The following is a 161,778-nucleotide window of genomic DNA, read 5'->3' on the forward strand; positions in this document are numbered from 1 at the left end:
TTCCCCACGACCCGGCCACGAGTTGCTCGCGCCACAGCTGCGGCGCCATCGTCGTCTTGCCGTGCGGGGCGAGCGCAACACCCGCCGCGGCGGTCCAGTCGGCCATGAGGTCGCGGTTCGCGTCGAGCCTGCCGCGGTCGAGGGTGAGCAACGGCGTCTGCCACTGACCGAGTCGCGGTGCGCCGGCGAGATATTCGCGCACGGTGCTCCCCCACGCCGCGGGCGGCGCGCTCTTGTCGTGGGGTCCGAGCAACTCGTCGGCGAGGGCGTCCACGACGTCGTTGTCGATGATCACAGCATCCCTTTCTCCTCGACCGCCCCGGAATGGCGGGCGATCAGTCATATCGACCGAACATTGCACATTATGCAACGGTGGTTGCACTGAATGTTTCTGCTCGTTATTGTGCATCCAGAAGGCAGTGACCGCAAGCACGAAAGGGCGAACAGGGTGACCCAGGCAACAACCAGTCGACCCAGCGCGGTCACCATCGGCGAGGGACTGGCCGTGCTGATCGCGGGGGCAGGCCCCCTGGAACAGTCCGCGCGGTTCGATCGCGGGGCGGGCGGCGCGGAGGCCAATGTGGCCGTGGTGCTGGCCCAGCTCGACGTGTCGGCGGCCTGGCTGTCGCGAGTCGGCGACGACGGATTCGGGCGCTACCTGCTCGCCGAGCTCAGCTCGCAGGGGGTCGACGTCGCGGCGGTCGCAGTGGATCCGACGCGGCCCACCGGCCTCTACGTCAAGGAACGTGGCGCGGGCTCCGGCGCGGCCAACGACCTGGGTGCCGACGCCAGCCGCATGCACTACTACCGCACGGGCTCGGCGGCCAGCGCACTGTCGCCCGCCGACCTCACCACCCGAGCCGCCGTGCTCGACAGCGCCGATCTCGTGCACTTCACCGGTATCACCCCGGCGCTCTCGGAGTCGGCGACCGAACTCACCCGCACGCTGCTCACCCGACCCCGGCGCGGACTGGTCAGCTTCGACCTGAATTATCGTCCGGCAGTGTGGGGTTCGCGGATCGACGAGGCCGCCGACCAACTCGACGCGCATGTTCGCGGCGCCGACGTGGCGTTCCTCGGCGCCGACGAGGCCGAGGAGATCTTCGGCACCGGAGACCCGGCCGCCCTGCGCGCACTGTTCCCCGAGCCCGCCCAACTGATCGTCAAGAACGACAAACACACCGTCACCGGTTTCGACGGCGCGTCCTGGATCGAGGTGCCCGCGCTGACCCTGGCGATCACCGAACGCATCGGCGCCGGTGACGCCTTCGCCGGCGGCTACCTCGCCGCCCTGCTGCACGGCGCCGACCTGCGCACCAGGCTGCGGTACGGCCACCTGTGCGCGGCGGCTGCCCTCACCGCCACCGGTGATTCAGCGAAACTGCCGCCGTCGCAGGATCTTCGACGCCTCGCGATGCTCCCGGACGAGACCTGGGCCACGCTGCGCTATCCCGCGGCGTTGGATGAAACGATCAGCGCATGAGTCAAAGTGTGTCGCGGGCCCTGTCCATTCTCATCGCCCTCGGCGAGAACTCGCAGTCCCTCGACGAGCTGGCCGCCCGGCTCGGTGTCCACAAGTCGACGGTGCTGCGTCTGCTGCAGACCATGCAGGCCGATCGGTTCGTCGTGCACGACACCGCGCACCGCTATTCGCTGGGCACCCGGATGTTCGAATTGGCAAGTCGTGCATTGGAAAACCGTGATGTGCGCACCGTCGCCCGCCCGCACCTGAGCGCGCTGGGCGCGGCCACCGGACAGACCGTGCACCTGGCCGCCTACGAATCCGGCGACGCCGTCTACATCGACAAGGTCGACGCCGAGCAGGCGGTGCGGATGTACTCGCGGATCGGCAGGCCCGCACCGCTGCACTGCACCGCGGTCGGCAAGGTGCTCGTCGCCGCGCTGCCACGCGGCGAATGGGCCGCGGTGGCAGCACGATTGGACTACCACCCCTTCACCACCCGCACCCTGCGCAACCCCGAGCAGTATCTGGCCGAACTGAAACTCGTTGCCGCGCAGGGGTTCGCCGAAGACCACGAGGAACACGAGAGCTTCGTCAACTGCATCGGCGTCGGCGTGCGCGACGGAATCGGTTCCGTGGTCGCCGCCGTGTCGGTCTCGGTTCCCGACGTGCTGCTCGACCATGATCAGGTGCTGGCATTGTTGCCGCAGCTCAGGGCGACGGCCGACGCGATCTCCACCGATCTCGGCTGGGACCCCCGCCGAGATGTCACCGCGAGGAAAGGCTGAACCACATGTCCGACAAGACCGCCGTGCGCACCTCCGACGCCCCGGCGCCCGCCCACACCTTCTCCCAGGGTGTGCGCAAGGGCCCGTTCGTCCAGGTATCCGGTCAGGGGCCGGTGGATCCCGAGACCAACGAGTACCTGCATTCCGGCGATGTCGCCGCCCAGACCACCCGCACCCTGATGAACGTCAAAGCGATCATCGACGCCTCCGGTGCCACCTTCGACGATGTGATGATGCTGCGCGTCTACCTCACCAAGCGCGAGGACTTCGCGATCATGAACGAGGCGTACGGCGAGTTCGTCACCGCGCACGTCACCGACGGCGTGCTGCCCTCGCGCACCACCGTCTTCACCGGCCTGCCGCGCGCGGAGATGCTGGTCGAGATCGACGCGATCGCCGTCGTCACCGACTGAACCACCACACGATTCCCACCATGTCGTGGACGCCGTCGGTGCTTCGTGTTGAGATGGGGGCGCCCCCGCACGGGGGTGTTCGCCCCGTTCTACCCCGAGGATCAGCCTATGTTCGCCACGTTCGCCCGCCCGCTCGCCGTCGCCGCCCTCGCCCTGTCCGTGACCGCCATCGGTGCCGGAACCGCCTCAGCAGCCGCCGCGCAGCCGGTCGTCGGCTCGGTGTCGATCTGCACCGGCATCCCCGTCGGCCCGTTCACCGTCACCGTCTGCCTGTAGCCGCTAGCCCGAGTTGCGCAGGGCGGTGGCCAGGCCGTTCATGGTGAGCAGGATTCCTCGCTTCACCAGTTCGGAATCGTCACCGCCGCGCAGCCGGGCCAGCAGGTCGACCTGGAGCTGGTTCAGCGGCTCCAGGTAGGGGAAGCGGTTGTGGATCGACTCCGCCAGTGACGGGTTGTCGCTGAGGAGTTCGGTGTGCCCGGTGACCGCGAGGTACATGCGGATGGTGCGGGCGTGTTCGTCGGCGATCATGGCGAAGATGTTCGCGCGCAGGGTTTCGTCGGTGACGAGCTCGGCGTAGCGGGCCGCGATGTCGAGGTCGCTCTTGGCCATCACCTGGGCCAGGTTCGACAGCACGGTGTTGAAGAACGGCCAGCGCTCGTAGAGGTCGGTCAGGCGCGCGAGGCGGGCCGGATCGTCGCCGACCCAGTCTTCGAGCGCGGTGCCGGTGCCGTACCACCCGGGCAGCATGACTCTGGCCTGGCTCCAGGCCATCACCCACGGAATCGCGCGCAGGTCCGAGACCGAGTTGGTGGGTTTGCGGGAGGCGGGGCGGCTGCCGATATTGAGGTCGCCGACCTCGGCGACCGGGGTCGATTCGCGGAAGTACTCGACGAAGCCTGGGGTGTCGTGCACCAGGTTCGCGTAGGCGGCGCGGGCACGGGCGGCGAGGTCGTCGAGGAGTTCGTAGGCCGGTTCGGCATCGTCGCCGAGGCCCTCCACATCCAGTAGCGTCGATTCGAGCGTGCCCGCGATCAACGATTCCAGATTGCGTTGTGCCGCAACGGATTCAGAGTACTTCGCGGCGATCACCTCGCCCTGCTCGGTCAGCCGCAGCGAACCACGCACCGCGCCCGCGGGCTGGGCCAGGATGGCGTCGTAGCTGCGGCCACCGCCGCGACCGACCGTCCCGCCGCGACCGTGGAACAGCCGCAACCGGATTCCCGATTTCCTGGCCACTTCCACCAGGTCGAGTTCCGCGCGATAGAGCGCCCAGTTCGCGGCGAGGTAGCCGCCGTCCTTGTTGGAATCGGAGTAGCCGAGCATCACTTCTTGGCGCATGCCCGCCGCCTCGACCAACTCCCGATAGACCGGTACCTCCAGCACCGCGGCCAGCGTCGACGCACCGGCGCTCAGGTCCTCGATGGTCTCGAACAGCGGGACGATGCCGACGGGACAGCTCGGCGCGGTGTCGGCGGTGCCGGGATCGAGGATTCCTGCTTCCTTCAGCAGCAACGCCGCTTCGAGCATGTCGCTGACCGAGGTGCACATGCTGATGATGTAGTTCGGTACGGCGGCGGCGCCGAAGGTGTCGATGACCTCCTTGGCGGCACCGAGCACACCGAGCTCCTTGGTGGCGAGCTCGCCCAACTGGGCGTTGGGGCCGAGAAGTGGTCGGCGCGTGCGCAATTCGGCGGCGAGCAGCTCGACACGTTCGGCTTCGGACAGGCTCGGATAGTCGGGATGCACGCCCGCCCAGGTCAGCAGTTCGGTGACGACCTGTTCGTGCACCTCGGAGTTCTGGCGCATGTCCAGGCCCTGGAGGTGGAAACCGAAGGTTTCGATGGCGTGGCGCAGGGCGGCGAGGCGGTCGTCGGCGAGCAGACCGTCGCCGCTGGCGCGCAGGGATTCATCGATCGCGTCGAGGTCGTCGAGAACGGACTGTGGCGTCGGATACGGTGCGGCGTCGGATGCGAGGCCGCGCTCGGGAAGCTCACCGAGTGCGGCCTCGGCGGTGGCGCTGAGGCGGACCCGAATCGCGTGCAGCGCACGACGGTACGGTTCATCGGCGAACAGACCGGGGTCGGGATAACCCGCTGCCGCGAGCTCCGCGACCCGGGGCGTCACCGGTACCAGGCGGGCCGACTGCGACAGGGTCTTCTCGAGTTCGACCAGTTCGTCCAGGTACCGGCCGAAGGCGTAGGCGGCGGCCTGTTCGGCGGCGGTGTGCACCACTTCGGCTGTGACGAACGGGTTTCCGTCGCGGTCACCGCCGATCCACGAACCGGGGCGCAGGATCGGGCGCGGCAGGAGATCTTCGGCGGGCCAGCGGGTCCGCAGCGCCGCACGCACCTGCGCGTTGATCGCGGGGATCACGTCGTACAGGGTCAGGTCGTAGTAGCGCAGGCCGACGGAGATCTCGTCCTGGATCCGCAAGCGCGCCAACCGGATCAGCGCGGTACGCCACAGGGTGAGCACCGCGCGGCGGATCTGCAGTTCGGATTCGTCGAGGCCGGGCTCGCCGGGTTCGAGGCGGCGGCGCAGGCGCATCAACTCGGTGATCTTGGACTGCACGTCGAAGACGGTGCGCCTGCGGGTCTCGGTGGGGTGTGCCGTGATCACCGGGGAGACGAGCGCGTCGGTGAGCAGTTCGGCCACGGTCGCGCCGTCGAGACCGGCCGCGTCGAGTTTGTCGTAGGTGGCGGCCAGCGAGGAATCCTGGGGTGGTTCGCCTGCCGCGACGTGCACGGCGCGGCGTCGATCACGCTGGATGTCCTCGGCCAGATTGGCCAGCAGCACGAAGTAGCTGAACGCCCGGATCAGCGGGATCGCGACCTCGGTGGGGGTGCCGTCGAGCATGTCGGCGACAGCGCTGCGCTCGACCTCCTCGCGGCGTACCCGGAAAGCCTCGATCCGGACGCGCTCGATCAGGTCGAACACCTCGGGACCTTCGTGGTCGCGGATGGTGTCGCCCAGGATGCCGCCGAGGAAGCGGATGTCCTCGCGCAGCGGCCGGGTTGCTTCGGGTGCCATCTCGATTCGCGATTCGCCCATGGTCAGACAGTATTGCCGCGGGCTCGTGGGCGCGACCCGACGCCGCGACCCGCATGTCGCGTGCGAACCTAGAGCTGCCTGATCACCCGCGCCGGATTGCCCGCCGCGAAGACCCGATCGGGCAGGTCACGGGTCACCACGCTGCCCGCGCCGACCACCACGTCGTCCCCGATGGTCACACCGGGGCACACGATCACCCCACCACCGAACCAGGCATTGTTCCCGATCCGGATCGGTGCCGCGGATTCCCAACGCTGCCTGCGCTTTTCGTGATCCTCCATCGGATGCAACGCGGTCAGCAGCTGAGCGCGGGGCCCGATCGAACAGTCGTCGCCGATGGTGATCGGCGCGCAGTCGAGCAGAATCGCGTCGTAGTTGAGAAAGCTGTTCGCCCCGATCTCGATCAGGTAGCCGTAATCACACTGGAACCGCGGCATAACCCACGACCCCTCCCCCAGGTTGCCGAGAAGATCGCCCAGCAACTCCGTCCGCCGCCCGGCCTCGTCGGACCCGGTGCGATTGAACTCGTCACACAACCGCTGCGCCCGTTGCCGGTCGGCCACCAGTTCGGGATCGTTGTCCTTGTACAACTCCCCCGCCAGCATCCGCTGCTTCTGTTCACCCACCCGCCGAGTGTAGGGGCGGGCGAACAGCGCGAGCGGGACGTGCTTACTTGGCCGGGTCGACGCCGAAGGTCTTGGCGATGTCGTCGAGGACCGAGTGGGCACCGGTGAGGCCGACCGAGGTCAGCCAGACCAGGTCGTCGACCGGAGTGACCTTGCCGCGCAGTTGATTCCACAGCGGGTTGGCCTCGGCGGCCGCCTTGCGCTGGGTGGCGGCGTCCTCGCCGTTGCTGGTGAGGAAGACGTAGTCGGCGTCGGCGTCGAGGAGACGCTCGGGGCTCAGCGTGATCGAGAAGTCGTTCTTCGGGTCGTCGGACTTGTCGGGTTGGTTCAGACCGGTGTCGGCGAAGATGTCGCCGACGAAGCTGACCCGCTGCATCAGCCGGTCCTCTTTTGGCAGGAAGCGCAGCAGCGAGACGGTGGGCGCTTTACCACCGTTCTTCTCCTTGATCGCCGCGCCGATCTTGGCGGCGCGGTCCCGATAGGCGGCGAGCTTGGCCTCGGCGAGGTTCTCCTTGTCGACCGCCTTGGCGAGCAGCAGCAGGTTCTCCTTCCAGGTGGCGCCGGTGGTCTGACTGAACACCACCGGAACCGTGCCCGACCCGAGCTTGATGCCCTTGAACTGCTCGTACTGCTTCTCGTGGCGCACCTTCGCCGACACGATCAGGTCCGGTCGAGCGCCTGCCAACTTCTCGATATCGGGGGTCTGCAGGTTGCCGATGTTCACCGCGCGACCACCGCAGGTCTGCGCGCCCGCACCGAGGAACGCGGGCAACGTCTCACCCATCGCCTGGTACGTCGTGTACGCGACCAGTTCGGTGTTCAGCACCAGCGCGGCGTCGACGAACGTCTGATCGAGGGCCGCGACCCGGACCGGCCGGGTGCTGATGGTGGCCGGGTCGACCACGGTGCCGACATCCGCGCCTGCCGCGTCCTTGACCGCCCCCTTCTCGATGGTGCGCGGGTAGGCACCGCCGTCCAGGTCGGCAGCGGTATCGCAATCGCTGCCCGCGGCGCCGGTGGTCGCCCGATCCTGGCCGCACGCGGACAGACTCAGTACGGCGGCGGCAACTACCGCGGCGGCGGCGAGCCTGCGGCTCAGTGGGGTGTTCATCGACGTCTCCCGAGTGTTTCAGATGTTCTTAGGGTTGCTAACCTAGCGAAGCCTTACCTAATTACCAACTATGAAGAGGGATAGTGACCGCATCGCCGCCCGGAGTCGTGTTCGCCAACACGCGGTCTCGCCGGTTGCTACTCATCGCCGGACTTTTGGTCGCGGTCCTCGCGGCCGTGCTGCTCAGCTTGGCCGTCGGCTCCAAATTCATTGCTCCCCTTGATGTTCTGCAAGCACTGGGCGGCACGACCGACACCGAGACCGGCGCCATCGTCAACGGCCTCCGGCTGCCGCGCACGCTGCTGGGGATCCTCGCCGGCCTCGCGCTCGGCGTCGCGGGCGCGGTGATCCAGGGCCACACCAGAAACCCCCTCGCGGACCCGGCACTGCTCGGCATCACCCAGGGCGCCGCGCTCGGCATCGTCCTCGCGGTGATGGTCGGCGGCATCTCCAGCCTGTTCGGTTATGTGTGGTTCGGCTTCGCCGGTGCGCTGATCGCCACCATCACCGTGTTCGCCATCGGCGCGACGGGCCGCGGCGGGCCGACGCCGGTAACCCTCGCACTGGCCGGCGCCGCCGTCAGTTACCTGCTGCAGGGCCTGATCTCGGCGGTGGTGCTGTTCGACACCGACGTCACCGACATCTACCGCTTCTGGAAGGCCGGTTCGCTGGTCGGGTCTAATCTCGACCTACTCGGCAAGGTGACACCGTTCGTCGTGGTCGGCATCGTGCTCGCGCTGGCCAATACCTCCGCACTCAACGCGCTCGGCCTCGGCGAGGACACCGCCCGCGCACTCGGCCATCGGGTGTTGCTGGCCCGCACCGTCGGCATCGGCTCGATCGTGCTGCTCACCGGCGCGGTCGTGGCGATCGCCGGACCGCTCGGCTTCGTCGGGCTCGTCGTTCCGCACCTGGCGCGCGGTATCACCGGCCCCGACTACCGCTGGCTCGTCCCCGTCGCCGGGCTGCTCGGCACAGTCATGGTGCTGGTCGCCGACATCGCGGGACGGTTGGTCCTGGACAAGGGCGAACTGCCCGCGGGCATCATGCTCGCGTTCGTCGGCGTCCCGTTCTTCATCGTGTTGGTCCGCCGCCGGAAGCTGGTGAGCATATGAGTACCGTCCGGGCGGTCCGGCTGGGACCGGTCTCCTGGCAGCTGCGACTGCGCACGACCGCGGTCATGCTGCTCGGACTCGCGATCCTCGGCGTCGCGAGCTGCGTCGCGCTCGCGCTTGGCACCTACACGATGCCCGACGGCGGTCCGGTCACGCCGCTGGACGTGCTCGCGGTGCTCGGCGGTGGTGGCGACGACGGCCTCGCCTATGTGGTGTGGGATCTGCGGCTGCCCCGGATTCTCACCGGCGCGCTGGTCGGGGCGGCGCTCGCGTTGTCCGGCGCGATCACCCAGGGCATCGCGCGAAACCCGTTGTCCAGTCCCGATATTCTCGGCGTCACCGCGGGCTCGAGTGTCGCCGCGGTCGCGGTGATCGCCCTGTCCGGCAGCCATGGCCAGATCAGCGGTACCGTCGCCGAGATCGGGGTGCCCGTCGCGTCCATGATCGGCGGGTTGGTCGCCGCGCTCGGCGTTTTCCTGCTGGCCTGGCGCGGCGGGATCGAAGGATATCGGCTGGTGCTCGTCGGCCTCGGCGCCGGTTCACTGCTCTCCAGCGTGACCTTCTGGCTCCTCAGCGTCGGCGAAGTCGATGTCGCGACCCGGGCGGTGACCTGGCTGACCGGCAGCCTCAACGGCAGCAGCTGGATCCAGGTGACACCGGTGGCGATCGCGCTGACGCTGCTGGTGCCGGTGGTCCTGGCTGGCACCCACCTGCTCGGCGCCCTGCACTTCGGCGACGACACCGCGCGCTCGCTCGGCGTTCGACTCAACGCCGCTCGGCTGACCCTGCTGGTGCTGGCCGTGCTCCTGGCCGGCGTCGCCACCGCGTCGGCGGGTGCCATCATCTTCATCGCGCTCGCGGTGCCGCAGGTGGCGCTGCGGCTCACCGGGTCGGCGCAACCGCCGCTGCTCACCTCGGCGCTGCTCGGTGCGGCCTTCACCGTCGTCGCCGACCTCGTCGCCCGCACCCTGCTGCCCGCCGGTGAACTGCCCGTCGGGGTGATCACCGCCGTCCTCGGCGCGCCCTATCTGATCTATCTGTTGATGCGGCGCAATCGTGCCGGGAAAGCGGGCGTGTGATGACCGTTCGGCTACAGGCCAGCGACCTGACCCTCGGCTACGGGTCGACCACCGTCGTCGACGGCCTGGATCTGGATGTCACCGGCGGCACCATCACCGCGGTGATCGGGCCCAACGGATGCGGCAAATCCACGCTCCTGCGCGCGATGGCCCGGCTGATGCGTCCCGCCGGTGGGCATGTCCACCTCGACGGCAAGCGCATCGACCGGATGTCGACCAAGGAAGTCGCGCGGGTGCTCGGCATCCTGCCCCAATCACCGCTCGCCCCGGAAGGTCTCACCGTCGCCGATTTGGTCGCTCGCGGCAGGCACCCGCACCAGCGCTGGTATCGCCAGTGGTCACAGGACGACGAGTCCGCCATCACCGAGGCGCTGACCTGGACCGACATGGTCGAGTTCGCCGACCGCTCGCTCGACGAGTTGTCCGGCGGGCAACGCCAGCGCGCGTGGATCTCGATGGCGCTCGCCCAGAACACCGACCTGCTCCTGCTCGACGAACCCACCACCTTCCTCGACCTCGCGCATCAGATCGAAGTCCTCGACCTGGTCCGGCGCCTGCACGCCGAAGCGGGCCGGACGGTGGTGATGGTGCTGCACGACTTGAATCTCGCCGCGCGCTACGCCCATCGACTGGTCGCGATGCGGGCGGGGCGCGTGGTCGCCGCGGGCACGCCCGCCGAGGTCCTCACGGAGGACGTGGTGGCGGAGGTGTTCGGACTGCGCGCGAAGGTCATCGATGACCCGGTCACCGGAACCCCGCTGGTGGTCCCGATCGGACCCGTCGGCGCCGCGACCTCGTAGGGTCATGGGGTGACATCTGGGCGGACCCGACACAACTACACCGGCACCTCGGTCGCCGAACGACAGGTCGAGCGCCGGGCACTGTTCATCGACGCGGGGCTGACCGTTTTCGCGGCGAAGTCGTACGCCAACAGTTCGCTCACCGATGTGTGCGCGGCGGCGGGACTGTCGCGTCGGCAGTTCTACGAGCAGTTCGCCGGGCGCGAGGAACTGCTCGTCGCGGTGTACGACTCCGTCCAGGACAAGGCCGGGGCGGCGGTGGCCGCAGCGCTGGCGGCGGCGGAATCCGGCGATCTGCGCGCGCTCATCGAGGCGGCGGTGCGGGCGTATACCAAGGCGATCACCGACGACATCCGTTGTGCCAAAGTCGCTTTCGTCGACATCGTCGGGGTGAGCCCCGATATCGAGGAGTATCGGGCGCAGGTCAGGGACCGCTGGGGTGCGGTGGTCACCGCGATCGCGGCCGGGCGCGACGGGGTGCGGATGCCGCCCGGCGGCTGGCGGGTGCCGATGGCGGCGTTCATCGGGGCGGTGAACGGTGCCGTGCACCAGTGGAGCCTGGACGACCCGCGCCCGCCCGTCGACGAGCTGGTCGACGTCTTCTCCACCATCCTGAACAGCCTGATCTCGGCGACATCCGCCGGCGACTGATTGCGATCTACGCCACACACGTGTCATAGTCTCCGTCATTGAGACGATGGTGTCTCAAAAAATGTGAGGACTGCGCACGATGAGATCTCCTACCGCTTCCCGGTGGTTCACCATGGCGGCTGCGGTTGTCGCGGCGACATCGGTCATGGCGGCCTGCCCCGCGGCCGCCGAACCTGCACCCGCCGCTCCCGCCCCGGTCATTCCGCTACCGCCGGAACTGGATCCCGGCTTCTACCTCCCGGCTGCCGAGACAGTCGCGGCGACCGCGCCCGGCGAGATCATCGCCGTCCGGCAGGTCAACGTCGCCGATTTCGGCCTCCTGCCGATCGATGTCGATGCCTGGCAGGTGTCGTACCGCTCGAACAACAGTCGCGATGAGGCGATCCCGGCGGTAGCGACGCTCATCAAGCCGCGCGGGCAGGCCGTGGAACCACGCAAACTGCTCTCGGTCCAGATGGCCGAGGATTCGACTGCGGGCTATTGCGCGCCTTCCTATGCGCTACAACATCTTTCAGTGGCTCCGCTGGCCGGTCAGATCGTGGTGCCCGCCGAGTTCCTCTTCGCGCAGGCGGCCCTGGCACAGGGTTGGGCGGTGGTGGTGCCGGATCATCAGGGCCCGAACTCCGCGTACGCGGCCGGACCGCTGGCGGGCCGGATCACCCTCGACGGCATTCGCGCGGCCACCAGCTTCGCACCGCTCGAGGCGGGATCGACCGCGCCGGTAGGGCTCTACGGCTACTCCGGCGGTTCGATCGCGACCGGCCACGCCGCCGAATTGCACGCCACCTACGCACCGGAGCTCAACATCGTCGGCGTGGCCGAAGGTGGCGTCGGCGCGGATCTCTATGCGGCACTGCGGATGTCGAACAACCAGCTGACCTCGGGTCTGGTCTACGCCGCCGTCATCGGGCTCACCCGTGAGTACCCGGACTTCGCCGCCTACCTCGACCAGCGACTCGACCCGCTCGGCAAGGGCCTGACCGCCGTCAAATCGTCGCTGTGCGTGCAGTACCAGTCGATGCTGCTGCCGTTCCTGAACCTGGATGCCATGATCGCGTCCGGCGACGGCCCACTCGACCCACCGGTCGCGGCCATGCTCGCCGATACCAAGATGGGCAAGTCCGTGCCCGACATGCCGCTGTTCATCTGGCATTCCGCGTGGGACGAGATCCTGCCCCTCGCCGCCACCGACACCCTGGTCGACACCTACTGCCGCGATCCGAACACGTCGCTGACCTATACCCGCGACCATGCCAGCGAACACATCGTCGCGGAAGTGGTCGGCGGCCCGGCCGCACTGATCTGGCTCCGCGACCGTCTCGACGGCGTCCCCGCCCCCGCCGGCTGCACCACCTCCGACGCGGGCACCATGGCCGCCACCCCCGGCGCCCTCGACTTCCTCGGCGACACACTCGCCGCGAAGTTCGCGTCTCTGTTCGGCATGCCGCTCGGCAGTCGCTGACATCGAGGTGCTACCTCAGCTGACCTCCTGATGGCGGGGTTGGACGCGGTGGAGCAGGACCTGCTCGAGGAGGGCGACCAGGACGTCGCGGACGGAGTCGCGGTCGCGGGCGTCGCAGTCGAGGACCGGAATCCAGTCGTCGAGGCCGAGGGCTTCGCGCACTTCACCGAGGTCGAACTGGGTGGCGTCGGCGAAGCGGTTGACCACCACGACGAAGGGTGTGTGGTGTTCTTCGAAGTAGTCCAGGACGGGGTAGCAGTCTTCGACGCGGCCGGTGTCGACGATGATGACCGCGCCGAGGGCGCCGTCGACCAGGTCGTCCCAGAGGAACACGAAACGGTCCTGGCCGGGGGTGCCGAAGAGATAGAGGATCAGTGATTTGTCGAGGGTGATCCGGCCGAAGTCCAAAGCCACGGTGGTGGCGGTCTTCTCGGCGCGGCGGCCGGGATCGTCGATGCCGATGGAGACTTCGGTCATCGACGCCTCGGTGACCAGTGGCTCGATTTCGGAGATGGCACCGATGAAGGTGGTCTTGCCGACGCCGAAGCCGCCACTGACCACGATCTTCACCGAGGACGGCATAGCTGGTGGGTCACAGTGCGCGGACAAGGTCACGGATCCTCTCGATGGCGGCGGTCGACAGTTCCGGCGCGTCACGGACGGTCACATGGCCCGCCGCCGCCAGATCGCTGACGATCACCTTGGCGATACCGATCGGAACCCGCAGGGCGGCACCGACTTCGGCGATGGAATGTGGTGTCAGGCACAGCTGGACAACGGTGCGCTCCTCGAACCGCAGCGGTGCCGACAGCGCGGACGGTGGCGCCTGGACGAGGGTTTCGATGCGCAGGCCGTCCAGCACCGGGACGGTACGGCCCGCGGTGAGCACGAACGGACGAACGAAGCGGTCATCGACATCGTCGTGATCGGTGGGGGTGACCGGCACCGCCGGAACCGGGCCACGCCAGCCCGTTGGCCGACTCATCGGGATCATGCGCGGGTCGGGCAACCGCGGGAGATCGGGATCTCTCATCTGCGCAACGACTCTCGCAGTTCGCTGATCAGCAGCGGGTCGAGCAGCGCGCCGGCGCGTTCGGCCAGGATCGCCATCTCGTAGCCGACCAGGCCGACATCGCAACCGCCGTCGGCGATCACGCCGAGGCAGCTGCCGTCGCCCAGTGCCGACACGAGCAGGAATCCGCGCTGCATCTCGATCATGATCAGCTTGAGTCCGTCGAAATCGTAACTGCGCGAAGCACTCCGGGCGAGGCTGGACAGGCCCGACACCATCGCGGCGAGCCGGTCGGCGCCCGCGCGGTCGAGGCCGTCCGACATCGCGATCAGTAGCCCGTCGGAGGAGACGGCGACAGTGTCGCGCACGCCGTCGGTGTTGCGGACGAAGTTGCCGAGCAGCCAGTTGAAGGTGTGTGGATCGGCGGTCGGTAGGTGGGTGGTCACCGGGTCTCCTTGGGTCTGGTCCGATCGGTCAGCGGGCGGGATCGATGGGGATGGAAGTGGTTTCGGTCGCGCCGCCGCGTTCGTGGCCGGTGCGGAACGAGGACAGCATGCTGCGGGTCTGATCGGGGGTTCGTTCGACGACCGGGGTGCGGTCCTGGCGGACGTCCGGGTCGCGACGGGGTCGATCCGGCGCACCGGTGATCTTGGCGCGTTTGCTGCGTTTGACCAGGCCGTTGCGGGTGCGTTCGACCGCGGGGGTGCCGATGGATTCCCTAGCGGGTAGCTCACGCGGTTGCGGGTGGGCCGAGCCGTTGTCGCCGGCCGAGCCGTTGTCGCCGGCCGAGCCGTCGCCGCGCGCGGATCCGTTTCGCCGCGCGGAATCGGGTGTGCTGCTGAGGAACTGGGCGTAGACCGATCCCACCGATGGCTGGTTCGCCGACATACGGGCGGTGCCGTTGGTCGGCCTGCTCGGAGCCGTGCCGTTGCTCGCGGGCGCTACCACCGACCCCGCACCGCCCCTGTGTCCGTGGGTGGCCGCGCCGACGGCGGTGCCGTTGCGCGCGGGCGAGGCGAGCTCAGCGGAATTCCCACCTGTGCCGGCCCCGGACCGGACGGCTGCGCCGTTCCTGGAATCAGCTGTCTGCGAGAGCTTTTCGTCGGCAAGCAGGGACGGGGGGAGCAGTAGTCGGGCGACGATGCCGCTGACCGGTGAGGTGTTCAGTTCCACATCGATGCCGAGGCGACCGGCCAGCCGACCGACCACGTAGTGGCCCAGGTAGCGGGTGGAGGCGACGATGAAGTCCTGCTCGCCGCGCAGCCGGGCATTGGCTTCGGCGAGCTGCTCGGCGGGCATGCCGACGCCGTGGTCGACGACGGCGAGCAGGTAGCCGCCCGCGACCTTGCGGCCGTAGACCTCGACCTCGAGATCGGGCGGGGAGAAGGCCAGCCCGTTCTCGATGAGTTCGGCCAGCATGTGCGCCAGTTCGCTGACGACGGCGCCGGTCACCGCGATGTCGTCGACCCGGCGCAGCACCACCCGCCGATAGTCGTCGACCTCGGAGAGCCCGGCCCGGATCACGTCGGTGAGCGCGATCGGTTCGGCCCACCGGCGCGGACTGGCCTCGCCGACCAGCACCAGCAGGCTTTCGGCGTTGCGCCGCATACGGGTGGCCAAATGGTCGAGTTCGAACAGGTTCGACAGCGCCTTCGGGTCGAGTTCCTCGCGTTCGAACTCACTGATCAAGCCCAACTGACGGCGCACCAGGTTCTGATTGCGGCGGGCCAGATTCGCCATCGATTCGGTGGTGTTGCGCCGCACCAGCGCCTGCTCGGAGGCGAGGTCGAACGCGGTGGTCTGCACCCGATCCAAAGCGCCTGCGACAGCGGCGATCTCGATGCTCGCACCGGGCGGCGTGCGCACCGGGGCGGGCGGATCGGGGTGGGCGTCGGCGGCGCTGTGCCAGGCCGCGATCACCTCGGGCAGTCGCGTGGAGGCGACGTCGTCGGCCTCGGTGGCCAGCTGGGCCAGCGGGCGGACGATGGCTCGGACGCTGGCCGAGACCAGCGCGAATTCGACGGCTGTCGCGAGCAGCGCCGCCAGGGCGAATCCGGCCAGGATCAGCGCGGCGTCGCGGCGAAGTTTCTCGGCACGCGCGCCGACGTCATCGCCGATCACCTGCGCCACGATGCGCTGCTCGTCGATGACCGCGGTCATCTGCGCCCACCACACGGCCGGGTCGACCGGGGCAACCAGCGGTCCCAGCGTCGAGGCGATCGCGATGTTCTCCGATTCGGTGGCCCGCGTGGCATTCTCACTCGCCAGCGCCGCGTCCAGACGAGCCTGCTGGGCGGGCGTCGCGTCGTGACCGAACGCGGTGAGCGCGGCATTGCGGGCAGCGCGGATGTCGAGGAACTGCACGTACTCCCCCGGCGCGAATTCCCCGGCGGCGAAGACGCCGTTGAGGAAGCCACGCTCGCGAGCCGCGAACTCCTTCGCATCACCCAGGGCGTAGAGCGCCTGTAGGCCGTGCCGGACGGCCGGGTCGCGTGCCTGGTCGAGACCGAGCGAGAGGCGATTCAGCGCGTCGATGCCGTCGGTGTAGAACTGGAATGCCGCCTGCCGGGTGACATTGCGATTGTCGACCTGAGAGCGGATCGCGGGCATCCCCGCCAGGTGCCCCAGCGCCGAGCGCACCTCCCCCGCGCCGGGTGGGCCGCCCGCGACAGCGTCGACCAGGGCACGCAGGGCGCTGTCGGTGCCCGCGCGCTGGTCGGTGACGGGCTCGCGCAGGCGTTGATCACCACCGAGCAGACCGTTGCTCAGACCGCGCTCGCGCTGCACCTGCTGCACGAGATCCTGGGCGGCCAGCGCGAGGGCCACGGCGTCCACGGTCTCACCACTGCGACGGTAGGCGCTGACCTGTGTCGACATGGTCAGCCCGAGCAGCGCCAGCACCAGTACCAGCGACACCACCAAGATCCTGGCGAGCTGACCGGAAATGGTGCGCGGCCGGATCAGCCCGGCGCCGACCACCCCGTGATCCGATCGGGTTCCGGTCGGGTTCGGCCGGGAACGTGCGCGCACACCTGCTCCTTTGCAATGCCACCGCAACGTGATTCGCGGTGGCCCACGGAAAGTCAGGTGCAAACTTGCACTCCGCGCGCAGCGGGGTCAATTCGGAACGGTGTAAAGCAGCAATTCGTGCGCTGATCTCAACATGCCGGAAATGCAGCGGGGTTTGTGTAGCCGAATGCTCACTCCCCGCACCGGCTGCGAGTTGGTCAGCCGGTGCACTGCCGGATATATACAGGCCGCCAGAAGGCGTGATGCACAACACATTTGACGCGAACGATCAGGAGTCGCCGCTCGAACAGCCGATCACGATTATGTCGCGCGCATTCCACCGAATGTTATTCGCCTATTTCCTCGCCGCCGAGAATTTCCAAGACCTGATCTGAGTAGAAGAACGGCTCGAGACGCTCCCGGATCAGCCCGGCCAGCACGCCGTTGCGCTTGGCCGACTCGATGACGGCCGGGCCGTAGCGCAGGATCTCGGTGCTGATGTCGTCGGCGTCGAGGCCGAGTTCGGGCAGCATCGCCGAGAGGGTGTGGTCGCTGTATCGGGCGTAGAACACCTCGACGCACTCACGCACGAGCAGGCCGAAGTACTCCTTCTCCCTGGTCGTCACCGCGATCTCGTAGCAGATCTGGACCAGTTCGTTGAGGTCCTTCTGGGTGAGGTATTCGCGCAGGCCTGCGACGGGTTCGTCGGCGTGCAGGTCCCAGAATTCCATCGCCGCCGAGTGCACGGGCGCGTCGCGCAGCATGTCGCGGATCGCGTTGTTGGTGCGCTTGAGCGCGAACAGCGCGCCCTTGCCCGCGAGATCACCGACGAAGGTGCTGTCGGCCGCGACCTTCTTGGCCCGGTTGGCCGCGGACTGACCCAGCGACATCAGCGAGGAGACACCCGGAATCTTCTCGGCACGTTCGCGATTGGCCTGCACGAAATCGCCGATCAGCTTGTCGACGAATCGCGAGGCGACAGTCGCGACGAGCGGGCTCTCGGTGAGTCGGTCCAGGATCCGTTCCTGCGCCTGGTGCATGCCGAAGATCTTCTCCAGCAACGCTTCCACCGGTTCCCGGTCGACGACGTCGCCGAGGGTGTATTCGGTGTTGGACGCGATGTGGTCGTAGATGGCGTCGGAGAAGATGCCGACGGTATCGGCGATCACCGGGCTGCCGCCGATGCGGTCGAAGACGGTGGCCACCGTCTGTTCGCCCTGTTCCAGGGAGACCACGTCGCCGAAGCGGATCGTCTCGCCGACGGCCAGCACGGCGGCCACGTCGCGGGCGATCACCTCGGCGAAGCGTTCACCGGTCACCTCGGCCAGCAGGAAGTCCACCTGCGCGTCGAGCAGTCGGTCGGCGATCTGGCGCGCCTGAGTCATGTGCGTGTCCACCCATCACGGTCGTTGCTGGAGGGAGGACGCGTGGCTACTTGTCGCCGGAATCGTTGCCCTGCACCGATTTCCGGATCTGATCCAGCCGCTCACGCGCGGCTTTCTCCCGCGCCTCCCATTGTTCGTCGACGCTGCGACCCGCGGGAGTCTGCCGGTCGAGCTCGTCCATTCCCTGCGCGGTGCCGAAACGCTGCTCGACCTTATCCCGAACCGAGTCGAATGTCGGCACTCCGGAAGTGGAATACCCGCCGGTGGCGGTGGGTGCGCCGGTCCCCGGCAGCCCGGACGGTACCGGCGGTACCGGGATCGAGCCTCCGACCTGCCCGGATGCGACGGGCACCACATCCGCGTCGATCACGTTCGTGTCCAGAGTCACAGGCTCACCCGTCTCGGCATCACCGAAGTCGGCCTCGGCCAGTGCGGCGGCGACCGCGCCGAGCCCGGGGCGGCCGGCGACCGCGGCGCGCAGCACCGCAACCAGCTCGTCGTCGGGCAGCGCAGCCATGCGGCCGAGGAGTTCGCTCGTTTCGCTCATACCGCCAGGCTACGCAGAATCAGCGAGGGCGACCGGTGTCCGTTACCCGGCTGCCCAGTCGGCGATGATCTTCGCCCATTCGGCGCCGAGCGTGTCGATCACGTCGTTGTGGCCCGCACCGGGGACCACGATCAGCTGTTTCGGCTCCCACGCCGCCGCGTACAGGCGTTCGGCGTGGCGCAGCGGAAGGAGTTCGTCGCGGTCGCCGTGCATCATCAGGATCGGGACACGCAGGTTCTTGATGTGGCGCAGGCTCGGGTAGGCGTTCGGGATCAGCGGGGCGGGCAGGAACGGGTAGACCGAGCGGGCGGCGGCGCGCATGCCGCTGAACGTCGACATCAGGATCATGCCTTTCGGCGGATACTGCGCGGCCAGTTCGAGCAGTACCCCGCCGCCGAGGGATTTGCCCAGGTAGTAGACCTGATCGGGGTCGACTTCGGGTTGCTCGAGCAGGGCTCGGCGGGCGGCTCTGGCGTCGAGGTAGGTGCCCTGTTCGTTCGGGGTGCCCGCGCTGTGGCCGAAGCCGCGGTAGTCGAAGGCGAGCACATCGAAACCCGCTTCGACCAGCAGGGCGATGATCGAGACGCGGTCGCCGATGGTGCCCGCGTTGCCGTGCGCGTAGAGGATGTGGCCGCGCGAGCGCTCGGCGCGCACGAACCAGCCGTGCACGTCGATGCCGTCGGCGGTGCGCATGGTCAGATCGCGATAGTCAAGGCCCAGCGCCGCCGGGGTTTGGGCGAGATGCTTTTCGGGGTGATAGACCAGCGCGTTGAGCACGCGCGTCGCGGGGTGGCGGATCACTTGCCGCGACCTGCCTGGAAGCCGAAGTCCCAGTTGTAGAGGCGGGCGATCTCCACCACGCCACCACCCGGTTGACCGGCGGGCGGGCGGACGAAGGCGCCCTCGCGGCGCACCACGAACGCACCGTTGACGTTCTCCAGGGTGAACAGCACCGCGTCGCGGGAGTTGTCGGTGCAGCCGTCGAGAGTCATCTCGATAGGCGCGGAATCGGCCGTTTGCAGGGTCACGGTGGCGTGGACGTTGCGGAAATCGCTGGCACCGTCGTAGATCGAGGCGAAGACCAGGATGCGGCGGATGAACTGGGTGCAGTCGAGGTTGACCGACAGGTTCTCGCCGGTGATGCTCGCGCCGGTGCGGTCGTCCTGGTCGAGATGGATGAACGGCGGTTCGTAGAGGGCGCCGAAGCGGCGGTCCAGGGCGCGCACGGAACCGATTGCGCCGTTGGCCAATTCAAAGAAGCAGCACAGATCGAGGTCGATGTTCTTGCCGCGGAGTTTACCGAAGAGGCGGCCGGTGGCGGCCATCGACGTCCAGTTCAGATTCACGCGCATGACGCCGCCGGTGGCACCGTGTTTCGTCAGGGAGACCGACGGGGCTTCCTTGGTGAGCGACACCTTGGCGAGGTTGACCGGAGGTGTTGCGGGCGGGGCGAATTGCGGGTTCTGCTGGGGTGGGACACCGGCTGCGTGCTGGTTGACCGTATCGAAGGGTTGGCCCGGCTGGGACGAGCCCGGCTGTCCCGCGGGGTTGAACGGTCTCGGCGGCTGCGGCACGGGTGACTGCGGCCGATTCGGCTGGGGCGCGGGAATGAACGGCTGCGTCGGCGGGATATGGGACTGTTGCTGACCCGGCTGCCCCGGTGAGAAGGGTTGGCCCGGCGGCGGGGGCGGCGGTGGGGCCACGGGAGCAGCGGGGGCGTCGTCGACGGAGATGCCGAAATCGGTAGCGAGCCCGGCCAGTCCGCTGTCGTACCCCTGGCCCACCGCACGGAACTTCCACGCACCCTGCCTGCGGTACAGCTCACCGAGCACGAACGCGGTTTCGGTAGTGGCCCCGCTGCTGTCGAAACGCGCGACCTCGGCACCGTTGGCCGCATCGATCACCCGAATGTAGAGCCCGCGGAACTGCCCGAACGTCCCCCCGTCGGCGGACGCGGCGAGCACGATCGTCTCGATCTGCGGTTCGACCTGACCGAGATTCACCGACAGCGCGTCGACAACAGTCTGCCCCTGCTGCTTGCCCTCGTACCGAACCGCCCCCGAAGGATGCACAGCCTGGTTGTAGAACACGAAATCGTCATCGGAGCGCACCTTCGCCCCGGCGAGCAACAACGCGGACGCATCAGCATCAGGCACCCCCGCCCCCGCCTGCCAACCCAATTCCACCCGGACAGCGGCAGCAGGCACCGCAACGTTGGCGCCTTTCATCATCGACACATCGACCAACCTATCCCGCCCCCGAATCCAGCCCAACCCGCCGAGGCACTTCGAGGGTGAAAGCACCCGGCTGGACGACGAAGGCCGCCCGGCAGAACCGGGCGGCCTTCGAGGTCGAGGGCGGAACTACCCGCGCAGTTCGGCGCCGACCGCGGTGGTGGCCGAGGCGACAGCGGCGTCGCGGGCGGCGCTGGCTTCGTCTTCGGTGAGGGTGCGGTCGGGGGCGCGGAAGCGCAGGGCGTAGGTGAGGGATTTGCGGCCCTCGCCCGCTTGGGCGCCTTCGTAGACGTCGAACAGGGTGATGCTCTCGAGGAGGTCGCCGCCGCCGGTGCGCAGGGCGGTTTCCACCTGGGCGGCGGGGACGGTCTTCTCGACGCTGATCGACACGTCCTGCAGCACTGCCGGGAACGCCGAAATCGTCGGCGCGGGCAGGGATTCTTTCAGCGGCAGGGCGTCGAGGTCGACCTCCAGGGCGCAGGTACGCGGGGGCAGGCCCGCACGCTCGAGGACGGCGGGGTGCAGTTCGCCCGCGTGGCCGACGACCACGCCGTCGACGAGCAGTTCCGCGCAGCGACCGGGATGCCACGGGAGGTAGGCGGCGGACCGGCGTTCGATGCTGACACCGGCCGCGTCGGCGATGTCGTCGACCAGTGCGAAGGCGTCGGCGGCCTCGGCCGGTCGGCCCGGACCCCACGGCCCGCGCGGGTCGCGCTTACCGCTGAGTACCGCGGTCACGTGCACCGGCTGGGCGGGCAGCGACGCGTTCAATTCGGCGATCTGCTCGTCGGTGGGACGACGATCCACCGGCAGCGCCTCGACCGCGTGGGTCTCGGAACCGGGCTGGACCACCTGGGCGATGCCGTAGATGGTCAGATCGCGCGCACCGCGAGAGATGTTGCGGGCGGCCACTTCCAGCAGACCCGGCAGCAACGTGGTCGGCAGTTCCGGACGATCGCTGTCGAGCGGGTTCAGCACGCGGGTGGTGTTGCGGCGCGGGTCGTCGGCGTCCAGACCCCACACCTCGAACACCCCGCCGGGCAGGAACGCAGGCGGCGGCACCTCGACGGCACCGGCGAAGGCCAGCGCCCGGCTCACCGCGCGGCGACGCAGCTGCAGCGCGGTCAGGCCGCGGCCACCGGGCGCGGTCGGCAGGATGGACGGGATCTGCTCGAGACCTTCCAGCCGCAGGACCTCTTCGACCAGGTCAGCGGGCTGAGAAAGGTCAGGACGCCAGCTCGGCGGGGTCACCAGCAGCTCGGTCTTGCCCGCGTCGTTGACCTCGATCTCGACGCCTGCGCCGATCTGGGCGAGCCTGCGCACCGAGGTACCGGCGGGGTAGGTGACCCCGGCGACGCGATCGGGCAGATCGATGTCCATCGCGATCGGCGCGACCGGTTCCAGCGGCACCCGGATATCGGTGAGCGCGGATTCGATGGTGCCACCGGTGATGTCGGCCAGCAGGGTCGCGGCGCGGTCGAGCGCGGCGATGTTGATCTCCGGATCGACGACGCGTTCGTAGCGCTTGCCCGCCTCCGAGGAGAGCTTGTGGCGGCGCGAGGTCCGGTACACCCTTAGCGGGTTCCAGGTGGCGGCTTCCAGAACCACATCGGTGGTCTCGGCGCCGACCTCGGTGCTTGCACCACCCATGACACCGGCGAGGGAGATGACGCCGGAATCGTCGGCGATCACCACGTCCTCGGCGTCGAGGGTGCGCTCGGTGTCGTCGAGAGTGCGCAGGGTCTCGCCCTTGTGCGCCGAGCGAACCACCAAGGCGCCGTGCAGCTTCGAGGCGTCGAAGGCGTGCAGCGGCTGACCGAGTTCGAGCATCACGTAGTTCGTGACGTCGACGGCCGGGGAGATCGGGCGCATGCCCGACAGCATCAGCCTGCGCTGCAACCACAGCGGGCTCACCGCGTTCGGGTTCATCCCGGTGATGCGGCGCGCGCCGAAGCGGGTGCAGTCGGAGTCGTCTTCCAGGCGAACCGACCAGGCCTCGGCTTCGGCCCCGGGCAGCGTACGCACGGCGGGATCGGCGTATTCGAGGTCGAAACCGCAGGCCAGTTCGCGGGCCAGGCCGCGCACCGAGAAGCAGTAGCCACGATCGGGGGTGATGTTGAGCTCGATGATCGTGTCATCGGTGCCGAGCAGCACATTCGCGTCGTCGCCGGGCTGCGCGGAACCGGGCTCGAGCACCAGGATGCCGTCATGATCCTTGCCGATGCCGAGTTCGGCGACCGAGCAGATCATGCCGTTGGAGGTGTGGCCGTAGGTCTTGCGCGAGGAGATCTTGAAACCGCCGGGCAGCTCACCACCGGGCAGCACGACCACGACGAGGTCGCCAACGGCGAAATTGCGTGCGCCACAGACGATTTCCTGCAACTCGGGGTTGCCGACGTCGACCTTGCAGAAGCGGATCGGCTTCTTGAACTCGGTCAGTTCGGTGATCTCGGCGACGCGACCGACAACCAGTGGCTTGTCGATCTCACCGCCGATCGGCTCGAGCTTGTCGATCTCTTCGACTTCCAGACCCACCCGGACGAAGCCCGCGTCGAGCTCTTCCGCCGACACCGACCACTCGGGGGTGGTGCGCTGCAGGATCTCGGTCAGCCAGGACTGTGCTACTCGCACTTGACGTTTCGCTCTCTCTCTAAGACCGGATACCGAAGGGCAGGGTGAACCGCACGTCACCCTCGACGATGTCGCGCATGTCGGGGATGGTGGTCTGGAACTGCAGGGTGCGCTCCATACCCATGCCGAACGCGAACCCGGAGTACACGTCGGGGTCGATGCCGCTGGCGATGAGGACCTTCGGGTTGACCATGCCGCAGCCGCCCCACTCGATCCAGCCCGCGCCGCCCTTCTTGTTCGGGAACCACACGTCGACCTCGGCCGACGGTTCGGTGAAGGGGAAGTAGTTGGGGCGCATGCGCGTGCGGGTCTCGGGGCCGAACATGGCGCGGGCGAAGGCGTCCAGGGTGCCGCGCAGGTGCGCCATGGTGAGACCCTTGTCGACCGCCAGCCCCTCCACCTGGGAGAACACCGGGGTGTGGGTGGCGTCGAGCTCGTCGGTGCGGAAGGTGCGACCCGGGCACGCGATGTAGATCGGCACGTCACGCGTGAGCATGGTCCGCACCTGGACCGGGGAGGTGTGCGTGCGCAGCACCTGGCGCGAACCCTCCGGAGCGATGTGGAAGGTGTCCTGCATGGTGCGCGCCGGGTGATCGGGCAGGAAGTTCAGCGCGTCGAAGTTGAAGTGCTCGGTCTCCACCTCGGGACCCTCGGCGACCTCCCAGCCCATACCGACGAAGAAGTCGGCGATCTGCTCGGAGATGACGGTGATCGGGTGCCGGGCGCCGACCGGCTGACGACGAGCGGGCAACGTGACGTCGATCTTCTCGGAGATGAGCACCGCCTGGTCACGCTCGGCCAGGAGCGCGGCACGGCGTGCCTCGAACGCGTCGGAGACCCGTTTGCGCGCGATGTTGACCCGCTTACCGGCCTCGGCCTTCTCCTCCTTGGGCACACTGCCAAGCCCACGCTGCGCGAGCGCGATCGGCGACTTGCCGCCGATGTAGTCGGTCTTGGCGACCGCAAGCGCATCCAGATCAGCAGCCGCGGAGAAGGCCTTCTCGGCTTCCGCCGCCGCTGCCGCGAGTGCCTCTTCGGTCAACGAGGCGCTTCGCTCGACTCCACTGTTGTCGTCGGCCACGATCTTCTCGACTCTCCCCTGCGGATCGGTTCGCGGGCGCGTCATTGCCATCCCGCATCGGTGCTGCGTAAATCCTATGGGATGGGGTTGGCGCGATTCATTCGGATTACTCGCGCGGGATCAACGCTGGTGGGCGGGGTCTTTATGGGGACCGACCAGTCCAGGTCAGCGAGGTGATCGAACGTCTTCGTCCCGGTCTGCCGACGCCCGGCAGTCCGGCCGCACGGCAGTGTCGCGCAACGGCGACTACTGGTCGTATCGAGGCAGACAGGCGGTGTCGAGCGACATCGTCAAAGGCACGAGAAGACCGATCGGGTCGCCATACTCGCCTTCGACCAGTTCGGCGTAGCCACCTGCGGCAGGCCCGGCGAACAATGCCCAGCGACCGACGCGAGGGTCGATGACGAGAAGGGCGCGCACACCGGCGGCGGCGTACCAGCCGTTCTTGCCATTGATCTGGGCCGCCCGCTCCGACTTCGAGATCACTTCGACGGCGAGTTCGACATCGAGCGGGTCAGCGAGCCAGTCATCGTCGGTATCCCAGGTATCCGGCAGGATCACCAGGTCTGGGGTGCAGTAATCGTCGATATCATCGGGCATCGCGATCGAGGTGACCTCATACGCGGCCAGCCCATCCGGCATCGATGCTTCCAACTGCTGACGCAGTCGGCGGATGGAACCCGCGTATTTCCCACGCGGGGTCGGTGACATCACAAGCGCCCCTCCCAGAATCTCGACCCGCAGACCGGTCGCGCGTTCGATCTCCTCGGCGACCTCACGGAGATTGCCAGGTCGAGGATGCATCGCGGGAAGGGTCATGCGGTCGCTCCATTCGCGCGGACTGCCGTATTCAACGATACCGCGCGCCGGTAGGCCTGCTGATCGACCGACCGAGCTCGAACCTGCCGCCCGCCCTTCGCATCGCAGGCACAGCGACATCGAACGAGGCGCGGTGTCGGTGGGAGTGTCCGAAATCGCCTGTTTCTCAGGGGAATAGGAAAACTTCTGGAATCGAGGGAACCGAATGGGTTCGGGGCGCGTCCAAATGAGCAAATACACCGGCGTGTTCGACTCGAGAACAGGATGACTCGATGGCTGAACAGACTTGCGATCCGGCATCGCCGCGGGGGCGGCGGGTTCGGACCACCGCTGCGGGAAGCGGGCTTGCGTTGTGTGGGTTCGGGATTCGGCCAGTGGGGCGACGGCCGTTCCCGCGTGCGGCGGGGTTGTGCGCGAACCGGCCCGAACAGCAGGCGGCCCCGGAGCAGGGGCAGCAACCGGACAGTGTCGGATGACCGGCCGTCGGGTCGGGTCGGCTGGTGACCGGTCGTTTGTTCGATTCCAGGCTGCGCAGACCGATCGGCACGGTCGATATCCGGGTGTTTTCGGCCTGGTGAACGGGTTGTGGGCCGCCGGGCAGTTGAGTGCTCAGGAGGTGCGGTTCCGCCGGGTCGGCAACGATTGGTTCAGCGAGAATCTGACGAATCCGAGCCATGTGGATCCGCGGGTGTACGACCGCGACCTGCATCCGGGCGCGGCCTCGTGGTTCAAGGCGGATGCGGTGTCGATGATCGAGCGGGTCGAGGGATATCTCGCGATTCTCGACACGCATGGGGTCGCGTGGGAGCGGTTGGACTCGACGACTCCGGGAGCCATTGTCTACGACGACGCCGAGCAGGTGGTTGTCGTGCCTTTCGGCGACAACCACCTGCTCCGAGAACCGGTCAGCGGCTATTCCGCGGGCCGGTTGTGCCGGGGAAGAAACGCCGCCACCACTGCGGCACAGGCGACGAGCGCGGCGCCCACCCACACCGCGGGAACCAGGCCGTCTACGTAAGCCTGGGGGTCGGTGTAGGCGCCGTAGGAGGCGAAGACCGAGGCCAGGACGGCGATGCCCATGGCGACGCCCACCTCGCGGACCGTGCTGCTGATTCCCGAGGCCATGCCCTGGTCGGCGGCGGAAGCGCTGGCCATGACGATGGTCGAGGAGGGGGCGAAGGTGAGGCCCATGCCGATGCCACCCAGGACGAAGGGGGCGACGAAGGCGAGGTAGGGGACATCAACGGTGGTGATCATCGCCATCCAGGCCAGGGAGATCGCCAGGCAGAGTTGACCGAGGGCGATCAGGGTTCGGGCGCCGACGCGATCGACGATCAACCCGGCCAAGGGGGCGATGACCATCGGGACCAGCGTCCACGGCAACGTGCGGATGCCGGATTCCAGCGGCGTATAGCCCTGCACCACCTGGAAGAACTGGGCGAGCAGGAAGATCGAGCCGAAGACGCCGGACGAGAAGCCGAAGGACACGATGAAGCTCAGGCTCAGCCCGCGAGATCGGAACAGGCGCAGCGGGAGCATCGGGTCGGTGACGTAGGTTTCCCAGACGACGAACGCGACGAGCAGCGCGGCGCCGCCGATCAGCGCGGTGAGCACCTGCGGTGCGGTCCAGCCGTCCTCGGCGCCGTGGATGACGCCCCAGACCAGCGCGAGCACACCACCGGCCGAGAGCCCCACCCCGAGGTAGTCGAGTTTCCTTGCGATGCCGCGCGATTCGGTCAACATGCGGGCGGCGAACGGCAGCGCCAGCAGGCCGATCGGGACATTGAGCCAGAAGATCCACTGCCAGTTCAGGCCGTCGACGACCGCGCCGCCCACCACCGGACCGAGCGCGACACCGAGACCGGCGATGCCACCCCAGATGCCGATCGCGGCGCTGCGCATCTTCGCGGGGACCGCGGCGGCGAGCAGGGTGAGCGACAGCGGCATCACCGCCGCACCACCGACGCCCTGCACCGCGCGCGCCGCGATGAGCATCCACGGTTCGGTGGCCAGCGCGCACGCCGCGGAGGCGACGACGAACAGGCCGATACCGACCAGAAACACCCGGCGACGGCCGATCCGGTCACCCAGCGCCGATGCCGACAGCAGCAGCGCGGCGAAGGACAGCGTGTAGGCGTTGATGAACCACTGCAGGTCCGAAAGCGACGCTCCCAGTTCGGCTTTGATCACCGGCAGCGCATTCGTGACAACAAGATTGTCCAGCGTCACCATGAACATCGGGATGCCGACGGCGGCGATGACAGCGCCGAGCGGCTTGCCCTTCGCGCCGACGGTCGGCGGCGTTTCGGCGGCCTGCGCGTCGCCCGATTCGAGTGTTTGCGTCATGTCCAGCCCTAAGTTGTTATTGACTGATAACTACACCGCCTATGGTTATGCATCGACTGATAACATGTCAAGAGGCACACGGAGCGAAAGGCAGCGACGCCCATGACGAGAACCCGGATGACCGCGTCCGAGCGCAGCGCACAGGTGCTCGAGGCCGCGATCCACGCGTTTGCCGAATCCGGTTATGCCGCAACGAAAACCGATGAGATCGCCAGGCTGGCCGGAGTTTCGCAGCCCTACGTGATCCGCCTGTTCGGCACCAAGCAGCAACTGTTCCTCGCCTGCCTGCTCGAGGTGTGCACCCGCATCGAGCAGGTGTTCCGAGACGCTGAGATCGCCCCTGACGCCGACACCGCGCAGGCACTACGCGCCCTCGGCCACAGCTTCGACGTCTTCCTGGCCGAACGCGAACTCCCCCTTGTCCTGCTGCACGGCGCCGCCGCCAGCGCGGATCCGGCGATCGGCGACCACATGCGGGAGCGATTCGGTCGCATCTACCGCCTGATCGGCGAACTCACCGGCGCCGACACCTTCGAATCACGCCGCTTCGTCGCGACCGGGATGCTGCTGACGATCATGACCGCGATGCAGGTCGCGGGCAGCGACGCGATCCCCCTCCCCTGGGCCACCGAAATCCTCTCCGACCTGCGCAGCGCCACCACATCCGCGTGCTGAGAGCGGTCAGCGCGCGTGCTGGACGCGGGCGCTGGCGTAGAGGCAGATAGCCGCCGCGGCAGCGAGATTCAGGCTTTCGGCGCGGCCGTGGATGGGGATGCGGATGCGGTGGTCGGCGCGGGCGGCGACGGCGGGGTCCAGGCCGTGTGCCTCGTTGCCGAAGAGCCAGGCGACGGGACCGCTGAGGATGTCGTCGGCGGAATCGAGGTCGACTTCGCCGGTGGCGGCGGTGGCGAGGATCGTTACACCCGCGGCGGAGATCGCGTCGAGGGTCGCGGTGATATCGCGGCTACGGGCTACCGGGACGTGGAACAGGCTGCCCGCGCTGGCGCGCACGCATTTGCCGTTGTGCGGGTCGACGGTGTCGCCCGCGAGCACCACCCCGTCGGCGCCGACCGCGTCGGCCACCCGGATCAGAGTGCCCGCATTGCCCGGTTCGGCGATCTCGACGGGAACCGCGAGCATGCGCGGACCGCGGTCGAGGATTTCACCGAGCGGGACGTCGAGCGTTTCGCACACGGCGACCAGACCCGGTGCCGTCACGGTCTCGCCGAGATGTTCGGCGGCGCGATCGGTGACCAGGGTGGTGCGGATGCCGTCGGCGGTGGCGCCGGCGATCAGCGCGTTGTCCCGGCCCGCGGCGGCGAGCGAGTAGAAGATCTCGCGGACCCGGCCGGTCTCCAGCGCGGCGGACACGGCATTGGCGCCCTCGGCCAGGAACAGGCCGGACTTGCGGCGCTGGGCCGCGCGCTGGAGCTTGACAGCGGAAACGACCCGCGGATTGCGCTCGGAGAGCGCGTCCACGGGTCGTTCCGACAGGTCGCTGTGTGTCGTCAAGCTCAGGCGGCGGTGGCCGGGGCGTTGACGTCGGCGGGCAGCGCGGCCTTGGCGACAGCCACCAGGCCGGCGAAGGCCTCGGCGTCGGAAACCGCGAGCTCGGCGAGGATCTTGCGGTCCACCTCGACACCAGCGGCCTTGAGGCCTTGGATGAAGCGGTTGTAGGTGATGTCGTTCAGACGCGCGGCGGCGTTGATACGAGCAATCCACAGCTTGCGGAAGTCACCCTTGCGCGCCTTGCGGTCGCGGTAGGCGTAGGTCAGCGAGTGGAGCTGCTGTTCCTTGGCCTTGCGGTACAGGCGCGAACGCTGGCCCCGGTAGCCCTTGGAGGCCTCGAGGATGGAACGGCGCTTCTTCTGAGCGTTGACGGCTCTTTTGACGCGTGCCACTTTGGTAGTCCTTGATCATCTGGGGGCGCGGCGGCGCCCGAATTCGGTAGGTGTCGGCGTCCGGTTATCCCGGCCGCGGAATCGTCGGGTTGCGACGGTCCTGCGTGACCCGAAGGTCAGGCGAGACCGAGCAGCCGCTTCACGCGGGGGACGTCGACGGAAGCGACGGACTCCGTGCCTTCCAGACGACGAGTCCGGCGAGAGGACTTGTGCTCCAGGAGGTGGCGACGGTTCGCCTGCTCGCGAAGCAGCTTGCCCCGGCCGGTCACCTTGAATCGCTTCTTGGCGCCGCTGTGGGTCTTGTTCTTCGGCATGGATTCCTCTATCTAGTCGGTGAAATCGTTTACTGCGGGTCGGCCGGCGCAGCCTGCTCGGCAGGCACGGCCTGCTCGACCGGTGCTGCCGACTCGACCGGCGCGGCCGGTTCGGCACTCGCGGGACCGGTCGGCTGGCGGACTGCCGCCGGGGCCGAAGAGTCCTGCTGGGCCTTCACCCGCGTCTTCGCGCCCTTGTGGGGAGCGAGGACCATGGTCATATTGCGGCCGTCCTGCTTGGCCGAGGTCTCGACGAAGCCGAGTTCGGCCACGTCCGAGCCCAGACGCTGGAGCAACCGGAAGCCGAGTTCGGGACGCGACTGCTCACGACCGCGGAACATGATCGTGACCTTGACCTTGGACCCGGCTTCGAGGAAGCGAACGACGTTGCGCTTCTTGGTCTCGTAGTCGTGGTCGTCGATTTTCGGGCGGAGCTTCTGCTCCTTGATCACGGTCTGGACCTGGTTCTTACGGGACTCGCGCGCCTTCTGCGCCGTCTCGTACTTGAACTTGCCGTAGTCCATGATCTTGCAGACCGGCGGACGGGCATCGGGTGCTACCTCGACGAGATCGAGGTCGGCTTCGAGCGCGACGCGTAGTGCATCTTCAACACGCACGATCCCAACCTGTTCGCCGCCGGGTCCGATGAGACGAACCTCGGGAACACGGATGCGATCGTTGATGCGGGTCTCAGTGCTGATGGGGCCTCCTAGGTCAAGCGGTGTCGTCTTAACGACCGCACGCAATAACTGCAACCCCTGTTTCAACACGAAAGCCCCGCTGCGGTATTTCTCCGCGACGGGGCCCGATGTCGACCGATCGCCCACAGCCGATGCCCTCGCGGGCTCGGTTGTCGACCCCCGCATGCCAGGCACGCGGGAAACCCATCACAATGAACGGGTGACCGGGACCGCATATCCGAACGATTGCTCGCCGGTAACGGTGGGAGTCGGGCTCCACTTATCTGCCCCACGGATGCATGACACATCCAGGGGCGGTCGTCAGCGAAGAGCCTAGCATGGCGTTGGGCTATCACCGAATCGGCCGGGCGCGAGGATCCGGAATCGGCCTCGCTATAGCCTGATCAGCATGACTGACGAGCTCGATCCTCCCGTGCGCGACCTGGCCGACATCCCCGCCGTCGAGGTGATCAGCCGGGCCGCCGTGATGCTGATGAGTTCGGCCGCGGAGAAGCTGGGCCTGGCCGGGGAGAACCCGGACTCGGGCGCGGGCGTCGATCTCGACGAGGCGCGCCGGGTGATCACCGCACTGGCCGGACTGGTCACGGCGTCGGTGGAGTACCTCGGCCCGCACGCGGGTCCGATCCGCGAGGGCTTGCAGGCGCTGCAGCGCGCGTTCCGCGAGGCATCCTCGGTGCCGGACGCGCCGGGGACGGGTCCGGGCGAGAAGTACACCGGCCCGGTGCACTGACAGTTCCGCCAACGAAACGATCCGCCGACGCAGTGCGTCGGCGGATCGTTTCTTACGTGCTGCGAACGGCGTCGCGGCTCAGACCGCGGGGACCGGGGGCTGGCCGGGGGTGACCGACAGGGCCGAGCCGGACGAGAGCATGTTGGCGATAGCGGCGAACAACACCGAGCTTCCGGTATCCATTTTCAGGCTTTCCTTTCGATTCCGCGGATCAGACAGTCGGCTTGGTGGGCTCGTAAGCCACTGAGGAGCCGCCACTGAGGAAAGCGAGAATCTGGGCGATGAGCGCCGTGGTGGCTTCATCCATGAAGACGTTCCTTTCGAACTACACGACGATCGAGCCGTCGACAAACCGCTACTACCCGGTGGTCCGGGGACGGTGAGCCGAATGTTACCTATGACTGTTTCACTTCGTGCAGGTTTCGGGAAGTCCCGTCCGCGATCTCGAAAGGAAGATATCCGGACTCAGCGCAGCGCGGCCGCCTTTCGCGCCAACCGCTTGGCGGCCGGTGTCTCTGCCGGTGCCTTCTTCGCCGCGGGGGCGGCTTTCTTGGCTGCCTTCTTCGCGGCGGGCTTCTTCGGTGCGGGCGCTGCGAGGACTTCCTTGAGGAACTGGCCGGTGTAGCTGTCCGACACCGCGGCGATGTCCTCCGGCGTGCCGGTCGCGACCACGGTACCGCCGCCGGAACCACCTTCGGGGCCCATGTCGATGACCCAGTCGGCGGTCTTGATGACATCGAGATTGTGCTCGATGACGATCACCGTGTTGCCCTTGTCGACCAGGCCGTTGATCACCTTGAGCAGCTTGCGGATGTCCTCGAAGTGCAGGCCCGTAGTCGGCTCGTCGAGGATGTAGACCGTCCGGCCCATGGAGCGTTTCTGCAGCTCGGCGGCCAGTTTCACGCGCTGGGCCTCGCCACCGGACAGCGTCGGGGCGCTCTGACCGAGGCGTACATACCCGAGGCCGACCTCGACGAGCGTCTTGAGGTAGCGATGGATCGAGGTGATCGCCTCGAAGAAATCGGCGGCCTCGTCGATCGGCATATCGAGGACCTCGGCGATGGTCTTGCCCTTGTAGTGCACCTCGAGGGTTTCCCGGTTGTAGCGGGCGCCGTGGCAGACCTCGCAGGGGACGTAGACGTCCGGGAGGAAGTTCATCTCGATCTTGAGCGTGCCGTCGCCCGAGCAGGCCTCGCAGCGGCCGCCCTTGACATTGAACGAGAACCTGCCCGGCTGGTAGCCGCGCACCTTCGCCTCGGTGGTGGAGGCGAACAGCGTGCGGATCTTGTCGAAGACGCCGGTGTAGGTGGCCGGATTCGAGCGCGGCGTGCGGCCGATCGGCGACTGGTCGACCTGCACCAGCTTGTCGAGATTGTCGAGTCCGTTGATCCTGGTGTGCCTGCCCGGCACCTGACGGGCACCGTTGAGCTTGTTCGCGAGGACCGTCGCCAGAATGTCGTTGACCAGGGTCGACTTACCCGATCCCGAGACACCGGTGATCGCGGTGAGCACACCCAGCGGGAACGCCACGTCGACATTTTGCAGATTGTGTTCGGTGGCACCGACAACGGTGAGCCTGCGCTTCTTGTCGATCGCCCGCCGCACGAGCGGGAGCTCGATCTGCTCGCGACCGGAAAGATAAGCGCCGGTGAGGGATTCGGGTTCGTTGAGCAGCTCCTCGTAGGGGCCGCTGTGCACCACTCGACCACCGTGCTCACCGGCCAGTGGACCGATGTCGACCACCCAGTCCGAGGCGCGGATGGTGTCCTCGTCGTGTTCGACGACGATCAGCGTGTTGCCCAGCTTCTTCAGCCGCAGCAGCGTCTCGATGAGCCTGCGGTTGTCGCGCTGGTGCAGGCCGATCGACGGCTCGTCGAGAACATAGAGGACACCGACCAGACCCGAACCGATCTGCGTGGCCAAGCGGATGCGCTGTGCCTCGCCACCGGACAGGGTCGCGGCGGCCCGCGACAGCGTCAGGTATTCCAGACCGACGTCGAGCAGGAAGCCGAGCCTGGCCTGGATCTCCTTGAGCACCTGACCGGCGATCGCGGTCTCGCGCTCCCCCAGGGTGAGCGAGTTCAGGAAGTGCGCGCAGTCGCCGATGGACAGCTCGCTGACCTCGGCGATCGACTTGTCGGTGCCGTCAGAGGCCAGGGTGACGGCCAGAATCTCGGGGCGCAGCCGGGAGCCGTTGCAGACCGGGCAGGCCACATCGCGCATGTAGCCGTCGTAGTGCTCCTTCATCTGCTCGGACTCGGTGTTGTCCATGCGCCGCTGCAGGAACGGCATCACGCCTTCGAAATCGGCGTAGTAGGAGCGCTTGCGGCCGTAGCGGTTGGTGTAGGCCACGTGCACCTGGTCGGAGCTGCCTTCCAGCACCGCCTTGCGTGCCTTCGCCGGCAGGTCGCGCCACGCGGTGTCCATGGAGAAGCCGACCGCCTCGGCCAGGCCGGAGAGCAGCCGGTTGAAGTACTCGGCGGTCTGTCCGCGCGACCACGGGGCGATCGCGCCCTCGGCCAGGCTCAGGTCCGGATCCGGCACCACGAGTTCCGGGTCGACCTCCTTGCGGATGCCCAAGCCGGTGCAGTCGGGGCAGGCGCCGTAGGGCGAGTTGAAGGAGAACGAGCGGGGTTCGAGATCTTCGATATCGAGGGGGTGGCCGTTGGGGCAGGCCAGGCGCTCGGAGAAGCGGCGCTCGCGGTCGTGGGCGTGCTCGTCGCGGTCGACGAAATCGAGCACGACGATGCCGTCGGCCAGGCGCAGCGCGGTCTCGATCGAGTCGGTGAGGCGCTGTTTGGAGGCGGCCTTGACCGAGAGGCGGTCGACGACCACCTCGACGTCGTGCTTCTCCTGCTTCTTCAGCTTCGGCGGATCGGTGAGCGGATACACCACGCCGTCGACCCGCACGCGCGAATAGCCCTGGGTCTTGAGCTGGTCGAACAGGTCGACGAACTCGCCCTTGCGAGTGCGCACCACCGGCGCGAGCACCTGGAACTTGAGGCCGTCGTCCATGGCGAGCACCTGGTCGACGATCTGCTGCGGGCTCTGCTTTTCGATCAGCTCGTGACACACCGGGCAGTGCGGCGTACCCGCGCGGGCGTACAGCAGGCGCAGGTAGTCGTAGACCTCGGTGATGGTGCCGACCGTGGACCGCGGGTTGCGGTTGGTCGACTTCTGGTCGATCGACACCGCGGGCGAGAGGCCCTCGATGAAGTCGACATCCGGCTTGTCCATCTGTCCGAGGAACTGTCGCGCGTAGGCCGACAGCGATTCGACGTAGCGGCGCTGCCCCTCGGCGAAGATCGTGTCGAACGCCAGGCTCGACTTCCCGGAACCGGACAGACCGGTGAACACGATCAGGCTGTCGCGCGGCAAATCCAGGTCTACCCCTTTCAGGTTGTGTTCCCGAGCTCCGCGCACAGTGAGGCGTTCCGCCACCTGGTGAATCCCTTCTCCATCGTCATCCGCCGACCGGACATGATCCCCCGCCGACAATGCTAGGCGGGGGGTCCGACAAGTTTCGGTGCGCGGGCAAGCGGGCGCCCGAACGGGGCGCTCTGCGCAGGGGACGTGACGAACCTCGTTCGCCGACCCGCCCCACAACCGAGACGCGCGGATTATGTTGGACCACAAGGGTGGATCGTTCGACATGATGAAGGAGCCGACGTGCTCGAGGTGTTCCTGGTCGATGACCACGAGATCGTCCGGCGCGGGTTGATCGACCTCCTGGAAGGTGATCCAGAACTCACTGTGATCGGTCAGGCAGGCGGCGTCGACGAGGCGATGGTGCGCATTCGCGAGGCCCGCCCCGATGTCGCGGTCCTTGACGTGCGATTACCCGACGGCAACGGCATCGAACTGTGTCGCAACCTGCTCGCGGAGTTCGACGACCTGCACTGCCTGATCCTGACCTCGTTCTCCGACGAGCACGCCATGCTCGACGCCATCCTGGCCGGTGCCAGCGGCTATGTGGTGAAGAACATCGACGGGATGAAGCTGGCCGACGCGATCAAACAGGTCGGCGCCGGGCACTCGCTGCTCGATACCCGCGCCGCGGACGCCCTGCGCGCCCGGCTGCGCCGCAGCGCCGAACCATCAGGGCCACTGGCCGGACTCACCGACCAGGAACGCCGGCTGCTCGAACTGCTCGGCGAGGGCCTGACCAACCGGCAGATCGCCGCGCGCATGTTCCTCGCGGAGAAAACGGTCAAGAACTATGTCTCGCGACTGCTGGCGAAACTGGGGGTCGAACGCCGCACGCAGGCCGCCGTACTGGCGACGAAACTCCGCGAGCCCTAAAGCCTCAGGACGGGACGACGATGGTCAGATCCCCGTCGTAGCGGCGGTAGAGCAGATTCCCGCGGCCGGTGTGAGTGTCGGTGAAGAACAGGTAGGGCAGCCCGGCCGTGCACAACGCGTCGGAGGCTTCGTCCGCGGCGAAGACGGGAGCCGCGTCCTGCACCACCCGCACCGGCATCGCGCTCGCGGTCAGCGGCAGCTCAGCCGACGCACCCGCCGCGGCGGTGTGCCGCTGCCTGGCCAGGGTGACGCCGTGCGGGTCGGCCCAGGTGACGATCGCGTCCTCGCCGGTGTCGGCATCGGTGAACAGGTAGGCGTCGTAGTCCATCGCGTCGAGGACGGTGCTGGCTTCCAGCGGGGTGCCGGTCATCAATGCGCAGTCCTTGCGTCGGATGATCGGCCGCGTCTCGGTGATCTGGGCCAGCGGACGACGAGCCGGATCGGGCCACGCGCCACGCGCTTCCTTGCCCGCGCGGCGGGCGAGCTGGCGGTCGAGCCGCTCGGCGGCGAAGGTGACCGCGAAACCGCCGGGGCCGGTGACCTGGACACGGGTGAAGGTGTCGTTGGTGCGGATGTTGGCCTGCACCAGGGTCGGCTCGTCGAAACCCTGCGGCGCGGTGACGCGCACCCTGGCCGGACTGTCGAGATGATGCCTGCGCATGACGCGAGTGATGGCGCGGACAGCGCGGGTGACGTCCTGGGCCGGCACTTCGCCGCGCGTTGTCACGGCAAGCTCCGGGTCAGCGGCGGTCGTCCAGTGCTGGGTGCTCGACAACGAATTCATCATGTGCCCCACTTCTCGATCCCATTTCCCCGGTGCCCTATGCCACCACTACCGCCGGTGCCAGTGAAGGGCCGAAAGTCCCCTCATTGCGGACTAGACTTCTCTGAGACTCACCCGAGGAGCTGCGACGACGGGATACTGCGATGGCGAACGACGGTCGGGGCGGCCGCTATTCGGCTGACCAGGCGGTGTCGCGGCAGACGTTGCGCAGCCTGCTCGGCGAGGTCGCCGATCGGGTCGATGTGATGATCGGCTCGCGTGATCGGATGGACGGTCTCGTCGAGGCGATGCTCACGGTCACCGCGGGTCTCGACCTGGACGAAACCCTGCGCACCATCGTGCGCACCGCGATGAACCTCGTCGACGCCCGCTACGGCGCGCTGGCGGTGCGCGGCCACGATCAGCAGGTCGCGCAGTTCATCGATGAGGGCATGCCGGATCAGATCCGCGACCGGATCGCGCGATTACCCGCCGGCCACGGCGTACTCGGCGCGGTGTTCGCACACAAGGCGCCACTGCGGCTGGCCGATCTCACCCAGCACGAATCCTCGATCGGTTTTCCGGCGGGACACCCGCCGATGCACACGTTTCTCGGTGTGCCCGTGCGCATTCGGGACGAGGTGTTCGGCAGTCTCTATCTGACCGAGAAGTCCGACGGCCAGCCGTTCACCGAGGAAGACGAAGTCCTGGTGCTGGCGCTGGCGGCCGCCGCGGGCATCGCGGTCGACAATGCGCGGCTCTACGAGCAGGCACGCACCAGGCAGGCGTGGATCGAGGCCACCCGCGATATCGCCACGGAATTCCTGGCCGGTACCGAATCCGATCGAGTGCTCGGCCATGTGGTCGATCACGCGCGCGGGCTCACCGGATCGCATCAGGCGTTCCTCGCCTCGGTGCCGGTGCCCGACGAATTACCCGGCGAGATCACCGAATTGGTGGTCACGCAGTGGACCGGCCCGGACGCGGGGCAGGACTGGCAGACCATTCCGATCGCGGGCACGGTGGTCGGTGACGCGTTCAGCAGAAGGACACCACTGCGCTTCGACGACGTGGCGCAGGTGTCGCTGGGAGTCGAGTTCCCGGTGGCCGAATTGCCCGGCGCCGGACCAGCTCTCGTGCTCCCGCTGTGCACGCCCGATGCCACCCTCGGCGTCTTGGTGACGTTCCGGCCACCGGGTTTCGCACCGTATTCCGACGAGATGCTCGAGCTCACGGCCGCGTTCTGCGATCAGGCCGCGCTGGCGGTGCGGCTGGCCGACGCGCAACAGCGGATGCGCGAACTCGACCTCGTCGCAGACCGCGATCGGATCGCGCGCGACCTGCACGATCATGTGATCCAGCGACTGTTCGCGATCGGCCTCACCGTCCAGGCGACGATGCCCAAAGCAGTGGTTCCCGAAGTGCGGCAACGCCTTTCGACGGTGATCATGGATCTGCAAGAAGTGGTGCAGGAGATCCGCACCTCCATCTTCGATCTGCACGCCAGCGGCTCGGGCCACAGCGAGGGGCTGCAGCAGCGCCTCGAGGTGGCGATCCGGCGCCAGACCGCCGATATCGCCCTGCGCGCGACGATCCAGGTGTCGGGCCCGCTGTCGGTGCTCGACCCGCAGCTGGCCGACCACGCCGAGGCGGTGGTGCGCGAGGCGGTGAGCAACGCCGTGCGCCACTCCGGTGCCGACACGGTCGCCATCGTGATCGAGGTGGCCGACGATCTGGTGATCACGGTGTCCGACAACGGCTGGGGCATTCCGAACCACGTGATCCGCAGCGGGCTGCGCAATCTCGAACAACGCGCGCAGGAAGCGGGCGGGCACTTCGAGATCGGTCCGGCCGAACGCCCCGACGCCGACGGCAAGCACCCCGAGATGCCGGGCACGCAGCTGCGCTGGGCGGTGCCACTCCCCCAGGACGCGCCGACTACCGGCGGCTTCGCCCTGGCAGGCGGCCCCGAGACCGGCGAGGACTGACCTCAGACCCCGGCCAGGATCACCGCTGCGTTGTTGCCGCCCATACAGAGAACCAGGTCAGACCTGGGCCATGATCACCGCTGCGTTGTTGCCGCCCATACCCATTGACAATTTCAGGGTCGGGCCGTCGATCATCGCGGTCGGGCCGTTGAGCAGTCGCGGATGCGCGGGCGCCACGATCGGCGCCGATGCGGCGATGCCGTGCTCATAGGACAGTGCGATCGCGGCGACTTCGATCGCGGCGGAGGCGCCCTGGCAGTGGCCGATGAGCGGTTTGAGGACGGTGACGGCCGGGCGGTCGTCGAAGACGGTGGTCAGCACGTCACGTTCGGCCGCGTCGCATTGGCGGGTGCCGGTGCCGTGCGCGTTGAAGTACGTCACGTCGGCGGCGTCGATTCCGGCATTCGTCAGTGCTCGCTCGGCGCAGGCGATGATCTGGGCGTGGGTCGGATCCACCGAGACGACGTGGAACGCGTCGTTGGTGATCGCGCCGCCGAGAACACGCACGTAGGGCACGTCGACCGCGTCGGTCAGCAGCATCGCCACCGATGCCTCGGCCATGGTGAAGCCGAGCGTGTCCGCCTGGAAGGGCCTGCAGGCGGTGAACGGGTCGGCGTCGGCGACCGCGGCACCCATGGCCACGAACTGTTCGAGCATGTCGGGGGTCGCCGAGACATCTGTCGTGATGCACAACACATCGTCGACCAAGCCCGCATCACGCCACATCTTCGCCGTCAGCAGGCCGACATTGCCCGAGCTGCACGCCGCCGACACGTTCATCGCGGGCCCGTGGAAACCGAACTCCTGCATCACCACCGAGATCGGCGTCGACGGCAGCATCCGCAGATAGTCGCGCGTGCGCCGGTGGCCGTCGTCGATGAGATAGAAATCTCGCCAGTCGGCGACATCGCCCAAGGTGAAAGCATGGACGAGACCGACGGTGCGACCGTGGCGGCGCCACCCGCGTGCCTGCGCATCGGCGATCGCCTCGACGGCCGCCGCCTGTACGGCACGCCCGAACACACCGCTACCGTAGGCCGGGTCACCGCCGTCGGGAATACGCCCGACCCAGGCCTGCTGATCGCGTCCCGGCCCGTAGCCGGGGTACAAACAGGCAGCCGGTTTTGCCCCCATCAATCCCTGCCACAGGAATTCGCGCCCCCATCCGTAACCGGAGACGACACCGATGCCCGCTATCGACATAGAATCGAATCGGTGGGTCGGGCCGCCCGTGAGCACGTCCTGTGTCACATCGCTCCTCGCGGAATTTCATGAAGGATCACCAGACTAGTCCGGTATGCCATCCGCAGACCAGGCCCAGATCGGGGGTTTCGCAATGGGAGAAGGAAGGATCGACGCGGCGAGCGCCGAACAGCTCGCGCAGCGCTACCGATCGCTGATCGAACACACCCCCGACGCCATCTGCGTGCACGAATCGGGCACCATCGTCTACGTCAATCCGGCGATGGTGCGCCTGCTCGGCGCCCGCTCGGCCGATGACCTGCTCGGCTTGTCGATCACCCTGTTCGTCCATCCCGATTCCGTGGCGGCCATGCTCGACCGGATCGACAAGCTCACCGCCGAGGGGTCGGCTTCGCCACCCGCCGACATGGACCTCGTCCGGGTGGACGGTCGCACGGTGCCGGTGCAGACGGTGTCGGTGCTCACCGTGTGGCAGGGCGAGCCCGCCTATCAGGTGGTGGTGCACGATCTCACCGCGCAGCGCGCCGCGGAGGCGTCGGCGCGGCAGGCGGAAGCGTACTTCACGACGGTGGTGTCCCAACTGGAGGAAGGTGTGATCGTCGTCGATCGGCGGGGTCGGCTGGAGTCGATCAACCCGGCGGGCAAACGGATACTCGGCATCGACGACGCCGGGCCGGTTCTCGGGCGTCTCATCGACGATCTGCCGATGACGATGGTCGACCACGACGGGCAGCCGTTGCCGCTCGGCAAGCATCCGATGGCACACACCCTCGCGACCGGCGAGGCGGTCACCCAGTTCGTCTTCGGTGTCGACCGCGCCGACGGACAACAGGTATGGCTGTCGTGCAATTGCCGGTTGCTCAACCCCGACAGCCCGGATTCGGCGGGTGTGTCCTCGTTCGCCGACATCACCGCGTTCCGGGCCAGCAGGCGCCAGCTGGAATACCAGGCCACCCATGACGCGCTGACCGGGCTGGCGAATCGTTCGCTGATCCTGTCGCAACTGTCCGCGGCGCTGGCCGACGAGGGCGGCACCCTGGTCACCACGGTGCTGTTCATCGACCTCGACGGTTTCAAGGCGATCAACGACACCCTCGGGCACGCCATCGGCGACACGGTCTTGCAGATCGTCGCCCAGCGGCTGCAGCAGGCACTGCGTAGCGAAGATCTGGTCGGGCGACTCGGTGGCGACGAATTCCTGGTGCTGCTGGCCGGTCATCCGCAGCGCGACGACCTGCCCGCGCTGGTGGAGCGGCTGCGCAGCACCATGTCGGAACCGATCATCGCCAGCGGTCACCGCCTCGAGGTGAGCGCCTCGGTCGGCATCACCGAACTCGGCCCGCACGAACACCGCACCCCCGAGGCCGTGCTGCACGACGCCGACCTGGCGATGTATCGCGACAAGCCGTCGGCCCATCGTGAGCTCGGTCTCGGTCAGAATCGACGCTCGAACAACACCCACGCCTCCTGACAGACTGGTCGGCGTGATAGTCGAGCACGCGCTGTTACCTGTTCGCCCCGGTGCCGCCGCCGCTTTCGAGGCGGCCTTCGCGCAGGCGTATCCGATCATCGCGGGCATGCCCGGCTTCGGTGGGTTGTCGCTGTCGCGCTGTGTCGAGCGGCCCGATTGCTTCCTGTTGCTGGTGCGGTGGGAGCGATTGGCCGACCACACGATGGGATTCCGGGAGTCGCCGGAATACCAGCGCTGGCGTGCGCTGTTGCATCACTTCTATGAGCCTTTTCCGGTGGTCGAACATTTCACCCCGGTCCTCGGCGACGAAGTCTTCCCGGTCGCGGCGGCCCTGCCCGCGGACACGTAGACTCGACAACCTTGTTCTCAACGCGGTGACAAAGGAGTCCTGTTTTGCCCGACCGCCTCACCGACGCCACTCCGGCCGCGTACGACCGCGAGATCGAGCAGGAGCAGAAGTACCTTTCGGTGCTCTACGACCGGCTCGACGGCATGCGCGACTACGCGCAGAAGCGGCTCAAGACTGTGCTGCTCGAGGCGGGCGGCACTCCGCAGGCGCGCAGTGAGCGCGAGTCGTTCACCCAGCTCTACAACGAAGACCTGTCCAAGTACGACGCCGCCGAGCACGGTCTGTGCTTCGGTCGGATCGACCTCGACGGCACCGAGGAGCAGCCGCGCTACATCGGCAGGCTCGGCATCCTCGACGAGGACAACGACTACGAACCGCTGCTGCTCGACTGGCGCGCTCCGCTGGCCAGGCCGTTCTACCTGGCCACCACCGCCAATCCCGAGGACGTCACCCGACGCAGGCACATCCGCTCGCGCAACCGCGCGGTGACCGCGATCAACGACGAGTACCTCGACCTCGACGCCGCCCGACGCGACGGTGTGGTCGGCACCGACGACGGTGTCGGTGGCGAGAGCGCGCTGCTGGCCGCGCTCAATGCCGCCCGCACCGGGCACATGAACGACATCGTCGAGACGATCCAGAGCGAGCAGGACGCGATCATCCGCTCCGAGCACAAGAGCGTGCTCGTGGTGCAGGGTGGGCCCGGCACCGGTAAGACCGCGGTCGCACTGCATCGCGCGGCGTTCCTGCTCTACACCTACCGTCAGCAGCTGGCCAAGAGCGGTGTGCTGATCATCGGCCCGAACGCCACCTTCCTCGACTACATCGGGCAGGTCCTGCCCTCGCTCGGTGAGACCGGCGTGCTGTTGTCGACCATCGGCGACCTGTATCCCGGTGTGAAGGCGGTGCGCGAGGACTCGCTGCGCACCGGCGAGATCAAGGGTTCGCTGGAGATGCTCGAGGTGCTCAAGCAGGCGGTGCGCGATCGTCAGGAAGTGCCGTCCGTGCCGGTCCGCCTGGCTTTCGACGGCTATCCGGTGATCCTGGATCGCAAGATCGCGACCAGGGCGCGCGGCCGGGCCCGCTCCTCGCGTCGCCCGCACAACCTGGCCAGGCCGATCTTCGCGTCGTCGGTGATCGACGCGCTCACCGATCAGCTCGCCGCGACGATGGGCGCCGATCTGTCCGGTGGCAAGAGCCTGCTCAGCTCCGCCGATCTCAGCGAGATCGGCGACGAGATGCGCGCCGACCCGCACGTGCAGGCCGCGATCACCGCACTGTGGCCGGTCCTTTCGCCCCAGGAAGTGCTCGCCGACCTGCTCGCCGACCCCGCGCGCCTCGACCGCGCCGCCAAGACGCTGAGCCCCGAGGACCGCGCCGAGCTGGTGCGCTCCGACGACGGCACCTTCGGCGCGGCCGACGCCCCGCTGCTCGACGAGCTGGCCGAACTGCTCGGCGTCGACGACACCGAGGAACGCGAACGCTCGCGTCGCCGATGGCGGGCCCAGATCGAGGAGGCCCAGGACGCCCTCGACATCCTGACCGGTTCCGCGCCACAGGACATCGAGGACGAACTCGATCCCGAGATCCTGATGGCCTACGACCTGATCGACGCCTCCCAGCTGGCCCAGCGCCAGGAATTCGGCAACCGCCAGACCACCGCCGAACGCGCTGCGGGCGACCGCACCTGGACCTACGGTCACGTGATCGTCGATGAGGCACAGGAACTCTCGCAGATGGCGTGGCGAATGGTGATGCGGCGCATCCCGAATCGCTGGATCACCGTCGTCGGCGATGTCGCCCAGACCGGTGATCCGGCGGGCGCGTCGTCCTGGCAGCACGTGCTGGAACCCTATGTGGCACAACGCTGGAAGCTCACCGAGCTCACGGTGAACTACCGCACCCCCGCCGAGATCATGGCGGTCGCGGCCGATGTACTCGCCGCGATCGATCCGGGTACCAAGGTGCCGCGTTCGGTGCGCGAGACCGGCAATCCCCCACGCGCCTACCGCGTGCCGCCCGCCGACGTCGCGGGCGAACTGGCACGGTTGCTCGAAGCCGAGAGCGGTCCGGGTACCTCCGCAGTCCTCGCTCCCACACCCCTGGTGCCCGAATTGTCTTCGCTGGCAGGCGAATCCGTTCAGGTGCTCACCGTGCACGACGCGAAGGGCCTCGAGTTCGACCGCGTGTATCTGGTGGAGCCGCAGGCGATCCTGGACGAGTCCCCGCGCGGCCTCAACGACCTGTATGTCGCACTGACCCGCGCGACCCAGCGACTCGCTGTGGTACACACCGAACAGTTGCCCGAGGTCCTGTCCGCGCTCGAACCGGCATGAGACGCGACGAAGGCCCCTGACCGTGGCTCGGTCAGGGGCCTTCGTCGTCTCGAACTAGCGGACGGTGTGCACGATCAACACGTCCGAACGGGACTTGCGGGCAACGTCTGAGGGGACGGAGCCGAGCAGGCGGCCGGTGAGGGTGTTGAGGCCTCGGTTGCCGACGACGAGCAGGTCGGCGTCCACCTCGTTGACGAGGTCGAGCAGCGAATCGACCGGTTCGCCGACGATCGCGCGGTCGACGATGTTCTTCGCACCGGCGGCAATCGCCTTCTCCCGGGCGACGAGCAGGATCTCGTTGGTCGGGGCCGAGCCACGGACCTGGTAGGCCTCGTGCTTGAGCACATCGGCGGCGGCGGCGACGTCACGGTCATCGGTCGGGAAGTAGGCGCAGGCCAGCACGAGAGTTGCCTCCGCGTCCCCGGCGAGCGCCGCGGCCTTCTCCACCGCCACGAACGACGAATCCGAGCCATCAGTACCGACGACAATGGTCCGGTAGGCGGTCATCTCTCCTCCAACTTGGTCGGTGCCAGCACCGAACCACTCGGGAATCGAGCGTCAGCGCGGCAATTGGCTCGACCCTAACGCCAAATCAGGCCGATTTATCAGAAATCGCAACAGATCACACCGGGAGTGTTGGCGTTCCTACCCGTTGTCAGGGTGGCCCTCGCGACAACGGCGAAGATCGACCTGCGGCAATAAGACGGCGGGTCCAGGAAGTTGTGGCCTATCACAACACAATCAACACCGCAGCGCGACTGGGACTTTGATCACATCAGCCGGAGAAACTGGGCAGCCCACAGGCGGCGCTTCCGGTGCCGGTATTCGGCTCGACGGTCACCGTGGCGGGGATGATCCACCAACTACGCAGATAACTGTCGACCCTCGCCGTCAGCTCGTGCTGACCGGCGGTGGTGGGGCGCCACGTGGTCTTGGTCTCGCCGATCGACGGGACCTCGACGGTGTCGATCACCACGCCGTTGTCGTAGAAGGTCACCGGCGCGCCGGTGTTACCCGAGCTGTACCCGACGACATTGATCGCGCCCACCGTGTAGGAGCAGCCGACCAGCCGATCGGTGCCCGAGACACCGACCCTCTGGTCGTCCGAGATATCCCCGTGCGCGGTCGGCGCGAACAGGGCTGCGACGGCCAGCACGGTCGCGAAAGTGGCGCCGACAGCGCCGAGGCGCGAGGTCCGGTCGAAAGATGTTGTCACTGTTGTCTTCCTGACTTCTCCACGCAGCAACGGCCGCTGCGAATGCGATGACGCTATCGACGGACACCGCGACCCCGAGCTGAAATGTTGATTTTTCAGACCCCCCACTTCTTGGGTCTGTACGCATGATCACCCTGCTGCGGGGACCGCGGTCACCGCCTGTGTACTGCGGGCGTATTCCATCGGTGACATCCCGATCGCGGCGGTGAATTCGCGACTGAAATGCGCCTGGTCGAAATAGCCGAGGTCGACGGCGAGTACCGCGAGATCAGGGCGGCCGTGCGCGAGCAGGTCTGCGGCGTCTTGCAACCGGAACCGGCACAGTACCCATTTCGGGCCCGCGCCGACGTAACGGCGGAAAAGGCGTTGCAGGGTGCGGATCGGAATCGCGAAACGATCGGTGACCTGGTCGACCCTGGTCAGCTCAGGATCGTCGGCCATGGCCGTGACGATGCGCGTCACCAGCGCGTAGTGCGGATCGTCGGTGCGACCGCGGCCTGCGAAGAATTCCTCGACGATGACCCGCCTACGCTCGTCGGACGGTTCGGCCAGCACCTGGTCGGCCAAGCCGACCGCCTCCGGCAGTACCGTGGTCAACGGGGCCGAATCATCGCGGAGCGCTCCGACATCCATCCCGGTGAAGGCGCCGAAACCACCGGGGGCGAACCGGATGCCGAAGGTCTCGCCCTCCTCGGCGAGTTCGCGCACGTACTTCGTCGTGCACACACCGTTGACGAAGCCACCGGTGCGGGTGGTGCTGCGTTCGAAGGTGACATTCACACACGGAAACGACAGCACCTCAGCCGAATAACTCGGTAGCCCGCGCAGATCCCATCGCACCACCCAGTACCGGTCCGCGAACTCGGCCAGCGCGGGCCCGACCCCCAGCCGGTTCAGCGACCGGTGTCTCGACTGCTCCTCCGGGTGCAGAATTCCCCTCATATCGCCGGGATCCGGCGCCGCTGTCATCGTCGGCCGATCTGTCGCGTTCTTACAAGACGGGCCGTCGGCGACGGCGCAGGATCGTGGTCATGACCAATCCCGTTGCGCCCATTCCGGAGAACTACCACTCCATCACCTGTTTTCTGGCCGTGCCGGACGGTAACGCGGCCATCGACTTCTACACCGCGGTCTTCGACGCGAAGGTGCTCAGTCGAGCCGATCTGCCCGACGGCCAGCCCGCACACGCCGAACTGCTCATCGGCGATTCCACCCTGCAGCTCGGAATGCCCATCCCCGACAACAATGTTCGCGCGCCGCAGGACTGGGTGCACACCTCGGTGGTGCACTACTGCCCCGACGTGGACGCGGTGATCGCCCGCGCGCTCGAACACGGTGCCCGCAGCGCCGAGGAACCGCAAACCTTCGTCACCGGCGACCGCTTCGGTGTGGTGATCGACCCGTTCGGCCACCGCTGGGCAGTGCTCACCCGCGTCGAGGACGTCTCGCAGGAAGAGGCCGACCGCCGTGTCGCCGCCTGGATGGCCGAGCAGGCTTAGCACCGCACGAGTCCTCGCCCACCGGGGCCTGGCACCCGAGCCGCGCGATCCGTCGCACGGCCCGGGTGCCAGGCCACCCGAAGCCCGTCGCCTCGGCATCGTCAGGAAATCCCCGCGGCATCCATGCCGCGCAGCTCCTTCTTCAGGTCGGCGATCTCGTCACGCAACCGGCCCGCCAGCTCGAACTGCAATTCGCGGGCGGCGTTCATCATCTGCGCGGTGAGTTCGGTGACCAGCGCGGCCAATTCCGCACGTGGCATCGACTTCACGTCGCGTTCGGCGTAGATACCCGCGCTGACCCGGCCCGGCTCGCCTTGCGCGCGTCTGCCGCGGCTGGCATTGCGGCCCGAGCCGCCGACGGCCACCTCGTCCTCGGCCTCGGTGTACACCTGATCCAGGATGTCGGCGATCTTCTTGCGCAGCGGCTGCGGGTCGAGGCCGTTCTCGGTGTTGTAGGCGACCTGCTTGGCCCGGCGACGGTCGGTCTCATCGATAGCGTGGCGCATCGAGTCGGTGATCTTGTCCGCGTACATGTGCACTTCGCCGGACACATTGCGCGCCGCGCGGCCGATGGTCTGGATGAGGCTGGTGCTCGACCGCAAAAAGCCCTCCTTGTCGGCGTCGAGGATCGCCACCAGGGACACCTCGGGCAGGTCGAGGCCCTCGCGCAGCAGGTTGATGCCGACCAGCACGTCGTATTCGCCCAGGCGCAGCTGCCGGAGCAGTTCGACGCGGCGCAGGGTGTCGATCTCGGAGTGCAGGTAGCGGACCTTCACGCCGAGGCCGAGCAGGTAGTCGGTGAGGTCTTCGGACATCTTCTTGGTGAGGGTGGTGACCAGGACCCGCTCGTTGCGCTCGGCGCGCTCCCGGATCTCGTGCACCAGGTCGTCGATCTGGCCCTTGGTCGGCTTGACCACGACCTTCGGGTCGACCAGGCCGGTCGGGCGGATGACCTGTTCGACCACCTCACCCCCGACCTGACCCAGCTCGTAGTTGCCGGGAGTCGCCGACAGATACACCGCCTGACCGATCCGCCCGGCGAACTCCTCCCAGGTCAGTGGGCGGTTGTCGACGGCAGAGGGCAACCGGAAACCGAAATCGACCAGGTTGCGCTTGCGCGACATGTCACCTTCGAACATGCCGCCGATCTGCGGCACCGTAACGTGCGATTCGTCGATCACCAACAGGAAATCGTCGGGGAAGTAGTCGATCAGCGTGGCCGGTGCCGAACCTGCCGGACGCCCGTCGATGTGGCGCGAATAGTTCTCGATACCCGAGCAGAAGCCGACCTGACGGATCATCTCGAGGTCGTATTCGGTACGCATGCGCAACCGCTGCGCCTCCAGCAACTTGCCCTGACGCTCGAACTCCGCCAGCCGTTCGGCCAGTTCGGCCTCGATATCGGCGACCGCCCGCTCCATCCGCTCCGGCCCGGCCACATAGTGGGTAGCCGGAAAGATGCGCGCCGAATCGACTTGGCGCACAACATCACCGGTGAGCGGATGCAGGTAGTAGAGCGCCTCGATCTCGTCACCGAAGAACTCGATGCGGATCGCCAGCTCCTCATAGGACGGGATGATCTCGACGGTGTCGCCGCGCACCCGGAACGAGCCGCGGGTGAACGACATGTCGTTGCGGGTGTACTGCACATCGACGAGCAGCCGCAGCAACGCGTCGCGGTCGATCTCGCCACCGACTTCGAGCTGCACCGACCGATCCAGATACGACTGCGGGGTGCCGAGGCCGTAGATGCACGACACCGACGCGACCACGACGACATCGCGACGGGAGAGCAGGTTCGAGGTCGCCGAGTGCCGCAGCCGCTCGACGTCGTCGTTGATCGAGCTGTCCTTCTCGATGTAGGTATCGGTCTGGGCGATGTACGCCTCGGGTTGGTAGTAGTCGTAGTACGAGACGAAGTACTCGACCGCGTTGTTGGGCAGCATCTCGCGCAGCTCGTTGGCGAGCTGGGCGGCGAGTGTCTTGTTCGGCGCCATCACCAAGGTGGGGCGTTGCAGTTTCTCGATCAGCCACGCGGTGGTCGCCGATTTACCGGTACCGGTGGCACCGAGCAGGACGACGTCTTTCTCTCCCGCGTTCACCCGGCGCTCGAGTTCCGCGATGGCCGCGGGCTGGTCGCCGGCGGGTGAGTACTCGCTGACCACTTCGAACCGAGCGCCCGAGCGCTCGATCGTGCCGACGGGGCGGTGTTCGGAATGGGCGATCGGGTGACCCCGCTCTTCGTACCCTTCCGTCGGGATCTCGGTTGCGAATGCCATGGATCAAGCTTAGGCGCGACCACTGACACATTCGGCTCGGCGAACCTCGGCCAACCGGTCACCGGGCGCGACCTTCGCGGTCAACCGGTAGATTCTGCGCTCATGACGCAGGCATCCACCGTGCACGTGCATCCGCCCAAGGTCGAGTACTTCGACGTCGCGGCCAGAACGAACACCGATCCCAAAGGGTTCGTCCGGGCGGTCGAGGTCTATCGGGTGGAGCCGTGGGGCCTGTACATGGGCCGTCATTCCGATCACGCGCACTTCCACTACCTGGAATCGTGGGTGCTGCCCGAGTTGTCGCTGCGGGCGTCGAAGCTCCATTACAACCCCGGTGTCGAGCAGTGGCAGGACATCTATGTCGATGTCGGCGCGTTCACCTGGGAGTCGTCGACCCTGATCCGCGGGGTGGACCACTACCTGGATCTGCTCGTCCGCACCGGCCGCGACGTCCGGCTCGTCGATGTCGACGAACTGATGGCCGCCCACACTGTCGGCCTGCTCGACTCCGCGCAATGCCAGGCCGCGATCGAGCACGCGACCGCCGCGGTCGACGGAATCGCCGCGCACGGATATGCGCTAGAGGAGTGGCTGAGCACCCACGGCATGACGCTGACCTGGCGGCGAAACGACGCACCGCCCGAACCTCGGTAGTGGTTCGGGCGGTGCGAGGGGTCGGTATCAGCCTGCCGACAGGCTCGGGAACAGATCCGCGAGGCCGCCGCCGCACGACGCGCTGCCGGTGTTGCCCGCCGCGCCGACGGTGACGGTGATCGAGTCGCTGATCAGCAGCTGACGCGCTTCGAGCTTGTGTTGGCCCGCCGTGGTCGGCTTCCAGGTGATGCTCACCGTGCCCGAGACCAGCGACGGCGACACCGGGCTGCCCGGGATGTCCACGCCGTTGTCGGTGAACTTCACCGAGGTCAGCCGATCGACCTCGACGCTGGCGGTGAGCTTGTAGCTACAACCGACCTTGTGGTCGGTTCCGGCTACGCCGAGGTTGCCGACCCAGGCCGCAGCCTGCGGAGCGGCCAGCACGATGCTGGCGGCGACGGCGCCGAGTGCGGTGATGCCGAAGCCCGCACGGCCGAACTGACGGTGATGTGTTGTCATACGCGCTACAACTCCCCTGTGAATCCAGTCACCCGGTAGTGACTTCGCACAATGTACCCAGCGCGCGACCGTCGTCGGCCGATTTCCGAAACATTGACGTTTAACAGTTTGCTGCGCGGTTCACGCGCGGGTGCGAGCCCACTCGGTGACCACCGGATAGACCGCGTCGAACCACGGTTCCTTCACCCCGTAGTAGGCGTCACCGGCCGCCTCATCGGCCAGATCCGCGGCCGCGAGTTCGGCCCCACGCTTGACCGCCAGATACTCCGCCCGCGCGCTCTCGCTCACCCGCAACCAGTCGCGCAGCTCGAGCGCGAACCGCTGGCCGAGCGAATCCTGCACGCGCAGATGAATATTGGCAGGTCGACTGGGATCGGCATTGCCGTGCAGGCGTTTTCCCCACAGCGCGAGGTCGGTGCCTGCCGGATCGCTCGGGCTGGGCTTCGGATTGTCGTGCGTCACGTGCGCGGCCAGGGGGAACCCGCCTGCCGCCAACGCATCCGCCAGCGACTCTGCCGTGGCCATGTCGGCCACCGTCACCTGGATGTCGATGATGTCCTTGGCCGGCAGTCCGTTGACCGCGGTCGAGCCGACGTGATCGATGCGTACCGCCGACGCACCGCAGGCCAGGTGCAGCCGAGCAATGATCCTGCGCGCCTGTACATCCCATTCCGGATCGGTGACGAGACGGTACTCGGCGCGCGCCCGCACGCCCTCGCGCTGGTTACGTTCGAACGGCACCAATCGCCGCGCCCACAGCTCACGAACCTGCGCCTGCACCACCTCCGGCGCGCCGTTGTTGTCGAGCCACACATCGGCGACCGCGCGGCGCTGATCGTCGGTGGCCTGCGCGGCGATCCTGGCTCGCGCATCCGCCTCGGCCACACCGCGGTGTTCGACCAGCCTGCGCAGCCTCGTGGCCTCTTCGGCCCCGACCACGACGACGAGCTGCATCAGCGGTGCGAGCCCGTTCTCGACGAGCAACGGAATATCCTGCACCACAACGGCATCCGCGGGTGCATCGCCGATCAGTTCCGCGGTGCGGGCACCGACCAGCGGGTGGGTGATGGCGTTGAGCTTGCCCCGCGACACATCGTCGGCGAAGGCAACCGCGGCCAGCGCCGGCCGGTCAAGGCTGCCGTCGGGGCTCAGGATCCGCTCACCGAACTCCTCGACCAGCGCCGCCAGACCCGGCGTGCCGGGGGCGACGACTTCGCGGGCGATCGCGTCGGAGTCGATGAGTACCGCCCCCAGCTCGACCAGCGTCCGCGCCACTGTGGATTTACCCGCTCCCATGCCTCCGGTGAGGCCGATCCGCAACATGGGCCCAGTCTCGCATCCCGGCCGCCGTGTCGGGACAGGACCTGCGACACGCCCACGGCGGAGCGGCGGAAGGTCCCGGGCCGGGCGCGTCACGTGGATTAATCTTCCGCGCAGGCGAGAAGGCCGCACGACCTACCGGAGGGTGATCATGAGTACCAGGAATGGCCGGGCGGCTCGCCACCGCCTCGGTATGCCGGGCGGCGTGCACTGCATCGAATTCCCCGCCGTCGCAGCGACTCTCGCCGAATACCGGCGCTCCTGGTTCAGCACCCTGCTCTCCCCGGCCAGACACAGCTTCGCCGCGATGCGCAAACGCACCGGCATGGCCGCTACGTACTGGTCCCCCGCCGCCGCGAGCTGATCCCCGCCACACTCCCGCTCACCGACGCGCACTCCACCGCAGGGTGCGCGTCACTCACGCGTGCCTCGAACAATCGCGCCATCGCAACCCAGCCAGGAACGGCCGAAGGCCCCGGTCCGTGTGGACCAGGGCCTTCGGTTGCGTAGCTGTCGATTCAGGCGTTACCGCTGAATCAGGCGTTGCCGCTGAGCTTCTCCCGCAGAGCCGCGAGCTGGGCATCGCTGGCCAGCGAGCCGCCCGTGGTCTCGGCCGGACCGGAGGTGGACGCAGGCGCGCTGCCACCGGTCTCGGAGGAGTAGTTGCCCGCGACGGGACCACCAGCGGCGGCCTCGGCGGCAGCGTCGGCTGCCATCTTCTCCATCTGGGCAGTGTGCATCTTGTGGCGACGCTCGGCCTCGGCGTAGCGGCCTTCCCACTCTTCACGCTGCTTGTCGAACCCGTCGAGCCACTCGTTGGTGTCGGGATCGAAGCCTTCGGGGAAGATGTAGTTGCCCGCATCGTCGTAGCTGTCGGCCATGCCGTACTTCGACGGGTCGAACTCGGCGTTGTAGTCCTCGTTCGCCTGCTTCAGCGACAGCGAGATACGACGACGCTCGAGGTCGATGTCGATGACCTTGACCATGGCGTCGTCGCCGACGGCCACAACCTGGTCCGGGACCTCGACGTGGCGCTCGGCCAGCTCGGAGATGTGGACCAGGCCCTCGATGCCCTCTTCGACGCGCACGAAGGCACCGAAGGGAACCAGCTTGGTGACCTTTCCGGGCACGATCTGGCCGATCGCGTGGGTCCGGGCGAACTGACGCCACGGGTCTTCCTGGGTCGCCTTGAGCGACAGGGAGACGCGCTCGCGGTCCAGATCGACGTCGAGAACCTCGACGGTGACCTCGTTGCCGACCTCGACAACCTCGGACGGGTGGTCGATGTGCTTCCAAGAGAGCTCGGAGACGTGCACCAGGCCGTCGACGCCACCCAGGTCCACGAAGGCACCGAAGTTGACGATGGAGGACACGACGCCCTTGCGGACCTGGCCCTTCTGGAGCTGGTGCAGGAATTCGCTGCGGACCTCGGACTGGGTCTGCTCGAGCCAGGCGCGACGCGACAGAACCACGTTGTTGCGGTTCTTGTCGAGCTCGATGATCTTGGCCTCGATCTCCTTGCCGACGTACGGCTGGAGGTCGCGGACACGACGCATCTCGACCAGCGAGGCGGGCAGGAAGCCACGGAGACCGATGTCGAGGATCAGGCCGCCCTTGACGACCTCGATGACGGTGCCCTTGACGGCCTCGTCCTTCTCCTTGAGCTCCTCGATCGTGCCCCACGCGCGCTCGTACTGCGCCCGCTTCTTCGACAGGATCAGGCGGCCTTCCTTGTCCTCCTTCGTGAGAACAAGGGCCTCGACCGCGTCGCCCACGGAAACGACCTCGTTGGGGTCGACGTCGTGCTTGATGGAGAGCTCGCGGGAGGGGATGACGCCTTCGGTCTTGTAACCGATGTCCAGCAGGACCTCGTCACGATCGACCTTGACGATAGTGCCTTCGACGATGTCACCATCGTTGAAGTACTTGATCGTTGCGTCGATGGCGGCCAGGAAATCCTCGGCGGAGCCAATATCATTAATGGCTACCTGCGGCGAGGTGACGGTGGTGGGCATATGTGGGTTTGCTCCGGACGGATTGTGGTCGGTTGCGGACATTGGATCTTTCGGTACGCTGCGAATCACCGCGACGACGCGACGATAGGGATACCGGTAAAGTATCGCACGGACCGTCGCACTTGCCGCTGATCAAATTCAGCGTCCCTCTACAGCGTGCATCAGCGTACGCGACCGGCGCGGAGCCGGGCAAACCACCCCCCGCACCACGCCGATACCCTGTTGGCCGTGTCCGACGACGAACGCCATGCGCAGGCCAACGCGCTACTGGGGACCTCAGCGACCACCCGAACCAAGATCGACTCGCGCGACAGTGAGCGCGCGAATCGCCGCTGGTGGGACGCCGACGCCGAGCAGTACCACCAGACCCACGCCGACTTCCTCGGGGTGGACTCCCCCGGCGGCGAGTTCGTGTGGTGCCCGGAGGGCCTGCACGAGGGCGACATGGGCTTGCTCGGTGACGTGACCGGCAAGACGATCTTGGAGATCGGCTGCGGTTCGGCGCCGTGCTCGCGGTGGCTGGCGGGTCACGGCGCGTTCCCGGTCGGGCTCGATGTGTCGATGGGGATGCTGGAGCGCGGCGTGGCCGCGATGGATCAGGGCGGACCGCGGGTGCCTCTCGTCCAAGCGGGAGCCGAGGCATTGCCCTTCACCGACGCGTCGTTCGACCTTGCCTGCTCCGCGTTCGGCGGAGTGCCGTTCGTCGCCGATTCAGCGCTGGTGATGCGCGAGGTGGCGCGGGTGTTGCGGCCGGGCGGGCGCTGGGTGTTCTCGGTGAACCATCCGATGCGCTGGATCTTTCCCGACGATCCGGGCCAGGCGGGTCTGACCGCCACGATCCCCTACTTCGACCGCACTCCTTATGTAGAGGTCGACGGTGACGGTGTGCCGACCTACGTGGAGCACCATCGCACGATCGGTGATCGGGTCCGCGAGATCGTCGGCGCCGGCTTGCACCTGGTCGACATCGTCGAACCGGACTGGCCCGAGTGGCTCGATCGCGAATGGGGTCAGTGGTCGCCGCTGCGCGGGCAGATCTTCCCCGGTACCGCCATCTTCATCGCCGAGAAGCCCTAGAACTTCGGCAGCATCGCGAAGGACGGGTCGACGCGCACGCTCGGCACCGTGTCGGCGACCCAGCGGCGTGCCCTGGTCAGCGCGTGGTCGGGGAACTCGACATCGAAACGAACGTCGTCGGACAGCAGGTAGGGCAACCGTCCGCGCAGACCGGGCGCGTACGGGTGGGGCGGACACATCTCGTTACGCCGGACCTGCCTGCCGATCGCCGTCTCGCGTGCGCCGGGCACACCGGTCTCGGGGCAGATGATCTGGAACACCGCCGAGCATCGGTCCTTGGGCACCACGATCGACGCCGCGAAAACGAGTTCACCGCGCGGACCCGGTAGCTGCGTCTTTTCCACCCGCAGCAAGGCGGGCAACTGGTCGACCCACACCACGAACGCCTCGATCAGGCAACCGGTCCTGGCGTGGTGCTCGGCCAACCGCCTGCGCAACCGTGTCAAGTCGTCCAGTCGTGCGGGCAGGTCGGGCGTGCCGTTGACATAGTTCAGCGCGACGACGTCACGAGTGGCCGGATTCCCCCAGGTCGTGTCGTCCAACTGTTGCATTCCAGGAATGTCGAACGAGATGGGCACCGGATCAAACTACCGGCGCCGTCGACTTCGGTTGTCCCCCTGGGGCGCCCAGCGCGTCGATCAAGGACGAAACGCGCTCTTCGACCAAGTCGACGAGCCGGGCTCCGTGACCGATCACAACCGCACGCCCCCGGTCTACCGGTCTCGCTTGGGTTTTCGGCCCGCTTGGTCGAGGGCCAGGCGCAGGGCGTACTCGATTTGGGAGTTGATGCTGCGCAGGTCGTCGGCCGCCCACTTGGCTATTGCCTCGTGGACGGCCGGGTCGAGCCGCAGCAGGATCTTTTTGGGGTCCCTCTTCGGCTGGGTCATCGGGCGGCTCAGGAGTAGAGCGATCCGGCGTTGACTACCGGCTGGATGGCGCGGTCGCCACAGAGGACGACCAGCAGGTTGGAGACCATGTTGGCCTTGCGCTCCTCGTCGAGTTCGACGGTGCCCTGTTCGGCGAGGCGGTCGAGGGCCAGGGCGACCATGCCGACGGCGCCTTCGACGATCTGGACCCGAGCGGCCACGACCTGGGCGGCCTGCTGGCGCACGAGCATGGCCTGGGCGATCTCGGGGGCGTAGGCGAGGTGGGTGATACGGGCCTCGATGACCTCGATGCCCGCGGTAAGGGTGCGTTCGCGCAGCTCGACGGTGAGTTCCTCGGCGACCTCGGCGCCGTCGCGCAGGCTGGTGCGGGCGTCGTCGTGGGCGTCGTAGGGATGGGTGGTGGCGAGGTGGCGCACGGCCGCCTCGGACTGGGTTTCGACGTACTCCTCGTAGTCGTCGACAGCGAAGGCGGCCTTGAAGCTGTCCACCACCTTGTAGACGACGACCGCCGCGATCTCGACGGGGTTGCCGTCCGCGTCGTTGACCTTGAGCTTCTGGGTTTCGAAGTTGCGCACCCGCAGCGAAATGGATTTGCGATCGGTGAGCGGGACCACCGAGAAGAACCCGGGGTCACTGACCGAGCCGATGTAGCGGCCGAAGAAGGTGATGACCTTGGCCTCGTTGGGGTTGACGATGATCAGCCCGGTGGCGAGCAACGAGACGACCAGCATCGCGACGATCGCTCCGCCCGCGCCGGTCCAAGCCAGTGGGCCACCCTCGTGCTGGGTGGCGGAGATGAACGCGAGGACGGCGGCGGCCCCGAACAACAGGGTGAACACCGACCACCCCAACAAGACGACGAATCCGTTGACGCGGAATGCAGACCGCAGCTTCATGACATCCTCCCGATATCTGACTGATATCACTAAGATAGTAGATATCGGGAGGCCGAGCAAGTGGCGTCAGTCAGCCGGGGCGATATTGCGGTTGGCCCGAAACATGTTCCGCGGGTCGTACTTCGCCTTCGCGGCCGCCAGCCAGCGGTAGGTGTCCGGTGCGTACCCGGCCGCGGTCTGGGCCGCGTCCGCCGCACCGCCCGCACCGTAGAGGAACGCGAGGCTGTGTCCGATCGTCCACGGCGCCAATGCTTCTCGAACCGCCGCCAGGCTGTCGGGTGCGGCGTCACCGTCGCCGGGGTCGGTGATCACCCGCACGATGTACTCGGCATCGCGATGATCGATCGACGCCGGACCACCGTGGCGGAGCGCGGCGCCGAGATGGCGGATGTCGATCACCGCGTCCACCCGGCCGCCCGGTGCGGTCAAGGCGCGCAGCGCCGACAGACCCTGCGGTGTCAGCTCCGCGAGCAGTGCGTTGGTCGCGGCGTAGGCGTGCGGGAACGGCGGATCACTGTGGATGGTGTGCGATTCGGCGTAGGGCATCGTGCGCAGGTCATCGCGCAGCCGAGGGCCGATCTGCCGCAACGGCGCGGCCCACCGCTCGCCTTCCTCCTGCGGCCCGTCGAAGGCGATCCGAATCGAGGCGACGTGGCGACCCCGCAGGGATTCCGGCACGGCCGGGATATCGGGATAGGTCACCACCGCGATCGTGGAGGTCAGTTCGCTCGGCACGGTCGCGGTCCACGTACGCCAGGTCTCCAGCGCCGCGTCGACCAGGGGCGCATCGAAAACCAGCTGCCCGCCGTAGATTTCGGCGACGGGCACGAGATCGAGCTCGAGTTCGGTCACCACACCGAAGTTCCCGCCGGAACCCAGCACCGCGCCGAACAGTTCGTCACCCGGGGTGAGTGTGCGCCTTCGACCATCGGCCGTCACCAGTTCCAGCGAGCGCACATGATCTGCCGCGTAGCCGAATTCACGCGCCAACAGTCCCAGCCCACCCCCGAGCACATACCCGACCACCCCCACCGACGGCGACGACCCGTTCAGCGGCGCCAGCCCGTACCGAGCGGCAGCCTCGACCAACGCCCCCGCCCGCACCCCGGCTCCGATGCGTGCTGTGCGTGCCTGCGGATCGACCGTGATGGCGTCCATCCGGCCGGTCGTGACGAGCACCCCACCGTCGACAGCTACGGACAGACCGTGTCCGGTCGCCTGCACGGCCACCGGAAGGCCCTGCCGCGCGGCGAATTCCACCGCGGCCCGCACATCCTCGGCATGCCGGGCGCCGACCACGAGCGCGGGACGGTGGGTATAGGCGGTTTGGAAGCCGGCGACCTCGTCGGCGTAACCGGTGTCGTCAGGGGTGAGCACGGGGCCTGCGAACTGCGTTGCGATGTCGGTCATGTCTTCGACAGTGCCCCTGACCAGAGAATAAGTAAAAGACATACTCATTCTGATACGTATAATCAATAGTTATGGAACTGCGGCAGCTGCGCTACTTCGTGACAGTCGTCGACGAAGGCGGGTTCACCCGGGCCGCCGAACGCCTGCACCTGACACAACCCGGCCTCAGCACCCAGATCCGGCAACTCGAACGCGAGCTCGGCCAACCGCTGCTCGATCGAGGCGCCCGCACCGTGACCCCGACGGAGATCGGCGCCGCCGTCCTCGAACACGCGCGGGCCGCCTTGGCGGCGACCGACCGAATCGGCGAGACGGTGCAGGAGTTCACGGGGCTGCTGCGCGGGCAGGTCCGGTTGGGAATGATCTCCGGTGCGGCATCGGAGATGTTCGATGTCGCGGGGGTGCTCGCCGACTTCCATCACGATCATCCGCAGGTCGGGATCAGCCTCACCGAGGACACCGCCGAAAGAATGCTCGCCGCTATCGAAAACGACGAGCTCGACATCGCTCTCACCGGATTGACCGGGGCCCCAACGGGTTCCGGTGTCGGCCTGCACATCATCCTGCAGACCTCGCTCGCCGCCGCCGTTGCCCGCGACGCTCCGATCGATCCTGCCGAATCGGCGGGCGCCATCGCCTTGACCGCCCTCGCCGACCGCCGCCTCATCTGCCTCACCCGCGGCACCGGTCTGCGCGGTGTGTTCGAACGATCGTGCACCGCAGCGGGTTTCACACCTGATATCGCCTTCGAAGCCGCCGCTCCCCCGTTTCTGCTCGAACTCGCCGCCCGCGGCCTCGGCACCGCGATCGTCCCCGCCCTCACCCCCGCCGAAGCAGCAAACTTCGCTGTGCGCACCCTCGACATCGTCGCCCCGCGAATCCACGGCCGCCTCGCGCTCGCGTGGCGCACCGATCGCCCGCTCAGTCCAGCCGCGAAGGTGCTGCTCGGCCAGCTGCGCATCGCCTTCGGCACCCATGCCGCGAACTCCGACGGCGATCTCCGATGATTCGTCAGCTATCGCTGACGTCGTGCCGCTGACGTCGGCGCGAGGGTCGGCGCTACGCTCTAGCGAACCGATGAAGGAGAGCTCGACCAGGACGAGGAAGGGCGTGCGTGGTGGAGTCGACTACTGCTGCGAAACTGCAAGAGCTGCGGGACAATCTGACGGCGGCGCGGGAACCGGCGGGGGGTGCGGGAATCGCCAAACGGGCGGCGAAAGGAATTCCCAGCCCACGCGAGCGCATCGAAATACTTCTCGACCAGGGCAGTTTCACCGAGATCGGCGCGCTGGTGAAGCAGCCAGGGGCAGCCGACGGCCTCTACGGTGACGGCGTGGTCACCGGGCACGGCCGGATCGACGGGCGGCCGGTAGTGGTGATCGCCCACGACCAGACCGTGTTCGGCGGATCGGTGGGTGAGATGTTCGGACGCAAGGTCGCGATGGCGATGGATCTGGCGGCCGATATCGCCTGCCCGTTCGTGGCGATCAACGACTCCGGCGGCGCCAGGGTGCAGGACGCGGTCACCTCGCTGGCCTGGTACGCGGAGATGAGCAGGCGGCAGACGCGGCTGTCCGGGGTGGTGCCGCAGGTCTCGGTGATGCTGGGCAAATGCGCTGCGGGCGCGGTGTATTCGCCGATCAACACCGATGTGCTGATCGCGACCGAGTCGGCGTACATGTTCGTGACCGGTCCCGACATCATTCGCGAGACCACTGGTGAGGAAGTCACTCTCGACGAGCTCGGCGGTGCGTTCAACCAGGCGCACAACGGCAATATCCATCACGTTGCGGTGAACGAGAAGGCCGCATTCGAGTGGGCACGAACGTATTTGAGCTTCATGCCGTCGAACTGCTACGAGCGGGCGCCGCTGGTCAATCCCGGTCTTGAACCGGAGCTCACGGACTCCGATCGCGAACTCGATTCGCTCATACCGGATTCCGATCGGATGGGTTACGACATGTACGAGGTGCTGCTGCGGATCTTCGACGACGGGGAGTTCCACGAGGTCGGCGACGGCGCCGCCCGCAATCTGATCACCGGATTCGCGCGGGTCGACGGGCGCAGCGTCGGCATCGTCGCCAATCAGCCACTGGTCGCCAGCGGGGCGATCGACGCACGCGGGTCGGACAAGGCCGCGCATTTCATCCGCCTCTGCGACGCGTTCGACATTCCGCTGGTGTTCGTCGTCGACACACCGGGTGTGCTGCCCGGTGTCGAGGAGGAGAAGATCGGCGTCATCAAACGCGGCGGACGGTTCTTCTACGCGGTGGTCGAGGCCACCGTCCCGATCGTCACCGTCGTGGTCCGCAAGGCCTACGGCGGCGGTTACGCGGTGATGGGCTGCAAGCAGCTCGGCGGCGACATCAACCTCGCCTGGCCGACCGCCCGCATCGCCGTGATGGGCGCCGAAGCCGCGGTCGGTCTGACCCAGCGCAAACAGCTCGCCGCCGTCCCCGAAGCCGACCGGCCCGCCGTGCGCCAGCAGATGGTCGACTTCTACAACGCCGCCGTCGCCACGCCGTGGATCGCCGCCGAGCGCGGCTATATCGACGCGGTCATCGAACCGTCGGCCACCCGTCTGGAAATCCGCAAAGCGCTGCGCCTGCTCGGCGACAAACATGTCGAGCAGGCGCCACGCAAACACCGCCTCATGCCGTTGTAGCGGACCAGTCGAGGTGCAAAACCACCTGTGCCGGACTCCCCGGAGTCCGGCACAGGAGCTACGCGCTGACCACGCTCGCCTGCGGCACCGGCGAACTACCTCGTCGAGCGACCTCACGTACCAGCAGATAGATCGGAAAGACGATGGGCGACAACAGGATCGTGCCGACCAGCAGCGGGCCCATCAGCAGCGGGTGGATGTTGCGGTCGCGGCTGTCGAGGTAGATCCAGCGTCCGAGGAACAGATCCCACGCGAGGATCTGGGCCCACAGGGCGGTGAGTACAGCGGGGTCGGCAGTGGCGGCGGTGATCGCGTCCAGCGACGGCGATGTCACCAATGCCCACATCGCGCCGAGCACGGGGATCGCGACGATCGCCCAAACCACCAGGGGCGCCGACATGATCCACGGCGATGCGATGATCGTGCGGGTCCATCGCCAGGTCGGCGCGAAGATCATCAAGGCCCAGAACGGCACCGTGACGAAGAACGACAGGTCGAACAGCGTGCTCATGCGGTGGCTACCTTTCGATCGACGGTCGCACTCGCGACCGAGATCAATACTCCGACAACAACTCCGGTGACGATCGCGGCCGCGGCGGTGAGCGTGGTCTGATCGGGGTGGATCAACGGCTGCCCGCGCAGCGCCTGCCAGGTGACCAGTGCGAGCACCGCCGCGTAACCCACCGACGCGGTGATGATCAGACCGAGCCGGACGCGCACCGATCGCAACAAGGGGATCCGCGGCGCCAGGAACACCAGCAGCGCGGCGAGCAATGGCAACGCCTGCAGGGCGTGCATGCCGAAGAAGTGCGGGATGCGTAGGTCGCCGTCGGTGGTGCTCCACCCGGTCAGCGGCATGCCGGGCGTGCCGTCGGGGGCTCCCACGGTGTGCGCGCCCGCGATGCCCTCGACGCCGGATTCCCGTTGCGGCATCAGATTTCCCAGTGCCAGCCCGACCAGCGTGATCGCGATGCCGAGGCGGATAGCCCAGGTGATCGAGGCGTCGCCGAGGCGGGCGCGCATCAGTCCGATACCGATCACCAGGGTTGCCAGGAACAGGATGACGATGCTGGATCCCATGATCACCCACAGGGTGCCGTCCAAGGCGGTGGTCATGTTGTAGTGGCTGCGCGTGCCCCGGATCACCTGCCCGAAGATGATCACCTGTTCGATCGCCCCGGTCACCACGATCACGGTGGCCATCCGCGAGGCGAGCCGAGAAGGCGTGGGCCGCAGCGATATCAGCCAGGCCAGTGCCACGCTGTAGAACACGAACGAGATCGCGAACTTGGTCGGCTTGAACCAGGCGGTCGACCCGGTGATCACCCGGTCGTCGATCAGCATCCCGATCAGGCCGACCACCACGAGCGCGGCGTTGGCGGCGGCGAAATACATCAGCGGTCGATGCAGCGGGGCGTTGGAGCGTGGCAACGAGTGGGCGGTCAGGACAGACATCGAAATCTCCCAAAGATAGATAGTTATACTATCCGTTATGGATAGCTAGACTATCCACTATGGGTGGCGTAGGCAAGGGGTATCCACGAAAACGGAGGTAACAGTGCGGATCTCAGAGTTGAGCGAACGCAGCGGCATCGCGGTGGCGACCATCAAGTACTACCTGCGTGAGGGCCTGCTGCCCGCAGGCGAACGCACCAGCCCCAACCAGGCCAGTTACGGCGAAGACCACCTGCGCAGACTGCGCCTGATCCGCGCGTTGATCGAGGTGGGCGGGATCCCGGTCGCCACCGTCTCCGACGTGCTCGCCGCGATCGACTCCCCCGAGATGCCCCTGTTCCACGTGCTCGGGGTGACGCAGGACAGCCTGGCCACGCCCGTACCCGCCGCCCGCGACGCCGAATGGGACAGCGCATACGAGGCCGTGCGCACGGAGATGAGTCGGCGCGGCTGGGACATGAAACCCAGCCCACAGGCCATCGACACCCTCACCGGCGTGATCGTCCGACTCGCGCAGCTCGGCTACCGCGACTGGGCCACCACCACCCTGCCCGCCTATTTCGACAGCATGCGCGCAGTCGCGGAGACCGACGTGGCGGCCGCGTTGTCCGCGGGCGGCCGCGACGACATCATCGACGCGGTCGTCGTACTCACCGTGCTCGGCGACACCGCCCTGGCCGCCATCCGCCGCATCGCCCAGGCCCAGGTCTCCCTCGAACGCCTGAATAACCAGCAAACCCCCTGAGCAAGAACTCAGGGGGTCGACTGGTTGTCGGCGGTGGGCAGCTCAGAGCAGACGTGACAGGAAAGCCTGGGTCCGCTCGTGCTGTGGGTTGGCCAGTAGCTCACGCGGCGGGCCCGACTCCACGACCACACCGGCATCCATGAACACCAGTTCGTCGGCGACCTCGCGGGCGAAGCCCATCTCGTGGGTCACCACCAGCATGGTCATGCCCGAATCGGCCAGTTCCCGCATCACGGCGAGCACTTCACCGACCAGCTCGGGGTCAAGTGCCGAGGTCGGCTCGTCGAACAGCATCAGCTTCGGATCCATCGCCAGAGCTCGCGCGATGGCGACGCGCTGCTGCTGACCGCCCGACAGCTGCGCGGGGTAGGCGTTGCGTTTGGCCGAGAGCCCGACTCGCTCGAGGAGGTCCTCGGCCCGCTCGATAGCCTCGGACTTGCGGATTCCGCGCACCTGGATCGGCGCCTCGATCACGTTCTCCAGCGCCGTGCGGTGCGGGAACAGGTTGAAATGCTGGAACACCATGCCGATATCGCGACGCTGGACCGCCGCATCGCGCTCGTGCATCTCGTAGAGCTTGCCGTTCTTCTCCCGGTAGCCGACGAGATCGCCGTCGACGTAGAGCCTGCCCGCGTTCACCTGCTCGAGGTGATTGATGCAGCGCAGGAACGTCGACTTGCCCGAGCCCGACGGCCCGACCAGGGTGAGCACCTTGCCACGCTGCACCTCGAGCGAGATGCCCTTGAGCACCTGCAGCGCGCCGAAGTTCTTGCACACCCGGTCCGCCAGCACCATCGGCGGGACTGCCACAACTGGTTCGGTCATTTCGCCTTCACCGCCGCCTGCGCCGTGGCCAGTTCCTGCAGCTGCTTGGCCGTCAGCTGCCGGGTGGCACCGCGCGAGTAATAGCGTTCCAAGTAGTACTGGCCGACCATGAGGATGCTGGTGATCGCCAGGTACCAGGTGGCACAGACGAGCAGCAGCGGAATCGGCTGGAAGTTCACGCCGTAGATGTCACGGGCGCGGCCGAACAGGTCGGTACTCAGCGGAATCGCGGTGACCAGTGAGGTCGTCTTGAGCATGCCGATCAGCTCGTTGCCGGTGGGCGGGATGATCACCCGCATGGCCTGCGGCAGCACCGTGCGACGCATGGTCTGCGTCCACGACATGCCGAGCGCCACCGAGGCTTCGCGCTGACCCTCACCGACGGAGTTGATGCCGGCGCGCACGATCTCGGCCATGTACGCGGCCTCGTTGAGACCGAGGCCGATCACCGCGAACAGGAACGCAGCCTGCAGGTTCTGCACGTCGAAGTGGAAGAACTGCGGGCCGAACGGCACACCGAGATCGATCTGCTTGTACAGCGACGGGACCAGACCCCAGAACACCAACTGCACGAACACCGGAGTGCCACGGAAGATCCACAGGTAGATCCACGCGGCCGTGCGCAGCACCGGGTTCGGCGACAGGCGCATCACCGCCAGCACCGTGCCGAGACCCACCGCGATCGCCATCGCGAGCACGGTGAGTTCCAGGGTGACGATCGCGCCCTGGGTGATGCGGCTGTCGAACAGGTACTTGCCGTAGGTATCCCACCGGTAGGCGGAATTCGTTGCGGCACCGTAGACGAACAATCCCACCAGGATCAGGATGATTGCCGCCGCGATCCAGCGGCCCGGCCTGCGCAGCGGGACGGCTTTGATCGGTTCGGGTTCGGTGCCCGGTCCGGGCACCTCCACCGTGTCTTTCGCGTCGGTCACGTCAGCTCACTGCACCGTTGATCACCGAGGTCTTGATCTGACCGTCCTGCACACCCCAGTTGGTGGTGATCTCGCCGTACTTGCCGTTGTCGATCAGGTGCTGCAGCGCCTTCTGCAGCGATGCCGCCAGCGGGGACGCCTTCTGCACGGCCCAGCCGTAGGGCGCGGAATCGAACAGCGGGCCCGCGGACTCGATCTTGCCTTCGCTCTGCTTGATCGCGTACGCGGTGACCGGGGAATCCGCCGACATCGCGTCGACCTGGCCGAGCACCAGCGCATTGGTCGCGGCGCTCTGCTCGTCGAAGGCCTTCATATCGATGGCGGGCTTACCCTCGGCGACGCATTTGGCGCTCTTGGCGGGAATCTCGTCGGTGTGCTCGACCGTAGTGGACTGTACGGCGACCTTCTTGCCGCACGCATTGTTCGGGTCGATCGCTTTACCGGTTTGCTGGGCCCACTGGATACCCGCGGAGAAATAGGTCGTGAAATCGACCTGCTGTTCACGTTCGCGCGAATCGGTGATCGAGGACATACCCACGTCGTAGGTACCTGCCTGAATGGCGGGAATGATCTTCTCGAACGAGGACTCGACGTAGTCGACCTTCAGTCCGAGGGTGCTCGCGACGGCGTCGAGCAGGTCGACATCGAAGCCGACGATCTTGCCGCTGGCGTCCTTGTACTCGTTCGGCTGGTACGGCACGTTCACGCCGACGACGATCTTGCCTGCCTGCTTGACCTTGTCCGGAAGGGTCGCGGCGATCGCGTCGACCTTCTCCACGGACACCTTGTTCACCGTGGCGCCGTCGCCCTCGGTGTTATCGGCGCAGCCGGTCAACAACATGGCACCGCCGGCGGCGGTACACAGCAACCGCACGGCACCACGGCCGAGGACAGTTCGAACAGACAAAGGAGCCTCCACATTTCACGTCGACGCCGGCCACGTGTCAGCGCCTGTTTGGCAATGTATGCGAACCGGACACAGCGTGGTGCGACAGTAACCGAAGATTAATCAGCGAATGTGAAAGGGGTACCTTCACCTCCGGTGCACGCGGGCTCGCACCTGCTCGGTGAATTCGCTGGTGGAAGCCAGACCACCGAGATCCGCGGTCGCGATTCCGGCCGCCAATGTGGCCGCGACGGCACGGGTGATGCGGTCGGCGGCGTCGTGTAGCAAACGGTTGTCGTCGCGAACCGCCAACCAGCGCAACAACATTGCCGCCGACAATTGCAGCGCCACGGGATTGGCCCGATTGTGTCCGGTCAGACCCGGCGCCGCGCCGTGCACGGCCTGGGCCATCGCGCGCGTGTCGGAGCAGTTGAGCGAGGCGGCCATGCCGAGTGAGCCGCTGAGCTCACCGGCCAGATCGGAGAGGATGTCGCCGAACAGGTTCTCGGTGACGATCACGTCGAACTCCGCGGGTGAGCGGACCAGGTGGGCGGCCATCGCGTCGACGTGTGCGTCGTCGACGGTCACCTCCGGGTACTGCTCGGCCACCTCGTAGCAGACATCACGGAACAGACCGGTCGTCATCGGGAGCACATTCGCCTTGTGCACCACGGTGACCCGCTTGCGCCGACCCTGCGCGAGTCGCAACGCCTGGTGCGCGATGCGTTCGCAGGCCTTGCGCGTGATCACCGCGACCGCCATCGCCACATCCTCGGTGGGGCGGAACTCCCCCGACCCGGCGAACATATTGCGGTCGGCGTAGAAGCCCTCGCTGTTCTCCCGCACGATCACCAGATCGATATCGGGCGCCATCGCACGCACCCCGGCGAACGCGGCGGCGGGGCGGATGTTCGCGTAGAGCCCGAGGCGTTTACGGATGATGCCGCCCGGCGCCACCCGCATGTCCGACGGATAGGAGGCATTGTCGTGGGGACCCAGGATCCAGGCATCGAGATCCTCGAGGACTTGCAGAGTTTGTTCCGGCAGCGGATTACCGTAGGCGGCGATCGCGTCGTGCCCGATCAGCAGCGGCACCCACGCCACCGGGGCGAGCCCGGCCGCGCCGATCGCTTCGTCGACGACCGCTCTGGTCGCGGACACCACCTCGGGGCCGATTCCGTCGCCGTCGATCACTCCGAGTCGCAGGTTCGCCTTCGTCGCATTCACCCCGCCATCTTCGCGCGCCCCCGTCCGACGACGGGCACGCGGTTCGTCCTGACACGCGGCCGGTACCGAATTTCTGGCCGTTGTAGTGGGGATTCACGGCCCGCGCGGCCAGTAGAACCCGGAGCGTCGAACGATCAGGGGAAGATAGTGGGACGCCGCGGCGTTACAGCCGAGGACACCGACAAGGAGAGGACGTCATGGCCACCCAGACGCTGACCCAGCAGAACTTCGACGAAGTCATCACCGGAAACGACGTGGTCCTCGTCGATTTCTGGGCTTCCTGGTGCGGTCCGTGCCGCAGTTTCGCGCCGACCTACGAGACCTCGTCGGAGAAGCACACCGACGTCGTCTACGGCAAGGTCGACACCGAGGCCGAGCAGGGGCTCGCCGCTGCCGCCAATATCCAGTCGATCCCGACCATCATGGCCTTCCGCGAGGGCGTTCTCGTCTTCGCCCAGCCGGGGGCGCTGCCGCCCGCCGCGCTCGAGGACCTGGTGACCCAGATCAAGGACCTGGACATGGACGAGGTGCGCAAGCAGATCGCCGACCAGCAGGAGTCCACTCCCGCCGAGTAGTCCGGCGCCGAGCACCTTTCGAGCAACGCCGCAACGCCAAGGGCCCGTTCACCTTTCGAGTGAACGGGCCCTCGTGCGTGTTCGTGTGCGTGTCAGCCGGCGAGCAGGTTGACGCCGGCGATCATGGCGCGCACGGTCGATTCCGCGCTGTCGGCGGCTGTCGCCACCGCCCAGCCACGCCTACCGTTGAACTCGCACTGCATGAAAGTGGCGGTGCCGTCGGTGGTCGGGCGCTGATGGAAGTGCAGGATTTCGAGGGGGTAGCCCTCGTCGTAGAGCGCGGAGGTCATCGCCGCGACCGGGCTGCCGGTGGCGATGACGGTGCGGAGATGGCCCGCAAATTCCAAGGTTGCGGTGAAATCCGTTCCGGAACAAGACCATTCGCGCAGGGCGAGGGATCCGTCGGCGCGGGTGTACCGGTCGAGGAAAGCGGTGGGGTCGAGGTCGGTGAGCTCGGCGCGCAGGCCCTTGGGGGCAGCGGCGAACAGGGCATGGTCCAGTGTCAGCGTCATTGCAGTGAGGTCTTCCCGAAGATGTCTTCGTTGGCAGGGTGGGACCAGCAGAACGATGAGATACAGCCCGCAGCGTAGGGGCTGGTCCGAATCAGACCCCGCTACGGCGGATTACTACAAGAAGAATTCGCCGTGAAGCTTCCTGCGCGGTCTGCGCAGCAGCGACCGCGAGGTCGCGGTCAGCGACTAGCAGCGCGGCACAGCGGGCGGGATTCGGCACGCAGTCGAGAATAGGGTGGTCATCGCGAAATCGCAACCTGGTTCACCGCACGGTGTGTCTACTCGTGAGTACCATCTCCGCAGCTCAGAATCGGTAACGCCGGGTGCGGGCACGACGATCGGGGATCAGTCCCGCGGTAGCGCAACGACGGAGGCGAGAGCGCGCGCCGAACCGTCGACGTCGACCTGCACGCGCAGGCTGTCGGGTCGCGAGCTCGTTCGCAACACCACCTTGTCGCGCATCATCACCGGTCCGACGTGTTCGACGATCGCTCGGTACGGCAGTTGGTGGCGGTCCGGGTGCGCGGCGAGCGCCTCCTCGACGGCCTCCCAGTACACCGCGTTGTTGACGTGACCGAGCCGGTCGACGTCGGTGACCCGCAGCGGGAACGGCACCGCCTCCACGTGCGGGTCGTCGAGTTCGGCGAGGGCGGCCTTCCAGCGCAGGCGGTGTTCGGTGGTGCTGGCCAGCATCGGCGCCATGAACGCGTCGCTCATCCGGGCCGGGCGGCCCGCGACCGGGTCGATATGGATCAGGAAGGCGGCGGCCTCGATGTGGCCACCCTTCTCCCCACGCAGCTGAATTCGCATGTCGCACCACCGATTCGAGAGTGCGTCGGCCCACCGGCGTAACTGCACCCGGTCACCGAACATGATCGGCTCGTACACATCGATCACCGTCCGCCGCACGATCCATGCCTGATGGGTATCGCCGTCCTCGACCGCAGCGAGATGATCGAACCCGATGTCCTGCAGATACCGCGCCACCGCGTCGAGCCGCAACCGGTCGTCCCCGTCGGTATCCCCCAGCCGCACCGGCCACGACATCGCGAAGGCCTGTTCGATATCGGGGCAGGCGGGCAACGGGGTCGCGATGACGTCAGCAGTCATACGCCGATGCTGCCACAGTTCGACGCGCCCGGGCCGATCCGACCGAACATGGCTGCCGGATAGCTGGTAGCACGCTGATTTCCGCCGTCGGCCGCGAGCAAATCTTCAGCTAATACATTGTGACCATATCGTGAATCCCCCGCGAGTCGCCGCCGCGAACGACTGATCGCACGGTAGCGTCGCGGCCGCTAGGCCAATTGTTTCTGCGTGAAAGGATATGTTCGACATGGCATTTGAAGTCACTGGGGCTATCGGCGATCACTACAACGAAGCCGGTGGTGCGTCCAGCCCGCTGGGTGAGCCGACCTCGGCAGAGCAGGACGCCCCCAACGGTGGCAAGTTCCAGGAATTCACCGGCGGCGTCATCTACTTCAAGCTCCCGACCGGAGCCAAGACCGTCTACGGCGCCATCCGTCAGGCATGGGAAGCCGAAGGCGGCGCGGGCGGCCGGTTCGGCTACCCGACCTCCGACGAGCAGGACATCGAAGGCGGCAAGATCAGCCACTTCGAGAACGGTTCGATCAGCTACTCCATCGCTGACGACGCCGTGACGGTCAACGCGTAACTCGCGTTCCCCGCACACGCCCACGATGGGCACCGACCCCGGCGGGGTCGGTGCCCATCGTGCTGTGTGGGCCGAATCAGTGCGCGGCCGCGTCCCAGCTGCGGCCGGTGCCGACGGAGACGGTGAGCGGGACCGAGAGTTCGATCGCGGCTGACATCTGTTCGCGCGCAAGCGCTTCCAGTGCCTCGCGTTCGCCGTCGGCGACCTCGAAGACCAGCTCGTCGTGAATCTGTAGCAACATCCGCGATGTCAGGCCCGCTTCGCGAATCGCGTTCTGCACGTTGATCATCGCGACCTTGATGATGTCGGCGGCGGTGCCCTGGATGGGGGCGTTCAGCGCCATCCGTTCGGCGGATTCGCGGCGCTGACGATTACTGGAATCCAGGTCGGGCAGGTAGCGGCGGCGCCCGAACAGGGTTTGCGTGTAGCCGACCTTGCGAGCCTGGTCGACGACATCGGACAGGTAGTCGCGGATGCCACCGAAGCGGTCGAAGTACACATCCATCTGCTCTTTGGCCTCGGCGGTACTGATCTTCAGCTGGGCACTCAGACCGTAGGAACTCAGACCGTAGGCCAACCCGTAGGACATGGCCTTGATCCGGCGGCGCAGTTCCGGGCTCACCTCCGCGATCGGGATGTCGAAGGCCTTCGACGCGACGAAGGTGTGCAGGTCCTCGCCGGAATTGAACGCTTCGATCAGGCCCGCGTCGCCGGACAGATGCGCCATGATCCGCATCTCGATCTGGCTGTAGTCGGCGGTCATGAGTTCGGCGAAGCCGGGCCCGACCACGAACGTGTCGCGGATCTGGCGGCCGGTGTCGGTGCGGATCGGGATGTTCTGCAGGTTCGGCTCGGTCGAGGAGAGGCGACCGGTGGCGGCGATGGTCTGGTTGAACGTGGTGTGCACGCGGCCGTCGTCGGAGACCGACTTGAGCAAGCCGTCGACGGTCACCTTGAGCCGGGTCGCGTCGCGGTGGGCCAGCAGATGCTCGAGGAACGCGTGGCCGGTCTTCTCGAACAGCGATTCCAGCGCGTCGGCGTCGGTGGTGTAACCGGTCTTGGTGCGCTTGGTCTTTGGCATGTCGAGCTCGTCGAACAACACCACCTGCAGCTGCTTGGGCGAGCCGAGGTTGATCTGTTTACCGATCACCTCGTAGGCGGCGTTCGCGGCCTCGGTGACCCGGTCGGCGAACTGTTGCTGGAGGTTTTCGAGCTGGACGACATCGACCGCGATGCCCGCTTCCTCGAGTTGGCCGAGCACACCGAGCAGCGGCAGCTCCATCTCGGTGAGCAGCGGGGTGGATTCGATGGCCTCGAGTTCGGTATCAAGGGCGACGGCCAGATCGGCGACCGCGCGGGCACGCAACATTTCCTCGCGGGCGATGTCGGCGGCGAGCGTGTCCTCGTCGTCGAGGAGGGAGAGCTGGCCGGTGTCGCCGACCTCGACCCGCAGTTCGCGCTTGAGGTAGCGCAGGGACAGATCGTCGAGGTTGAAGCTGCGCTGACCGGGGCGGACCAGGTAGGCCGACAGGGCGGTGTCGGTGGCGAGACCGCCCAGGGTGAAACCACGGCCGCGCAGTGCGTGGCCTGCGGACTTGGCCTCGTGCAGGGCCTTGAGGACCTCGGGGTCGGCCAGCCAGGCGGCCAGCGCCGTCTCGTCCTCGGGGGTGAGCACGGTCAGGTCGATGTAGCCGCCCTCGCCGTCGGCGGCGGCGATCGCCAGCGCACGCGCGTCACCGTGCACCGGCGTGCCGGTCCCGACGATCGAGAGACCGTGGCGCTCACCGGCTTTCGCGTGCTCGGCCAGCCAGTCGGCGACGGCACCCTGATCGAGGGCACCACCGCTGATCTCGAAACCCGATTCGGCTTCGGGTTCGGGCGAACCGAGGGTGTCGAACAGCCGGTCGCGCAGCACCCGGAACTCGAGGTCGTCGAAGAGCTGGTGGATCTTGTCGCGGTCCCACGGCGCCTTGATCAGTTGATCGGGGGTGTAGGGCAGCGGCACCTCGCGCACCATCTCGGTGAGCTGGCGATTGAGCACGACACTGGACAGGTTCGCGCGCAGCGAGTCGCCGACCTTGCCCTTCACCTGATCGACACGGTCGACCAGGGTGGCGAGATCGCCGTATTCGCGGATCCACTTGGCGGCGGTCTTCTCCCCCACGCCGGGAATGCCGGGCAGGTTGTCGCTCGGGTCGCCGCGCAGGGCCGCGTAGTCGGGGTACTGCGCGGGGGTGAGGCCGTATTTGGTCTCCACCTCGGCCGGGGTGAAGCGGGTGAGGTCCGAGACACCCTTCTTCGGGTAGAGCACGGTGACGTCGTCGTTGACCAGCTGGATCGCGTCACGGTCGCCGGTGACGATGAAGACCCGGTAGCCCTGGGCGACGGCCTGGGTGGTGAGGGTGGCGATCACATCGTCGGCCTCGTAGCCGTCGATGGCCATCACCGGAATGCCCATCGCGCCGAGCACATCTTTGGTGAGTTCGACCTGCCCACGGAATTCGTCGGGGGTGGCGCTGCGGTTGGCCTTGTACTCCGGGTAGGCCTCGGTGCGGAAAGTCTTGCGCGACACGTCGAACGCCGCGGCCACATGACTGGGCTTCTCGTCGCGCAACAGATTGATCAGCATCGAGGTGAACCCGTACACCGCGTTGGTGGTCTGACCCGTGACGGTCTTGAAGTTCTCCGCCGGTAGCGCGAAGAACGCGCGATAGGCGATCGAATGCCCGTCCAGCAGCAGCAGCGTAGGCCGCTCGCCGTCGGGAGCAGTGGTCGTTGTCGATGCCTCAGTCGTCGGTGAACTCACCCGACAGAGTCTAGGCACTCCCACCGACAGAAACGGTGGCGGCTGGCGCCGAAAACCCGAACGGCCCCCCGCTTCGCTCGAACCGAGCGCAACGGGGAGCCGGACGGTGCCGAATGTAGGTCAGTCGACGCCCAGGTAGGCCGACATCACCGCGGGATCGGTCAGCAGAGCCGCACCGGGACCGGACTTGGTGACCTCGCCGGTTTCCAGGATGTAGGCGCGATCGCTGCGGGTGAGTGCCTGTTGGGCGTTCTGTTCCACGAGCAACACCGTGGTGCCCTGGCGGTTGATCTCGCTGATGATCCGGAAGATCTGCTGGATCACCATGGGCGCCAGGCCCATCGACGGTTCGTCGAGCAGCAGCAGCTTCGGGCGGGCCATGAGGGCGCGGCCGATGGCGAGCATCTGCTGTTCACCGCCCGACATCGTGCCGCCGATCTGCTTGCGGCGCTCGGCCAGGCGGGGGAACAGTTCGAAGACCCAGTCCAGGGTCTGCTGGTACTCGGACTTCTTCTCGAAAGGCCTGCCGTAGCACCCCATGTCGAGATTCTCCGCGACCGTCATGCCAGGGAATACCCCGCGGCCTTCGGGCGCCTGGATGAGCCCTTCGACCACCCGATCGTGCGCCTTCATGGTGGTGATGTCCTTGCCCTGGAACAGGATTCGGCCCGACGTGAGCGGCAGCAAGCCCGACATCGCCCGCATGGTGGTGGTCTTGCCCGCACCGTTGGCACCGAGCAGGGTCACCAGTTCACCCTCGGCGACCGAGAGCGAAATGCCGTGCAGCGCTTCGATCCGACCGTAGTTCACGACCATGTCGTGCACCTCGAGCAGCGGCGCCGCCGTCTCGACGACGGGTTCCTTGCGCGACTGCACCACCACAGCGTCGGTCACCGGCGTCGGGGTCGCCCCCTCCGCCGCGACGGCCGCCGATTCCTCGCGCACCTCCTCGATCGTGTCCGCGTCGGGCACGCCGAGGTAGGCCGCGATCACCGCCGGGTCCTCGCGCACCGCGGTGGGCAGGCCGTCGGCGATCTTGCGCCCGAATTCGAGCACGACGATCCGGTCGGTCACGCCCATCACCAGGCGCATGTCGTGCTCGATGAGCAGCACGGTGTAGCCGTCGTCGCGGATCTTGCGGATCAGGTCCATCAGCGCCGACTTCTCGCTGGGATTGAAACCGGCGGCCGGCTCGTCCAGGCACAGCAGTTTGGGCTCGGTGGCCAGCGCACGCGCGATCTCGAGCCTGCGCTGATCGCCGTAGGACAGGTTGCGAGCCTTCTCCACCGCACGCGGTGCGATGCCGACGAACTCCAGCAGGGCCATGCCGCGTTCGATGGCATCACGCTCTTCGCGCTTGAACTTCGGCGTGCGGAAAACCGCACCGGGGACCGAGGTGGTGTGTCGGGCGTCGGTGCCGACGACCACGTTCTCCAACGCGGTCATCTCACCGAACAGCCGCACGTTCTGGAACGTGCGCGCGATACCCATCCGGGTGATCTCGTTGCGCTTGGTCTTGGCCAGTGGCTGACCGTCGAAGTGCACGCTGCCCGACGCCGGCTTGTAGACGCCGGTGATCGCGTTGAAGCAGGTGGTCTTGCCCGCGCCGTTGGGGCCGATCAGGCCGAGGATCTCGCCGCGGCGGATCTCGAAACTCACCCCGTCGAGCGCGGTCAGACCGCCGAACTTGACGGTCAGACCGTCGGTGCGCAGCAGTGGTTCGCCGACGGCGGTCTCGATCGCGCGATGCGGCGCGACCACCTCGGCGACCGTCTCGGCGTCGGCGAGTTTCGGCATCACCGCGGTGACGTCGACCTCGCCGGTCGGCTCGACCTCGGGCGGTGGCTGGTAGCCGGCCTTCATGTCTTCGTTGTCGTACAGCGCGTCTCCCGCGCCCGGCCCCGTCATCGCCCTGCTCCGATCGATTCGGCCGCCGGCTTGCGCACGACCGCCTGGTACACCTGTCTGCCGTAGGCGAGCAGCTTCTGCCGCACCGGGAACAGACCCTGTGGCCGCAGAATCATCATCACCACGAGCGCGATGCCGAAGTAGAGGTACTTCAGGTCACCGAGGTTCTGGGCGCCGCCCGGACGGAACAGCAACACGCTGCCGAACAGCAGCAAGCCGAGGATCACCGCGACGATCGCCACACCGATCACCGCCCGCCGGACCCACGCGGCCAGCGAATCCTTCTTCCATCGCCACAGCAGCCACAGCCCGATCAACACCGCGATGTCGAGGCCGAGCAGCAGGTAGCCGGTCGACTCGCTCGACACCAGCTGCACCGACTGCAACCGCATCGGCAGGTACGCGATGAGGAACGCACCGACGATCACGCCGAGCTTGTTGCCCGAACCACCGAGCACGACCGCGCACAGGAACAGCATCGACAAGATGATGTCGAACTGTTTGGGGTTGACGTAGGTGACCTGACCGGCGTACATCGCGCCGGACAGTCCGCCGACCGAGGCACCGATCACGAACGCCCACAGCTTGAACTTGAAGGTCGGCACGCCCATGATCTCGGCGGCGTCCTCGTCTTCACGGATGGCGACCCAGGAGCGGCCGACCCGGCTGCGTTCGAGGTTGCCGATGATCAGCAGCACCACGATCACGAAGGCCATGCCGAGCCAGAACCACCAGGTGCCGTTGCTCGCCCGCTGGAAGGGATTCCAGCTGCTGGTGTCGCCGAGGTTGCCCGGGGAGAAGAAACCGCCGGGGTGCGCTTCGGACTCGCCGACCTCGGGGTAGGCGATCTTGGACAGCCCGAGGCTGCCGTTCGTCACGTCGCCCAGGTTGTCGGCCATCAGTCGGACGATCTCACCGAAGCCCAGCGTCACGATCGCGAGGTAGTCACCGCGCAGGCGCAGGGTCGGCGCGCCGAGGATCAGGCCGGCCAGCGCGGTCAGCGCGACCGCGATCGGCAGGCAGGCCACCCACGCCCAGCCGGGTTGCAGCCAGCCCCCGTCGGTCTGGTTCCACGGACTGTTCGGACTGGTGAGCAGGCCGACCGTATAGGCACCGACGGCGTAGAAGCCGACGTAACCGAGGTCGAGCAGACCGGCCTGGCCGACCACCACGTTCAGGCCGATGGCGATCAGCGCGTACATGGCGAACTGCGCCATCACACCGCCGAAGCTCACACCCGGAGTGTCGAGCAGCGGGGGCGGGAACAGCGGCATCAGCGCGAGCAAGGCGATGATCGGCACACCGACGGCCCACTGGGCCGGACGCGAGAGCCCGTCCCACCAGACCCGGATCGCGTCGCCGATGCCACGTCGATCCTGTTGCGCGACAGGCGCTTTCGGGGTTTTCGTCATGTCTGTCATGCGCGTGCCCTCCCCAGGCTCTCGCCGAGGATGCCGGTCGGCCGGAACATCAGCACGGTCACCAGCAGGACGAACGCCACCACGTCACGCCACTCGGTACCGAACAGGATCTGTCCGTACTGCTCGGCGATGCCGAGGATCAACCCGCCCAGCAACGCGCCACGTAGGTTGCCGATGCCACCGAGCACCGCGGCGCTGAACGCCTTGATACCGAGGATGAAACCGCCGGAGAAGATGATGCCGGTGGGAATGTAGAGCGTGTACAACATCGCGGCGGCGCCTGCCAGCAGCCCGCCGATGAGGAAGGTCAACACGATGACCCGCTCGCGCGAGACACCCATCAGCGTCGCGGTGTCGGGGTCCTGGGCGACCGCGCGGATGGCACGGCCGAATTTGGTTCTGTTGATGACGATCTCGGTGGTGACCGCGAGCACGATGGCCGCGGCGAAGATCACCAGCGCCACGTTGGTGACCTGCGCGCCGAGGAAGGTGAACTGCACCTTCGGCTCCACGAGCCGGATACCGGTCTGGGCATTGGAGCCACCGAGACCGGGCTTGATCTTGGGCAGAATGTAGTGGACGAACTCCTGGATCACGAACGACATACCGATCGCGGTGATCAGGAAGGCCAGCGGTTTCGCGCCACGTTTGCGCAGCGGACGATAGGCGACTCGTTCGAGGCCGACCGCCGCGATGCCCGAGACGAGCATGCCGAACAGCATCGCCAGGCCCAGATAGAGAACCGTCAGCATGACGCCCTGGGAGTACACGTTGCCGCTGGGCGCGAAGCCGAGCAGTTCCAGTCCCACGTAGGTGCCGAACATGCCGAGCATGAAGATCTCGGAGTGGGCGAAGTTGATCAGTCGCAGCACGCCGTAGACCAGCGTGTAGCCGACCGCGACCAGGGCATAGATCGAGCCGTAGGTGAGGCCGTCCACGGTCAATCGCCAGAACTGGTCGATCACCCCGGAGACGTTGAAATCGATGGACCCCTCGGCCAACAGGGTCACACCGAGCGAAGCCGCTGATGTCATGGTTACTCTCGCGTCAGGCGCGCGGTGCGCGTGGGATCACCACGCGCACCGCTGCACACGTCATCGGAACTACTTGACCTGGTACATCCAGATCTGGATGTTGGCCAGCTCGCCGGTCTCGCCCCACTTGTACTGGCGGGCGACACCGGTGCCGTTGTAGTTACGGACGTAGTCGACGAGCTCGGCGCGGGTGACCTTGCCGGAATCGATGCCCTTGAGCAGGATCGTGGTCAGGTCGTAGCCCTCGACGGAGTAGACGCCGGGTGCCTGGCCGTTGAGCGCCTTGTAATCGGCGGCGAACTTCTCCGGCGCGGGGCTGCACGGGCACGACAGCAGCGCGTCCTTGGACGAGGAACCGGCCTGACGGACGAACTCGGGATCGTTGGTGCCGTCGGCGGAAACGAAGGCCGCGGTCACGCCACCGGAACGCAGCTGCTGCACGAACGGTGCCGCCTCGGCGTAGTAACCGGCGTAGAAGATGGCGTCGGGCTTGGCCGCGGACAGCTTCGAGACCGCTGCCGAGAAGTCCTTGTCACCTTCCTTGACGCTCGTCCCGCAGGAGGCGTCGGCCGCGGGGCCCGCGGCGGTGATGAAGGCCTTCGCCAGACCGGCACCGTAGTCGGTGTTGTCCTGCACGACGCAGATCTTCTTGAAGCCCTTCTCGCCGGTCAGGTAGTTGGCCACGGCCGGACCCTGCGAGTCGTCGTTGCCGAGGCCACGGAAGAAGGTCTTCCAGCCGTTGGTGGTCAAGGTGGGGTTCGTGGCCGACGCCGTCAGCGTGGGCATGCCTGCCTCACTGAGGATCTGGCCGGTCGCCTTGGTCTCACCCGAGAAGGTCGGGCCGACAAGGGCCACGATGTTCGGGTCGGCGACGATCGTCGGGACCACCTGGCTGGCGATCTGCGGCTTGCCCTCGGTGTCGAACTGCTTCACCGAGACCTGACAGTCCGGGTTGGCCTTGTTGTGCTGGTCGAGCGCGAGCTTCACGCCCATGATGATGTTGATGCCGAGGGCGGCGTTACCGCCGGTCAGCGGGCCCGCCATGCCGAGGGTCACCGGCGCGCACTTGGCCTTGCCGTCGCCTGCGGGGTCCGCGGCCGCACCGGCGTCGGTCGTCGCGACGGCCTTGCCCTGGGTATCGAGCTGAACGACCGACTGGATGGAGAGATCGGTGTTGCCGCCACCGCCGCCATCCGACGACTTGTCACTGCATCCGGACAACACCAACGACGCGGCAGCTCCGATAACCAGAACTCCTCGCGTCGACCGACTGCGCCATGTCGAACTGAGCACGTCTCACCTCTATATCCTGTGCTCCCCGGGTTCACCGAGGGGGCCGACCACGTTCAGCCCGCAGAGAACATATCGCCGCTTTGTTAGATCCGCATCACATTCGCATCATGTCGGAGGTCGGTTGTCCAGCAATAGTTCACTTTATTGTTTCGCTTACGTAAACATTTTCTGCTTCCGGCCCGCGATACAGTGAGAGCGGAACCGAGTTACTGCGGAGTGAGGTTCTCCAGCACGACTTCGGCGACGGCCTTCATCGTCGTGCGACGATCCATCGCGGTGCGCTGAATCCATTTGAACGCCTGCGGTTCCGACAGACCCTGGGTCTGCATGAGCACGCCCTTGGCCCGCTCGACCAGTTTGCGCGTCTCCAACCGATCCGACAGATTCGCGACTTCGGTTTCCAGCGCGGTGATTTCGTGAAAACGACTCGCCGCGAGTTCGATCGCGGGGACCAGATCGGATTTGGTGAACGGCTTCACGAGATAGGCCATCGCGCCGGCATCCCGCGCGCGCTCGACCAGATCGCGCTGACTGAAGGCGGTCAGAATCACCACGGGCGCAACACGTTTCGACGCGATCTCGGCGGCGGCGTCGATGCCGTCACGGCGCGGCATCTTCACGTCCATGATGACCAGATCGGGGCGCAGCTCCTCGGCGAGCTCGACGGCCTGCTGCCCGTCACCCGCTTCGCCGACGACGTCGTAGCCCTCTTCCCTGAGCATCTCGACGAGGTCCATCCGGATCAAGGCCTCATCCTCGGCGACGACGACCCGCTTGGCCGCGGCCTCACGCGTGGCGCCGACTGCGTTCGTGCTCATAGGTTCGACCCCTCTGGATTGGAGATGCCTGTCGATCACACCACGACTGGCGATGTAAAGAGTACCTTTCGCTTCCGCGCCGAGAATGCGCCTGCGATGAGATCGCGCACACCCTGCGCCGGATACTCCCCCGCGGAGCGCGGCCGGTGCCGCGCTTCCGCCGTAGTGGTGCCGAGTGTGGGACTCGAACCCACACGTCCTTTCGGACAACGGTTTTTGAGACCGTCGCGTCTGCCAGTTCCGCCAACCCGGCGCACCGCGGTCACTATAGCGTCTCGGCGCGCCGGGAAGCGAACCGCCGGTCGAACCGAACGCCCGCGTGCCCCGTAGTACCGCGAAACGGCACCATGGAAGGGGCTGCGTTCATGCGCGTGCACAGGACTACGGTCGACCTCGATGACTACCCCGACCTGGTGATGATCCTGCTCGGTATGCGGGTGCGCACCCCGCGCGGCGTGCTGCGACTACTCGGCGTCGGCCCGAAGTTGTATCGCTCACACGCCGACCGGCCTGACGGATTACTGCGGCACGAGGACATCGTGTGGTCGATGTTCCCGCCGCATTGGGGTGCCAGGCAGTACTGGCGCGATCTGGATTCGCTCGAGCGCTGGACACGATCGGAACCGCACCGGCAGTGGTGGGGCGAATTCCTGCGCGATTCCGGCGGCACGGGTTTCTGGCACGAGGCCTACTTCCGTCGCGGTGGCATCGACGCGGTATACGACGACATGTCCACCGGCACGGGGCTGGCGGCGTTCGCGCCGGTCGTGCCCGCGCGCGGCCCGATGTTCTCCACCAGGGGCCGCGTACACGGCACCCCGCCCGCCGTGCCACCGGTTATTACCGAATCGAATTATTATGATCGGAAAGAGTGACGACCGACACATATCACTACGAGGTTTCTACACCATATCTCGCGGGTATCACGGTCACACACAACGGATTTGCGCATCGTGAATGATGTACGGCGTTCAACCGAAAGGTGAATAGGTAGTACCACGCTTGTGATGGTTACAATTCCGGCCTACTCCGTGACAATCGACCCGATTACGGTGTCGGTATGCACGTGCTCTTCGTCTGCAACTCCAATGTCTGTCGTTCGGTGATCGCCGAACGACTCACGCGGGCGTTCGCAGCAGCGCACGGTTTACCCAGCCTCACAGCCGAGAGCGCGGGCACCAGGGCTCTGGTCGGTTTTCCGCCCGAGCCACTGGCCGTGGAGACGATCCAGGGCCTCGGTGGCGACACCGAGGGTTTCAAGGCCCGAAAACTCAAGCCCGAGATGGTCGATCGCGCCGATCTGGTGTTGACGATGACCGATTCCCTCCGTGATCAGGTCGGCGAGCTGGCCTTCGGCGTCGCCCCACGCACCTTCACCCTCGCCGAGGCGCATCGCATCGCCAAGGTCACCGGCGCGAAATCCATTGCCGCACTACATCACGCGCGCAACAACCTGGCCTATGTGGGCCGGGAGAACATCGCCGATCCGATCGGCCTTTCGCCCGAGGCTTTTCTCGAGGTCGGCGATCGTATCGCCGAATTGCTGTTCCCCGTGCTGGGCGCGCTGGCACCGCACGAGCAGACGAAACTGTCCGGCGACGGCGATCGCCCCGGCCTGGTGATAGCGCCGGGTGGGCCCGGTCCGCTGTCGGCATTCCTGGCCGCGCAACGCAGGCGCTGAGCCGAACCTCGGTCCACCGACAGCTGTAGGGCTGTTCGCCACGGCGCGCAGGGATTACACTTCGGCGCGGACGTGGGTGTTACCCCTTTGCAGGTTCGACACACGACGGGACGACAGACTTGCCGAAACGCATTTCGGATGTTTCGCTCCATGTGTTTGTGACACCGGAGACCCTCGACCGCATCGTCGCCAGTGTCCGGACGGTCCTCGACGACCACGTACACGACCGTGATGTCTATGCCTGGCGGTTCACGCTGCCCGTCGATGCGAGCGATCCGGTCCATCACGACCTCGAATCACAGTGGCGCAGTTGCTGTCCCGGCGTCGATCCGAGCGCGGAGAGTACCTATGAGATCGCGCTGAGCCTGGTCGGCGAGTCGGCCGATCTCACCGAGGCCGACATCGCCGATCTCGAACACGGTCTCGCGCTGGCGGTCTACGGCGCGACACCACCGCAGCCCGCGTGCAGTGTGCCGTTCACCCTGCGCGCATATCAGCGCACCGACGTCGTCGCACCGGAACTCGACCGCGAACTGCGCTGAGCTGCTCGCCCGATCGCTGAGCTCAGCGAGCCGGGAAGTGCCGGATGACGCCTTCCTGCACGGTGGTGGCGATCAATTCGCCTGTGCGCGAATAGAACCGGCCCGTCGCCAGCCCCCGCGAGCCCGCCGCGACCGGTGACTCGGTGGCGTAGAGCACCCAGTCGTCGAACCGGAACGGGCGATGGAACCAGATCGAATGGTTCACCGTCGCCGCGAGAATCCGGTCCAGCCCCCAGGACAGACCGTGCGTGGTGATGATCGAATCGAGCACCGTGGTGTCGGAGGAGTAGCCGAGCGCGGCCACGTGCAGCAGTTGATCGTCCGGTAACCGGCCGTCGGTGCGCATCCAGACCCGGTTGTGGTTGAGCTTCTCACCGGTGCCCTTGAGGATCCACGACGGATCGTTGGTGTAGCGCATGTCGATCGGGTGCGGGGCCTTGATGAACATCTCCAGCTTGTCCTCGAAGCCGGCGAAGCTCTCCTCCACCCGGGGCAGGGTTTCGGGATCGGGCACGTCCGGGCCGTCGTGGGCGTGCTCGAGGCCCTTGCCGAAGTCCTGGAACGCGGCCAGCATGACGAACAGCTCCTGGCCGTCCTGGCTGGCGGTCACCGTCCGATTGGCCAGCGAGCGACCGTCGCGGTGGCGCTGCACGTGGTACTCGATCGGCTTCTTCACATCACCGCCGCGCACGAAGTGCGCATTGATCGCGTGCAGCGGCCGGTCGCCTGCCGTGCGTCCGGCGGCGACGATCGCCTGCGACACCAGCTGACCGCCGAAGGTGCGGCTCCACACCTTCTCCGGGTGCTTGCCCAGGAAGGTGTCCTCGCCGATCGACTCGAGATCGAGCAGATCGAGCAACACCCGCAGATCGGGTGTCGGCTCGCCCTGGGTGGTCTCGATGTCGATCGAACTGCTCACTATTAGTGGTCCTCTTCGCCGATGCGGTGCACGTGGATAAGGTTGGTGGAACCGACGGTACCCGGAGGGGAACCGGCGACGATGACCACCAGGTCACCTTTGCGATAACGCTCCAGCGACAAAAGCGCCTGATCCACCTGATGGATCATCGCGTCGGTGGTGTCCACCATGGGCACGATGAACGTCTCGGTGCCCCAGCTCAGCGTGAGCTGGCTGCGCACCTCCGGCATCGGGGTGAACGCCAGCAGCGGCAGCGGGGTGTGCAGACGCGCAAGGCGGCGCACGGTGTCACCGGACTGGGTGAACGCGACAAGGGCCTTGGCGTTGAGCCGCTCGCCGATATCGCGGGCGGCGTAGGAGATCACGCCACGCTTGGTGCGCGGCACGTGGGTCAGCGGTGGTACCCGCGAGGTTTCGGTCTCGACCGCGGTGACGATGCGGGCCATGGTGCGCACCGCGTCGATCGGCCAGGCGCCGACCGAGGTCTCCCCCGACAGCATCACCGCGTCGGCGCCGTCGAGTACCGCGTTGGCGACGTCGGAGGCTTCCGCGCGGGTGGGGCGGGAGTTCTCGATCATCGACTCGAGCATCTGGGTGGCGACGATGACCGGCTTGGCGTTCTCGCGCGCCATCTGGATCGCGCGCTTCTGCACCAGCGGCACCTGCTCCAGGGGCAGCTCCACACCGAGGTCACCGCGGGCGACCATCACCGCGTCGAAGGCCAGCACGATCGCCTCGAGGTTCTCGATCGCCTCCGGCTTCTCCAGCTTGGCGATCACCGGGACCCGGCGGCCGACACGGTCCATGATGTCGTGCACGAGTTCGATGTCCGACGGCGAGCGCACGAAGGACAGTGCGATGAAGTCGACGCCCAGTTCCAGGGCGAATTCGAGGTCGGCGATGTCCTTTTCGGACAGGGCGGGCACCGACACGTTCATGCCGGGCAGCGACAGACCCTTGTTGTTGCTCACCGGGCCACCCTCGGTGACCCGGCAGACGACGTCGTTGCCCTCCACGGATTCCACCGTGAGGCCGACCTTGCCGTCGTCGACGAGCAGCCGGTCACCGGCCTTGGCGTCCTTGGCGAGCTCTCGGTAGGTGGTCGAGACACGGTCGTGGGTGCCGTCGACCTCGTCGACGGTGATCCGCACCTGCTCACCGTTGGCCCACACGGTCTTGCCGTCGGTGAAGCGGCCGAGGCGGATCTTGGGGCCCTGGAGGTCGGCGAGGATGCCGACCGCGCGGCCGGTCTCGTCCGAGGCCGCGCGGACCATCTTGTAGTTGTCGGCGTGGTCGGCGTGGTCGCCGTGGCTGAAATTCAGCCGGGCCACATCCATGCCGCTTTCGACGAGCTCACGAATACGATCCTGGGTAGCAGTGGCCGGTCCCAGGGTGCACACAATCTTCGTCCGTCGCATCACGGCCCCCAGCCTAGTGCTTGTCCTCGTCCCCGCGAATTCGGCCGGTCGGCTGGTTTGCGGTCAGCTGTCGACCGGACCGGCGGTTTCGATGAGGCGGGGGCCGAGCGTTCCCGATGAGTTATCCATGTGTTCACGAAATCAGTTCTCACCGCACGGCGACGTGTCTGGAAAGTCTTGTTTCCAAGCGGGTTTGACCGAAGCCGAGGATCAGGCAGATCACCCAGTAGTAGACCGCCGCGACGCCGTAGAGGGCGAAGAAGTCGAAGGTGGGGGCGGCGGCCAGCTGGGCGGTGCGCAGCAGTTCGGTGACCAGAATGGTCGAGGCCAGGGACGTGTCCTTGACCAGAGAGATCAGGGTGTTCGACAGCGGGGGCACCGCGATCCGCGCGGCCTGCGGGAAAACGATGTGCCAGAGCGTCTGCACATAGGTCATGCCCAACGATTGCGCGGCCTCCCACTGCCCGTGCGCGACGCTCATGATCGACGAGCGCACCACCTCCGCGGCGTACCCGCCGACATTGAGGCTGAACGCGATCACCGCGGCGGGGAACGGATCGATGACGATCCCGAATTGCGGCAGCGCGTAGAAGACGATGAACAGCTGCACCAGCAGCGGGGTGCCGCGGATGATCGAGATGTAGAAGCGGGCGGGCGCCGACAGCACCCGCCGCGACGACATCCTGGCCAGCGCGACACCCACCGCGATGGCCAGGCCGATGACGAAGCTGACGGCCGTGAGCGGCAACGTCATCGTCACCGTGGCCTTCAGCATCGGCACCAGGTTGTGCCGGATCAGCTCCCAGGTAGCCGGATCCATCCGCTATTTGCTGACGTCGGTGCCGAAGTACTTCTCCGACAGCCGGGCCAGGGTGCCGTCGGCGCGCAGCTCTTCGAGGGCCTTGTCGACGTCGCTGATGAGGGCGGTGTCGCCGGAGCGGGCGGCGAAGGCCTGCTTGCTGGTCTCGCCGGTCTTGGCAGCGATCTTGATGCCGGCGTCACCGGTCTTCTTGGTGTACTCGCCGACGGCGAGGGTGTCGTTGACGGTGGCGTCGACCCGGCCTGCCTTCAGCAGCTGCACCGCCTGCACGAACCCTTCCACCGCTTCGACTTTCGCGCCGGCGCCCGAGGCGACCTTGCTCCAGTTGCTGGTGGCCGACTGCGCGGTGGTCTTGCCCGACAGGCTCGCCAGCGAGGTGATGGTGGTGTTGTCGGACTTGGTGACGATCACGCCCTCCGACGTCGTGTACGGCTGTGACAGCGCGTACTTCGCCGTGCGCTCGGGGTTCACGGTGACCTGGTTGGCGACCAGATCGAAGCGCTTGGACTCGAGTCCGGCGAAGATCGAATCCCACGGGGTCTGCACGAATTCCACCCGCTTGCCGAGCTTTTCGCCGACCGCCTCGGCGACCTCGACGTCGTAGCCGGTGAGCGTGCCGCCCTCCTGATAGCTGAACGGCGCGTAGGTGCCCTCGGTGCCCACCTTCAGCACGTTCGGGTCGGACGCGGACGAGCAGGCCGACAGGCCCGTCGCGGCGACGACAGCGAGTACGGCGGCGGCGATGAATTTGCGCACGGACATCCCTTTCTCCACTGCGCGTAGGGGGCACGCGCAGACCGAGCGACGCTACGGCGCCACCACAGACCGACACAGAGTATCGCTCACCGTGATCGCAATTACCGCCAGGGAAACGCGAAACGGGCACCCCGCGCGAGCAGAGCACCCGTTCATCCCCGAGTGACGACGATCAGTCGCGCAGCGGGCGACCCTGCGCGTCGGGCACCTTGCCGGTGAGCATCATGATGCCGTCGATCAGCGGCCAGATGGCGCCGATGCCACAGGTCAGCCAGGTGACCGCGATCTGAGCGATGCCGAGACCGGTGTAACCCAGGTAGAAACGGCCGACGCCGAAGCTGCCGAGGAAGATCTGCAGCAGACCGGCCATCAGCTTCTGCTTGTCCGAGAACGGCACGCCGTACATGTCCCGGCCATAGGGCGCTTCCGGGTCGTTCGGGTTGAAGCCCTGCGGCATGGCACCGTACGGCGCGGCACCGTAACCCGGCTGCGGCTGCTGCGCGTACGGATCCGACGGCTGACCGTACTGCGGCTGCGGCGCACCGTACTGCGGCTGGCCGTAGCCCGGCTGCTGCGGCTGCTGAGCGTACGGATCGGACGGCTGACCGTAGGCAGGCTGACCGTACTGCGGCTGCGAGCCGGAGTCGTGCGGCTTGTTCAGGTCAGGACCGTACTGTGGATTGGGGTTATAGGGGTCGGTCACTCATGTCCTCCATCATTCGTGCGGGTACCCGTCGTGGCCCCCGGCCAGTGGCGATCGGCCGAACGGCGGTGCGCCCGCGACGATCACCGGCCATTGTTGCCGGTACTGCCCACCGTTGTCTTGTCGGGTGCCGTCGATCGACCCTCGCCACACACACGAAATATCGCGACGGGCGCCCGCGATGTTGCCGGACGCCCGTCGATTTTCTGAGAACTGTCGTGGATCAGGACTTCTTCGCCGCTGATTCCGTCGGCTCGGAGGAGGCTTCGGCACCGCCGGTAACGGTGTCCTCGCCGGTCACGTCCGCGGGATCCTTCGTGTCGCCCGCATTCTCCGCGTCGGCATCCGACTTCGAATCACCTTGCACCGCAGCGGTATCCGTCTTCTTCACGGTGTCGACGGCCACGGTCTCGGAGTCCGAGGCAGCGGCGTTGTCGGCCGCACCGGCTGCACGCAACGCGGAGAACTGCCACGGCCACGGGCGGGGTGCGCTGTCGGGCTGCAACTGCGCGGGCGTCTCGCGGCCCTTGGTCGCCAACGCGAAGTAGGCCATGGCGCCGAGGAAGACGAGCGCGGCGGTGAACGAGTTGATCCTGATGCCGAGAATGTGGGTGGCTTCGTCGCTGCGCATCAGTTCGACGAAGAAGCGGCCGAAGCTGTACCCGGCGACGTACAGCGCGAACAGGCGCCCGTGGCCGATCTTGAAGCGCTTGTCCACCAGCACCAGCAGGACAACGATCAGCACGTTCCACACGAGCTCGTAGAGGAACGTCGGGTGCACCACCTCGAGCACCCGCCCGGTCGAGACCCCGTTCATCATGTCGCGCGCGCCGGTCTCCGCGTCGAACCGTTCGTAGATCTCCAGACCCCACGGCAGGTCGGTGGCGCGCCCGTAGAGCTCCTGATTGAAGTAGTTGCCGAGCCGGCCGATGGCCTGGGCCAGCAGCACCGCGGGCGCGACGGCGTCGCCGAGCGGCGGCAGCGGGATCTTGTACATCCGGCAGCCGATCCAGGCGCCGATGGCACCGAAGAACACCGCGCCCCAGATGCCGAGGCCGCCCTGCCAGATATACAGCGCCTCGACGGGGTGCTTGCCCGCGCCGAAGTACTTCTGCCAATCGGTGGCCACGTGATAGATCCGGCCGCCGATCAGGCCGAACGGCACGGCGAACATCGCGACATCGAGCACGGCGCCCGGCTGACCACCGCGCTCGCGCCACCGCCGTTCACCCCACCAGATGGCGACGACGATGCCGAGAATGATGAACAGTGCGTACGCCCGCAGCGGGAAGGGTCCGAGTTGCCAGACCCCCTGGGGCGGACTCGGAATATAGGCCAGGACTGAGTTCACGGGACCCACGGTAGTGGACGGGCTCAGCAGAGGGCTACGGCGACTCGGCTGCCTGTGGAACGTCGGATGACGGGTGCGGGTGTTCGGGAACCGGGGACAGACCTGGGTTCGGGTTGTCCTGTGTTTTTTGGCGCGCTGGCGCGCGCGTGTCCGCGGCCCCAAGGGGTCGCGGGTGCGGGGCTGGTTTATGCAGTCAGGATCGAACGGTCGCGGAGCGGACACCCTCGGCAAGTTCGGCGGTTAGTGCACGCACTGCGTCAAGGCCCTCCGGCACTGCTGAGACCAGGGCCGAGCCGACGATGACGCCGTCGGCGTAGGCGGCGATCTCGGCGGCCTGCGCGCCTGAGCGCACGCCGAGGCCCACGCCGATCGGGATGTCGGAATGGGTGCGGATGCGCGAGCACAGTGCGGGCGCGGCCGAGGAGACCGCGTCGCGGGCGCCGGTCACACCCATGGTCGAGGCCGCGTAGATGAAACCGCTCGAGGCTTCGAGGGTCTTGACCAGACGCTCTTCGGTCGAGGACGGCGCGACCAGGAAGATGCGATCCAGGTTGTGGGTGGCGGAGGCGACGAACCAGTCGTCGGCCTCGTCGGGGATCAGGTTCGGCGTGATGATTCCGGCGCCACCGGCCGCGGCCAGGTCGCGGGCGAAGTTGTCGACGCCGTACTTGAGCACCGGGTTCCAGTAGCTCATCACCACGGCCTGACCACCGGCATCGGTGATCGCCTCGACGACGGAGAACACGTCGCGCACGCGCACCCCGCTGCGCAGGGCTTGCTCGGCGGCGGCCTGGATGACGGGGCCGTCCATCACGGGATCGGAGTAGGCGACACCGACTTCGACGATGTCACAACCGGCTTCGACGAGCGCGCGGACAGCGGCGATGGAACCGGCGAGATCGGGATAACCAGCGGGCAGGTAGCCGATCAGCGCCGCCCGGCCTTCGCTACGCGCGGCGGCGAAGGTGTTCGCGAGACGCGACTGCTGATTCACTGCTTGTGCTCCTCAGCATCGTCGTCGAACAGACCGAACCAGCGCCCGGCGGTATCCATGTCCTTGTCACCGCGACCGGACAGGTTGACCAGGATGACCGTGCCCGCACCCAACTCGACACCCAGCTTCAGCGCGCCCGCCACCGCGTGCGCGGACTCGATCGCCGGGATGATGCCCTCGGTGCGCGAGAGCAGCAGCAGCGCGTCCATCGCCTCGGTGTCGGTGACCGGCCGGTATTCGGCGCGGCCGATGTCCTTGAGGTGGGCGTGCTCGGGGCCGACACCCGGGTAGTCGAGACCGGCCGAGATCGAATGCGATTCGACGGTCTGACCGTCCTCGTCCTGCAACAGGTACGAGTACGCGCCCTGGAACGCACCGGGGGTGCCACCGGTGAAAGTGGCAGCGTGGCGACCGGTTTCGACGCCGTCACCGGCCGCTTCGAAACCGACAAGGCGCACGCCGGCGTCGGGAATGAAGGCGTGGAAGATGCCGATGGCATTGGAACCACCGCCGACGCAGGCCACGACGGCGTCGGGCAGCCTGCCCGCCTGCTCCTGGGTCTGGATCTGCTCGCGCGCTTCCAGGCCGATCACGCGCTGGAAATCACGCACCAGCAGCGGGAACGGGTGCGGACCCGCGGCGGTGCCGAAGCAGTAGAACGTGTCGTCGGCGTGGCTGACCCAGTCGCGCAACGCCTCGTTGATCGCGTCCTTGAGGGTCTGCGAACCCGAGGTCACCGGAATCACCTCGGCGCCGAGCAGCCGCATGCGGGCCACGTTCAGCGCCTGGCGGGCGGTGTCGACCGCGCCCATGTAGATCACGCAGTCCAGGTCGAGCAGCGCGCACGCGGTGGCGGTGGCGACGCCGTGCTGGCCAGCGCCGGTCTCGGCGATGACCCGCGTCTTGCCCATCCGCTTGGCGAGCAACGCCTGGCCGAGCACATTGTTGATCTTGTGCGAGCCGGTGTGGTTGAGGTCCTCACGCTTGAGGAAAATCCTTGCGCCACCGGCGTGTTCGGCCAGCCTGGTGCATTCGAACACCGGTGAAGGACGGCCGGTGTAGTCGCGCTGCAGTCGGTCGAGCTCGTCGAGGAAGCCGCGGTCGGTGCGGATCTTGTCGTACTCGGCGGTGACCTCTTCGATCACGGCCATCAGCGCCTCGGGGACGTGGCGTCCGCCGTAGACGCCGAAGTGCCCGCCCGCGTCGGGCTCGTAGTCGGAATGCTGCGCGACGCCGGCGCTCGCCGGTGGGAGCACCGTCACCGGATGCTCCGCCGAGCCGGCTTCGGGCAGGACGGGTGCGTGCCCGCGGTCACCAGTTCGGACACGGCCGAACGCGGGTTACCGCTGGTCACCAGGCCTTCACCGACGAGCACGGCATCGGCGCCCGCACCGGCGTAGGCCAGCAGGTCGGCGGTGCCGCGGATGCCGGACTCGGCCACCCGGATGACCTCGGAGGGCAGGCCGGGCGCGATCCGCGCGAACACATCACGGTCGACCTCGAGGGTCTTGAGGTTGCGTGCGTTGATGCCGATCACCGACGCACCGGCTTCGAGGGCGCGGTCGGCCTCTTCCTCGGTGTGCACTTCCACCAGGGCGGTCATGCCGAGGGATTCGGTGCGGTCGATCAGCGAGGCGAGCACGTCCTGTTCGAGGGCGGCCACGATCAGCAGGATCACGTCGGCGCCGTGGGCCCGGGCCTCGTGGATCTGGTACGGGCCGACGACGAAGTCCTTGCGCAGCACCGGGATGTTCACGGCGGCACGCACGGCGTCTAGATCGTCGAGCGAGCCACCGAAGCGGCGGCCCTCGGTGAGCACGCTGATGATGCGCGCGCCACCGTCTTCGTAGGCCTTGGCCAGCACGGCGGGATCCGGGATGTCGGCCAGCGCGCCCTTGGAGGGGCTGGCACGCTTCACCTCCGCGATGACACCGATTCCGTCCTCGTGCAGCGCGGCGTGTGCGTCCAGCGGCCCCTTGACCGCGGCGGCAGCAGCTTTGATCGCTTGAAAATCGAGGAGGGCTTCGCGAGCGGCAACATCCGCCCGCACCCCGTCGAGAATCGAGTCGAGTACCGTCATCTGGCTCGAATCCTTTCTGGGGAGACGCACTTCTCGCCCGAGAGTCCCCTCGGGCGCTGTCTCACCGATGCTGATAAAGAATAAATGGCCGCCGCGCGTGTCACTGCGGCGGGGGTGCTGCTGGTCACTTGCTCTCCTGCGCCGGATGGTGCCCGGCGCCGGGTGTCTCGTCGGTGTCGGTCGGGTCGGTGCCCGCGTCGAGCGCGTCCCACAGCACTCGGTCCGACAGTGGCGCCGCGGTGCCGGTCTCCGCGTTCTGCTTGCTCACCGCGGCGCTGGCGTCGGCGCGACGGAACACCGGGTTGTCGTACTTGTCGGAGACCTCGGCGGGGTCGCCGCTACGGCGGGTGAGCAGGATGCCCGCGGCCAGTGCCAGGCTCGCCGCGAAGATCGACAGGACAGCGGGGGCGAGGTGTGTGTCGGCGGAGCTCACCACCGCGCGCACCGGCAACTCGGCCAGCGTGCCCGCCCGATCGGCGGTCTTGCCCGCGCCGACCGCCAGCGCGAAGCCCGGCACCGCGGCGGCCGCGGCCACTACCGAGATCACCACCCCGAGCAGCTGACGCAGCACGCCCTTGACCGCGAACACCGCCGCGATCGCGGCGACCAGCACCAGTGCCAGGGGTGTGAGCGCCCCGAACCACACGCCACCGTTGAGATCGTCGGTGCGCGGTTCGGTGAGCCCGTCGGCCGAGTACACCGTCACCCACGTCATCCGCGAGGACGCCCACAGCCCCGCCGCGGCGAACGCCAGCAGCACCACCGCGACGATCGGCTTCGCGGCCGGCGCGACGTTGTCCGGCACGGCGGCGCCGGCCGGGCCGAGGCTATCGGTGGCGTCTTCTCCTGGCGTGGCCGTCACAGGTCCCCGCCTTCGTACGTGCGCAGGGTCTGTGCCGCCGCGATCGCCTTGAGTACCGCCATGGCCTTGTTGCGGGCCTCGGTGTCCTCGGCGATCGGGTCGGAATCGGCGACCACGCCCGCGCCCGCCTGGACGTAGGCGGTGCCGTCCTTGAGCAGGGCCGTGCGGATGGCGATGGCGGTGTCGGCGTCGCCGGCGAAGTCGAGGTAGCCGACCACGCCGCCGTAGATGCCGCGCCGCGTCGGTTCGAGTTCCTCGATCAGTTCCATCGCCCGCACCTTCGGCGCACCCGACAGCGTGCCCGCCGGGAAGCAGGCCCGCACCGCGTCGAGCGCGACCTTGCCCTCGGCCAGCATCCCGGACACCGTCGAGACCAGGTGCATCACGTGGCTGTAGCGCTCGACGTGGCGGTACTGGGTGACCTTGACGGTGCCGGGACGGCACACCCGGCCCAGGTCGTTGCGGCCGAGGTCGACGAGCATCAGGTGCTCGGCGTTCTCCTTCTCGTCGGCGAGGAGGTCCTTCTCGAGCAGGATGTCGTCCTCGGCGCTCTCGCCACGCCAGCGGGTGCCCGCGATCGGATGTGTCGTGGCCACCCCGTCTTTCACGGTGACCAGCGATTCGGGACTGGATCCGACGATGGAGAACGCGGTGCCACCCGCGCCGTCGGGGATGTGCATCAGATACATGTACGGGCTCGGGTTCGAGGCCCGCAACATCCGGTAGACCGCGAGCGGTGACCCGCTGTAGTCCATTTCGAAGCGCTGCGAGAGCACCACCTGGAAGGCCTCGCCCGCCTCGATCTCCTTGATCAGGCGGCGCACGCCCGCACCGAATTCCTCGGTGGAACGCCGGCGCAGGAACTGCGGTTCGGGCTGGTCGAAGACCGACACCGTCGAGGGCGCCGGGATGGCCAGCGCCGCGGTCATCCGGTCGAGCCGGGCGACGGCGTCGTCATAGGCGGCGTCGACGCGGGAGTCGGTGCCGTCCCAGTTCACCGCGTTGGCGATGAGGGTGATCGCGCCTTCGTGGTGGTCGAACGCGGCCAGGTCGGTGGCCAGCATCAGCACCAGTTCGGGCAGTCGCAGATCGTCGTCGGCGAGCTCGGGCAGCCGTTCGATCCGGCGCACCGCGTCGTAACCGAGATAGCCGACCATGCCGCCGGTGAGCGGCGGCAGCCCGGGCAGACGTTCGGTGCGCAGCAGTTCGAGGGTGTCGTGCAGCACGCGCAGCGGGTCGCCGCCGGTGGGTGCGTCCGCGGGCACGGTGCCGAGCCAAGCGGCTTCACCGTCGAGGACGGTCAGCGCCGACGGGCTGCCCGCGCCGATGAACGACCAGCGCGACCAGGAGCGCCCGTTCTCCGCGGACTCGAACAGGAAGGTGCCCGGCCGGTCACCCGCCAGTTTGGAATAGGCCGAGAGCGGAGTTTCGGAGTCCGCCAGCACCTTTCGGGTCACCGGGACGACCCGGTGCTCGGCGGCGAGCAGCCGGAACTGTTCGCGGGTCGTGGTGGTTGGTGTCGACGCGCCCTGCATGGCCCCATCATCCCAGGCGTGCCGCCGCCGACGCGCGCGGACCCGACCCCGCGCCGAATCGGGCGGTGACCGGCATCACTACACTCGCGCGCGTTCCATGTCGCATGCGGTAATCCCCTTTCCGAGAGGAGCAATGTTGTACCCCTCGCACCAGGGCGCACAGGACGGCCGTCTGGCCGCCCCGTCGCAGCACTACGGTCCCGGCCAGCAGTCGGCGACGAGTGCGCTCAATTCGTTCGTCACCTACGCCAAAGCCATTCAGGATCTCGACAAGAAACACTTCCCCGATGAGTACGCCGGGCACAGCGACCGCATCCGTGAGCTCGAACCATTGCTGCGCGCGCACGGCATCCTCGACGTGATGCAGATCCGCAACCCCGACGTCGCGGCCCTGCTCGATCAGTAGGCAGCCGGATCCCCGTTCGCGCCCGCGAGCGGGGATCTTCCCTACTCGTCCACCGGTCGTTACTGTCTGGGCATGCAGCCAGGCCAGCGCGCTCCGCAGTTCGAGCTCCCCGATCAGTCCGCCCAGCCCCGCTCGCTCGACGGCTTGCTCGCCGACGGCCCGCTGGTGCTGTTCTTCTATCCCGCCGCCAACACCCCCGTGTGCACCGCCGAGGCCTGCCACTTCCGCGATCTGAGCGGTGAATTCGCCGCGCTTGGTGCCACCTGTGTCGGCATCAGCACCGACAGCACCGAAGTGCAGGCCGGCTTCGCCACCAAGCAGCGCCTCGACTATCCGGTGCTCTCCGATCACGACGGCGCGGTGGCCGCCGAATTCGGCGTGAAGCGTGGCCTGCTCGGCAAACTCGCCCCGGTCAAGCGACACACCTTCGTCATCGATACCGACCGCACGATCCTGAAGATCATCACCGGCGAGCTGCGTGCCAACGTGCATGCCGACGAAGCACTGGCCTTCCTGCGCGAACGCAGCACTACGCCCGAGTAACACCGGTCGGCGAATCGCCGGGCGACGGACCGACGCCCGGCGACCCGACGCACCTACGCTGGGCAGATGACAACCCGCGAGGTGCAGTCGAGCGGTCAGAAGTCCACTGCTGTCGTGTGGCGCAACCGGGCGATCATGACGCTGGCCACGGTGGCGGTACTGGTGATCGCCTATTTCATTCTTTCCTCGTTCATCCCCCGGTGGTGGGCGCAGCGGCTGGCCAACACCGTGCACGGCAGTTTCAGCTCGGGCATCTGGTGGGGTCTGGTGTACGGGTTCGTGTTCACCCTGGTGCCGCTGCTGCTGGTGGTCTTCGCGGTGCGGGTCTGGAACCGCAAGGGCGGCAAGTTCATGGCAGGCGCGGCGGTGATCATCGCCCTGGTCTGCTCGCTGCCGAATCTGATGACCCTGACGATCGTGCTCGGTGGCAACAATGCCGCACACGCCGGTCAACGCATTCTCGATGTCGACGCGCCCGCCTTTCGCGGCGCCTGTCTGGTCGGCGCCATCATCGCGGCGGTGCTGTTCGCGCTGGTGATCGCGCTGATGGGCAAGCGCGGACTCAGCCGCCACAAGGCCACCAAGGCCGCGGCACGCCGGCCGGAGCCCACCACGCCGCCGATGACCGGCGACCGCTGACCTCACCTGCACTCCCGCGGTGATGTGAGTGACCTCACGACCGCCGCCAACTCGCGGACGCCACAGCGACGTCGTGGCAAACTCTTTCTTGTGCGCGCCCCACTCCCCCATGCCCGCCGCCCGGCCGCGAGGCAGTACCGGCGATGACCCAGTGGCTCGACCCTGGCGAACAACGCGCGTGGCAAGCGATCGTCGCGCTCATGACCAGGATCCCCAGCGCGTTGGACACCCGGCTGCAACGCGAGTCGGGGCTCACCCATTTCGAATTCCGGGTGCTCAGCCTGCTGTCGGAGGAGGCGGGCCATCGCCTGCAACTGAGTGATCTCGCCCACAAAGCAAATGCGTCGCTATCGCGGTTGTCGCATGTGGTGTCGAAGCTGGAACGTCTCGGCTGGGCGCGACGCGACACCACCGCGGGCAGGCGGGGGGTGTACGCGGTCCTGACCGACGCGGGTTTCGAGAAAGTGATCGAGGCGGCCCCCGGCTATGTGGCCGCGGTGCGCAGCCTCGTCCTCGACGGACTCACCGCTGAGCAGACCGCGCAACTGGCGGTGCTCGGAGAAGCCCTGTCCGACCGGCTGAACCGGGTGCTCGTCGAAGACGGCAACTAGTCGGCGGCGAGCAGTACGTCGGTGTCGAAACAGGTGTGGGTGCCGGTGTGGCAGGCCGCGCCCTCCTGATCGACGATCAGCAGCAGTGTGTCGCCGTCGCAATCCAGCCGCACCTCGTGCACGTACTGGGTGTGTCCGGAGGTCTCGCCCTTGACCCAGTACTGCTGACGCGAGCGCGAATAGTAGGTCGCCTTGCGGGTTTCCAGCGTGCGGGCCAGCGCCTCGTCGTCCATCCAGGCCATCATCAGCACGTCGCCGGTGGCCTTCTCCTGCGCGATCGCGGCGATCAGTCCGTCCTCGGTGCGCTTGAGGCGGGCGGCGATGGCGGGGTCGAGGCTCATGCCTCGTTTATAACAGCAGCCAGTTCGATCGCCACCAGCAGTTCGACGAGGTCGTTCACGCTGCGCACATTCCGGCCGGTGAGCTCCTGGATCCGGCCGATCCGGTATTTGGCGGTATTGAGGTGGATGTGCAGCGTGTCGGCGGCCTCGCGCAGATTCATGTCGGCGGCGGCGAACGCGCGGATCGTCTCCGCCAGTGTCCCGCCGCGCACCCGATCCTCGGCCAGTGCGCTGCCGATGCGCGGGTCGACCAGTTGACGGGTGGTGTCATCGGCCCGCAGGAGCAGATACTTGAACGGTGTGATCTGCGGTAACGCGAGCACCCCACCGCCTTCCGGCAGGAGTTCGAGCGCGGCCTGCGCCTGCCGATAGGCGCGCGGAATCTGAGCGACCTCGGTGACCGCGGTGCTCACGCCGACGGCCAGGGTGATGCCCTCCGCACCGAGTTCGTCCTGCATCGCGCGCAGCCGCTCACACAGCTCGTCGGCCGCGCCGCCGGGACGCAGCGCGGGCACGGCGACGATCTCCGATCCCCGGACCACCGACAGCGTCCGCAGCCCGTTGACCGTGCACCGCGCCATTGCCGCGGATACCAATTGCCTTGCTTCACTGAATCTTTCGCCTGAATCCTCGCTGCGCTCCGCTCGATCGAGCACCACCGCGGTGACCACGACCACCGGCGTGTTGCGTTCGGTGCCGATGCCGTGCGCGGTGGCCACCGACAGATGCGGACCGCTCGCGGGCAGCGCGCCGTCGAGCAGTGCGTCCATCAGCGCCTGCGAGTCGCGCCCGGATTCAGCGGTCACGTACTGCTGGAATTCCAGGTACGCGTCGGTCGCCTGGGTACTGATCAGATCGGTGTAGCGCGCCAGCGGCCCCGCCAGCGACAGCACCGCCGCCTGTCCGGCCTCGGAATCGCCCGCGTGCGCGAGCAGGGTTTTCCACATGGCCCGCTGGCCGAGGCGGAAGGCGGCGATGTAGTCGACCAGCGGCAGCCCGGTGCGGGCCCGCCGCGCCGCGGCCTGCCTGGTGTAGGCGACATCGGCCGGGCGCACGCGTCGGTGTTCGAGCAGCGCACCGAGCCCGGTACGACTGAGCCGGGCGAGCTGATCGTGCACATCGTCGAGCACTCCGGGACCCGCGGTGGCGTACCCGGGCAGCTGGACGCAGATCTTGGCCATCACGTCGTCGGCGATCTCGTCGGCGTGTTCGTAGGCACAGCCCGCAATCCGCCGACGCTCGGCCTGCACCTGCTCGGAGTCGGTCGAAACGGATATACGTGACACAGCTGACATGTTTCGGGAGTGTGCATCGGTCCGCCGACAGTGTCAACCACATCACACTGTCCGCAGCGGACGAGGACCGGCACAGTTCTTGGTCCACAACGTCCAATGTGGGCTCCTACCTGCGGTCTTAGTCTTCTCGCATGCTCGAGATATCCAACCTGACGGTGCGCTTCGGCGGTATCACCGCCCTGCAGGACGTCGGGTTCACGGTCGCTCCCGGCGAGATGGTCGGCCTGATCGGACCCAACGGAGCGGGCAAGACCACCCTGTTCAACTGCATGACCCGACGCAACCGGCTGACATCGGGCACCATGCGCTACCTCGACACCGACCTGTCGACCGTGCGGCCCGACGCCCTCGCCGGGCTCGGCATCGCCCGCACCTTCCAGAACCTTGGTCTGTTCCCCCGCCTCTCGGTGCGCGAGAACGTCCTCGTCGGCGCGCACCACCGGGCCTGCGCGGGCTTCGTTTCCGCCGGACTGCGGTTGCCGAAGGTCCGCAAGGAGGAAAAGCTGCTGCGCGCCGAAGCCGACGAACTGCTCGAACGCCTCGACCTGACCGCGGTCGCCGACCATCCGGCCGCGGGCCTGCCGTTCGGCACCCTCAAACGCATCGAACTCGCCAGAGCGCTGGCGGTGCGACCACAACTGCTGCTGCTCGACGAACCGGTGAACGGCCTGAGCCACGGGGAAGTGGACGAATTCGCCGGCCGCCTGCGCGCCCTGCAGGCCGACCTCGCGCTGACCGTGATCGTCGTCGAGCACCACATGGGTTTCGTGATGGGCACCTGCGATCGGGTGATCTGCCTCGAGTTCGGCCAGGTGATCGCCGAGGGCAAACCCGAAGCGGTACAGCAGGACCCGGCAGTCATCCGCGCCTACCTGGGAGCTTCGGCATGAGCGAGCACTGGCCGACAGCAGACGAGGCGTTCCTGACGGTGACCGATTTGCACGCCGGTTACGGTGCCGCGAAAGTCCTGCACGGCGTGAGCTTTTCGGTCGCACGAGGCACGGTATGCGCGATCCTCGGCCCCAACGGCGCGGGCAAGACCACCCTGCTGCGCGCCCTGTGCGGGATGATCAAGGTGCGCGGCAGCCTACTGCTCGACGGTGACGAAGTCTCCGGTCGCGCACCGGAATCGATGGCGCGCCTCGGCGTCGCCCATGTTCCCGAGGGTCGCGGCACCTTCGCCCCGCTCACCGTCGAAGAGAACCTGCGCCTCGGCGCCTACCCCCGCCGTGACCGCGCCGCCGTCGAAACCGACCTGCGCCGCGTCTACGACTACTTCCCGATCCTGCGTGACAAACAGCGCGACGCCGCGGGCGGCCTGTCCGGCGGCCAGCAGCAGATGCTCGCCATCGGCCGGGCGCTGATGCTGCGGCCACGTCTGCTGCTGCTCGACGAACCATCGCTCGGCCTCTCACCGCTGGTCACCCAGGAGCTGTTCGGGATCGTCGCCACCATCAACGAAGAGGAACGCACCACGGTGATCGTCGTCGAACAAAACGCCCACTTGGCGCTCAATGTCGCCCAGCAGGCGCACGTCCTGGAAACCGGGCGCATCGTCTTGTCGGGCACCGCCGAGCAGATCAGGGCCGATGAGCAGGTCACCCGCTCCTACCTGGGAATCCAGGTGAAACCGTGATCGAATTCCTGCAGCAACTCGTCGAGGGTCTGTCCGCGGGCGCCATCTACGCGGGTCTCGCGCTGGCACTGGTACTCATCTACCGGTTCACCGGGATCGTCAATTTCGCCCAAGGCGAGCTGGCCATGTTCTCGGCGTTCCTGGCCTGGCAGCTGAGCCAGGTCATGCCGTTCTGGGCCGCGCTGATCCTCACCCTCGCCATCTCCTTCGCCGGCGGCATGCTGATCGAACGAGTGGTCATCCGTCCGGTCGAGGGCGCACCCGAGATCACCCTGGTGATCGTCACGGTCGGGCTGTTCTTCACCATCCACGCCACCGCGGGCTGGATCTGGTCGTATCAGACCAAGTCGTTCCCGAACCCGTTCCCGGAGGGGGCGCTACGTGGTGGCGGCCTGAGTATCGGCTACGGCAGTCTCGGCATTCTGCTCGTCGTCGGCGTGGTCATGGCGCTGCTGTATCTGCTGTTCCGCTACACCAGGATCGGGCTGGCGATGCGGGCGGTGGCGTGTAACCCGCAGTCGGCCAAGCTCGTCGGCATCCGGGTCGGCACCGTGCTCGCGCTCGGCTGGGGTCTGGCCGCGCTGGTCGGGGCGGTCTCCGGTGTGCTGTCGGCACCGCTGCTGTTCCTCGATCCCAACATGATGGGCGGAGTCCTCATCTATGCCTTCGCGGCGGCGACGCTGGGCGGGTTCGACTCCCCGGGCGGGGCGGTGGCAGGCGGTTTGATCGTCGGCGTCGCCGAAACCCTCACCGGCGCTTACGTCGACGCGATCGGCACCGAACTCAAGATCGGTGTGCCATTGGTGATCATCCTGGGCGTGCTTCTGCTGCGCCCGCAAGGTCTGTTCGGACACGCGGCGGTGGAACGAGTATGAGCGAAGTGAACACTGCGACAGCACCTTCGGTCGCACCAGAGCCGAAAACGGCACTGCACCGGCTGGATACGGTGCGCTGGCCACTCATCGCGACCGGCGCGCTCATCCTGCTCGCCTGCGCCGCACCCTTCCAGTTGGTGCCCTTCCACACCTTCCAGCTGGCCATGGCCATGATCTACGCGGTCACCCTGCTCGGGCTGAACCTGCTGGTCGGCCACACCGGCCAGATCTCATTGGGCCACGGTGCGTTCTTCGCCATCGGCGCCTACACCGCCGCGATCGCGATGGAACACTGGGACACACCGTATTTCGCGACCATCCCGATCGCCGCCGCGGTCACCTTCGTCCTCGGCTTCGCCCTCGGCGTGCCTGCGCTGCGACTGCGCGGGCTCTACCTGGCACTGGTCACCCTGGCCATCGCGATCTTCCTGGTGCCACTGCTCAAACGGTTCGACAGCCTGACCGGCGGTTCCATGGGCCTGACCGTCGCCAAGCCCGTCCCACCCGCGTGGACCGGGCTCGCAGAGGACCAGTGGCTGTACTTCCTGGCACTGGCCATCACCGTGCTCAGCTTCGTACTGGTCGCCGGAATGCTGCGCTCCCGAGTCGGCCGCGCACTGCACGCGATGCGCGACAACGAGATCGCCGCCGAAGTACTCGGGGTCAACCTGGCCCACTACAAAACACTCGCCTTCGCCTGGAGCGCGCTGCTGGCCGGTGTCGCCGGCTGTGTCTACACCTGGGTGATCGCCTACGTCTCGCCGGATTCCTTCGCGCTGACGCTGTCGATCACGCTGCTGGCCGGGCTCGTCGTCGGCGGGCTCGGTACCACCTGGGGCCCGCTGCTGGGCGGACTGTTCGTGATGTTCGTGCCCAGCTTCGCCCAGGACGTCAACCAAGCCGCACCCGGCGTCATCTTCGGACTGCTGATCATCGCGGTCATGTACCTCGCGCCGAAGGGTTTGGCCGGCCTGGCCACCCAGTGGACGCAATGGCTCGGACATCGTGTCCGGAAAGGGAAAACTCATGCGCACTAACGCAATCCGCAACATCGGCATGGCGGCGGCGCTACTCGCGACCCTCACCGCGTGTGGTGGTCGTGGCGAGGAGACCGGCTCCGTCGGTCAAGGCGACTGCCAGGGTCAGCAGACCACCGGAATCACCGACACCACCATCAAACTCGGCGGGGCGTACCCGCTGTCGGGTCCGGCGTCGGCCTACAGCGAGATCCCCAAGGGCGCCAAGGCCTACTTCGACTACGTCAACGCCGAGCAGGGCGGCATCGACGGCCGCAAAGTCGAGTACATCGTCCGCGACGACGGCTACCAGCCGCCCAAGACAGTCGAGGAGACCCGCCGCCTGGTCGAACAGGACCAGGTGTTCGCGGTCTTCCAAACCCTCGGCACGGCAACCTCTTCGGCGGTCACCGACTACCTCAACCAGCGCAAGGTGCCGCAGATCTTCGTCGCCACCGGGGCGAACAAATTCGGTTCCGCTACCGAGAACCCGTGGACCATGGGCTGGCAGCCCAGCTACCGCACCGAAGGCATGGCCTACGCGCAGTACGTGAAGGCGCAACGGCCGAACGCGACCGTGGCGGTGCTCTATCAGAACGACGACTTCGGCAAGGACCTGCTCGCGGCGTTCACCGAGGGTGTCGCGGGTAGTGGGGTGAAGGTGATCGCCGAGCAGAGCTTCGAGGTCACCGACCCCACCGTCGACGCCCAGGTCCGCAACCTGGCCAATTCCAAAGCCGATGTGCTGCTGAACTTCTCGACGCCCAAGTTCGCCTCACAGGCGCTGGCCGCCGATGTGCGCAACGCCGACTGGAATCCGTTGCACGTGCTCGCCGTGGTCTCCAACACCATGGCCACCCTGCGCCCGGTCGGGCTGCCCAACGTCCAGGGCACCGTGACCGCGGCGTTCCTCAAGGACGCCGCCGACCCGCGCTGGGCCGCTGACGCCGGCATGCAGAACTACCGCGCCAAGCTCGCGCAGTACGCCCCCGGCGCCGATCCCGAGAACCAGCACGCCATGGCCGGTTGGACGATGGCCGAGAGCTTCCGCAAGACCATGGACGCGGCGAAGTGCCCGACGCGCGAGGGCCTGCGGGACGCGATGCGCTCGTTGGACAACGTCTCCGCCGACCTGATGCTGCCCGGCATCTCGATGAAAACCGGTGCGAACGACGGCTTTCCGCTCGAGGCCGTCGGCATCCAGACCTTCATCGGCGAGCACTGGTCGCTCAAAGACGGCGGCCTGATCGACACCAGCGGCAAGTAGTCGCTCCCCCACCGTTGCGCAGTGCATCCCAGCGTGCGCGGCATGTCAGAAATACACCCCGATCGATGAGGTTCACACATGAGAATGTCAACCACTCTGGCCACGGCGGCCATGACCGCACTGGCCCTGTGCGTCGGTACCGGAATCGGCAATGCCGAGCCGGCGCCCGCCCAGACCGAGGTGCGCTACGAGGTCAGCAGGCAGGGTGACGCCGCGGTGTTGTCCACCGACGGCAAACTGCAGATCGTCGACGGCCAGCTGGTGCTCACCACCGGCGCCGACACCCCGGTCGCCGCGCTGCCGCTGACCTACCGCATGGACGACAAGGTGTTCCCGATCTCGGCCACCATCGACGGCGGCAAAGCGACCCTGACCCCGTCCAAGGAGGGCGGTACCACGGTAGCCCCGGCGACGAATCTGATCACCCAGGAGGTGGCGGCCCAGCAGATCGCGGAGTCGTTCACCCCGCGTGATCAGGCCGCGCTCGGCGTGCTCAGCCAGCGTCTCGGCGTCGGTGGCGCCGTGGCCGCCATCGTCGGCGCGGTCGTCGGCGGCGGCATCGGTTGCCTGGTCGGCGGTGCCGCGGGTGCGGCCATCGCCAGCCCGGTGATCGTGCTGCTGGTGCCGTGGGTCGGCGCCACCGTGGCCGGTTGCGTGCTCGGCGCGGCCACCCTCGGTGCGGTCGGCACGATGATCGGCCTGGTCACCGTCGGTGGTCCGCTCGCGCTGTTCTCGGCCTACCAGTACTTCTCGACCATCCTCGCGCCGTGCCCGGCCGAACTCGGTGCCTACTGCAAGGACCCCGCGGTCCCCACACCGCCGAAGTAGTCTCGCACCGCCGTCTCGCCGGCCCGCCCGATCAACTCCTCGGGCGGGCCGGCTCGTGGCCTTTTCCGGCCGGTAAGGAATCATCCATGCGCAGAACCGTTTTCGATGCCGAGCACCGCGCCTTCCGGGCGACGATGCGCGGGTTCATCGAGGCCGAGGTCGTGCCGAGTTTCAGCAAGTGGTACGACAACGGGCTGGTGCCGCGCGAATTCTATTACCGGCTGGGCGAACTCGGCATTCTCGGCATGGAGGTGCCGGCCGAGTACGGCGGCTCGGGACTCGACTCGTTCCGGTACCGGGCGGTGCTCGCCGAGGAGATCGCCCGCGCCGCTGTGTCTTTCGGCGGCGCGAGCGCGCATCTGTCGCGCTGCCTGCCGCTGATCAACAACCTGGCGACCGCCGAACAACGGCAGCGCTGGCTGCCCGGATTCGCCACCGGCGAAACGATGTTCGCGCTGGCGGTCGCCGAACCGGGCACCGGCACCGAACCCTCTGACATGCGCACCACCGCGCCGTTGTCGCTGGACGGCACCGAATATCTGCTCAACGGTTCGAAGACCTTCGTCAGCGGCGGTGTCCACGCCGACCGGGTGATCGTCTGCGCGCGGACCGCGCACCCGACCGCCGAGGAACCGACCCACGGCCTGTCGCTGCTGGTCGTCGACAGCGCCGCGCCCGGCTTTCGGGTCGGGCGCGCACTCGCCACGCTCGGCCGAAAGGTGTCCGGCACAGCCGAACTCACCTTCACCGATGTCCGGGTGCCGGTGACCGATCGGCTCGGCGACCCGCACCACGCCGACGCCCATCTCGTCGCGCAGTTGCCGCGGGAACGCCTGGCCATCGCCGTCAGCGCCCACGCGCAGGCCAGAGCCGCGGTTCGGTTCGCGCACCGCTTCACCACCGACCACACCCCGTCGACCCACTCGGCGGCGAGCTTCCAGAACACCGCTTTCGAACTGGCCGCCTGCCGCGCCGAGGTGGACGCTATCGAGGCAGTGGTCGACCGTGCCCTCGCCACCAACGACCGCGGCGACCTGACCCCCGCCGACGCGGCCTCGGCCAAACTGTTCTGCACCGAGTCGGCGGGCCGAGTGATCGACCGCTGCCTCCAATTACACGGCGGCGTCGGCTATCTCGCGGACTCCCCCATCGCCCGCCTCTACGCCGACCACCGGATCGACCGCATCCTCGGCGGCACCAGCGATGTCCTGCGCACGATCATCGCCGCCGAGATGGGGCTGTGACGCCGCACTCACCCAATTGCCGCGCGCATCCGATCACCGAGCGGTCGGGGCCGAGCTGAGGTCAGCGGACGGTGATGCCGTCCGCTCGCATCGCGTCCTTGACCTGCCCGATGGTGAGGTCGCCGAAGTGGAAGACGCTCGCGGCCAGTACCGCGTCGGCGCCGGCGTGGACGGCGGGCGGGAAGTGTTCGATCGCGCCCGCACCGCCGCTGGCGATCACCGGTACGCGCACCGCGGCGCGGACCGCGGTGATCATCGGCAGGTCGAAACCGGCCTTGGTGCCGTCGGCGTCCATCGAGTTCAGCAGGATCTCGCCCACACCCAGTTCGGCGCCGCGGATGGCCCATTCGACGGCGTCGATGCCGGTGCCGCGCTTGCCGCCGTGGGTGGTGACCTCCCAGCCGGAGGGGGTGTCGGGCTGACCGTCGGGCACGGTGCGCGCGTCGACCGAGAGCACGATGCACTGGGCGCCGAATCGCTGCGACATCTCGAACAGCACTTCGGGGCGGGCGATGGCGGCGGTGTTCACCGACACCTTGTCCGCACCCGCGCGCAGCAGCCGGTCGACGTCGTCGACCGTGCGCACACCGCCACCGACAGTGAGCGGGATGAAGATCTGTTCGGCGGTGCGGGTCACCACGTCGAGCATGGTGCCTCGGTCGCCGGTCGAGGCGGTGACGTCGAGGAAGGTCAGTTCGTCGGCACCCTGGGCGTCGTAGGTCGCGGCCAGTTCCACCGGGTCGCCCGCGTCGCGCAGGTTCTGGAAGTTGACGCCCTTGACCACGCGGCCCGCGTCGACGTCCAGGCACGGGATCACCCGGACCGCCAAGGTGCTCGGCGCGGTGCTGTCGGTGCGCGGTGTCATGGGGTTCACCCTCGTTCTTCTTCGCTGACGGTGCAGATCATTTCCAGCAGTTCTCGGTGCACGCCCGGCGCGGCGGCGAGCACCGAACCGGAGGTGATCGTCCACGGCGCACCGGCCAGGTCGGTGACCACGCCACCCGCGGCCCGCACCAGCGCGACTCCGGCCGCGTTGTCCCACGGATGATGTCCGAACACGACCGCACCGCCGAGCGCACCGGAGGCGGTGAAAGCCAGGTCGATACCGGTCGCGCCGTGCATGCGCATCCGCGAGGAGAGCCGGCTCAACGCCCCGAGCAGGTCGAATCGGAACTGTCCGGGGATGCGGCCCGCCGAGTCGAGGTTGAAGGCACCGAACCCGATCATCGAGTCGGAGAGCTTGGCCGGTTCCAACGGCGGCAACGCCACGCCGTCGAGGTACACCGGCCCACCGGTCACCGCGGCGTAGCGGCGCCCGAGCATGGGCAGCCAGGTCAGCCCGATCACCGGTTCGCCCTCGTGCACCAGCGCCAGCAGGGTGCCCGACATGGGGTGGCCGGAGGAGTAGTTGAAGGTGCCGTCGATCGGGTCGAGCACCCAGGCCGTGCCGGAGGTGAGCGCGGGCCCGCCGAATTCCTCGCCGTGCACCGCGATCCCGGTGCGCTGCTCTAGCTCGGCGGAGATGGTGCGCTCCAGCTCGAGATCGAGTTCGGTGGCGAAGTCGTTGCGGCCCTTGGTCACTGCGCTCGGCGCGCCGAGTCCTTCGACGAAACGCGGCACCACCGCGTCCAGAATCTGGGTGGCGACGGTCAGCAGATCGGTCAGTTCGGCGGTGCTCGGCGCGGCGTTCATCAGCGGGGTCAGCGCACCGCGGCCAGAGCTTCGGGCAGGGTGAACCGGCCCGCGTACAGCGCCTTGCCGATGATCGCGCCCTCCACACCGTCGTCGGTCAGGCCCGCGATGGCGACGAGATCGTCGAGCACCGAGATTCCACCGGACGCGATCACCGGCGCCTCGGCGGCATTGGCGACCTCACTCAGCAGTTCGAGGTTCGGGCCGGTCAGCGTGCCGTCCTTGGAGACGTCGGTGACGACGTAGCGGGCACAACCGTCGCGCTCGAGTCGTTCGAGCACCTCCCACAGGTCGCCACCGTCGGTCACCCAACCGCGCCCACGCAGCCGCCACTGCCCGTCGATCTGCTTGACGTCGAGCCCGACCGCGATCCGGTCCCCGTACTCACCGAGTACGCGCGCGCACCACTGCGGATCCTCGATCGCCGCCGTACCGATGTTGACTCGCGCGCATCCGGTGGCCAGCGCCGCCTTCAGCGAATCGTCGTCGCGGATACCGCCGGACAGCTCGACCTTGACATCGAGCTCACCGACTACCCGAGCGATCAGTTCCCGGTTGCTCCCCTTACCGAAGGCAGCGTCCAGATCCACCAGATGCACCCACTCGGCCCCCGCCTGCTGCCACGCCAACGCCGCGTCCCGCGGCGACCCATAACTCGTTTCGCTACCGGCCTCCCCTTGCACAAGGCGCACGGCCTCACCATTGGCGACATCGACAGCGGGCAACAGCACAAGACTCACGTGACCAGACTAGTAGGTCTGTCCCGGTGTCTCCGCAACGGTCCGCCGCTGCGCCGTGCCGCCCCGTCGGCGCGGGATCACGCCCAGCCGGTCGGCCGCGGTCGACTCGCGCACGCGGCGACGGCGGCGGAATCGAACAGGCCGCGCTTGGCACTTCCGCGCGATCTCGTCGAGAGGAGTCAGGACAGGCGGCGACGGAGTTCGGGGAGGCCGTCGCCGGTGAGGTCGTCGAGGGCGACGGTGCGGCCGACCACGGCCAGGGCGATGGCCTCGCCTGGGCCGCGGATCTCCGGGCCGGTGCCCGAGGACCATGCGACGTCGGTGGCCGCGAAGCGCAGGCCCTTGGTGTATCTGCCGGGGAAGGCGAAGGGGTCCGGGTAGGACAGCACCGCGGTGAGGCGATCGGCGGGGATGGTGCGGGGGCGGCCGAGCGGGCGGCGGATGTCCTGGTGGTGGACCACCAGGTCGGACAGCATCAGCCGGGGTGAGAGCTTGGACAGTCGACCCGACTCGTTGTCGAGCTTGTCCACCAACTGCGCGGTCGGTAACGCCGAGAACGATTGCGCGATCGCGTTATTGGTTCGATTCACCGAACCGAGGCTCTTCACCACCACTCCCGCATAACGCAGCGGGCTCAGTGTGTCCTGCAGCAGATGCGCGACGACATCGCGCACCCGCCACCCCGCGCACAGCGACGGCGTCTCCCACTCCTGCTCGCTCAGTCCCCGCAGCAGTGCGACCAGTTCGGCCCGTTCCTCGATCAACATCCCCCGATAGCTCATACCGCCACCTTATGTGGGCCCGCGGTGCGCCGAATCCACCCGCAGTCGGATTTTTGTTGGGCCGGAAACGACTACGCCGCGTGGTCAGCGGCGATCGAACGACCCGCGACGCGGCGGCATGCTGCGCCAGGACGATGCGGGACAATGGACGGCCGCGACTTCCACGAACAGGACCCTCTTGGCCAAGCAGAATCGTCGACATCGCACCGGTCGTAAACCGGCAGCCGCACCCGAGCTTCCGGTCGACGCCGCCCGCTCGGGTGACCTGACACAGGTCGCCGACGCGATCGCGACCGTCGCCTTCCTCGCCGCCCGAGGCGACAAGAACGCGATCGAGCGGTTCGTCGAACAGGTGGCCGGCACGGAGCTGGCTCCCGGAATTCGGTCGGCCGGACAGCGAATCATCGCTCGCGCCTTCGAGTTCGGCTGGTTGCCGACCGACATCCACGAGGCGGCCCGCAGGCGGGTGGACGAGTTCGCGATCGCCTATCTCACCGACCTGATGGCCGAATACCGCGCCGGTTTCCCCGCCGAATCCGTCGACGAGATCTGGCAATCGCAACTGGACGAGCTCGATGCCACGGTGTGGTGGACATCCGAGCGCCCCCACCTCGAACAGTGGGCCGACCGTGCGCTTCTCACCGCCGAAGAGGCCCTCACCACAGCCATCGGCGCGCTGGCTCTGCTGATCCAACTCCCACAACTCGAGCGGATCGCCCCACTCCCCGGCACCCGCCGCCGAACCACCCACCACCACGTCGACGAGAAGACCCTCGGCCGAGTCCGCGGTCTCCTGGCCAAAGCCGAGTCCACTTCCTTCGCCGAGGAGGCGGAAACCCTTTCCGCCAAGGCGCAGGAACTCATGACCAAATACGCGATCGACCGTGCCCTGCTCGACACCCGAGGCAGCGACCCCGATCTCCCGGCCGCCCGCCGCATCTGGCTCGAAACCCCCTACACCGACGCCAAAGCCCTGCTCATCGACATGGTCACCCGAGCCAACCGCTCCCGTGCGATCTTCGTAGCCGACTGGGGTTTCGTCACGGTTGTCGGCGACGACACCGACCTCGACGCCGTGGAAATCCTGTCCACCTCCCTGCTCGTCCAAGCCACCCGCACCATGATCGACAACGCCACCACCGAGGAAGCCCGCTCCCGCCACTACCGCAAAGCGTTCCTCACCGCCTATGCCACCAGAATCGGCGAACTCCTCACCAGGGCCGCCGAAGCAACCATCGCCGACTCCCCCGACCCCACCCACCTACTCCCCGCCCTCGCCTCCCACCGACAACGAGTGGACAAGGCCTTCGACACCTACTTCCCCACCGCCCGCTCCCGCGGCATCACCATCCGCAGCGCCGAAGGCTGGACCGCGGGCACCGAGGCCGCCGACCGAGCCCACTTCGACAACCACTGACCCTGACCGATCGTTGCCAGGCCGACGTAGTCTCGATGGTGTGCGGCCGATCATGTCCGAACGCGAGCTCGATGTCGGCTGGGACCTGGCGCGGTCGACGGCGATGGCGGGCGTCCACATCGACGGGTTTCGCGATCGTGGGTCCATGGGCTGCGATCTGCGCATTTTCGCTCGGCCGGAGGTCACTGTGGTGATCCAGTTCGGGGACAGTCCGCTGACCGTGGCAGGCCCCGACCAAGCCTCCGTCGACGGGCTGGTCGCCGGGCTCGTTCCCGGCATTCGTCATGTCCGCGCGGAGCGCGTCGAATGCGTCGAGTTGCGCCTGTCGCCGATCATCGCCTACCGCTTGCTCGGTGTCGCGCCTGCCGACCTGGACGGCAAGTTGGCCGGGCCGGGTGATATCTGGGGTTCGGCTGTACCGCTGCTGCGCGAGCAATTGTCCGAAACAACAACATGGACAGAGAGATTCGCGGCGACGGCGAAGTTTCTCGCCACGCGGGAAACGACCAGGACGGCCGATCCCGAGGTCGCCGCGTGCTGGCAACGGATCGTCACGGACAAGGGCGCCGTGCGGGTCAGGGAGCTGGCCGAACTGACCGGGTGGAGTCGTCAACGCGTGTGGTCGAGGTTCACCGCGCAGGTCGGTGTCACCCCCAAGCGAGCCGCGATGGTGGTCCGATTCCGGTGCGCGTTCGATCTGCTGTCGGCGGGCCGATCCGCCGCCGAAGTCGCTGTGGCATGCGGCTATTCGGATCAATCCCACCTGCACCGCGACATGTCGGCCTTCGCCGGTGTCACCCCCGGCGCGCTCGCGGCGACCTGACGCCGAACATTTGTCCAAGACGCCGACCGGACTCGCCGCCGACAGTTGTCACATGAGCAATTTCCAGGGACTCGAGCGGCGGATCCGCGGCCGAACAACGCGTCGCCGCCGCCTACGGACTGACGATCACCGAACACATGCTGACGCTGGGCGAACCAACGGTTCGTGTCCTGACAGCCGGCGAGGGCGAGCCGTTGATCCACATCAACGGCATCTCAGCGCCCGCCATGGGCATGGCACCGCTGATCGCCGGGCTGCCCGACTTCCGCCACATCCTGATCGACCTGCCCGGCCACAGCCTCGCCCCGCCCTACACCTGGCAAGGCCGCACAGTCCGCGAACTGGCGGTCGACGTGGTCACCGGAACTCTCGACGCACTGAACATCGAGCAGGCCGCGTTCGTCGGCAGCTCCCTTGGCGGCCTGTTCACCCTCTGGACGATGCTCGACGCACCCGACCGTGTATCGCGAGCGGCGATCGTCGCCACCCCCGCCACCGCCTTGCCCGGATCCCGTACCATCGCGGAGTTCGATTCCCTGACCTCTCCGATCCGTGGACGACTCGACGAGATCATGATGCGACTGCCGTCCCCTCGGTTCATCGCGCGTTTCGCACTCACCGAGGCAATCGGCGCCAGGGCGGCACGCGCGCTGTCGGACGACATGCTCGACCTGCACCGCCTACCACTGCGCCTACCAGGGCAAGCCGCGTCCTACCGAGCTCTCCTGTGTCGGCTGATCGAGGGCCGGATCCCGCGCCCCGAAAACGTCCTCACCGACGACGAACTCGCCCGCATCGACACCCCGACGCTGTTCGTCTGGGGCGAAGACGACGTCTTCAGCTCACCCGACCGGGCACGACCATCCGTGGCGAAGATCCCCGGCGCGCACCTGGTCGTCGTCCCCGGCGGGCACGGTCCTTGGTTCGACGACGCGACCCGCTGTGCGACACCGGTCCGTGAGTTCCTATCGGTCGCGCCGGTCCCGGAACAGGAACGAGACCGCGCCTGATCACGCCATCGCGCCGATTGTCGCCGACGGACTACAGCGACCCGATCCAGTTGCGCAACAACTGCGCACCCGCGTCGCCGGACTTCTCCGGGTGGAACTGGGTGGCCGAGAGCGGTCCGTTCTCGACGGCGGCCAGAAACGGCACGCCGTGTTCGGCCCAGGTGAGCTTCGCGGGCGCGATGTGCTCGTTGTCGGGCAGTTCCCACTGCTGGGCGGCGTAGGAGTGAACGAAGTAGAAGCGGGTGTCGGCGTCCATGCCGGCGAACAGGGTGCTGTCGGCGGGGGCTTTCACCGTGTTCCAGCCCATGTGCGGGAGGACAGGGGCGTCCAGACCGGCGACCGTGCCCGGCCACTCACCACACCCGTCGGTCTCCACCCCGAACTCCACCCCGCGGTCGAACATGACCTGCATTCCGACGCAGATGCCGAGCACGGGACGTCCGCCGGCGAGACGCTGGCCGATCATCCGGTCACCGCGCACCGCGAGCAGCCCGGCCATGCAGGCCGCGTACGCGCCGACACCGGGGACGACGAGGCCGTCGGCGGCCAAGGCGGCGGTGGGGTCGGCCGTGACTTCCACCTGCGCACCGGCACGCACCAGCGCACGCTCGGCGGAGTGCAGATTGCCGGAGCCGTAGTCCAGCAGCACCACGGTTTTCACAGCACGCCCTTCGTGGACGGCACACCACTGACCCGGGGGTCGATTTCGACGGCGGCGCGCAGAGCCCGTGCGACAGCCTTGAATTCGGCCTCGGTGATGTGGTGCTGGTCGCGGCCGTAGAGCACCCGCACGTGCAGCGCGATGCGGGCGTTCTGCGCGATCGACTCGAAGACGTGCTTGTTCAGCACGGTCGAGTAGGAAGCGCCGGGACCCGCGCTCGGAATGATGGTGTGCACCAGGTGTTCCGGCTCGCCGGTGAACACACAGTACGGCCGGCCGGACACGTCGACGGCGGCGTGCGCGAGGGTCTCGTCCATCGGGATGAACGCGTCGCCGAAGCGGCGGATGCCCTTCTTGTCGCCCAGCGCCTGCCCGAGCGCCTGGCCCAGCACGATCGCGGTGTCCTCGACCGTGTGGTGCGCTTCGATCTCGATGTCGCCCTCGGCCCGCACGACCAGGTCGAACCCGGCGTGCGCACCCAGCGCGGTCAGCATGTGGTCGTAGAACGGCACACCGGTGGAGATCTCGGTCTGCCCGGTGCCGTCGAGGTTCAATTCGACGAGGATGCTCGATTCTTTGGTGACGCGTTCCACCCGCGCTGTTCTGCTCATGATGTGTTCCTCCACAGGTGGATTCAGTGAGTAAGGTCGGTGCCTGCGATATCGCGGCTCACGCGCAGGAATTCGTCGTTCTCCAGCGCGAGGCCGATGGTGGCGCGCAGGTAACCGGGGATGCCGACATCGCGGATCAGCACGCCCGCGTCGAGGTAGTGCTGCCACGCGGCGCCCGCATCGGGGAACCGGCCGAACAGCACGAAGTTGGCGTCGCTGGGGATCACGTCGAAACCGAGCGAGGCCAGTGCGGCCGCGACCCGATCACGCTGGGCCGCCAGTTCGGCGACGCTGCCGAGAGTTTCGTCAGCGTGCCGCAGAGCCGCGCGCGCGGCGGCCTGGGTGACCACCGACAGGTGATACGGCAGGCGCACCAGCAGGATCGCCTCGATCACCGCGGGCGAGGCGGCCAGGTAACCCAGGCGCCCGCCCGCGAACGCGAACGCCTTGCTCATGGTGCGGGTGACCACGAGCTTGGTCGGGAACCGGTCGATCAATGTGATCGCACTCGGTGCCGCCGAGAACTCGCCGTACGCCTCGTCCACCACGACGATGCCGGGCGCGGCGACGAGAATCCGCTCGAGCTCGTCGATCGCGATGCTGTGCCCGGTCGGGTTGTTGGGGCTGGTCACGAACACCACATCGGGCCCGCGTTCGACGATCTGCGCCACCGCGTAGTCGATATCGAGCGAGAAGTCGCCGCTGCGCTCGGCCTCGACCCACTCGGTGTCGATGCCCTCCGAGATGATCGGGTGCATCGAGTACGAGGGCACGAAACCCAGTGCGCTGCGGCCCGGTCCGCCGAACGCCTGCAACAGCTGCTGCAGAATCTCGTTGGAGCCGTTGGCCGCCCACACATTCGCCGTGTCGACAGCGACACCGGTCTGGCGCGTCAGATACTCGGCCAGGTCGTGCCGCAGGGCGACGGCATCCCGATCCGGGTACCGATGCAGGTCCGCGGCGGCGGCCCGCACCGCTTCGGCGACATCGTCGATCAGTGCCCTGCTCGGTGGGTGCGGGTTCTCGTTGGTATTGAGCTGCACCGGCACCGTCAATTGCGGTGCGCCATAAGCAGACTTGCCCCGTAGATTGTCACGCAGCGGTAGTTGGTCCAGGGTCGCCGAAGCGCCGGGCACGGTGGGAGTGCTCACGACAGCGCCTCGAAACGCGCCTGCACAGCCTGACCGTGCGCGGGCAGATCCTCGGCATCGGCAAGAGCCACAACGTGTCCCGCGACATCCTTCAACGCCGCTTCGGTGTACTCCACGATGTGGATGCCACGCAGGAACGTCTGCACGCTCAGCCCCGAGGAGTGCCGCGCACAGCCCGCGGTCGGCAGCACGTGGTTCGAGCCGGCGCAGTAGTCGCCCAGGCTGACCGGTGCCCACGGCCCCACGAAAATCGCACCCGCACTGCGCACTCGCGCGGCGACAGCGGCGGCGTCGACGGTCTGGATCTCGAGGTGCTCGGCGGCATAGGCGTCGACAACCCGCAGACCCTGTGCGATGTCGTCGACGAGCACGATCCCGGACTGCTTGCCGCGCAACGCTTCTCGCACCCGATCGTGGTGCTTGACCACAGCCAGTTGCGCATTCACCGCGGCCTCGACCGCATCCGCCAGTGCGGGAGAGTCAGTGACCAGCACACTCGCGGCGAGCACATCGTGCTCGGCCTGACTGATCAGATCGGCGGCCACGTGCACCGGATCGGCGGTGGCGTCCGCCAGCACGGCGATCTCGGTGGGGCCTGCCTCGGCGTCGATGCCGACCAGCCCACGGCACAGCCGCTTGGCCGCGGTGACGTAGATATTGCCCGGCCCGGTGATGAGATCGACAGGCTCGAGCGCTCCACCATCGGTATCGACACCGCCGTACGACAGCAATGCCACCGCCTGCGCGCCACCGACAGCCCACACCTCGTCAACGCCGAGCAGCGCGGCGGCCGCCATGATCGTCGGGTGCGGTAGTCCACCGAACTGCGCCTGCGGCGGCGAGGCCACCACCAGCGACTCGACCCCCGCGGTTTGCGCCGGGACCACATTCATCACCACCGAGGAGGGGTACACAGCGTTGCCACCGGGCACATACAGCCCGACCCGCTCCACCGGCAGCCACTTCTCGGTGACGGTGCCACCGGGCACGACCTCGGTCACCGTGTCGGTGCGCCGCTGATCGGCGTGCACCTTCCTGGTCCGCTCGATCGCCACCTCGAGTGCGGCGCGCACGGCCGGATCCAGCTCAGCGAGGGCTCTGGCCAGCTCGGCGCCAGGCACCCGCACCACCGCGGGGCGCACGCCGTCGAACTTCTCGCTGTAATCCAGCGCCGCCGCCGCACCCCGATCGCGAATATCCTCGACGACCGGCCGCACATGATGCAGCACCGAGTCCACGTCGACTCCGCCACGCGGCAGCGCGGTGCGCAGCTCGGCAGTGGAAGGAGTACGACCGCGCAGATCGACGCGGGCGAGCTCGATGCGGGAAGTCATATCGGGGTACGGTCCTGTTCTGTGCTGGGCTCGGGTCAGCTACCAGCCTAATGGTCGCCCGCCATCGCTTTTCCAGCACATCCTCCCCGACCGCGTCGGTTCGTCCCCGGTAGCGAACAGACAGCGGACCCGGCCACGATCACCGGGTCCGCTGTCGATCGCTACCTACTTCGCCGCGGGAACGTCCGGGATCCCGTTCGCGGTCGGTTTGTCCTGGTCCGCGCCGGAGTTGTCCTGGGTGATCGGGGTGTCACCGCCGCCGGTCACCAGCACCGGAGTGAGCGGCTCGAGCGCGCCGGCCTTGATCTGGGCCACGCGCACCCCTGACATCCCCAGGTGATTGTCTTCCGAGAACCGCAACGGCGCCAGCCCCGGCCCGTCGAAGTCGGCGCCGACCTTCTCGATCGCCGCCACGATGCCCTCGCGGGTCGGTTTGGTTCCGGCCGCCTGCAATGCCTGCACGAAGGTGTAGGCCTGTGCCATGCCGTAGACGTGGTAGCCGGTGAGCTCACCCTGCTGGCCACTTTCCTTCCACACCTTGCGCCACAGATCCGTCCACGGATCACCCGCGGCGTCGGGGTCGGCCACGTAGGAGGTGGTCATCACGCCGTCGAGCATTCCGCCCGCACCCCCGACCGCTCCTTCGGAGAAGCGGGCGAGCAGCGAGCCGACCAGCCCCGGGTCGGAGCCCACATTGCTGTAGAACCAGGACGGTTTGTAGTTGAGCTTGAGCGAGCCGAGCTGGCTCAACGCCGTGTAGGAGGGGACGTTGAAGCCCACCACCAGATCCGCTCCGGCGGCCTGCAACGCGGCGATCTGGGGGCCGATGTCGGTGTTGCCGGGGGTGTAGCGAACGGCCTGGACGACCTGGTTCTTGATGTACTGATTGATGCCCTTCTCGCCGTCGGCGCCGAGGTCATCGGCCTGCAGGAACAAGCCGACCTTCGCGTTCGGCTTGTTCTTCTTGATCCAGTCGCCGATGATCTTGCCCTCGACCTCGTAATCGGGCTGCCAACCGAAGGTGAACGGCTTCTTGTCCACCGCATCACCCCAGGCCAGCGACCCGGAGGACACGAACAGGTCGGGTACCTTCTCGCTGTTGAGGAAGTCGACCACCGCGCTGTGGGTGGGGGTGCCGAGCCCGCCGACGATCGCGAAGACCTGGTCCTTGAGCACCAATTCGTTGACCACGCGGCTGGTGTTGGTCGGGTTGTAGGCGTCGTCGCGGGCGAGGAACTCGATCGCACGCCCGTTCACGCCACCCTGTTTGTTGACGTAGTCGTAGTACGCCTGGTGGCCGACGGGGATCTCGCTGTAGCCGGGCGCCGCGACGCCGGTGAGCGGGAAATGACCGCCGATCTTGATGCTGGTGTCGGTGACGCCGACGCTGGATTCGGCACCGCCGTCACCGGCTCGTTCCGCACCCGCACCGCAAGCCACCAGCGACGTTGCCGTCGCGCAGGCACAGGTGGTCAAGGCCACCCGTTTCATCCATGTCTTCATCACTGCCGAATCTCCTTCGAACCGGGTTGATCGTTACGGATCTGGGCTTGGTCATCGCGAGGCTGCGATCGCCTTCTCAGCAGTGCGCCGACGATGCCGACGAGACCGGTCGGCGCCAGCAGGATGACCGCGATGGTGGTGAGCCCGTAGATGAGCGGGGTCAGCTCAGCTGCCTGGATGTCGGTCAACCCGGCGCTCGAGCCGAGGTCGGTGACGGCGGGCGGCAGGTAGGTGAGCAGCGCCGCGCCGATCAGCGCGCCGACGAGGCTGCCGAGCCCGCCCAGCACGATCGCGCTGAGCAGCAGCAGCGAGAGCGTGAGCGGAAACCCGCTCGGCGCGGTGATCCGCACCGACAGCGCCATGATCGCGCCCGCCAGCCCCGCGCACGCGGTGCTGACGACGAAACTCTGGATCCTGGTGCGGCCCAAATTGATTCCGGCCAGCGACGCGGCGACCTCATCGTCGCGCACCGCCCGCCAGCGCCGCCCGACCCGGCCCGCCGACAGGTTCGCCAGCAGCACGAACACCACGACCAGACAGAACCAGCCGAGGTAGGCCATGTACTTGCTCACCGACATCTCGTTGCCGGTCAGAAAGAACGCCAGGTCGCCGAGCCAGTCCGGAACATCAGGGGCGCGCACGTTCAAACCCTGTTCGCCGCCGAGGAATTCGTCGAAGTAGATGGCCAACCCCGGTACCCCGATGGCCAGAGCCAACGTGGCTCCCGCTACATAGGGACCGTGCAGCCGAGCTGCCGCCACCCCGACCACCCCGCCGATCACCGTCGTCACCACGGTCGCGACCACCAGCACTACGAGAATCGGTGTGTCCGAGGCTTTCTGGAGCACGACCGCGGTGGTGTAGGCGCCGATCGCCAGGAACGCGCCGTGCCCCAGCGACAATTGCCCGTTGAGACCGGTCAGCATCGTCAGCCCGCCCGCGGCGATGGCCAGGTAGGCCATCGACGCCAACTGCACAGACCCGTAGTCGCTCGCCGATTCCACCACGACGACGATCGCGACGATGCCGAGCAGCGCCAGCGTCAGATGCCGCAGCAGCACAGATGTCCTCAAGGTGCGCAACATGATTCAGACCTTCCTGGTCGCGGTCCGCGAGAACAGACCGCCGGGGCGCGCCAGCAGCACCACCAGCAAGATGACCAGCGAGGCCAGCGGTACCAGTTCCGAACCCACATAGCCGCTGACGAAGCTCAATCCCAACCCCAGCAGTAGGCCGCCGACGACCGCGCCGAGCGGGCTCTCCAGCCCGCCGATCACCGCGGCGACGAAACCGAACACCACCACCGAGTCCATGAACGCCGGATACACCAAACTCCCGCCGGCGATGAGGAGTCCGGACAGGGTGCCCGCCAGCGCGGCCAACGCCCAGCCCAACGTGAGCATCCGGTTGACCTTCACCCCGAGCAGCCGCGCGACCTCCGGGCTGAACGCCGCGGCCCGCATCTTCAGTCCGACATCGGTGAACCGGAACAACGCGGCCATCAGCACCATCACGATCAGCACCGACACGATCGTGAAGACACCGAAACCGGTGAGCGCGATGTTGAAGTCGCCGATCTGGAACCCGCGCAACCCGAACGGCGCGGGAAAGGAGCGGTACCGAGTGCCGAAGACGATGGCCGCGATCGCGTGGATCACGATGAACAAGCCGAGCGTGACGATGACCGCGTTGATATCGGGCTTGCCCTCCACCGGCCGGATGACGACTCGTTCGGTCACCGCACCGAGCAGGAAGCCACAGGCCAGGGCCGCGAAAAACCCTATCCAGTAGGAGTATCCGGCGTCGATGATCACGAGCGCGACATACACAGTCACCATCGCCATCGGCGCCTGCGCGAAGTTCACGATCCGGGTGGATCGCCAGATGAGTACCAGAGCCAGTGCGAAAGCCGCGTAGATCGCGCCCGAACTGATGCCGGTGAGCGTGATGTTCACCAATTGCTGCACGAGAGGTCCTAACCGAAAGTGCTTCTCAGAAACCGAGATACGCGTGGCGGAGTTGGTCGTCGCCGGCGAGGGTCGCGGCGGAGTCGCAGACGACGACTTTCCCCAGGTTGAGCACAACGCCCTGGTCGGCGATGGACAATGCGCTGCGAGCGTTCTGCTCCACCAGCAGGATCGTGAGCCCCTCTGTTTCCACCAGACCGCGCAGGAGATCGAAGATCTCGGCGACCACGCGTGGGGCGAGGCCGAGCGACGGTTCGTCGAGCAGCAGCATGGTGGGGTCGGCCATCAGCGCACGGCCGATCACCAGCATCTGCCGCTGCCCACCCGAGATGGCGCCCGCGGTCTGGTCGCGACGCTCGGCGAGCATCGGGAACAGGGTGTACACCCGGTCGAGATCGACCGTCCGTGACTTGTCGCGTCGACCGAGCGCACCGAGCCGAAGATTCTCCGCCACGGTCAATTCCGTGATCACCCCGCGCCCTTCGGGCACATGGGACAGGCCGAGCGCGGACATGTTCTCGGCCGGGGTGCGGGTCAGGTCGCGGCCGTCGAGCGACACGGTGCCGCGCTCCGCGCGGACCAGACCCGAAATCGTCCGCAGGAGCGTGGTCTTGCCCGCACCGTTGGCGCCGAGCACCGCCGTGACCTGTCCGTGCGGCACGGTGATCGTGACGTCGTGCAGTGCGCGTACCGCGCCGTAGGTGACGCTGAGGTTCTGGATCTCGAGCATCGCCACTCACCGTTCCCGAGTGTCGGCCGAGGTCGAACGGTGAACTTCCTCACCGAGATACGCGGTGATCACCGCGGGATCCTCCCGCACCTGCGCGGGCGTTCCGCAGGCGATGAGCTTGCCGAAGTTCAGCACCGCGATGCGGTCGCAGACGCTCATCACGAGGTCCATGTGGTGTTCGACGAGCATGACCGACATCCGTTGCGCGAGCTGACCGATGAGTTCACCGAGCTCGTCCATCTCCGCGTTGGACAGCCCGCTGGCCGGTTCGTCGAGCAGAAGCAGCTGTGGTTCGCAGGCCAGCGCCCGCGCCAGCGCGACGCGTTTGCGGACGGGATAGGGCAGGCTGCTCGGAAGTCGATGGGCCACATCGGCGATGCCGAGTTCGGCCAACACGCCCATGGCACGCTCACGCAGCGCGCGCTCGTCTCGCGAGCCGACCGCGAACAGCCCCGCAAGGAAGCCGGCACCGGCGTGCCGGTCCGCGCCGATCACGACATTGTCGAGGACGGTCATGTGATCGAACAGCCCGAGCCCCTGCAGAGTTCGGGCGATGCCGAGCCCGGCCAGCTGATGCGGCCGCAGTCCGGTCAGTTCGGCGCCCTGCCACCGCAGCGCCCCGTGGTCGGGGCGGACGAACCCACACGCGACATTGAACAGGGTCGTCTTGCCCGCCCCGTTCGGGCCGATCACGCCGAGCACCTGTCCCGGCGCGATGTCCAGCGAAACATCCGACAGCGCCACCAGCCCGCCGAACGAGATCGAGATCCCGCTCATGGCGAGCACGGCCGACGGCGGGTCAGATATCTCCGATACCGCAAGACTCATAGCACTTCCCTCTTACTACTGGCGCCAGACTGACTCGGGCTCAACCTTTTAGAACCCTCGACCAGCCAACTAAGCGCTCAGTCAGATGTGACTCAATGCATAGTTGCTAGCTAAGGTAGGAATGTCAAGGGGTGAACTCGGACAGCGGTGGTTTTGCCGCACGGTCCCCATCACGGCCACACGGGCGGGCGAGCACAGATCGGAGCGGTCATGACCAGGCGGCAACCCGGCGAATTCCACGACTGGCAGTTCGACGATCCACGGCTGCAGGATTTCTCACCCGAACTGTGGACAGACGACTACAGCGAGGTCGCCCGGAATCTGCTCAGCTCCGCTACTCGCTGCTTTGCCGCGAAAGGCTTCCAGGGCACCACCACTCGCGACATCAGCGCGGGCGCGGGCCTCAGCCCGGCCGCGCTGTATGTGCACTTCCCGACCAAGGAGCACATGCTGTTCGAGATCACCCGCGTCGCGCATGACAAAGCCCATAAGGCCCTGCTGATTCCGGACCCGGGCGACCCCGTCGAGCACCTGCGCAGCGTGGTGGCCGAACACGTCACCTGCAACGCGCGCCACCACGTGGCCGCACGCGTCGCCCAATACGAGATGGCGAACCTCACCGCCGATCACCTCGCGGAGGTTCGCGTCATCCGCCGCCGCACCACCACCCTGTACCGAAACCTGGTGTCGCACGGCATCGACCGTGGCGCCTTCATCCCCGTCGATGTCACCCGGGTGGTGCGCGGCATCATCGCCCTCGCCATCGACCCGGTGCGGTGGTATCGACTCAGCGGCCCCGATACCCCGGAGGAACTGGGCACGTTCAACGCCGGACTGGCCGTGGCCCTGGTGACCGGCGGCAACCAACCGGACCAGGGGCCCGGCCGACGAAACAGTGTGTCCACCAGCTGAAGCCGAGTCCGCCTACGGCTGCGATCTCAGAGCGCGAGCACCAGCTTTCCGGTATTGCCGCCGGTGAACAGCAGATTCAAGGTTTCGCCGAACCGTGCGACACCACCGTCGACGACGTGTTCGCGACTCTTCAACGTCCCCTCGGCCAGCCACTGACCGATCTGCGCGATCGCCTCGCCGTAGCGATCGGCGTAGTCGAAGACCACGAATCCGGTCATGGTGGCGCGGAAGACCAGTAGCGACATGTAGCGCGACGGCCCCGGCTGCAGCTTCTCGTCGTTGTACGCCGAGATCGCCCCGCACAGCACCACGCGGGCCCCGCGACGGAGATTGGCGAGCGCGGCATCGAGGATCTCGCCGCCCACGTTGTCGAAGTAGATGTCGATTCCCTTCGGGGCAAGCTCACGCATCCGCCGCAGGACGTCATCGTTGCGATAGTCGATGGCGGCGTCGAAACCGAGTTCCTCGGTGAGCAATCGGCACTTCTGGGGCCCGCCCGCGATCCCGATGACGTTCGCGCCCTTGGCCTTCGCGATCTGGCCGACCACGCTGCCGACGGCGCCTGCCGCGGCCGACACCACCACGGTCTCGCCGGGTTGTAGCTTGCCCACCTCGAGCAGTCCGAAATACGCTGTCATGCCGGGCATTCCGAGCGCGCCGAGCCACGTGGGTCCGGGTGCGACGCTCAGGTCGACCTGCTCGACGCCCTTGCCGTCGCTGATCGCGTACTCGGTGACGCCGAAGATCCCGCTCACCGTGTCGCCGACAGCGAAGTCCGGGTGCGTCGATTCGACCACCGTCGCGATATCCAGTGAGCGCATCACCTCACCGAGCCCGACCGGCGGCACGTAGGAGCGCACGTCGTTGAGCCAGCCGCGCATCGCCGGGTCCAGCGAGATGAAGTCGACTTTCACCAGAATCTGTCCGGTGGACAGCGCAGGCAGCTCCTCGGTCGTCAGGTTCCAGGTGTCGGCGTCAGGAAATCCGGACGGCCGCTGGGCGAGCCGTACCTGCTGGGTTTTCGTCATGGAGACCTTCTCGTTTCCTTAGCTGGGGCGGCGCGGCGATCAATATTGAAGTTGATACCGGATTCAGATAAGGTCGCGGTCATGAAGTGGCCCACATCACATTACGTGCTCGATGGTTTCGGCGCTCGGACGAGCACCGCCTGATCGGCGCGCGAGGCGGCGATCAGGCGGTGCGCTCCCTAGTGTCGAGTGTCGCCGTCGATGCGCAGAGTGCCGCCCGAGTTCACTACCCGCATCGTCATCGCCTTGGTCGACCCGTTGATGGTGATGCTGGCCAGGCGCATATTCGTGGAGCCGTCGGCATTGTTGCCGCCCACCGCGGTGATACTGGCGAAGGCCTCGACGGTGCGGCTGTCCCAGTATTCGCGGAACGCGGACTCACTGCCGTACACCTGCTGTGCGGCGGGAGTGAGCAGCGACCACGAACCGGACGGGTTGCTGAAGAAGTCCTCGACCAGCAGACCGGCCGAGCCGATGTCGACGGTGCCGACGTTGGTGGCCTGCCCGAGCTGCGGAGCCGTCGCGCTCGGCTTGGGCGCGGCCGGGGCCTGCACCGAGGTCTGCGGACCCGCCTGCACCACCTGCGAATCGGAGTCGGAGCTGTTCAGCGCGCTGATCGCGACGGCGACCGCCGCGACAACCGCACCGACACCGGACCCGATCAGCACAGCCCGCCCCTTGCCTGCCCGCTTGCGCGGTGCGGGCATGGGCTGGGCTTGGGTGCGCGGGTGCGCGGCGGTGTCCTGCCGCGGCTGCGGACGCGGGTTCGAGCGGATCTGTCGCGTCGTCGAATTGGATGCGCCCGCATGCGAAGCCCGGCGGCCGGACTGCCGGATCACCTGGGTGGTCACCGCGGAGTTGCGGCGATTGAAAGCCTCACTGGCGGGGACGAATCCGGCCGAGCCCGCGTTCTGATCCTCGGCGAACGAGGCCAGCGCGTCGCGCGCCTCGGTCATCGTCGGGCGGTCGAGGGGGTCCGGGCTGAGCAGGTCGAGCAGGAAATCGGTGGCCGGGCCCGCGTTGTGGGGTTCGCGCACCTGTCCGTTGGCGGCGGCGTAGAGCACGGCGAGGGGGTTGGAGTTGGCGCCGTAGGGCGGTTCGCCTTCCAGCGCGTGGAAAAGCGTTGCGCCGAGGGCGAATACGTCGGCGGCCGGGGTCGGATCGGAGCCGCGCGCCACCTCGGGTGCCAGGTAGGCGGCGGTACCGCAGATCAGCCCGGTCTCGGTGAGCGTCACATCGCCTGCCGCACGGGAGATGCCGAAGTCGGTGATTTTCACCTCACCGTGGTCGCCGAGCAGGATATTGCCCGGTTTCACGTCGCGGTGCACCAAGCCCGCCTGGTGGGCGGCGATCAGCGAGGAGGCGACCTTCTCACCGATGCGGGCGACCTCGAGCAGCGGCAGCGGGCCCTTCTGACCCAGCTCCCCGGCGAGGCTGACCGACTTGAGGTACTCCATCACCAGGCACGGATCACCGTTGTGCTCGGTGATGTCGAATACCACGATGGCATTGGGATGCTGGAAGCGTGCCGCGTTGCGGGCTTCCCGAATCGCGCGCTGGCGCAACACATCCCGCTCGCCCTCGGGCAAGCTGGGTTTGATGTGGATCTGCTTCACAGCCACGGAGCGTTGGAGGCGTTCGTCGACAGCACGCCATACAACGCCTGTGCCGCCGCTACCAATACGCTCGACCAGGCGGTAATGCTCCGCGATCTTCTGACCGGTATCGATGGCGCCTACTCCGAACCTTCTCGAAATTGTGACATCCCGCGTATTGACCATGGATATGGTCCGCCGACGAGTGTAGCTGGCTGGGTGATGACCGCGTGCGGCAGCGGGGGGATTGCGCGCCTGCGGGGGGAAAGACGACTCATGGTGTCACACGTAGCATCCGTCCCGCTGCCTCGACCGCCGGTCCGGAGCTGCCCGCGTCCGCGACGAACACCGCGAAGGCCACATCACCGTCGATGCCGACGAACCAGCCGTGGGCGTGGGTGTCGTCGAGGTACTCGGCGGTACCGGTCTTGCCGAGCAGACCGGGGACATCGCGCAGCGCCGTGGCCGTACCCGCACTCACCGTCTCCCCCATCATGGTCTCTATCTGCGACGTCACCGCCGCGGGCACCGGTGCAGGCGCCCGATCCGGGGTGCCGGGACGCCCGCGGATGATGCTCGGCGCGGGCGCGGAACCGTGTGCGAGAGAAGCGGCGACGAGCGCCATGCCGAACGGCGAGGCGGTCACCGTGCCCTGTCCGATGCTCGATTCGACCCGTTGCGCCGGATTCTCGGCGGGTGGAACCTTCCCTGTGACAGTCGTCAAGCCGGGTGTCACATAGTCCACCCCGAGACCTAACTGTTGGGCGGCCGCGGTCAGTCCGTCGGCAGGCAATTTCACTCCCAACTCGGCCATCGTGGTGTTGCACGAGCGTGCGAACGCGGTGTGCAGAGGCACCATACCCAGGTCGAAGCCGTTGTCATTGGGAATCGTGCGGCCCTCGATGGTGGCACGGCCGGGGCACGGCAGCACGGTGTCGGACGTGAGGCCGCCCGCTTGCAGTGCCGCCGAGACCGTGACGGTCTTGAACGTGGAGCCCGGCGGGTAGAGCCCGGTCAGCGCGATCGGGCCCTGCGCGTCGGCGGGGGCGTTCTGGGCCACGGCCAGCACCTCCCCGGTCGAGGGGCGCAGCGCGACGATGGCGGCCGCGGTGGCGATCGGGGTGAGTGCGTCCTCGGCGGCGCGCTGTAGGTCGATGTCGAGAGTGCTGGCGATGTTTGCGGTGGGTTTCGCGTCGGGTCCGGCGATGCGCTGGGTGCCCTCGGCGGTCTGCGCGCGAATCGCCCAGCCCGCGGCGGTGTCGGCCTGTTCCTGCCAGATCTCGGCCAGGCCGCCGATGGCGGGTCCGGCGAGGGTCTTGTCGACGGTGAGCAGCCGGGTCTGTGGCGCGAGTGTCACCCCGCGCACGCCGGTCAACGCCTGCTGCACCGGCGCGATGTCGGCATCGCGCAGCGCGACGGCGGCGATCGGTTTGCCCTGCGCCGCAGCGAGATCCGCCCGCAAGCCCGCCTCGGTGATGCCCTGCGGCGCGAGCAGCGCCGCGGTGGCGGCCAGGTCCGCGTCGGGTGCGACGTTCACCAGCGTCACCACCTGCTGGGTCATCAGGTCACCGCCGGTGGCGTCGAGAACGCGGGCCGGTGCGGCGGGGACCGGGCTGTAGCTGAGCGGTCCGAGGTCGAGGCCGGGCGCGACCGTGGTCGGCTGCCAGGCGATCTTCCACTCGTCCTCGCCGGTGGTGGTTCCGGCGCTCGTGTAGGTCCACGCGTTGCGACCGTCGGGGCCGAACTTCCAGGTGGATTCCAGCGTGAACGAGTTCCCGTCGGTGGACGACACCCGGACCATGTCGTTCTTGCCGAGGTTGTCGAACAGCGCGGTCAGGACCGGGCGCGCTCGCTCGGGTGCGTCGGTCAATGCCGCGGCGGCGGAGGCGTCTCCACTGGTCAGCGCGGCGGCGAAGGACTCGGCGACAGTTTCGGGTTGGTCCGGACCGGACGAGCAGGCGACGGGAAACGCAGCGAGCGCGACGAGCAGGACCGATACCTTCCGTGGGATGCGCACGGGTCCGAGAGTAGCCGGATCTGTGGTACCGGTGGGGTTGTTGTTGCAGCGGTGAGCAGTTCGCTCCGCTACCACCACCCCGTGATCGCCCCGATCTGACGGCCGAGTTCGGGGGCGAGTGAGCGGGCATAACTGGCGGTCAGGTGGTGCTCGTCGCGATAGATGAGCACATTGCCCTCGACCACCCGGCAACGCTGCGGTCGGCAGACCGCGTCGGAGAGGTCGATCGGGTGGATGTTCGGGTACCCGGCCGCCGGTTCCTGAGCGGGATCGTGCGGGTCGAGAACCTCGGCACGGTCGAGCCCGCAGCTGTCGGGATCGCCGCGGTAGGCCAGGCAATCGGTGGCCCGGTAGAGGACGCCGTCGCGGCGCAATCGTGGCGTGTCACGCAGCGCGAGCACATTGAACCCGCGATCCTGCATGGCCGTCCACACCTCGAGGTATTCGGCGGGCACCTCGTCGCCGAGACCGTCCATGCGGTAGCGGGTGGACAGGGTGAGCACCCAGTTCGGTGGTTCGGCGGACAGCCGATCGAGCACCTCGACGGACCACTCATGGCATTCGGGGAACGGCCACTCGGCGTAGGACGGCTCGTCGGCGAGGACGACCGGGCACCCCTCCTTGAGAAAGGAGATCACCCGGAACCCGTGTTCGACGCCGAGCACCTCCAGCGCGGGCAACCAGTGCTCGGAGTGGGAGCCACCGACCAACGCGATCGAGCGATCGGCGGTGGGGTCGCCGTAGGTGCAGACGCGGACCTCCCGGTCGGGCGTGATGCAGCCGTCGGTGGTCGGCGACGGAGTGTCGGCCTGTCCTTCGAAGACAGTGGGGCGCATGGGTTCCGGCGAGTATTCGGCGCCGGAGAGCAGCGCCTTGGCACCCGGGTAGCGCTGGGCGTCCAATTCGCGCGGTGGCACGGCCGGGTTCGCCACCAGCACCACCTGCCAACCCACCGAGGCGATCAACACCGCGACCGACATCGCGGTGACCAGAGCGCCGGTCGGCTTGCGGGGTTCGATCGGCTCGCCGCGCGGCGGCATCCGCAGCGGCGTCTCGATCAGGCGGGTCGTCGCGTAGGCCAGGACCAGCGAGGCAACGATCACCACCAGCCCGTCGACGACCCCGGCATTCGCCCGCCCGGTCTCGCCGAGATAGAAGATGAGGATCGGCCAGTGCCACAGATACAGCGGGTAGGCCACCGTGCCGAGTTCGGTACAGACCCGGCCGGCCAGCAGTCGATTCGGCCACGCCCGCGCGATGCCACCGAACCCCGACGCGATCACCAGGCAGGCGGCCGCCACCGGCCACAGCGCCGCGACGCCGGGGAACTGACTCGCCCCGTCGAACAGCGGCCCGCAGGACAGCACCATGACCAGCCCGATCGCGGCAACGAGCCCACGCAGCCGGTTCGGTATCCGCAACCAGGGTGCCGCCACGGCCAGAATCGCACCGGCCAGCAACTCCCAGCCGCGCGCGACGCTGTCGTAATAGGTCCACGCCTGGTGCTGCGCGGTGCCCGACGCCGCGTACCAGAACGACAGCAACCCGAGCCCGGCCAGCACGATCACCAGGATGGGACGCCCGGCCGAACCGCGCCTGCGCAACCAGGCCCACCCCGCCAGGAGCGCGAGGATCGCCAGGTAGAACTGCCCCTGCACCGACATCGACCACAGGTGCTGCAACGGGCTCACCGACGGGTCGGGCGAGAGATAGTCGAGCTCGGCGATCGCCAGGTACCAGTTCTGGCCGTAGAACATCGAGGCCAAGGTCTGCGCGGAAGCCTCGCCCAGTTGGGTGTACGGCCGCAACACGACCGTGGCGAGCAGAACCGTCCCTGACACCACCACCAGCGACGGCATCAATCTGCGCGCGGTCCGACGCACGGTCTCCCCCACCGAAACGTCACCACGCCGCTCCACCCCACGCACCACGGCACCGGTGAAGAAGAACCCTGACAGCACCAGAAAAATGTCGACACCGCCGGATACGCGGCCCGCCCACACGTGGAACGCCACCACGAGCGCGATGGCTATTCCGCGCAGCCCGTCCAGATCCTGCCGTCGTGTGACGGTGTCAGGTGCCGCCGCATCGGACACAACCGGCGATGCGACACGGACGTTCGGCACCATCGACCCCACAGAATCTGCCCCCACAAAGCAATTGTTTCCCGGCAAGTAACCATCAATTTGCCGTAGCGACATCCAGGAAGCAAACCGCCATGCCGTGCGGGGCGGGTCCTACTGCGTTCGCCAGGGAGTGGCCGCGAGGCTGGTGGCGTCGGTGTCGGCGAGGTCGATATCGAAGATCTCGGCCAGAATCTTGGTCAGCTCGGTGGGGTCGAGATCACGCGAAGTCGAGGTGCCGTCCGGGTATTCCGCGGTCAACGTCAGGTCATCGAGCACGTGGTGGACATCGGGCAGGAATCGCTGGAGGAAGGGCCGGGTGGTGAACGGCGACCGTGGTGAGGTCGACACGAAGTGGTTGCCGACCGCGTAGTCGATACGGAACTGCGGGTTCTCGGTGAAGGTGTAGCGGTCGATCCAGCCGTCGCGGCCGAACTGGAACAGCACCCACTCCTGCGCCCGGCGTTCGAGCCGGTAGCGCCAATCACCGAGTGCGAATTCGCCTGCGCTGTCCACCAATTCGAACGGTGCCAGGGGTCCGAAGCCGAACCCGACATCGCAGATCCAGACGCGGTCGTCGTCAGGGGTGCTCACGCGCAGCAGTGCGTGCGTGGCGGGTCGGAGCACGCCGGTGTCGGCGACTCCGTAGGTGACCCGGCCGCTGAGTCCGGTGACACCGAACCCGAGCCGTTCGAGTGCGGCGGCGAAGATCGCGACATTCTCGTAGCAGTACCCACCGCGACGGCGCCGGACCAGCTTGTCCTGCAGGGAATTCAGATCGAGTGGAATGCCGCGACCGAGGATGATCTCGAGATTCTCGAAGGGGATGGTGGTCGTGTGGGCGCGCACCAGGGCGCGCAGGGTGTCGACCGACGCGGCGCGTGGCCCGTCGTAGCCGATTCTGGCCAGATAAGCGTCCAGATCCAGCTCGGCGCCCTGCCAGCCGTGGTCGTCGGGCACTTGGTCGGTCATCGCGTCCTCGTTCCGTCGGTGTCTGTTCGCACAACCGCACCACGCCGACCGTTGTTCCCGAGCGACTCAGGCCGCGCACTTCGCGCCCGCGGGCGCCGCAGGGGCGGTGACCAGGCCGTTCCCGACGTCGACGACATAGTCACTGACCTGCGGCGCGAGCGGCTCGGTGCCCGCGAGCAGCCGCAGCACCACACACCCGCCCTCGAACAGCGCAGGCCCGACGGAGTGATCACCGGGGACGATCGCGCCGGTCAGATCACGCCCGCTGACCACGGTGTAGAAGGAGAACGGCTTCCCCGCCGCGGTCAGCGCCGCACGCAGTTCCACGCTGGTGGCGAACGGCACGATGGCATCGGCGGTGCCGTGGATCAGGAAGGCTCTGCGCATGGTCATCCGGTCGGCGAGCAGCGCGGGCGAACGGTCGACATAGGCGAGCGGACAGATCATCGGTGTGCAGCCGCCCGCGTCCCGTTCGATCTGGCGCGGCAGGGCGGGATTCACCGACCCACTCGCCGCCCACATGGTGAAATCGTCGGCGGGACCGTAGTTGTCGACCCAGTAATCGAAGAGTCCGGGCGGGCCGTGTGCCACCGCGAGCCCGCTGGTGATGCCGCCCTGACTCCATCCCCACAGCACGGTGGACGCGATACCGGGATGCTCGCCGCGATACCACTGTGTCGCCGCCACCAGGTCGTGCCAGCCCGCCCACAGATTCCAGTCGCCGGTGCGCCACGGTCCGTCGGCGCTGCGCAGGTCCATCAGCAGGATGGGCGACCCACCCGTGCGCGCCAGCGCGGTCATGTACGGCGCGAAATCGGCCGACGAACCACCGTGCCCGTGCACCGCGACCACCAGTTTCGTCGCCGAGATATCACCCGGTACACAGCGGTACGGCTCGTACACGCGACCGGTCGCCCGCTCGCCGTCCACCGTGATCGCGACCTGTCGCAGGTCGACGCCCGCCGTGCACGTCGATTGCGCGCGCACGGCGGGCCCGACCGCGGACAGCACCGCGAGCAAAGCTGACACCGCGACCAGGACCCCGACCCGCTTCATGCCGAGATTGTCCGTCACCTCACGACGCGGGTCCAGCACCTCGACGCGCGCCCGCACCGACCCTCGGTCGAGTTGACCGTTCCGGTATCAGCGCAGCGCGGCCTCCGACCCACGGTGCAACTGCACCGGCGCCGTCTTGCTCGCCGTATCGGCGTTGATCCCCTTGGCGGCCGGGTTCGCCTGTTCCAGTTGGGGTTTGCGGTCCAGCAGCGTCTCGGTGAGCACGCAGGCCAGGTTCGCGTCGAGGTCCTCGCGGACGACGAGCAGGTTGGGCACCACGATGGTCGGCGCGTCGGCGGACAGGCCGTAGGTGGCGGCCGGGATCGACCCCGCCTCGTAGACCGGGTTGATCTCCTTCAGTTTCGGCAGCACCCCGGTGATGTCGAGGAAGCGGACCTTGTCCTTGGCGGTGGTGAACAGGTCGGTGATGCCGGGCGTCGGCAGACCCCCGGACCAGAACATGGCGTCGATGGAACCGTCCTTGAGCCCGTCGACGGTCTTGGTCAGGTCGAGGCGCTGGGCGGACACGTCGCTGTCGGGGTTGAGCCCGGCGGCCTGCAGCACGCGCTGGGCGATCACCTCGGTGCCCGATTTGGGCGAGCCGGTGGAGACCCGTTTGCCGCGCAGATCGGCCAGTGAGTTGATGCCTGCGTCGGTGCGCACGATGACCTGGGTGTAGTTGTCGTAGAGCCGGGCCAGTGCGCGGATCGGCTGTGCGGTGGTGAAGCTGCCCTTGCCCGCGACCGCGTCGGCCGCGGAGTCGGCGAGCGAGAAGCCGACCTGGTAGGTGCCGCCGACGACCTGCTGGATGTTCTGCACCGAGGCACCGGTTTCGGCCGCGGTGGCCTTGACCGTGCCACCGGTGGCGGCCGAGATCTGCTCGGCGTAGGCGTTGCCGAGCGCGAAGTACACGCCGGTCGCGTTGCCGGTGGCGATGCCGATCCTGGTGTCCTGCTTCACTTCACAGGTCACCTCACCGCCCGCGTCGGCGGTCGGGGTGTCTTGGCGGCCACCTCCACATCCGGTGAGCAGCGTGACAGCGGCGGTGACCGCGACCACGGCGACAATACGTTTGACCATCAGGTCCCCTCTCGTCGACGGCGACGCCGCCTGTCGATTTCTGTGCATCACGGTGTGCCCGTGGATGTTCTCCGTACCCGGTCGACGAGTCCCGCCAGCACGGCGACGACCAGCAACCCGAGCCCGATACCGGTGGCGAGCGGATCCGGGTACAGCAAGGTCAGACCTGCCGCGGCGGCGAGCCCGCGCGGAATCGGTCCGATGGCGCCGATCCCGAACAGCCAGCCACCGGTCGCCGCCGCCAGCGCCGCGACACCGACACAGGCGGCCGCGGTGACCCACAGCACGTCGAGCACCGCACCGCGCCCGAGCAGGTGCTGCCCGGAGTCGGTGAGCACGAACATCAGTGGCACCAGGAAGGCAGGCAGCGCGTAGCGCAGGGCGTGCCACATGGTGGGCATGGCTTTCGCGCCGGTCACCGCCGCCGCACCGACGGCGGCCAGGGCGGTCGGCGGTGTCACTTCCGAGAGCACCGAGAAGTAGAAGACGAACATGGCGGCGGCGGGCGCGGCGACGTGCAGGTCGAGCAGTGCGGGCCCGATGATGACCCAGCCGATCACGAACGACGCCGTCACCGGGACCGCCAAGCCGAGCAGCGACAACGCGATCGCCGCCAGCACCGCCGTGGTGGCCAGGACGACCGCGGGATCATCCGACAGTGCCGATCCGGCCTTGACCAGCAGCGCGGCCAGTTGCGCACCGAGTCCGGTCTTGGTGGTCATCGCGGTGATCACGCCCGCCGCCGCACACACCGCGATCACGGGCAGAGCCGAGCGCATACCGAGGGAGAGGGACCGCAAGGCCTCGATCACGAACTGCGTCACGGTCTTTCGCGTCCAGCGGTATCGACCCGGCGTGTCCGCCCCGGCGGCGGAGGTCATGTCGTCCGCGTGGGAGACCGGACGCATGGCCCCGGTCGGCGTATCGGTGGAGGCCGGTGCCTGTTCGGCGGCCGAAGCGCCCGGCACATCCTGTGCGGCAGGATGTTTCGCCAGGCCGACAGTCGGGGGCGCGGTGTCTGCCCCGGCCGACCTGCGCAGCATCCGATCCGGAATGGCCAGCAGCAGCGCCAGGACGGTGGCGTAGACGACAGCGCGCGTGGCACTCACTCCGACGAGCAACAGCACGACGATCACGATCAACGATGAGAAGTGATATCCGAAGCGCCCCAGCAGTTTCCACCACGGCGTCGGCAGCGGCCCGTCGGCCAGGTCCGCGGGCGCGCGCCCGTCCGCATGGATGCGGCGCGCGTCGATCTCGACCGACAGCAGGATGCCGAGGTAGTACAGCAGCGTCGGGATCAGTGCCCAGCCGAGCACCGTCACATACGTCACGTCGAGATATTCGGCGACGATGAATGCCGCGACACCCAGCGTCGGCGGCGACAGAATCGCACCGACACCCGCCGCCGCGAGCATTCCACCTGCCTGTTCGGGCCGGTAGCCTGCCTTACGCAGAATCGGCCAGGTCACCGCGCCGGTGCTCACCGCGGTCGCGGTCCCCGACCCCGACACGGTCCCGAGCAGAAACCCTGACGCCACCGCCGTGCGCCCGGCCGCGCTGTGCGAGCGACGGAACAGCGACACCGACAGATCGACGAAGAATCTTGCGGCACCGGAGAATTCGAGCACCGCCCCGTACAGCGTGAACAACACGATGTAACTGGCGGCCACGTCCAACGGTGTGCCGTAGAAGCCACTGCCGGAGTTGTACAGCGCGTCGACGATCTGATCGATATCGAGCCCCGCGTGCGCGATCGACCAATCCTGCGGCAACAGCCCGCCGTAATACCCGTACCCGAGAAACACCAGACACACCACCGGCAAGATCACCCCGGTGGTCCGCCGGCACGCCTCGAGCACGAGCACCAACAGCAGCCCGCCCATCACCACATCGAGCGGCGCCAGCATCCCCTGCCGATCGAGAAACGCGTCATATCCCCCACCCGCGTCACCGATCCGAATCGGCAACACCGGATACAGACACACCACCAGGGTGATCCCGGCCAGCACCCAGTCCAGCACCGAGGGCCCGTCAGCCCGATCCAGCCGCCCCCACCACGACCGATAACTCAGGTACACCAGCGGCAGCCCGACAGCCAGAAAGATGACCAGGTAGTACTGACTCCCCTGCGCCAACGGCCGAAACACCTGCCACACCGACAACAGCGCGAGCCCGAGCGCGACAACACCGACCAGCCGCTCGGGAAATCCGGAGAGCACCCGTGCGGGCCGCTCCTCATCGTCCACCCCCAGCTCAGCCGCAGTAACAACCGGTGGCGCTGCGTTCATGAGCGGACGATAGCAACGAGATTCACGCCCGGTGACGAAATCGACCACCGCGCAGTCTGTACAAAATGGACACTACGCACGGTCGCGTTCAGCAGCGCGCGCCGCGATCCAGTCCCGCACCTCGACGCAGCGCGAAAGTCATACCCGCGAGGCGGCGGCTGCCACGACGACCGCGAACACCGTTGTCGCCGTGGCCAGCCCGCCGCATCGCCGAGGAATCCGGCCGCCGGCGGCAGTATCGCGGCGGGGAGGTAGCCGCCCACGTTCTGTGCCTCGCACTCAGAGCAGCGATGAATTCACCGACCTCAGGTAGTCCATATGGGTATGGACATCAACTCCTTGTTCTTCGGCCTGGCCGTGACCGATTTCGTGGCGGCGGACAGCTGGTACAGCCGCTTGTTCGGTCGTGCGGCCGACTTCGTGGTGACGCCGGGCGTCGAGGCGATGTGGCAGCTGAGCGACACCGCCTTCGTCTACATCGTGGTCGATCCCGAGCACGCCGGTCAGGCTCTGGTGAACATCGCCGTGTCCGACCTGAACGCCGTCACGGCCGACGTCGTTTCACGAGGTGTCGATCCCGGACCGTTCATCCTCGTCGGGCCGGACGGCGCGGCAGGCAGGAAGGCACCGTTCACCGATCCGGACGGCAACTCGATCTTCATCATCGAAATCGCCGGCGCCTGAGTCGAGCCGTCCGGGTGCAGGAAGTCACGCGCGGTTGTCGGTACCGCCGCATACCATCCCGGTCATGTTCTCGATCGATATCGCGCAGCGTCGCGCCCGCCTGGCGATCAGGCATCGTCTCGTGGCGTCGGCCCGCTCGTCCGACCCTGTCGACATCGCGCGCTCGATGGTGGTTCTGCACGCCACCGACCCTGCGACAGTGTTTCTCTCGGTCGGCGCTCGTGGTACCGATCTGACTCCGGCCGATGTGGAAAAGGCGCTGTACGACGATCGTGCTCTGGTTCGGATGCTCGCCATGCGTCGCACGATGTTCGTCGCGCCGACGGAACTGCTGCCGGTTCTGCAGGCGTCCACCTGTGATGCGCTGGCTCACAAGCAACGCCGCACCTACGGCCGCTATATCGAACAGGCAGGCGTGGTCGACGGCGATATCTCGAGTTGGCTGGCCGATGTCGAAGCCGAGACCCATGCGGCGTTGCTGACCCGTGGTGCGGCAACGGGCGTCCAGCTGAGCAAGGACGTGCCACGCCTGCGGACCCAAATCGATACCGCTCCCGGAAAGTCCTATTCCAAACCGACCAGCATCACCACCTGGGTACTCGTGGTGCTCGGCGCCGAGGGCCGGATCGTGCGCGGCCGTCCGAACGGCAGCTGGACCAGCAGCCAGTACACCTGGGCTCCCGTGGAAACCTGGCTACCCCAAGGGTTTTCACCACTGCCCGCCGCGCAGGCCCGCGTCGAGCTGGTACGTCAGTGGCTGCGCACCTTCGGTCCGGCGCCGATCACCGATCTGAAATGGTGGACCGGCTGGACCCTCGGAGAAGTCCGAAAAGCCCTGGCAGAACTCGACACGGTCGACGTGGACCTCGATGGCACCCCCGGCTTGATCCTCGCCGACGACCTCGACCCCGTCCCCACCCCCGAACCCTGGGCTGCCCTACTCCCCGCCCTCGACCCCACCCCCATGGGCTGGCAATCCCGAGCCTGGTTCCTCGGCCCCCACGCCCCCGCCCTGTTCGACACCAACGGCAACATCGGCCCCTCCATCTGGGCCGACGGCCGCATCGTCGGCGGCTGGGCCCAACGCCCCGACGGCGAAGTAGTGACCCGCCTACTCGAAGACGTGGGCACCGACACCGAGAAACTGATCGACGCCGAAATCGCCCGCACCACAACCTGGTTCGGCGAAGTCCGAGCCATCCCCCGCTTCCGTACCCCCCTCCAACGCGAACTCACCGCCTGATCCCCAGCCGCGGATCACCGTCGCCCGCCTGACCGGCGCCGAGCGGGGTCAGGATGCCGTGGTTGATCGCGGGTAGTTCTCACATATCGAGCCCGAGGTCGAGTACCCGTACAGAGTGGGTAAGGGCGCCGATGGCGAGGTAGTCGACGCCGGTGCCCGCGTATTCGGCGGCTTGGTCGAGGGAAAGTCCGCCTGAGGACTCGAGTTTCGTGGTGGGAGCCGTCGCATCGCGGCGCTGGACGGCGGCCTGGGTCTGCCAGAGGGGGAAGTTGTCGAGCAGGACCAGTTCGACGTTTTCGGTCAGGACCGCATCGAGTTGTTCGAGGCTGTCGACTTCGACCTCGCAGGCGATATCCGGGGCCAACTCGCGGACCGCGCGCAGGGCGTTGACGACCGAACCCGCGGCGACCACGTGGTTGTCCTTGATCAGCGCGGCGTCGCCCAGCCCCATGCGATGGTTGACGCCGCCGCCGACGCGGACCGCGTACTTCTGCAAGGCGCGCAAACCGGGCAGCGTTTTCCGGCTGTCGCGGATCTTGCACTCGGTGCCCTCGACCTCGTCGACCCAGGCGGCGGTGGCGGTGGCGATCCCGGACAGGTGGCAAACCAGGTTGAGCATGGTCCGTTCGGCGGTGAGCAGGCCGCGGGTGGGGGCGACGATGCTCAGCACCGAGGTGCCCGGCTCCACCCGGGTGCCGTCGACGACACGCGCGGTGATCTCGTAGGTGCCCGCGCCGAGGACCTCGTCGAGCACGAGCAGTCCCACATCCAGACCGGCGACGGTGCCGTGCTGGCGCGAGACCACCGAGGCCTTGCTCACCGCGTCTGCGCCGACGGTGGCGACCGTGGTGACGTCGGGCCCGTATCGCAGGTCCTCGTCGAGGGCGGTCCGGATCAGCGTCAGCAGCTCATCACGGTCGAGGGTGGTGTCCAGAGCCATCACTGCACTCCTGTTCTCGGGCGGCTGTGCGCAGCGCCGATCGGGCGGTGGACTTTCGCTCCACCGGAATTGCTTGAACAACAACAGGTTTCAGCAGGGCCCACGCTCACCGCATCCCAGTTGCCAAAGGCTCGGCATCGACTGCCACAGTGGACAGTTCGAGTTCACCGTGCGCGTCGAGACGAATCACGACGCTGTGCCGCTGCCGGTCGTCAGCTTCCGGATACTCCGAACGCGTGTGGCAACCACGACTCTCGGTCCGGTCGGCCGCCGCCAGCAGCAGCGCCCGCGCCGTCACGGTGAGCGCCGCGTCCTCGATGCGCCGCAGATACTGCACTGCATCCACCGATTCCGACTCCGCCGCAACCGATTCCGCACTGCTGACCGACCGAGCCGCATCGACAACGCCCCGACCGGACGCGACAGAACCCGCACCGGGGTCGAGCAGCGGCGCCACCGACGTCCCGACCTCGATACGTCTCAGCGCCTCGGCCAGTCCGGCGCCATCACGCACCACGGACGCGTGCTCGGTCATCGCCTGCTGCACTACCGAACGATCAGCGAATTCCGCTGTCCACGAGGCAATGTCATCGACCCGCGCCCGGACACCGGCCCGTTCGACAGCCGCCGCACCAGCCCGCTCACCCACCACGAGCCCCTCCAACAAGCTGTTGGAGGCCAACCGATTAGCACCGTGCAGCCCGGTCCTGGCGACCTCGCCCGCCGCGTAGAGACCCGCGACATCGGTCCGCCCGTACGTATCGGTCAGCACCCCACCGCATTGATAGTGCGCGGCCGGCGCGACCGGAATCAGTTGCGCCGCAGGATCGATCCCCGCGGCCAGGCACGAGGCGGTGATCGTCGGGAATCGCTGAGGGAATCCCTCGATCGCTCGTGCGTCGAGGAAGACGTGATCGGTGCCAAGCGCTCGCATCCGCTCCGCGATCGCCCGCGACACCACATCACGCGGTGCCAGGTCACCCCGAGGATGCAGACCCGCGGTCACCGAGTTCCCTTGGGAATCAACGAGTATCGCGCCTTCGCCACGAACCGCCTCGCTGATCAGGGGCCGCCTACCGACCCCGCCGGGGGTGTACAACACCGTCGGATGGAACTGCACGAATTCGAGATCGGCCACCGCGGCTCCGGCCCACAACGCCAGCGCCACGCCGTCCCCGGTCGCCCCGGGCGGATTCGTACTCGGCGCATAGAGCTGCCCGAGCCCACCGGTGGCCAGCAGCACCGAGGGTGTGTGGACGACACCGAACCCGTTGTCCGACACCGCGACAACACCCTGGACGCCCTCGGCGCCGGTCACCACCCGCAGCGCGGCAGCACCGAACAACACAGGCAGCCCCGCCGCGTTGAGCGCACGTTGCACCTCGGCGCCGGTAGCGTCCCCACCGGCGTGAATGATGCGCCGCGTGCTGTGTCCACCCTCGCGGGTACGCGAGATCTGCCCGTCGCGACCGAGGTCGAACACCGCACCGAGGTCGGTCAGCGCGGCGACCGCGGCCTGCCCGCCCTCGACGATCGAGCGCACCGCGTCGACCTCGCACAACCCGGCACCGGCCTCGACCGTGTCACGCACGTGCGAATCGACCGAATCACCCTGGGGCGCAACGACTGCGATGCCACCCTGCGCGTACTGCGTCGACGTATCGGTCGGGCCACCTTTGCTGAGGATGAGCACCCGCAGCCCACGCAACGAGGCCGTCCGCGCCGCGGTGAGACCCGCGACGCCACCGCCGATGACCACCAGGTCGACCTCGGCCTCCCAGGAAACCATCATGGTCGCCTACCGTCTCGGCCGAACGGTGCCGGTCACTCTCCACCACCGGAGTTGCCGATCGCGATCATCCGCTGCACGGACGCCCGCCCGGCCTCGGCCATCGCCAGGTCCACGTGCACCTCGTCGGCACCCTCGACCAGGCAGCGCAGCAACGCGGCCGGAGTGATCATCTTCATGTACTTGCAGGACGCGCGATCGTTGACGGCCTGGAAATCGATCCCGGGCGCGGCCTTGCGCAGCTGGTGCAGCATGCCGATCTCGGTCGCCACCAGCACTTGGCTCGAGCGCGACGCCTTCGCCGCGTCGATCATCCCGCCGGTCGACAGGATGTGCACCCGCTCGGCCGGGAACGCGCCCTCGCCGGCCAGATACAGCGCCGAGGTGGCGCAACCGCACTCCGGGTGCACGAACAGCTCGGCGTCGGGGTGGGTGCGGGCCTGCTCGGTGAGTTCGTCGCCGTTGATGCCGGCGTGCACGTGGCACTCGCCCGCCCAGATGTGCATGTTCTCGCGGCCGGTCTCGCGCTTGACGTGCGCGCCGAGGAACTGGTCGGGCAGGAACAGCACCTCACGGTCGGGGTCGATCGAGTCGACCACGTCGACGGCGTTGGAGGAGGTGCAGCAGATGTCGGTGAGCGCCTTCACCTCGGCGGTGGTGTTCACGTACGACACCACCATCGCGTCGGGGTGCTCGGCCTTCCACGCGCGCAGTTCCTCGGCCGAGATCGAGTCGGCCAGCGAGCAGCCCGCACGCTGGTCCGGGATGAGCACGGTCTTGGCCGGGCTCAGGATCTTGGCGGTCTCGGCCATGAAGTGCACGCCGCAGAACACGATGGTGTCCTCTTCGGCCTCGGCCGCGATGCGCGAGAGCGCCAGCGAGTCGCCGACATGGTCGGCCACGTCCTGGATCTCGGGCAGCTGGTAGTTGTGCGCGAGGATGGTCGCATTGCGTTCGCGCGCCAGGCGGCGCACCTCCTGCGCCCATTCCGGCGTCGCCTCGACACCCGCGTAGCCCGTGGGTCCGTCGAACACCGAACCCATCAGCGTCTGCTGTGCAGTCGTCGTCGCCATGGTGGCTCCCTTCCTCGTGCGAGCGGCTCCGTCGCCGCGATTCGCACCAAACCAGGTTTTCGACTTATAATCGAAAACGTGCCCCATAGTAACACCATCCACGAATCACTCACCGCGGTGTTCCAGGTTCGCCGCTTCTCCTCGCGCATTTCCGCAGGTAGCGGCACCAAGCACCCCGAACTGGCGGTGCTGCTGTGGGAACGCGCGCTCGATCCACAGAAAGGCACCTGGTCACTACCCGGCGGCCGACTGCGCGACGACGAGGACCTCGACACCTCCGCCCGGCGCCAACTCGCCGAGAAGGTCGACGTGCGCGACCTGCACCACCTCGAACAGTTGTCGGTGTTCAGCCACCCCGACCGCGTCCCGGCCCCACGCCGCATCGCCTCGGCCTACCTCGGTCTGGTCCCCCTCACCACCGAACCCGAACTCCCGTCCGACACCACCTGGCACCCGGTCTCGCATCTGCCCGACATGTCCTTCGACCACCGCACCGTCGTCGACCACGCCCGCACCCGCCTTGCCGCCAAACTCTCCTACACCAACATCGCCTACGCCCTCGCCCCCGCCACCTTCACCATGTCGACACTGCGCGAAATCTATTGCGCCGCACTCGGCTACGACGTCGACACCACCAACCTCCAACGAGTCCTCACCCGCCGCAAGGTGATCACCCCCACCGGCGCCACCGCACCCTCCGGCCGAGCAGGCGGTCGCCCCGCCGCCCTCTACCGCTTCACCGATTCCGGCCTCCGCGTCACCGACGAATTCGCCGCGCTGCGTCCCCCGACCTGACCCGGAGCGCTGACGCCGAAAGTTGTCGGTGCCCGGTGTCACACTGCAGGCATGGACACCAACGCAGCGGACGCCGAGAAAACCGCCTCCTACGACGACCCCGATGCTCCATGGAACAAAGAGTTCTCCGAGGAGGAGATGGCCGGCTGGAACGACGGGGTCATCACGGAGTTCCGGGAGAACAGCGGGAAGGTCGGGGGTGACTATGCGGGCGCCACGTTGCTGCTGCTGACGACGACGGGCGCCAAAAGCGGTAAGCCGCACGTGGTTCCGTTGGGTGCGTTGTACCGCGACGATCTGATGTACGTGAGCTCGTTCATGGAGGACAAGTACCCGGCCTGGTATCACAACGCCAAGGCTGACCCCCGGGTCACGATCGAGTTGGGCGGCGAGAAATTCGCGGCGAATGCCGATGTGCTGACCGGCGAGCGGTACGAGGAGTTCGCGGCGTGGGCACTGGCGGAGAATCCGTTGCTGGCCGACTACCAGAGCAAGGTCGACAAGCCGTTGCCGTTGGTGATCCTGCGACGCGCGCAGTGACCCCACGCGGCTGACACCAGCACTCGGTGACGTGCCTCTCCCTGCGAGAGGGGGGTCGACTGCCCTGACTTCACTTGTCGCGGAACGGATTATGCGCGCGGCAGGATCCCGAACAGCAGCGTATCGATTCCCGCGACGAACACCGCGTCGTTGTCGACCGAAATACTCGCCCCGGCGGATGCGGCACCGAACAGCGTGGTCAGGTTCGGATAGTCGCGCGCCGGGTCGCCGGTCGAGGCCGCGAGCGCACCACCCAGACCCCCGGCGGACAGACCCGCGGTCTCCTGGGCGGCGAAGTTCGCGCCCCAGCCCGAGAGCATCGCCACACCCATCATGATGGCGCCCGCGTCGAGTCCGGTCGGCGCCAGCGCGCCCGCCATCCGGTCCAGGTAGCGCACCGAATTCGGGCCCATGCTCGACGGCGTGGCATGGACCAGCCACGGGTGTGCGCGGTGCAGCGCGCGGGACTGCTCGGCCAGCGCGAGGACATCGGCGCGGACATCGCCGGTCGGGTCCGCATACCGGTACTCCCCCGCCACCCGGTCGACCATGAGGGCGATCAGGTCGTCCTTGCCGTCGACGTAGCGATACAGCGAGGCGGCCGCGGTGCCGAGTTCGTCGGCCACGCCGCGCATCGAAACTGCCCGCAGCCCACCCGCGTCGGCGCGGCGCACACACGCATCAGCGAGCTGATCGAGCGTGTACGCCGGGCGCGGCCCCGGCCGTGGCGCCGCGCCGCGCGACCACAACGACGATCCGGTCTGCGTCATACCTGCCAGCATGCCCCAGATTCCTAGTTGCGAACAGCGTTAGCAGATGCGTATCGTGTAATTGCGAACACTGTTCTCAATTGAAGGGAGATCACCGTGTATGCCATCGAAGCCGCTGCACTGACCAGGACCTATGGCAAGAACACCGTGGTGGACAAGGTGGACCTGCGGGTGCCGGCCGGCCAGGTGCACGCCTTGCTCGGCCCTAACGGCTCGGGCAAGACCACCACCGTGCGCATGCTGGCGACGCTGGCGCGGCCCACCTCGGGCCGCGCCGCGATCTGCGGTTTCGACACCGTCCGCCAGGCCGACAGCGCGAAGCGCCAGGTCGGCCTGGTCGGTCAGTTCCACGCCGTCGACCCGCGGCTGACCGGACGGCAGAATCTGGTGTTGCTGGCCCGTCTCAACGGCTTTCGTGCCGCCGCGGCCCGGCGGCACGCGGGCGAACTGCTCGACCGGTTCGAACTGGCCGAGGCGGCAGATCGCGTGGTCCGCACCTATTCGGGCGGCATGCGGCGCAGGCTCGACATCGTCGCGGGCATGATCGTGCGCCCCGCCGTGCTGTTCCTCGACGAGCCGACCACCGGGCTCGACCCGCACAGCCGCAACGAGATCTACCGCTACGTCCGCGATTTCGTCGCCAAGGGGACCACCGTGCTGCTCACCACCCAGTATCTCGACGAGGCGCAGCGCCTGGCCGACGCGATCACGATCCTGGAAGCGGGCCGGGTCGTCGCGGCCGGGACGCCGGACCAGATCCTGGCGGCCGTGCCCGCCGGGCTCGACCTGGTCGTCGACGATCCGCGTCACTACGACGAGGTCGCCGCGGTGCTGGCCGGATTCGGCGGCTCACCCCCGGATCCCTCACCGACACAGCGACATTCGCCGATGGAGCTGTCGTTCACCTTCGCCGGGAACGCACCCGGACTGCTCGAGGTCCTGCGCTCGCTCGATGCCGCCGGTATCGCCGTGCGCGACATCGGCACCCGCGCAACGACTCTCGACGATGCCTTCCTCGCGCTCACCGGTCGCGATCGGATCGGCGTCGCGTCGGAGACGAGCGGCAGCGAGGTGCGGGCATGAACGCCACCGACACCCGTTCAGTGTCCGTGTTCACCGGTGCGGCGGTGCTGTTCGGGCGCGTGTTGCAGAACTACCGCAACTCCCCCGGCCTGTTCGCGATCACCCTGGCCGCTCCGCTGGGCATGATGCTGCTGTTCGGATTCGTCTTCGGTGGCGCGCTCGCCGGCGGCAGCGATGCCGCGGCCTACCGCGCGTACCTGATGCCAGGCGTGCTGGTCCTGGTCGCGGCCATGGGTCTGACGTCGACCGCGTCGACCGCGAATGCCGACCTGCGCAGCGGCTTCACCGATCGTCTGCGCGCACTGCCGCTCTCGCCCGCGGCCGCGCCTGCCGGATTCGCCATGGCCGAAACGGTGGTCGGCGTCGTCGCGCTCGCGCTGATGTCCGGCATCGGGTACCTGCTCGGCTGGCGGATCGACGCCACACTCGGCGAGGTGGCGGTGGCGATCGCGCTGCTGCTCGCCTTCCGCTGCGCGCTGTCGTGGCTGGGTATCGCGCTGGGCGTGGCGATCCGTGACGAGCAGATGCTCCAGCAGATCGCTCCGCTGATCTTCGGCACCATCATGTTCTCGAATGTCTTCGTGCCGACCGCGAGCATGCCACCGGTGGTGGCGGCGATCGCGGAGTGGAATCCGGTGAGCGCCATCGTGGCCGCACTGCGCGAACTGCTCGGCGCCGACCTACCCGACGCGGCCGGTGAAGCCTGGCCCATGCAGCATCCGGTCATGGCGGCGACCGCTTGGATCGCCGTACTGTTCGCGCTCGCGGTCCCGATGGCGATCCGCCGGTACGCGGCGGAGGCCTGATCGCTCAGCGGTCGTACCTGCGATCACGGTGCTTGGACGAGCGCCGGTAGGTACGTCCGCTGGGTACCGCGGTGGCGGCGGATGAGCTGCGCAGGGCGTGGCGGCGGCGCCAGGCGACCAGGTCGGGTCGCTCGGTGGGCTGCTCGGTTGCGGTCTTCATGGTCAAGGGTCCTCCCCCGAAATGCGATGTTTCCAGGATAAGGAGCGGGTACGACCACATCCACTGGTTTTCCGGTGAACCGATTCACCCTGACGGCTATTCCCTGTCCACCACGGCCGCGGACTCGCCCGATTTCTTGTGCGGCGCGGTCTTCTTGTCCATCGGCGCGCCGATCAACACATCCGCCCATCGCGTCGTCGGATCGATGTCGATCAACAGCGCCTTCACCAGCAATGTCAGCGGAATCGCCAGTAGCGCGCCGAGCGCGCCGATCACCCACGCCCAGAACACCAGCGACAGAAAGGTAATGGTGACCCCGAGGCCGACGGCGTCACCGACGAACTTGGGCTGGATGATCGACTGGATCACGAAGTTGATCACCGAATAGACCACGATCACCCAGATCATCAGCACCGGGCCGCTGTCGAGCAGCGCGAGCAGCGCAGGCGGAATGACGCCGACGACGAAGCCGATGTTGGGGATGTAGTTGGTGATGAACGCCAGCAGTCCCCACAGGATCGGCAGCGGTACGCCCATCAACCACAGCGCACCGCAGTCGATCACCGCGACGATCGCGCCGAACACTGTCGACACGATCAGGTACTTACGAGTGCCCGCGGCGAAGGAGATCAGCGCGTTGGCGATAGCGGGCCGCTCCCGCGCGACGAACTCCATCCGTTTGGCCATCGTCATCCCGTCGACGGCCATGAACAGCAGCAGCGCCAGTACGAAGAACAGGTTCGAGAACACCCCGAGGACCCCGCCGAGCAGCAATTCGATGGCGCCCACCGCCTTGCCGATGTCTATACCACCGAGGACATTCTGGATCTGCTCGGTGCTGATGCCCAGGTCCGACAACCAACCGCGCGCATGGTCGAGCAGCGAATCCAGCTTGTCCGCGTATTCCGGCAGCAGCGAGGCCAACTGCACGGCCGACAGTGCGAGCGCCCCACCGATACCGACGATGATCGCCACCACCGCGACGAGCGCCACCGCCATCCCCGCCCACGCGGGCCATCCGCGCTGCTGCGCCCAACTCTGCAGCGGCGCCACCGCGATGGTGAGCATGAGTGCCAGAAAGACCGGGCCGACGATGCCGGAGAACGCTTTCAACCCGCCGATGGTGACGACGGCGGCGGCCAGCGTCAACAACACGATCAGGCCGCGCGGAATCGACCATTCGGCGGGCGGGGCCGTCGATTCGGTTTCGGTGCTCGGCTCGGACATGCGCCGAACGGTAACCACGCGAAGACGCTGCCACCTCCCCCGTTCCGGGTGAGATTCGCGCTCAGGCGGTCTTCATCTGCGGCTTCGGTGGCGGCGCCGCGGTGCGGCGGGTGATCCGTCCCACCGCCCAGAACCCCAACTCGACCACCCAGAACACCAGTAGCGCGGCGGTCACCACCACCACGGGCACCGCGAGAAACACCAGGGACGGCACCGCGATCAGCAACCAGCCGAGCACATCGACCGCACGCGCCCCACGCAACCGGCTGCCCAGCCGCACCGCCGTCCACATCATCCAGCGTCGCGGCACCGATACCCGGGCCTCGCGCAGGCTGCGCCGGAATATCCCGTCCGCATCGGCGGGCCCGACTTCGCCTGTGCGGCGCAGATAGTCGTGCAGGATCGCGGCTCGGGTGTAGGCGCCGTAGCGCGGGATCAGCCACACCAGCGCGCACGGCACCGACGCGAAGTCGGTGCGGAATCCGGCAGGCACGGTGAAGGTTTCGACCGCACCCTGATAGGTGAGCGGTTCGGTGAGCCGCCAGAATTTCGCGTCGAGTTCCTCGACGACCGGACCACCACCGATGAATGCCACGACCGGCCCTCTCGCCCGCACAGCCGGTATCTACCTGCTGTTATGCGCAAATGATATCGCGCGATCGGCACTCAGCCGCGGGGTTGCGAACTCGGATCGAAATCGCCGCTCGGCCGATACTGTTCGGCACCGTAGGGCAGTCGGTAATCGTCGGCGACATCGGCCGGGCGCAGGTCACCGAGCAGCCCCTCGGCACCGGAATCGAGATCGGCGGACGGGTGCAGCGCGGCGAGGAACAACAGCACAAGGGCGGCAAGGAACGGTTGCACCAGCAGAGCGAGATCGGTTCCGACTTCCGCGGGCAGGGCGATGATCTGACCGATCGCCGGATCATCGGAACGTGGATGGCGCACGCCCGCAACCCCTTCGCCGATCCACATCATCAGCGCCGCGCCGAGCCCCGAGGCGAGCAGCACGCCGAGCACCAGCGCGGGCCCCCGCGCGATCCGCACCCGCCAGGCGCCGACCGCACTCAACACCGCGACCACCGCGCCCATGCACAGGAACATCCCGACCGCGTCGAACAGATGCAGACTCTCGCCGGTGAGCACCGCGGCGCGACCGGGCTGGGTCACTCGCAGCCGCTCGGTCGGCGCCAGCAGGCCCCACACCACGCCGGCCGCCGCACTCACCGCCAGCACTACCGCCATGATGACGCCGACGCCGACGAGCTCGCGCCGCAACACCTCAGGACGCTCCCCGCGGCCGAGCACTACCGGCGTTCCGACTGTGCCGATGCGATGACACCGTGCCGCGAGCACTTGGCCCACCAGCCGTCGGGGCTGATCTGCACGATCATCCGGCGCCCACAGTGCTCGCAGAATCGCGGCGGTTCGAGGCCGAGCGCGGCCGAGGCAGGCATCGCGTCGTCGAGCCCCGGCACGATCCGCTGACCGGTGAACGGGTTGTAGCGCGGCTCGCTCTCGCGGGTATCGGTCTGGTCCACTGCGATTACCGCCTCCGTGAGGTGTGGCTCGGCGGTCGTGTCATCCCTGCCGACCTGGGTCGATACTCGATCGTACACAGCGATTTACAGGGTTTCGTTGAGCGCCTTGATCGGCATGCTCAGTTCACCGAGCAGATCCAGATCGGACTCGGCGGGACGGCCGAGGGTGGTGAGGTAGTTGCCGACGATGACGGCGTTGATCCCGCCGAGCATGCCCTGCTTGGCACCCAGATCGCCGAGGGTGATCTCGCGACCACCGGCGAAACGCAGGATGGTGCGCGGCATGGCGAGCCGGAAGGTGGCGATGGCGCGCAGCGCGTCGGCGGCGGGCAGCACCTCGAGGTCACCGAAGGGGGTGCCGGGTCGCGGGTTGAGGAAGTTCAGCGGAACCTCGTCGGGGTTGAGCGCGGCCAGCTGCGTGGCGAACTCGGCGCGCTGCTCGATGCTCTCGCCCATGCCGAGGATGCCACCGCAGCACACCTCCATACCGGCTTCGCGCACCATCCGCAGTGTCTCGAAACGCTCCTCGTAGGAGTGGGTGGTCACCACCTTCGGGAAGTGCGACTTGGCGGTCTCGAGGTTGTGGTTGTAGCGGTGCACGCCCATCGCGGCGAGCTGGTCGACCTGCTCCTGGTTGAGCATGCCCAGCGAGCAGGCGACCTGGATGTCGACTTCGTTGCGAATGGCCTCCACACCGGCCGCGACCTGCGCCATCAGGCGCTCGTCCGGCCCGCGCACCGCGGCGACGATGCAGAACTCGGTGGCGCCGGTCTTGGCGGTCTGCTTGGCCGCCTCGACCAGGCTGGGGATGTCGAGCCAGGCGGCGCGCACCGGCGACTGGAACAGGCCCGACTGCGAGCAGAAGTGGCAGTCCTCGGGGCAACCGCCGGTCTTGAGGCTGATGATGCCCTCGACCTCGACCTCGGGACCGCACCACTTCATCCGCACGTCGTGGGCGAGCTCGAGCAGTGCTTCCAGCCGGTCGTCACCCAGGCGGAGCACCTCGACGGCCTGCTGCTCGGTGAGGCCCTCGCCGCGCTCGAGCACCTGCTCACGGGCGATGGCCAGAATATCGGTCTGGACGGGTGCCTGCGTCACGACGTGATGTCCCTTCGACGGGGTGTGCGCACGAGCCGTGGGTGTGATCCACCCGGCGTGGCCGTGCGACTTGAACGGTGTTCAGGATAGGGTAGCGGCTATGAGTGAGTCATGACACTCGGGTCGGAAATTCACCACGGAAGGACGCGCGTGCAACTGCGGAAGACGGATGTGGTCGATGCCGCCGTCGCGATTCTCGATCAGTACGGACTCGCAGACCTGACGATGCGCCGACTGGCGGGCTCGCTCCAGGTGCAGCCGGGGGCGCTGTACTGGCACGTCAAGGACAAGCAGACCCTGCTCGGCGCGGTGGCCGACCGGGTTCTCGCCCCGATGGACGAGCCGATCACGGCCACCGAGTGGCCCGAGCAGCTCACCGAATCGGCGCACCGCCTGCGCGATTGCCTGCTCGCCTACCGTGACGGCGCCGAACTGGTGTCGGCCACCTACGCCTCGCGCCTGACCACGAGCAAGGCGCGGGAACGCCTGGCGGGCATCGTCATTCGCGCCGGGATGACCAGGGAGGAAGCCGACCTCACGGCCTACACCCTGCTCTACTACGTGCTCGGCCAGACCGTCGACGAGCAGTCTCGCATGCAGATGGACTCCGTCGGCGCGCTCCCCGAGGACAACACGCCCCTGCTCGAAACCCCTGACCCCACAGCTCGATTCGACTTCGGCTTGCAGCTGTTCATCGCTGGCGTGCGCACCATTCTCGGTACCCGGGTGCGCTGATCACGGCGGATCGTTGCGATTGGCCTCCTGAAAGCGGCGCACGAACGGCAGTACCTGCGCCTCGATGACCTCGTTGTATTCGCGGGGTCGCTGAATCGGATTCGCGTGCTCGGTCTGGCTCGGCCGCACCACCGACAGCGTGCCGTCGACGCCACCGGAGTGTTCGATCAGCACCTCGTGTGAATACGCCACGTCCACCACGCCGTCACGTGCGGCCTCGCGTGGTCGGATGAACACGATGGCGGGGTTCCGCTTGTTCGGATGCGGCCTGCCGAGCGCCCGCAGATCCGCGGTGCCGCCACCCGCCACGATCGCCAGGAACTGCGACTCGATCAACCCGTTGCTGGCGGCATCTCGGGAGAAGATCTTGTCACGCAACACCTCCGCGGATGCCGCGCGCATGGCGCGAAAGTCGATGTCGTAGAACAGTCCGGCCCGCTGCGCGAACCGTTCACGCCGAACCGACATCTCGACCGCGAAACGCAGCAGCCTGCTCTCTCTCGCGCCCGGCAGCCAGCCCACCCAGCGCACCAGATCGGCACCGCGACTGCGACTCTCGGGGCGAACCGCATCCAGATCCATCGGCGTGCAATCCAGCACAACGGCCACCAATCGCCGATCGCTGCCGAGGTGGATGTGGCGCGCCACTTCGAGCGCGATGATCCCGCCCATGCTGTGCCCGACCAGCACGATATTGCGCACATTGCCGTAGCGTGCGGCCCGCACGATCATCTCGGCGATGACCTTGGTGTCGATACCCGCGTTGTCATAGCGCACCGCCCACACCACCCCCAGTCGACTCAACGCGGGCAGCGCCTTGGCGGTCGGCGCCGCGTTGACTCCCCCGAGCCCGACCATGTCGACCACCGCGGTATCCCAATCCCGGGCATCCGCAGGCAGATTCGCCGGCAGCAATTCCGGCGTGGTCTGCGCCAGTCGCTCGCGTTCGGGTGCCACATCATGGACCCAGTACTGCCCGAACACGATCATCGCGACCAGCAGCACCCCGAGGATTCGCACGACCGCCAGCCTCGTGCGGCGCCAACGGCCCCACGCGTGGCCCAGCCGGGTTTCGCGCAACCGATCCCGCCGACGCGCATCGTCGAAGTCCGCGACGGTGGACGGATGCCGATCGAATGACGACATCACTCCACTGTAGGGGCGACGATCAGCCCCTGCCGGTCCCCCTCCCAGCCATCTGAAACGCCGCTCGACGCGTTACCCCAGCTCGTAGCGCTGTGCGTACCGGGTCGGCGGTTCCCCGAAAATCGTGCGGAAGTCGCGACTCAGATGGGCCTGATCGGCGTAGCCCAGCTCGGCGGCGAGCGCGGCCCAATCGATTTCGACGCCCTCGGCGAGACGTTCGGTGACCTCGTGCAGCCGGTAGCGGCGCACCACCAATTTCGGCCCGATACCGACGTAGTCGGCGAACAATCGCTGCAGCCGCCGCACGCTCAGTTCGAATTGTTCCGCGATCGCGTCGACCCTGGTCACCCCCGTGTCCTCGGCGATGGTGGCCACCACATGAGCGGCGAGATCAGCTTGCGGATCAGGCGCGGGCAGGAGTCCGAGGAGGAACCGCTCGACCGATTCGACATCGACCGGCGAGGGCATCTCACCAGCGAAAACTTCTGCGGCATCGACTGTCCGATCCCGCAGTGTCGCCACCGGACCACCGAGCAAGGGACCGAACATGCCCGGACGGAAGGCGACGCCGAACACTGTCCCGACGCCGGACAGCTCCCGGTACACGTGTGACGACGACGGCCCGTGCAGTTCCACGCGGCCGTCGCGGAAGCTCAGGTAGACGTTCGGCAGCGGCACCACCAGCTGGCGATAGGGCCGCTCGTAGTCCCAGCTGACCGTCCAGTACCGGGCGACGTAGCGCGCCAACTCCCCCGACGGCGCGGCGAACGCATGGCGCTGCGACGCACGCCAGGCGCCGCCGAGTTCCCGCGGATCGCGCTCCACGCGGCGAGTGTATGTCGCGTTTGTTCAAGACAGCGGCCGCTCGCGGTGGTTACCTCGGTGTATGTCCGAAAACGAACGCGTGGCCCGCGCCGCCGAACCGCTGTCGAAGATCATCCGCACCATCGCGCCGGATCGGCTCGCCGACCCCACGCCGTGCTCGGACTTCGACGTCCGCGGCCTGCTGAACCACCTGCTGCACTGGGGACCGTCGTTGATCGGCGCGGCGCACAAGCAGGAGATCGCCCCGGGCGCTGAGGTCGACCTGACCGAGGGCGACTGGGCCGCCGCCCTCGACACCCAGCTCACCGACCTCGCCACCGCCTGGCGCGACCCCGACGCCTGGCAGGGCGTCACCCGGATGGGCGGCCCGACGGACCTGCCCGCATCGCTGGTCGGCGGCATGATCGTCGGCGAGCTGATCGTCCACGGCTGGGACCTCGCCCGCGCCCTGGGCACCACTGTGAGCTGGGACGACGACCTGCTGCGCTATGTCCACAGCGAGGTGGCGGCCACCGCCGACCAAGGCCGTGCGATGGGTATCTACGGACCCGAGATCCCGGTCGCCCCCGATGCGCCCCTCCTCGACCGAATCCTTGGCCTCACCGGCCGCGATCCCGCATAGCGATACGCCTGGCAACATGCTGGGCCACCGCCTCATTCATCGCTGACCATCCGTGGCCGCACGGGACCGGGGAACCAGCGATAGATCGCGACGGTGCCGAGACCGACGCCAACGGCCAGCAGGGCACCGGCGGCAGCCAGCCCCGCGAAGGCGCCGACCAGGCCGACGGCGACCGGGCCCGTGAACATTCCCATGTCGTGGGTCAGGCGCCAGGCGCCCAGGAATTCAGCGCGGCGGTCGTCCGGTGCGGCGGAAGCACCGACCGTCATGATGAGACCGTTGCTCAGGCCGTTGGCCAAGCCGAGCAGCATGGTCGCGGCGCCCATGGTGAGCACGGAGTGGGTGAAGGGCAGCGCGGCGTAACCGGCAGCGAAGCAGACGCCGCAGGCGATGCCTGTCACCCGGCTGCCCGCGCGGTCCAACCACACCCCGGCCGGGTAGGACATGAGCACGTCGACCGCGCCGGCCAGTCCGAACAGCAGACTGGTGGTGGCGGCGTCGATGCCGAGATGGGCCGCCCACAGCGGCAACAGTGCCGTGCGCGATGCCCGCGCCGCACCGATCGCCACCGCGGCGAGCCCGAGCGTGCGCAGTGCCCTGCGGTTTTCGGACAGCACCGTGTGCAGTGGCCGCAGCGAGGACGGATCATCGAGGTCACCGGAACGGATCGCCACCATCGCCGCCGACGCCACCACCGTGGTGACCAGCTGCAACCACAGCGCACCCACCGGCCCCATCCCGTGCACCAGCGCCGCCCCGAGGAACGGCCCGCAGAAGAAGCCGAGCCGGTGCGCACCGGCCAACGTCGACATGGCCCGCCCACGTTGCTCCGGCGCCACCACCGACACCAGATATGTCTGCCGCGCCAGCCCCCACACCGCGCCCGCCGCCCCGTTGAGCAGCAAACCCACCGCCAGCACACCGAGGTTCGGCGCGAAGATCGCCGCGAGCACACCGACCGTGCCGAGCACACTGCCGACCCCGATCGCCGCCCGTTCCCCGATCCGGGCGACGATCCGTCCCGCGGGCAGATCGGCGAGCACCATGCCGAGCCCGCCGAGGGCCACGATCAGACCCGCCGTCCCGGCCGAGGCCCCGAGATCCAGTGCGCGCAAGGCATACATCGGGGCGGCGGCACCAGCTCCGGTGCCGTACAACGCCATCGGCGCGAACACCGGCCAGACCAGCGAACGCAGGCGCAGCGGCCCGACGTCGAGGGTGTCCGCGCTCATTGCCGCCTACCGGGCAGGCGACGAAGACAACAACTTCCGTCGCAACCAGTACTCATCCGACGGCGGCGGGGGTCTGCGCGAACTGACTCTGCGGTCGAGCGAGTCCGAAGTGGTCGCGCAGCGTGGTTCCGGTGTATTCGGTGCGAAACAGCCCGCGTTCCCGCAGGATCGGCACGACTGTCTCGGCGAAGATCTCGAGCCCGCCGGGGTAGTACGGCGGCATCACGTTGAATCCGTCTGCCGCGCCCTGGGTGAACCACTCCTCGATCGTGTCAGCCACCTGCTCGGGTGTCCCCGCGAACACCCGGTGACCGCGCGCACCCGCGAGCCGGTGCAGCAACCCACGCAATGTCGGCCTCTCCCGCTCGACGATCCCCGCCACCACCTGCAATCTGCTGCGCGCGTTGTCGGTGACATCGCCCGCGCCCGCGAACACTTCCACGGGCACCGCCTCGTCGAGCGCGAGGGAGCGCAGCGAGGTGCCGGTGATCGATTCCAGCTGCTTGATCCCGTATTCGGGCACGGTGAGCTCGTTGAACTCCCGTTCCAGACGCAGTGCGGCGGCCTCGGTGTCGGCGATGAACGGGCTGATCCCCGGCAGGATCTTCACCTCGTCGGCGGTGCGCCCGAACTCGGCCGCCTTGGACTTGATATCGGCGTAGAACGTCTGCGCGTCCGAAAGCCGTTGGTGTGCGGTGAATATGGCCTCCGCATACTTGCCCGCGAAGGCGCGGCCCTCGTTCGACGCCCCCGCCTGCACCAGTACCGGTCGCCCCTGCGGTGTCCGCGCCGAGTTGAAAGGTCCACGCACGCTGAGGTGTTCGCCGACGAAGTCGATCGGGTGGATCTTGGCTGGATCGGCGTACACACCGGCGGCGCGGTCGAGCACGATCGCATCGTCTTCCCAGCTGTCCCACAGCCCGACCACCGCGTCGACGAATTCCCTTGCGCGGGAATACCGTTCGGCGTGACTCGGGTGCCGTTCGAGCCCGAAGTTGGCCGCGGCCAGGTCGGTGCCGGTGGTGACGATGTTCCACCCCGCGCGACCACCGGAGATGTGGTCGAGCGAGGAGAACAGCCGTGCCAGGTTGTAGGGCTCGTAGTAGGTGGTCGAGGCGGTCGCGATCAAGCCCAGATGTGTTGTCGCCGCGGCGATCGCGGTGAGCAGGGTGATCGGTTCGAGGCCCGGCGCGGCATTGTGTCGCACGTCGGTCCGCAGGGCAGGTCCGTCGGCGAAGAACACCGCGTCGAGCTTCGCCGCCTCCGCGGTGCGTCCGATCTCCTGGTAGTAGGAGACGTCGTAGATGCGGTCGGGCCTGCTGTCAGGATGCCGCCAGGCGGCCTCGTGGTGCCCGGACGGGTAGATGAACGCGTTGAGACTCAGTTGACGCGGTGCACTCATGACGCCTGCTTCACTTTCTCGAATTCTGTTGTGTCGACACCGAGTCCGGTCAGCAATGTCTCGCGCAGCCGGACGAACTCCGGGTGCGCGTGCCTGCGCGGGCGCGCGGTCTCGATGCGCTGATCGATCGTGATCCGGCCCTCGTCCAGAACCAGCACCCGGTCGGCGAGCAGTACGGCCTCGTCCACATCGTGGGTCACCAGCAGCACGGCGGGTCGGTGCCGCTCGCACAGCGCCTGCAGCAGGGCGTGCATCCGTATCCGGGTCAGCGCGTCGAGCGCGCCGAACGGTTCGTCGGCCAGCAGCAATTCCGGCTCACGCACCAGCGACCTGGCCAACGCCACCCGCTGCTGTTCACCGCCGGAAAGCTCACGCGGCCAAGCCTTCTCCCGCCCGGCCAATCCTACTTCGGCCAGCGCCGACCGTCCCCGCTGATCCGCGTCTCGCCCGGTCAACCCGAGCACCACATTGTCGAGCACCCGCGCCCACGGCAGCAACCGCGAATCCTGGAACACCACCGCGCGCTGGGTCGGCACCGACAACTCGCCGGAACCTGGGACCTCGGAATCGAGTTCGGCCAGTGCCCGCAGCAGCGTGCTCTTGCCGGAACCGCTGCGCCCGAGCAGCGCCACGAACTCCCCGCGCCTGATCTCGATGTCGATGCCGTTCAACACGATTCGCCGACCGAAGCCGCGAGTCAGCGCGCGGGTGCGTACGACGACCCGCTCGTCGGAGCTCAGTCGCCCAGTGTCTGTCGCCATGCCAGCACCTTTCGTTCCGTTGCCCGCACGGCGAGATCGCCGAACAGTCCGAGCAGTCCGTAGATCACCAGGCCGACGACGATCACATCGATCTGGCCGTAGGTGCGTGCCTGCGTCATCAGGTAGCCGATGCCGCTGGTCGCGTTGACCTGCTCGACCACCACCAGCGCCAGCCAGGAGATGGTCACCGCCAGCCGCAACCCAAGGAAGAATCCCGGTAGCGAACCCGGCAGCGCGATCCGCCGCAGGAATCCCCACCGCGACAGTCCGACCGTCTCGGCGAGTTCCACATAGCGCGCGTCGACGCTGCGCAGGTAGGCATGGGTATTGATGTAGATCGGAATGAGCACGCTGGTGGTGATGACGATCAGCTTCATCTGCTCACCGATCCCGAACCAGACGATGAACAGCGGGATCAGCGCCAGCGTCGGGATCGCCCGCTTGATCTGCACCGGACCGTCGACCACCGCCTCACCGATCCGGCTCAGCCCCGCGACCAGTGCGAGCACAACGCCGATCGCCACACCGAGAACGAGCCCGATCACGGCGCGCTGCAACGAGGTCAGCAGGTTGGACTGCAACCGGCCGTCGGCGATCAGCTCGCCCGCGGTCTGCGCGACCGTCCACGGCGCGGGCAGTGTCTCCGGGTCGATGGCGCCGATCGCGGATCCGACCACCCAGGTACCGATGAGCAGGGCAGGCCCGAGCGCGAAACCGAACGGGATCGGCCTGCCGGGGCCGAGCCTGCGCCTACCCCGCGCACGCGGCGCGAGCACCTCGACCGGGGCAATGTTCGTCCTGATTCGGCGCAGCACGCCGACGTCGAGGGTGGCCATCAGCTCGCCGCCGGCGCGAACGCCGCCCCACTGGCCGTGACGGCCTCGGTGACCGCGGCGTCGAAGCGCAGGTCGAAACCATCGACGGCCTTGATCTTCTTGGGCAGCTCGCCCACGGCGTCGATCGCGTCGATGGTGCTCTGTTGCCGGGCGATCAGCTGCTGGTCCAGGTGCGGGAAGGTGTAGGTGCCCAGCGATTCGACGATCCGGTTGGCATCGTCGGCGCTGACTTTCTGGCTCTCGATGTAGTAGCGGGTCGCCCATTGCTCGCGATGAGTGTTGGTCCACTGCCAGGCCCGCACGAACGCGCCGACCAGCGCGCGCGTCGCGGCGGCCTTGGCCGGATCCTGGACCACCGCGCGGCGCGCGTACAGATACGCGAGGCCGCTGTAGATGCCCGTGGTCTCCGAATCCGGGATCAGCGAGGTGCCCTGGGTGCGCAGGAACCTGGTCACATTGGGTTCGATCAGCGGCGCGACATCGACCTGACCGGTCCGCACCGCGTCGGGGAATTCGGCCAGCTGCAGCCGGACCAGCTCCACATCGGCGGGCTTCAAGCCTGCCTTGGTGAGCGCCTTCAGCACCGACGCCTGCTGCGCGGTGCCCTCGGCGTACGCGATCTTCTTGCCCTTCAGATCGGTGAGCTTCGTGATCGAACGGCCCGGTGCGACAGCGAGTTTCATCGCCTGCGGGTTGGTCTGGTAGGAGCCGATGATCGGCACGTCCTGTCCCGCGGCCAGCGCGTGGATCGGCGGCACATCCCCGACCTGACCCACATCGGCCGCCCCCGCCCGGAACGCCTCGAGGATGGCCGGGCCGCCGACGAAGTTCGCGAACTCGATCTTGAACGGCAGCTTGTCCAACTCACCGGACAGCCGCAGCGCCGATTGCAGGCGTTCCTGCTGATCGGCGACGACGAGCGTGGTCCCCGGCGGCACCTCGGTCGGCAGCGGCGCGTCGGGGGTGCCGACCGGTGTCTCATTTCCCTGCGCACAGCCGGTCAGCCCGAGCGTCGCAGCGGTGGCCATCGCGAGCAGTGCGGCGGTGGCACGGCCACGCAGGCCGGGCCGAAAGGTGTGCGGTCGGTACATACAGGAATTGAAGCAACCACACCCGCCGCCGAATACCTTTAGCATTCGCGTGATTCGAAGGCTTGGATCACGCCGCGACGCGCAGGGGTGATCGGCGCCCGGTTGCACCCACCGAGCCGGGTGGCACGGCGTGCCGCGTACAGTCGCGGTGTCATCCCCGGCGGGTGCGGGAATCCGGTGTAATTCCGGAACGGTCGCGCCACTGTGATCGCCTCACGGCGAAAGTCAGACCTCCCTCGCCGGGACACCCTCTGAAAGGGCCGCGCCTTGCCTGTGGAGATTTCGCGATGATCCGTGCTCGGATCTCGCTCGCATTACCCCTGCTCGGGGCCCTACTAGTGGTGGCCATGATCGGGTCAACCGGATTCGGTGCGGAAATTCTGCCCGTCTCCGCGGTGCTCGACACCCTCACCGCCCGGCTCACCGGTGCGACACCCACCGACCTCGGCATCGACACCATCGTCTGGCAGCTCCGAGTGCCACGCACACTGCTCGCAGCGGTCGTCGGCGCCGGCTTGGCACTGGCCGGTGCGGCGATGCAGACGTTGGTGCGCAACCCACTGGCGGACCCCTTCCTGCTCGGCGTCTCCTCCGGTGCCGGTGTCGGCGCGGCCGCGGTGATCACCTCCGGGCTGTTCGCCGGCGCGGGCATCTGGGCGCTGTCGGGCGGTGCGCTGCTCGGCGCGCTCGGCGCCGCGACCCTGGTGTTCCTGATCGCGATCGCCCAGGGCGGCCTCACCCCGTTGCGGCTGGTGCTCACCGGCACCGTGCTCGGTTCGGCCTTCGCCGGCTTCAGCAGTTTCCTGGTGTTTCGCAGCACCGATCCCGCGGCGGCGGAGTCGGTGCTGTTCTGGCTGCTCGGCAGTCTCGCCGGTGCCGACTGGACGACCATGCCCCTGCCGCTCACGGTCGTCGTGGCGTGCGGCGCGATCCTGCTGGCGATCGCGGGCTGGTTGGACGCGCTCACTCTCGGCGCGGACACCGCGTCATCGGTCGGAGTTCCGGTGCGGCGCCTGCGTATCGGCCTGTTCGTGCTGCTCGCGGTGCTCGTCGGGGTCCTCGTCGCGGTGTCGGGCGGGATCGGCTTCGTCGGTCTGGTCGTTCCGCACGCCGCGCGGATGATCGTCGGCCCCCGCCACCGCAACCTGCTCCCCACCTGCGCGCTCGGCGGTGCCCTGTTCCTGGTGGTCGCCGACGCTGCCACCCGAATCCTGGTGCGTCCCACCGAGATCCCGGTCGGTGTCCTCACCGGTCTCATCGGCGCGCCCCTCTTCCTCGTACTGATGGGCAGACGCCGCTACCAATTCGGCACGTCATGAGCAACTATCAGCGCGTCTTCGGCCGACGACCAACGGACCGCGTCACCGACAACGCGACACGACGACCGCGCCGCGCTCCGAAGGAAACCGCCTACGACCTCGGCAAGGCTGCGCTCGACAGCGCTGCAGGCGACGGCGAGCCTCGACATGAGGAGGCGAGCTCACCTGCGGCGGAATCCGATTCGCTCGCTCGCCCCACCGTGTCGCACGGCCGAGACACGGTGGGGCGAGCGGGTGAATTGCGCGCCGTCGCACTCACCTGCGCGATCGGGCGGCGAAATATCGTTGTCGGTGCGGACTTCACGATCAGACCCGGCGAGACCGTCGGCATCGTCGGGCCGAATGGCAGCGGCAAGTCGACGTTGTTGCGCGTGCTTGGCGGGGTCAACAGGCCGACGCATGGCCAGGTGCTCGTGGACGGGCAGGGATTGCACGCTCTCCGGCCCCGGCAACGGGCCTCGGCGGTGGCCTTGGTGGCGCAGGACGAGAGTCCGCCCGCCGACATGCTGGTCGGCGAAGTAGTCGCCCTCGGGTTGACGCCGTATCTGCCGCCGTGGGGCCTGGGCGCCCCGCGCGAACAACAGCGGGTGGCACAGGCTCTGGCATCGGTCGATCTGCCCGGTTTCGCGGGCAGACAGGTGCAGCACCTGTCTGGTGGTGAACGCCAGCGGGTTCTCCTGGCGCGAGCGCTGCTCCAGAACACCCCCGTCCTGCTCCTCGACGAACCGACGAACCACCTCGACGTCACCCATCAACTCGAGTTGCTCACCCTGATGCGCAACCTGAACCGCACCGTCGTCGCCGCCCTGCACGATCTGTCCTTGGCCGACCGCTACTGCGACCGAATCATCGTGCTGCACAACGGTTGCACCCGACCACTCGCGTCACCGGCTCAGGCGCTGACCCCCGATGTCGTCGCCGAGGTATTCGGCGTCGACGCGACGCGCGTCCAGCATCCGGTGACCGGCGAAAACCATCTGTTGATCACCCCGCGAGAGGCGCGATGATGAAGAACCACAGCCGCATCCTGGCCACCACAGCCCTTGCCGCCGTTCTGACGGCCTGCACCGGCACCACTACGCAGTCCGCCGCGACCATCCCGATCCTCAACTGCGGCAAAGAGTCCCAGTTCCCAGCACCCGCGCAGCGCTTGTTCGTCAACGACGGAAATCTGGTCTCGATGGTGCTTGCCCTCGGCGCGCAGGACCAGGTCGCCGCGGTCTCCAGCATCCAGCGCGACGCCGCCACCCTGCGCGCACACTACGGCGCCGACATCGTCGACGGCCTGAAATCTGTTGCCCCCGAATATCCCTCGCGCGAGACCGTGCTCGCCCAACGCCCGGACGTCATGGTCGCGGGGTGGAGCTACGGCTACGACGAGGCGAGCAACCTCACTCCCGCATCGCTACACAAGGACGGCATCGCCGCCTACGTCCTCACCGAGAGCTGCCGCCAACTCGACGGCGCGGCCGCCCGCGGCACCGTCGAACCGTGGACCGCCTTGCGCACCGACCTCGCCGACCTCGGCACGATCACGGGCCACCCCGACCGCGCCGCCGAGGTCACCGCCGACCTCGACCGCAGGCTCGCGGCGCTGACCGCCGCACCGAAGCCGGCGAAAACCCCGACCGTGTTCCTGTTCGACAGTGGCACCGACACGATCTTCTCCAGTGGGAAATTCGGTGCGCCGCAAGCGATCCTCGAAGCCGCGGGTGCCCGCAACATCCTCGACGATGTCGCCGACACCTGGACCAAGGTCTCGTGGGAGCGCCTGGCGGCCGCCGACCCGGACGCGATCATGTTCGTCGACTACCCCGGCCAGAGCTATGCGCAGAAGGTCGACCTGCTGCGTTCCAAGCCCGGTATCAACGGATTGCGCGCGGTCCGCGACAGCCGGTTCTTCAACCTGCCCTACGCGCTGTGGACGAGCGGTCCGCTCAATATCGATGCGGCAGAACAGATCCGCAAGCAGCTCGAAGCCTGGGGCCTCGTGCCCACTTCGGGAATCACACCCCGCGCGAACGATGCCGTGCGCTGATCGGGACCTGGCGTCGACCCGGGCTGTGCGCTGTCAGCGGATCGTCGCACCGGGGCGGCGGTACTCAGTCGGTCGTGCCGCGCTCAGCGAGCGCCGCCAGTTTCGTCAGTGCCATCTGCCAGCCGACCTCGTTCTCGGCGGGACCGAGACCCGGCGGAACCTCTTCGTGCAGTATCTCCAGGTGGGTGCCGCCGTCCACGTCGGTCAGCGTGAAGGTGACGGTCTGCGAGCCGGTCATGTCCGGCTTCTCCGTGACGAATTCCAGCACCTCGACCACCTGCTCATCCGGGATCAGCGAGCGAAACGTCCCGAAGTAGGCATCGTGTTTCTGCCGAATCGTGCCCGCGACGTAGTGCGGCTCTGTTTCGCCGGGGTCGGCGGCCTCGTCATAGGTGAGGGTGATCGAGAACGATCCGCCCTCCACCGGCTCGAACCGATGCACCTCGGTCGCTATCCCGTCGGGCATCATCCAGGTAGCCACCGCGTCGCCGTCCAGCAGTAGCCGATAGACGGTCGAACGAGGCGCGTTGATATGCGTACCGATCCTGGTCGTCGCCATGGCTTTCACGATAGTCGCCCGGACGACGCCTACCGGTCAACCCCGGGAGCAGCGTGCCAGTGTCTGCAACGGATCGGTCAGCACGTCGGCGAACGCCAGTTCGGCGGCCCCGATCAGCGGGGCGTCGTCGGCCAGCGCCGAGGTCCGCAACCGGACACGTTCGCGGACGGCGAGCAGTCCGTTCACAGCCAGCCTGCTGCGAACCTGGGCGGCCGAGCCGAGGTAGATCTCGCGCAGCACCCCGCCGAACACGACCATCGTGGGGTTGAAGATATTCACCAGATTGGCCACCCCGTAGCCGAGCCAGTCGCCGACCTGGTGCAGTGCGTCGCGGGCTGTCGCGTCACCGCGGCCCGCCGCGTCCACGATCGCCTCGACCGCGGCCCGGCCGGTGAGCTCGGCACGGCCTGCCGCCGCGATCAACGCCAGCTCCCCGGCCTCGGCCTCCAGGCAACCCCGCGACCCACACCGACAGGTTCGACCGCCGGGATTGACGATCATGTGCCCGACCTCGCCGCCGTAGCCGCCCTCACCACCGAGCAACTCGCCACCCATGATGACGCCACCGCCGATACCGACCTCACCGTGCAGGTAGATCAGATCCGATACCCCGGCACCCACCCCACGCTCCCGCTCGGCAAGCGCACCCAGGTTGGCATTGTTGCCGACCACGACCCGAACACCCAGTCGCTGGGACAGTTTCGCACCGACCGGCACATCCACCCAGCCGATGTTCGGCCCGTACCGAACGACACCGTCACCCTCACGCACCATCCCACAGAACGCGAGACCGAAACCCACACAGACACTGTCGTGTCCTGCCGTGCTGATCATCGTCTCCGCCATCACAGCCAGTGATTCGATCACCTCATCGGGATCGAATGCCGCACTGTCGCGCGGTGTTTCGCGCCGGTCGAGAATCACACCGCCCAGACCGACCCGCGCTACCGCGAGCCGGTCCGCGCCGACATCCAACGCGAGCACATACACCCGCTCCGACTCCGGCCGCACCACCAGCGACGGCCGACCGGCCTTGCCCGTCTGGCGTGGCAGTTCCTCGCTCACCAGCCCGGCGGCGGCGAGATCGGTGGTCAACGCCAGAATTGTGCTGCGGTTCAAGCCCATTCGCTCGGCCAGCACCGCCCGCGACACCGGGCCACTCAGGTGGACGTGGCGCAGCAGCACGGCAAGGTTGCGTGTTCGGATCTCGTCCGGGGCGGGCGCAGCCCTCATCCGGCCCAGCCTTCCCGGTCGATGGTCAACTTCCTGGCAGCGAACGCTTGCGCGAGAGCGCGTCCACTCCCGCCGCGAGCAGCAGGACAAATCCTGTCACAACGAATTTCGTGCCCGCGCTGTAACCCATCAGGCCCATCCCGTTGTTGATCACCGCGACCACCGCCGCACCGAGTATCGCGTCGAGCATCCGGCCGCGACCACCGAACAGACTGGTACCACCGATCACCGCCGCACCGACCGCGGTGAGCAGCACATCGGAACCGCCGGTGTTCGGATCGACGGAGTTGGCCCGCGACGCCGCGATCAACCCACCGACAGCGGCCATCGTCGAGCACAGCACGAAGGCACTGATCTTGATCCGATCGACCGGAATGCCCGCGCGCCGAGCCGCTTCCACGCTGCCGCCGACCGCGTAGATATGCCTGCCGAACGAGGTGCGATTGAGCACGAACGTCCACAGCAGCAGCAACGCGACGATGATCGGCACCACGATCGGCATGCCCTGCAGCGAGTTGACCTCCGGATTGCGGCTGCGCTCGTCGTTGAGCACCAGCACCGCGATCCCCGCGACGACCGCGACGGTAGCGATCCGCAACGCGACCACCGGTGCCGTCTCACCGGTCAGCCCGAGCGTTCTTCGCGCCCGCAACTTTCGGTACTGCACGAACGAGAACCCCGCGAGCAACACCAGGTACATGACCCAGCCGAGCAGCGGCGGCACGTTCTTGTTGGCGATCGCCAGGATCGTCTCGTCGTGGATGGAGATATTGCGGCCGTTGTCCATGATCTTGAGCGCCACACCCTGCAGCGCCAGGAACGCGGCCAGCGTCACCACGAACGACGGGACGCCGATCTTCACCACGATCGCACCGATGGTCAGCCCGATCACGACACCGGTGAGCAGCGACACCAGCACCGCCGCGTACCAGGGCCAGCCCTTGTCGGTGAGCAACACCGCGAGCACCGCGGCACACACCCCGCTGGTGAAGCCGGCCGACAGATCGATCTCCCCGAGCAGCAGCACGAAGATCAAACCCATCGCGATCACCGCGATCGCCGCACCCTGGGTGAGCAGGTTCGCGATATTGCCCTGAGTCATGAACACCGGTCGCGCGATCCAGAACACGACCGACAGCACGACCAGCGCGATCACCGACGGCAACGCACCCATGTTGCCGCTGCGAATCCGCGCCACGTACCCGGTGACCAACTCGGCCACCGGTGCCGTCGGCGCGGCCTTGTCCTCGACCACCGCACTCATGCCTGCACTCCGATTCCGAGACTCCCGCTGCGGCCGGAGGTGATCAGTTCGACGACCTGCGAATGGGTCACATCGGCGGTCCGCACCTGTGCGGCCATCCGGCCCAGATACAGCGCCGCGATGCGATCGGAGACCGCGAAGACGTCGTTCATGTTGTGCGAGATCAACACCACCGCAAGCCCCTTGTCGGCCAGGCGGCGCACCAGTTCGAGGACCTGCTGGGTCTGGGCGACACCGAGCGCCGCGGTCGGCTCGTCCAGAATCACCACCTTGCTGTTCCACAACACAGCCTTGGCGATGGCCACGGTCTGGCGTTGTCCACCGGACAGGCTCGCCACCTTCTGCCGCACGGATTTCACCGTCCGCACCGACAGACCGGCCAGGGTCGCGCCCGCGAGCTCTTCCATGCCGTACTCGTCGAGCACGATGCCGTGCTTCTTCTCGCGGCCGAGGAACATGTTCTGCACGATGTCGAGGTTGTCGCACAGCGCGAGATCCTGATACACGATCTCGATCCCCAGTTCCGCCGCGTCCCTCGGGTTGCCGATCTGCACCGGCGCACCGTCGAACAGCACCTCACCCGCATCGATCGGATGGGTACCGCCGATGCATTTGACCAGGGTCGACTTGCCCGCGCCGTTGTCGCCGACCAGCGCCGTCACCTCACCGCTGTAGGCGGAGAAGTCGATATCGTGCAGGACGTGAACCGGGCCGAAACTCTTCTCTAATCCGCGCAATTCGATGAGCGGGGTATCGGTCATCAGCGGACGCCGTTATCCGCGCAGAGCTTGGCGAACTCACCGGCGCACAGCGCGGCCTTGTCGACGAAACCGTCGGCCACGACGTCGTTCACGTTGTTCTTGAAGATCGCCTTCGGCTCGAGCAGCACCGAGGGCACCTTCGTCTTCGCCTCGGGATCGTCGACGGTGCTCGGTGCCTCGGCCTTCTCGCCATTGGCCAGTGCGATCGCCAGCTTCGCGCCGGCAGCGGCCTCGAGCTTGATCGCCTTGTAGACGGTCATGCACTGGTCCCCGGCCAGAACGTTCTGCAGCCCCTGGACCGTGGCATCCTGACCCGTCACCGGGATCTGCCCGTTCAGCTTCTGCTTCTTCAGCACCGCGATGGCGGCATTGGCCAGACCGTCGTTGGCCGCGACGGCGCCACCGAGGTTCGGCGTGCCGGTGAGCATCTGCTCGAAGATGGTGCCCGCCTTGGTGTTGTCCCATTCGGGGACGGCCTGATCCGGGCCCTTCACGTACTCGCCCGCATCGAACTTCGGCTTCAGCGCGCCGTCGTAGCCGCTCTTGAACAGCGCGGCGTTGTTGTCGGTAGGACCGCCGTTGAGGTAGGCGACGACCGGCTTCGCCGCCTGCTTGTCGGCCAGGCACTTCGCGAGGCCGTCGCCCATGAGCTGGCCGACCTTCACGTTGTCGAACGACACGTAGTACGGCGCACCGCCGCCGAGAGTCAGCCGGTCGTAGTCGATCACGGTCACGCCCTGCGCTTTGGCCTTCTGAATGACGGCCTTGCCGGTGCCGCTGTCGAGGTTGGTGATCATCAGCACCGAGGCGCCGTTGGTGATCATCTGATCGGCGATCGTCTGGAAGGCGTTCTTGTCGCCCTGGGCATTCTGGATGTCGGCCTTGATCCCGGCGGCGTCGAACGCCTCCTGGAGATACTTGCGATCGGCCGTCTCCCACCTCGCCGAGGTCTTGCTGTCGGGCAGGATGACGCCGATCTTGGCGCCGCCTCCCGAGGAGGTCGATGTGTCGTCGCCGCAGGCGGTGACCGAAGTGAGAAGTGCGATCGAGACGGCCGCGATGCCGAAGATCCCCTGACGCATGAGCGTGGGCCTTTCGTGGAACCACCGCCTGGTGGGGCGGTCGAGCTGGAGTGAATGTTGTTCTCGACAACATACTCCAGAGTGGCCTGGCCCACTACGGAAACGCAAAAAGGCCCTCCAACCGAAGTTGGAGGGCCTTTCGCAAAGATGTTCCGGCAGTGTCCTACTCTCCCACACCCTGTCGAGTGCAGTACCATCGGCGCAGATGAGCTTAGCTTCCGGGTTCGGAATGGGACCGGGCGTTTCCCCACCGCTATAACTACCGT

Annotated in this window: 159 protein-coding genes, 1 tRNA gene, 1 rRNA gene, 1 pseudogene and 1 riboswitch (1 of these 163 running past the window's edge); of the genes and pseudogenes, 55 read left to right on the top strand and 107 right to left on the bottom strand. The window is 67.5% G+C overall.

Going from position 1 to position 161,778, the window contains the following annotated elements:
• Positions 1–343, bottom strand: partial view of an amino acid deaminase gene (locus ACLJPD_RS30225; protein WP_410876650.1) — the 5' portion only. 1,001 nt of this gene lie to the left of the window's left edge; the window shows 343 of its 1,344 coding nt (coding positions 1–343); the start codon lies at positions 341–343; its stop codon lies beyond the left edge, outside the window.
• Positions 344–448: 105 nt separating this feature from the next.
• Between ACLJPD_RS30225 and ACLJPD_RS30230 the strand changes: the two genes are divergently transcribed.
• The 4 genes from ACLJPD_RS30230 (at position 449) to ACLJPD_RS30245 (ending at position 2,939) form a co-directional block, all read left to right on the top strand.
• Positions 449–1,483: a sugar kinase gene (locus ACLJPD_RS30230; RefSeq protein WP_410876651.1), complete on the top strand. Its 1,035-nt coding sequence runs from the start codon at positions 449–451 to the stop codon at positions 1,481–1,483.
• Positions 1,480–2,250: an IclR family transcriptional regulator gene (locus ACLJPD_RS30235; protein WP_410876652.1), complete on the top strand. Its 771-nt coding sequence runs from the start codon at positions 1,480–1,482 to the stop codon at positions 2,248–2,250. The genes ACLJPD_RS30230 and ACLJPD_RS30235 overlap by 4 nt, the downstream gene beginning before the upstream one ends.
• Positions 2,251–2,255: 5 nt before the next feature.
• Positions 2,256–2,663 carry a RidA family protein gene (locus tag ACLJPD_RS30240; protein ID WP_410876653.1) on the top strand — a complete coding sequence of 136 codons (408 nt, stop codon included), beginning with the start codon at positions 2,256–2,258 and terminating at the stop codon, positions 2,661–2,663.
• A gap of 108 nt (positions 2,664–2,771) precedes the next feature.
• Positions 2,772–2,939, top strand: coding sequence for a hypothetical protein (locus ACLJPD_RS30245; protein ID WP_410876655.1), 168 nt, complete (start codon positions 2,772–2,774; stop codon positions 2,937–2,939).
• 3 nt (positions 2,940–2,942) lie between these two features.
• Here the strand turns inward: ACLJPD_RS30245 and ppc are convergent, their stop codons facing one another.
• From ppc to ACLJPD_RS30260, 3 genes are all read right to left on the bottom strand, one after another.
• Positions 2,943–5,714 carry a phosphoenolpyruvate carboxylase gene (gene ppc / locus ACLJPD_RS30250; protein ID WP_410876657.1) on the bottom strand — a complete coding sequence of 924 codons (2,772 nt, stop codon included), beginning with the start codon at positions 5,712–5,714 and terminating at the stop codon, positions 2,943–2,945.
• 68 nt (positions 5,715–5,782) lie between these two features.
• The gene (locus tag ACLJPD_RS30255; protein ID WP_410876658.1) at positions 5,783–6,340 is read right to left on the bottom strand and encodes a sugar O-acetyltransferase; all 558 of its coding nucleotides are present in this window, start codon (positions 6,338–6,340) and stop codon (positions 5,783–5,785) included.
• Between the two features lie 43 nt (positions 6,341–6,383).
• The gene (locus ACLJPD_RS30260) at positions 6,384–7,451 is read right to left on the bottom strand and encodes an ABC transporter substrate-binding protein (RefSeq protein ID WP_410876659.1); all 1,068 of its coding nucleotides are present in this window, start codon (positions 7,449–7,451) and stop codon (positions 6,384–6,386) included.
• Positions 7,452–7,534: 83 nt separating this feature from the next.
• On the opposite strand from ACLJPD_RS30260, the gene ACLJPD_RS30265 reads away from it, so the two are divergent.
• The 5 genes from ACLJPD_RS30265 (at position 7,535) to ACLJPD_RS30285 (ending at position 12,558) form a co-directional block, all read left to right on the top strand.
• The gene (locus tag ACLJPD_RS30265; RefSeq protein ID WP_410876660.1) at positions 7,535–8,566 is read left to right on the top strand and encodes a FecCD family ABC transporter permease; all 1,032 of its coding nucleotides are present in this window, start codon (positions 7,535–7,537) and stop codon (positions 8,564–8,566) included.
• Positions 8,563–9,645 carry a FecCD family ABC transporter permease gene (locus ACLJPD_RS30270; RefSeq protein ID WP_410876662.1) on the top strand — a complete coding sequence of 361 codons (1,083 nt, stop codon included), beginning with the start codon at positions 8,563–8,565 and terminating at the stop codon, positions 9,643–9,645. Before ACLJPD_RS30265 ends, ACLJPD_RS30270 begins: the two co-directional genes overlap by 4 nt.
• Positions 9,645–10,445: an ABC transporter ATP-binding protein gene (locus tag ACLJPD_RS30275; RefSeq protein ID WP_410876663.1), complete on the top strand. Its 801-nt coding sequence runs from the start codon at positions 9,645–9,647 to the stop codon at positions 10,443–10,445. The genes ACLJPD_RS30270 and ACLJPD_RS30275 overlap by 1 nt, the downstream gene beginning before the upstream one ends.
• A 9-nt stretch (positions 10,446–10,454) precedes the next feature.
• Entirely contained in the window at positions 10,455–11,096 is a 642-nt protein-coding gene (locus ACLJPD_RS30280) for a TetR/AcrR family transcriptional regulator (RefSeq protein WP_410876665.1), read from the top strand.
• A gap of 79 nt (positions 11,097–11,175) precedes the next feature.
• Positions 11,176–12,558 carry a lipase family protein gene (locus ACLJPD_RS30285; RefSeq protein WP_410876666.1) on the top strand — a complete coding sequence of 461 codons (1,383 nt, stop codon included), beginning with the start codon at positions 11,176–11,178 and terminating at the stop codon, positions 12,556–12,558.
• Positions 12,559–12,573: 15 nt separating this feature from the next.
• On the opposite strand, the gene ACLJPD_RS30290 is transcribed toward ACLJPD_RS30285, so the two are convergent.
• From ACLJPD_RS30290 to ACLJPD_RS30340, 11 genes are all read right to left on the bottom strand, one after another.
• Positions 12,574–13,119: a GTP-binding protein gene (locus ACLJPD_RS30290; RefSeq protein ID WP_410876886.1), complete on the bottom strand. Its 546-nt coding sequence runs from the start codon at positions 13,117–13,119 to the stop codon at positions 12,574–12,576.
• A 31-nt stretch (positions 13,120–13,150) separates the two neighbouring features.
• On the bottom strand, positions 13,151–13,591 hold the full coding sequence (locus ACLJPD_RS30295; RefSeq protein ID WP_410876668.1) for a DUF742 domain-containing protein: 441 nt from the start codon (positions 13,589–13,591) through the stop codon (positions 13,151–13,153).
• Complete coding sequence (locus tag ACLJPD_RS30300; protein WP_410876669.1) at positions 13,588–14,016, bottom strand: roadblock/LC7 domain-containing protein; 429 nt, start codon at positions 14,014–14,016, stop codon at positions 13,588–13,590. Before ACLJPD_RS30300 ends, ACLJPD_RS30295 begins: the two co-directional genes overlap by 4 nt.
• A 28-nt stretch (positions 14,017–14,044) precedes the next feature.
• Positions 14,045–16,600, bottom strand: a complete 2,556-nt coding sequence (locus ACLJPD_RS30305) for a nitrate- and nitrite sensing domain-containing protein (RefSeq protein ID WP_410876670.1) — start codon at positions 16,598–16,600, stop codon at positions 14,045–14,047.
• Between the two features lie 326 nt (positions 16,601–16,926).
• On the bottom strand, positions 16,927–17,964 hold the full coding sequence (locus ACLJPD_RS30310) for a hypothetical protein (RefSeq protein ID WP_410876671.1): 1,038 nt from the start codon (positions 17,962–17,964) through the stop codon (positions 16,927–16,929).
• Positions 17,965–18,010: 46 nt separating this feature from the next.
• Positions 18,011–18,511: a hypothetical protein gene (locus ACLJPD_RS30315; protein ID WP_410876673.1), complete on the bottom strand. Its 501-nt coding sequence runs from the start codon at positions 18,509–18,511 to the stop codon at positions 18,011–18,013.
• 42 nt (positions 18,512–18,553) lie between these two features.
• The gene (locus tag ACLJPD_RS30320) at positions 18,554–19,312 is read right to left on the bottom strand and encodes an alpha/beta hydrolase (RefSeq protein WP_410876674.1); all 759 of its coding nucleotides are present in this window, start codon (positions 19,310–19,312) and stop codon (positions 18,554–18,556) included.
• The gene (locus ACLJPD_RS30325; protein ID WP_410876888.1) at positions 19,309–20,742 is read right to left on the bottom strand and encodes a TerD family protein; all 1,434 of its coding nucleotides are present in this window, start codon (positions 20,740–20,742) and stop codon (positions 19,309–19,311) included. Before ACLJPD_RS30325 ends, ACLJPD_RS30320 begins: the two co-directional genes overlap by 4 nt.
• Positions 20,743–20,874: 132 nt before the next feature.
• A complete protein-coding gene (gene pheT, locus ACLJPD_RS30330; protein WP_410876675.1) occupies positions 20,875–23,376 on the bottom strand; it encodes a phenylalanine--tRNA ligase subunit beta in 2,502 nt (833 codons plus the stop codon).
• Positions 23,377–23,395: 19 nt separating this feature from the next.
• The gene (gene pheS, locus ACLJPD_RS30335) at positions 23,396–24,457 is read right to left on the bottom strand and encodes a phenylalanine--tRNA ligase subunit alpha (protein ID WP_410876890.1); all 1,062 of its coding nucleotides are present in this window, start codon (positions 24,455–24,457) and stop codon (positions 23,396–23,398) included.
• Positions 24,458–24,703: 246 nt separating this feature from the next.
• Entirely contained in the window at positions 24,704–25,276 is a 573-nt protein-coding gene (locus ACLJPD_RS30340; protein WP_410876676.1) for a Uma2 family endonuclease, read from the bottom strand.
• A 574-nt stretch (positions 25,277–25,850) separates the two neighbouring features.
• Between ACLJPD_RS30340 and ACLJPD_RS30345 the strand changes: the two genes are divergently transcribed.
• Positions 25,851–26,294 (top strand): hypothetical protein, encoded by a 444-nt coding sequence (locus ACLJPD_RS30345; RefSeq protein ID WP_410876677.1) that lies wholly within the window; start codon positions 25,851–25,853, stop codon positions 26,292–26,294.
• Here ACLJPD_RS30345 and ACLJPD_RS30350 read toward each other — a convergent pair.
• The gene (locus tag ACLJPD_RS30350; RefSeq protein WP_410876679.1) at positions 26,189–27,622 is read right to left on the bottom strand and encodes a DHA2 family efflux MFS transporter permease subunit; all 1,434 of its coding nucleotides are present in this window, start codon (positions 27,620–27,622) and stop codon (positions 26,189–26,191) included. The two genes, ACLJPD_RS30345 and ACLJPD_RS30350, sit on opposite strands and share 106 nt — an antisense overlap.
• A 117-nt stretch (positions 27,623–27,739) precedes the next feature.
• Here ACLJPD_RS30350 and ACLJPD_RS30355 point away from each other — a divergent pair, with 117 nt between their 5' ends.
• Positions 27,740–28,297 (top strand): TetR/AcrR family transcriptional regulator, encoded by a 558-nt coding sequence (locus tag ACLJPD_RS30355; protein WP_410876680.1) that lies wholly within the window; start codon positions 27,740–27,742, stop codon positions 28,295–28,297.
• A gap of 6 nt (positions 28,298–28,303) precedes the next feature.
• On the opposite strand, the gene ACLJPD_RS30360 is transcribed toward ACLJPD_RS30355, so the two are convergent.
• The 4 genes from ACLJPD_RS30360 to infC all read right to left on the bottom strand — a co-directional run bounded on the left by ACLJPD_RS30360 (position 28,304) and on the right by infC (position 30,592).
• Positions 28,304–29,101, bottom strand: a complete 798-nt coding sequence (locus tag ACLJPD_RS30360) for a TrmH family RNA methyltransferase (RefSeq protein WP_410876682.1) — start codon at positions 29,099–29,101, stop codon at positions 28,304–28,306.
• Between the two features lie 35 nt (positions 29,102–29,136).
• Positions 29,137–29,523: a 50S ribosomal protein L20 gene (gene rplT, locus ACLJPD_RS30365; protein WP_019046423.1), complete on the bottom strand. Its 387-nt coding sequence runs from the start codon at positions 29,521–29,523 to the stop codon at positions 29,137–29,139.
• Between the two features lie 116 nt (positions 29,524–29,639).
• Entirely contained in the window at positions 29,640–29,837 is a 198-nt protein-coding gene (gene rpmI, locus ACLJPD_RS30370) for a 50S ribosomal protein L35 (protein ID WP_056824456.1), read from the bottom strand.
• 29 nt (positions 29,838–29,866) lie between these two features.
• Positions 29,867–30,592, bottom strand: coding sequence for a translation initiation factor IF-3 (gene infC, locus ACLJPD_RS30375; protein ID WP_410876892.1), 726 nt, complete (start codon positions 30,590–30,592; stop codon positions 29,867–29,869).
• Between the two features lie 334 nt (positions 30,593–30,926).
• On the opposite strand from infC, the gene ACLJPD_RS30380 reads away from it, so the two are divergent.
• Positions 30,927–31,268: a DUF1844 domain-containing protein gene (locus ACLJPD_RS30380; protein ID WP_378637057.1), complete on the top strand. Its 342-nt coding sequence runs from the start codon at positions 30,927–30,929 to the stop codon at positions 31,266–31,268.
• 465 nt (positions 31,269–31,733) lie between these two features.
• Here the strand turns inward: ACLJPD_RS30380 and uvrA are convergent, their stop codons facing one another.
• Positions 31,734–34,709, bottom strand: a complete 2,976-nt coding sequence (uvrA, locus tag ACLJPD_RS30385) for an excinuclease ABC subunit UvrA (protein ID WP_410876684.1) — start codon at positions 34,707–34,709, stop codon at positions 31,734–31,736.
• Between the two features lie 228 nt (positions 34,710–34,937).
• Here uvrA and ACLJPD_RS30390 point away from each other — a divergent pair, with 228 nt between their 5' ends.
• A complete protein-coding gene (locus tag ACLJPD_RS30390; protein WP_410876686.1) occupies positions 34,938–35,570 on the top strand; it encodes a response regulator in 633 nt (210 codons plus the stop codon).
• Between the two features lie 4 nt (positions 35,571–35,574).
• Here ACLJPD_RS30390 and ACLJPD_RS30395 read toward each other — a convergent pair whose 3' ends face one another.
• Complete coding sequence (locus tag ACLJPD_RS30395) at positions 35,575–36,357, bottom strand: sigma 54 modulation/S30EA ribosomal C-terminal domain-containing protein (protein ID WP_410876688.1); 783 nt, start codon at positions 36,355–36,357, stop codon at positions 35,575–35,577.
• Positions 36,358–36,497: 140 nt separating this feature from the next.
• Here ACLJPD_RS30395 and ACLJPD_RS30400 point away from each other — a divergent pair, with 140 nt between their 5' ends.
• A complete protein-coding gene (locus ACLJPD_RS30400) occupies positions 36,498–38,321 on the top strand; it encodes a GAF domain-containing protein (protein ID WP_410876690.1) in 1,824 nt (607 codons plus the stop codon).
• A 57-nt stretch (positions 38,322–38,378) separates the two neighbouring features.
• Here ACLJPD_RS30400 and ACLJPD_RS30405 read toward each other — a convergent pair whose 3' ends face one another.
• Positions 38,379–39,572, bottom strand: a complete 1,194-nt coding sequence (locus ACLJPD_RS30405; protein ID WP_410876692.1) for a beta-ketoacyl synthase N-terminal-like domain-containing protein — start codon at positions 39,570–39,572, stop codon at positions 38,379–38,381.
• An 85-nt stretch (positions 39,573–39,657) separates the two neighbouring features.
• Between ACLJPD_RS30405 and ACLJPD_RS30410 the strand changes: the two genes are divergently transcribed.
• Genes ACLJPD_RS30410 through ACLJPD_RS30420 form a run of 3 tightly spaced genes read left to right on the top strand, consistent with a single transcriptional unit; the run spans position 39,658 to position 43,680 of the window.
• Positions 39,658–40,995, top strand: a complete 1,338-nt coding sequence (locus ACLJPD_RS30410; RefSeq protein ID WP_410876694.1) for a diguanylate cyclase domain-containing protein — start codon at positions 39,658–39,660, stop codon at positions 40,993–40,995.
• Between the two features lie 13 nt (positions 40,996–41,008).
• Complete coding sequence (locus ACLJPD_RS30415) at positions 41,009–41,344, top strand: antibiotic biosynthesis monooxygenase family protein (protein WP_410876695.1); 336 nt, start codon at positions 41,009–41,011, stop codon at positions 41,342–41,344.
• 44 nt (positions 41,345–41,388) lie between these two features.
• Positions 41,389–43,680 carry a HelD family protein gene (locus ACLJPD_RS30420; RefSeq protein WP_410876696.1) on the top strand — a complete coding sequence of 764 codons (2,292 nt, stop codon included), beginning with the start codon at positions 41,389–41,391 and terminating at the stop codon, positions 43,678–43,680.
• Between the two features lie 54 nt (positions 43,681–43,734).
• Here the strand turns inward: ACLJPD_RS30420 and ACLJPD_RS30425 are convergent, their stop codons facing one another.
• The 3 genes from ACLJPD_RS30425 to ACLJPD_RS30435 form a co-directional block, all read right to left on the bottom strand.
• Complete coding sequence (locus tag ACLJPD_RS30425) at positions 43,735–44,187, bottom strand: universal stress protein (protein ID WP_410876697.1); 453 nt, start codon at positions 44,185–44,187, stop codon at positions 43,735–43,737.
• Positions 44,188–44,455: 268 nt separating this feature from the next.
• A complete protein-coding gene (locus ACLJPD_RS30430; protein ID WP_410876698.1) occupies positions 44,456–44,896 on the bottom strand; it encodes a hypothetical protein in 441 nt (146 codons plus the stop codon).
• A 129-nt stretch (positions 44,897–45,025) separates the two neighbouring features.
• A complete protein-coding gene (locus ACLJPD_RS30435; protein WP_410876699.1) occupies positions 45,026–45,865 on the bottom strand; it encodes a DUF6597 domain-containing transcriptional factor in 840 nt (279 codons plus the stop codon).
• Positions 45,866–45,927: 62 nt separating this feature from the next.
• Here ACLJPD_RS30435 and ACLJPD_RS30440 point away from each other — a divergent pair, with 62 nt between their 5' ends.
• A complete protein-coding gene (locus ACLJPD_RS30440) occupies positions 45,928–46,395 on the top strand; it encodes a VOC family protein (protein ID WP_410876701.1) in 468 nt (155 codons plus the stop codon).
• Between the two features lie 101 nt (positions 46,396–46,496).
• On the opposite strand, the gene uvrB is transcribed toward ACLJPD_RS30440, so the two are convergent.
• Positions 46,497–48,674 carry an excinuclease ABC subunit UvrB gene (gene uvrB, locus ACLJPD_RS30445; RefSeq protein ID WP_410876703.1) on the bottom strand — a complete coding sequence of 726 codons (2,178 nt, stop codon included), beginning with the start codon at positions 48,672–48,674 and terminating at the stop codon, positions 46,497–46,499.
• Between the two features lie 102 nt (positions 48,675–48,776).
• Here uvrB and ACLJPD_RS30450 point away from each other — a divergent pair, with 102 nt between their 5' ends.
• The gene (locus ACLJPD_RS30450; RefSeq protein ID WP_410876704.1) at positions 48,777–49,328 is read left to right on the top strand and encodes a DUF402 domain-containing protein; all 552 of its coding nucleotides are present in this window, start codon (positions 48,777–48,779) and stop codon (positions 49,326–49,328) included.
• A 27-nt stretch (positions 49,329–49,355) separates the two neighbouring features.
• Here ACLJPD_RS30450 and ACLJPD_RS30455 read toward each other — a convergent pair whose 3' ends face one another.
• Both ACLJPD_RS30455 and coaE read right to left on the bottom strand, forming a co-directional pair.
• Entirely contained in the window at positions 49,356–49,787 is a 432-nt protein-coding gene (locus tag ACLJPD_RS30455) for a hypothetical protein (RefSeq protein ID WP_410876706.1), read from the bottom strand.
• 120 nt (positions 49,788–49,907) lie between these two features.
• Positions 49,908–51,110 (bottom strand): dephospho-CoA kinase, encoded by a 1,203-nt coding sequence (gene coaE, locus ACLJPD_RS30460; RefSeq protein WP_410876707.1) that lies wholly within the window; start codon positions 51,108–51,110, stop codon positions 49,908–49,910.
• Between the two features lie 148 nt (positions 51,111–51,258).
• On the opposite strand from coaE, the gene ACLJPD_RS30465 reads away from it, so the two are divergent.
• Complete coding sequence (locus ACLJPD_RS30465) at positions 51,259–51,471, top strand: hypothetical protein (RefSeq protein WP_410876709.1); 213 nt, start codon at positions 51,259–51,261, stop codon at positions 51,469–51,471.
• Between the two features lie 172 nt (positions 51,472–51,643).
• Here ACLJPD_RS30465 and rpsA read toward each other — a convergent pair whose 3' ends face one another.
• A complete protein-coding gene (gene rpsA, locus ACLJPD_RS30470; RefSeq protein ID WP_378908904.1) occupies positions 51,644–53,122 on the bottom strand; it encodes a 30S ribosomal protein S1 in 1,479 nt (492 codons plus the stop codon).
• Positions 53,123–53,350: 228 nt separating this feature from the next.
• On the opposite strand from rpsA, the gene ACLJPD_RS30475 reads away from it, so the two are divergent.
• Positions 53,351–54,199: a class I SAM-dependent methyltransferase gene (locus ACLJPD_RS30475; protein ID WP_410876711.1), complete on the top strand. Its 849-nt coding sequence runs from the start codon at positions 53,351–53,353 to the stop codon at positions 54,197–54,199.
• Here ACLJPD_RS30475 and ACLJPD_RS30480 read toward each other — a convergent pair.
• The 4 genes from ACLJPD_RS30480 to ACLJPD_RS30495 all read right to left on the bottom strand — a co-directional run bounded on the left by ACLJPD_RS30480 (position 54,196) and on the right by ACLJPD_RS30495 (position 57,392).
• Entirely contained in the window at positions 54,196–54,750 is a 555-nt protein-coding gene (locus ACLJPD_RS30480; RefSeq protein WP_410876713.1) for a hypothetical protein, read from the bottom strand. The two genes, ACLJPD_RS30475 and ACLJPD_RS30480, sit on opposite strands and share 4 nt — an antisense overlap.
• Before the next feature lie 162 nt (positions 54,751–54,912).
• On the bottom strand, positions 54,913–55,086 hold the full coding sequence (locus tag ACLJPD_RS30485) for a toxin-antitoxin system HicB family antitoxin (protein ID WP_410876715.1): 174 nt from the start codon (positions 55,084–55,086) through the stop codon (positions 54,913–54,915).
• Positions 55,087–55,094: 8 nt separating this feature from the next.
• Positions 55,095–55,982: an SPFH domain-containing protein gene (locus tag ACLJPD_RS30490; RefSeq protein WP_410876716.1), complete on the bottom strand. Its 888-nt coding sequence runs from the start codon at positions 55,980–55,982 to the stop codon at positions 55,095–55,097.
• Between the two features lie 66 nt (positions 55,983–56,048).
• A complete protein-coding gene (locus ACLJPD_RS30495; RefSeq protein ID WP_410876718.1) occupies positions 56,049–57,392 on the bottom strand; it encodes an FAD-binding oxidoreductase in 1,344 nt (447 codons plus the stop codon).
• 71 nt (positions 57,393–57,463) lie between these two features.
• Here ACLJPD_RS30495 and ACLJPD_RS30500 point away from each other — a divergent pair, with 71 nt between their 5' ends.
• Complete coding sequence (locus tag ACLJPD_RS30500) at positions 57,464–58,399, top strand: LysR family transcriptional regulator (protein WP_410876720.1); 936 nt, start codon at positions 57,464–57,466, stop codon at positions 58,397–58,399.
• Between the two features lie 110 nt (positions 58,400–58,509).
• A complete protein-coding gene (locus ACLJPD_RS30505) occupies positions 58,510–60,057 on the top strand; it encodes an acyl-CoA carboxylase subunit beta (protein ID WP_410876894.1) in 1,548 nt (515 codons plus the stop codon).
• 58 nt (positions 60,058–60,115) lie between these two features.
• On the opposite strand, the gene ACLJPD_RS30510 is transcribed toward ACLJPD_RS30505, so the two are convergent.
• Together ACLJPD_RS30510 and ACLJPD_RS30515 are read right to left on the bottom strand one after the other, a co-directional pair.
• On the bottom strand, positions 60,116–60,568 hold the full coding sequence (locus ACLJPD_RS30510; protein WP_410876721.1) for an ABA4-like family protein: 453 nt from the start codon (positions 60,566–60,568) through the stop codon (positions 60,116–60,118).
• Positions 60,565–61,512 (bottom strand): hypothetical protein, encoded by a 948-nt coding sequence (locus ACLJPD_RS30515; protein ID WP_410876723.1) that lies wholly within the window; start codon positions 61,510–61,512, stop codon positions 60,565–60,567. Before ACLJPD_RS30515 ends, ACLJPD_RS30510 begins: the two co-directional genes overlap by 4 nt.
• A gap of 103 nt (positions 61,513–61,615) precedes the next feature.
• Here ACLJPD_RS30515 and ACLJPD_RS30520 point away from each other — a divergent pair, with 103 nt between their 5' ends.
• Positions 61,616–62,257 carry a MerR family transcriptional regulator gene (locus ACLJPD_RS30520; protein WP_410876725.1) on the top strand — a complete coding sequence of 214 codons (642 nt, stop codon included), beginning with the start codon at positions 61,616–61,618 and terminating at the stop codon, positions 62,255–62,257.
• A 42-nt stretch (positions 62,258–62,299) separates the two neighbouring features.
• Here the strand turns inward: ACLJPD_RS30520 and ACLJPD_RS30525 are convergent, their stop codons facing one another.
• The 4 genes from ACLJPD_RS30525 to ACLJPD_RS30540 all read right to left on the bottom strand — a co-directional run bounded on the left by ACLJPD_RS30525 (position 62,300) and on the right by ACLJPD_RS30540 (position 66,130).
• The gene (locus ACLJPD_RS30525; protein WP_410876896.1) at positions 62,300–63,052 is read right to left on the bottom strand and encodes an amino acid ABC transporter ATP-binding protein; all 753 of its coding nucleotides are present in this window, start codon (positions 63,050–63,052) and stop codon (positions 62,300–62,302) included.
• A gap of 26 nt (positions 63,053–63,078) precedes the next feature.
• Positions 63,079–64,017, bottom strand: a complete 939-nt coding sequence (locus ACLJPD_RS30530) for an ABC transporter permease subunit (protein WP_410876726.1) — start codon at positions 64,015–64,017, stop codon at positions 63,079–63,081.
• Between the two features lies 1 nt (position 64,018).
• Positions 64,019–64,858 (bottom strand): ABC transporter substrate-binding protein, encoded by an 840-nt coding sequence (locus tag ACLJPD_RS30535; protein WP_410876898.1) that lies wholly within the window; start codon positions 64,856–64,858, stop codon positions 64,019–64,021.
• A 192-nt stretch (positions 64,859–65,050) separates the two neighbouring features.
• The gene (locus ACLJPD_RS30540; RefSeq protein ID WP_410876728.1) at positions 65,051–66,130 is read right to left on the bottom strand and encodes an isocitrate/isopropylmalate dehydrogenase family protein; all 1,080 of its coding nucleotides are present in this window, start codon (positions 66,128–66,130) and stop codon (positions 65,051–65,053) included.
• A gap of 197 nt (positions 66,131–66,327) precedes the next feature.
• Here ACLJPD_RS30540 and trxA point away from each other — a divergent pair, with 197 nt between their 5' ends.
• Positions 66,328–66,705 (top strand): thioredoxin, encoded by a 378-nt coding sequence (gene trxA / locus ACLJPD_RS30545; protein WP_410876729.1) that lies wholly within the window; start codon positions 66,328–66,330, stop codon positions 66,703–66,705.
• A gap of 92 nt (positions 66,706–66,797) precedes the next feature.
• On the opposite strand, the gene ACLJPD_RS30550 is transcribed toward trxA, so the two are convergent.
• Together ACLJPD_RS30550 and ACLJPD_RS30555 are read right to left on the bottom strand one after the other, a co-directional pair.
• Positions 66,798–67,217, bottom strand: a complete 420-nt coding sequence (locus tag ACLJPD_RS30550; protein ID WP_410876731.1) for a 2-keto-3-deoxygluconate kinase — start codon at positions 67,215–67,217, stop codon at positions 66,798–66,800.
• 345 nt (positions 67,218–67,562) lie between these two features.
• Positions 67,563–68,327 (bottom strand): acyl-[acyl-carrier-protein] thioesterase, encoded by a 765-nt coding sequence (locus tag ACLJPD_RS30555; RefSeq protein ID WP_410876733.1) that lies wholly within the window; start codon positions 68,325–68,327, stop codon positions 67,563–67,565.
• A 226-nt stretch (positions 68,328–68,553) separates the two neighbouring features.
• Here ACLJPD_RS30555 and ACLJPD_RS30560 point away from each other — a divergent pair, with 226 nt between their 5' ends.
• A complete protein-coding gene (locus tag ACLJPD_RS30560) occupies positions 68,554–68,892 on the top strand; it encodes an LGFP repeat-containing protein (RefSeq protein ID WP_101463459.1) in 339 nt (112 codons plus the stop codon).
• Between the two features lie 76 nt (positions 68,893–68,968).
• Here ACLJPD_RS30560 and polA read toward each other — a convergent pair whose 3' ends face one another.
• From polA to ACLJPD_RS30600, 8 genes and pseudogenes are all read right to left on the bottom strand, one after another.
• A complete protein-coding gene (gene polA / locus ACLJPD_RS30565; RefSeq protein ID WP_410876734.1) occupies positions 68,969–71,698 on the bottom strand; it encodes a DNA polymerase I in 2,730 nt (909 codons plus the stop codon).
• Positions 71,699–71,818: 120 nt separating this feature from the next.
• The gene (locus tag ACLJPD_RS30570; protein ID WP_410876900.1) at positions 71,819–72,514 is read right to left on the bottom strand and encodes an ABC transporter ATP-binding protein; all 696 of its coding nucleotides are present in this window, start codon (positions 72,512–72,514) and stop codon (positions 71,819–71,821) included.
• A 183-nt stretch (positions 72,515–72,697) separates the two neighbouring features.
• Positions 72,698–73,606, bottom strand: a pseudogene (locus ACLJPD_RS30575) (ABC transporter ATP-binding protein); the annotation flags it as partial.
• On the bottom strand, positions 73,603–75,027 hold the full coding sequence (locus ACLJPD_RS30580; RefSeq protein WP_410876735.1) for an ABC transporter permease subunit: 1,425 nt from the start codon (positions 75,025–75,027) through the stop codon (positions 73,603–73,605). The gene ACLJPD_RS30580 and the pseudogene ACLJPD_RS30575, both read right to left, overlap by 4 nt.
• A complete protein-coding gene (locus ACLJPD_RS30585; protein ID WP_410876737.1) occupies positions 75,024–76,061 on the bottom strand; it encodes a branched-chain amino acid ABC transporter permease in 1,038 nt (345 codons plus the stop codon). The genes ACLJPD_RS30580 and ACLJPD_RS30585 overlap by 4 nt, the downstream gene beginning before the upstream one ends.
• A gap of 69 nt (positions 76,062–76,130) precedes the next feature.
• A complete protein-coding gene (locus ACLJPD_RS30590; RefSeq protein ID WP_410876739.1) occupies positions 76,131–77,288 on the bottom strand; it encodes a branched-chain amino acid ABC transporter substrate-binding protein in 1,158 nt (385 codons plus the stop codon).
• A gap of 272 nt (positions 77,289–77,560) precedes the next feature.
• Positions 77,561–78,172: an ANTAR domain-containing response regulator gene (locus ACLJPD_RS30595; RefSeq protein WP_410876741.1), complete on the bottom strand. Its 612-nt coding sequence runs from the start codon at positions 78,170–78,172 to the stop codon at positions 77,561–77,563.
• Between the two features lie 166 nt (positions 78,173–78,338).
• A tRNA-Leu gene (locus ACLJPD_RS30600) sits at positions 78,339–78,425 on the bottom strand.
• A 112-nt stretch (positions 78,426–78,537) separates the two neighbouring features.
• On the opposite strand from ACLJPD_RS30600, the gene ACLJPD_RS30605 reads away from it, so the two are divergent.
• The 3 genes from ACLJPD_RS30605 to ACLJPD_RS30615 all read left to right on the top strand — a co-directional run bounded on the left by ACLJPD_RS30605 (position 78,538) and on the right by ACLJPD_RS30615 (position 80,395).
• On the top strand, positions 78,538–79,047 hold the full coding sequence (locus ACLJPD_RS30605) for a monooxygenase family protein (protein ID WP_410876743.1): 510 nt from the start codon (positions 78,538–78,540) through the stop codon (positions 79,045–79,047).
• Between the two features lie 185 nt (positions 79,048–79,232).
• Positions 79,233–79,853 carry a low molecular weight phosphatase family protein gene (locus tag ACLJPD_RS30610; RefSeq protein WP_410876745.1) on the top strand — a complete coding sequence of 207 codons (621 nt, stop codon included), beginning with the start codon at positions 79,233–79,235 and terminating at the stop codon, positions 79,851–79,853.
• Between the two features lie 158 nt (positions 79,854–80,011).
• Positions 80,012–80,395, top strand: coding sequence for a hypothetical protein (locus ACLJPD_RS30615; RefSeq protein WP_410876747.1), 384 nt, complete (start codon positions 80,012–80,014; stop codon positions 80,393–80,395).
• Between the two features lie 22 nt (positions 80,396–80,417).
• On the opposite strand, the gene ACLJPD_RS30620 is transcribed toward ACLJPD_RS30615, so the two are convergent.
• The 11 genes from ACLJPD_RS30620 to ACLJPD_RS30670 all read right to left on the bottom strand — a co-directional run bounded on the left by ACLJPD_RS30620 (position 80,418) and on the right by ACLJPD_RS30670 (position 91,833).
• Positions 80,418–81,314, bottom strand: a complete 897-nt coding sequence (locus ACLJPD_RS30620; RefSeq protein WP_410876749.1) for an acyl-CoA thioesterase — start codon at positions 81,312–81,314, stop codon at positions 80,418–80,420.
• Positions 81,315–81,316: 2 nt separating this feature from the next.
• The gene (gene pyk / locus ACLJPD_RS30625) at positions 81,317–82,735 is read right to left on the bottom strand and encodes a pyruvate kinase (protein ID WP_410876751.1); all 1,419 of its coding nucleotides are present in this window, start codon (positions 82,733–82,735) and stop codon (positions 81,317–81,319) included.
• A 145-nt stretch (positions 82,736–82,880) separates the two neighbouring features.
• Entirely contained in the window at positions 82,881–83,552 is a 672-nt protein-coding gene (locus ACLJPD_RS30630; protein ID WP_410876753.1) for an amino acid ABC transporter permease, read from the bottom strand.
• 3 nt (positions 83,553–83,555) lie between these two features.
• On the bottom strand, positions 83,556–84,308 hold the full coding sequence (locus ACLJPD_RS30635; RefSeq protein WP_410876902.1) for an amino acid ABC transporter substrate-binding protein: 753 nt from the start codon (positions 84,306–84,308) through the stop codon (positions 83,556–83,558).
• Positions 84,309–84,480: 172 nt separating this feature from the next.
• The gene (locus ACLJPD_RS30640; protein WP_410876755.1) at positions 84,481–85,011 is read right to left on the bottom strand and encodes an NINE protein; all 531 of its coding nucleotides are present in this window, start codon (positions 85,009–85,011) and stop codon (positions 84,481–84,483) included.
• Between the two features lie 223 nt (positions 85,012–85,234).
• A complete protein-coding gene (gene lgt, locus ACLJPD_RS30645) occupies positions 85,235–86,371 on the bottom strand; it encodes a prolipoprotein diacylglyceryl transferase (protein WP_410876757.1) in 1,137 nt (378 codons plus the stop codon).
• Between the two features lie 184 nt (positions 86,372–86,555).
• Positions 86,556–87,356 carry a tryptophan synthase subunit alpha gene (trpA, locus tag ACLJPD_RS30650; protein ID WP_410876759.1) on the bottom strand — a complete coding sequence of 267 codons (801 nt, stop codon included), beginning with the start codon at positions 87,354–87,356 and terminating at the stop codon, positions 86,556–86,558.
• Positions 87,353–88,618: a tryptophan synthase subunit beta gene (gene trpB / locus ACLJPD_RS30655; protein ID WP_410876761.1), complete on the bottom strand. Its 1,266-nt coding sequence runs from the start codon at positions 88,616–88,618 to the stop codon at positions 87,353–87,355. The genes trpA and trpB overlap by 4 nt, the downstream gene beginning before the upstream one ends.
• Positions 88,615–89,436 carry an indole-3-glycerol phosphate synthase TrpC gene (gene trpC / locus ACLJPD_RS30660; RefSeq protein ID WP_410876762.1) on the bottom strand — a complete coding sequence of 274 codons (822 nt, stop codon included), beginning with the start codon at positions 89,434–89,436 and terminating at the stop codon, positions 88,615–88,617. The genes trpB and trpC overlap by 4 nt, the downstream gene beginning before the upstream one ends.
• 124 nt (positions 89,437–89,560) lie before the next feature.
• Positions 89,561–90,298, bottom strand: coding sequence for a TIGR02234 family membrane protein (locus tag ACLJPD_RS30665; protein WP_410876764.1), 738 nt, complete (start codon positions 90,296–90,298; stop codon positions 89,561–89,563).
• Positions 90,295–91,833 carry an anthranilate synthase component I gene (locus ACLJPD_RS30670; RefSeq protein WP_410876766.1) on the bottom strand — a complete coding sequence of 513 codons (1,539 nt, stop codon included), beginning with the start codon at positions 91,831–91,833 and terminating at the stop codon, positions 90,295–90,297. The genes ACLJPD_RS30665 and ACLJPD_RS30670 overlap by 4 nt, the downstream gene beginning before the upstream one ends.
• Before the next feature lie 133 nt (positions 91,834–91,966).
• Here ACLJPD_RS30670 and ACLJPD_RS30675 point away from each other — a divergent pair, with 133 nt between their 5' ends.
• The 4 genes from ACLJPD_RS30675 (at position 91,967) to ACLJPD_RS30690 (ending at position 94,032) form a co-directional block, all read left to right on the top strand.
• Positions 91,967–92,239, top strand: coding sequence for a hypothetical protein (locus ACLJPD_RS30675; RefSeq protein WP_410876768.1), 273 nt, complete (start codon positions 91,967–91,969; stop codon positions 92,237–92,239).
• A gap of 72 nt (positions 92,240–92,311) precedes the next feature.
• Complete coding sequence (locus tag ACLJPD_RS30680) at positions 92,312–92,782, top strand: peroxiredoxin (protein ID WP_410876770.1); 471 nt, start codon at positions 92,312–92,314, stop codon at positions 92,780–92,782.
• A 66-nt stretch (positions 92,783–92,848) separates the two neighbouring features.
• Positions 92,849–93,421 carry a permease gene (locus ACLJPD_RS30685; RefSeq protein ID WP_410876772.1) on the top strand — a complete coding sequence of 191 codons (573 nt, stop codon included), beginning with the start codon at positions 92,849–92,851 and terminating at the stop codon, positions 93,419–93,421.
• A gap of 143 nt (positions 93,422–93,564) precedes the next feature.
• Positions 93,565–94,032 (top strand): MarR family winged helix-turn-helix transcriptional regulator, encoded by a 468-nt coding sequence (locus tag ACLJPD_RS30690; RefSeq protein ID WP_410876773.1) that lies wholly within the window; start codon positions 93,565–93,567, stop codon positions 94,030–94,032.
• Here ACLJPD_RS30690 and hisI read toward each other — a convergent pair.
• Both hisI and ACLJPD_RS30700 read right to left on the bottom strand, forming a co-directional pair.
• Positions 94,029–94,373: a phosphoribosyl-AMP cyclohydrolase gene (gene hisI / locus ACLJPD_RS30695; protein WP_378637196.1), complete on the bottom strand. Its 345-nt coding sequence runs from the start codon at positions 94,371–94,373 to the stop codon at positions 94,029–94,031. The genes ACLJPD_RS30690 and hisI overlap by 4 nt on opposite strands.
• The gene (locus ACLJPD_RS30700) at positions 94,370–95,659 is read right to left on the bottom strand and encodes a PucR family transcriptional regulator (RefSeq protein WP_410876775.1); all 1,290 of its coding nucleotides are present in this window, start codon (positions 95,657–95,659) and stop codon (positions 94,370–94,372) included. The genes hisI and ACLJPD_RS30700 overlap by 4 nt, the downstream gene beginning before the upstream one ends.
• 140 nt (positions 95,660–95,799) lie before the next feature.
• Between ACLJPD_RS30700 and ACLJPD_RS30705 the strand changes: the two genes are divergently transcribed.
• The 7 genes from ACLJPD_RS30705 (at position 95,800) to ACLJPD_RS30735 (ending at position 102,534) form a co-directional block, all read left to right on the top strand.
• Positions 95,800–96,558, top strand: coding sequence for an ABC transporter ATP-binding protein (locus tag ACLJPD_RS30705; RefSeq protein ID WP_410876776.1), 759 nt, complete (start codon positions 95,800–95,802; stop codon positions 96,556–96,558).
• Positions 96,555–97,304, top strand: coding sequence for an ABC transporter ATP-binding protein (locus ACLJPD_RS30710; protein ID WP_410876777.1), 750 nt, complete (start codon positions 96,555–96,557; stop codon positions 97,302–97,304). The genes ACLJPD_RS30705 and ACLJPD_RS30710 overlap by 4 nt, the downstream gene beginning before the upstream one ends.
• On the top strand, positions 97,301–98,179 hold the full coding sequence (locus tag ACLJPD_RS30715) for a branched-chain amino acid ABC transporter permease (RefSeq protein ID WP_410876779.1): 879 nt from the start codon (positions 97,301–97,303) through the stop codon (positions 98,177–98,179). Before ACLJPD_RS30710 ends, ACLJPD_RS30715 begins: the two co-directional genes overlap by 4 nt.
• A complete protein-coding gene (locus tag ACLJPD_RS30720) occupies positions 98,176–99,216 on the top strand; it encodes a branched-chain amino acid ABC transporter permease (protein WP_410876780.1) in 1,041 nt (346 codons plus the stop codon). Before ACLJPD_RS30715 ends, ACLJPD_RS30720 begins: the two co-directional genes overlap by 4 nt.
• Positions 99,206–100,462, top strand: coding sequence for an ABC transporter substrate-binding protein (locus tag ACLJPD_RS30725; RefSeq protein ID WP_410876781.1), 1,257 nt, complete (start codon positions 99,206–99,208; stop codon positions 100,460–100,462). Before ACLJPD_RS30720 ends, ACLJPD_RS30725 begins: the two co-directional genes overlap by 11 nt.
• A gap of 84 nt (positions 100,463–100,546) precedes the next feature.
• Positions 100,547–101,290, top strand: a complete 744-nt coding sequence (locus ACLJPD_RS30730; protein WP_410876783.1) for a hypothetical protein — start codon at positions 100,547–100,549, stop codon at positions 101,288–101,290.
• 86 nt (positions 101,291–101,376) lie between these two features.
• Positions 101,377–102,534: an acyl-CoA dehydrogenase family protein gene (locus ACLJPD_RS30735; protein WP_410876785.1), complete on the top strand. Its 1,158-nt coding sequence runs from the start codon at positions 101,377–101,379 to the stop codon at positions 102,532–102,534.
• A gap of 61 nt (positions 102,535–102,595) precedes the next feature.
• On the opposite strand, the gene hisF is transcribed toward ACLJPD_RS30735, so the two are convergent.
• The 4 genes from hisF to ACLJPD_RS30755 form a co-directional block, all read right to left on the bottom strand.
• Positions 102,596–103,399 carry an imidazole glycerol phosphate synthase subunit HisF gene (gene hisF / locus ACLJPD_RS30740; protein ID WP_410876786.1) on the bottom strand — a complete coding sequence of 268 codons (804 nt, stop codon included), beginning with the start codon at positions 103,397–103,399 and terminating at the stop codon, positions 102,596–102,598.
• Between the two features lie 5 nt (positions 103,400–103,404).
• Entirely contained in the window at positions 103,405–104,226 is an 822-nt protein-coding gene (locus ACLJPD_RS30745) for an inositol monophosphatase family protein (RefSeq protein ID WP_410876788.1), read from the bottom strand.
• A gap of 8 nt (positions 104,227–104,234) precedes the next feature.
• Positions 104,235–104,966, bottom strand: coding sequence for a bifunctional 1-(5-phosphoribosyl)-5-((5-phosphoribosylamino)methylideneamino)imidazole-4-carboxamide isomerase/phosphoribosylanthranilate isomerase PriA (priA, locus tag ACLJPD_RS30750; protein ID WP_410876790.1), 732 nt, complete (start codon positions 104,964–104,966; stop codon positions 104,235–104,237).
• Positions 104,967–105,145: 179 nt separating this feature from the next.
• Positions 105,146–105,748: a maleylpyruvate isomerase family mycothiol-dependent enzyme gene (locus ACLJPD_RS30755; protein WP_410876792.1), complete on the bottom strand. Its 603-nt coding sequence runs from the start codon at positions 105,746–105,748 to the stop codon at positions 105,146–105,148.
• 178 nt (positions 105,749–105,926) lie between these two features.
• Here ACLJPD_RS30755 and ACLJPD_RS30760 point away from each other — a divergent pair, with 178 nt between their 5' ends.
• The 3 genes from ACLJPD_RS30760 (at position 105,927) to ACLJPD_RS30770 (ending at position 108,998) form a co-directional block, all read left to right on the top strand.
• Positions 105,927–107,165 (top strand): DUF2786 domain-containing protein, encoded by a 1,239-nt coding sequence (locus ACLJPD_RS30760; protein WP_410876794.1) that lies wholly within the window; start codon positions 105,927–105,929, stop codon positions 107,163–107,165.
• Positions 107,166–107,217: 52 nt separating this feature from the next.
• On the top strand, positions 107,218–107,988 hold the full coding sequence (locus ACLJPD_RS30765; RefSeq protein WP_410876796.1) for a helix-turn-helix domain-containing protein: 771 nt from the start codon (positions 107,218–107,220) through the stop codon (positions 107,986–107,988).
• Positions 107,989–108,125: 137 nt separating this feature from the next.
• Positions 108,126–108,998 carry an alpha/beta fold hydrolase gene (locus tag ACLJPD_RS30770; RefSeq protein WP_410876798.1) on the top strand — a complete coding sequence of 291 codons (873 nt, stop codon included), beginning with the start codon at positions 108,126–108,128 and terminating at the stop codon, positions 108,996–108,998.
• A 31-nt stretch (positions 108,999–109,029) separates the two neighbouring features.
• Here the strand turns inward: ACLJPD_RS30770 and hisH are convergent, their stop codons facing one another.
• The 9 genes from hisH to ACLJPD_RS30815 form a co-directional block, all read right to left on the bottom strand.
• Complete coding sequence (gene hisH, locus ACLJPD_RS30775) at positions 109,030–109,659, bottom strand: imidazole glycerol phosphate synthase subunit HisH (protein ID WP_410876800.1); 630 nt, start codon at positions 109,657–109,659, stop codon at positions 109,030–109,032.
• Entirely contained in the window at positions 109,656–110,270 is a 615-nt protein-coding gene (hisB, locus tag ACLJPD_RS30780) for an imidazoleglycerol-phosphate dehydratase HisB (RefSeq protein ID WP_056824871.1), read from the bottom strand. The genes hisH and hisB overlap by 4 nt, the downstream gene beginning before the upstream one ends.
• Before the next feature lie 23 nt (positions 110,271–110,293).
• Positions 110,294–111,421: a histidinol-phosphate transaminase gene (locus ACLJPD_RS30785; protein ID WP_410876802.1), complete on the bottom strand. Its 1,128-nt coding sequence runs from the start codon at positions 111,419–111,421 to the stop codon at positions 110,294–110,296.
• Positions 111,418–112,755, bottom strand: coding sequence for a histidinol dehydrogenase (gene hisD / locus ACLJPD_RS30790; RefSeq protein ID WP_410876804.1), 1,338 nt, complete (start codon positions 112,753–112,755; stop codon positions 111,418–111,420). The genes ACLJPD_RS30785 and hisD overlap by 4 nt, the downstream gene beginning before the upstream one ends.
• 165 nt (positions 112,756–112,920) lie before the next feature.
• On the bottom strand, positions 112,921–114,258 hold the full coding sequence (locus ACLJPD_RS30795; RefSeq protein WP_410876806.1) for an ABC transporter substrate-binding protein: 1,338 nt from the start codon (positions 114,256–114,258) through the stop codon (positions 112,921–112,923).
• On the bottom strand, positions 114,258–115,343 hold the full coding sequence (locus ACLJPD_RS30800) for a branched-chain amino acid ABC transporter permease (protein ID WP_410876808.1): 1,086 nt from the start codon (positions 115,341–115,343) through the stop codon (positions 114,258–114,260). The genes ACLJPD_RS30795 and ACLJPD_RS30800 overlap by 1 nt, the downstream gene beginning before the upstream one ends.
• Before the next feature lie 3 nt (positions 115,344–115,346).
• A complete protein-coding gene (locus tag ACLJPD_RS30805) occupies positions 115,347–116,225 on the bottom strand; it encodes a branched-chain amino acid ABC transporter permease (RefSeq protein WP_410876810.1) in 879 nt (292 codons plus the stop codon).
• Between the two features lie 25 nt (positions 116,226–116,250).
• Positions 116,251–116,955: an ABC transporter ATP-binding protein gene (locus tag ACLJPD_RS30810; RefSeq protein WP_410876812.1), complete on the bottom strand. Its 705-nt coding sequence runs from the start codon at positions 116,953–116,955 to the stop codon at positions 116,251–116,253.
• Between the two features lie 6 nt (positions 116,956–116,961).
• A complete protein-coding gene (locus ACLJPD_RS30815) occupies positions 116,962–117,783 on the bottom strand; it encodes an ABC transporter ATP-binding protein (RefSeq protein WP_410876813.1) in 822 nt (273 codons plus the stop codon).
• 210 nt (positions 117,784–117,993) lie between these two features.
• On the opposite strand from ACLJPD_RS30815, the gene ACLJPD_RS30820 reads away from it, so the two are divergent.
• Complete coding sequence (locus tag ACLJPD_RS30820) at positions 117,994–118,695, top strand: TetR/AcrR family transcriptional regulator (protein WP_410876815.1); 702 nt, start codon at positions 117,994–117,996, stop codon at positions 118,693–118,695.
• A 26-nt stretch (positions 118,696–118,721) separates the two neighbouring features.
• Here the strand turns inward: ACLJPD_RS30820 and ACLJPD_RS30825 are convergent, their stop codons facing one another.
• The 8 genes from ACLJPD_RS30825 to ACLJPD_RS30860 all read right to left on the bottom strand — a co-directional run bounded on the left by ACLJPD_RS30825 (position 118,722) and on the right by ACLJPD_RS30860 (position 130,857).
• Positions 118,722–119,723 (bottom strand): NADP-dependent oxidoreductase, encoded by a 1,002-nt coding sequence (locus tag ACLJPD_RS30825; RefSeq protein WP_410876817.1) that lies wholly within the window; start codon positions 119,721–119,723, stop codon positions 118,722–118,724.
• Positions 119,724–119,902: 179 nt separating this feature from the next.
• Complete coding sequence (locus ACLJPD_RS30830) at positions 119,903–121,504, bottom strand: serine/threonine-protein kinase (protein ID WP_410876819.1); 1,602 nt, start codon at positions 121,502–121,504, stop codon at positions 119,903–119,905.
• Positions 121,505–121,592: 88 nt separating this feature from the next.
• The gene (locus ACLJPD_RS30835) at positions 121,593–123,335 is read right to left on the bottom strand and encodes a penicillin-binding transpeptidase domain-containing protein (protein ID WP_410876820.1); all 1,743 of its coding nucleotides are present in this window, start codon (positions 123,333–123,335) and stop codon (positions 121,593–121,595) included.
• Positions 123,336–123,403: 68 nt separating this feature from the next.
• On the bottom strand, positions 123,404–125,464 hold the full coding sequence (locus tag ACLJPD_RS30840; RefSeq protein ID WP_410876904.1) for an acyltransferase family protein: 2,061 nt from the start codon (positions 125,462–125,464) through the stop codon (positions 123,404–123,406).
• Between the two features lie 108 nt (positions 125,465–125,572).
• Positions 125,573–126,430, bottom strand: coding sequence for an arylamine N-acetyltransferase family protein (locus ACLJPD_RS30845; RefSeq protein WP_410876821.1), 858 nt, complete (start codon positions 126,428–126,430; stop codon positions 125,573–125,575).
• Positions 126,431–126,496: 66 nt separating this feature from the next.
• Positions 126,497–127,486 (bottom strand): alpha/beta hydrolase family protein, encoded by a 990-nt coding sequence (locus ACLJPD_RS30850; protein WP_410876823.1) that lies wholly within the window; start codon positions 127,484–127,486, stop codon positions 126,497–126,499.
• An 87-nt stretch (positions 127,487–127,573) separates the two neighbouring features.
• Positions 127,574–128,566, bottom strand: a complete 993-nt coding sequence (locus ACLJPD_RS30855; protein ID WP_410876825.1) for a TAXI family TRAP transporter solute-binding subunit — start codon at positions 128,564–128,566, stop codon at positions 127,574–127,576.
• A gap of 47 nt (positions 128,567–128,613) precedes the next feature.
• Entirely contained in the window at positions 128,614–130,857 is a 2,244-nt protein-coding gene (locus ACLJPD_RS30860; RefSeq protein ID WP_410876826.1) for a TRAP transporter permease, read from the bottom strand.
• Positions 130,858–131,181: 324 nt separating this feature from the next.
• Here ACLJPD_RS30860 and ACLJPD_RS30865 point away from each other — a divergent pair, with 324 nt between their 5' ends.
• Both ACLJPD_RS30865 and ACLJPD_RS30870 read left to right on the top strand, forming a co-directional pair.
• Entirely contained in the window at positions 131,182–131,541 is a 360-nt protein-coding gene (locus tag ACLJPD_RS30865; RefSeq protein ID WP_410876828.1) for a VOC family protein, read from the top strand.
• Between the two features lie 64 nt (positions 131,542–131,605).
• Complete coding sequence (locus tag ACLJPD_RS30870; protein ID WP_410876830.1) at positions 131,606–132,784, top strand: winged helix DNA-binding domain-containing protein; 1,179 nt, start codon at positions 131,606–131,608, stop codon at positions 132,782–132,784.
• Between the two features lie 79 nt (positions 132,785–132,863).
• Here the strand turns inward: ACLJPD_RS30870 and nadC are convergent, their stop codons facing one another.
• The 3 genes from nadC to nadA form a co-directional block, all read right to left on the bottom strand.
• Positions 132,864–133,724 (bottom strand): carboxylating nicotinate-nucleotide diphosphorylase, encoded by an 861-nt coding sequence (gene nadC, locus ACLJPD_RS30875; RefSeq protein WP_410876832.1) that lies wholly within the window; start codon positions 133,722–133,724, stop codon positions 132,864–132,866.
• Between the two features lie 106 nt (positions 133,725–133,830).
• Positions 133,831–135,513 (bottom strand): L-aspartate oxidase, encoded by a 1,683-nt coding sequence (locus ACLJPD_RS30880; protein WP_410876834.1) that lies wholly within the window; start codon positions 135,511–135,513, stop codon positions 133,831–133,833.
• 35 nt (positions 135,514–135,548) lie between these two features.
• The gene (gene nadA / locus ACLJPD_RS30885; protein ID WP_410876835.1) at positions 135,549–136,586 is read right to left on the bottom strand and encodes a quinolinate synthase NadA; all 1,038 of its coding nucleotides are present in this window, start codon (positions 136,584–136,586) and stop codon (positions 135,549–135,551) included.
• A 78-nt stretch (positions 136,587–136,664) separates the two neighbouring features.
• On the opposite strand from nadA, the gene ACLJPD_RS30890 reads away from it, so the two are divergent.
• Both ACLJPD_RS30890 and ACLJPD_RS30895 read left to right on the top strand, forming a co-directional pair.
• On the top strand, positions 136,665–137,381 hold the full coding sequence (locus tag ACLJPD_RS30890) for an NUDIX hydrolase (protein WP_410876837.1): 717 nt from the start codon (positions 136,665–136,667) through the stop codon (positions 137,379–137,381).
• Between the two features lie 51 nt (positions 137,382–137,432).
• Positions 137,433–137,921 carry a nitroreductase/quinone reductase family protein gene (locus tag ACLJPD_RS30895; protein ID WP_410876839.1) on the top strand — a complete coding sequence of 163 codons (489 nt, stop codon included), beginning with the start codon at positions 137,433–137,435 and terminating at the stop codon, positions 137,919–137,921.
• A gap of 89 nt (positions 137,922–138,010) precedes the next feature.
• On the opposite strand, the gene ACLJPD_RS30900 is transcribed toward ACLJPD_RS30895, so the two are convergent.
• A complete protein-coding gene (locus tag ACLJPD_RS30900; protein ID WP_410876840.1) occupies positions 138,011–138,691 on the bottom strand; it encodes a TetR/AcrR family transcriptional regulator in 681 nt (226 codons plus the stop codon).
• 96 nt (positions 138,692–138,787) lie between these two features.
• On the opposite strand from ACLJPD_RS30900, the gene ACLJPD_RS30905 reads away from it, so the two are divergent.
• Complete coding sequence (locus ACLJPD_RS30905; RefSeq protein ID WP_410876842.1) at positions 138,788–139,774, top strand: ATP-binding cassette domain-containing protein; 987 nt, start codon at positions 138,788–138,790, stop codon at positions 139,772–139,774.
• On the top strand, positions 139,771–140,580 hold the full coding sequence (locus tag ACLJPD_RS30910; RefSeq protein WP_410876844.1) for an ABC transporter permease: 810 nt from the start codon (positions 139,771–139,773) through the stop codon (positions 140,578–140,580). Before ACLJPD_RS30905 ends, ACLJPD_RS30910 begins: the two co-directional genes overlap by 4 nt.
• A 4-nt stretch (positions 140,581–140,584) precedes the next feature.
• Here ACLJPD_RS30910 and ACLJPD_RS30915 read toward each other — a convergent pair whose 3' ends face one another.
• From ACLJPD_RS30915 to bioB, 6 genes are all read right to left on the bottom strand, one after another.
• Positions 140,585–140,740: a hypothetical protein gene (locus tag ACLJPD_RS30915; protein ID WP_410876846.1), complete on the bottom strand. Its 156-nt coding sequence runs from the start codon at positions 140,738–140,740 to the stop codon at positions 140,585–140,587.
• Positions 140,741–140,836: 96 nt separating this feature from the next.
• The gene (locus tag ACLJPD_RS30920) at positions 140,837–141,967 is read right to left on the bottom strand and encodes an AI-2E family transporter (protein ID WP_410876848.1); all 1,131 of its coding nucleotides are present in this window, start codon (positions 141,965–141,967) and stop codon (positions 140,837–140,839) included.
• 61 nt (positions 141,968–142,028) lie between these two features.
• Entirely contained in the window at positions 142,029–142,562 is a 534-nt protein-coding gene (locus ACLJPD_RS30925) for a DUF1353 domain-containing protein (RefSeq protein ID WP_410876850.1), read from the bottom strand.
• A gap of 71 nt (positions 142,563–142,633) precedes the next feature.
• A complete protein-coding gene (locus ACLJPD_RS30930) occupies positions 142,634–143,248 on the bottom strand; it encodes a DUF2567 domain-containing protein (RefSeq protein ID WP_410876851.1) in 615 nt (204 codons plus the stop codon).
• Between the two features lie 26 nt (positions 143,249–143,274).
• Complete coding sequence (locus ACLJPD_RS30935) at positions 143,275–143,508, bottom strand: hypothetical protein (RefSeq protein WP_410876853.1); 234 nt, start codon at positions 143,506–143,508, stop codon at positions 143,275–143,277.
• Positions 143,509–143,592: 84 nt separating this feature from the next.
• Positions 143,593–144,606 carry a biotin synthase BioB gene (gene bioB / locus ACLJPD_RS30940; RefSeq protein ID WP_410876854.1) on the bottom strand — a complete coding sequence of 338 codons (1,014 nt, stop codon included), beginning with the start codon at positions 144,604–144,606 and terminating at the stop codon, positions 143,593–143,595.
• 150 nt (positions 144,607–144,756) lie between these two features.
• On the opposite strand from bioB, the gene ACLJPD_RS30945 reads away from it, so the two are divergent.
• Complete coding sequence (locus ACLJPD_RS30945; protein WP_410876856.1) at positions 144,757–145,341, top strand: TetR/AcrR family transcriptional regulator C-terminal domain-containing protein; 585 nt, start codon at positions 144,757–144,759, stop codon at positions 145,339–145,341.
• Here ACLJPD_RS30945 and ACLJPD_RS30950 read toward each other — a convergent pair whose 3' ends face one another.
• Positions 145,342–146,487 (bottom strand): alpha/beta fold hydrolase, encoded by a 1,146-nt coding sequence (locus ACLJPD_RS30950; protein WP_410876858.1) that lies wholly within the window; start codon positions 146,485–146,487, stop codon positions 145,342–145,344.
• A 72-nt stretch (positions 146,488–146,559) separates the two neighbouring features.
• Positions 146,560–147,312 (bottom strand): DUF6597 domain-containing transcriptional factor, encoded by a 753-nt coding sequence (locus ACLJPD_RS30955; protein ID WP_410876859.1) that lies wholly within the window; start codon positions 147,310–147,312, stop codon positions 146,560–146,562.
• Positions 147,313–147,373: 61 nt separating this feature from the next.
• Here ACLJPD_RS30955 and ACLJPD_RS30960 point away from each other — a divergent pair, with 61 nt between their 5' ends.
• A complete protein-coding gene (locus tag ACLJPD_RS30960; protein WP_410876861.1) occupies positions 147,374–147,934 on the top strand; it encodes a TIGR03086 family metal-binding protein in 561 nt (186 codons plus the stop codon).
• 32 nt (positions 147,935–147,966) lie between these two features.
• Here ACLJPD_RS30960 and ACLJPD_RS30965 read toward each other — a convergent pair whose 3' ends face one another.
• The 5 genes from ACLJPD_RS30965 to ACLJPD_RS30985 are packed head-to-tail and all read right to left on the bottom strand — an operon-like array spanning position 147,967 to position 153,256.
• Positions 147,967–149,166 (bottom strand): MFS transporter, encoded by a 1,200-nt coding sequence (locus ACLJPD_RS30965; protein ID WP_410876862.1) that lies wholly within the window; start codon positions 149,164–149,166, stop codon positions 147,967–147,969.
• 52 nt (positions 149,167–149,218) lie between these two features.
• Positions 149,219–150,568 carry an LLM class flavin-dependent oxidoreductase gene (locus ACLJPD_RS30970; RefSeq protein WP_410876863.1) on the bottom strand — a complete coding sequence of 450 codons (1,350 nt, stop codon included), beginning with the start codon at positions 150,566–150,568 and terminating at the stop codon, positions 149,219–149,221.
• A complete protein-coding gene (locus ACLJPD_RS30975; RefSeq protein ID WP_410876865.1) occupies positions 150,565–151,329 on the bottom strand; it encodes an ABC transporter ATP-binding protein in 765 nt (254 codons plus the stop codon). Before ACLJPD_RS30975 ends, ACLJPD_RS30970 begins: the two co-directional genes overlap by 4 nt.
• Positions 151,305–152,165: an ABC transporter permease gene (locus ACLJPD_RS30980; protein ID WP_410876867.1), complete on the bottom strand. Its 861-nt coding sequence runs from the start codon at positions 152,163–152,165 to the stop codon at positions 151,305–151,307. Before ACLJPD_RS30980 ends, ACLJPD_RS30975 begins: the two co-directional genes overlap by 25 nt.
• Positions 152,165–153,256 (bottom strand): ABC transporter substrate-binding protein, encoded by a 1,092-nt coding sequence (locus ACLJPD_RS30985; protein ID WP_410876869.1) that lies wholly within the window; start codon positions 153,254–153,256, stop codon positions 152,165–152,167. Before ACLJPD_RS30985 ends, ACLJPD_RS30980 begins: the two co-directional genes overlap by 1 nt.
• 129 nt (positions 153,257–153,385) lie before the next feature.
• A riboswitch (cobalamin riboswitch) is annotated at positions 153,386–153,510 on the top strand.
• Positions 153,511–153,543: 33 nt separating this feature from the next.
• Between ACLJPD_RS30985 and ACLJPD_RS30990 the strand changes: the two genes are divergently transcribed.
• The 3 genes from ACLJPD_RS30990 to ACLJPD_RS31000 are packed head-to-tail and all read left to right on the top strand — an operon-like array spanning position 153,544 to position 156,613.
• The gene (locus ACLJPD_RS30990; protein ID WP_410876870.1) at positions 153,544–154,575 is read left to right on the top strand and encodes a FecCD family ABC transporter permease; all 1,032 of its coding nucleotides are present in this window, start codon (positions 153,544–153,546) and stop codon (positions 154,573–154,575) included.
• Positions 154,572–155,582 carry an ABC transporter ATP-binding protein gene (locus ACLJPD_RS30995; RefSeq protein WP_410876872.1) on the top strand — a complete coding sequence of 337 codons (1,011 nt, stop codon included), beginning with the start codon at positions 154,572–154,574 and terminating at the stop codon, positions 155,580–155,582. The genes ACLJPD_RS30990 and ACLJPD_RS30995 overlap by 4 nt, the downstream gene beginning before the upstream one ends.
• Positions 155,582–156,613, top strand: coding sequence for an ABC transporter substrate-binding protein (locus tag ACLJPD_RS31000; RefSeq protein WP_410876874.1), 1,032 nt, complete (start codon positions 155,582–155,584; stop codon positions 156,611–156,613). Before ACLJPD_RS30995 ends, ACLJPD_RS31000 begins: the two co-directional genes overlap by 1 nt.
• 64 nt (positions 156,614–156,677) lie before the next feature.
• On the opposite strand, the gene ACLJPD_RS31005 is transcribed toward ACLJPD_RS31000, so the two are convergent.
• From ACLJPD_RS31005 to rrf, 6 genes are all read right to left on the bottom strand, one after another.
• The gene (locus tag ACLJPD_RS31005) at positions 156,678–157,172 is read right to left on the bottom strand and encodes an SRPBCC domain-containing protein (protein ID WP_410876876.1); all 495 of its coding nucleotides are present in this window, start codon (positions 157,170–157,172) and stop codon (positions 156,678–156,680) included.
• Positions 157,173–157,208: 36 nt separating this feature from the next.
• Positions 157,209–158,405 (bottom strand): ROK family protein, encoded by a 1,197-nt coding sequence (locus ACLJPD_RS31010; protein ID WP_410876877.1) that lies wholly within the window; start codon positions 158,403–158,405, stop codon positions 157,209–157,211.
• 25 nt (positions 158,406–158,430) lie between these two features.
• Positions 158,431–159,669, bottom strand: a complete 1,239-nt coding sequence (locus tag ACLJPD_RS31015; protein ID WP_410876879.1) for a sugar ABC transporter permease — start codon at positions 159,667–159,669, stop codon at positions 158,431–158,433.
• Positions 159,666–160,430, bottom strand: coding sequence for an ATP-binding cassette domain-containing protein (locus tag ACLJPD_RS31020; RefSeq protein ID WP_410876880.1), 765 nt, complete (start codon positions 160,428–160,430; stop codon positions 159,666–159,668). The genes ACLJPD_RS31015 and ACLJPD_RS31020 overlap by 4 nt, the downstream gene beginning before the upstream one ends.
• On the bottom strand, positions 160,430–161,512 hold the full coding sequence (locus ACLJPD_RS31025) for a sugar ABC transporter substrate-binding protein (RefSeq protein ID WP_410876882.1): 1,083 nt from the start codon (positions 161,510–161,512) through the stop codon (positions 160,430–160,432). The genes ACLJPD_RS31020 and ACLJPD_RS31025 overlap by 1 nt, the downstream gene beginning before the upstream one ends.
• Before the next feature lie 150 nt (positions 161,513–161,662).
• A 5S ribosomal RNA gene (gene rrf, locus ACLJPD_RS31030) occupies positions 161,663–161,778 on the bottom strand.

It is taken from the genome of Nocardia sp. A7, assembly GCF_046549215.1.
GTDB lineage: Bacteria > Actinomycetota > Actinomycetes > Mycobacteriales > Mycobacteriaceae > Nocardia.

Coding starts and splice junctions, on each gene's coding strand:
- ACLJPD_RS30825 (WP_410876817.1), bottom strand. CDS start 119,723: ATGACGAAAACCCAGCAGGTACGGCTCGCCCAGCGGCCGTCCGGATTT.
- ACLJPD_RS30260 (WP_410876659.1), bottom strand. CDS start 7,451: ATGAACACCCCACTGAGCCGCAGGCTCGCCGCCGCCGCGGTAGTTGCC.
- ACLJPD_RS30985 (WP_410876869.1), bottom strand. CDS start 153,256: ATGTACCGACCGCACACCTTTCGGCCCGGCCTGCGTGGCCGTGCCACC.
- ACLJPD_RS30485 (WP_410876715.1), bottom strand. CDS start 55,086: ATGACCCAGCCGAAGAGGGACCCCAAAAAGATCCTGCTGCGGCTCGAC.
- ACLJPD_RS30870 (WP_410876830.1), top strand. CDS start 131,606: ATGTTCTCGATCGATATCGCGCAGCGTCGCGCCCGCCTGGCGATCAGG.
- ACLJPD_RS30595 (WP_410876741.1), bottom strand. CDS start 78,172: ATGAGCACGAACGCAGTCGGCGCCACGCGTGAGGCCGCGGCCAAGCGG.
- ACLJPD_RS30680 (WP_410876770.1), top strand. CDS start 92,312: ATGCAGCCAGGCCAGCGCGCTCCGCAGTTCGAGCTCCCCGATCAGTCC.
- ACLJPD_RS30795 (WP_410876806.1), bottom strand. CDS start 114,258: ATGAAGACATGGATGAAACGGGTGGCCTTGACCACCTGTGCCTGCGCG.
- ACLJPD_RS30765 (WP_410876796.1), top strand. CDS start 107,218: ATGTCCGAACGCGAGCTCGATGTCGGCTGGGACCTGGCGCGGTCGACG.
- ACLJPD_RS30730 (WP_410876783.1), top strand. CDS start 100,547: ATGTCAACCACTCTGGCCACGGCGGCCATGACCGCACTGGCCCTGTGC.
- ACLJPD_RS30960 (WP_410876861.1), top strand. CDS start 147,374: ATGTCCGAAAACGAACGCGTGGCCCGCGCCGCCGAACCGCTGTCGAAG.
- ACLJPD_RS30410 (WP_410876694.1), top strand. CDS start 39,658: ATGGGAGAAGGAAGGATCGACGCGGCGAGCGCCGAACAGCTCGCGCAG.
- ACLJPD_RS30900 (WP_410876840.1), bottom strand. CDS start 138,691: ATGACGCAGACCGGATCGTCGTTGTGGTCGCGCGGCGCGGCGCCACGG.
- ACLJPD_RS30400 (WP_410876690.1), top strand. CDS start 36,498: ATGGCGAACGACGGTCGGGGCGGCCGCTATTCGGCTGACCAGGCGGTG.
- ACLJPD_RS30435 (WP_410876699.1), bottom strand. CDS start 45,865: ATGACAGCGGCGCCGGATCCCGGCGATATGAGGGGAATTCTGCACCCG.
- ACLJPD_RS30555 (WP_410876733.1), bottom strand. CDS start 68,327: ATGACTGCTGACGTCATCGCGACCCCGTTGCCCGCCTGCCCCGATATC.
- ACLJPD_RS31005 (WP_410876876.1), bottom strand. CDS start 157,172: ATGGCGACGACCAGGATCGGTACGCATATCAACGCGCCTCGTTCGACC.
- ACLJPD_RS30440 (WP_410876701.1), top strand. CDS start 45,928: ATGACCAATCCCGTTGCGCCCATTCCGGAGAACTACCACTCCATCACC.
- ACLJPD_RS30840 (WP_410876904.1), bottom strand. CDS start 125,464: ATGGTGCCGAACGTCCGTGTCGCATCGCCGGTTGTGTCCGATGCGGCG.
- ACLJPD_RS30850 (WP_410876823.1), bottom strand. CDS start 127,486: ATGAAGCGGGTCGGGGTCCTGGTCGCGGTGTCAGCTTTGCTCGCGGTG.
- ACLJPD_RS30830 (WP_410876819.1), bottom strand. CDS start 121,504: ATGGTCAATACGCGGGATGTCACAATTTCGAGAAGGTTCGGAGTAGGC.
- ACLJPD_RS30480 (WP_410876713.1), bottom strand. CDS start 54,750: ATGCAACAGTTGGACGACACGACCTGGGGGAATCCGGCCACTCGTGAC.
- ACLJPD_RS30975 (WP_410876865.1), bottom strand. CDS start 151,329: ATGGCGACAGACACTGGGCGACTGAGCTCCGACGAGCGGGTCGTCGTA.
- ACLJPD_RS31020 (WP_410876880.1), bottom strand. CDS start 160,430: ATGACCGATACCCCGCTCATCGAATTGCGCGGATTAGAGAAGAGTTTC.
- ACLJPD_RS30310 (WP_410876671.1), bottom strand. CDS start 17,964: ATGACTCAGGCGCGCCAGATCGCCGACCGACTGCTCGACGCGCAGGTG.
- ACLJPD_RS30705 (WP_410876776.1), top strand. CDS start 95,800: ATGCTCGAGATATCCAACCTGACGGTGCGCTTCGGCGGTATCACCGCC.
- trpC (WP_410876762.1), bottom strand. CDS start 89,436: ATGACGGTACTCGACTCGATTCTCGACGGGGTGCGGGCGGATGTTGCC.
- ACLJPD_RS30860 (WP_410876826.1), bottom strand. CDS start 130,857: ATGAACGCAGCGCCACCGGTTGTTACTGCGGCTGAGCTGGGGGTGGAC.
- ACLJPD_RS30810 (WP_410876812.1), bottom strand. CDS start 116,955: ATGCTCGAGATCCAGAACCTCAGCGTCACCTACGGCGCGGTACGCGCA.
- ACLJPD_RS31010 (WP_410876877.1), bottom strand. CDS start 158,405: ATGAGGGCTGCGCCCGCCCCGGACGAGATCCGAACACGCAACCTTGCC.
- nadC (WP_410876832.1), bottom strand. CDS start 133,724: ATGGCTCTGGACACCACCCTCGACCGTGATGAGCTGCTGACGCTGATC.
- ACLJPD_RS30450 (WP_410876704.1), top strand. CDS start 48,777: ATGACGCAGGCATCCACCGTGCACGTGCATCCGCCCAAGGTCGAGTAC.
- ACLJPD_RS30395 (WP_410876688.1), bottom strand. CDS start 36,357: ATGATGAATTCGTTGTCGAGCACCCAGCACTGGACGACCGCCGCTGAC.
- ACLJPD_RS30465 (WP_410876709.1), top strand. CDS start 51,259: ATGAGTACCAGGAATGGCCGGGCGGCTCGCCACCGCCTCGGTATGCCG.
- ACLJPD_RS30355 (WP_410876680.1), top strand. CDS start 27,740: ATGACCGCGTCCGAGCGCAGCGCACAGGTGCTCGAGGCCGCGATCCAC.
- ACLJPD_RS30990 (WP_410876870.1), top strand. CDS start 153,544: ATGATCCGTGCTCGGATCTCGCTCGCATTACCCCTGCTCGGGGCCCTA.
- rpmI (WP_056824456.1), bottom strand. CDS start 29,837: ATGCCGAAGAACAAGACCCACAGCGGCGCCAAGAAGCGATTCAAGGTG.
- ACLJPD_RS30560 (WP_101463459.1), top strand. CDS start 68,554: ATGGCATTTGAAGTCACTGGGGCTATCGGCGATCACTACAACGAAGCC.
- ACLJPD_RS30735 (WP_410876785.1), top strand. CDS start 101,377: ATGCGCAGAACCGTTTTCGATGCCGAGCACCGCGCCTTCCGGGCGACG.
- ACLJPD_RS30755 (WP_410876792.1), bottom strand. CDS start 105,748: ATGAGCTATCGGGGGATGTTGATCGAGGAACGGGCCGAACTGGTCGCA.
- hisB (WP_056824871.1), bottom strand. CDS start 110,270: ATGAGCAGAACAGCGCGGGTGGAACGCGTCACCAAAGAATCGAGCATC.
- ACLJPD_RS30570 (WP_410876900.1), bottom strand. CDS start 72,514: ATGGTCGTGAACTACGGTCGGATCGAAGCGCTGCACGGCATTTCGCTC.
- uvrB (WP_410876703.1), bottom strand. CDS start 48,674: ATGGCATTCGCAACCGAGATCCCGACGGAAGGGTACGAAGAGCGGGGT.
- ACLJPD_RS30995 (WP_410876872.1), top strand. CDS start 154,572: ATGAGCAACTATCAGCGCGTCTTCGGCCGACGACCAACGGACCGCGTC.
- ACLJPD_RS30965 (WP_410876862.1), bottom strand. CDS start 149,166: ATGAGCGCGGACACCCTCGACGTCGGGCCGCTGCGCCTGCGTTCGCTG.
- ACLJPD_RS30270 (WP_410876662.1), top strand. CDS start 8,563: ATGAGTACCGTCCGGGCGGTCCGGCTGGGACCGGTCTCCTGGCAGCTG.
- ACLJPD_RS30525 (WP_410876896.1), bottom strand. CDS start 63,052: ATGGTGCTGGCGGACCGGGTGTGCAAGAACTTCGGCGCGCTGCAGGTG.
- ACLJPD_RS31000 (WP_410876874.1), top strand. CDS start 155,582: ATGAAGAACCACAGCCGCATCCTGGCCACCACAGCCCTTGCCGCCGTT.
- ACLJPD_RS30380 (WP_378637057.1), top strand. CDS start 30,927: ATGACTGACGAGCTCGATCCTCCCGTGCGCGACCTGGCCGACATCCCC.
- hisD (WP_410876804.1), bottom strand. CDS start 112,755: ATGACTTCCCGCATCGAGCTCGCCCGCGTCGATCTGCGCGGTCGTACT.
- ACLJPD_RS30585 (WP_410876737.1), bottom strand. CDS start 76,061: ATGACATCAGCGGCTTCGCTCGGTGTGACCCTGTTGGCCGAGGGGTCC.
- hisF (WP_410876786.1), bottom strand. CDS start 103,399: ATGACACCGCGCACCGACAGCACCGCGCCGAGCACCTTGGCGGTCCGG.
- ACLJPD_RS30490 (WP_410876716.1), bottom strand. CDS start 55,982: ATGAAGCTGCGGTCTGCATTCCGCGTCAACGGATTCGTCGTCTTGTTG.
- ACLJPD_RS30720 (WP_410876780.1), top strand. CDS start 98,176: ATGAGCGAAGTGAACACTGCGACAGCACCTTCGGTCGCACCAGAGCCG.
- ACLJPD_RS30950 (WP_410876858.1), bottom strand. CDS start 146,487: ATGTCGTCATTCGATCGGCATCCGTCCACCGTCGCGGACTTCGACGAT.
- ACLJPD_RS30820 (WP_410876815.1), top strand. CDS start 117,994: ATGACCAGGCGGCAACCCGGCGAATTCCACGACTGGCAGTTCGACGAT.
- ACLJPD_RS30725 (WP_410876781.1), top strand. CDS start 99,206: ATGCGCACTAACGCAATCCGCAACATCGGCATGGCGGCGGCGCTACTC.
- ACLJPD_RS30325 (WP_410876888.1), bottom strand. CDS start 20,742: ATGATGAAAGGCGCCAACGTTGCGGTGCCTGCTGCCGCTGTCCGGGTG.
- ACLJPD_RS30235 (WP_410876652.1), top strand. CDS start 1,480: ATGAGTCAAAGTGTGTCGCGGGCCCTGTCCATTCTCATCGCCCTCGGC.
- ACLJPD_RS30245 (WP_410876655.1), top strand. CDS start 2,772: ATGTTCGCCACGTTCGCCCGCCCGCTCGCCGTCGCCGCCCTCGCCCTG.
- ACLJPD_RS30865 (WP_410876828.1), top strand. CDS start 131,182: ATGGACATCAACTCCTTGTTCTTCGGCCTGGCCGTGACCGATTTCGTG.
- ACLJPD_RS30240 (WP_410876653.1), top strand. CDS start 2,256: ATGTCCGACAAGACCGCCGTGCGCACCTCCGACGCCCCGGCGCCCGCC.
- ACLJPD_RS30895 (WP_410876839.1), top strand. CDS start 137,433: ATGGACACCAACGCAGCGGACGCCGAGAAAACCGCCTCCTACGACGAC.
- hisI (WP_378637196.1), bottom strand. CDS start 94,373: ATGAGCCTCGACCCCGCCATCGCCGCCCGCCTCAAGCGCACCGAGGAC.
- ACLJPD_RS30550 (WP_410876731.1), bottom strand. CDS start 67,217: ATGACGCTGACACTGGACCATGCCCTGTTCGCCGCTGCCCCCAAGGGC.
- ppc (WP_410876657.1), bottom strand. CDS start 5,714: ATGGGCGAATCGCGAATCGAGATGGCACCCGAAGCAACCCGGCCGCTG.
- ACLJPD_RS30515 (WP_410876723.1), bottom strand. CDS start 61,512: ATGTCTGTCCTGACCGCCCACTCGTTGCCACGCTCCAACGCCCCGCTG.
- ACLJPD_RS30800 (WP_410876808.1), bottom strand. CDS start 115,343: ATGTTGCGCACCTTGAGGACATCTGTGCTGCTGCGGCATCTGACGCTG.
- ACLJPD_RS30880 (WP_410876834.1), bottom strand. CDS start 135,513: ATGGTTTCCTGGGAGGCCGAGGTCGACCTGGTGGTCATCGGCGGTGGC.
- ACLJPD_RS30915 (WP_410876846.1), bottom strand. CDS start 140,740: ATGAAGACCGCAACCGAGCAGCCCACCGAGCGACCCGACCTGGTCGCC.
- ACLJPD_RS30605 (WP_410876743.1), top strand. CDS start 78,538: ATGCGCGTGCACAGGACTACGGTCGACCTCGATGACTACCCCGACCTG.
- nadA (WP_410876835.1), bottom strand. CDS start 136,586: ATGGCGACGACGACTGCACAGCAGACGCTGATGGGTTCGGTGTTCGAC.
- ACLJPD_RS30455 (WP_410876706.1), bottom strand. CDS start 49,787: ATGACAACACATCACCGTCAGTTCGGCCGTGCGGGCTTCGGCATCACC.
- ACLJPD_RS30980 (WP_410876867.1), bottom strand. CDS start 152,165: ATGGCCACCCTCGACGTCGGCGTGCTGCGCCGAATCAGGACGAACATT.
- ACLJPD_RS30285 (WP_410876666.1), top strand. CDS start 11,176: ATGAGATCTCCTACCGCTTCCCGGTGGTTCACCATGGCGGCTGCGGTT.
- ACLJPD_RS30855 (WP_410876825.1), bottom strand. CDS start 128,566: ATGGTCAAACGTATTGTCGCCGTGGTCGCGGTCACCGCCGCTGTCACG.
- ACLJPD_RS30295 (WP_410876668.1), bottom strand. CDS start 13,591: ATGAGAGATCCCGATCTCCCGCGGTTGCCCGACCCGCGCATGATCCCG.
- ACLJPD_RS30920 (WP_410876848.1), bottom strand. CDS start 141,967: ATGTCCGAGCCGAGCACCGAAACCGAATCGACGGCCCCGCCCGCCGAA.
- ACLJPD_RS31025 (WP_410876882.1), bottom strand. CDS start 161,512: ATGCGTCAGGGGATCTTCGGCATCGCGGCCGTCTCGATCGCACTTCTC.
- ACLJPD_RS30425 (WP_410876697.1), bottom strand. CDS start 44,187: ATGACCGCCTACCGGACCATTGTCGTCGGTACTGATGGCTCGGATTCG.
- ACLJPD_RS30580 (WP_410876735.1), bottom strand. CDS start 75,027: ATGACAGACATGACGAAAACCCCGAAAGCGCCTGTCGCGCAACAGGAT.
- ACLJPD_RS30340 (WP_410876676.1), bottom strand. CDS start 25,276: ATGACCCTTCCCGCGATGCATCCTCGACCTGGCAATCTCCGTGAGGTC.
- trxA (WP_410876729.1), top strand. CDS start 66,328: ATGGCCACCCAGACGCTGACCCAGCAGAACTTCGACGAAGTCATCACC.
- ACLJPD_RS30670 (WP_410876766.1), bottom strand. CDS start 91,833: ATGCAGGGCGCGTCGACACCAACCACCACGACCCGCGAACAGTTCCGG.
- ACLJPD_RS30350 (WP_410876679.1), bottom strand. CDS start 27,622: ATGACGCAAACACTCGAATCGGGCGACGCGCAGGCCGCCGAAACGCCG.
- ACLJPD_RS30510 (WP_410876721.1), bottom strand. CDS start 60,568: ATGAGCACGCTGTTCGACCTGTCGTTCTTCGTCACGGTGCCGTTCTGG.
- ACLJPD_RS30815 (WP_410876813.1), bottom strand. CDS start 117,783: ATGAGTCTTGCGGTATCGGAGATATCTGACCCGCCGTCGGCCGTGCTC.
- ACLJPD_RS30315 (WP_410876673.1), bottom strand. CDS start 18,511: ATGAGCGAAACGAGCGAACTCCTCGGCCGCATGGCTGCGCTGCCCGAC.
- ACLJPD_RS30690 (WP_410876773.1), top strand. CDS start 93,565: ATGACCCAGTGGCTCGACCCTGGCGAACAACGCGCGTGGCAAGCGATC.
- ACLJPD_RS30710 (WP_410876777.1), top strand. CDS start 96,555: ATGAGCGAGCACTGGCCGACAGCAGACGAGGCGTTCCTGACGGTGACC.
- ACLJPD_RS30535 (WP_410876898.1), bottom strand. CDS start 64,858: ATGTTGTTGACCGGCTGCGCCGATAACACCGAGGGCGACGGCGCCACG.
- ACLJPD_RS30745 (WP_410876788.1), bottom strand. CDS start 104,226: ATGAACGCCGCGCCGAGCACCGCCGAACTGACCGATCTGCTGACCGTC.
- ACLJPD_RS30275 (WP_410876663.1), top strand. CDS start 9,645: ATGACCGTTCGGCTACAGGCCAGCGACCTGACCCTCGGCTACGGGTCG.
- ACLJPD_RS30610 (WP_410876745.1), top strand. CDS start 79,233: ATGCACGTGCTCTTCGTCTGCAACTCCAATGTCTGTCGTTCGGTGATC.
- ACLJPD_RS30500 (WP_410876720.1), top strand. CDS start 57,464: ATGGAACTGCGGCAGCTGCGCTACTTCGTGACAGTCGTCGACGAAGGC.
- ACLJPD_RS30770 (WP_410876798.1), top strand. CDS start 108,126: ATGCTGACGCTGGGCGAACCAACGGTTCGTGTCCTGACAGCCGGCGAG.
- ACLJPD_RS30630 (WP_410876753.1), bottom strand. CDS start 83,552: ATGGATCCGGCTACCTGGGAGCTGATCCGGCACAACCTGGTGCCGATG.
- ACLJPD_RS30970 (WP_410876863.1), bottom strand. CDS start 150,568: ATGAGTGCACCGCGTCAACTGAGTCTCAACGCGTTCATCTACCCGTCC.
- coaE (WP_410876707.1), bottom strand. CDS start 51,110: ATGTTGCGGATCGGCCTCACCGGAGGCATGGGAGCGGGTAAATCCACA.
- ACLJPD_RS30685 (WP_410876772.1), top strand. CDS start 92,849: ATGACAACCCGCGAGGTGCAGTCGAGCGGTCAGAAGTCCACTGCTGTC.
- ACLJPD_RS30495 (WP_410876718.1), bottom strand. CDS start 57,392: ATGACCGACATCGCAACGCAGTTCGCAGGCCCCGTGCTCACCCCTGAC.
- ACLJPD_RS30910 (WP_410876844.1), top strand. CDS start 139,771: ATGAACGCCACCGACACCCGTTCAGTGTCCGTGTTCACCGGTGCGGCG.
- ACLJPD_RS31015 (WP_410876879.1), bottom strand. CDS start 159,669: ATGAGTGCGGTGGTCGAGGACAAGGCCGCGCCGACGGCACCGGTGGCC.
- rpsA (WP_378908904.1), bottom strand. CDS start 53,122: ATGCCCACCACCGTCACCTCGCCGCAGGTAGCCATTAATGATATTGGC.
- ACLJPD_RS30675 (WP_410876768.1), top strand. CDS start 91,967: ATGTTGTACCCCTCGCACCAGGGCGCACAGGACGGCCGTCTGGCCGCC.
- ACLJPD_RS30845 (WP_410876821.1), bottom strand. CDS start 126,430: ATGACCGACCAAGTGCCCGACGACCACGGCTGGCAGGGCGCCGAGCTG.